General features: G+C 45.2%; 179 protein-coding genes, 1 pseudogene and 1 riboswitch (1 of these 181 running past the window's edge). Of the genes and pseudogenes, 157 read left to right on the top strand and 23 right to left on the bottom strand.

The features are described from left to right. Positions 1–41: 41 nt before the first annotated feature. Positions 42–887, bottom strand: coding sequence for a thermonuclease family protein (locus ACIFSR_RS04100; RefSeq protein ID WP_339208820.1), 846 nt, complete (start codon positions 885–887; stop codon positions 42–44). Positions 888–1,087: 200 nt separating this feature from the next. Here ACIFSR_RS04100 and ACIFSR_RS04095 point away from each other — a divergent pair, with 200 nt between their 5' ends. The 10 genes from ACIFSR_RS04095 (at position 1,088) to ACIFSR_RS04050 (ending at position 12,718) form a co-directional block, all read left to right on the top strand. Next, a complete protein-coding gene (locus tag ACIFSR_RS04095; RefSeq protein WP_430055113.1) occupies positions 1,088–2,788 on the top strand; it encodes a DNA repair helicase XPB in 1,701 nt (566 codons plus the stop codon). Further along, positions 2,785–4,830, top strand: a complete 2,046-nt coding sequence (locus ACIFSR_RS04090) for a helicase-associated domain-containing protein (RefSeq protein WP_430055110.1) — start codon at positions 2,785–2,787, stop codon at positions 4,828–4,830. The genes ACIFSR_RS04095 and ACIFSR_RS04090 overlap by 4 nt, the downstream gene beginning before the upstream one ends. A 70-nt stretch (positions 4,831–4,900) precedes the next feature. After that, the gene (locus ACIFSR_RS04085) at positions 4,901–5,395 is read left to right on the top strand and encodes a YlbF family regulator (RefSeq protein WP_339208823.1); all 495 of its coding nucleotides are present in this window, start codon (positions 4,901–4,903) and stop codon (positions 5,393–5,395) included. Between the two features lie 121 nt (positions 5,396–5,516). After that, positions 5,517–5,780, top strand: coding sequence for a YlbG family protein (locus ACIFSR_RS04080; RefSeq protein ID WP_053375618.1), 264 nt, complete (start codon positions 5,517–5,519; stop codon positions 5,778–5,780). A 287-nt stretch (positions 5,781–6,067) separates the two neighbouring features. After that, a complete protein-coding gene (locus ACIFSR_RS04075) occupies positions 6,068–6,493 on the top strand; it encodes a hypothetical protein (protein WP_372238996.1) in 426 nt (141 codons plus the stop codon). A gap of 132 nt (positions 6,494–6,625) precedes the next feature. Then, positions 6,626–7,537 (top strand): selenium metabolism-associated LysR family transcriptional regulator, encoded by a 912-nt coding sequence (locus ACIFSR_RS04070; protein ID WP_076268257.1) that lies wholly within the window; start codon positions 6,626–6,628, stop codon positions 7,535–7,537. Continuing rightward, positions 7,528–8,394: a PHP domain-containing protein gene (locus ACIFSR_RS04065; RefSeq protein WP_430055106.1), complete on the top strand. Its 867-nt coding sequence runs from the start codon at positions 7,528–7,530 to the stop codon at positions 8,392–8,394. The genes ACIFSR_RS04070 and ACIFSR_RS04065 overlap by 10 nt, the downstream gene beginning before the upstream one ends. 630 nt (positions 8,395–9,024) lie before the next feature. Next, positions 9,025–10,374, top strand: a complete 1,350-nt coding sequence (locus ACIFSR_RS04060) for a glycosyltransferase family 2 protein (RefSeq protein ID WP_339209589.1) — start codon at positions 9,025–9,027, stop codon at positions 10,372–10,374. 15 nt (positions 10,375–10,389) lie between these two features. After that, a complete protein-coding gene (locus ACIFSR_RS04055; RefSeq protein ID WP_430055103.1) occupies positions 10,390–11,496 on the top strand; it encodes an acyltransferase in 1,107 nt (368 codons plus the stop codon). 37 nt (positions 11,497–11,533) lie between these two features. Next, positions 11,534–12,718 carry a glycoside hydrolase family 18 protein gene (locus ACIFSR_RS04050; protein WP_430055140.1) on the top strand — a complete coding sequence of 395 codons (1,185 nt, stop codon included), beginning with the start codon at positions 11,534–11,536 and terminating at the stop codon, positions 12,716–12,718. A gap of 148 nt (positions 12,719–12,866) precedes the next feature. On the opposite strand, the gene ACIFSR_RS04045 is transcribed toward ACIFSR_RS04050, so the two are convergent. Beyond that, positions 12,867–14,630 (bottom strand): Rqc2 family fibronectin-binding protein, encoded by a 1,764-nt coding sequence (locus tag ACIFSR_RS04045; protein WP_430055100.1) that lies wholly within the window; start codon positions 14,628–14,630, stop codon positions 12,867–12,869. 178 nt (positions 14,631–14,808) lie between these two features. Between ACIFSR_RS04045 and ACIFSR_RS04040 the strand changes: the two genes are divergently transcribed. The 21 genes from ACIFSR_RS04040 to spoVM all read left to right on the top strand — a co-directional run bounded on the left by ACIFSR_RS04040 (position 14,809) and on the right by spoVM (position 36,697). Further along, positions 14,809–17,592, top strand: coding sequence for a calcium-translocating P-type ATPase, SERCA-type (locus ACIFSR_RS04040; RefSeq protein WP_076268260.1), 2,784 nt, complete (start codon positions 14,809–14,811; stop codon positions 17,590–17,592). 121 nt (positions 17,593–17,713) lie between these two features. Then, positions 17,714–18,544: a diaminopimelate epimerase gene (dapF, locus tag ACIFSR_RS04035; protein ID WP_339208827.1), complete on the top strand. Its 831-nt coding sequence runs from the start codon at positions 17,714–17,716 to the stop codon at positions 18,542–18,544. 30 nt (positions 18,545–18,574) lie between these two features. Further along, positions 18,575–20,464 carry a bifunctional homocysteine S-methyltransferase/methylenetetrahydrofolate reductase gene (locus ACIFSR_RS04030; RefSeq protein ID WP_430055096.1) on the top strand — a complete coding sequence of 630 codons (1,890 nt, stop codon included), beginning with the start codon at positions 18,575–18,577 and terminating at the stop codon, positions 20,462–20,464. 326 nt (positions 20,465–20,790) lie between these two features. After that, positions 20,791–21,051, top strand: coding sequence for an extracellular matrix/biofilm regulator RemA (gene remA / locus ACIFSR_RS04025; protein ID WP_005548256.1), 261 nt, complete (start codon positions 20,791–20,793; stop codon positions 21,049–21,051). A gap of 13 nt (positions 21,052–21,064) precedes the next feature. After that, entirely contained in the window at positions 21,065–21,682 is a 618-nt protein-coding gene (gene gmk, locus ACIFSR_RS04020) for a guanylate kinase (protein ID WP_076268262.1), read from the top strand. A gap of 16 nt (positions 21,683–21,698) precedes the next feature. Then, positions 21,699–21,908 carry a DNA-directed RNA polymerase subunit omega gene (gene rpoZ, locus ACIFSR_RS04015; RefSeq protein ID WP_053375625.1) on the top strand — a complete coding sequence of 70 codons (210 nt, stop codon included), beginning with the start codon at positions 21,699–21,701 and terminating at the stop codon, positions 21,906–21,908. Positions 21,909–22,175: 267 nt separating this feature from the next. After that, positions 22,176–22,436 (top strand): hypothetical protein, encoded by a 261-nt coding sequence (locus tag ACIFSR_RS04010; RefSeq protein ID WP_430055091.1) that lies wholly within the window; start codon positions 22,176–22,178, stop codon positions 22,434–22,436. Between the two features lie 24 nt (positions 22,437–22,460). Next, the gene (locus ACIFSR_RS04005) at positions 22,461–23,006 is read left to right on the top strand and encodes an NUDIX hydrolase (RefSeq protein ID WP_430055089.1); all 546 of its coding nucleotides are present in this window, start codon (positions 22,461–22,463) and stop codon (positions 23,004–23,006) included. Positions 23,007–23,117: 111 nt separating this feature from the next. After that, positions 23,118–23,642, top strand: coding sequence for a YfiT family bacillithiol transferase (locus ACIFSR_RS04000; RefSeq protein WP_430055086.1), 525 nt, complete (start codon positions 23,118–23,120; stop codon positions 23,640–23,642). A 256-nt stretch (positions 23,643–23,898) separates the two neighbouring features. Further along, on the top strand, positions 23,899–25,110 hold the full coding sequence (coaBC, locus tag ACIFSR_RS03995) for a bifunctional phosphopantothenoylcysteine decarboxylase/phosphopantothenate--cysteine ligase CoaBC (protein WP_430055083.1): 1,212 nt from the start codon (positions 23,899–23,901) through the stop codon (positions 25,108–25,110). Continuing rightward, positions 25,110–27,602 (top strand): primosomal protein N', encoded by a 2,493-nt coding sequence (gene priA / locus ACIFSR_RS03990; protein ID WP_430055080.1) that lies wholly within the window; start codon positions 25,110–25,112, stop codon positions 27,600–27,602. Before coaBC ends, priA begins: the two co-directional genes overlap by 1 nt. A 42-nt stretch (positions 27,603–27,644) precedes the next feature. After that, positions 27,645–28,130 carry a peptide deformylase gene (gene def / locus ACIFSR_RS03985; protein WP_218639590.1) on the top strand — a complete coding sequence of 162 codons (486 nt, stop codon included), beginning with the start codon at positions 27,645–27,647 and terminating at the stop codon, positions 28,128–28,130. A 4-nt stretch (positions 28,131–28,134) separates the two neighbouring features. Then, positions 28,135–29,091, top strand: a complete 957-nt coding sequence (gene fmt / locus ACIFSR_RS03980; RefSeq protein ID WP_339208835.1) for a methionyl-tRNA formyltransferase — start codon at positions 28,135–28,137, stop codon at positions 29,089–29,091. Continuing rightward, positions 29,088–30,602, top strand: a complete 1,515-nt coding sequence (rsmB, locus tag ACIFSR_RS03975; RefSeq protein WP_430055076.1) for a 16S rRNA (cytosine(967)-C(5))-methyltransferase RsmB — start codon at positions 29,088–29,090, stop codon at positions 30,600–30,602. The genes fmt and rsmB overlap by 4 nt, the downstream gene beginning before the upstream one ends. A gap of 101 nt (positions 30,603–30,703) precedes the next feature. Continuing rightward, entirely contained in the window at positions 30,704–31,750 is a 1,047-nt protein-coding gene (rlmN, locus tag ACIFSR_RS03970) for a 23S rRNA (adenine(2503)-C(2))-methyltransferase RlmN (protein WP_430055073.1), read from the top strand. Between the two features lie 7 nt (positions 31,751–31,757). Then, entirely contained in the window at positions 31,758–32,519 is a 762-nt protein-coding gene (locus ACIFSR_RS03965; RefSeq protein ID WP_076268271.1) for a Stp1/IreP family PP2C-type Ser/Thr phosphatase, read from the top strand. 5 nt (positions 32,520–32,524) lie between these two features. Then, complete coding sequence (pknB, locus tag ACIFSR_RS03960; RefSeq protein ID WP_430055070.1) at positions 32,525–34,633, top strand: Stk1 family PASTA domain-containing Ser/Thr kinase; 2,109 nt, start codon at positions 32,525–32,527, stop codon at positions 34,631–34,633. Beyond that, on the top strand, positions 34,584–35,558 hold the full coding sequence (gene rsgA, locus ACIFSR_RS03955; RefSeq protein ID WP_339208838.1) for a ribosome small subunit-dependent GTPase A: 975 nt from the start codon (positions 34,584–34,586) through the stop codon (positions 35,556–35,558). The genes pknB and rsgA overlap by 50 nt, the downstream gene beginning before the upstream one ends. A gap of 5 nt (positions 35,559–35,563) precedes the next feature. After that, entirely contained in the window at positions 35,564–36,208 is a 645-nt protein-coding gene (rpe, locus tag ACIFSR_RS03950; RefSeq protein ID WP_430055067.1) for a ribulose-phosphate 3-epimerase, read from the top strand. An 11-nt stretch (positions 36,209–36,219) separates the two neighbouring features. Next, entirely contained in the window at positions 36,220–36,495 is a 276-nt protein-coding gene (locus tag ACIFSR_RS03945) for a hypothetical protein (protein ID WP_076268274.1), read from the top strand. 121 nt (positions 36,496–36,616) lie between these two features. Beyond that, positions 36,617–36,697: a stage V sporulation protein SpoVM gene (gene spoVM, locus ACIFSR_RS03940; RefSeq protein ID WP_010345573.1), complete on the top strand. Its 81-nt coding sequence runs from the start codon at positions 36,617–36,619 to the stop codon at positions 36,695–36,697. Between the two features lie 99 nt (positions 36,698–36,796). On the opposite strand, the gene rpmB is transcribed toward spoVM, so the two are convergent. Then, positions 36,797–36,985, bottom strand: coding sequence for a 50S ribosomal protein L28 (rpmB, locus tag ACIFSR_RS03935; RefSeq protein ID WP_053375639.1), 189 nt, complete (start codon positions 36,983–36,985; stop codon positions 36,797–36,799). Between the two features lie 293 nt (positions 36,986–37,278). Between rpmB and ACIFSR_RS03930 the strand changes: the two genes are divergently transcribed. The 5 genes from ACIFSR_RS03930 to ACIFSR_RS03910 all read left to right on the top strand — a co-directional run bounded on the left by ACIFSR_RS03930 (position 37,279) and on the right by ACIFSR_RS03910 (position 42,727). Beyond that, the gene (locus ACIFSR_RS03930) at positions 37,279–37,638 is read left to right on the top strand and encodes an Asp23/Gls24 family envelope stress response protein (RefSeq protein WP_076268275.1); all 360 of its coding nucleotides are present in this window, start codon (positions 37,279–37,281) and stop codon (positions 37,636–37,638) included. Positions 37,639–37,694: 56 nt separating this feature from the next. Beyond that, positions 37,695–39,422 carry a DAK2 domain-containing protein gene (locus ACIFSR_RS03925; protein WP_339209594.1) on the top strand — a complete coding sequence of 576 codons (1,728 nt, stop codon included), beginning with the start codon at positions 37,695–37,697 and terminating at the stop codon, positions 39,420–39,422. 33 nt (positions 39,423–39,455) lie between these two features. Next, positions 39,456–40,310, top strand: coding sequence for a DegV family protein (locus tag ACIFSR_RS03920; RefSeq protein WP_430055063.1), 855 nt, complete (start codon positions 39,456–39,458; stop codon positions 40,308–40,310). A gap of 7 nt (positions 40,311–40,317) precedes the next feature. After that, positions 40,318–42,369 carry an ATP-dependent DNA helicase RecG gene (gene recG, locus ACIFSR_RS03915; RefSeq protein ID WP_076268278.1) on the top strand — a complete coding sequence of 684 codons (2,052 nt, stop codon included), beginning with the start codon at positions 40,318–40,320 and terminating at the stop codon, positions 42,367–42,369. Between the two features lie 70 nt (positions 42,370–42,439). Continuing rightward, on the top strand, positions 42,440–42,727 hold the full coding sequence (locus tag ACIFSR_RS03910; protein ID WP_076268279.1) for a stage VI sporulation protein F: 288 nt from the start codon (positions 42,440–42,442) through the stop codon (positions 42,725–42,727). A 62-nt stretch (positions 42,728–42,789) separates the two neighbouring features. On the opposite strand, the gene ACIFSR_RS03905 is transcribed toward ACIFSR_RS03910, so the two are convergent. Beyond that, positions 42,790–43,485, bottom strand: a complete 696-nt coding sequence (locus tag ACIFSR_RS03905; protein ID WP_430055059.1) for an SOS response-associated peptidase — start codon at positions 43,483–43,485, stop codon at positions 42,790–42,792. Positions 43,486–43,653: 168 nt separating this feature from the next. On the opposite strand from ACIFSR_RS03905, the gene ACIFSR_RS03900 reads away from it, so the two are divergent. Continuing rightward, positions 43,654–44,949, top strand: a complete 1,296-nt coding sequence (locus ACIFSR_RS03900; protein WP_339208843.1) for a DUF2515 domain-containing protein — start codon at positions 43,654–43,656, stop codon at positions 44,947–44,949. Between the two features lie 189 nt (positions 44,950–45,138). Here ACIFSR_RS03900 and ACIFSR_RS03895 read toward each other — a convergent pair whose 3' ends face one another. Genes ACIFSR_RS03895 through ACIFSR_RS03885 form a run of 3 tightly spaced genes read right to left on the bottom strand, consistent with a single transcriptional unit; the run spans position 45,139 to position 46,926 of the window. Beyond that, positions 45,139–45,465, bottom strand: a complete 327-nt coding sequence (locus ACIFSR_RS03895) for a YolD-like family protein (RefSeq protein WP_339208844.1) — start codon at positions 45,463–45,465, stop codon at positions 45,139–45,141. Further along, positions 45,462–46,727, bottom strand: coding sequence for a DNA polymerase IV (locus ACIFSR_RS03890; RefSeq protein ID WP_339208845.1), 1,266 nt, complete (start codon positions 46,725–46,727; stop codon positions 45,462–45,464). Before ACIFSR_RS03890 ends, ACIFSR_RS03895 begins: the two co-directional genes overlap by 4 nt. Then, the gene (locus tag ACIFSR_RS03885; RefSeq protein ID WP_076268302.1) at positions 46,717–46,926 is read right to left on the bottom strand and encodes a hypothetical protein; all 210 of its coding nucleotides are present in this window, start codon (positions 46,924–46,926) and stop codon (positions 46,717–46,719) included. Before ACIFSR_RS03885 ends, ACIFSR_RS03890 begins: the two co-directional genes overlap by 11 nt. Before the next feature lie 240 nt (positions 46,927–47,166). On the opposite strand from ACIFSR_RS03885, the gene ACIFSR_RS03880 reads away from it, so the two are divergent. The 9 genes from ACIFSR_RS03880 (at position 47,167) to ACIFSR_RS03840 (ending at position 57,877) form a co-directional block, all read left to right on the top strand. Next, positions 47,167–48,714: a spore germination protein gene (locus ACIFSR_RS03880; protein WP_339208848.1), complete on the top strand. Its 1,548-nt coding sequence runs from the start codon at positions 47,167–47,169 to the stop codon at positions 48,712–48,714. Between the two features lie 18 nt (positions 48,715–48,732). Further along, complete coding sequence (locus tag ACIFSR_RS03875) at positions 48,733–49,941, top strand: Ger(x)C family spore germination protein (RefSeq protein WP_430055055.1); 1,209 nt, start codon at positions 48,733–48,735, stop codon at positions 49,939–49,941. Between the two features lie 16 nt (positions 49,942–49,957). Continuing rightward, positions 49,958–51,040 carry a GerAB/ArcD/ProY family transporter gene (locus ACIFSR_RS03870; protein WP_430055052.1) on the top strand — a complete coding sequence of 361 codons (1,083 nt, stop codon included), beginning with the start codon at positions 49,958–49,960 and terminating at the stop codon, positions 51,038–51,040. Between the two features lie 91 nt (positions 51,041–51,131). Then, positions 51,132–52,604: a glycosyltransferase gene (locus tag ACIFSR_RS03865; RefSeq protein ID WP_430055049.1), complete on the top strand. Its 1,473-nt coding sequence runs from the start codon at positions 51,132–51,134 to the stop codon at positions 52,602–52,604. A 136-nt stretch (positions 52,605–52,740) separates the two neighbouring features. After that, positions 52,741–52,853, top strand: a riboswitch (TPP riboswitch). A gap of 184 nt (positions 52,854–53,037) precedes the next feature. Further along, entirely contained in the window at positions 53,038–54,078 is a 1,041-nt protein-coding gene (locus tag ACIFSR_RS03860; RefSeq protein WP_339208852.1) for an ABC transporter substrate-binding protein, read from the top strand. A gap of 68 nt (positions 54,079–54,146) precedes the next feature. Next, a complete protein-coding gene (locus ACIFSR_RS03855; protein ID WP_054028091.1) occupies positions 54,147–54,449 on the top strand; it encodes a thiamine-binding protein in 303 nt (100 codons plus the stop codon). Continuing rightward, on the top strand, positions 54,439–55,212 hold the full coding sequence (locus ACIFSR_RS03850; protein WP_339208854.1) for an ABC transporter permease: 774 nt from the start codon (positions 54,439–54,441) through the stop codon (positions 55,210–55,212). The genes ACIFSR_RS03855 and ACIFSR_RS03850 overlap by 11 nt, the downstream gene beginning before the upstream one ends. 2 nt (positions 55,213–55,214) lie before the next feature. Beyond that, entirely contained in the window at positions 55,215–56,879 is a 1,665-nt protein-coding gene (locus tag ACIFSR_RS03845) for a TatD family hydrolase (RefSeq protein WP_430055045.1), read from the top strand. A gap of 206 nt (positions 56,880–57,085) precedes the next feature. Continuing rightward, positions 57,086–57,877, top strand: a complete 792-nt coding sequence (locus ACIFSR_RS03840) for a glucosaminidase domain-containing protein (protein ID WP_430055042.1) — start codon at positions 57,086–57,088, stop codon at positions 57,875–57,877. Positions 57,878–57,991: 114 nt separating this feature from the next. On the opposite strand, the gene ACIFSR_RS03835 is transcribed toward ACIFSR_RS03840, so the two are convergent. The 3 genes from ACIFSR_RS03835 to ACIFSR_RS03825 all read right to left on the bottom strand — a co-directional run bounded on the left by ACIFSR_RS03835 (position 57,992) and on the right by ACIFSR_RS03825 (position 60,636). Continuing rightward, positions 57,992–58,153: a hypothetical protein gene (locus ACIFSR_RS03835; RefSeq protein ID WP_179089800.1), complete on the bottom strand. Its 162-nt coding sequence runs from the start codon at positions 58,151–58,153 to the stop codon at positions 57,992–57,994. 261 nt (positions 58,154–58,414) lie between these two features. After that, the gene (locus tag ACIFSR_RS03830; RefSeq protein ID WP_430055040.1) at positions 58,415–59,470 is read right to left on the bottom strand and encodes a DUF418 domain-containing protein; all 1,056 of its coding nucleotides are present in this window, start codon (positions 59,468–59,470) and stop codon (positions 58,415–58,417) included. A 314-nt stretch (positions 59,471–59,784) separates the two neighbouring features. After that, positions 59,785–60,636 carry an MBL fold metallo-hydrolase gene (locus tag ACIFSR_RS03825; RefSeq protein WP_430055038.1) on the bottom strand — a complete coding sequence of 284 codons (852 nt, stop codon included), beginning with the start codon at positions 60,634–60,636 and terminating at the stop codon, positions 59,785–59,787. A 150-nt stretch (positions 60,637–60,786) separates the two neighbouring features. Between ACIFSR_RS03825 and ACIFSR_RS03820 the strand changes: the two genes are divergently transcribed. Both ACIFSR_RS03820 and ACIFSR_RS03815 read left to right on the top strand, forming a co-directional pair. Continuing rightward, positions 60,787–62,325 carry an FAD-dependent oxidoreductase gene (locus tag ACIFSR_RS03820; RefSeq protein WP_430055035.1) on the top strand — a complete coding sequence of 513 codons (1,539 nt, stop codon included), beginning with the start codon at positions 60,787–60,789 and terminating at the stop codon, positions 62,323–62,325. Positions 62,326–62,375: 50 nt separating this feature from the next. Then, the gene (locus tag ACIFSR_RS03815) at positions 62,376–63,590 is read left to right on the top strand and encodes an MFS transporter (protein WP_430055032.1); all 1,215 of its coding nucleotides are present in this window, start codon (positions 62,376–62,378) and stop codon (positions 63,588–63,590) included. A 16-nt stretch (positions 63,591–63,606) separates the two neighbouring features. Here the strand turns inward: ACIFSR_RS03815 and ACIFSR_RS03810 are convergent, their stop codons facing one another. From ACIFSR_RS03810 to ACIFSR_RS03800, 3 genes and pseudogenes are all read right to left on the bottom strand, one after another. Further along, positions 63,607–63,753: an excalibur calcium-binding domain-containing protein gene (locus ACIFSR_RS03810; RefSeq protein WP_430055137.1), complete on the bottom strand. Its 147-nt coding sequence runs from the start codon at positions 63,751–63,753 to the stop codon at positions 63,607–63,609. A gap of 9 nt (positions 63,754–63,762) precedes the next feature. Beyond that, positions 63,763–64,185, bottom strand: a pseudogene (locus tag ACIFSR_RS03805) (NucA/NucB deoxyribonuclease domain-containing protein); the annotation flags it as partial. Positions 64,186–64,384: 199 nt separating this feature from the next. After that, on the bottom strand, positions 64,385–64,498 hold the full coding sequence (locus ACIFSR_RS03800) for a sporulation protein YjcZ (RefSeq protein ID WP_083681988.1): 114 nt from the start codon (positions 64,496–64,498) through the stop codon (positions 64,385–64,387). A gap of 173 nt (positions 64,499–64,671) precedes the next feature. On the opposite strand from ACIFSR_RS03800, the gene ACIFSR_RS03795 reads away from it, so the two are divergent. Next, positions 64,672–64,956 (top strand): hypothetical protein, encoded by a 285-nt coding sequence (locus ACIFSR_RS03795; protein WP_430055029.1) that lies wholly within the window; start codon positions 64,672–64,674, stop codon positions 64,954–64,956. 445 nt (positions 64,957–65,401) lie between these two features. Here the strand turns inward: ACIFSR_RS03795 and ACIFSR_RS03790 are convergent, their stop codons facing one another. Next, positions 65,402–65,650: a DUF2642 domain-containing protein gene (locus tag ACIFSR_RS03790; protein WP_339208868.1), complete on the bottom strand. Its 249-nt coding sequence runs from the start codon at positions 65,648–65,650 to the stop codon at positions 65,402–65,404. A 1,032-nt stretch (positions 65,651–66,682) separates the two neighbouring features. Here ACIFSR_RS03790 and ACIFSR_RS03785 point away from each other — a divergent pair. Then, positions 66,683–66,955, top strand: coding sequence for a hypothetical protein (locus ACIFSR_RS03785; RefSeq protein ID WP_430055027.1), 273 nt, complete (start codon positions 66,683–66,685; stop codon positions 66,953–66,955). A gap of 510 nt (positions 66,956–67,465) precedes the next feature. On the opposite strand, the gene ACIFSR_RS03780 is transcribed toward ACIFSR_RS03785, so the two are convergent. Next, positions 67,466–67,720: a hypothetical protein gene (locus ACIFSR_RS03780; protein WP_339208871.1), complete on the bottom strand. Its 255-nt coding sequence runs from the start codon at positions 67,718–67,720 to the stop codon at positions 67,466–67,468. Between the two features lie 461 nt (positions 67,721–68,181). Here ACIFSR_RS03780 and ACIFSR_RS03775 point away from each other — a divergent pair, with 461 nt between their 5' ends. Further along, positions 68,182–69,951: an ABC transporter substrate-binding protein gene (locus ACIFSR_RS03775; protein ID WP_430055024.1), complete on the top strand. Its 1,770-nt coding sequence runs from the start codon at positions 68,182–68,184 to the stop codon at positions 69,949–69,951. 627 nt (positions 69,952–70,578) lie between these two features. Here the strand turns inward: ACIFSR_RS03775 and ACIFSR_RS03770 are convergent. The 3 genes from ACIFSR_RS03770 to ACIFSR_RS03760 all read right to left on the bottom strand — a co-directional run bounded on the left by ACIFSR_RS03770 (position 70,579) and on the right by ACIFSR_RS03760 (position 73,071). Then, positions 70,579–70,935: a hypothetical protein gene (locus tag ACIFSR_RS03770; RefSeq protein WP_430055021.1), complete on the bottom strand. Its 357-nt coding sequence runs from the start codon at positions 70,933–70,935 to the stop codon at positions 70,579–70,581. A 394-nt stretch (positions 70,936–71,329) separates the two neighbouring features. Continuing rightward, positions 71,330–72,382, bottom strand: coding sequence for an IS3 family transposase (locus tag ACIFSR_RS03765; protein WP_430055018.1), 1,053 nt, complete (start codon positions 72,380–72,382; stop codon positions 71,330–71,332). A 179-nt stretch (positions 72,383–72,561) separates the two neighbouring features. Further along, positions 72,562–73,071 (bottom strand): MepB family protein, encoded by a 510-nt coding sequence (locus ACIFSR_RS03760; RefSeq protein ID WP_339208877.1) that lies wholly within the window; start codon positions 73,069–73,071, stop codon positions 72,562–72,564. Positions 73,072–73,285: 214 nt separating this feature from the next. On the opposite strand from ACIFSR_RS03760, the gene ACIFSR_RS03755 reads away from it, so the two are divergent. The 5 genes from ACIFSR_RS03755 (at position 73,286) to ACIFSR_RS03735 (ending at position 75,464) form a co-directional block, all read left to right on the top strand. Then, positions 73,286–73,414 carry a hypothetical protein gene (locus ACIFSR_RS03755; protein ID WP_430055015.1) on the top strand — a complete coding sequence of 43 codons (129 nt, stop codon included), beginning with the start codon at positions 73,286–73,288 and terminating at the stop codon, positions 73,412–73,414. Then, a complete protein-coding gene (locus ACIFSR_RS03750; RefSeq protein WP_430055013.1) occupies positions 73,411–73,593 on the top strand; it encodes a hypothetical protein in 183 nt (60 codons plus the stop codon). The genes ACIFSR_RS03755 and ACIFSR_RS03750 overlap by 4 nt, the downstream gene beginning before the upstream one ends. 328 nt (positions 73,594–73,921) lie before the next feature. Then, on the top strand, positions 73,922–74,104 hold the full coding sequence (locus tag ACIFSR_RS03745) for a hypothetical protein (RefSeq protein ID WP_430055135.1): 183 nt from the start codon (positions 73,922–73,924) through the stop codon (positions 74,102–74,104). Then, positions 74,092–74,922, top strand: coding sequence for a phage tail spike protein (locus tag ACIFSR_RS03740; protein WP_430055010.1), 831 nt, complete (start codon positions 74,092–74,094; stop codon positions 74,920–74,922). The genes ACIFSR_RS03745 and ACIFSR_RS03740 overlap by 13 nt, the downstream gene beginning before the upstream one ends. A gap of 176 nt (positions 74,923–75,098) precedes the next feature. After that, positions 75,099–75,464, top strand: a complete 366-nt coding sequence (locus ACIFSR_RS03735; RefSeq protein ID WP_430055008.1) for a hypothetical protein — start codon at positions 75,099–75,101, stop codon at positions 75,462–75,464. A 343-nt stretch (positions 75,465–75,807) separates the two neighbouring features. Here the strand turns inward: ACIFSR_RS03735 and ACIFSR_RS03730 are convergent, their stop codons facing one another. After that, complete coding sequence (locus ACIFSR_RS03730) at positions 75,808–76,266, bottom strand: hypothetical protein (protein ID WP_430055006.1); 459 nt, start codon at positions 76,264–76,266, stop codon at positions 75,808–75,810. 340 nt (positions 76,267–76,606) lie between these two features. Between ACIFSR_RS03730 and ACIFSR_RS03725 the strand changes: the two genes are divergently transcribed. The 5 genes from ACIFSR_RS03725 (at position 76,607) to coaD (ending at position 79,434) form a co-directional block, all read left to right on the top strand. Then, a complete protein-coding gene (locus ACIFSR_RS03725; RefSeq protein ID WP_339208887.1) occupies positions 76,607–76,843 on the top strand; it encodes a helix-turn-helix domain-containing protein in 237 nt (78 codons plus the stop codon). Between the two features lie 221 nt (positions 76,844–77,064). Continuing rightward, the gene (locus ACIFSR_RS03720) at positions 77,065–77,310 is read left to right on the top strand and encodes a hypothetical protein (RefSeq protein ID WP_339208888.1); all 246 of its coding nucleotides are present in this window, start codon (positions 77,065–77,067) and stop codon (positions 77,308–77,310) included. Between the two features lie 56 nt (positions 77,311–77,366). Beyond that, the gene (locus ACIFSR_RS03715) at positions 77,367–77,678 is read left to right on the top strand and encodes a YolD-like family protein (RefSeq protein WP_430055132.1); all 312 of its coding nucleotides are present in this window, start codon (positions 77,367–77,369) and stop codon (positions 77,676–77,678) included. Between the two features lie 669 nt (positions 77,679–78,347). Next, on the top strand, positions 78,348–78,944 hold the full coding sequence (gene rsmD / locus ACIFSR_RS03710) for a 16S rRNA (guanine(966)-N(2))-methyltransferase RsmD (protein ID WP_430055003.1): 597 nt from the start codon (positions 78,348–78,350) through the stop codon (positions 78,942–78,944). After that, a complete protein-coding gene (gene coaD, locus ACIFSR_RS03705; RefSeq protein ID WP_076268326.1) occupies positions 78,931–79,434 on the top strand; it encodes a pantetheine-phosphate adenylyltransferase in 504 nt (167 codons plus the stop codon). Before rsmD ends, coaD begins: the two co-directional genes overlap by 14 nt. Before the next feature lie 39 nt (positions 79,435–79,473). Here the strand turns inward: coaD and ACIFSR_RS03700 are convergent, their stop codons facing one another. Then, positions 79,474–80,745 carry a nucleoside recognition domain-containing protein gene (locus ACIFSR_RS03700; RefSeq protein ID WP_430054999.1) on the bottom strand — a complete coding sequence of 424 codons (1,272 nt, stop codon included), beginning with the start codon at positions 80,743–80,745 and terminating at the stop codon, positions 79,474–79,476. A 208-nt stretch (positions 80,746–80,953) separates the two neighbouring features. Between ACIFSR_RS03700 and ACIFSR_RS03695 the strand changes: the two genes are divergently transcribed. Further along, on the top strand, positions 80,954–82,009 hold the full coding sequence (locus ACIFSR_RS03695) for a YlbL family protein (RefSeq protein WP_339208892.1): 1,056 nt from the start codon (positions 80,954–80,956) through the stop codon (positions 82,007–82,009). A 20-nt stretch (positions 82,010–82,029) separates the two neighbouring features. Here the strand turns inward: ACIFSR_RS03695 and ACIFSR_RS03690 are convergent, their stop codons facing one another. Next, the gene (locus tag ACIFSR_RS03690) at positions 82,030–83,280 is read right to left on the bottom strand and encodes a nucleotidyltransferase (protein WP_339208893.1); all 1,251 of its coding nucleotides are present in this window, start codon (positions 83,278–83,280) and stop codon (positions 82,030–82,032) included. A gap of 161 nt (positions 83,281–83,441) precedes the next feature. Between ACIFSR_RS03690 and ACIFSR_RS03685 the strand changes: the two genes are divergently transcribed. From ACIFSR_RS03685 to trmD, 18 genes are all read left to right on the top strand, one after another. After that, positions 83,442–83,963, top strand: a complete 522-nt coding sequence (locus ACIFSR_RS03685) for a YceD family protein (RefSeq protein WP_054029020.1) — start codon at positions 83,442–83,444, stop codon at positions 83,961–83,963. Positions 83,964–84,001: 38 nt separating this feature from the next. Continuing rightward, positions 84,002–84,175: a 50S ribosomal protein L32 gene (rpmF, locus tag ACIFSR_RS03680; protein WP_006036546.1), complete on the top strand. Its 174-nt coding sequence runs from the start codon at positions 84,002–84,004 to the stop codon at positions 84,173–84,175. A 277-nt stretch (positions 84,176–84,452) separates the two neighbouring features. Beyond that, positions 84,453–85,049: a transcription factor FapR gene (gene fapR / locus ACIFSR_RS03675; protein ID WP_054029019.1), complete on the top strand. Its 597-nt coding sequence runs from the start codon at positions 84,453–84,455 to the stop codon at positions 85,047–85,049. Beyond that, complete coding sequence (plsX, locus tag ACIFSR_RS03670; RefSeq protein ID WP_430054995.1) at positions 85,033–86,022, top strand: phosphate acyltransferase PlsX; 990 nt, start codon at positions 85,033–85,035, stop codon at positions 86,020–86,022. The genes fapR and plsX overlap by 17 nt, the downstream gene beginning before the upstream one ends. 9 nt (positions 86,023–86,031) lie before the next feature. Beyond that, entirely contained in the window at positions 86,032–87,018 is a 987-nt protein-coding gene (locus ACIFSR_RS03665; RefSeq protein WP_076268331.1) for a beta-ketoacyl-ACP synthase III, read from the top strand. A 134-nt stretch (positions 87,019–87,152) separates the two neighbouring features. Then, positions 87,153–88,091, top strand: coding sequence for an ACP S-malonyltransferase (gene fabD, locus ACIFSR_RS03660; protein WP_430054992.1), 939 nt, complete (start codon positions 87,153–87,155; stop codon positions 88,089–88,091). Between the two features lie 15 nt (positions 88,092–88,106). Next, positions 88,107–88,856 carry a 3-oxoacyl-[acyl-carrier-protein] reductase gene (gene fabG / locus ACIFSR_RS03655; RefSeq protein ID WP_076268333.1) on the top strand — a complete coding sequence of 250 codons (750 nt, stop codon included), beginning with the start codon at positions 88,107–88,109 and terminating at the stop codon, positions 88,854–88,856. Positions 88,857–88,947: 91 nt separating this feature from the next. After that, the gene (locus tag ACIFSR_RS03650) at positions 88,948–89,181 is read left to right on the top strand and encodes an acyl carrier protein (protein ID WP_053375686.1); all 234 of its coding nucleotides are present in this window, start codon (positions 88,948–88,950) and stop codon (positions 89,179–89,181) included. 289 nt (positions 89,182–89,470) lie between these two features. Further along, a complete protein-coding gene (gene fabF / locus ACIFSR_RS03645) occupies positions 89,471–90,712 on the top strand; it encodes a beta-ketoacyl-ACP synthase II (protein WP_054029014.1) in 1,242 nt (413 codons plus the stop codon). Further along, the gene (gene rnc / locus ACIFSR_RS03640; protein ID WP_076268334.1) at positions 90,702–91,406 is read left to right on the top strand and encodes a ribonuclease III; all 705 of its coding nucleotides are present in this window, start codon (positions 90,702–90,704) and stop codon (positions 91,404–91,406) included. The genes fabF and rnc overlap by 11 nt, the downstream gene beginning before the upstream one ends. 210 nt (positions 91,407–91,616) lie before the next feature. Continuing rightward, positions 91,617–95,192 (top strand): chromosome segregation protein SMC, encoded by a 3,576-nt coding sequence (gene smc, locus ACIFSR_RS03635; protein WP_430054987.1) that lies wholly within the window; start codon positions 91,617–91,619, stop codon positions 95,190–95,192. Positions 95,193–95,234: 42 nt separating this feature from the next. Further along, complete coding sequence (ftsY, locus tag ACIFSR_RS03630; RefSeq protein WP_430054984.1) at positions 95,235–96,242, top strand: signal recognition particle-docking protein FtsY; 1,008 nt, start codon at positions 95,235–95,237, stop codon at positions 96,240–96,242. Between the two features lie 163 nt (positions 96,243–96,405). Next, positions 96,406–96,768: a YlxM family DNA-binding protein gene (gene ylxM / locus ACIFSR_RS03625; protein ID WP_076268337.1), complete on the top strand. Its 363-nt coding sequence runs from the start codon at positions 96,406–96,408 to the stop codon at positions 96,766–96,768. A 26-nt stretch (positions 96,769–96,794) separates the two neighbouring features. Then, entirely contained in the window at positions 96,795–98,171 is a 1,377-nt protein-coding gene (ffh, locus tag ACIFSR_RS03620; RefSeq protein WP_076268338.1) for a signal recognition particle protein, read from the top strand. A gap of 34 nt (positions 98,172–98,205) precedes the next feature. Beyond that, positions 98,206–98,478 carry a 30S ribosomal protein S16 gene (rpsP, locus tag ACIFSR_RS03615; protein WP_053375694.1) on the top strand — a complete coding sequence of 91 codons (273 nt, stop codon included), beginning with the start codon at positions 98,206–98,208 and terminating at the stop codon, positions 98,476–98,478. A gap of 25 nt (positions 98,479–98,503) precedes the next feature. After that, positions 98,504–98,734 (top strand): KH domain-containing protein, encoded by a 231-nt coding sequence (locus ACIFSR_RS03610; protein WP_076268339.1) that lies wholly within the window; start codon positions 98,504–98,506, stop codon positions 98,732–98,734. Between the two features lie 162 nt (positions 98,735–98,896). Then, positions 98,897–99,421, top strand: coding sequence for a ribosome maturation factor RimM (rimM, locus tag ACIFSR_RS03605; RefSeq protein WP_076268340.1), 525 nt, complete (start codon positions 98,897–98,899; stop codon positions 99,419–99,421). 3 nt (positions 99,422–99,424) lie between these two features. Beyond that, positions 99,425–100,177: a tRNA (guanosine(37)-N1)-methyltransferase TrmD gene (gene trmD, locus ACIFSR_RS03600; protein WP_339208901.1), complete on the top strand. Its 753-nt coding sequence runs from the start codon at positions 99,425–99,427 to the stop codon at positions 100,175–100,177. Between the two features lie 72 nt (positions 100,178–100,249). Here the strand turns inward: trmD and ACIFSR_RS03595 are convergent, their stop codons facing one another. Beyond that, positions 100,250–101,668, bottom strand: a complete 1,419-nt coding sequence (locus tag ACIFSR_RS03595) for a CAP-associated domain-containing protein (protein WP_430054979.1) — start codon at positions 101,666–101,668, stop codon at positions 100,250–100,252. Between the two features lie 203 nt (positions 101,669–101,871). Between ACIFSR_RS03595 and rplS the strand changes: the two genes are divergently transcribed. The 7 genes from rplS (at position 101,872) to ACIFSR_RS03560 (ending at position 107,302) form a co-directional block, all read left to right on the top strand. Next, positions 101,872–102,213 (top strand): 50S ribosomal protein L19, encoded by a 342-nt coding sequence (rplS, locus tag ACIFSR_RS03590; RefSeq protein WP_053375699.1) that lies wholly within the window; start codon positions 101,872–101,874, stop codon positions 102,211–102,213. A gap of 97 nt (positions 102,214–102,310) precedes the next feature. Continuing rightward, complete coding sequence (lepB, locus tag ACIFSR_RS03585; protein ID WP_339208903.1) at positions 102,311–103,012, top strand: signal peptidase I; 702 nt, start codon at positions 102,311–102,313, stop codon at positions 103,010–103,012. Between the two features lie 9 nt (positions 103,013–103,021). After that, a complete protein-coding gene (gene ylqF, locus ACIFSR_RS03580; RefSeq protein WP_076268343.1) occupies positions 103,022–103,888 on the top strand; it encodes a ribosome biogenesis GTPase YlqF in 867 nt (288 codons plus the stop codon). A 21-nt stretch (positions 103,889–103,909) separates the two neighbouring features. Further along, positions 103,910–104,524, top strand: coding sequence for a ribonuclease HII (locus ACIFSR_RS03575; RefSeq protein ID WP_339208904.1), 615 nt, complete (start codon positions 103,910–103,912; stop codon positions 104,522–104,524). A 249-nt stretch (positions 104,525–104,773) separates the two neighbouring features. Continuing rightward, positions 104,774–106,600 (top strand): hypothetical protein, encoded by a 1,827-nt coding sequence (locus tag ACIFSR_RS03570; protein WP_430054976.1) that lies wholly within the window; start codon positions 104,774–104,776, stop codon positions 106,598–106,600. After that, a complete protein-coding gene (locus tag ACIFSR_RS03565; RefSeq protein WP_076268346.1) occupies positions 106,597–106,905 on the top strand; it encodes an EscU/YscU/HrcU family type III secretion system export apparatus switch protein in 309 nt (102 codons plus the stop codon). Before ACIFSR_RS03570 ends, ACIFSR_RS03565 begins: the two co-directional genes overlap by 4 nt. After that, complete coding sequence (locus ACIFSR_RS03560) at positions 106,898–107,302, top strand: YraN family protein (protein ID WP_430054973.1); 405 nt, start codon at positions 106,898–106,900, stop codon at positions 107,300–107,302. The genes ACIFSR_RS03565 and ACIFSR_RS03560 overlap by 8 nt, the downstream gene beginning before the upstream one ends. A 58-nt stretch (positions 107,303–107,360) precedes the next feature. Here the strand turns inward: ACIFSR_RS03560 and ACIFSR_RS03555 are convergent, their stop codons facing one another. Beyond that, complete coding sequence (locus tag ACIFSR_RS03555) at positions 107,361–108,929, bottom strand: YifB family Mg chelatase-like AAA ATPase (protein WP_430054971.1); 1,569 nt, start codon at positions 108,927–108,929, stop codon at positions 107,361–107,363. Positions 108,930–109,279: 350 nt separating this feature from the next. Between ACIFSR_RS03555 and sucC the strand changes: the two genes are divergently transcribed. From sucC to dpsA, 70 genes are all read left to right on the top strand, one after another. After that, positions 109,280–110,440, top strand: coding sequence for an ADP-forming succinate--CoA ligase subunit beta (sucC, locus tag ACIFSR_RS03550; protein WP_076268348.1), 1,161 nt, complete (start codon positions 109,280–109,282; stop codon positions 110,438–110,440). Positions 110,441–110,499: 59 nt separating this feature from the next. Beyond that, a complete protein-coding gene (gene sucD / locus ACIFSR_RS03545) occupies positions 110,500–111,432 on the top strand; it encodes a succinate--CoA ligase subunit alpha (protein WP_053375706.1) in 933 nt (310 codons plus the stop codon). A 177-nt stretch (positions 111,433–111,609) separates the two neighbouring features. Next, positions 111,610–112,743, top strand: a complete 1,134-nt coding sequence (dprA, locus tag ACIFSR_RS03540) for a DNA-processing protein DprA (protein WP_430054967.1) — start codon at positions 111,610–111,612, stop codon at positions 112,741–112,743. 28 nt (positions 112,744–112,771) lie between these two features. Further along, positions 112,772–114,880, top strand: coding sequence for a type I DNA topoisomerase (topA, locus tag ACIFSR_RS03535; RefSeq protein ID WP_076268350.1), 2,109 nt, complete (start codon positions 112,772–112,774; stop codon positions 114,878–114,880). Positions 114,881–115,641: 761 nt separating this feature from the next. Then, on the top strand, positions 115,642–116,961 hold the full coding sequence (trmFO, locus tag ACIFSR_RS03530) for an FADH(2)-oxidizing methylenetetrahydrofolate--tRNA-(uracil(54)-C(5))-methyltransferase TrmFO (protein WP_076269141.1): 1,320 nt from the start codon (positions 115,642–115,644) through the stop codon (positions 116,959–116,961). A 57-nt stretch (positions 116,962–117,018) separates the two neighbouring features. Continuing rightward, positions 117,019–117,564 carry an ATP-dependent protease subunit HslV gene (hslV, locus tag ACIFSR_RS03525; RefSeq protein WP_076269142.1) on the top strand — a complete coding sequence of 182 codons (546 nt, stop codon included), beginning with the start codon at positions 117,019–117,021 and terminating at the stop codon, positions 117,562–117,564. Between the two features lie 78 nt (positions 117,565–117,642). After that, complete coding sequence (hslU, locus tag ACIFSR_RS03520) at positions 117,643–119,043, top strand: ATP-dependent protease ATPase subunit HslU (RefSeq protein WP_339208912.1); 1,401 nt, start codon at positions 117,643–117,645, stop codon at positions 119,041–119,043. A 27-nt stretch (positions 119,044–119,070) separates the two neighbouring features. After that, on the top strand, positions 119,071–119,841 hold the full coding sequence (codY, locus tag ACIFSR_RS03515) for a GTP-sensing pleiotropic transcriptional regulator CodY (RefSeq protein ID WP_339208913.1): 771 nt from the start codon (positions 119,071–119,073) through the stop codon (positions 119,839–119,841). A gap of 216 nt (positions 119,842–120,057) precedes the next feature. Beyond that, entirely contained in the window at positions 120,058–120,471 is a 414-nt protein-coding gene (flgB, locus tag ACIFSR_RS03510) for a flagellar basal body rod protein FlgB (RefSeq protein WP_430054961.1), read from the top strand. A 2-nt stretch (positions 120,472–120,473) separates the two neighbouring features. Beyond that, positions 120,474–120,923, top strand: a complete 450-nt coding sequence (gene flgC, locus ACIFSR_RS03505; RefSeq protein WP_430054959.1) for a flagellar basal body rod protein FlgC — start codon at positions 120,474–120,476, stop codon at positions 120,921–120,923. Between the two features lie 36 nt (positions 120,924–120,959). Next, positions 120,960–121,268 carry a flagellar hook-basal body complex protein FliE gene (gene fliE, locus ACIFSR_RS03500; protein ID WP_305953893.1) on the top strand — a complete coding sequence of 103 codons (309 nt, stop codon included), beginning with the start codon at positions 120,960–120,962 and terminating at the stop codon, positions 121,266–121,268. A 42-nt stretch (positions 121,269–121,310) separates the two neighbouring features. Next, positions 121,311–122,882: a flagellar basal-body MS-ring/collar protein FliF gene (gene fliF, locus ACIFSR_RS03495; RefSeq protein ID WP_430054957.1), complete on the top strand. Its 1,572-nt coding sequence runs from the start codon at positions 121,311–121,313 to the stop codon at positions 122,880–122,882. Between the two features lie 23 nt (positions 122,883–122,905). After that, a complete protein-coding gene (gene fliG, locus ACIFSR_RS03490; RefSeq protein ID WP_179089844.1) occupies positions 122,906–123,907 on the top strand; it encodes a flagellar motor switch protein FliG in 1,002 nt (333 codons plus the stop codon). After that, positions 123,900–124,739, top strand: coding sequence for a FliH/SctL family protein (locus ACIFSR_RS03485; protein WP_076269149.1), 840 nt, complete (start codon positions 123,900–123,902; stop codon positions 124,737–124,739). Before fliG ends, ACIFSR_RS03485 begins: the two co-directional genes overlap by 8 nt. Then, on the top strand, positions 124,726–126,051 hold the full coding sequence (gene fliI, locus ACIFSR_RS03480; RefSeq protein ID WP_076269150.1) for a flagellar protein export ATPase FliI: 1,326 nt from the start codon (positions 124,726–124,728) through the stop codon (positions 126,049–126,051). Before ACIFSR_RS03485 ends, fliI begins: the two co-directional genes overlap by 14 nt. Before the next feature lie 8 nt (positions 126,052–126,059). Further along, positions 126,060–126,506, top strand: coding sequence for a flagellar export protein FliJ (fliJ, locus tag ACIFSR_RS03475; RefSeq protein ID WP_076269151.1), 447 nt, complete (start codon positions 126,060–126,062; stop codon positions 126,504–126,506). A gap of 46 nt (positions 126,507–126,552) precedes the next feature. Next, positions 126,553–127,449 (top strand): MotE family protein, encoded by an 897-nt coding sequence (locus tag ACIFSR_RS03470; RefSeq protein ID WP_339208918.1) that lies wholly within the window; start codon positions 126,553–126,555, stop codon positions 127,447–127,449. Positions 127,450–127,494: 45 nt separating this feature from the next. Further along, entirely contained in the window at positions 127,495–128,865 is a 1,371-nt protein-coding gene (locus ACIFSR_RS03465) for a flagellar hook-length control protein FliK (RefSeq protein ID WP_430054954.1), read from the top strand. A 41-nt stretch (positions 128,866–128,906) separates the two neighbouring features. Then, a complete protein-coding gene (locus ACIFSR_RS03460) occupies positions 128,907–129,440 on the top strand; it encodes a flagellar hook capping FlgD N-terminal domain-containing protein (protein ID WP_339208921.1) in 534 nt (177 codons plus the stop codon). Continuing rightward, positions 129,440–129,817, top strand: a complete 378-nt coding sequence (locus tag ACIFSR_RS03455; protein WP_339208923.1) for a TIGR02530 family flagellar biosynthesis protein — start codon at positions 129,440–129,442, stop codon at positions 129,815–129,817. Before ACIFSR_RS03460 ends, ACIFSR_RS03455 begins: the two co-directional genes overlap by 1 nt. A gap of 116 nt (positions 129,818–129,933) precedes the next feature. Then, positions 129,934–130,752 carry a flagellar basal body rod protein FlgG gene (flgG, locus tag ACIFSR_RS03450; protein ID WP_076269155.1) on the top strand — a complete coding sequence of 273 codons (819 nt, stop codon included), beginning with the start codon at positions 129,934–129,936 and terminating at the stop codon, positions 130,750–130,752. Positions 130,753–130,808: 56 nt separating this feature from the next. Continuing rightward, on the top strand, positions 130,809–131,036 hold the full coding sequence (locus ACIFSR_RS03445) for a flagellar FlbD family protein (protein WP_054028981.1): 228 nt from the start codon (positions 130,809–130,811) through the stop codon (positions 131,034–131,036). After that, a complete protein-coding gene (locus ACIFSR_RS03440) occupies positions 131,033–131,497 on the top strand; it encodes a flagellar basal body-associated FliL family protein (RefSeq protein WP_076269156.1) in 465 nt (154 codons plus the stop codon). Before ACIFSR_RS03445 ends, ACIFSR_RS03440 begins: the two co-directional genes overlap by 4 nt. Positions 131,498–131,534: 37 nt before the next feature. Next, positions 131,535–132,536, top strand: coding sequence for a flagellar motor switch protein FliM (gene fliM, locus ACIFSR_RS03435; protein WP_430054948.1), 1,002 nt, complete (start codon positions 131,535–131,537; stop codon positions 132,534–132,536). Next, on the top strand, positions 132,526–133,791 hold the full coding sequence (gene fliY / locus ACIFSR_RS03430) for a flagellar motor switch phosphatase FliY (RefSeq protein ID WP_430054945.1): 1,266 nt from the start codon (positions 132,526–132,528) through the stop codon (positions 133,789–133,791). The genes fliM and fliY overlap by 11 nt, the downstream gene beginning before the upstream one ends. Positions 133,792–133,811: 20 nt before the next feature. Beyond that, on the top strand, positions 133,812–134,174 hold the full coding sequence (locus tag ACIFSR_RS03425; protein ID WP_076269158.1) for a response regulator: 363 nt from the start codon (positions 133,812–133,814) through the stop codon (positions 134,172–134,174). Between the two features lie 57 nt (positions 134,175–134,231). After that, the gene (locus ACIFSR_RS03420; RefSeq protein ID WP_179089830.1) at positions 134,232–134,831 is read left to right on the top strand and encodes a flagellar biosynthetic protein FliO; all 600 of its coding nucleotides are present in this window, start codon (positions 134,232–134,234) and stop codon (positions 134,829–134,831) included. 37 nt (positions 134,832–134,868) lie between these two features. Next, positions 134,869–135,576: a flagellar type III secretion system pore protein FliP gene (fliP, locus tag ACIFSR_RS03415; RefSeq protein ID WP_430055128.1), complete on the top strand. Its 708-nt coding sequence runs from the start codon at positions 134,869–134,871 to the stop codon at positions 135,574–135,576. A gap of 21 nt (positions 135,577–135,597) precedes the next feature. Next, complete coding sequence (gene fliQ, locus ACIFSR_RS03410; protein WP_054028974.1) at positions 135,598–135,867, top strand: flagellar biosynthesis protein FliQ; 270 nt, start codon at positions 135,598–135,600, stop codon at positions 135,865–135,867. 11 nt (positions 135,868–135,878) lie between these two features. Beyond that, the gene (gene fliR, locus ACIFSR_RS03405; RefSeq protein WP_339208927.1) at positions 135,879–136,676 is read left to right on the top strand and encodes a flagellar biosynthetic protein FliR; all 798 of its coding nucleotides are present in this window, start codon (positions 135,879–135,881) and stop codon (positions 136,674–136,676) included. A gap of 13 nt (positions 136,677–136,689) precedes the next feature. After that, the gene (gene flhB, locus ACIFSR_RS03400; RefSeq protein ID WP_076269161.1) at positions 136,690–137,784 is read left to right on the top strand and encodes a flagellar biosynthesis protein FlhB; all 1,095 of its coding nucleotides are present in this window, start codon (positions 136,690–136,692) and stop codon (positions 137,782–137,784) included. A 22-nt stretch (positions 137,785–137,806) separates the two neighbouring features. Further along, a complete protein-coding gene (flhA, locus tag ACIFSR_RS03395; protein WP_430054940.1) occupies positions 137,807–139,837 on the top strand; it encodes a flagellar biosynthesis protein FlhA in 2,031 nt (676 codons plus the stop codon). Continuing rightward, positions 139,834–141,054, top strand: coding sequence for a flagellar biosynthesis protein FlhF (gene flhF, locus ACIFSR_RS03390; RefSeq protein WP_339208930.1), 1,221 nt, complete (start codon positions 139,834–139,836; stop codon positions 141,052–141,054). The genes flhA and flhF overlap by 4 nt, the downstream gene beginning before the upstream one ends. Next, positions 141,051–141,920 (top strand): MinD/ParA family protein, encoded by an 870-nt coding sequence (locus tag ACIFSR_RS03385; protein ID WP_339208931.1) that lies wholly within the window; start codon positions 141,051–141,053, stop codon positions 141,918–141,920. Before flhF ends, ACIFSR_RS03385 begins: the two co-directional genes overlap by 4 nt. Before the next feature lie 26 nt (positions 141,921–141,946). Then, on the top strand, positions 141,947–143,308 hold the full coding sequence (locus ACIFSR_RS03380; RefSeq protein WP_339208933.1) for a protein-glutamate methylesterase/protein-glutamine glutaminase: 1,362 nt from the start codon (positions 141,947–141,949) through the stop codon (positions 143,306–143,308). Positions 143,309–143,352: 44 nt separating this feature from the next. Further along, a complete protein-coding gene (locus ACIFSR_RS03375) occupies positions 143,353–145,428 on the top strand; it encodes a chemotaxis protein CheW (protein ID WP_430054937.1) in 2,076 nt (691 codons plus the stop codon). A 13-nt stretch (positions 145,429–145,441) separates the two neighbouring features. Then, positions 145,442–145,903, top strand: a complete 462-nt coding sequence (locus ACIFSR_RS03370; RefSeq protein ID WP_076269167.1) for a chemotaxis protein CheW — start codon at positions 145,442–145,444, stop codon at positions 145,901–145,903. 3 nt (positions 145,904–145,906) lie between these two features. Further along, positions 145,907–146,527: a chemotaxis protein CheC gene (locus tag ACIFSR_RS03365; RefSeq protein ID WP_339208935.1), complete on the top strand. Its 621-nt coding sequence runs from the start codon at positions 145,907–145,909 to the stop codon at positions 146,525–146,527. Then, the gene (locus tag ACIFSR_RS03360; protein ID WP_076269169.1) at positions 146,524–147,018 is read left to right on the top strand and encodes a chemotaxis protein CheD; all 495 of its coding nucleotides are present in this window, start codon (positions 146,524–146,526) and stop codon (positions 147,016–147,018) included. Before ACIFSR_RS03365 ends, ACIFSR_RS03360 begins: the two co-directional genes overlap by 4 nt. Position 147,019: 1 nt before the next feature. Further along, positions 147,020–147,457 carry a hypothetical protein gene (locus tag ACIFSR_RS03355; protein ID WP_339208938.1) on the top strand — a complete coding sequence of 146 codons (438 nt, stop codon included), beginning with the start codon at positions 147,020–147,022 and terminating at the stop codon, positions 147,455–147,457. A gap of 4 nt (positions 147,458–147,461) precedes the next feature. After that, positions 147,462–148,247 carry a FliA/WhiG family RNA polymerase sigma factor gene (locus ACIFSR_RS03350; protein WP_339208940.1) on the top strand — a complete coding sequence of 262 codons (786 nt, stop codon included), beginning with the start codon at positions 147,462–147,464 and terminating at the stop codon, positions 148,245–148,247. Between the two features lie 14 nt (positions 148,248–148,261). Then, entirely contained in the window at positions 148,262–149,668 is a 1,407-nt protein-coding gene (locus ACIFSR_RS03345; protein ID WP_339208942.1) for a DUF342 domain-containing protein, read from the top strand. Between the two features lie 39 nt (positions 149,669–149,707). After that, positions 149,708–150,034, top strand: coding sequence for a hypothetical protein (locus ACIFSR_RS03340; RefSeq protein WP_076269172.1), 327 nt, complete (start codon positions 149,708–149,710; stop codon positions 150,032–150,034). A gap of 35 nt (positions 150,035–150,069) precedes the next feature. Beyond that, a complete protein-coding gene (locus tag ACIFSR_RS03335) occupies positions 150,070–150,636 on the top strand; it encodes a DUF6115 domain-containing protein (RefSeq protein WP_339208946.1) in 567 nt (188 codons plus the stop codon). Further along, entirely contained in the window at positions 150,629–151,204 is a 576-nt protein-coding gene (locus tag ACIFSR_RS03330) for a hypothetical protein (protein WP_339208947.1), read from the top strand. Before ACIFSR_RS03335 ends, ACIFSR_RS03330 begins: the two co-directional genes overlap by 8 nt. Positions 151,205–151,387: 183 nt before the next feature. After that, positions 151,388–152,086 carry a 30S ribosomal protein S2 gene (gene rpsB, locus ACIFSR_RS03325; RefSeq protein WP_054028957.1) on the top strand — a complete coding sequence of 233 codons (699 nt, stop codon included), beginning with the start codon at positions 151,388–151,390 and terminating at the stop codon, positions 152,084–152,086. A 121-nt stretch (positions 152,087–152,207) separates the two neighbouring features. After that, positions 152,208–152,882, top strand: a complete 675-nt coding sequence (gene tsf, locus ACIFSR_RS03320) for a translation elongation factor Ts (protein ID WP_339208950.1) — start codon at positions 152,208–152,210, stop codon at positions 152,880–152,882. A 103-nt stretch (positions 152,883–152,985) separates the two neighbouring features. Next, positions 152,986–153,714: a UMP kinase gene (pyrH, locus tag ACIFSR_RS03315; RefSeq protein WP_053377774.1), complete on the top strand. Its 729-nt coding sequence runs from the start codon at positions 152,986–152,988 to the stop codon at positions 153,712–153,714. Beyond that, on the top strand, positions 153,714–154,268 hold the full coding sequence (frr, locus tag ACIFSR_RS03310; RefSeq protein ID WP_339208952.1) for a ribosome recycling factor: 555 nt from the start codon (positions 153,714–153,716) through the stop codon (positions 154,266–154,268). Before pyrH ends, frr begins: the two co-directional genes overlap by 1 nt. Positions 154,269–154,329: 61 nt before the next feature. Beyond that, positions 154,330–155,094, top strand: coding sequence for an isoprenyl transferase (locus ACIFSR_RS03305; protein WP_076269177.1), 765 nt, complete (start codon positions 154,330–154,332; stop codon positions 155,092–155,094). 27 nt (positions 155,095–155,121) lie between these two features. Then, complete coding sequence (locus ACIFSR_RS03300) at positions 155,122–155,916, top strand: phosphatidate cytidylyltransferase (RefSeq protein ID WP_430054928.1); 795 nt, start codon at positions 155,122–155,124, stop codon at positions 155,914–155,916. Between the two features lie 16 nt (positions 155,917–155,932). Then, positions 155,933–157,072 carry a 1-deoxy-D-xylulose-5-phosphate reductoisomerase gene (locus ACIFSR_RS03295; RefSeq protein WP_339208954.1) on the top strand — a complete coding sequence of 380 codons (1,140 nt, stop codon included), beginning with the start codon at positions 155,933–155,935 and terminating at the stop codon, positions 157,070–157,072. Positions 157,073–157,160: 88 nt separating this feature from the next. Continuing rightward, positions 157,161–158,435 carry an RIP metalloprotease RseP gene (gene rseP, locus ACIFSR_RS03290; protein ID WP_076269180.1) on the top strand — a complete coding sequence of 425 codons (1,275 nt, stop codon included), beginning with the start codon at positions 157,161–157,163 and terminating at the stop codon, positions 158,433–158,435. Positions 158,436–158,445: 10 nt separating this feature from the next. Beyond that, positions 158,446–159,894, top strand: coding sequence for a proline--tRNA ligase (gene proS / locus ACIFSR_RS03285; RefSeq protein WP_339208955.1), 1,449 nt, complete (start codon positions 158,446–158,448; stop codon positions 159,892–159,894). A 43-nt stretch (positions 159,895–159,937) separates the two neighbouring features. Next, positions 159,938–164,245, top strand: a complete 4,308-nt coding sequence (locus ACIFSR_RS03280) for a PolC-type DNA polymerase III (protein WP_339208957.1) — start codon at positions 159,938–159,940, stop codon at positions 164,243–164,245. A gap of 169 nt (positions 164,246–164,414) precedes the next feature. Next, complete coding sequence (gene rimP, locus ACIFSR_RS03275) at positions 164,415–164,876, top strand: ribosome maturation factor RimP (RefSeq protein WP_339208958.1); 462 nt, start codon at positions 164,415–164,417, stop codon at positions 164,874–164,876. Between the two features lie 38 nt (positions 164,877–164,914). After that, positions 164,915–166,012 carry a transcription termination factor NusA gene (gene nusA, locus ACIFSR_RS03270; RefSeq protein WP_054028947.1) on the top strand — a complete coding sequence of 366 codons (1,098 nt, stop codon included), beginning with the start codon at positions 164,915–164,917 and terminating at the stop codon, positions 166,010–166,012. A gap of 54 nt (positions 166,013–166,066) precedes the next feature. Next, positions 166,067–166,381: an RNase P modulator RnpM gene (rnpM, locus tag ACIFSR_RS03265; RefSeq protein ID WP_076269184.1), complete on the top strand. Its 315-nt coding sequence runs from the start codon at positions 166,067–166,069 to the stop codon at positions 166,379–166,381. Next, entirely contained in the window at positions 166,368–166,700 is a 333-nt protein-coding gene (locus tag ACIFSR_RS03260; RefSeq protein ID WP_430054923.1) for a L7Ae/L30e/S12e/Gadd45 family ribosomal protein, read from the top strand. The genes rnpM and ACIFSR_RS03260 overlap by 14 nt, the downstream gene beginning before the upstream one ends. 61 nt (positions 166,701–166,761) lie before the next feature. Further along, positions 166,762–169,323 carry a translation initiation factor IF-2 gene (infB, locus tag ACIFSR_RS03255; protein ID WP_430055125.1) on the top strand — a complete coding sequence of 854 codons (2,562 nt, stop codon included), beginning with the start codon at positions 166,762–166,764 and terminating at the stop codon, positions 169,321–169,323. 7 nt (positions 169,324–169,330) lie between these two features. After that, entirely contained in the window at positions 169,331–169,687 is a 357-nt protein-coding gene (rbfA, locus tag ACIFSR_RS03250; protein ID WP_054028943.1) for a 30S ribosome-binding factor RbfA, read from the top strand. Continuing rightward, on the top strand, positions 169,684–170,673 hold the full coding sequence (locus ACIFSR_RS03245; RefSeq protein ID WP_339208960.1) for a DHH family phosphoesterase: 990 nt from the start codon (positions 169,684–169,686) through the stop codon (positions 170,671–170,673). The genes rbfA and ACIFSR_RS03245 overlap by 4 nt, the downstream gene beginning before the upstream one ends. A gap of 3 nt (positions 170,674–170,676) precedes the next feature. After that, positions 170,677–171,591 carry a tRNA pseudouridine(55) synthase TruB gene (truB, locus tag ACIFSR_RS03240; RefSeq protein ID WP_076269187.1) on the top strand — a complete coding sequence of 305 codons (915 nt, stop codon included), beginning with the start codon at positions 170,677–170,679 and terminating at the stop codon, positions 171,589–171,591. Positions 171,592–171,635: 44 nt separating this feature from the next. Further along, on the top strand, positions 171,636–172,583 hold the full coding sequence (locus ACIFSR_RS03235; RefSeq protein WP_430054921.1) for a bifunctional riboflavin kinase/FAD synthetase: 948 nt from the start codon (positions 171,636–171,638) through the stop codon (positions 172,581–172,583). Positions 172,584–172,796: 213 nt separating this feature from the next. Next, the gene (gene rpsO / locus ACIFSR_RS03230; RefSeq protein WP_053375765.1) at positions 172,797–173,066 is read left to right on the top strand and encodes a 30S ribosomal protein S15; all 270 of its coding nucleotides are present in this window, start codon (positions 172,797–172,799) and stop codon (positions 173,064–173,066) included. A 152-nt stretch (positions 173,067–173,218) separates the two neighbouring features. Next, a complete protein-coding gene (gene pnp / locus ACIFSR_RS03225) occupies positions 173,219–175,318 on the top strand; it encodes a polyribonucleotide nucleotidyltransferase (protein ID WP_076269189.1) in 2,100 nt (699 codons plus the stop codon). Positions 175,319–175,520: 202 nt separating this feature from the next. Then, positions 175,521–176,516, top strand: coding sequence for a polysaccharide deacetylase family protein (locus tag ACIFSR_RS03220; protein ID WP_430054916.1), 996 nt, complete (start codon positions 175,521–175,523; stop codon positions 176,514–176,516). Positions 176,517–176,639: 123 nt separating this feature from the next. Then, positions 176,640–177,908 carry a M16 family metallopeptidase gene (locus tag ACIFSR_RS03215; RefSeq protein ID WP_339208964.1) on the top strand — a complete coding sequence of 423 codons (1,269 nt, stop codon included), beginning with the start codon at positions 176,640–176,642 and terminating at the stop codon, positions 177,906–177,908. Continuing rightward, complete coding sequence (gene dut / locus ACIFSR_RS03210; protein WP_339208965.1) at positions 177,889–178,332, top strand: dUTP diphosphatase; 444 nt, start codon at positions 177,889–177,891, stop codon at positions 178,330–178,332. Before ACIFSR_RS03215 ends, dut begins: the two co-directional genes overlap by 20 nt. Positions 178,333–178,460: 128 nt before the next feature. After that, on the top strand, positions 178,461–178,565 hold the start of the coding sequence (gene dpsA / locus ACIFSR_RS03205) for a dipicolinate synthase subunit DpsA (RefSeq protein ID WP_430054915.1). The gene runs 795 nt beyond the window's last position; only the first 105 of its 900 coding nucleotides appear in the window; the start codon lies at positions 178,461–178,463; the stop codon falls past the right edge of the window.

The following is a 178,565-nucleotide window of genomic DNA, read 5'->3' as shown; positions in this document are numbered from 1 at the left end:
ACTTGACGGGGTGCAGTTCACTTGGACAGCCTTATTTGTTATTAGTCTTCCCATACGGCTACTAATTCATTGTATTCATTATAGAGCTCCGCAGGGTCCGATTCTTTGTTGTTCCAAATATTTGTTGCTCCCCAAAGGAGCAGGTCATCATCTGATGAACGCACCTCGTCTGCTGAGGAAATGACTACTCTTTTCTGTGCATTCAGGACATATTGGCCAAACGGATAGGTTTGATTGCCTCGAACGCTAACCAGCTTCCAGCCTTTCATTTGAATGGCATCATCCGTCGTATTCGTTATGGTGACAAGCTCGGCTTGTTTGTCCACCTCAATCGTAATGCCGCTTCGCGCCGCTTTTTTTACAGGGAAACTTGTGTGATTAATTTCGGCGTCATTGCTCCATAAACCTTGCTTAGCTTGTTCAGCTTGCTGCTCCAGCTGCTTGTATGCGTTTTCCATCTTGACGTTAGGCTCTATGATGAGTACCTTCGCAAGACCTTCCTCGATAAGCGCCTCGTTTAATATCCGTCCATCCTTCAGCTCCACGATTGCAAGCGTACGATCGTAGCGATCTTTAAGCTCCTTATCGAAAGTAAGCCTAACCTCTTGCGACTCTGTCAGAAGCGTCTCAGTGAAGGCAGCAGCTTCGGGTCCGAATGGATCGGCTGGACTATCTTGTTTCTTGGTCTCCGGCGTATCTACATAAAGTAGTCGAATCGTCGTTTCACTAGAACCTGTTTTGATTTTGAAAGTATCACCATCTATAAAGCCAGCTACCTGATACCATTGGTTGGTTTGTATAACGTTCGAAGAAAGCTCGGAAATGGCCGTACAGCCGGCAAGCGGCATGCAAATGAGCATGAGGAGAATGATTATAATTCTTTTCATAGATGCGGTACCTCCACCCCAATTTGCAGTTTATATACAATCTTCTTATTACTATAACACATCTTGAACATAAAAATCGCGCAGTTGTCCAGATACTTAAAGCATAAAATGGTGTTAATTTCTTCATACTGTGAGGAAGAGCAAGATCTAGGCTGTTTTTTTGAGAGGCCGTTTTGATGAATTTTTGAAGGAGGAGAATGATGCAGCATCCAAACGATCAGCCATTAATTGTGCAATCAGACTTAATGGTTCTGCTTGATGAACGCAAGCCACATGCACAGCAAGCTAGAGATAAGCTCGTTCTCTTCATGGATGCAATTAGAAGAGCTGGAGCGATCCATACTTATCGAATGACACCTTTGACTCTCTGGAATGCAGCAGCAGCTGGGATTACTGGCGAAGAAATCATAGGTTGGCTAACAGAATACAGCAGATACGAGCTGCCATTTCAAGCGGAGGTAATGATTCGCAAACTGATGAGCAGATATGGCAAGCTTTGGTTATCTACGGAATCGAACAAACTGATGCTGCACGGAGAACAAGCTATTTTGGATGAGCTTTCGGAACAATCGTCAATAACAAGCTGGGTAAAAGCACGGCTTAATGCCGCTTGGGAGCTTGATGAAGGCTGCAGAGGCGCCTTGAAGCAGGAGCTGACACGACTTGGATATCCTGTCATTGATCTAGCAGGCTATCATGTGGGCGAGGAGCTACCGGTAGAGCTGAGGAAGCATACGCTGCGAAATCGTTTGTTTGATTTAAGGGACTATCAGCAGGCTGCTGTCGAGCTTTTTTATAAGGAAGGCAAAGTGGAAGGCGGGAGCGGCGTAATCGTATTGCCTTGCGGAGCGGGTAAAACCATTGTGGGCATAGCCGCATTGGCTCGTTTGGGTAGAGCAACACTTATACTTACCTCTAATTCTACCTCCGTAAAACAATGGAAAGACGAGCTGCTGGATAAAACGTCGCTGTTGGATGCGGATGTTGGTCAATATTGCGGCACATTGAAGCAGGTACGCCCTGTTACGATAGCAACTTACAATATTTTGACGCATCGCAAATCCAAGGAGTCTCCTTTTACCCATATGAAGCTGTTCTCCGAACGGGATTGGGGGCTAATTATTTACGATGAGGTGCATTTGCTGCCAGCTCCAGTCTTCCGGATGACTGCAGATATACAAGCGACAAGACGGCTTGGCTTAACCGCGACACTCGTACGTGAGGATGGCTGTGCTGAGGATGTATATTCATTAATAGGTCCGAAGCAGTTCGACATGCAATGGAAGACAGCCGAGGCTGGCGAGCATATAGCGGCAGTAGCTTGCACAGAGATTAGGGTTCCACTGCATATAAGTAAAGCGGCTTTGTATGCACAGGCCTCTGCGCGTTCTAAGCTCAGATTGGCTGCGGAAAATCCTGCAAAAATCAAAGTTGTAGAGCAGCTATTGCGGGAGCATGCAGGCAAACCGACTTTAATTATTGGCCAGTATTTGCACCAGCTGCATGAGCTGTCCGCAGTTATTGGCGCTCCCTTGCTGACGGGAGAGGTGCCGCAGCTCGAGAGACAAATGCTTTATGACAGCTTTAAAGCAGGCGACATATCAGTGTTAATCGTATCCAAGGTAGCTAATTTTGCAGTGGATTTGCCTGATGCATCCGTAGCCATTCAATTATCCGGCAGCTTTGGCTCACGGCAAGAGGAAGCGCAGCGGATTGGGAGATTGCTGCGGCCAAAAGCGATTAACAATTGCGCATGGTTTTATACCATTGTAACGGATCAGACGAAGGAAACGGAATTTGCGATGAAAAGACAGCTTTTTATGCTGGAGCAAGGGTATCACTACGAGAGACTTAGCTTGCCGCATGATGAGGACAAGCTTGAGGAGGCTGCTGCTCTATGAAAATGAAACAGCTGCTAGGCAAGTTATCTGCTGAGCGCTTGGATCATATGATGCAGGGACTGCTATGGCAGAAAGCCGGTCAAAGAGGCCTGTCATGGGAAGAAGCAGCGGTGGACGATGAGACAATCCGCGAAGCTGTATCTATGCTCTCGCCGTATGCAGCCGAAGTATTGACGGAAATGCTGCGTTATTTTGCAGCTGCTCCCGCAGACGGAGAACGGCTCCTTAAAGTTCTTCGGAACAGCACAAGCCTCTCAGGGGCGGAATGTCAGCTCGCATTGGCAGAGCTTGAGGAATGGGGCGTATTATTCACGGTACATAAAGTATGGGGAGAGAGTCTGTATTTTATGCCTGTAGAATGTTTCGCTGTGTGGCAGAGGATGTTATTCCCATACAAAGCTGTGGTGCTGACTGAGCATCAGAGGGAAAGACTAATGAATGGTGTCATGCGACCTCATTGCAGGCCGCTTGGCAGACAGCTGCTCAGTGCCTTTTCGTTATTGGGGCGAAGCGGCTTATCTCTTACGACAAACGGCACGCTTCCCAAAAAGACGATTGCTAAGCTGCTGCAGGCTGCAGATTTGGAGGAGTGCTGGCTTAAATCATTTGATCTGAAATGGTCCTACTCTGATATTTATCCTGTACAGGTTGCCTTCATTTTGGAAGCGGGTTTTGCGTTTGGGCTGTTAACAGCAGTGAATGGGGCAATGAAATGGAATGATGACCAGCTTAGAAAATGGCTTATGCTTGATGAGGCTGTGAGAGAATATCAATTAATGAATTGGTGCTTGGCGATGCTGCTTCCAGCCGCAGGTGGAAACGCCCATTTGGCTGCCTCGTTGACGAGCCTTCAAGCAGGTGAATGGTATTCTAATCAGTGTGTGGATACGTGGCTTCATGAGAATCGGATCGTTGCTGATATAGGCCCGGAGCAAAACATAAATCGAAATCAACCAAGGCCAAGCTGGTTTGGTTTATGGCATAATCTAGGCTGGATGGAGCTGGTAGATTGTCAGCAAGCAGCGGACAATGAGTTTTTTTTCAGATGGAAAGCAGCTGCTCCTTTACGTAAAGTGCCACCGGTGCAGGTGAAGGATATGGATGCAGTGGTTTCCGTTCAACCGAATGGGGAATTGATTGTACAGCCAGAATGTCCCTTCTGGATAAGGTGGGAGCTGGAGCTGATAGCTGAACGCAAATCAGATGAGCAGGTTTCTGTTTACCGTCTTGAAGCAGCATCAATTACAAGGGCGCTGGAGCAAGGAAGATCAAGAGCCTCCATTCAAAGCTTTCTTGAGCAGGCATCAGGCGGAGATCATTTGCCTTCTACGGTAATCGCTTTGTTGGAAGTATGGACGAGCCGTGCTAGCCGTACTTTCTTCGCCGAAGTTGCGCTGCTGCGCTGCGATAGTGAAGAGATGGCGGCAATAGTGGAAAATGATTCTGGTGTAGCCCCTTTATTGATGGAGAAGCTTGGTCACTTGGATTTCATTGTTGAAAAGTCTCATATAAGTGAGATCCGAGCATGTTTGCAAAAAGCAGGATATCCCGCACGCAAAATGGTTCAGACAGAATTTGCAAATGACGAATATAATTACCCATTCGTTAGTTTCGATATAGAGGGATCGCGCTTACTTGAACTTCTGCCGAAGGAGGAATCAAAAATACCCGCTCCTTCTTATATTTATGAAGCTTTTCCGCTTCATCATTATGAACTCAGAGATTTAGCCGCTAGGAAAAAACCGCTTTTGTTCTTTGAAATGGAGCTTGTGCCTTCCATGTGGACAAAGCAGCTGCGTGCATACCATCATTCGACAAGAAAAGAATTAATTGAGAAGGCATTGCAATGGCAAACGCCTGTTCAGCTTCGCATGGAAAGGGAGCTTCGTTCATTTGTGCCTGAGAAGCTTGAGCAGCAAGGCGACGGATGGGCCGTCGTCGGGCTGCTGCGTGATGACCCGCAGCGAGAGCAGATCAGGTTGACTCCTGATATGTGGGAAGAGATGTGCTTAGTGATACCAGGCCAAGGCAGCCCAATATAATCTCTATCTATTGGCTAATTAAATATGATATGATAGTGTAGAATTTAGCGAATGGGAAAGAGGTGGATAAATGCCAACTGCTGAAGGTTTAACGGCTATTCAGTTGGAGCAACCGCAAGGCGGCGTTTCTTCTCTCGATATGGCGTCGCTGCTGCTTTGCGCCTATGATTTAGGTGATTCGATTAATCAATCGGCGGAAGTTGCCGAATATTTATATTGGAAGTCAGCTGTGAATGAAGATGAAGAAGTGAAGCAAATTACCAAACGGTTCGATAAAGCGAAGATACTGTTTGAGGAATGCCAACGATTCGGGCGCTTTCATCCTGACTACAACGAAGCGAAAGACAAAGTGAAGCAAATCGAACGAGAGCTAAGCGAAATTGAAAGCGTTCGCCGCTTCAAGCTAGCCGAGCAGATCGTTGATGAAATGCTTTATGATGTATCCCGCACGATAGCGGAGTCCGTTTCGGACAATATTAAAGTGCCTGGCAATGAAAAAGCTGCCGGCGGCGGTAGCTGTGGAAGCGGCGGCTCATGCAGCTGTGGAAGCGGCGGTTGCAGTTAGTTAGTAGCCATAAGAGCGAACAAGGAAGAAGCATAGGCTTACGAAGTGAGGTTTGCTACGCAAACCTAGGTAAATGCTTACGAAGTGAGGTTTGCTACGCAAACCTTTGAGGAGGGAAAAGATGCTACCGGATCGAACAGGTTATATCGTTTGGGTAAGTGATTTGAAAGCGGCAAGATCACTGGAGAGGTTCGGGACGGTTCATTATATGTCGCGGAAGATGCATTACGTTGTGATGTATATGAATGCGGAACGCTCTGAAGAGGCTGTGCGGCAGATGGGGAAGCTCTCGTACGTACGAAAGATTGAACGATCGTATCGAAACGAGATTAAGACAGAGTACAGCAAAGACAGTGAAGATAAAACTAGATTTTATAGTTTGTAAAGGTTTAGTCGAAAACACTCGTCTGATGACGTTGTTCGTAAAGCTAATCAATCGCATAACGAAGGAAATATTGGTAAAAACTTCAAAACATGCACTAAAAGACGTTTCAAGGTGTGCAATAACACTGAGAAACGTCTTTTTTTTATTATAATAGCCAGAAACTTACAAAAATGGTCGGACTTTAATTTTTTGTTGTAATCTCGGACAATCGTGATAGAATGGAATTAAATTCATAGTATAAAAGCCCTGGTTCTTTGGAAGGAGTAGGTTGCGAAGTGAAAGATAGAATGACGAGAAGATGGAACACATATGAGTCGTTTTATATTGATCTAGGTGACAAAAAAGTAGCGGATATCGTTATTACAAACCATGCCAAAAGTCGTTGGCTTGACCGGATAGAAAGCGAGAAAACCGGTTATGAAGATATAGCTGAATATTTATGGGAATGCTTGAAACAAGGCCGCATCGAGCCTTATTACCGCAATGAGCAGGACGTTTATTTAATTGACGACGATCTCGTATTTGTTGCTGAATTTGCAGATTCGATGACAGAAACGGATATAACCGGAACTCCGCTACATAAAATGATCATAGTAACTTTCCTTGGGCGCATGTCAGAAACAATCGAGCTAAGGGATCTAAAGTCCTACTATTCGTGGCTTCGCCATTCACGGCGCATGACTCTCGTCAAAAGCAGCAGAAAAAGAAAATGAGACTTTGTACCTATATATCAAAGAGTGGAGCGTCCAATCCTAAAACAGATTGCACGCTTTTTTTGTGCGTGTTGTAAGATTCTGTACAAGGTTTATAGTATAATAAGCACCAGAAGAAAGGATGATTGGACGATGGCGCTTAATTTTCATCAACTGCACATATTTTGCACGGTTGCGGAACGCGGCAGTTTTTCAGCTGCAGCGCAATCATTACATATGACTCAGCCAGCCGTTACGATGCAAGTGCAGTCACTGGAAGATTATTTTGGCACGAAGCTGCTTCAGCGATCAACGAAGCGAATCGAGCTTACAGAAGCTGGACGGGCTCTTATGCCTTACGCGCAGAGGAGCATCGATCTTATACGAGATACAGATCAGGCGATGTCAGCATTCACGAAGCAGCTTAAGGGAAGATTGCAGCTCGGTTCGAGCTTAACGATAGGTGAATATATTTTGCCGCGCCTGCTTGGTCCTTTTGGACAGGAATATCCGCATATTTCGATTAGTATGAAAGTTATGAATACCTCGCAAATTATGGAGGATATTTTGAATCATCAGCTTAATTTCGGATTAATTGAAGCTCCTGTTAATCATCCCGATATGCATATGGAGGCGGTAATGAGCGATGAGCTTAGATTGATCGTATCGCAATCGCATCCATTAGCCGATCGAGAATCGGTTACATTGGAAGAAGCGATGGAATATCCGTTTGTTCTGCGTGAGCAAGGCTCGGGGACAAGACTTGTCATGGAGGAGCAGCTGAGGAAAAAAAATATAGATCCTGCATCGATGAAGATCGTAATGGAGCTGGGCAGCACTGGAGCAGTCAAATCTGCAGTTGAAGCAGGCCTTGGCATATCTTTTATTTCCTCTTCCTCTGTAAAACATGAAGTTGCGCTTGATTTAATTCGGATGATTAAAGTGTCGGATTCCAAGTTCCAACGACAGTTTTATTCGATATACTTAAAATCGGCTATATTGCCGATATCAGCTGTTACTTTTCTAAGTTTTTTGAGAGAGAGGGATTTGCAGCAATGGCTCTAATGAACGTACTTGCTGATTTGCATACGCACACGACGGCTTCTGATGGCATGCAAAGCCCCGCGGATAATGTTCGGCTAGCCAAAGAGGCAGGGCTTGCTGCGATTGCTATAACAGATCACGATACGGTGGCTGGTGTAGCTGAAGCTTTGCTTGAGGGCGAACGATTAAACATTACGGTTGTTCCCGGTGTTGAGGTGAGCACGGTGGCAGAAGGAACGGATATTCATATTCTCGGCTATTACACGAATAATAACGACGAGAAGTGGTTATCGCGTCTTTCGAGTTTGCGCGGGCTAAGAGATCAACGGAATGAAATGATTATAACTAAATTAAATGAGCTTGGCGTTGTGCTGTCTATGGATGATGTTATCGCTGCGGCTCATGGTGAAAGCTCGAAGGAAGAGCTCCAAGCAGCCGAGGTAAGTATTGGTCGCCCGCATATTGCTGCTGCACTTATTCAAAAAGGTTTCGTTCAAAATATGAAGGAAGCTTTCGATCGCTATTTGGCTGCCGGAGCCGTGGCGTATGTCAATCCACCGAGATTGACTCCATTTGAGGCGATTGACTGGATTAGAGAAGCGGGAGGCACAAGTGTTATTGCGCATCCTGGTTTATACAACAATGATTCTTTAGTCGAAGAACTGGTACGCTATGGCGTGCAGGGCATCGAGGTGTTCCATTCGGATCATGGACCGGAAGAAGAGCAAAGATACGGGCAGCTTGCAGCGGAATTCAACCTGATCGTTACAGGTGGATCGGATTTCCATGGATCGCGTCAAGGCGTTGTATTTCATGGCGAGGTGGGCAGCCGTACCGTAAATGCAAGCGTGCTAAAGCAGCTTCAGCCTTCAGGATGATGACCTTAGCCATCTGAGGACTTGAAGTGAACGCTTTACTATGCAATGAAACGAATTGTTATTGAAAGAGGCAATCTTAAGGGCTTATAACCTTTGGACTGCCTCTTTTTTGCGGTTTCGAGCGAATTTTTGGTATTTGGAAAATGTCGGTATAGATATTTGTAGTTATTATGCAAATTTTGAATTAATAAATCATAAATATGGTTTTAAACACCATAATTCAATATAAATATGACAAAATGGTGACGAAAACGAGCAAACATAAATTTCATAAATCATTTACAAAGTGAAAATTATAGATTTTGTCGATTTTTATTTAATAGAAGATGCCAAGAAAAAACCCACTAGGAAGGTTGGTTATACGCTTTCAAAAAAATGAACTATTAGCTCATTCCTCAATTAACGCCCTTGATTCGACAAAATCTGCAAATGATTGGAAGTTAAATATTTGGCTTTTAGCAAGAAAACCGAAGCAAATGATAGAAAACGATAGATAATAGCAGATGTATTCGTTTTATTGAAAACTGGTGAGATTTTACAATTCTGATAATGATGAGATAGGTTGAAAGTAGAAAAAGAAACGTAGCAATGGTTCGTAATCGCCATTGCTAAATGAAGGAGTGGATAGTTATTCAGTACATGCTGTATGCGACAACCGTTGTTTTTCTCATCTTTCAACTGCTGTATACGGTTATTCCGTTGTTCTTCAGCAAGGTGCGAAAGCTTAATAACGAGCTTAATGAGAAGTCGTTATCGGTCCTGGTTCCTGCGTATAACGAGGAGCTTACGATCAAAAATTGCATCGATGCGATGCAGGGTCTGCATTATCAGAATCATGAGATCATTATCGTAAATGACGGCTCTAAAGATCGTACCTTTAACAAGCTGCAAGAGCTATTGGATCTTCGGAATGATTACAGAAAGGCTAGTCAAAAACTGAAATATAAAAGAATTAGAGGTTTTTACCGTTCAAGCAAATTTCCCAACATCTACGTCATGGACAAAATGAATGGCGGCAAAGCAGATTCACTCAATGCTGGCATCGATTATGCGAATGGCGAAATTGTTATTACGCTTGATGCTGACAGTATGCTGGAAGTAAACTCCTTAAAATACGTAAACCAATATTTTCACGAAAGCGACATTATTGCCCTAGGGGGAACCGTCAAAATCGTACAAGGCGCAGAACGACAAGACGGCGTCATTATGGAGAAATTTATAGGAAAAGGCATTATAAAAAGCCAAGTCATTAGTTATATCCACAGCTTCTACGTCCGCAAATTAACACAATCGCTATTTAACTCCATCGTCGTTATCTCAGGGGCATTCGGAGCCTTCTACAAGGAACTCATGTTTGATGTGAACGGGTTCAGAAGCACGGTTGGCGAGGATATCGACATCACTTTGAAAATCCACGAGTACATGAAAGCAAATAAACTCAAAAAAAGACTGGTCTACGCGCCGGAGGCGGTATGTTACACCGAATGTCCGGAAAATATGAAAAACTTCTACAAGCAGCGTATTCGTTGGCAGAAAGCGTTTGTGGATTGTATCCTCATTTATTGGTCGAAATTATCTCGGAGCTTCAGTATCGGCGTCAGCTTGTTTTTTGCAATAGACGGCTTCGTACTCGGAACATTAACCGCATTTACGACGATTTTCCACATGGCGCACGCCATTACATCGGGCAGCGGCATATGGGCAGCGATTGTACTATTCCTTGTCACGATGATAGTGAATGCAATTCAAATCGTTATATCACTCTATTTGTGCAAAAAGTATGGCAGTAATTATTCGTTGCTAGATTATATTAAAATGTTTGGATTTAGTCAGTTGGAATTGTTCACATACCGATTTGTGCTCCTTTACATTAACATCATTGGAACATTCAAATATTTCGACAATGATGAAGGATGGGGTTTTGTCGAACGCAAGGGCGTCGCATCCATTAGCCAAAATACAGTGGCAAGTTCGAGATAATATTGGAGGGACATTATGAGCAACACAGCCCATGTTCAAAATAATCGAATTATGTATATTGATTTATTAAGGATTCTCTCCATAGTAGCCGTTATCGTGCTTCATATTACTGCATCCTTGCTGACCCGAACGAATGATTTTTCGACAACCTCATGGTGGGTCAGCAATGTATTCAACTCAATTTGCCGCTTTGCAGTTCCGGTATTTTTTATGATCAGCGGTGCAATGATTTTGAGAATCGAAGTGAAGTCCTATAAAGGATTTTATAAGAAAAGAATACTGCCTCTGATCATTCCTTTGCTTACATGGTCATTAATTTACGGCTATTACAAGGAGTATTACATCCTCAAAAGCCAAATGAGCGCGTACGAGTTCATTCTCGATTTTGGCAAAAAATTAGTAACAGATGGAAACTACGTTCATTTGTGGTTTTTGTACGCTATTATTGCCATTTATATGACCGTTCCGCTAATTGGCAATCTCGTACGCTCATGCAGTGAGAAGGATCTAAGATATTTTCTAATCTTATGGTTTATCGTCAGTATCTTGTACCGGTTAGTATCCGACATCTTCTTACGCCTAACCGATCAGCACCTTTATGTACCTAGTATGAATATTCCATTTTTTATGGGCAATTTAGGTTATTTTGTACTTGGCTACTATCTCTTTAATGTCGAGCTTCGTCCCGTTATTAAGCACACATTGTTTAATCTCGGCATTTTGTCCTTTTTCCTAACTCCAATATTGACTTATGTAGTGTCCTCATATGGCGGGGTGCTGGACGAGATGTTTTACGGCAACTATTCCATTACAAGCTTCTTAATGGCGATCGGCGTGTTTCTGTTTTTTAAGGAAAAAGATACGATGATTAGCCGGAAAACAAATTATAAGGTTAAAAAAGTAATAGGCTCCGTCTCTACGGCAAGCTTCAGCATTTATTTAATCCATCTCTTGGTCGATACGATGGTTTCAAGGGATGTGGCTATCGATGCAACATTCCTTGAGACGACATTAAGCCTTCTGTTTAATATCGTTGCGATTTTCTCGATTAGTTATATCGTTGTCAAAGTGTTTAATTTGAATCGGTGGGTAACGCATATTTTATTCGGCGGAAGGGGGTAGCGGGGTGAATGTGAAGAAGACGGTAAAAGGGAAAAAAATGATAACTGCGCGAAAAGGAACGAAAGCGCTAAAAGTGAATTTTTTGACCAAAGCGCTTGTGGCTGTGCTTCTTGTTGGTATGGGCATTTACTTCTACCAAAGCGTAAACGCAGAGGATCGGAAGTTGTCAACGGTATATATCGAAGCATGGCGCGACCCGAAGGATGTAAGATTATCGGAGCAGGGCGTAGATATCGCCTTTGTTGCCTTCGCCAAAATTTCCGGTACTGGCTTGTTCTTTCATGAAAAAGAAGAAGGGAACAAGCAGATCAAACAAAACATTATACAGCTCAAAGCCAATAATCCAAAGACAAAATTTGTTCTTGCCGTTGGGGGTTACGGCGTAGATGGCTTCTCAGACGCTTCGCTCGACGGCAATCGATATGTATTTACGAAAAATATTATTGATTTGGTCAAGGAGCTCAATCTCGATGGTGTTGATATTGACTGGGAGTTTCCTGCCTTCGACGCATGGGGAACCGTAAAGGCGAGTCCAAAGGATACAAAAAACTTTACAAGCTTAATGCGAGAGCTAAGAGAACAGTTAAACCTGCTGCCGCATAAAGGAAACAAAAAGTATATTCTTACTTTTGCAGCAGGTACACAAGATTGGTATTTTAAAAATGTAGAAGTGAAGGCCGTAGAAAAGTATGTCGACTTCATCAATGTCATGAGCTACGATCTGACTGGCAGATGGTCCGAAACGACAGGATTTAATGCTAATCTTTACAAAGATAAAGGGAATAAAGCGACTCAAAGCGTGGATCAGATCGTGCGAGCTTTTCTAGATCACGGAGTTGATAGCAAGAAACTGCTGCTTGGCATCCCAGCTTATTCATATGGCTGGACAGATGTGAACAGTGATGAAGATGGTTTTTTTGCCAAGGGCAAGCCAATCGATATCGAGAAAGTAAATATTCATTATCGAAATATTGAGGAGAAATATTTGGACAAAAATGGATTTAAGCGTTATTTTGACGATCAAGCAAAAGCAGCTTACCTATTTAACGGCAGTACCTTCATTAGTTATGAAGACAAAGAAGCTTTGCGAGAAAAGGTCAAATACATCAAGCAAAGAGATCTAGCAGGTGCGATGGTATGGGAATATGCACAGGATGCAGAGAATGGAATTATTCAATATTTGTCCGATAACTTGAACAAGGAGCTAGGCACTGAGGATTAAATAGAGGAATAAGCGAGGCCAGGAAGCTTTATTGAAATACAGCAAAAGGGAACTTCTTATCCAAGGAAGTTCCCTTTTCCCTTTTGTTTGATGAAGATTTTCGGATGCTGCAAATCAAGAGAGTTTGTTGCAGTACCGCTAGAGCTGTCTATTTCAGCTGGCATGCCAGCGATTTGATACGTCGCTCGTCTGGCGTAATAAACAACGTTTTCTGATTGTCATAGATAACAAACCCCGGCTTAGCACCGCTTGGCTTACGTACATGACGTATCGTTGTGTAGTCTACTGGTATCGAGCTGGAGTCGCGAGCCTGACTATAATGTGCAGAGAGCATAGCGGCTTCTTCAAGTGTTGCATTGCCAAAGTCTCCGCCTTTTATAACGACATGAGAACCAGGAATATCCTTTGTGTGCAGCCATGTGTCAGAAGGTGAAGCAAGGCGGTTCGTCAAGTATTCGTTTTGTGTATTGTTTTTGCCGACATACATCGTTACCCCCTCGGAAGAGGTATAACAAAGCAAGGTTGGTTTAAGCGTTTTTTTCTTCTTTGGACCGCGGCGTCCACGTTCCTTCATATAGCCTTGTTCCACGAGCTCGTCACGAATTTCGCTTATATCGCCAAGTGAGGCGTTATCGACCTGCTGAAGCAAGGTTTCAAAATATTGAATTTCTGTACGAGCGAGCTCCATTTGCTCGGCCACGATGGATAGACTGTTTTTGTGCTTCGTGTAACGCCGGAAATAACGCTGAGCGTTGTCAGAAGGAGTAAGATGCGGATCAAGATCAATCTTTATTACAGCTTGCTCCTCATCATAGAAATTGACGAGCTCAATTGTTGTGTCGCCGCGCTTCATCTGATGCATATAGGCAGTAAGGAGCTCGCCCAGTACCCGATATTTTTCAGCATCCTTCGCTTCAACGAGCGTATCCTCAAGCTTTTTAATTTTTGTAACGTTTTTTGCTTTTTCATTTTGAACGAATCGGATGAGGTCAGCAGCGCGCTGCTTAACGGTATCGCGTTCAGCCTTATTGCCGTAGAAACCTTCAAGGCAGGCACTAATGTCTGGGAATACCGTTTCTTCTCCATCGATATGTGTAAGCTCAGTGACAGAGAAAAATGACTTGCCGGTATCTGCGTTGGTTTTAATTGTAGGTTTATAAATGTCTTGTTTTACTTGCTCCATAAAGGTTGAGAAGCTCTTCCAAACCGCCACTACGCTTTCCTCAGAACCTTGTTCAGCCTCTGGAAGCACATCTGCACCTGCTCGATGAACCAGCTCTTTGGCGAGCAAAGGGCTAAAGCCGCTTAGCTTGTCGACTAGTCTTTTGTAAAGAGGAGCGGCTTCATCCGTATCGCTTAAAGCGTCCAAAAACTGCTGCTCGTTCACAATCGAAAGCGGATCTAGTTTGCCTTGCTCAGGCGGAGAGGTATAGGTGCTGCCGGGCAATACGATGCGGTGACTGCTTATGGCTGGCGTCACATGGTGGATGCCATCGTGAATGAGGCCGGTTGAAGGGTCCATCAAAATAATGTTGCTATGACGCCCCATAATTTCCACAACAATCGTTTTATTCGATAAATCGCCGAGCTCGTCCCGATGTTTAACCTCAATATGAATGATACGCTCCCGACCAACTTGACGAACGGATTCAATCAGTCCGCCTTCGCAATGCTTCCGAAGCAGCATGCAAAACATAGGCGCTTCCATAGGGTTGACGTACGTACCGGTTGTCCAGTGCACCCTTGGGTAGGTCGGGTTGGCGGACAAGAGCAATTTGCCCTGCGTGCCGGCTCCGCGAATGCTGAAAACAAGCTCATGATTGGTAGGCTGGTGAATCTTATGTATACGCGCTCCGACGCAGCGCTGTAGGTCTTGCGTAATTGCATGGGTGACGATGCCGTCTAATGCCATGGTGTTGTTCCTCGCTTCCTTTGTAAGTCTTTCTCTATCATGCCATAGTTGAGCCAAAAACTTAAGTCTTTTATGGGATATTTTAAGGGCTGTCCGAATACATTTACCCTATAAAGGCTGTCCGAAGGGCCGACAACTTAGCTGCTTGGCTCGGCATATTACAGGAGGGAGTTAAACCATGGAACAAATGAAATGGCATCAAATGGGGACAATTGAGCTGATTGACGCATTAGTCAGCTCCCCAGATCAAGGACTGACTACGTCGGCAGCGGCGCAACGTCTAGAAGAAAATGGAAAAAACGAATTGTCTGAGGGCAAGCGCGTCTCGCCGATTTTGTTGTTCCTTAATCAATTTAAGGATTTTATGGTACTCGTTTTAATGGGTGCAACGTTGATTTCTGGCTTGCTGGGCGAATATTTAGATGCAATTACGATTGTTGCGATCATTGCTCTCAACGCCGTGCTTGGATTCGTGCAGGAATTTCGAGCCGAGCGCTCATTGCGGGCGCTTAAGGAATTATCCGCCCCGACAGCCAAGGTTATACGCGGAGGCGAGCTACTGACTGTACCAGCGAAAGAGCTTGTGGCAGGCGATCTTATTTATTTGGAAAGCGGAGACCGCATTCCGGCTGATGTACGGCTGCTTGAAGCCAATAGCTGCTATGTGGAAGAGTCCGCTTTGACGGGGGAGTCTGTCCCCGTTGGTAAGCACGCTGCAGCGATTGCAGAGGAAGACTTGCCTTTGGGTGATCAGCGCAACATGGGCTTCATGGGCACGATGCTCACAAGGGGAACTGCTCGAGCAGTCGTCATTCGTACAGGCATGGATACGGAAATGGGCAAAATAGCAGGACTTATTCAACAGACTGAATCGATGGAAACGCCGCTGCAGCATCGTTTAGAGCAGTTAGGCAAAATATTAATCGTTGTGGCGATCGGCTTGACGATTATGGTAGTCATTGCAGGTATTTTGCACGGCCAGCCAGCGTATGGCATGTTCCTTGCAGGTGTTAGCTTGGCGGTAGCAGCTATTCCAGAGGGGCTGCCAGCAATTGTGACCATCGCTTTAGCTCTTGGCGTACAGCGGATGATTAAACGGAAGGCAATCGTTCGCAAGCTGCCTTCAGTTGAAACATTAGGCTGCGCATCCGTTATATGCTCGGACAAAACAGGGACGCTGACACAAAACAAAATGACGGTTACCCATGTCTGGATTGGCGGCAGACAGCTTGAAGTGAGCGGAGAGGGCTACGTTCCAAATGGTGCAATTTATGAAGCTGGCAATGCGCTTGACATTAAGCATGATTTATCAATTAAACGTCTCCTTCAAGTAAGCGCCTTGTGCAATAACGCACAGCTGTCGAAGGTAGAAGCTGTAGATACGGGCAAGCGCAGAAACAAGGAGCAGCATGAAGAGTGGATACTTAAGGGAGATCCAACTGAAGGTGCGCTTGCTGTGCTTTCAGCAAAGCTGGGCTCCTCTGCCAAATCATTGGAGCCGCTATATAAACGGGAGAAGGAATTTCCATTTGACTCGGAGCGCAAACGGATGTCAGTTGTTGTATCGCACCAAGGCGGGCGGCTTATTTGCACCAAGGGTGCCCCTGATTTACTGATGGATCATTGCTCTTATGTTCTCTGGGAAGGGAAGGTCGTTCCGTTTACTGCAACGCTGAAGCGCAAATGCGCTGAAGCAGGCGAGGTTATGGCGCAGTCAGCGCTTCGTGTATTGGGACTTGCATACCGGGATTTGCGCGCATCCGACGCTTGTGAGACCGAAGAAGACGTAGAGAGTCAGCTTGTATTCGTAGGCTTGACTGGGATGATCGATCCGCCTCGCCGCGAGGTGAAAGAAGCGATTACGAACTGCAGGCGTGCGGGAATTAAAACCGTTATGATTACCGGAGATCATCAGCTGACAGCAGAAGCAATTGCAGGTCAACTAGGCATTATGCCGCGCGGAGGCATCGCTATGAGCGGCAAGCAGCTGGAGGCGATGTCTGATGAACAGCTCGACCGGCTCGTAGACAATATTTATGTATACGCGCGTGTATCGCCAGAGCATAAACTGCGTATCGTCAAAGCGCTTCAGCGCCAAGGACATGTCGTTGCGATGACAGGCGACGGCGTAAATGATGCTCCAGCGATCAAAGCAGCGGATATCGGAATTTCGATGGGGATTACCGGAACGGATGTATCGAAGGAAGCGTCCGCGCTCGTTCTGAGTGATGACAACTTCTCGACAATTGTTGCTGCTATAGAAGAAGGAAGAGGCATTTATGAAAATATTCGAAAATTTATCCGTTATTTATTAGCATCAAACGTTGGCGAGATACTTGTCATGTTTCTTGCGATGATGGCTGGATTGCCGCTTCCGCTCGTACCGATTCAAATATTGTGGGTCAATCTGGTCACGGACGGATTGCCGGCAATGGCGCTTGGCGTAGATCAGGCAGAAAAGGATTTAATGCAGCAAAAGCCACGTTCGGCAAAGGAGAGCATCTTCTCCCGCAGGCTGGGCTGGAAAATTATAAGCCGAGGCATTCTGATAGGTGTATGTACGCTTGGCGCTTTCTGGATTACGCTTCAAGACGGTCCAAACAATGCTGCGCACCTAATGAAGGCGCAAACGGTAGCTTTCGCTACTCTCGTTATGGCACAGCTCATCCATGTATTTGACTGCCGAAGCTCGCGTTCCATTTTTCACCGTAATCCGTTCCAAAATAAATATTTGGTGCTTGCCGTATTGTCTTCGCTAGTGTTGATGATCGGAGTGCTTTATATCGATGCATTGCAGCCTATCTTCAAAACCGTTCCACTTAACTTCCGTGAATGGTGTCTCGTCTTTGTAGCTGCGGGAATTCCTACTTTCTTAATGGGAATTGGCAGTGTATTCGGCACTTCCAAGAAAAATAAAGGTAAAACGAAATGGCCGTTAGGCCCTCAAACCGCGGCAAGATAACGAAAAAATACAAATCTTGATACAAATTATGAATAGCCTTTCTCCTTGCTTTGCGGTATGCTATTAGCAATTAATCATAGTTTTATCATACCTAGAGATGTAGCAAGGAGAGGGCATTCAGATGAATTTTACAAAAATGAACGGTTTGGGAAATGACTTTGTGGTGATTGCAGGCGAGCAGCAGCTTCCAGAAAATGTTGCGGAATTAGCTATACAGCTTTGCAACCGGTTTTTTGGAATCGGGGCAGATGGTCTCGTTTATATTTTGCCTTCAGAAATCGCGGATTTCCGTATGCGCATTATTAATTCTGATGGCTCAGAAGCTGAGCAATGCGGCAACGCCATTCGCTGCGTCGCTAAATATGTGTATGATAATGGCTTAACCGATAAAGAAGAGATTACAATCGAAACACTTGGCGCAGGCGCTCAAAAAGTGCAGCTCACCGTTCAAGATGGCAAAGTGTCATCTGTGCGTGTAGATATGGGAGAGCCGATTCTAAATGGCCTTCGTGTACCAACAACGATCGATGCGGAGCAAGTCGTTGAACATCCGATAGAGGTGGACGGTCGTGAATTCCGTTTTACCGCTGTATCGATGGGCAACCCTCACTGTGTCATCTACGTTGATGATGCTGTGAATTTTGATCTAGGCACTTGGGGTCCCAAACTTGAGACACATCCGTTATTTCCACGTAAAATAAATGTTGAGTTCGTTACGGTGAACTCCCGTACGCATACCGATATGCGCGTCTGGGAGCGCGGTGCAGGACCAACGCTAGCTTGCGGTACAGGCGCTTGCGCAACTGTAGTTGCTTCTGTACTCACTGGCGCAACAGATCGGACAGCAACGGTTTCACTCAAAGGCGGCGACCTATTGATTGAGTGGAATGAATCCGATAATCATGTATATATGTCTGGACCAGCTGCAGTATCATTCTGCGGCGAGTTTTAAGAGCAAAGTAAGATGGGTGGTATGAATATAATGAAACCGGATTTGAGGGAAGCGCTCCAGCAGCGTATCTTGACCGGGGACGGCGCGATGGGAACCTATCTATATCAGATGGGGTTCCCTGTCGGCGTTTCTTATGAGGAAATCAATACGAACCGTCCCGATGTAATTGAAAATATTCACCGTCGCTACTATGAAGCTGGCGCGCGCGTAATTGAGACAAACACATTCTCAGCCAATCTTGAGAAGCTCTCGAAATATGGCTTAGAAGACGAAATGGATGCAATTAACCGTGCTGGTGTACGCGCAGCTCGCGCAGCGATCGGCAATGATGCTTATGTTGTAGGCGCTGTTGGCTCTATTCGAGACGGCAAGCTGAAAAATTTGCGAACAGCTAAAGTAATTGAAGCCTATCAGCGGCAAATGCATGCGCTGCTTGATGAGGGCGTGGATGGTCTTTTGCTGGAAACCTTCTATGATCTTGATGAAATGCTGCTTGCCCTTAAGATTGCTAGAGCAACGTCAAATGTTCCTGTTATTTGCCAGTTTGCAGTCGAGGATGTTGGCCGCACGCAGGATGGGAATGGCATGAAGGGAGCCTTCGATTTACTGCAAGAAGAGGGCGCTGATATGGTTGGATTTAATTGCCGCAGCGGCCCGAATGGGATTATGAGAGCGATCGACTCGATAACGGGGCCAGTTGGCTTACCATTATCGGTATATCCGAATGCAGGTATACCCGACTATATTGATGGCAAATATACGTATCCCGCAGGACCTGAATATTTTGCAGAGACAGCCTTGCGCTTTGCAGATCGCGGCGCTCGCTTGATTGGCGGCTGCTGCGGTACGACTCCTGAGCACATTAAGGCAATTGCCGAGGCGCTAGACGGTTATGTTCCACAGCTCGGACAAGCAGCTGTTCATACGGCTGCAGCAGAGAGAATTGTTGTAAAGCCAGTTGAGAAATCAGCTGATACAGTAGACGCTGCGCCACTGAAACAAACGGTGCAGGAGCCTAACATTGTAGATTTGGTTCAGAAGCGCCACACCGTCATTGTTGAGCTTGACCCGCCGCGTGATTTGGATATTCGCAAATTTATGGCTGGTGCTGCTGCTTTGAAGGAAGCAAAGGCGGATGCGGTTACGATGGCTGACAACTCACTGGCTGTTACGCGAATGAGCAACATTGCACTCGCAGCGCTTGTCCAAGAGAAAGTAGGCATTCGTCCGCTCGTGCATATCGCTTGCCGAGATCGCAACTTGATTGGTACGCAGTCACATATGATGGGTCTCGATGCACTCGATATCGATCATGTGCTCGCTGTAACTGGAGATCCTGCCCGATTTGGCGATTTGCCGGATTCGAGCTCGGTTTATGACCTTACTTCCTTCGAGATGATTCGTATGATTAAGCAGTTGAATGATGGAACAGCCTTCTCAGGCAAGCCGCTTAAGCAAAAAGCGAAGTTTGTTGTAGGCGCCGCATTTAATCCTAATGTGAAGCATTTAGACAAAGCGGTCCAACGGCTTGAACGTAAAATTACTTCGGGTGCAGATTACATTATGACGCAGCCTGTCTATGACCCAACCTTAATTGAGCGAATCGCAGAATCAACGAAGCATTTGTCAGTACCAGTATTTATCGGAATTATGCCACTGGCCAGCGGACGGAATGCCGAATATTTGCATAACGAGGTGCCTGGTATCCAGCTATCTGATGAGGTTCGCCAGCGCATGGCGGGTCTTGAAGGGGAAGCGGGCCGAGCGGAAGGCGTGCAAATTGCAAAGGAGCTGCTCGACGTTGCTTTGCCGCATTTTAATGGCATATATTTAATCACACCGTTTATGTTCTATGATATGGGTGTTCAGCTTACCAAATACGTTTGGGAGAAGACTGAGCGTACACAACTAAATCGATAAAATAGATGCGAAAACAGCCTTTTTTTGCTTGTTTTCGCATTTTCGCTTGTTCGTTCGTGAAAAATCAATTAAAATGAATCATGGATACAGATGCCGCACATATTCAGCGTGGTAAGGACAGGCTGCCTAAAATCGTTTATAATGGCTTCTAAAGCCTGTAACGGAAGTATGTCCGACACTTTTTTCGTCAACAATAGTGCAGTAGTTCTGTCGGTATTTGGCAAGAACGCGAACTTGTCGTATTCACATTTATAAAATATAAAAGGTATTTGAACATTTGTAGACAGATGCACAAGGGAAGACCGTAGGCGGAGGAGGAACGAGGCTTGGCTATTAAACTTATTAATATCGGATTTGGTAATATTGTATCTGCAAATCGCATTATATCAATCGTAAGCCCTGAATCGGCTCCGATTAAAAGGATCATTCAAGAAGCGCGTGACCGACATATGCTGATCGATGCTACATATGGTCGTCGCACACGGGCTGTTATTATTACGGATAGTGATCATGTGATTTTATCGGCGGTTCAGCCAGAAACAGTTGCGCACCGATTATCCACTAAGGACGACGATAACGACGAATAGTACGGGGAGTAATATGGATAAGGGATTGTTAATTGTATTGTCCGGCCCTTCAGGGGTTGGCAAAGGAACGGTTTGTTCGGTTCTTCGCAACAAGGTTCCTGAGCTGGTTTATTCTGTGTCGGCGACGACCAGGCTACCGCGTCAGGGTGAAGTAGATGGCGTGAATTATTTTTTCAAAAGCAGAGAGCAGTTCCAAGATATGATTGCGCGTGACGCACTTTTGGAGCATGCTGAATATGTTGGTAATTACTACGGTACACCGCGTGATTTCGTTGAACGCACTTTAGAAAGCGGCAAGGATGTTATTTTGGAGATCGAGGTACAGGGAGCGCTTAAGGTGAAACAAAAGTTTCCCGATGGTATTTTCGTATTTCTATTGCCACCATCTTTGGATGAGCTGAAGCAGCGAATTACCGGACGTGGTACTGAATCTTTGGATACGATCAATAATCGCATGTCTGTGGCCGTTGAAGAAATGAATTTGCTCGGTCACTACGACTATGCGGTATTGAATGATGAGATAGATGCTGCATGCGATCGTATTCGCAGCATCATGATTGCAGAGCATTGCCGCAGAGAAAGATATTTACCTTACGTTTCGGGAATGGTTGCCGCAATTGAGAAAGCATGAGTGAGGAGAATGAACGATGTTATATCCGTCCATTGATGAAATGGTGAAAAAAGTTGACAGTAAATACACGCTTGTCGTAGCAGCTTCAAGACGCGCACGCATGCTTCGCAACGGAGACAAGTCGGAGCTTAAAAACCCGCGCTCCCGCAAGTATGTTGGTGTGGCACTAGAAGAAATTTACGGTGACATTCTCCAAGTGGAAAACCTAGCAACAAAAGAGGATTAAGATCTGTTTTATTATAGTAAACAGAACAGCGGAGTGTATACTGGAGACAGTATTACACTCCTTTTTCTTTTTTAATGCTCACAATTTTTGAAAGGAGCAATCCTGTGGATCCCATTCTTTTTACGATTATTATTATGGTTGTTTTCTTGTTTCTATTGTCATTTATTATCCGAGATTCGATAAACTCGTCTAAATTGACAAAGCAAGTGGAAATGCTTAATACAGAGATCCAAATGCTGAGGAAAGAAATCAAAGAGAACAAACATATTGTTGATAAGCGAGTTTGAGCAGGTCATAACGTTTCAAAGAGAGGCTGTGAGTGCGAGAATGATGGCAGATGAACAGGAACTCCGCGAAATAAAAGAGTCATTAAACAAGCTGGATGAACAGGTCAAGCGGATCGTTGCTAAGCCTAGACGCAAACGCTCAGGATGGATGAACTTTGTTATTGGCTTTCTTATTGTGCTTGTAGGGATATGCATGTCAGTTGGAATCTTTGAATTTCTAAAAATGATGAATAATCAATAATAGACGATAAGGACGTACATCAAAATGAACATTAGCCTGCAATCTTTTCCATCATTATCTAAAGGTATAGTATGGGGTTTGGTTGAAAATTGTTTCTCTCTTGATTACGAAGTTGCAGAAAAATCTGTTAGCAATATTAGCATTATACCTACGGTTGGCGATCAATATGTAGTCATGAAGCTAGATGACGGAAGATGGGAACTTGCCGGAGGAACTTTAGAGCCTAACGAGCACCATATGGACGCCCTTGTTCGTGAAGTGAAAGAAGAACTTGGTGCAGAATTGGTTTCTTATACGTTGTTTGGCTGCTTTCAATGCCGCTCGTTTGCTGATGAGCCATATAGGCCGCATATTCCGCACCCGCATTTTGTGCGGCTAGTCGGCTATGGCGAGGTTAATCTGGTGGAGGCACCGCTTAATCCGCCAGACGGCGAGCAAGTCATTGCCGTTGATGTCGTGGATATTGACGAGGCAGTAGGTAGGTTCGAGCAAATAGGCAGATATGATATTGCCGAGCTGTACAAGCTTGCTCATCAGTTAAGAAAAGCAGCTCTTAATCAAGGGAAATAAAACATAAATTACAGCTCGAAATGTGAATGGATTACTTAGAATTTTCTGCCGCATATGATATGATAGAAGCAGTGTTTGCAGGTGCAGGACGAATGAACAGGAGGGAACGGAATGGACAAATTACGTTATCCAATTGGCAGGTACTCGTTCGAGGGAATGACGGTTAAGCAGCGTGAACAATGGATTGTAGAGATTGAGAAGCTCCCAGGACAGCTAAGAGCAGCTTTGGCAGATTTGGATGAAGACATGTTGAATACGTCTTATCGAAGCGGCGGATGGAGCTTGCGCCAGGTAGTTCATCATTTGGCAGATGCATCGATGAATAGTTTCACACGATTCAAGCTTGCCCTGACGGAGTCCAATCCGACGATTAAGCCTTTTAACGGGGAACGCTGGGCAGAAACCGCTGACAGCCTGCAAGCATCGACAGAGATCAGCTTAGCGATTGTAGAGGGTATTTATGCGCGCTGGGTATTGCTGCTTCGTTCAATGAATGCTTCAGATTTCGAAAAAATGTTCTATCATCCAGAGAAGGGCAGTCAAATTGGATTAGCTTATTTTCTTGGATTTGTAGCTTGGCACGGCAAACATCATGTTGCCCAAATTACAAGCTTAAGGGAACGCAAGGATTGGTAGCACAATTCGTAATTATCAATGACAAATAAAGTTACACATTTCAAATAATATAACATGATAAGCTAGATACTTATTATGCGGCTTATCATTTTATCGCGTAACGAGCTTATCTGCCATTGGGCGGCTTCTGCCGTTTGCATTTGAAATATAAAAATTGATGTTAACATATTGTGAAAGCAGTTTATATTTCATCATGAAACGGGCTATTGCCGCCAAAGGATGGGTTTTGCTGTTTACGCTTGACGGGAGATACACCATGCTAAAAGGAAAAACAATTATACTCGGCATCACAGGCGGAATTGCAGCCTATAAAGGCGCAGCGCTTTGCAGCAAGCTGGTGCAGGCGGGCGTTAATGTGAACGTCATCATGACTGAATCGGCAACAAAATTTATAACGCCGCTCACGTTGCAAACGTTATCTCGCAATCCCGTATATATCGATACGTTTGATGAGAGAGATCCAGCGGTAGTTTCTCATATTCATTTGGCAGATCATGCGGATTTAATCGTCATTGCTCCGGCTACAGCTAATGCAATAGCAAAGCTAGCCGGAGGTCACGCTGATGATATGCTTAGCACAACGCTGCTTGCTGCTACTTGTCCGGTACTCATAGCGCCAGCGATGAATGTACATATGTATGAGCATCCAGCCGTTGTCCATAATTTGGAACTGCTGGCGTCGCGCGGCGTGATGTTTGTTGAGCCTGGCACTGGGCAGCTCGCATGCGGCTATGTTGCCAAAGGACGCCTTGCTGAACCGGAAGATATCGTAGCTGCAATCGACTCGTGGTTTAGCAAAAACGGTAAGCTAAAAGGGAAAAAATTGCTTGTTACCGCGGGTGGAACGATTGAGCGACTGGACCCGGTAAGATATTTGACCAATGACTCGTCAGGCAAGATGGGCTTTGCAATTGCTGAGGCAGGGCTGATGATGGGCGCTGATGTAACTTTAGTTGCGGGCCGTACCTCAGCAGAGCCTCCTGCAGGTGTGAAGGTCATTCATGTGGAGTCCGCGCAGCAAATGCTTGAAGCTGTTACGAGCATCTATGACGACATGGATATTGTCGTGAAATCGGCAGCGGTAGCCGATTATCGAGCAGCACATGTGAGCGATCAGAAGATGAAGAAAAAAGGCGAGAAGCTCGTACTCGAGCTAGAGCGTACAAAGGATATTTTGGAGACATTGGGACAGCACAAGCAGAAGCAGTTTCTTGTTGGTTTTGCTGCAGAAACGGAGCAGATCGAGCATTATGCGATGGACAAGCTGCGCCGCAAGCAATGCGACCTCATTGTTGCTAATGATGTAAGCAAGGACGGAGCGGGCTTTAACGGAGATACCAATATTGTGCAAGTATATGGCGCAGAAGGACTTGTGGAGAAGATGCCGCTATTGTCTAAGCGTGAGGTTGCGAATCGCTTGCTGGAGTTGATTGCAGGACGGCTAGTGTCTCCTGGAGGGAACGGCTAATGATTGCTAAAGTAATTGTTGACGTGCCGAGCCGCCAGACGGATCGGCCGTTTGACTATGAAGTGCCTGCAGCCTTTGAAGATTGGATTGAGGTCGGCAGCCGCGTTGGCGTTCCTTTTGGCGGCCGCGTCTTGCAAGGATTTGTCACGGAATTGTCGGAGACGACAGATGTTGCTATAAATCGATTAAAATCGATTTCAGAGCTGCTCGATCATGTTCCGCCTTTATTGCCGGATCTTATTGAACTTGCGAGATGGATGAGCGATAAATATTGCTGCTCATGGACGACAGCGCTTCAGGCTATGATTCCGGCAGCCTTGAAGGGAAAGGCTGAACGGCTGGTTGGCATTCAAGACGAAGAAGCAGCAATGGTGGATCTGCCGCCAGCTATGCTGGAGTGGCTAGGCAGCAGTGGACAGCTTGTTAAACTTGAAGTGCTGCTGGAGCGTTTTCCTGAGCATGCAAAGGCCGTTAAGGCTGCTCTTCGCGAAGGTGTGCTGGTCGAACAAACTTCAATTCGCGATCGACTGGCTGTACGCAAGGTGCTGACCGTATATGTGCCAGATAATGTGGAGGCTGTACGCGTACAGATGGAAGCCTTGCCTTCTCGTGCGGCTAAGCAGCGTGAAGTTCTTGCCTTTATGCTGGAGCATGGCGGACCACTGGCGATGCAGCAGCTGCTCGCTTTGGCAGGGGGCTCTGCGGCAAGTGTTCGTTCACTCGCAGAGAAAGGGCTGCTTGAGCTTAGAGAGGTAGAGCAGCAGCGCGATCCTTATGCGGGTAGAGAATTTGAACGAACGACTCCGCTAGAGCTGACAGAAGGCCAGAAAGATGTTTATGACCGTATCGTTAGAGCTGTTGATGCGGGCGAGCCTCAGACGATGCTGCTGCATGGCGTAACGGGAAGCGGGAAAACGGAAGTTTATTTGCAGTCGATTCAATTTTGCTTGGAGCAGGAGAAGCAGGCCATTGTACTCGTTCCTGAAATTTCACTGACGCCCCAAATGGTTGAGCGTTTTAAAGGACGGTTTGGCGACGCAGTTGCTGTGCTGCATAGCCGGCTTTCGAATGGCGAGCGATACGATGAGTGGCGAAAAATTCGCAGCCGCCAAGTTCAGGTAGCCATTGGCGCACGCTCCGCTATTTTTGCACCTTTTGAACGAATTGGGCTTATTATAATTGATGAAGAACATGAATCCTCCTATAAACAGGAGGAAAGTCCGAAGTATCATGCACGTGATGTGGCGGTCAGAAGAGCGAAGCAGCATGGAGCGGCAGTCGTTCTTGGTTCGGCAACGCCATCGCTGGAATCCTTTGCAGCGGCTAGCCGGCCGCTGTCTGCCCGTGACGAAGGCCGCGAGCCGGCATTGCTGCCAATGCCTAGCCGTGTTGGCGACAGACCGCTTCCGCCGGTTGCCGTTATCGACATGCGCGAGGAGCTGAAGGAAGGCAACCGCTCGATGTTCAGCCGCTTGCTTCACAGCTCGCTTGCTGATAGGCTCGAGCGCGGAGAGCAATCGGTGCTGCTTCTAAATAGACGCGGTTACTCAACATTTGTGATGTGTAGGTCTTGCGGCTATACTGCAGCTTGTCCCCACTGCGATATTTCATTGACCTATCATCAGAAATCACGGGCGCTGCGCTGCCACTATTGCGGGCATGCCGAGCAGGCCCCAACCACATGTCCTTCTTGTCAAAGCGAGCATATTCGTTATTTTGGAACTGGAACGCAGCGGGTTGAGGAAGAGCTCTCGAAGCTGTTCCCGGGCATTCGTGTTATTCGCATGGATGTGGATACAACTACAGAAAAGAATTCGCATGAAAAGCTTCTGAAGCAGTTTGGCGAGCGTAAAGCGGATGTATTGCTCGGTACGCAAATGGTAGCGAAAGGTCTTGATTTTCCTTTTGTTACTCTAGTTGGCGTAATTGCTGCCGATACATCGCTTAATTTACCTGATTTTCGCGCAGCAGAACGAACGTTTCAATTGCTTACACAGGTTGCGGGACGTGCAGGCAGGCATCATTTGCCAGGTGAAGTCGTCATTCAAACCTATGCTCCCGAGCATTATGCAGTAGTGACCGCTCAGCAGCATGATTACACTGCTTTTGTAAGTGAAGAGCTGCGTCATCGCAGTGCAATGGGCTATCCGCCTTATTGCAGACTGATTCTCGTTACGATGTCTCATGAGCAGCTGCCGCTGCTATCTTCCATTAGTGAACGATTTGCTTCTGATCTGCGAGAATTAGCGGAAAATGAAGGCGTCCTTATTTCGCTAAGCAGCGGTTTTGGTCGAGCGCTAGAGGTGCTTGGACCAGTAGCATCGCCAATTTCGAGAATGAAAGATCGCTACCGTTTTCAATGTGTGATAAAATATCGTGGGAGTATCGATGCTTCGGCCCTTGTTCGCAAGGCACTCGTCCCGTTTACGGATGGTCCGCCGCAGCGCCAGGTGCAATTCAGTATTGACGTAGATCCACAAGTTATATTATAAATAGCTATTACTATTTTAATGAACGTAAAGGAAGGGAATACTATGAGTATCCGTATAATTGTAAAAGAGCCAGATCCGGTATTGAGGGAAGTGGCGAAGGAAGTAACGAAATTTAATGCAAACTTGCAAAAGCTGTTAAAAGATATGGCTGAAACGATGTACGATGCAGAGGGAGTAGGTCTTGCTGCGCCGCAAATCGGCATCTCGAAGCGTGTTATTGTAGTAGATGTAGGCGATGAGAATGGTTTGGTCGAGATGGTTAATCCCGTCATCGTAGAGCAAGAAGGAGAGCAGCTTGGTCCTGAGGGCTGCCTTAGCATTCCGAATCTTAATGGCGACGTGCTGCGTGCTGATCGCATTGTGGTAACCGGACAAGACAGCAGCGGACAGACGTTTACCGTTCAAGCATCTGGTTACTTCGCTCGCGCGTTCCAGCATGAAGTTGATCATTTGAACGGCATTTTGTTTACCGATTTGGCGGAGAGCATCTACGACATTTCGGAAAGAGCTAGAAAAGGCGGCGAATAGCTTCATGCGTATCGTATTTATGGGGACGCCAGAATTTGCCGTTCCCTCTTTGAAGCTGCTCCTTGAGCAGCAATATAATGTTGTCGCTGTTGTAACACAGCCTGATCGGCCGAAGGGCCGCAAAAAAACGCTGACGCCGCCGCCTGTAAAGGAAGCGGCGTTGTCGCTTGGACTGCCAGTGCTCCAGCCTGAGCGCATGCGCAGTGCGGAGGCGGTTGCAATGGTTGCTGAGATGCAGCCGGATCTGATTGTAACGGCAGCCTACGGTCAAATATTGCCGAAGGCGCTGCTGGAAATCCCTCGACTTGGATGCATCAACGTGCATGGCTCGCTGCTGCCGAAATATCGCGGCGGCGCACCTATACAGCGGTCGATCATAAATGGCGAGAGTTCAACTGGCGTGACGATTATGTATATGGCAGAAGGACTGGACACGGGCGATATGATTAGCGTCGTGGAGCTTCCAATTACCGATGAGGATACATCAGGCACAATGTTTGAGAAGCTGAGCATCGCAGGTGCTGAACTGCTTGGCAAGACGCTTCCTGCTATCGTTGCTGGAGAAGTAAAAGCCGAGCCGCAGCAGCACGAGCAAGCAACCTATGCACCGAATTTGACACGCGATGATGAACGAATTGATTGGACAAGACCTGCGCGTGCCATCTTTAATCAGGTACGAGGTTTGTCGCCAATGGCCGGCGCCTTTACGTACTTAAACGGAGAAGTATTCAAAGTGTGGAATTGCGGAGTTCCTTCGGCAGCCACAGCAGCTAATGCTGCTGCTGAGCCAGGGACCGTAGTTGCAGCAGACAGCAGCGGCATTCACGTTCAAACGGGTGAAGGCGTACTAGTGCTGAAAGAAATTCAGCCCGCTGGAAAAAGAACGATGACCGCAGCAGATTGGCTTAAGGGTGCACGCTTAGAAGCGGGCACACGATTAGGAGATGGTGGAGCAGCATGACGGAAAGTACACAAAAACCAAGTCCAAATCGCAATAGCAGCAATCGAGCAAAAGGAAAATCCGGAGCGAAAGCTGGTCATAAACGACCTGCTGCCGGCGGGCAGTCTGCTCAAAACGGCCAGCAGCAGCCGGCACCGCGAAAGGTGAAATCTCCCCGTGAGCTGGCAATGGATACATTAGTAAAGGTCGCACAAACCGGTGCATACAGCAATTTGCAGCTTAATCGCACATTGCAGGATGCAGGTTTGCAGAGAGCGGACGCTGGGCTTGTTACCGAGCTTGTTTACGGCACGATTCAGCGACAAGTGACGCTTGATTACTGGCTTAGCCGCTTTGTATCCAAAGGGCTGAATAAGCTTGAGCCTTGGGTACATCAGCTGCTTCGAATGAGTGCTTATCAGCTATTGTACTTAGATCGAATTCCGGCACATGCTGCTGTGAATGAAGCGGTTACGATTGCAAAGAAACGCGGACATTCAGGTATTTCAGGTATGGTTAACGGCGTGCTCCGCAGTATCGATCGCGGACGAGCTGAGCTGCAGCCAGCTGAAATTAAACATAAAGATCCAATTATGCAAATTGCGCTGCGGCATTCCTATCCAGAATGGCTCGTAAGCCGCTGGTCTACGGCTTACGGTTATGAGCAGGCAGAAGCTATCTGCGCTGCGGGCAATGAACATCCGCATACAAGCGTTCGCGCTAATACACTAAGGGGCACTCGTGAAGAGGCGATCGAGCTTCTAAAAGCAGCAGGATATGAGGCTGAGCCTTCTGTCATTGCTCCTGCAGGTATTACGATTAATCGCGGAGGCAATCTGGCCGATACAGACGGATTCCGCGAGGGTGTTTGGTCGGTACAGGATGAAAGCTCCATGCTGGTAGCTGAAGTTGTAGCGCCAAAAGCCGGCATGCAAGTGCTGGATTGCTGCGCGGCACCAGGTGGAAAGAGCACGCATTTGGCAGAACTGATGGGCGGCAAAGGCAAGGTTTGGGCGAATGATTTGCATGCGCATAAACGTGATTTAATTGTGACGCAAACCGAGCGCTTGAAGCTTCGTAATGTTGAAGCGATTACCGAAGATGCTCTCAAATTAGGCGAGCGCTTCAAACCGCAATCGATGGATGCCGTGCTGCTTGACGCACCATGCTCTGGATTCGGCGTTATTAGACGTAAACCAGAAATCAAATGGACTAAAACCGCAGGTGATGTATCGGATATTGCTGCCATTCAACAGCGTTTATTGCATTCAGTATGTGATTTAGTGCGCCCTGGCGGTGTGCTTGTTTATAGCACATGTACGATAGAGAAGGAAGAAAATGAGCAGCAAGTAGCTCGGTTTCTGCAGGAGCATCCTGAATTTGAATTGGATCGCAATTGGCCAGAAGCTATCGTTGATCAGTTGATGAAAGCTGGAGCCATCGATGAGCATTTTAATGGTCAAGCTCAGCTGCTTCCACAGCATTTTGACAGTGATGGATTTTTCATAGCAAGGATGGTAAAGCGTCCATAATCGCTGCTTATGGCTGAACATGGGCGTTTGTGGTAAAATAAATCGATGGCGGTGTTCAGCTTCTATGAGCCGTCCTACTATAAAGGTACAGGTGTGATGAAATGAAACCATGCATATATGACTACACGCTCGAACAGCTTCAACAATGGATGACAGATAATGGTGAGCCGGCATTTCGCGGCGGACAGCTGTTTGATTGGTTATATGTGAAGCGGGTAAAGAGCTTTGAAGATATGTCCAACCTATCGAAAACCCTTCGCGATAAGCTGGAGGAGAACTTCCAAATTATTACGCTTAATGAGATTACAAAGTTTGAATCGAAGGACGGAACCGTGAAGTTTCTATTCGGACTTCATGATGCCCACGCGATTGAGACTGTTATTATGCGCCATAACTACGGCAACAGTATTTGTGTAACTACACAGGTCGGCTGCCGAATCGGATGTACGTTTTGTGCTTCGACGCTTGGCGGCTTGAAACGCAACTTGACTGCGGGCGAGATCGTAGCGCAGGTTGTTACAGCGCAGATGATGCTTGATGCTACCGGAGAACGTGTATCCAGCATCGTTATTATGGGTTCTGGAGAGCCGTTCGAAAACTATGATGCAACGATGGCTTTCTTGCGTATTATGATCCACGAGAAAGGCCTTAACATCGGTCAGCGTCACATTACGGTTTCGACTAGCGGCATCGTGCCGAGCATGTACAAGTTTGCCGAGGAGAATACACAAATCAACTTGGCACTATCGATCCATGCACCAAATGATGCGCTTCGCTCAAAGCTAATGCCGGTTAACCGTCGTTTTCCTTTTGCTGATGTAATGGCAGCTTGCCATAACTATATTGCGAAGACTGGCCGGAGAATAACATTTGAATACGCCTTGATCGGCGGTGTTAATGATCAAGCTGAGCATGCGCAGGAGCTGGCAGACGTGCTGCAAGGAATGCTTTGCCATGTTAACTTGATTCCTGTAAACCATGTCCCTGAACGTAATTATGTTCGAACTCCGCGCGAGGACATCTTTGAATTCCAGCGTGTACTTGAGAAAAATAAAGTGAGTGTAACGATCCGCAGGGAACAAGGGCATGACATTGCAGCTGCATGCGGCCAATTAAGAGCAAAACATATGGAGTCTCAGGCGAGGTGATGATTGATTGTTAACGGCAAACCGCAGTGATATTGGACGGGTTCGTCATGTCAATGAAGACCAATCATGGGTAAGTCAACTGAATAATGGAGTAACGCTTGCCATCGTAGCTGATGGCATGGGCGGCCATCAGGCTGGAGACGTTGCAAGCCAGAGAGCAGTTGACGCTTTCCGAAGCATGCTGGAGAAAAGCGCCGCAAAAGAGGACTTGTCTCTGCAAGAAGGAAAAATGCTCATAAGACAAGCGATTTCGCAGGCGAATGACGCTGTCTTTGAGCTTGCTTCCCAGAACGAGCAGTATCGGAATATGGGTACTACGATCGTGGCCGCTTTAGTGAAACAGGACAACGCTATTATTGGCCATGTGGGAGACAGTCGCGCTTACAAGATTACCGAGGGCGTCATTACACAATTAACGAATGATCATACACTTGTGAATGAGTTGGTCAAGTCTGGCCAGCTTAGCGCAGAGGAGGCTGCTCACCACCCAAGGCGCAACGTACTGACTCGCGCAGTTGGTACGGATTCTCAAGTTGAAATCGATGTTCAAGCGGTAGAATGGTCCGCACAGGACGTGCTGCTGCTGTGCAGCGATGGATTATCAAATATGGTGAGCGATCAGGAAATGCTGCAAACGGTCACGACGGATCAACTTGAGCTGGATGCAAAAGCTGATCATCTCATTTCGCTTGCGCTGCAAGCAGGCGGGGACGACAATATAACTGTCGTACTTCTCCAAGAAGCAGCTGGCACGAATCGAGAGGGGTGACAAGGATGATTGGACAGGATTTAGGCGGACGTTATGAAATATTGACTCGCATAGGCGGCGGCGGGATGGCGCTTGTGTATAAAGCGCATGACGTGCTGCTAAATAGAAAAGTCGCAGTGAAGGTGCTGCGGCAGCAATTTGTGCATGATGAAGAATTTATTCGCCGATTCCGTCGTGAAGCACAGTCAGCAGCTGCGCTATCTCATCCGAATGTCGTCAGCATTTATGATGTAGGACAAGAAGAAGATACGCATTATATCGTTATGGAATATATAGAAGGCCATAATTTGAATGAAATTATACAAGAACGAGCGCCGTTGCAGCCAGATGAAGCGGTGCGCATTGCTATGCAAATTGCAGATGCGCTTGATCACGCGCATCAAAATCACATTATTCATCGTGATATTAAGCCGCATAATATATTAATTGGCAAAAATGGTCGTGTAAAGGTTACGGATTTTGGTATCGCAAGGGCGGTTACTTCATCCACGATTACACAGACAGGCTCGGTTATCGGATCGGTTCACTATTTTTCCCCTGAGCATGCCAAAGGAATTAATACCGGAGAAAAGTCTGACTTATATTCGCTCGGCATCGTGCTCTATCAAATGCTGACAGCTAAGCTGCCGTTTCTTGGCGAGAGCCCAATCAGCGTAGCTTTGAAGCATTTGCAAGAAAATTTCGAGGAGCCGCGAATCGTTAATCCGCATATTCCGCAAAGCGTTGAGAATGTTATTCTCAAAGCGATGCGTAAAAATCCAAGTGAACGTTATAATTCAGCACATGAAATGCTGCTAGATTTGGATACCTGCCTTCGTCCCGATCGGTTGAAGGAACCCAAAATTACATTCGCACATGTTAATGATTTGGAAGAGACGCGAGTGATGCCTGCTATTCGTGGCGATATTCGGCCAACAGAAACAACACAAGAGATCGCGCGGCCTGTCAACTCGGCAAATGATGAGCAGCAAAAAGAAGTTGAATTGCAGCCAAAGTCCAAGAGCTGGAAAAAACCGCTTACTGTCGTAGGTGTTACACTGCTCATACTGGCGATTATTATATTTGGCTTCATCAAACTTCTTGGGGTGCTTGATGTTGCAGAAGTAGACGTGCCTACTGTCGTAGGCAAAACCGAAATTGAAGCGCGTCAAATGATTGAGGGCGCGGGGCTTAAGATAGAAGATCCAACCATTCGCGAGCATAACAAGGAAATACCGAAGGATCAGGTTATAAGTCAGTCAAAGATGAATATGCGAGTCAAAGAAGGCTCCCTAATTCAATTAACGGTGAGTGACGGACCTGAGCTGGAAGAAATTGATAATTATGTTGGGAAAGCGCTGCAGACCGCTATTGATGAGCTAATTGCACTTGGGATAACAGAGGATCAAATCGTAATTGAAGATCCTGTTTTCAGTGAAGAAGCTCCAGATACGATCATTCAGCAGTCGCCAAAACCGGGTGAAGCCTACAATCCTGAATCGGTTGAATTTAAATTCGTGGTCAGCAAAGGCCGCGAGACCGTTGAGATGCCTAACTTAATTAACAAGCCGCTTGATGTAGCCAAGGATTTAATCAAAGCATACGAGCTTACATTAGACAAAGCTGATATTTTGTATGCTTCGAGTTATTTGCATGAGAAGGATCATGTCATTAGCCAAAGTCCATTCCAACCTAATGAGAAAGTAACCAAAGGGGAAAAAATTACAATCACTGTCAGCTCAGGGCCGCCAGCCGATGCGAAAGAGCATAAGTTTAATATTATGATTTCACCGGCGGAAGCAGGCAAAGCAAGTGAAGTTCGAATTGAATACTCCGATGCACGCGGTGAAAATATCGTATCAGAGAAACGTAAAATTACAGGAATGGAAACCTTCGTAGTTACCGTTCTTGTCTCACCGGATACGGAAGCCAGAGTAACGGTATTCCGAGACAATCAGTTTATTGATATCAAAACAATTACGTACAAAGAAATAGTCAATGGCACGAATTCATCCAATTTGACTATTCCGGGTAATGAAGTGAAGGAAACAGAAGCGCCGACACAAACGGAGGTTACCCAAAACAATGATGAGCCAATCGAAGAAGAGCAGCAGCAAGAGCAGCAACAGCCATAATAGCAAAGAGGGTCATCTCAAAGGCACGATAGTAAAAGCACTCAGTGGTTATTACTACGTAAGGGCGGAGAATGCGGCGTCGGACTCAGCAACAGTCCAATGCCGCGCTAGAGGCGTCTTTAAGAATAAGGGCTTAACGCCGCTTGTAGGCGATGCAGTGATGTATAGCTTGACGGAGAACGGTGAAGGAACCGTCGAGGAGCTGCTGCCTCGTACATCAGAGCTTATTCGACCGCCAGTTGCGAATATCGATCTTGCGATTCTTGTGTTTTCGGTTACAGAGCCTGCTCTGAATTTGCAATTGCTGGATAAGTTCCTTGTGCATATCGAGCATGCAGGCATACCAGCAGTATTATGCTTAAGCAAGCAGGACTTAGAGAAAGACGGTTTGGAAACGGAGGAGGCGCAAGCTGCGGCTGCCTCCGTTAATCGTATATACAGAGCACTTGGATATGAAGTGTTCGGGACAAGCTCTCGTTTAGGAGAAGGCATTGCTCCATTTCAAGAAAAGTTGAAAGGACATATGGCCGTATTTGCCGGACAATCAGGCGTAGGCAAGTCATCACTGCTTAATGCGATCGTTCCTGGTCTTAAGCTGGAGACAAATGAAATCAGCAATCGTCTTGGACGAGGCAAGCATACAACGAGGCATGTGGAGCTTATTGAAATTGGAGGCGGCTTAGTCGCTGATACACCAGGTTTCAGCCAGCTGGACTTTCAGGAGCTGGGAATCGAAGATTTAGGTTATTGTTTTGTAGAAATGCGCGAGCTGTCTCCCGATTGTAAATTCCGTGGGTGCACGCATGTAAGTGAACCAGGCTGCGCCGTGCTTGCTGCGGTTGAGAGCGGGAAAATAGAAAAAAGCAGGCATGACCACTACTTGCTGTTTTTGACGGAGATGAGAGAGAAAAAACGGAGGTACTAACAACTATGACGATTATTGCCCCTTCCATATTATCGGCCAACTTTGCAAGGCTAGGAGAGGAAGTTCAAGCTGTCGAAGCGGCAGGAGCAGATTGGATTCACATCGACGTGATGGACGGTCATTTTGTCCCCAATCTAACTTTTGGACCGCCGGTCATTTCAGCTATCAGGCCTGTGACGAAGCTTCCTTTTGATGTGCATTTGATGATTGAACGTCCGGAACTTTCAATTGAGGACTATATTGCAGCAGGCGCGGACCGCATTACTATTCATGCTGAAGCTTGCGTGCATTTGCATAGAACCGTCCATTACATAAGAGAAAAAGGGCTGCCTGTGGGCGTAGCAATTAATCCGGCAACACCTGTATCTGTGCTGGAGCCTATTTTGCATGATCTTGATCTCGTGCTTATTATGACGGTTAACCCTGGATTTGGGGGTCAGAAGTTCATTCCTTATTCGCTTGTGAAGCTGCGCCAGCTTCGTGCGATGCTGGAGGAGCAGGGACTAGATGATGTTCATGTCCAGGTTGACGGTGGTGTTAATCAAACAACGGCAGCAGTCATTCGTGAAGCTGGCGCTAATGTGCTCGTGGCAGGAAGTGCCGTGTTCTCAGAGGTAGACCGAGCCGCGGCAATCGCGGTATTGCGCTAGGAGGTACTGCGATGAATGAACGGTTGAAAACAACACTCTGGCTGTTGATGTATACATTTCTTGCCGGACTGCTGCTAGCGCTATTCTCGATGATATCTGATTTTTATCGGTATCTCTTCTCGCTGCTCGCATTGTACGTGGGCATTCGCTTTTTCCGGAGATTTGAAAAGCTAGGAATGCGAATCGCTTTTTTCGCGCTATCGATCGTATTTTATTTACTAATTGCTGTCGTTGGAGCGGCTATTATATACATAAGAGATAATCCAATGCCAATAACGGGCGCATAATAGGCTTTCCCCTCAGACGCACTATGGAATAGGACAAACTGACGACGCATAGGATGTTTACATGAGCGTAGTAATGTTGTCACGGATAAATTCGATGAGCGTGTCTGAGGAGGGATGAGGCATGAAATTTTATACAATCAAACTGCCTAAATTTTTGGGCGGGTTCGTAAAGGCGATTTTGAATACCTTCCAAAAAAATTAGGTCTAGATGCTGCAGGACACCCTTCGGCCGTGATCGTAGAAAAGCAAAAAAAAAAGCACCTGAGCGCTCAGGTGCTTTTGTCTATGGCCATTGCCATCATTATACGCGTGTAACTTTACCAGCTTTAAGTGCGCGTGTGCTAACATAAACACGTTTCGGTTTACCATCAACCAAAATGCGAACCTTTTGCACGTTTACGCCCCAAGAACGACGAGTTTTGTTGTTTGCGTGGGAAACGTTGTTACCTTTACCAGGTGCTTTACCTGTAAGAAAACATTTGCGGGACATGACTACACCTCCTTTAAATCTTGCTTGAACAAAACGGATTCCATTAATATGGCTTCGTTATGCGTGAGGAAAATTTCATTCGTAAGCGAAATAACATTTAAACACACTTGAATATCGTATCACAAACATTGGTTCTGTTCAACCTAAATATAAGGACAAGGATGTTCTTTATCGCTTTTAAAGCGAGCAACCATGCAGAATAACTGGATTTATTGAACAGACTTCTATAAAGGAGCCGTTTATAGTACAATAATACTTAGTCCATAATACATACAGTAAGGGAGTGTATTTCCATGCCAATGCAGCTAAGCACAGAATTAGGTTCCATACATGTCTCAGACCATTGCATAGCCATTATTGCGGGCTCTGCGGCCATGGATTGTTATGGACTTGTCGGGATGGCTTCACGCAAACAGCTAAAGGACGGAATTGCCGAGTTGCTCGGACGAGACAATTTGACTCGCGGCGTTGAAGTTAGACGAGTAAATGAAGAATTGCATATTGATCTCTACATCATCGTAAGCTATGGAACAAAAATTTCCGAGGTAGCGCATAACATTCAATCCAAGGTAAAATATGTGCTGAACGACGTAATCGGTCTACAAGTGGAAGAAGTCCATATAATTGTGCAGGATGTCAGGGTACTTAAGTAACAGGGAGGGAAATTTCGTTGAGTAAGCGCTTTATAAACGGATCTGATTTTACCGCAATGGCACTGCTCGGCGCGGATTATTTACAGCGAAACGCAGAGCACGTTAATGCATTAAATGTATTCCCAGTGCCGGATGGCGACACGGGAACAAACATGAACTTAACGATGTCCTCAGGCGTTCGCGAGCTGCGCAGCAAGCCGTCAAGCAGCATTGGAAAAACGACAGAAGCCTTATCTAAGGGGCTGCTGATGGGGGCTCGGGGCAATTCCGGCGTTATCTTGTCACAGCTGTTCAGAGGTTTCTCCAGGTCGCTTGCCGGTCTTGAAGAAGCGGGAACGGTGCAAATAGCCGCTGCTTTGCAATACGGTGTTGACCTCGCTTATAAAGCTGTCGTAAAGCCTGTAGAAGGAACGATTCTTACCGTTGCCAAGGAAGCTGCGAAGCATGCCGTTCAGTACGCCCGTAGAACGAGTGACGTGGCTGAGTTGATGCACGAGGTGCATCAGAAGGCATATGAAGCTTTGCAGCGTACGCCTGATTTATTGCCTGTACTAAAGCAGGTTGGCGTAGTCGATTCTGGCGGACAAGGTCTCGTGTTTATTTATGAGGGCTTCGTACGCAGCCTAGCAGAAATCGATGGCCAGCTTGATGCTTATTCGATGCCGTCAGAAGCAGCTCCACCTGAAGAAGTGGCTGTTCCTATTATCGTGCCACCAATTCGCAAGCAAGAGCCGATCTCGGCACAAGCACGCTTAGCGACGGAAGCTATTGAATTTTTATACGATATGGAATTTTTTATCAATCGCAAGTTAAGCGGACAAGCGGGAGCGTTTTTTGATGAATCCGCTTACAAACGTGCTCTTGGGAAAGATGGAGACTCTATATTGGTCATAACAGAAGACGATATTATTAAAGTTCATGTACACTCTCGCAAACCGGGAGACGTACTGAACCTATCGCTTCCTTACGGAGAATTAACCGATATTCATATTCTTAATATGCGCGAGCAGCATCGTGATTTGCTTGAGCATGAGGCAGAGGATTCTGCCGTTGTTGACTATTCTGCAGCAGAACTGCTTGCAGGGCAGGCCGTACAGGGAGTTCCGCCTGGTCAAGTATTTGAATGGGCGCCGTTTGGAATTATTGCTGTTGCTCTAGGCGAGGGGATTACGAACATTTTCCTCGAGAATGAAGTGGATACGGTATTGTCTGGCGGTCAGACGATGAATCCGAGCACAGAAGATTTTGTGAAGGCGATCGAGGCTCTGTCAGCAGAGCATATCTATATATTACCGAATAACGGAAATATTATTTTGGCAGCTGAACAAGCTGCTGAGCTTAGCGAGCGGAATGTTACGATTATCCCAACTCGCACGATACCTCAAGGTTTAGCAGCAGTACTTGCTTTTAAGGATGACGAGACGGCTGAACGCAATAGCGCATGGATGAAAAACGCTGCTGAGCAGGTTATGTCGGGACAAGTAACAAAGGCTGTGCGAGATACGACCATTGAAGGTGTGGATATTCGCGAGGGCGATTACATCGGCATTAAAGAAAAAACGATAGTTGTATCCAAAGCAAACTTGCTCGAAGCCTGCCAATCCCTCATTGCGAACATGCTCGATACAGGCGGAGATTTGCTGACGATTTTGTCAGGTGAGGATGCGGAAGCGACCGAAACGGCGTCGTTATGCGAATGGATCGGGGAGCAGTATCCTGATCTGGAGCTTGAATTGCAAAAAGGTGGACAACCGCTGTATCCGTATGTTTTTGCTTTGGAGTAAATGTAATCGTTCTAACAATGGGAGGAAATGGCCATGGGAAAGGTCCGAATAGTAACGGATAGCACATCTGATATTCCGGAAGAGGTCAAGAAGCGCTTGGGGATATCGGTAGTTCCCCTTAAGGTGCTGTTTGGCGAGGAGACGTTTCTAGATGCGGTGACGATTACGTCCGAACAATTCTACGAGAAGCTTGCGCAGTCATCTGTTCTTCCTACAACATCTCAGCCATCACCAAACGAGTTCTCAGAAGTATATGAGCGCTTGATTGCGGAGGACGCTGATTCACCTATTATTTCTATTCATTTGTCGGCCGCGCTCAGCGGTACGTATCAATCGGCTGTCATTGCTCATTCCATGCTCGAGCAAGAAGCGGATATTACGATAATCGATTCTAAATCTGCTTCATACGGGTTCGGACTACGTGTTGTGAGAGCTGCCGAAATGGCACAAGCAGGCGAATCGAAAGAACGGATTATCGAAGAGATTGAGCGGCTTGAGCGCAGTACTAATTTATACTTTCTAGTCGATACGTTGGAATATTTGCAAAAGGGCGGACGAATTGGCAAAGCATCCGCGTTGATCGGTTCAATACTCAACATAAAGCCTATCTTATCTTTGGACAAAGATGGGGTTGTGCTAGCTGTAGATAAAGTGCGCGGCTCTAAGAAGGCGATGGCTCGTATCATTGAATTATTGAAACAAACGTATGGCGATGAGCCGGTCGGTATGACAATGGCTTACTCTTTCAGTAAAGACACAGCTGAGGATTTGTGTGAGCTATTGAAAGCCCAGTTCAATGTACAAGAAATGAACTGGACGACGGTAGGTGCTGTTATCGGCACGCATACGGGACCTGGCACATCGGCCGTGTTTATGTACAGGATGTGATCGTAAAATGACACTTGATCAAATTTCTGTTCGGCAAATCAAAGGCGTGAGTGCTCCCAAGGAATTGGAGCTTCACGCCTTTGGCGTGAGAACAGTGGCGGATATACTTGATTATTTTCCATTTCGCTATGAGGATTATCGCATTCGGGAGCTGACCGATGTAAAGGAAGGCGAGAAGGTGACCGTTCTAGGACATGTCCGAGGCATTCCTATGCTGCAGCGATATGGAAAAAGTAAATCAAGATTAACATGCAAGGTTGAGGTTGGACAGTGGCTCGTGACGGCAGTCTGGTTTAATCGGCATTTTCTGCAGGACCAGCTTGTCATTGGCCGTGAGATTATGCTTACGGGCAAGTGGGAACAGCAGCGCCTGCAAATGACGATATCGGACTCGGAGTTTCCTGGCAGCGGCGGACCGGCTAAATCGGGAACACTGCAGCCGGTTTATTCGGTAGGCGGAAGCATCACACAGCCTTGGATGCGTAAGACCGTGCGTCAAGCGTTGACGCAATATGGGTCGATGATTGAAGAGATTTTGCCGTTTGAGCTTGTGGAGCAGCATCATTTGATGCCCAGACGCGACGCGGTGCATCGCATTCATTTGCCGGATGATACGAAGGAAGGGCTGCAGGCGCGCAAACGATTGGTATACGAGGAGTTGTTTCTGTTTCAGTTGAAGCTCCAAGCGTATCGGGCTCTTAATCGCAAACGGAATGATGGCATCGCACATCGGATTGAGAGTGAGACGATTCGTCAATTTGCCGCAACCCTTCCGTTTGAGCTGACAGATGCCCAGAAGAAGGTCGTTAATGAAATTTGTGTCGATATGAGAAGGCCGTCCTGCATGAATCGGCTGCTTCAAGGCGACGTTGGCTCCGGCAAAACGGTTGTGGCAGCTATTGCACTGTATGTTGCGGTGAAATCAGGTCATCAAGGGGCTTTGATGGTGCCAACAGAAATACTGGCTGATCAGCACATGCGCTCGCTTACAAAAATGTTCGCAGAGCTCGGAATTGAGGTTGCTCTTCTGACGGGAAGTGTAACAGAGCGCAAACGCAGGGATGTGCTTGCGGGGCTTCAAATGGGCATGATTGATATCGTCGTTGGAACGCATGCTCTAATTCAGGACGATGTTTTTTTTCGGAGCCTTGGGCTCGTCGTTGTGGATGAACAGCATCGTTTCGGCGTCAATCAGCGGAGCGTGCTGCGGCGCAAAGGGATGAACCCTGATGTGCTTACGATGACAGCAACGCCGATTCCGAGAACGATGGCGATTACCGCATTCGGCGATATGGACGTGTCGACGATTCGCGAGCGGCCGCATGGGCGCAAGCCGATTAAGACGTATTGGGTTAAGCACAGCATGATGGAGCGTGTGCTCGCTTTTATAAGGAAAGAAGTAAACAAGGGGCGTCAAGCTTACATCATCTGCCCGCTGATCGAGGAGTCGGAGAAGCTCGATGTGCAAAATGCGATTGATCTGTATGTGCAAACGCAGCAGTCGTTTCCAGATTTGCGGGTAGGCCTGCTGCATGGACGCCTTTCAGCTGCGGAGAAGGAAAGCGTGATGGGTGCTTTTGGCGCAAATGAAACGCATGTGCTTGTGGCGACGACGGTCGTTGAGGTAGGCGTCGACGTTCCTAATGCGACACTTATGATCATTATGGATTCGGAGCGATTCGGATTATCCCAGCTGCATCAGCTGCGAGGACGTGTAGGGCGGGGAGAGCATCAATCGCATTGTATATTAGTAGCCGATCCGAAATCAGAAACGGGACGCGAGCGAATGAAGGTCATGACGGACACGGATGACGGATTTGAAGTGTCTAAGCGGGATCTTGAGATTCGTGGTCCGGGCGATTTTTTTGGCACGAAGCAAAGCGGCTTGCCTGAGTTTCGTTTGGCTGACATGGTCGCTGACTATGAGCTGCTGGAGCTTGCTAGGGATGATGCTGCTGAATTAACAGGACGAGATGATTTTTGGACAAATGAGTCGTTCGTTAGATTGCGCAGCTTGCTGGAGCAGGATCAATTTTTTCAAGGGGAACAGCTGGACTAGGCAATATTCACCTCCTTTCGGCATATAGTTTAACGATGTGACTGGATTGCCTGATGGAGGTGTCAACGAAGTGAGTTACCAAAACTATGGGATTAAGCCTCAGCTGGTCGAGCGTGTTAAATACAAAATGAAAAACCCTGCTGTGAAGGAACGGATTAGGGACCTGCTAGGAAATGTGACCAAATACGATTTGCAAGACCGGCCAAAGGTTAGACGGCTTGTGAAAGCGGCGTCCGTTATTTTGCAGGAGCAGCTTACGGATACACAGGAAGACCAGATTGTTGCTTTCATTATGGCGCAAAAGATTGACCCGAACAACACGTTTCACTTGCTGAAACTGTGGGGGATGTTTCGCTGACCGCTTTGGTCAGCGATTTTTTTTTATTTGGCAACGGGAACATCGTTCCGCTAGGTTTGCTGCTACCATAGCTCGAGCTGCTCGTCCACTTCAATGCGCTCGATTAAAGAAGAGTCGTCGTTTCGGACGCTTCCGACTGCAAGGGAGACAGGGTAAGCTTCAAGCTCATGCGATGAGTATGGCTTAAGGAGTGGAGTGATCATCTTAACGTCCGTTACCGCGCGGTTCAGCCACAGCTGCTCAGCCTCGGGTCGCAAAATGACCGGCATGCGATCATGAACCTCGGAAATGAGCTCGTTTGGCGTAGTTGTTAGAATCGTACAGCTATTTATTTTGGTCCCTTCAGGAGAAATCCAGGTCTCGTACAGACCGGCCATGCTGAATAAGGAGCGGTTCTTAAGCACGAAGCGCATTGGCTGCTTGCCTTGTGCTGTCGTTTTCCATTCATAGAAACCATCGGCAGGGATGAGGCAGCGCTTGCGCTGCAGCGGGGCTTGAAAGGCAGGTTTGCTCGCTGCTGTCTCTGATCGAGCATTCAGCATCTGGAAACCAATTTTCGGATCATCCGCCCATGGCGGCACAAGTCCCCACTTCAGCTCGCCTAGTCGATTATTTTGGCCATCATTTATAATGGTCAGCACCTGCTGGCTCGGAGCTATATTATATTTCGGACGGTGAAAAGGTACCATCGTTTCTTCAATCATATACCTAACCATCAGCTCTTCCAACGTAACTGTGAGTGTATACCTTCCGCACATGGCTGTCATCTCCTTTCTAATGCTTTTATTATACATCGTGTGCGCTCGAATCGCATATGTTGCATACACAGTATGACGAACTGCTCCGTGGCTGATACTGGATACTAGAGGGTTTAAACTAGGCAACAAGCTTGTATAGTCAACGACGCGATAGGAGGAGCACTGACAATGGACAAAAAGCATGAGGGACGGTCTTATCGCCGTACATTCGGTTACTGGCTAGGGCAGCTGCTCGCGCTCCCCAGCGCTGCGTTTGACTATGCAGTAGGCAAGTGGGGGGCAATGAGTGCATCGGATGCGATGATTGCGGAAGCAATACCACTGCAGCTTTCAGCTTCTTCCGTTGCAAAACTGAAGTATGCATGGTCGAAGCATTTTGAATCTGCGGATGCTTCAGCGGTGACAAGCTGGAATGAAGAGGAGCTTGCGCTAATTGAACGAATTCGCGCTGAGACTGCTGCTGCCAATCGGAATAACGTGACGAGAACGGAAGCTTATCGTATTTTGTATTTCCGCACTCCGGAGCTGCACTGGGCGCTGCTTGCGCATATGGTGTCCCGTAATGGCGGCTGGAATATGACTGACTTGCAAGGCGAGTGGCTTCCATGGCTGCTGAACTCGGAACAGCGGTTAGCTGTGTTTCGTTTTTTGGAGCAGGCGAATGCATTGATATTTCAAGATGCTTATCCGCAGCTGCTCTTGTATGAACGGAGCAGGCGCGAGGGGAGGAGCTTGTTCCATCTGCTGCCTGCTTTTGGCGTATCCTCGTTTATGGCGCCGGTCTGGAAGCAGTACTGGCGAGATCGTGACGCGGTGCCGCTCACGATCGCATTAATCGTTAATGAGCAGCATTATATCGAACAGCGTGTTGTACAGCATCCCTTTTTTCGAGAGAAGGTGCTGCATACGTTATTTTTTGGTCTGCAATCGCTGCTTCAGCTGAACGGGGTTATTTTCCCCTATGGCAATGACCAGGGAAAAGGGGAAGGAGCGTTTGCGCTGCGGCTCTCTGGTCTTATTTTGGAGCGGTTTGAAAATATAGAAGAGAGAATTGAATTCGGCAAACGTTTATATGCGATGTTATTCGGTGTACCGCGCGTCTATGAAGGAGCTAGATCCTTCGCTGCTGCGGTTAAGCATACAGGCTCGCGTGCCGACTACGCGCCGCATATGTTTACGCGTGTACGTCAGCAGCCTCCACAGCCAATTTATAAGGAGCGTCTGCTGGGTGCACGGTTAAAGCCTGGTGCTGAGCCGCTTTACAGCCCAGAGCTTAGTGCAGCGTGGAACGATCAACCCCTTGAAATGCCGGAGCCTGGGGATTGGTTTACGTCCGTTGCCGATATTTCGCCTTATTTTCAAAAGCTGCCAATGCCGCATTCTTTTGAAATTACGAATGAATATGGGCTCATGCTTAACAAGATCGAATTGGCTGTTCTTGCGGTGCAGCGTGGCAATAAGTGAAGCCCCTGAACTTCGACACTTGTTGGCGGAGCTGGACGAGATCGAGGGAAGAGGCCAGAAGCGATACGAAATAATATCAAAGGAAAACAGGAACTGCTTCGTTGGCTCTCCTGCCAGTTGAGCAGTTCCTGTTCATGGATGATTCTACTTTAGGCTGCTTTGAGCGAAGCTATTGGAACAGGGCACTCCTTATTCCCAAGCTGCAGCGCCTTCAATATCGTAAATAGAGAACCATTCGCCATCGACCATGAAGCGGCCTTTCAGCTGATCTACGCGGTCGACGATTCCGCTGACGGTCAGTTCCTCTTGCGGATGAAATAACCGGAGCGTAATGGGCTGCCGCTGCTGCAGCGATTCTGTCACGGAGCGGGCTACATGTTCCCATTCCTGCTCATCTAGCTCCACCCGTTCACGCAGCCGCAATGTCTTCTCTTGCTCATTGATTGCGACTTTGTGCTCGGGCAGCATCATCCGGCTCGACTCCCAAAGTCCGTTGCCTTCAAGTTTTTTTCTCATTTGTAATGTCCTCCGATCTTCTCAGAGCGGTGCTGCGCTTGCCCCGCGTCCGTAATGGACACCGCTCTCAAAATAGTGGCATCCCCATATTTCCTCTTCAAGGCGTCCGTCGCCCGCTCAAGCGCCATCGTCTTCTCACGGTTCGGATCAAACAGGGAAAGCTGATATTCGTCATCCTGCGAAAATTGCGATAGGCTGACGCCAACCTTCCTTACGGGATAACCGTCCCAATGCCGCAGCATCAGCTCTACCGCGGCCCGATAAACCTGATTCGTGACGTTTGTCGGATCGTCCATCTTCATCTGACGGCTAAAGCCTGTAGGCCGATCATAATCGGCACCCATTAATCCGACGGAAACGACATGCCCCATATATCCTTTGCCTCGGCAGCGCTGGCAAACGAGCTCGGTCAGCTCAAGCAGTACAACTTTGATCTCCTCCAGCTTCCCATAGTCACGCGGGAGCGTCATCATATGCCCGATGGCCTTGGGCGCAACCTGATGTGTGCCCGGCGTTACGGGACTTTTGTCAATTCCGTTTGCGATGTTCCAATACAGCTCCGCGTTGATATCGGAGTTTTTGCCGAATTTACGGCGCATCATCAGCTTCAGCTTCTCAAGCGGCGTTGCCGCTAATTGGCCGATCGTCTCCAGTCCCATCGATTGGAAGTGCCTCGTCATCCGGCTGCCGACCATGAACATCTTGGAGACGGGCAAGGTCCAAAGCGTATCCTCAAGATTGTCTCTTGAGAGGGTGTAAATGCCTGCATCGTTTTTTTTCGCATAGTTGTCACAGGCCGTCTTAGCCAAAATTTTATTCTCCGCAATACCGAAACGGGTGTACACTCCAAGCTCTTCTTGGATGCGGGTTTGGATATGATGAGCCAGGTCATCCGGTGAGCCGTACAAATGCAGCGAGCCCGTCACATCAAGAAATTGCTCATCGATCGAATAAGGCTCGACGAGGTCTGTATAGGATTGATAAATGCTCGTAATCATCATAGAAACATCGATATACAGCTGCATGCGCGGTTTGATGATAATTAAATCCGGGCATTTCGCCAGCGAGTCTCCCAGCCGCTCAGCAGTCGTTACTCCAAATGACTTGGCGATCGGGCAAGCAGCCAGAATGATGCCGGAGCGTCGTTCGGGGTCGCCCGCAACAGCAACCGGCAGATGGCGATACTCGGGATGCTCCGCCTTCTCCACCGATGCATAAAACGATTGGCAATCCGCAAGCATAATGACTTTGTTAAGAGACATTTCGGCTCACCAGCTCTGCTGCTAATACATTTGCCGCAAGAAAGACGCGCTGTGCGCCGGAGTCTATACAAAAGGCTCTGACATAACCGTCTCTCACAGATAGGACACGAATCCTTCGTTTCGTAAACTTGCCTTTTTTGCTCATATAAATCACATCTACGACACAACCGACTAGGCTGAACCATTTTTCCATTGTCATGATGCATCTCCTCCATAACAAGAACGTTTGTTCTTATTATATACAGAACGCACGTTCTTATACTAGAGGTTATTTGTGGTTATTATTGACAAGGTTTGGTTGAGAACAGCTTCGCAGTCCGATTAGACGTACGAATAGCTATACGCAGGGCAGCATGAAAACCAATCACAAATAGGACAGTACATATTTACATCCATAATGCGCCAAAATAGAAGCAACATGGAAACGAAGGGTGCCGTTATGAACAAACAAAACACAGGTAGGCTAACAACGTTTAGTCCGTCGCTGCATGCGAATGTCAAAACCATTCGCGATTGCTTCGGCAACAGCACGGATATCGTAATCCGAATGTTTCGCAGCGATGCGGCTCCAGAACGTGAGATTGCCATTATTTATGTGGATGGAATCGTGAACTCACAAATCATTAATGAGAGTGTCATGGAGCCGTTAATGTCGATGAGGCTTCCGCAGCATGCTCATGTGAAAGGAAGCAAGCTGCTGGAAGCGCTTCGCAGCTGCGTCGTTTCAATCGGCTCGGTGCAGAGTGTGAACACATTGGAGCATGCACTCCAATATATGACGGACGGATTATGTGTCATTATGGCGGATGGCAGCGCGGAAGCGCTGACGGCGGATGTGAATGGCGGCGAACAGCGCAGTGTTACGATTCCTCAGACTCAGACCGTGATTCGTGGTCCGCAGCATGCTTTTGTAGAAAGTATTCAAACGAACATCAGCTTGGTCAGGCGCATAATTCGTTCCTCTGACCTTCATGTTCAAGTGCACAAGATCGGTCAGCAAACGCATACGAACGTGGCTGTCCTGTATTTGCACGGAGTAGCAGATGAAGGGATCATTAAGGAGGTTTACCGCAGACTAGCGGCAATCGAAATAGATGGTGTGCTTGAGAGTGGATACGTGGAAGAATTTATTCAAGATGAGACGTTCACACTGTTTCCAACACTTTCAAATACAGAGAGGCCGGATGCGGTTGCAGCAGCGCTGCTTGAGGGAAGAGTAGCGGTTATGGTCGACGGCTCCCCAATTGCTTTAATGGCTCCGACTACTTTTTTTACATTTTTCCAATCGCCAGAGGATTATTATCAACGATATGATATTGCATCATTCGTACGTATCATTCGTTACGGTGCCTACGTCATATCGATTCTTCTGCCTGCCTTGTATATCGCAGTTACGACCTTTCACCAGGAGATGCTTCCGACAACGCTGCTTATTAGTCTAGCGGCGCAGCGAGAAGGCATTCCGTTTCCAGGTCTGGTTGAAGCCTTGATAATGGAGATTACATTCGAGGTGCTGCGAGAAGCCGGATTGCGAATGCCGCGGGCGATTGGGCCTGCCATATCCATCGTCGGCGCTCTCGTACTCGGCCAGTCGGCTGTTCAGGCGGGCATCGTATCGGCAGGTATGGTCATCATCGTATCCTTCACGGCCATTTCAAATTTTGTTATGCCGGAATTCAATATGGCGGCTACCTCTCGCATTATCCGGTTTCTCTTTATGATTATGGCGGGTATTTTTGGGTTTTTCGGCATTTTTATTTCCGTGATGTTAATGCTGATCCATTTGGTATCACTGCGCTCCTTCGGAGTGCCATATATGTCTCCGCTGGCACCCGGTCCCACAAAACAAGGGCCTTGGCGAGATGTTTTTATAAGGCTGCCATGGTGGGCGATTGTGCTTCGGCCTCTAGATTTGAATCTGCGCAATCCAAAGCGGCGGCCGAACGGAAAAAAACCGCCGACACAGCGTCATTCCGATAAGGCGTAATGAAAGGGGGGATCTGCCATGAAAAGATGGAGGCTGCTGCTGCCGATGCTCATTTGTATACTGGCAACCGGCTGTTGGAACCGCGTAGAGCTGAACGATATTGCGATTATTGCTGCTACCGGCCTTGACTGGAAGGATGGGAAATGGGTGGTGTCCTATCAAGTCGTCCTTCCGCAAGCCATCTCCACTCAGAGCGCGAGCACAAGCACAGCGGCGGTCCACGTTTTTTCAACGAAAGGTGAAAGCATTCGAAGCGCGGTCAGCAAGGCGAGTCAAGAGACGTCGCGCCGTCTCTACTTCTCACATACTCAAATTGTCATTATCGGTCAGGATGCTGCGCGAAAAGGGCTGGGACCACTCCTAGACACCTATTTGCGCAATCATGATTCCCGCGAGACGGTGAATGTTTTCTTGTCGAAGGGGAGCGCGCGCCGAATGATGGAGCAATTGATCCCGCTTGAGAAAATTCCAGGCGCAGCCATTCAACGCATGATCAATAATGAAGAAATGAACAGCTCTACCTTTCATCAAATGACCATTCATAAAATACTTCTGGATTTGCTTGGTACGACGCAGGCCACAGGCATACCAGGCTTAGTTGTGTCTGGTACGAATGAGAGTGTGGACAATGCTGGGCAACTCGCTTACACTAGTACACCCTCCAAGGTCAGATTATTTGATTTGGGTCTCATTTCAGGTGACAAGCTGGTAGGCTGGATCAGCAATGAAGAAAGCCAAGGCGTGATGTGGCTCGCAAATCATGTGAAAAAAACGACAGTTCCATTTGCATGCTCAGAGGATAAGAGCGAGCAAAAACTTTCATCTATTCGCATTACTCATGCGAGTACCAAGCTGACTCCCAGACATTCAAGCGGCAAATGGCTGATGGATGTAAGCGTAACTGCTACTGGAACGCTGATGGAGTACAATTGCGAGGGAGATCTCACGAATCCCAAACAAATAGTGAAGCTACAAAAACGGGTTGAGGACGAGATCGTTGCTATTATGCAAAAAGGGTGGGGCGCTGTTAGCAAGTACAAAACGGATGTAATCGGCTTTGGAAGTACCATTCGCAATAAATATCCAAAGCAGTGGGTAGAAACGGCTGCTAGCTGGTCAGAGGAATTTCCAAACATCGAATTAAAGCTAAAAGTAAAGGTGAATCTGAATTCAACAGGCATGAGCGGAAGCGGATTTAAGAAAGCGCAGGAGAAGGACGACTTATAAGTAGAAAGGAGACCCTATGCAGCAGATTGGTAAAAACCAGCTTTCTATTTTGATCATCGTTTTTTTAATCGGCAGCACCCCTTTGTTCGAGCTCGGCATAAAGGCGAAGCAGGATGCTTGGCTGGCGATGACGCTTGCTGCGATTGCTGGTCTGCTGCTTACCGTTATGTACGTCCAGGTGCAGAAGCGCTCCCCGAATTCGGAGCTTGCTGAGCTTTATGTTATACACTTCGGAAAATGGATCGGCGGCTTTGTAGGGATGCTTCACGCGTTATGGTTTGCTTATGAATCGATGCGCAACGTACGGGACGTCGGGGAGCTTACGATGACGGCGCTGCTCACCTTTACGCCGAAATGGATTGTTATGCTGCTTATTATTAGCACCGCGGCTTATGCCGTTAGTAAGGGCGTTGAAGTATTTGTCCGTGTCGTGCAGCTGCTGTTTCCGATCGCAGCACTTAGCTATACTTTTATAATTTTGCTCTTGTTTATTGCCAGATTGCCGAAAATCACGCATTTGCTGCCGATTTTGGAACATGGGATCGGGCCTGTCGTGAAGGCGGCCTTTCCGGATTTGTTATCATTTCCGTTTGGGCAAATGGTTATTTTTTTCGTTTTTTGGAAGCACGTCAGCGAGAAGAAAATGATCGGACGTGTCACTTACAAGGCTTATGTTGGCGTATCCCTATTTCTAATTCTAATGAATACAATTACGCTATGCGTATTGGGGCCAGAGCTGTCCTCGCTTACAGCACTGCCGCTGCTTGAGGTTGTGCAGTTAATTAGTCTGGCTAATATATTGGAACGGCTTGATGTGCTCGTAACACTGCTGCTTTTTATCGGTCTCTATGTAAAAATGACTGCGCTATACATGGCATCGGTATTCATGTTCAATATGATCACTGGTATTGCCTACCGATATTGTGTGCTGCCCATTGGTCTCATTATTTATGGGGCGTCGTTTATCGAACCAAATAATACCACCCATATTTGGATCGGACTCGATATTACGCTGAAGATTGCCCCTTTATTTCAAATCGTGCTGCCGCTGCTTATGCTTTTCGTCGGAATACGCAAGAAATACAAAAAGGCAGCATGATTGAAAGTTGCGCACAGTGCTCACCCAAGCGGATAGGCTGACATATTTTATAGGTAAGTAAGCCGTTTATACTTGCTTGAGGAGGATACGCGTGAGCGATGCCAATAGCTGCATGACAAGCATTATTCTCGTTACCTACAATAAGCTTGAATACACGAAGCAATGTGTGGAGAGTGTTCGGAGACATACGCAGAGAGGCAGCTATGAGCTGATTATTGTAGATAATGGTTCGACGGATGATACGGTAAAATGGGCTAAAAGCGAGAGCGATATCATCGTAATCGACAATGGCTGCAATGCTGGTTTTCCTAAGGGCTGCAACCAAGGAATGGCCGCGGCCTCGGGCGATCTTCTGCTGCTGCTAAATAACGATACAATCGTAACGCCAAGCTGGCTTGACGGTCTCAAGCGCTGCTTATTTAGTGATGAACGAATCGGGGCGGTCAGCCCCGTTACGAATTCGGCTTCCTACTGGACGACGATCCCGGTCACCTATACGACGATAGATGAAATGGAGCTGTTTGCTTCGGCACTGCATGCCAACCCTGACAGAACAAAATGGGAGGAGCGCGTGAAGCTGGTCGGCTACTGCCTTCTGCTGCGGAGAGAAGCATGGGAGAAAACGGGATCGCTCGACGAGATCTTCGGAATCGGCAATTTTGAAGATGATGATTATAGCCTGCGGCTCCGGCTGGCGGGATATAAGCTGATGCTGTGCGGCGATACGTTTATTCATCATTACGGGAGCATCTCCTTTAGCTCAGAGCCAGAACAATATGTACAAAACTTCAGAAAAAATGCTATTGTTTTTATGTCCAAATGGGGCTTTGACCCTGGTGATGCAACGTATATACGAATGGATTTAAGCACCGTAATTGAGCGGGAATCGTATGAGTACAGACGCGAGAATTGCTCGATTATGGAAATAGGTTGCGGTTGCGGAGCTACGATATTGCATATGAAAAAGCATTTCCCAACCGCAATATGGTACGGAGTTGAACGTAACGAGCTGGCGGCTAGAGTAGCAGAAGCTTCGGGAATTACCGTATTCCGCTCGAATGATCCGAAGGATTGGAGGCTGCCTGCTGAAGGTTTTGACGGCATCGTAATCGGAGATGCTCATGCATACGGGACACCGCAAGCAATGAAAAGTCTAGTTCGTCTTCTAAAGCCTGGCGGCTGGCTAGTCGGGTGTTTTGCCAATCGTTATTATTTCGACAATATTCGGCAATATTTAGATCCTGCTAATGCACAAGCACAGCATCAAGCGGCATCACAGTACTCAGCAGAACAAGTTAGCCAGCTTTATTTGCAGGCTGGTTTTACCTATGTGAAGATTACACGTGCGGATAATAAACCGCAGGAGCAGCTAGAATACATCCATCTGCTAGAGCGGCTAACGTCTGAAGAGATGTCAAAAGAGCTGACAGCTGCTTATTTGCTCGTATATGGACGCCTTGCTTCTGCAGTAGAGATCCAAGATACGGCAGACTTAGAAGGTTCGAAGGCTGCTGAAGAAGCAAAGGTTGAATGGCTGGATGAGCATGTTGATCTAGGGCAATGACAGCGGGTGCAGGAGCTGCACGTTCTGGCTGCCGCATAGTAAGAGGATGAGTATCGCGGCTTGATGATAATCATTTTCAAAAAAAACTAGCATTAAATGCGGGTTTTGCTATACAATGAATGGTATTGACGAAACCGAATATGTTCCGGGGAGCTGGTTAGGCCGGCTGAGAGGGGATTTTCTATACAATTCCGACCCGTTAAACCTGATCTGGATAATGCCAGCGTAGGGACAGAAGCTCTGTTTAGCAAGCAGGCGAGATCAAATTGATCAAGCATTTGCTGTATAAACAGCTGCACAGCCAATGATATGGCGTCCTCCGGATTAGGGGGACGCTTTTTTTTGTTGCGATTAGAATGATGCAGCCATGGAACCGGATACTACGAGGAGTCGTCGCCTATAAGAATCGAAGCATGGAGAGGGGAACAACATCATGAATCAGAAAAAAACAGGGCATTTGTCGTGGAAAATCGTGGCCGCGATGCTAGTGTTCGTATTGGCGCTGGCAGGCTGCGGCGGTGGCGCTGGGAACAAGGGCGAACAGCCGAAAGAGCAAGAGGGAACAGCGGACAAGCCGCTAGAGAAGGTGCAGGTTGTACTCGACTGGACACCAAATACGAATCATACCGGACTTTATGTAGCTAGAGATAAAGGTTTTTTTAAGGAGCAAGGCTTGGATGTTGAAATTATTCAACCAGGACAAAGCGGTGCCGATCAAATGGTCGCTTCGGGCAATGTGCAGTTTGGCGTAAGCTATCAGGAGTCAGTCACGATGGCGAGAATTGCCGGCGTGCCGCTCGTATCGATCGCCGCTGTCATTCAGCACAACACCTCAGGTTTTGCTTCTCCGCTTGCAAAGGGAATCGATTCACCTGAGAAATTTGAAGGAAAAACGTATGGCGGCTGGGGCGCTCCTGTTGAGGAGGCGGTCATTCAATCGCTTATGCAGGAGAAGGGTGCAGATGTGAGCAAAGTAAATATGATAAGCATCGGCGACGGCGACTTTTTTACAGCAGTGAAACGGGATATTGATTTTGCATGGATTTACTACGCATGGACTGGCGTGGAAGCAGAGCTGCGCGGCGAGAAGATCAATATGGTTTATTTAACAGACTACAGCGACAAACTGGATTATTATACGCCGGTAATCGTGACGAACGAAGATTTGATTAAGAATAAGCCGGAAACAGTCAAAGCGTTTACTGCTGCCGTATCCAAGGGCTACCAATACGCGATCAGCAATGCGGAGGATGCAGCAGAAATTTTAATAAAAGCAGAGCCGGATTTGAACGCAGAGCTTGTGCGCGCCAGCCAAAAATGGTTAAGCTCCAAATATCAAGATGACGCGCCGCGCTGGGGCGAACAGAAGTTAAGCGTATGGGAAAACTATGCGGCATGGATGTTTGAGCACAAGCTGCTGGAGAAGGAGCTTGAAGCGGAGAAGGCATTTACGAACGAATTTTTACCACAATAAGCTATTCGAACATATGGAGGGCGGGAAAGCCCACTCTCACTTACAACGATGAGAAAGAAGGAAATCAAATGGCAAACGCATTAGTAAGTATTCAAATATTACCGACAACGCCAGGCGGCGAAAGTGTTATTCCTTACGTGGATCGTGCAATTGAAATCATTAAAGCGGCAGGTGTTCCTTATCGTGTAGCACCGCTTGAAACGACGATGGAGGGTGAGCTGAGCCATCTGCTCAGCGTCGTGCAGTCGATGAGCGAGGCGATGGCGGAGATGGGCTGCCCGTCCGTTATTTCACAAATTAAAATTTACTACAATCCGGCAAACGGCGCTTCCATGGGCAGGCTGCTGGAGAAATATCCAGATGGGCAATAAGAAATCGATTTGGCCGAAAATTTGGAAGCCGGCAGCACTGCTGATCGTGCTGCTCGTCTGCTGGCAGGCAGCTGCATGGCTTGGATTATTTCAACAATGGGAGTTTCCATCACCAATTTCAATTGTACAAGAGGCCATCCAAATTTGGCCAAGGTTAATGATGCATACGGGAGCAACGGTGAAAATCATGCTGCTCGGCTTTGTGGGAGGATCGGCGGTGGGCTTCGTGCTCGCCGCTTTGCTGCATTTAATTCCTGGGGTTCGATCGGCAGTATACCCCTTGCTCGTGCTGTCGCAAAACGTTCCCATCATTGCGATCGCTCCAATTTTGACGATGCTGCTAGGTTATGGAATGCTGCCAAAGGTGCTGCTTGTGATCATGGTGTGTTTCTTCCCGATCACAGTTGCCATGCTGAGCGGCCTCATGAACACCGATGCGCAGCTTCGTAATTATTTGCAAATGATCGGCATTCGCAAATGGCAGTTGTTCTGGAGATTGGAGCTTCCTCATGCGATTGTTCATTTGTTTTCCGGCTTGAAAATTGCGGCCTCTTACAGCGTACTCAGTGCAGTTGTGGCCGAATGGATAGGCACGAACAAAGGACTTGGCGCATTTATGATCATCTCGTTCAAAGGCTTTATGCCTGATCGAGTGTTTGCAGCAGTTATCATTATTGTTGCGATCAGCTTGACGTTATTTGGGCTAATAACCTTAGCGGAGCGTCTTGTCATACGTTGGCGCCCTGAGAAAGAGGTGAGCTGACAGTGGTCAATCGTGCAGAGCATCATTCAGTGACGCTTCAAACGCAAAATATTCGAATGAAGTTTGGCAAAGGACAGATGAGCAAAGAAGTGCTTGGCGGGTTATCCATTTCAATAGCAGATGGGGAGTTCGTATCGATTGTAGGGCCGTCCGGCAGCGGAAAAACAACCTTGTTTCAAATTATCGGCGGTTTGGAACGTCCTACGGAAGGCGAAATTTGGATCGATGGCAAGCAAACGACGGGCGAACGCGGACATATTTCCTATATGCCGCAGCAATCGTCGCTGCTTCCATGGCAAACCGTTGCAGGCAATATAGAGTTGTCTCTTACGATCTCTGGCGTTGATAAAAAACTCGCGAAGGCGAGGACAAAGGAATGGCTCGAGCGAATCGGGTTGCAGGAATATGCGGATTCTTATCCGCATGTGCTCTCTGGAGGAATGCAGCAGCGGGTTTCTTTCCTCCGGGCACTGCTTGCTCCGCAGAATCTCATGCTGCTGGATGAACCGTTCGGCGCACTGGATGCCTTGACGCGGCAGCAAATGCAGCAGTGGCTTATGTCGATCTGGGAGCTGAACCGAAGATCGGTGCTGCTCGTTACCCATAGTATTGAAGAGGCTTTGTTTCTATCGGATCGGATTATTGTGCTGTCACAATCGCCGGCAGTCGTGCTGGAGGAATTTCAAGTGCCATTCGAGCGTCCGCGTCATGAGTCTTTATGGACAGACCCACGGTTTTATGCGTTGAAGCAGCGCATTTATGATCTGCTTAAGACGGGTGCGAAGGAAGGAAACGTAAAGATGGCGATACAAACAAGCAATGATCCGCGCGAAGGGCAATTGTACTCGGAATCTCCTCAGCAGGAAGGCACATGCATAGACGCGCATATTCATATTGATTTGTATGAAGCAGAGCAGCGTGATGAGCTTCTAGAGCGTGCGTTCGCAGAAGGTGTAGCAGCTGTGATTGCCGTATCTATGCATTTGGAATCGTCTATTGTGAACCGTGACATTGCCCTGCGTTACGCAGGACGTGTGCACCCTGCTTATGGTTTCCACCCAGAGCAGCCCATACCTGCCGATAAGGAGCTTGATGAGCTATTCGATTGGATTCGTTTGCGTCATGAAGCAGGGGAACGGTTTGCAATTGGCGAAGTAGGGCTGCCGTATTATACGCGAACAGAAGCGCAGCAAGCTGGGGGAAATATCGTTTTTGATGAGAATCCATACCTGCATCTGTTGGATCGTTTTACTGCGCTGGCAGTCGAACTTGATCGTCCGATTGTATTGCATGCAGTATATGAGGACGCCGGCAAAGCTTGCGACATTTTGGAGCGGCATGGTGTTCGCAGAGCGCATTTTCATTGGTTCAAGGGCGATGCTGAGGTTATCCGGCGAATGGCGGCAAACGGCTACATGGTGTCGATAACGCCAGACGTCGCTTACGAGGCAGAAATACAGCAGCTTGTAAGGGAGTATCCCACTCAGCTGCTGATGGTGGAGACGGATGGGCCATGGCCGTTTGAGGAAATCTATGCGGGTCAGCCGACGCGGCCTGCAATGGCTGCAGATGCAGCGAAGCATATTGCGAAAATAAAGCAGCTGCCAGCTGTGCAGGTTGCGGAAATAATGCTAGCCAATACGCGCCGCTTTTATGGACTCCTATAGTATTCCATTCATACAGAAAAGGCCGCTCCATCAGAATGAATAATCTGAGGATGCGGCCCTTTTATATTTAAAATACAAAAAAACATAGTGGTAGAGACGACCTTTCGTACCACTTTGTCCATTTCCACTTGCGCTTTCACAGCATACAAAGATATGGACAGGGAATAGATGGCAAGCCAAAGTGGACAGCAGAAAGGAGACAGACGATGGCACAGCTGACGAAACAACAATTTATTGAACAATTAGCTCCGACAGTTATAAGAATAAGGCGAGAAGGATCAACGATGTTTCCATCCGTACGTTTAGCGCAAAATGTACTCGAAACCGGCGGTGTTATTCACCCGTGGTACAACTTAGGCGGTATCAAGGTGGGCAGTGGACAGACGAATGCATATTGGCACGGAGAAGCGGTCGTTAAAGGAACATGGGAGGTCGTCGATGGCCGAAGCGAGAGTACTCGCGCTGCTTTCCGAGCCTATGAGAGCGTCTATCATTTTTATAAGGATTTGGATTTGCTGCTGGCTACTTCGCGTTATGAGCGTGTTCGCAAGGCAGTGACGCCAGAACAGCAAGCTGACATGCTGTACGCATGCGGCTATGCGACAGATCCGGCTTATCCAGCCAAATTAAAATCCATTATTTCACAGTATGGATTGAAAAAATATGATGCTTTAGGCAGCACGCCGCTGCCTAAGCCAGAAAAGCTGAAGGATGCAGAGCTTGTTGTCGTTTTGTACAAGGGGGAGGTTATTTCAGAGGGTTACTTGCTCAAGGGTACAACTTGGGTACCGGCAAGGCTGCTTGGTGAAGCGCTCGGAGCGAAGATTGATTGGACGGGGAAAAAGGTTACCGTAAACGGCAAAGAGCTCGACTCGATATTGTCCGAAGCGACAGGTTATGTACAAATACGGGATCTGTCCGCAGAGCTTGGGTTAACCGCTAGTTGGGAACCGGCTGCGCGAGTCATATTGCTGTCGCAGGTGAAGGCAGGCAGTTAGTTAAGCGATTTAAGCTTCTGCCATCCTCTACAAAATAAGCAAGAAGCCAGCGGATCATCCGTTGGCTTCTCTTTTTGTGGTGCAGTTTAGAAATCATGCTATGGAATGAGCAGTTTATTTGCCTTTCTTGGATGCAGCCCAAAATGCGAGTACGACAAGGGGGATAAAAATGTACCACGGAATGGTAATTGTACCGCCAACAATAACAGCGAGCACCATCACGATCAAGACACCGAGAATAATGTAAAGACAGCCTCTGCCGAACGTTTCCATCATTAATCGCCTCCTAAAGCTTAGGTTTTGCCAGGGCAAAACCTCCTTCGCAAGCAGTCACTTCTTGAGAGTATATTCGGTAATAACGTTTTTATGGGTGACATGGTTCCAAAAATTGAAGGGACAAAGAGGCTGCTGTATGAAATCAAACGGCCCAAAACAAACAAAAAAATGACCCGCATCGCTGCGGGCCGGTGTCCTAGATCTATATATCAACAGTGGGGTTGATGTCTCTTAGTATAAAAAATGAACCTTAACGCAGCATTAAAAATGTTTGTCGGTTTGTTTACAATAGCGTTCGTTACGAATGGCCGGAATCGTCCAATAGGTTGCCATTCTCCAGATCCATTCCATCGGTCCCATTTTGAAAAAGGAAAGCCAGACCATACTGAATATCATTTGGATAATATAAATGCCGATGCAAAGCAGTGTCGTTTGAATAGGGCTAAGCATGCCATTTAAATTAAAAAATGCTGCCGCCATAAGCACGATAATCGTTTGCCCTAAATAGTTGGTTAATGCCATTTGGCCATAGGCGCTTAAAGGTTTGAGCAACGTACGAATAAATGGATGTTGAACAGCCCGAACGAGAGTCGTGACATAAAATAAAGCGACAAGAAGACCTATAAATGCGGCTGCCCCTTGATATATTTGCATGGCTATCATTTCAGATGAAGAGCTGCCTTCCTCAATCACCATAAAATTTTGCTCGGGTAGTATACGGTACTGGATAAAGGTACCAACAGCGGCCATTGCAAAAGAGATCCAATGCAGCTTACGAATCGTAGATTTTGACTCTGCAAGACGTTGAAACACCTTATATTGTCCAGTTGCAAGCCCAAGCAGAAATAAAGGTAGAATAAGCAATAGTTTGCCTCCTAGAAAGGCGGCAGGAAGTATAAGCACCAAAGCGATAATCAAATTGATTTTTGGTTTAAGCTTGTAGAAAGGAAGAAGGATAAAGCCGGCAATTGCGTAAAGAAACAAGGCCTCTCCAGGATGGAATTTCTGATGAACAAATCCTATGGCTAGCAAAAAAATAAGCCGGCGAATAAATAAAAGGTAGCCGTTATTGCCTTTCTCGATCGCTTTAGATAGAAATAAATAAAAGCCTACGCCAAATAAAAAGGTGAATATGACATAGAAACGCGACTCTACCGTCAAATCTAGGATACGAGACATATACCAATTAGCAGTCCCCGCTTCAGCTGGCGCTACGTTAAGAAGGGGCAAAATATTGACAAGCAAAATGCCAATTAAAGCAAAACCTCGCAAATAATCAAGCGTTTCAATTCGTTTGTTTTCAGAAATAGGGTTCAAGCAGCATACACTCCTAATCTTTACTTTGAATATAAAATGGTTTGGACTTTATTTTAAAAGGAATCTTTCCCTGTGAAAATTACAACAATAATTACAGCAGCGACAGTTCTTATCGTTTTTAACCATTGATTCATAAGTGGTTGCCTCCTCTGATATTCAATAATCTATTTCCTATCATAAAGAAAAAGACGATAGGCAGCCATCGATTAGAGTGACATTAAAGGTGACAAGATTGTAAGATGCACTCTAGGTAGAAACAGAAATAGGACGGAGCAGATTAAGCAGCTGCTCCGTCCTATTTTTAAGTAAACTGACTAATGTATCTGGTTATTGTCTGGAACAAAACGTCCATGCTCCGGAACCGCAATTTCTTTGAATTTTTTCGTTAGGAGCTTGAGATTATCAGACAAGGTTGCGCCAAACATCGGTTCCCCGTGACCGGTAATCGCCAAATTCGGATTCAGATCTTTGAGATTTCTAACGGATTGCTCGGCGGCTTTCCAATTCGTCGTAAAGTATTTAGGGGGACCGCTAATTTCCTGCTCCTGTGTGATGACCTTATATAGCGATTCCTGCTTAACTGTTGCAAATGCGTCACCAGCAATCAAAGTGCCATCCTCAGGACGGAAAAATGAAGTATGTCCTGGTGTATGCCCCGGCGTATGAATATACTTCCAGCCTGGCATTCCCGGCACGCTGCCGTCTGTTGGAAAGGGATGTACTTTGTCGTCGAGGTGAATTCCTTTATGGGGGAAGAAAGTAGAAAGCTCAGACAAGAGACCGCCATGTACAGAGGAGTCCGCGGGCGGATAATCGGATTCTCCGGTCAAATAGGGCAGCTCCAGCTTGTGCGCGTACACGGGCACATTCCAGTGTTCAATTAATTCAATAATGGCACCGACATGATCGAAATGGCCATGAGTAAGCAGAATCGCTTGAGGAGCGGAATCAAAGCGTTCCTCTGCTTCTTTAATAATTTTATGCGCGGATCCTGGCATGCCTGCATCAATAAGAGCCCAGCCCGCTTCTGGTCTCTTTGGATCACCAACAAAACAAATATTGACGAATTGGATTGAGTAACAATAAACATCAGGCCGATAAGCAAGTCCATTTCCACTAGCAGAAGTCGTTATCGGCACAAAAGAATGCTCGAATGAGCTCTCCAACGTAAAACGCCTCCTTTTTCATCATTCTCTTGTATAAACTGTCCAAATGACTATTGGTTATGCTTTTGGCTTAAGCAGATCATTATTTTTAGAATGAAATAATAGCGATTGGTACAAATTAAGGTGCATTATTTCTAGGAGGTGATGGTCATGGAGAAAACATATGATTTACCCAAATTTCCGGAGTCTTATTGGTCAGAAACGTCGAGTCGGCAATCTTCATACGCCATACTTGAAGAAAATATAGAAGTCGATATTGCCGTCGTTGGAGGCGGGATTTCGGGTGTAACAGCTGCTTATTTATTAGCTCAGGAAGGGTTTAAAGTTGCGCTCATAGAAGCGGGTCAGCTTCTTAATGGAACAACGGCGCATACAACTGCGAAGATAACAGCGCAGCATGATCTTATTTATGATGAACTTATGCAGAAAGCTGGAGCGGAAAAGGCAGCATTATATTACAAAGCGAACAATGACGCCCTTCAATTCATTAAGGAAACAATCAAGCTGCATAAAATGGAATGCGGATATTCCGTACAAGATGCGTATGTTTATACCGATTCAGAGGCATACATAACTAAGCTTGAGAACGAGATGTCTGCTTATTCGTCGCTCGGCATTCCTGGCTCTTTCACCGATCAAATTCCTTTGCAGATCCCAGTCAAAGCGGCTGTCATCATGCAGGATCAAGCGCAGTTTCATCCATTGCAATATTTGTATGAGCTTGTGCGGAAGTTCGTGGAAGCAGGTGGATTTATTTATGAGAAAACGACAGCTATTGACGTAGAAACAGGTCCATTGCCGGAAGTGATTACAAGCAAAGGACACCGTATCAAATGTAAGCATGTCGTATCTTGTACTCATTTTCCATTCTTTGATGGGCATGGATTTTATTTTTCAAGAATGCATGCAGATCGTTCTTATGTACTCGGCATTCATGTTGAGGATGACATTAAAGGCGGCATGTACATAAGCGCTGAGGACCCGAAGCGCTCCATTCGCTATGTAGAAACGTCGAAAAACACAAGGCTGCTTCTCATTGGCGGTCAAAGCCATAAAACAGGCCAAGGGATTTGTACAATTAATTATTATGAGGAGCTGAAAAGATACGCGGAGCACCATTTTCGGGTAAAGGAAATTGCGTATCGTTGGTCGGCCCAGGATCTTGTTACTGGTGATAAAATTCCGTATATTGGCCGAATAACGGAATCTTCCACTAATGTTTTTGTTGCGACGGGCTATCGTAAATGGGGCATGACGAATGGCACAGCCGCCGCTTTGCTTATTAGAGACTTAATTATGAAGAAGGATAATGCATATGAGGAGCTTTATGCGCCTTCACGCTCGATGTCGCTCGGAACGATCGCGAATCTTATTGTAGATAACGCTGATGTGGCGAAGCATCTTATCGCTGGCAAACTCGAAATGGCTCATAAGCGTGCGGAGGATTTGGCACTGGATGAAGGCAGTGTCGTGCTTTTGCATGGAAAAAGAGCAGGAGCTTATAAATCAGAAGATGGAAAATTATTTCTCGTAGACACAACTTGCACACATATGGGCTGTGAAGTGGAATGGAATAATGGGGATCGCACATGGGATTGTCCTTGTCATGGCTCTAGATTTGCGATTAATGGCGATGTGATGGAGGGGCCTGCAGAAGAGCCTTTAAAAACCTTGCATCTTCGGCATTAAAAATGAACCCAGATGCGTCAAACCATTCCGAATAAGAAAGGAGTACATCTGTGAAAAAAAAGTGGGACTTAGCAGCTTTAGCATCCATCCCATTAATTATGACGCTCGCTAACTCAATGTTGATTCCCGTATTGCCCTTAATGAAGAAAAAACTGAATATCTCTTCTGTGCAGTCGAGCTTAATCATAACGGTTTATGCTGCAGTCTCGATTATTTGTATTCCAATCGCTGGGTATCTGTCAGATCGTTACGGACGGAAAATAGTCATTATTATAGGCTTGTCCATTGCAGCGATTGGAGGACTGATATCAGGCTTAGCTGCTTGGTTGATGCATTCCCACGTTTATGCGGTCATTTTGGCAGGAAGATTTATACAAGGGATTGGTGCTGCAGGCGCTTTTCCAATTGTCCTTCCGTTAGTAGGTGACATGTTCGAGAGTGAGGAGGAAGTTAGCAGTGGGCTTGGGATGATTGAGACCTCCAATACATTTGGAAAAGTGCTCAGTCCGGTATTAGGTTCGGCGCTTGCCCTAGTTATATGGTACTTGCCTCTTGCTGTTATTCCGTTCATATCATTAATTTCAATCATTGGGGTTATTTTCCTCGTAAAGGAGCCTAAATCAAAGCAAAAGAAAAAAGAAGAGAGCAATTTAAAAAAGTTTTTTCAATCCATTAAATCGATACTCGCTGAGAAGGGGCACTGGCTTTATGCAACCTTTGCCATCGGTGGTCTTGCAATGTTCATTATGTTCGGATTTCTATATTACTTGTCATCAGTCTTAGAGGACCATTACAAAATCGAAGGCATTTGGAAAGGATTGCTGCTAGCCATTCCTTTAAGCGCCATATGCCTTGCTTCGTTTATCACTGGAAAAATCGTAGGGGAAAACAAAGCGAAAATGAAGTGGTTTATTGTCATCGGCACTGCTGTACTTGCGGGGATGATGCTGGTTTGTGGAATCATCAATACAAAAGGGATGTTTTTTCTAATTACCTTTATGTTTATAAGTGGAGCTGGTATTGGATTAGCCTTGCCGAGCTTGGACGCTTTAATAACGGAAGGGATAGAGAAAAAACAGCGAGGCACCATTACCTCGCTGTATAGCAGCACGCGTTTTATAGGCGTAGCCGTTGGTCCATTGATTGCATCAGTATTGCTCAAAAACGAAGCATTGCTATTTTATTTGTTTGCGGGATTTGCATTGCTATGCTCCATACTGGCCTTGTTGACGATTAAGCCAAGCAAGCAGAAATCGGCCTCGTGAGAAGGAGTATATATGATCAGCTGCATGCTATTCCATCTTCATCACGATCCAATTTTAAGGAGTATCCGGGGTCTCCTTTATGTAAAGGTGCGGCCCCAGCTGCTTTAGCAGCTGCACAATTGGCATAATAAACGGTTTCTTCTGTTGGCTTCGGCTGCTCCATCGCTTCATCAATAACGAATAATACACGCGTTCCGTCCTCTAAATCAGTCAAAAGATTTCCAATCCACGAACCAGCGCCGCGATTATCCTTAGGAGAAACATAAGCGATATCCGCACCAGCACCGCCTTCTTTGCACATGGCCATCGGCCATTCATCTCGATCATAGCCTTTTTTGGTTGGAATACCCCGTAACGAGGCTTCACGATTAGCATTAGCGCCATCTCGATCGATCGTACAAACGGCTGAAGCACCTGCACGAATGGCTGCTGCAATATGCGCCATCGTCTCTGGATAACGATCAGTAGGCAAATGAATCGTCATTCCATACTCTGAAGCAGTGGAAGCCGGGTTTGAATCAGAACTGATAATGAATTGTCCGCATCCTGTGAGGATAAGCGTGAGGGTGAGTAATGCGGCTAACAATGATCTCATGATGGGTCTCCATTTCTAGTCATTTGAAACCATCATACAATACAGCTTGCAGTCACGGATAGGATGAGGTTTACAATACTGTGCAAAAACGGATAATTTCGAATATAAAATGAATTTATCGAAGAAAAAAAGAAGACCTATCGAGTAGGTCTTCGGAGGAAGTGTATGAGGATAATTTAGAAGCTCTGTGTTTAGAGGGTTATCTGCCGTAACCGCCGAATGCACCACAAGTGCAAGCGATAATAACCAACAAGATGAAAAGGACCAGAATCGTACCAGTGTTAGTGAAAGCACCGCCAACGTGACCGGACATTTTTCATAGCACCTCCTTTGAATTGAAGATTCTATAGGTTATGCTCCACTTTTTCTTTTTGATTGGGTGTTTGTTATAGAGACTTTTTATATATGTCACTAGCCGATGAGAGCCCTTTGTGATGGAGAATTTGGAGATTTAGTAGGAATTCAGCATATGGGATACGCTTTATTTTGTCGAATACGATATCTCGGACGTTACCGAAAGAAGAGACGGGTGTAGGCATGGGATTGTTGTCGATGATCAACTTTATCTCTGGTGCCATTGCGATGAGCCTAATTGGCAAATTGCTTGATAAAGGTTCATCATCCTTTCACTTAAATCCGGTTGTGACGAATCCAACAGCGTATGTGTACAGTAATATTTTTGTTGTACTAAGTATTGTAATTGTTGTTGCAATCGTTATATATCGTCTGCAGTTTGGAGCAGCCAAAGCTGTTGCGCGATCTAATCAATGATGTATATTCTTGTTAATTGAAATACAACAAATGCTGCTGCGCCAAACATTAATAGTCGACCTGTATATTTTGCAACTTTTTCTGCGACCTGTTCTGCTTCTTTCATCTTGGGAGATTCTTCTCCATAGGATCGTTTCTTTAAGGAGAGTAATACAAATACAAGGAGCATGAGCCCGAAGAAAAGATATTTTGCTAGCGTAGTATCAAACAACGAAATGAATAAATGAAGCAAAGCCTTCCATGGATTGAATTCGCTGGAGAAAAACAGGAGCATCACCTTCTTTACCTAATTATTGGAATTATACCATTTGAATAGTGGATGATTACAGGTTTTTTTTGAGAATGCTCGATGCAGAGTCTAACAAAATAAAGTAACAGCATTCATAAGAAAAAGGGGTGCTCTCCAAGTAGGTTTGCCTACTAGGGGAGCGCCCCTTTGTTCGATTTATAATGGCATTGTCCATACAATTTCAGCGATTCGAACGCAAGCCTGACGGCTGTGTAATTGCAGGAGCACATGGTCTGGTTTTACGTCAATGATAGATCCTTCGATTGCTCCCCTCGTTGTTTCGAGTAATACGCAGCGACCAGTTAAGCGCATGAGGGCTTCTACTACATAAGGATCAATGGCCGATACAGTTTGAATTTGAACGGGATTACTCTGAACTGGACTGACGTTGCTTGGTTGATACAAATTATCCACTCCTTAAATATAGGTTCTAACCCATCATATGCAGATGTCTAGTGCATGGAGTGGGCTAAAGCCCTGTATTATTATTCGATTCGTTTGACATACATAAAAGTAATAAATAGGTACAACATACTATTTTTAAAAAACCGATAATACTAAAATATGAGAACTATAGTAGATACAATTTATCCAACCCTTTTATCCAAACCTGACGGCAATCACGTTCGGATTCATTTCACTCATTCGTCTCACTGATCTCACCGAAATCGCATATCATCCTAAGCTCACATCTATCTCTAACGAACTGTATCCTGCTTATTTAGCATAAAACTGCCTTTCTGAAGTTTTAACGAACCGTATAGACGTTATAGCTTGCTGAAGATGGTGTTATGCGTTACTTTTCTCGAAATAAGGATACTGGAGTTCGTTAAAATTTTAATCCCTTATAAATGGGTTAAATAAGAGCTGCTGGGTTCGTTAGCTATAGGTCTAGTAGGAGAGAGCATTGTTGGAAGCAGTGAAATCAAAGAAAAGCCTTATCAACCAAACAAAGTAAGGGCTGTTCCAAACGTAGATAGATCTACTTCTGAGCAAGCCCCTCTTTATTTTGGTTGAGTAATGAAGATTTTTTGCTAACGATTACTACATTATCGGGTATTGAAGAACTAACTTTAATCATCACCATAAGTATAGTTCACTATTTTTTCTTACTTTTCTTATTGAAACTCCACATGTGATTGAGCCATTATGCAATTAAAAGGAGTGCAGTTATTGCTAGGTAGTTGTTTGTTTAATATCATTTTGGTAATTACAGTTCCAATTAAGAGAAACACCAGTAACGCTGAATATGATCAAGAGACCTGAGTCCATGAGTGATCACATCCTTAGATTAATTTTATAAATCGATGTACTGCTCCTTATTAAAGACAGGTAATACCTAAACCGAAATCATTTTCAGCATAAAAAATGTAAATATGAGCACTATAATTATTGGGCAATAAAGGACTATAACAATAATTATTGGAGGTTCATTCAATGAGCGTGAAAAAGAATGCTGCTGATTTTCTAGAAAATCAACAATTGGAGCAAGCACAGCAAGAGGTTCAGGTGGCGCATCAATTGATGCAAGTAGAGAGTCAAGAATTACTAGAAGCGGAACAGCTCCTGCAAACGGAGATTCAACATGTTTTGCAGGCTCAACAACAAGTGAAACAAGAACAACAAGACATTCAAGCAGCACAACAATTACTACAACAAGCACAAGCTGCTGCTATGGCTTCTCAAAACAACCCACTTCAAGACTCCTAAGAGCTAAAGTGTTGAAACGCAATGGCAATGAAATAAGTGAAGATGAAAAGCCTTCGGATAAATCTGTAGGCTCTTTCATGTGTTCGTGATCAAGATTCGTGTGATTCGTGTGGTAGGGGACATATGTAGGATTAATTAATTATGAAACTGGTTCATATTGAAAATCAAGATTCTGAGTCGTCTTGTTTTGCTAATTTAATAAAACTTAAAACAATAACTATTAACTGTAAAGTTAATAGAAAAAATTCGATTATATAATTTCTATTTCTACTCATCGCAATGCCTTCTCTCGACAAATTCTTTGATAATTCCACTAAATTTTAACATACAAAACAAAGTAAGAATACACAATTTGAGCAAAAAATAGGGTGATATTATTGGATTGATGTAGAATCAGAAATTGAAACTTCAACTAAAGTGTTACATCGTTAGAACCAGAATGAGGGGAAACTAAAAAAAGGGCCCCGATTAAGAGCCAATTCATAAACCAAATCATGAATAAAAATCATGCTATCCGCGTTGTAACAGTAAATAGCCGGATACAGCTGTTGTTCTCTTGCTAACAACTACAATAAAGCCGTTCTTCTTCAAGCATTTTATTGCAGGGATAAGGAGCGAGCCTGAAGTTAGTTTGCTTTCACAAGGTTTAGCACTGCCGATGACACGGGAAGCAGTAATTTTGCGAGCAGAACCGGGGATTAGCGGGTTTCTTGTCCAGGATACTAATACTAAATCAGGTTCTAAAGGAATACCTACAGAAGACATATCTATCACCTCGCTTTCACTAGACTCTGTATCAAATGCTGGAGGATGATAGATTGTGACTTAAATGATGCCTTTTTTTGAGATACATTGAAATGATAGATTGATAAGTAGTATAAAATTAAAAGTAAATCAGAAAAAAGAGCCGTCAGGATGTTTTCCTGCGAATTTGCGAATCACTCACTGTAAACTGGTATTAAAAACGTCAAATTCTTAAGTAAATTAAGTTTAGCTGGTTATCGTAAACTTTTAAAACGATTACATAATATATTTCGTTCAAGGGAGATAGTACTATATCATTAATTAAATATTGCATTTTATTTGTTCGACATAGCAAAACGTAAAATTTGGAATTTGGTTAGGGTACCTCGCTTGTTAATTTCATTATACAGGTGAAAGAAAGGTGTAAAGAGTGTAGAATATGCTCAATAGATTTCCTCTTTTAAGTGAGGTGAGGAATTACGATGTTAACAATTGAACGTTATTTGACGCTATACGGGCGGTTTGCGAGTGAGCTTGGAGCTGGGGCAGCGGCAGAGGCATCACTTGAGAAAATAGCTGAGGCGCTGTATTGTACGGAACGAAATGCCAAGCTTGTCCTCCGCAAACTGTCAGAGGAAGGCTTCATTGAGTGGAAGGCAGGAAGAGGCAGGGGCAATCGATCACAGATTACCTTCCAGAAAGACCGGGAGAAGCTGCTTCTGGATCTGTCACGACAGTATGCTGAAGACGGTGATTATAATAAGGCTTTTCATCTTCTCCAGAACTTTGGGGAAGGAACGGCGGCAAATGAGAAATTTATGGAGTGGATGAGAGGCAGCTTTGGCTTCCACAAACAGCAGGGGAAACTGGCCGATGTGCTGCGCCTTCCTATTACAAGGACGATCATGACCCTGGATCCGGCAGAATGTATCTTTTCATTTGATGCGCATATCATTCAGCAGATTTGTGACAGACTTGTCGTGCTGGAGGAGAATACGGGCCGGATATTGCCCTGTATCGCCCATGAGTGGGAATGCAATGAGGATGCTACTGCATGGACTTTTCATCTGAGGAAAAGCGTATTATTCCATGACGGAACTGAACTTACCGCAGCTGATGTTGTCTTTACGATAGAACGTCTGAGAAGCGGAAAAATTAATAGCTGGATTATGCGGTCGCTGGACAGAGTCGAAGCCATATCAGAACGGATTGTACGCATTCAATTGCATAAACCCAACTGGTTATTTCTCAAATATGCCTGCTCCGTTGTAATGTCAATATTGCCCTCAGGCCTGCTGGGGCAAAGCGAAGAGATGTTCTGGAAGCGTCCCATTGGCACAGGCCCTTTCCAGATTGAAGAGTGGAACAGTGCAAGGCTGCTGCTTGAAGCAAATGTACAATATTTTCAATCACGTCCTCTTTTGGACCAGGTCGAAATCGTACATGTACCGCAGCATGAAGCTCTTAAGGCCAATGTGGCAAGTTGGAAGCAACTTATCTGTAATCCGAAGCAGCTGGCTGTGATGGAAGAGAACGGCTGGATCAAGCTTGAATCCAAGAACGTCTGTACGAGTATGCTGAGCTTTAACATGCAGAGAGCAGGACTTCAGCAGTCGGAGATGTTCCGCTCTATTTTAGATCAGCTGCTTGACCGGAATCGAATGATTCGCGAACTTGGAGGCTACCGGTATATGCTGGCCAAAGGTTTTTTCCCTAAATCAGAACCTTTTGAAGGAATAAGCGAAACAGGTTGTGATGAGGAGCTGCGCAAGCAGATTGTCCGATATGGATTCAATCAATCGCCGATTACGTTATGTTCGCATACGAGTAATGAGGCTGATGCCCGATGGATTCAGAAGCAGTGTACCGACTATGGCATTAAGATGCAGGTTCGTGTTGAGTCACCGGAGAATGTGCTGGATGAGGTTGATTTGACGCTGTATTCGCTCGTATTTCCTGAGGATGAGGTTAGTTTGATCGAGAGCTGTGAACAGGAAGACAGCTTCTTGAAGAGACTGATGACGCCGGAGCTTTCGGTTTGGACACTTGATCGATTTGATGAGGCGCTTGCTTGCAGGAATTCGCCAGACCGAATGGCTATTTACACAGAAATTGAAGAGAGAATTCGGGAGGAGTACCAGGTCTTATTCTTGCTTCATAGTAAATTTTATACCGACTACCATCCTTCTTTAAAAGGAGTCCGGATCAATTCGCTCGGCTGGATTGATTTCAAACACATTTGGCGTGCCTAACAATTGGTTCCTCTTTTTACATCTTTAAAATAAAGAATGAGATTTAGAAAATCCCCCTCAAAAGCCATTTAGAGGAGGATTTTTTTCATTGCTTACATCTGATTAACTAAAAGACTCAGCAACCTTTATAAAAGTTTCTTGCTTATATTCTACTGATTTTTCTTGAATGCTTTTAAAAAAATTATGAAATGTTAAAGTTCATTGAACAATACGAGTACTGCTTAAGGAGATCACGCGAATTATTCGCAGTTAGACCCATTATGGTGAACCTTACCCAAAATAAGAAAAAAAGCATTTCTTGGATATTTCATTATTTTAAAAATCCTTGTATCTTTTTTTTAATTAGGTTGTCTTATATTGAGAGGCGTATCGATATGACAAGCGGGATGGGGCTGAAGGATATGCAAATAGGTAACTGAACGGAATTGATAATACACGGTTGGGCGAGACCCTAATTTGTTGTCAATGAAAAGCCATAGGCAGAGAGCTAAAATCCATAGGATTTCGACAACTGGTTGCCATTCTTGTCTCACAAACAGGGAGAAGTCTCCATAATAGTAGGGAGGCTTTTTTCCTGTTTTTGCATGTGAGTTGGATTTTCAATATCGTTATAAATGATGGCGTTTATTACATTTGTGCAAAATCTTCTGGCTGCATAGCATCCCATTCATCGCTTCGATATGCTTTACCATTATATCTTACATAATACAGCATATTCAGGTTTTTAATTTCTTGTTTTAATACTTTCTTATCAAATGGTCCGTTTCCGAAAATTTCATTTAAATCTTCGTTTAGTAAATTTAAAATTTCGTCCGGCATCATGGCGTTGCTGTTATCGATAAGTTCTACCCCTGAGTACTCCAAGTTCATTTTAATTTTAAATCCCGAACTGACAATCCCTTTTATTATTAATGTGGAGTTACTTTTTGGTTTTTGTTTAATTTCATCAAAAAACACAGAACAATTAATACCTTCTGGAATCAAGGGAACACCTCATATCTATTTTTACTCCTTAACAGGAGTCTATTAGTATTGTACACCTAATTTATTTATTTCTCTCTCTTATTTAAGATTCTTCTTTATTATTTTAAAATCCAAGCATTGCTGGGCATGGTTTTATCGTTAATCTTGCCTAGATACTATTTAACTGGAAGAGAAGAGATTGGCAAAAGGATAGAGATGACCAAGAAGTGGTGAGTTTAAAATGGAAGCGGCTAGTTTAATCTAAGCAGAAAGAGTCGGAACTGATATTAACTGTTTGGAATTGGGATCATGGGGTGGCTAAAAAAATGGATGCACCAAAAAGTTGTAAAAAAAGATCGCCGCGAAAAAAGTTGCTTTGGTCAAGACTCCTATTTGTAGACATTGCAAAAAACACCTAGACAGAAAGCTGACGTCTGTAAGCAACAGGCATCAGTTTTTTTAGTTTTCTCTGCGGTCGCTCGTTATTATAGAAATGCAAATATTCTTCAATTCTCCTTTGTGCCTCTTCTAAACTTCGGATATGATAAGGATAGAGTGCTTCCGCTTTTAAATGCGAAAAGAAGCTCTCCATAGAGGCATTGTCATAACAATTGCCTCGGCGGGACATACTGATTCGGGCGCCAACCTTCAGCAGCATGTCTTGGTAATCGTAGGACGTGAACTGGAATCCGTGATCGCTGTGAACGATCAATCCAGTCACGTCTGTTTCCTTTTTAAACGCTTTCTCAAAGGTTTGTAGGACGAGTTGGTTATCATTACGAAGGCTCATATGAGAAGCTACGAGTTCTCCGTTATACAAATCCTTAATGGCAGATAAATATATCCATGTATCGACCACGCGGTATTGAGTGACATCCGTTACCCACTTTTGTTTAGGCTTATCCGCTTTAAACTCCCGCTGAAGCAGGTTTTCCGCAACGCGTGCACCTACTGTGGTTTTATAGCTCTGACGTCGCTTCTGACGCATCTTAGAGCGAATCCCCATCTCTTGCATAAGCCTAAGAATTTTCTTGTGATTCACACGTTTTTCATAGTCTTGAAGCAAATGCATTTGAATCTGCCGATATCCATATACGCCATTGTACTTCGTATACACTCGTTTAATTAATGCCTTGAGATCTTCATCGCGATCTATAACTTTGCGCTTCAAGTAGGCGTAGTATCCGCTTCTGGAGACGCCAAACCATTTGCAGAGTTCAGTAAGAGGGTAGGATTCTGCTGCTGCTTCAATGACACGATATTTCGTTTTTGTACCTCCTGCATCCAGAAGTCCATATTCACCGAGATGTCTATATTTCCTCATCCAAATCTTCACACGATTCTTGTCATTAATATTTAGGTGATCCGCTATCTTTTGATACGACCATCCCTCTTCAACATGTAAGCGAATTGCCTCCACTTTCGTTGTATCTTCATAATGCTTAAACTTTTGCCCTTTAACCGCCACAAAAATACACCCCCTAGAATTTCATCGGAATAACCTAGGGGTTTTTCCAATGTCAATTCTAAGGGGTGCACTTCATAATGAAACGGATTCTTTTCTTGTTAACAGGCGTGAAGTTTTTATAATAAAGTTTGATCATTTTCTGGCTATGATCTTCAACAATCGCGCCCGATTGCGGAGGATTAAAGAGAATAAAGTTCTATTACTTTTTCTAGGGGAAATTGATTCGGAATACACATATCAACAAAATAGGGTAACTGCCATTTTTGAGTTTTCATCGCTTGTTTACTACTCGGACTGTCCCAGCTAGGATAAACTCTTATTGCCATTTTGCCCTTTGTTGAAGTAGACCTAAGAATGTTCTGTTTTAAAAGAATTTCTTTTGGAAAAATAAATTGCCCAAACTCATTTTCATTTTTAAAGGTAGTTATAACTAATAAATCAGGGGCTTCCTCATATAAGTAAGGTTGATTTTGATTATTTTCGTCCTTTTCCCAAAATGCAACAAACTGCCCTACTTTGGTAGGGGTTATATTCGAAACTCTGAATCGAACTGTTTTAGAAGATAATTGAAATGTACCAGCACCATACTTAGAATTTTGCTTTTCTTCTTGAACTGACTTTACAGTTAAGTGATTCGACTCATAAATCTTTTTATTTACATAAGTTAATGCTGTAAAAAAATTATTCATTTCTTCACTCCTAAAATTCACACAAGATGGCCCGATTGCTGAATTGTCATAATCCATCTTGTCGACGTAATTGTATCAAACTTTATTATAAATTATCGAACTTATTTAAAAAGATCAATCTTTATTATTAATTATCAAACGTACTCGTTGAGCTGATGATGCAAATTGCTGAGCTACAAGCTGAGGTTTCAGCTTTGAAAGGAGGGAATGCCTAATGCTGACGTTCTATAAGTTTAGGGTAGACAACGGTATGCTTCAGCTGTCTGAAGTGCCTAACCCCTATCAAAACCAAATGAGGTTACAAGGTTATACGGACACTGTTGAGGAAGGCGAGGATGAATGACCGATAACATTATTGTAATTTATGACAAGCTAGAAACGGATTTCTCTCATTTCGGGCTTGCTGTCATTCGAAACACCATTGATCAAGGGCCGCGCATCTTCCAGCGAATCAATGCTGATTTCACCTTGAATTTTCTGTACCATACACCGATGAAGCCGTTCCGTATCTTGAGGAGGTAAATATCGTTAAGGTATCCGGCCAGCTCTTTATTATCCGAATGAATAATAAGAGCAGAGACGCTTCTGGACAATTGATTGCTAAGGTTTTTGCTGAGCATGTTTGTACGGAGCTCATAACCGAGTATGTGCCGCTGCTTCAATATACAGGTGCTACAGCTTCCGCTATCGTAGACGGCATAATTAGCTAATACTCGATTTAAAGGCAATGCAGCAGCCGTTACGTCCTTACATGACTTTACAGTAGAGCGTAAGAGTGCAGCGTGGGGACTAAATCATTTTATAGCATTGTCTGATGCAGAAATGAAACGGGACAATGTTAATCTAACATATCGGTGCGGACAATGGCGTATGGATCAGCTACCGAAAAAACCTTAAGAGCATATCCCGCACTAAAGAGAGCCGAGGTGTCATTACTCGGCTTTTTGTGTACGGAAAAGATGGAATTTCTTTACCGCAGCCTATTGATAGTCCTCATATTGGCTTGTACCCGCGTCCCAAATGTGGCTGGTGACATTTGATGATATTGAGGCTTTACAAGTGCTGAAGACCAAGGGCGAGGCTTATCTAGCTACCGTTGACACGTATTTGCTTTCCTATGTTGCGGATGTTACTGAGCTTAAAGGCGTTAAGGGATACGGAGAAAGTGAAGCTTTCGAGATTGGCGATACAGTACACATTGATGAAGAGGATTTAAAAATAGAAGTGACGGCTCGCATTGTAGAATACGAGGAGTATCCTCTATCTCCCGAACGTTCACGGGTGGTGCTTGCTAATTTCCTTCCAAGCCCCACAGATACATTGACTAAAATGCAAGATACAGCAAGGGTTGTTGAGAGTGTGACAACAGGCGGTGGGCGCATTAGCACGGGCTGGATTGAAGGAAAGATAAACACTCTTAAAAATCAGCTTGTTGCGTCAGGGGCGTATGCGAGTGCTGAGTTGCTACTGAATGAAGGCTTTTTACTTGAAAATACGGATATGAACAGTCCAGATTATGGCGCATTGTATCTTGGCCCTGGTATCTTTGCCATCGCATCTGAAAAGGTTGGCGGCAATTGGAACTGGCGAACATTTGGCAAGGGATCGGGCTTCACGGCTGATGTTATTAATGCAGGCATACTAAATGCAAATCTTATTCGAATTAATTCGGAAACTACTTTTGATCCTGGCTATGATCCGAGTACAAAAGAAACACCATCAGCTGCTCAACAAAAAGCGAATGCAGCGAAGCAAGCAGCCTTTGAAGCGGCAGCGCTTGACGCTCAGAATAAAGCTACCGCGCGGCACGACAAGCAGCAGAGGCGGTTGCAGCAGCTAAAGCGCTGCTAGCGTAAGAGGAACCAATTGCTCATGCTGATGGAATCGTAACGGCTGAAGAACAGGCTCGCATCACTCAAGCTGCTAATAACCTAGTCGCCGCTAAGACAGATACGACAAAAAAAGCAAATGATGCTGAGCAAGCAGCAAAGGAAGCTAGCATTCTAAAAGGAGTCAAGTACAAGTCAGTGTACACGGATGCCAACGGCTTCCATGTGGATGGGCCGGACGGTGAAGTATTGCGCATGGGGGGATTTGCTCCAGGGCAGTTCGGTACCATTGCTTATCACACAGACGGTTCTACTACTGCACTAACACCAGCAGGATTAATAAGAAAAACAGCTTCAGGAGATATGCCTTATAACTATTTAGTGGCTGCTGGAAATAACTTTACAGGAGCAAGCGGCAAATATTTCGTGAACGCTACAGGAACGGACAATGGTGAAGGTATACCAAATATAACTATAACTTTGCCTTCAGATTTCAAGGGCAAGGATTTTAAAGAGCGTTTGGCACTAGTGAGAGATAGTTTTTTTGTGCAAGAAACTAAATAAACGCCAGGGACGAATCTTCGAGTTTTAAATTTTGCGCCAATCACAACACAGCTAGAAGTGGTTAGCATTGATAAGATTAACGGTGCATTTACCGTAAAAGGATTTGGATCGCTTTATCGATGGAATGCGACGTATACAGTTTCGGGATCAACGGTGACTCCAAATTTCACAAACATTACGAAGTTCGATTATGCATTAGATTTTGCTTGGATTGCTTTAGTATAGCCCACAGATGTGGGCTTTTTGTGTTCACGTGATTTTTTATAGATAAAGATATATATGAGGAGAAAAGGCATGTATAAATAATGGTTGGCGGTGGACGTAACAGAAGGAAGAGCAATTGCTACGGGATTAGGTGCTGTATTGGCCCCGTGGGTATCTTTAGCTCAACAAATGAAGCTAGATCCTCGAATTTGGTTTTATCAGTTCCTTCTATGTTGACTGCTTGAGTTTTGAGCGTTTGTACGGCATAAGAAAGCCGTTCATCTGATAATGATTGTGAAGCGTATAATTCTAAATATGCGCTTGCTTCATTTAGGGCGATTTGTTTATAGCTTGCTTGCCACTGCTCGTTGGTCGTTTCTGCTTGGTTGGTAGTAGGTTGGTGGACATTTGAGGGAATGACTACCGTTTCATTTTTTTGTGCTTCAACAGCTGGATCAGAGTTTACAGCAATCAAAACAATAGATAAGATCAAACACCATACCAAACCAATAGCCTTGGAAAAACCATTCATTTTCTTCCAACGGATTGAAATCATTAGGAACGGAGCAATAATCCAACCAAGTATTTTTAGTAACAATATAATCTCTCCTTATTTTTTGTGTTTAATAACATTGAAAAGAGCAACAAGGCTTAGAGCTAAAGCTGCGACAATTACGATCCATGTAATTACATTCATCGCGATTCCCTCCGTTTATTTTAATCTTGCTATATGTTAAGATTGGGCGGAGAGGCCGTGGTAGCGACCTCTCCGAGGAACCTTACTTGCGTTTGCGGCGCTTGCGTGGGGTTCCTTTTTTGTTTTTCTTACGACTGACTTATCATGATTGCCGTGTAGCACTGTATGATAGCCGTAAGAAGTAAAACCCAATCCTTCATTTCCTTTTCACCCTTTCAGAAAGCGCTTTCGAAGCGAGACAATGGGGCGTCAGAGGCTCAAGGTTTCGGATATTGTAAAGATGACAGGGCTGGCAAGGAATACAGTGAGCGAACTATATCATGGAACCTCGAAGCGAGTTGACCTTGAAACGCTTGATAAATTATGTATTGCTTTAGAGTGCGACCTGAACGACATAATAACATTTGAAAAAGAAGACTCTGGCAAGAAATGCTGGAGTTTTATTTTTGCCTTGAAACAGAACACTTGTTTGCGTTAAAATAAGACCAAACATTCGTATCGAGGTGAAAGGCATGATCGAAAACTATATCGGCCGGACAGTACAAATTTTCTATAATGACCGAAAACGGAATATATCAATTCGAATAATTCAAGTGTTGTCCGTCCGAAATGGTAAGGTCAGAGCCTTTTGCCTAAGTGCAAATGCGCCACGTGTATTTAATGTAGAAAGCATAATTGATGTGGAGTTGATTAAACAGCATGCTTGATGATGCAGCGCGCAAGGTTTTAACAGTCATGTGGAACGTGTACCGTAACGATCCTTCTATAATAGATGTCAATTATTTAAGTCAAAAGGCTCAGCGGACAGAAGAACAGGTGAAAGATGCAATTAACGAACTAGTCAAAGATGGATTTGTTTTATGGGATAGAAAAGCTAATACGTTCAAAGTGCTATATAACCGCGAAGCAGCTAAGCCGGTGATGTCCCGTGGATGGATTAAATGAACAAGGTGAGTCGATTAAATTCAGAGAGTATTAAAATGTGGTCAAGCAGCCGCATGATGTTACCTGAGCATGTTGTAGCAATAAATAAGCAGAGTAAAGAATTGGAGGATTTGGAGATGGCAAAAGCAAAAGGACCGAAAAGACCAACGAGAGATGAATTTGAGATGGAGGAATTAGGTGAGCGCCTCGTCGAAGCTCAACAAGAAGAATTGCAGATAAAGCTAATCGTTTGGAACTGGGATCAACCTGTTATTGGAAAAATAACAAAGATGGACTCGCGAACAAAGTCGGTTCATGTAGAAAATCATGGGGATATGATTAAAGTTCCGTTTATGGATATAATGAAGGTACAGTCAGCAGGCAGTTAATTATATAGAAGAAGTTGAAAAGCCCTTATAATTAATAAGGGCTTTTTCTATGTTCATTAAACAAGTGTGTAAAAAAAGTGTAAAAAAAATCAAAACCTATCGTATTCTATCGTATTCTTACGATCTGTAAAACAAAAGAAAACCCGCTAAACCCTTGATAATCAAGGCTTTAGCGGGTATATGTAAATCATTAAAATGATCTAGGTAGTTCTTAATGGCGTCCCGGAAGGGATTCTAACTTTTAGGCACGCACAGTTACAGTTACAATAGATAGAGTCAGGTATATGTGCTTTTTTTAATTTGGGCGACAATTGGGCGACAATTAAAGAGATAATAAAAACGTAAGAGTGTAAAAAGCTTATAAACAAAGGGTTTTAGACAAAAAATCGGAGCCCTATCACTAGGGCTCCTTTTCATGGGAGAGGAGAAACCGGACGAAGAGCTTATGGGGAAACGTAAGTCTTCTCCGCGGTTGTCTACGACATCTTGCGACGCCGATAAATTTATTTTGTCCTTATTACTGGTAAATATACTTGTTCAAAATGAAAAAAATATCGTCGAACAGATATAGGTCAGCTACGTCCTCAATTTTCGAGATGCAACTGCTTTATTATGAACGGGATTCTATGGTACGATAGGCGGGAATGAGATAGAAGGGGGCAATTGCAAGTGAGAGTCATTGCGGGCGAGGCCAAGGGCCGCACGCTTAAGGCTGTGCCTGGTATGAATACGAGACCGACAACGGATAAGGTTAAGGAAGCTATTTTTAGCATGATCGGACCTTACTTTGACGGAGGAATAGCACTGGATCTGTTCGCAGGTACAGGTGGATTGGGTATCGAGGCTTGGAGCAGAGGCATAGAACGTACTGTTTTTGTTGATCGGGAAAGAATAAGCATTGATACGATTCGTCAAAATGTTGAAACGGCGAAGATGGGAAGCGCTGCTGAAATTTATAAAAATGATGCGGAGCGCGCATTGAAAGCGCTAGCGAAGCGGGAGCAAAAGTTCCGGCTTGTTTTTCTTGACCCGCCATACAAAATGATTACGATGGATAGTCTTATGACACAGCTTGCCCAAAATCAGATGCTTGAGCCGGATGCGATTATCGTAGTCGAGCACGATGCAGCTCACCGTTACCCGGAGAAGCTGGAATATTTTGACCAACTGAAGAATGCGAAATACGGGGATATTGCCGTTTCTATATATCAATATTACAGCGATGACAGTCATCAAGACGGGAGTGAATCCGATGTTAACGAATAAACAAGAGCGCGTTGCTGTATATCCAGGCACGTTTGACCCTGTAACTTATGGCCATTTGGATATTATTCGAAGGTCTGCCAAACAATTTGATCGGTTAATCGTTGCCGTATTAAACAATTCGAGTAAAAATCCTTTGTTCAGTGTGGAGGAGCGCAAAGCGCTGCTTACAGAAGTGACGCGCGATATTCCAAATGTGGAAATTGACAGTTTCCGGGATTTGCTCGTTCGATTTATGAAAACACGGCAAGCCAATGTCATTATTAGAGGCATTCGTTCGGTAACTGATTTTGAATACGAGCTGCAGCTCGCTTCAACTAATCATTTGCTTGATGATGAAATAGATACGATGTTTATGATGACGAATCCGAAGTATTCCTACTTAAGCTCGAGCATCGTAAAAGAAATTGCACAATTTCATGGCGCAGTGCATGAGCTGGTACCGCCAATTGTGGAGAAGCAGCTAAGAGAGAAATATAACTCGAAAATTTAAATAAATGTTTGAAAAAGCCATTGTTTATCTTATTTTGGATTATATCGACTTACCTGTTCTCCGGAATGGCAGAAGAATGAGGGATACAAGCAGTCCCAAAAGAGTGAGTAGGATGCAGGCTGATAGGGAGAACTGCCATAAAAATGGTAAATCATTTGCATTTATGATTTCAGCGATAGTGTGTTTCATCGAGTAAGGATCAGATGGCGCCAACGTTGGCGTTGCTCCAGGTTCGAGTATTGGACGAAGTAATGAAGTGAGCGGCTTCCACAGAATGATCATAAATACACAGGCATGGAGAGCATGAACGATTCTCCATAATGCGAATGGGAGCAGCTTAAGGTCCGTACCAGTAATGAAATATCCAGCTTGTAAAATGCCGCTTAGTCCGCTCCATGCAAGCACAGTTGCTATAGCGGCAGCATTCCCGAGCATGCCGGCTCCGGGAGCATCCCAGATCGCAGCCGCATAAGCACCCATATGACCTTCAAAAAAAGCTTGGCTAATAAAGTTTAGCCCAGCCTTATCCAGCCATGGAGAGAGCAGCGGCTCTGATAATTTTGCAAGCACAGCAGCAAAAATCATAAATCCGCCGATCATCATAAGCTTCTGAACGCTTGCTGCAACAGAGTCGCCAAGCGTTTTGCCGAAGCTGCGGCCATCCTGCTCTCTTCCGAGGCGAAATGCCTCTGCCGCTCGATGAAGGATGGTGCTGCGATGCTCCTCGTCATTGGCTGTCACTGATTGTTTTTGCCCTAGTTGTCGACCTGACTGTTCCTGATCTGACCGCTCCTGGCCTGACTGCTCTTTACGGCTGAACAGCGTCATTATAAACATGACCCATAGCGCGGATATCCATACGGCTGCAGCAATAATGACACCTACAATGGGCTTGTGCAGAAAGCCTGCGCCGATAACGACAAGCATAAATAATGGGTTTGGCATATGAGCTAGGGCTAGCAGCCGCTGGCCCTGTTGTTTTGTCACGACGTTTCTTTTGCGTAAGGAAGCTGTCGCTTCTGCTCCCGCGGGATAACCACCCATCCAACCAAGAACTATCGTAAGCGCGGCTTCACCTGGCAGTCTAAACAGTCGGCTCATCAGCGGCTGGAGCAGAGAGCCTAGCGCATGCGTGAGCCCAAAGGCAGCAATAAGCTCAAACAATACGAGAAACGGCAATAAACCGGGGAATACAATATTCCACCAGACGGTGAGTCCTTGAAGCGAGGCTTGAAACGCAGCATCTGGCTGAATGATGATGGCAACAACGAGCAATATGGACAGGAACGCTAACATAACTGTTTTAGCCAATGCTACTCCACTCCTTTAATCTGCTGCAAAAATAGAAATGATGCGACACGCCGGAATGCAGGGCTAGGGCATCATGAGATGGACAATCATATACGTTAAATAGTACGCGTATAAAGTCATGGATAGACCATTTGGAGCAGCTTGTCTGCCTCAGAATAGTTAATGCTATATTTGACTGGCAAATTGGAAGTTTGAACGGGGTGTGCGATTGCAAAAACAACGATCAGATTTTCGCAGAATAGCAACGATCGCTGTATCGACAGCGGCTTTGATGTGGGTATTGTTATATGCTCCAACGCCCTATGTTGTTTATGAGCCGGGGATTGCTGTACCTGTTAAACCGATGGTAACGATTGAAAAGGGAGATGCTTTAGGAAAAGGCGACTTTTTGCTGACAGCAGTGAAAATGACGGAGCCTAATTTCTTGCGGACTATTCAATCGATGTGGAATTCGAATATGGATGTGCATCTCAAACGAGATGTGCTGCAAGGATACACAAAAGAAGAGTATGCACAAAGGCTAAGCATCATCATGCAGGGCTCGCAAAACAATGCGATTGAAGCTGCTTATCATTACGCAGGTTTACCCTATGCAAGCAAGCTGAACAGCGTTGTTATTACGGAAGTAAATCCTATCGATCACCCTTTGAAAAGTTCATTCAAAGCAGGAGATAAGCTTTTAGGCATTCATGGCGAAAAACCGCCGAGCAGCTTGGCAGATTTGTTTGAGACGCTGAGAGGGTATGATAAGCAGCAAAACGTTTTATTTGATGTGGAGCGCAAAGGGCAGCAACTACAGGTCTCTTACTCATCGGATACATTAAAAACTGTCTCGACTAACGAGCAGCTCTTGAGTGTTCTGGGCATCGTAAACTTGACGGAACAACGCGGCTTGGACCCATCGGATCACAATAACCGTATCAGTATAAAAGTAGGCGATATTGGGGGGCCATCGGCCGGTCTTGTTTTTGCTTTGCAATCCCTGGACCTGCTAACGAACGATGATTTGTCGGGAGGTCATCGCATTGCGGCGACAGGCACGATTACTCCACTCGGAGAGGTCGGAGCTATCGGCGGAATAAAGCAAAAAGTTGTCATTGCAAGCGAGGAAGGCGCGGAGCTGTTTCTTGTTCCTTCTGATAACTATAAGGATGCCGAGGCGAAAGCAAAAGCGCTTAACGCCTCGATGAAGGTGGTCAGCGTAAGTACGCTGAAGGAAGCTGTGGAGCAAGTAAAAGTTTATCTCGCTGGGAAAGAAAGGTAACTTTCATTTATTTATTTCGATTAGGAATCGATGGTTACAGGTCTTTCCGTAAAATCACGGAATAACGATTGAGGGGCATGAATGCCCGGTACGCCTAGTGAATAGACACTGCTCGCTTGTGTATCAAGCTCCAAATAACGGAAGGGCTTTGGTGCTCTTGCAGCGCTTTGCAGCACAGGTAATTTGGCACAATTTCGCATGCGTCGCAATAAAAGCTTGCCTTTTTCCGTAAAACCAAGCACTCTTATATATTCAACACCCGAAGCAAGCTTATCCGGTGTGAAATCAGATTTCTGATGTCCAAGCAGAATAGCAAGAAGTGAACGCTGCAGCTTCGTTCTCGTATAGCGCTTCGTTTTTAAAGCTTCTAGCAGGTCATCGAACTGGCGCGAGGGCAGCTTGGGAAGGGCATTCAAAATGCGATGCTCCAATCCTTCTGTCATCTCATGCAGGTTCGAAAGTTCATATGACGAGCGAGTTACAATCGCGTGAAGCAGCGCATTCGTAAAGGGCTCCCAGCTAATCGGGCAACGTCCGCTAGCCCATTCCTGCTGCAAGATTCGCGTTGTGGATTCCGGTACATAAGCGCGCGCTTCCTCAAGAGATCGTTTCTCGAGCAGCAGCTTGCGGATTGCGGTCGCGCTTGCGATTTGGCTGTCGGTTGCGGTTTCTTGATTGTACTGCGCTTTCTCACGAGTGATAGTGTACGGCTCCATTTTGCCGCCTAGCCGTTTCAGCGCAAGCAAATAATGGAGCGCTAATGTATGATTAGGAAGCGCAAATGGAAAATTAGCGGCAGAGGAATAGCCCTGATCCGATAAGTAGGTGGTAATGGCGCTGCTGTACGCGTTCGGATAACTAATTCCCGTTTGAAGCAGCTGCTTCAATAAGGCTTTAAAGGCTGGCGGCTCGTTTGTAATGAGCTCTGCTGCCTGTAGCAGCGGCTCAAGCTCACCGTTTTCCGTTCCGAAGCAGAAGCTGTCAACGACGCCTGTCGCCTCTAATAAGGACACAGCGCCATAGGCGAACCACTCTGCGGCTTGTGTTGCGTAAGCAACCGGCAATTCAATGACAAGATCGCAGCCGCCTTCAAGCGCCATACGTGTTCTAGCCCATTTATCCAGCAGGGCGGGCTCGCCGCGTTGCAGGAAATGGCCGCTCATGACGGCAACGACGGCGTCAGATTGCGTTATTTTGCGCGATTGTTGCAAATGATACAAATGTCCGTTGTGAAATGGATTATACTCGACAATGAGCCCGACGGTGCGCATTCGCTTGATCCTCTCTCTGTTAAATGTTGGTTGTTTCACTATAGCATAGAGAGGGAGCACAATCACGGTCTGCATCAAGTGTTATTGAAAAACCGTGTGAAAATGTTGACAAAACAGTAGTCTGATAGATATAATAATCTTTGTTTGTTTGGGGTGATCTGATGCAGTTTCATATTCAAGAAACAATGTCCAAAGGGTTGAAAACTACAATCGACGAACAGCTCGATGTTAGTGACCTTTTTAAAGGACGCCAAGATGTTTATCGTACGGGACCTCTCCATGTATCGCTTCAGGTAACTGGGCACGAAGAGTTTATCGAAGTGGATGGCAAGCTTGCCATCGATCTCGAGCTTGCCTGCTCACGCTGCCTTGAACCGGTAAAGGATCATACGGTTATTCGATTCTCTGAAGTATTTAAGCGGGCTACGTCTGACGAAGACCGTGATGAGGATATGGAAGAGGAAGAGAGTGATTTCATTGAAGTAAATGCGGACAGACTGGACTTGAAGCCTTATGTGGAAGAAGCACTTCAACTGTTCATGCCTTTTGCACCGCTTTGCAGCAATGATTGTAAAGGTCTCTGTCAGACTTGCGGACAGAACTTAAATGAGCACAAATGCAGCTGCTCCACGGAGAAGGTTGATATCCGTTTTGCAGCGCTAAAGGATCTATTTAAGGAATAAGAGTAGTGCTGATTGAATTTTTGAAGGAGGTGTTAAATATGGCAGTACCTCAGCGTAGAACATCCAAGACTCGCCGTGATAAACGTCGTACGCATTTCAAACTTGCAGTACCGGGCATGGTGAAGTGTGAGCAATGCGGCGAGCTGAAATTGGCTCACCACGTATGCAAAGTTTGCGGATATTACAAAACAAAAGAGATCATTTCCCAATAAGAAATGATGTCTGGGATAGCACTTCATCCAAGTGATGAAGTGCTATTTTTTTGCTCATATCGATTCGTATGACGCTAGGGAATGGATGAAAAAGCAGTTATATTTTTATGCAACATTGCGCTCGAGCGTATTTTTTTATATACTTAATTAGTACCAGGTGATAATATCAAGCAACATACATATACTAATCGTACTGATGCCTCACAAGGCCGCGGAACAGATATAAGATTGTCTATCATTCACTATTTGGTAAAAGGTGGTGCCGAACATCGAACGAATGCCCAAACGGCAGCGGCATCAGCAGCTTGCCCGACACATTGATGAAAATCCTTTTATAACGGATCGGGAACTGACTAGGTTGCTCAAAGTAAGCATCCAGACGATACGCCTTGACCGGATGGAGCTTGGTATTCCAGAGCTTAGAGAACGTCTGAAGCTGATGGCAGAACGTTCATACGACTCCGTTCGATCGCTCGCATTGCACGAGGTGATTGGTGATATTGTCGATTTGGAATTGGACAAGAGCGGCATCTCGGTATTCGAGATTCGTGAAGAACATGTATTCTCCAGAACGGGCATTGCACGCGGTCATCACGTATTTGCACAAGCAAATTCACTTGCCGTTGCTATTATAGATGATGAAATTGCACTTACCGTAACAGCGGACATTAGATTCATTCGACCTGTTAAGCTTGGGGAGAAATGTATTGCCAAGGCTTATGTTCGTTCCATTTCGGGCGAGCGAAGCAAGGCGAAGGTAGAGCTGTTCACATATGTCGGAGACGAAATGGTGTTCCAGGGTAACTTTGTTATTTATCGGTCCGCGGGAGACACAGATGCTGAAGGAGGAGACGTACGTGCGGATCGCTATTGATGCTATGGGGGGAGACAATGCCCCTGGCTTAATTGTGCAAGGAGCGCTTGATGCGGCGGCGCAGTGGCCCGATACAGAGCTGCTGCTCGTTGGTGAAACGTCAGTTATTGAACCACTCATGAAAGGGCAGAAGCCCGCTAATATAACCATTTGCCATGCTGATGAGGTCATTGGTCCAGATGATGAGCCTGTTAAAGCGGTACGCCGCAAAAAAGGAGCATCCATGGTCGTTGCTGGACAGCTCGTTCGTGAAAAGCAGGCAGATGCTATGCTGTCAGCAGGCAATACTGGCGCTTTGATGGCGACTGGACTTCTTGTCGTCGGTCGAATGGATGGAATCGAACGGCCCGCGCTTGCTCCTATGATGCCTACGATGGATGATGTCGGCATTCTTACGCTTGATTTGGGAGCGAATATGGATGCAAAGCCGGAGCATCTGCTGCAATATGCAATTATGGGAAGCATTTATCGTGCAAAGGTTCACGGACTGGAGAAGCCGAGAGTTGGGCTTCTGAACGTGGGAACTGAAGCGATGAAGGGCAATGAGATGGCTAAAGCGGCTTACGCTTTGCTTGAGCAAGCTCCAGTGAATTTTATCGGCAACGTTGAAGCAAGAGATGTTCTAAATCGAAATTGCGATGTCCTTGTTTGCGACGGCTTTGCCGGCAATATTATGCTGAAGGCAATGGAAGGCGCTGCGGGTACGATTTTTGATTCGCTTAAGGACGCTTTCGGTCAAACGCTGTTAACGAAGCTTGCTGCGGCTATCATGCTTCCTAAGCTGCGTGTGCTTAAGAAGAGAATGGACTATAAGGAGCATGGCGGTGCACCTTTGCTTGGACTGAATGGCCTTGTAGTAAAATGCCACGGCTCCTCGGATGCCCTCGCTGTGAAAAATGCCGTAAGACAGGCTCGCAGCGCCATTCAAGGACAATTGATTGAAACAATCGCATCAGAAATCAACGGGAAGTGAGTGTGCGAAATGGGTTTACATCCTGTCGGAATAATTGGTACTGGTAAATACGTGCCAGAACGTATTTTATCGAACAAAGAGCTAGAAGCAATGGTTGAAACAAATGATGAATGGATTGTTACTCGCACAGGCATTAAAGAACGCCGCCTAGCATCAGCAGAAGAAGCAACATCCGATCTTGCACTGCATGCATCGCGTGAAGCGATTGCCGCTGCTGGCCTTACGGCAGAAGATATCGATCTCATTATTGTTGCTACAATTACGCCTGATATGTTTTTCCCTTCGACTGCCTGCTTGCTTCAAGATAAGCTGGGAGCAAAGCAAGCGGCTGCGTTCGATTTGTCGGCTGCTTGCTCCGGGTTTATTTATGGACTAGCAACAGGAACGAGTATGATCGCCAGTGGCATGTACAAGCATGTGCTTGTTGTAGGCGCTGAGACGCTATCGCGTATTACTGATTACACGGATCGCAACACTTGCATTTTGTTTGGTGACGGTGCAGGTGCAGTTGTGCTTGGACCGGTTGAAGAAGGCCGCGGCTTCCAATCGTTTGTGCTTGGCGCAGACGGAAGCGGTGGAGACTTGCTGAAGGTTCATGGAGGCGGATCACGCGTTCCAGCATCGGAAGAAAGCATCCAGTCGAAGCAGCATTTCATTCATATGGCTGGCAATGATGTATTCAAGTTTGCGGTTAGAATTATGGGCAGCGTGGCTGAAGAGGCTTTGCAGAAAGCTGGCCTAAACAAAGAAGATATTGATCTTCTTATTCCTCATCAAGCGAATATTCGGATTATCCAGTCCGCTTTAAACAGACTAAGCTTGTCGGAAGATAAAGCGATGGTCAATTTGGACAAATACGGTAATATGTCATCGGCATCCATTCCAGTTGCACTGGCTGAAGCTGTTGAGCAGGGTCGTGTGAGTGAAGGAGACCGCCTTGTGCTTGTAGGTTTCGGCGGCGGCTTGACATGGGGAGCTTCGGTTCTGGTATGGTAGTATGAGCGTTGCAGCTTTTTGAAAAAATAAGACGTTATAAGTTTTCCTCTTATGACGAGCTTACATATCACCGCGAAACGAGCTATACTGTCTGATGCAGTTCGAGCCGTATACGTGTGTAAGGGGGAAACGTTATGAGTAAAATAGCATTTGTTTTTCCGGGGCAAGGCGCACAAGCTGTCGGAATGGGCAAGGACGCCTATGATGCGTTTGATCGTTCCCGTGCGATTTTTGAACAAGCGGATGAGGCACTGGGCTTCTCATTAAGCCAGATTATTTTTGAAGGACCAGAAGATACACTTAAACAAACAGCGAATACACAACCTGCACTGCTTACCGTTAGCGTTGCGCTATTGGAAGCGTTGGAAGGCCGGGGTCTGAAGCCGGATTTTGTTGCTGGGCACAGTCTTGGGGAGTATAGCGCGCTTGTCGCTGCAGGAGTCCTATCCTTTGAAGATGCTGTTCGTACTGTCCGTGCTCGCGGTCAATTTATGGAGCAAGCTGTTCCTAGCGGCCTAGGCGCAATGGCAGCAGTGCTCGGCGCTGAACGCGATACGCTCGCAGCGCTTTGTGCGGCAATTACAGCTGAAGGCTCGGCTGTTGAGCTTGCAAATGTGAATTGTCCTGGTCAAATTGTGGTGTCAGGTACTGCAGCAGGTGTTGATGCTGTTGTCCAGCGCGGCAAAGAAGAGGCTGGAGCTAAGCGGGTTATTCCTCTTGAAGTAAGCGGTCCATTCCATTCATCCCTGATGAAGCCTGCAGCTGTAAATCTTCAAGCGACATTAGGTGATATAGCGATGAAGGATGCTAATGTTCCTGTTGTGGCGAATGTCACTGCCAATGCGGTAACATCGGCGGATGAGATACGTGGTCTGCTCGTAGAGCAGGTGTATTCACCTGTCCTTTGGGAAGATAGCGTACGTTATTTAGTCGAGCAAGGCGTTGATACATTTGTGGAAATCGGGTCGGGAACGGTGCTTGCCGGCCTGATCAAAAAAGTCGACAAAAATCTACGTGTCATCTCGATTAACAGCATCAGTGCGCTTGAAGCGCTGCAGGTGAATGAACAATAGGATGGAGGGGATTCGATGTTTGCTAGCTTGGAAGGAAAAAAAGCACTCGTAACAGGTGCATCGCGGGGCATTGGCAGATCGATTGCTATTGCCCTCGCCGAGGCAGGCGCGGATGTTGCCATTAACTACTCAGGCAGCGAAGCGGCAGCAGCTGAAACGGCGCAAGCTGTAGAAGCACTCGGTAGACGCGCTATTGTAATAAAAGCTAATGTTGGCAAAGTAGATGAATTTGAAGCGATGGTCAAGGAAGTCATCGAGCAATTCGGAGCGGTTGACATATTAGTGAATAATGCGGGCATTACAAGAGATAATTTAATCATGCGTATGAAGGAAGACGAGTTTGACCAAGTCATTGAAACCAACTTAAAAGGGGTTTTCAACGGCATTAAAGCGGTCACTCGCTCTATGATGAAACAACGCTCCGGCCGAATCATCAACATTTCTTCTGTTGTTGGTGTGCTCGGAAACCCTGGGCAGGCTAACTATGTTGCAGCCAAAGCTGGTGTCATTGGTCTTACTAAGGCTAGTGCCCGCGAGCTTGCGTCACGCGGCATTACAGTTAACTGTGTAGCCCCAGGATTTATTCAAACCGAAATGACGGACAAGCTGCCGGAAGAAATGCGCCAATCTTTATCTGGCCAAATTCCGCTTGCCCGTCTCGGTGATCCGAGTGACATCGCAAACGCAGTCCGTTTTCTTGCTTCGGATGCTTCAGCCTATATGACTGGACAGACGATTCATGTGGACGGCGGCATGTATATGTAACACCAGATAATTCAGCAATAATGAATTAAAACGGTTACGTATGGCATTTTATCTTTAATTCTCGTATAATACCATGGAGGAGGTGAACCGGATGTCCGAAGTAGTAGATCGCGTAAAACGTATCGTCATCGACCGACTAGGCGTAGACGAAGCGGAAGTTACACTTGAAGCTTCATTTAAAGATGACCTCGGCGCTGACTCTCTTGATGTCGTTGAATTGGTCATGGAGCTAGAAGACGAGTTTGATATGGAAATTTCTGATGAAGATGCTGAGACTATCACCACTGTGGGAGAAGTAGTTAAATACATACAATCTCATACGTAAGAAGGACAAGTCCCGTTTTTAATAAACGGGACTTCTCTCCATCTAGGCAGTTTCCTGAATTACACTTAAGCAAGCAAGGCAGCTTTTATATAAAGAAGCGTGAATGGCTTTATGTGCATCTCATTTATACCTCCTTATATTTCAAGCGTAAAGGTTTCGCCGTTTGGTACGGCTAGGCTTGTATTTACGGAGAAATATAAGCAGGGTATACGCAATATAGCAACATTGACCGATTAACAAAGGTGACGCAGCTTGCGCATCAAATTTGCTGGACATAGAGGTGAATCGAATGAAACAAAGAGTTGTTGTTACGGGTATGGGGGTTATTACCTCACTCGGTTCCGATTTGGAAGAGTTCTGGGGTAACTTGCTGGACGGAAAATCAGGTGTATCGGTTGTTGAAGCTTTCGATTTCTCTGAGTATCCGACGCGCATTGCCGCAGAAGTTAAAAATTTCAATCCCGAAGATTACGGTTTAGATAAAAAAGAAGCACGCAGAATGGATCGTTTCGTACAATTCGCTGCAGTAGCTAGCCAATTGGCAGTTAAAGATGCTGATTTGCAAATTGGTACAAATGCTGACCCTGAGCGTGTTGGCGTTATGGTCGGTTCCGGTATCGGCGGACTTGGCACTTGGGAAGACCAGCACAATATTTTGCTGGAGAAAGGCCCTAAGCGTGTCAGCCCTTTCTTTATTCCGATGATGATCGCGAACATGGCTTCTGGACAAGTATCCATGCTTACTGGTGCGAAAGGTCCAAATAGTACGGCAGTAACCGCTTGTGCTACGGGCACTCATTCCATCGGCGATTCTTTCAAATTGATTCAACGTGGCGACGCTGATGTGATGATTGCTGGCGGAGCAGAAGCGACGATCAGACCGACCGGCATGGCAGGCTTCTGCTCGATGCGTGCGATGTCCGTTCGCAATGAAGAGCCTGAAAAAGCAAGTCGTCCGTTCGACGTTGACCGTGATGGTTTCGTAATGGGCGAAGGCGCTGGTGTACTCGTGCTTGAATCACTTGAGCATGCGCAGGCACGCGGTGCAAAAATTTATGCTGAGGTTATTGGTTACGGTATGAGCGGTGACGCTCATCACATGACTGAGCCAGATCCAGATGGTGCAGCTCGCTGCATGGTGAAAGCATTCAAGGATGCTGGAATTGATCCTTCTGAGATCGACTACATCAATGCGCACGGCACTTCGACACCTGTCGGTGATCGCTCAGAGACAAAAGCGATCAAAAAAGCGCTCGGCGACCATGCTTATAAAGTAGCGGTCAGCTCAACAAAATCGATGACAGGTCATTTGCTAGGTGCTGCTGGCGGCGTTGAAGCCGTAATTCTCGGCTTGACTATCAAAAGCGGAATCATCGCTCCGACTATTAATTTAGACAATCAAGACCCGGAGTGTGATCTTGATTATGTACCTAATAAACCGCGTGAAGCGAATGTAAGGATAGCATTGTCCAACTCATTTGGCTTCGGCGGTCACAACGCATCGATCGTGATGAAAGTTTATGAAGCGTGATTCCTTCTATGAGCTGCAGCAGCGGCTGCAGCTCAGTTTTAAGCGGACAAAGCTGCTGAGGCAAGCTTTCACTCATACTTCTTATGTAAATGAACACAAGCGCGGGTCAGCTCAGGATAATGAGCGTTTGGAATTTTTGGGAGATGCGGTGCTTCAATTACTCGTTTCTGAGTATTTGTTCGCAACGTATCCGCAGCGGCCTGAGGGCGAGCTCACGAGAATGCGTGCATCAATCGTCTGCGAGCCATCTTTAGCCCAATTTGCTGAACGCTTGGAGCTCGGTTCGCATGTGCTTCTCGGACGCGGTGAAGAGCAGCTAGGCGGTCGGCAAAGGCAAGCATTGCTAGCTGATTTGTTCGAGTCGTTTGTCGGTGCCATTTTCCTTGACGCAGGAATTGAGGAAACGAGAGCTTTTCTTAATGAGCATATGTTTCCTTTTGTTGAGTCAAACGACTATGGTCTTCTTGTTAAAGACTCCAAGTCGAAGCTGCAGGAACGATCGCAGCATCATGGGCTTGGTGCGGTGGAATACCGAATCATTGAAGAACGTGGACCTGCGCATGACCGTGAATTTGTCGTTGAAGTATATCTCGGTGAAGAGCGTTTTGGCGTCGGCAGCGGGAGGACGAAGAAGGAAGCGGAGCAGCGTGCTGCAGCTGAAGCATGGCGCACGCTATCGCAGGAACAAGGCTAATCAGCATAGAGAGTTTCCGGAAGGTCTTCTGACCTGCCGGGCGCTCTCTTTTTTTATGATCGTTTATTATGTGGCCCTGATAAAAAGGAAGAGCGGTTTAACCAGCTGAAATAAGGTGATAAACGCAGCATTTGGTTGCTTTTAGTAGCTTAAATGGTTATCAAGGCCCATAAGATGTGGTACAATGAGGGGTGAGGTGAAAACCAAGACATGTTTCTGAAACGGATTGAATTATCAGGCTTTAAGTCTTTCGCTGATCGGACCGAAATGGAGTTTGTAACCGGTATTACTGCGGTTGTAGGGCCGAACGGCAGCGGAAAAAGCAACATCTCGGACGGCATACGCTGGGTGCTCGGCGAGCAAAGCGCAAAGAGCCTCCGCGGCGGTAAGATGGAAGATATTATTTTTGCCGGAAGCGATGCTAGGAAAGCTGTCAATTACAGCGAGGTATCCCTTACTCTTGATAACTCGGATGGGGCATTGCCGCTCGAGTATAACGAGGTAACAGTGACACGGCGTGTACATCGCAGCGGAGATAGCGAATATTTAATAAACAAGCAGCCATGCAGGCTAAAAGATATTACCGAGCTATTCATGGATACCGGTATCGGTAAAGAAGCTTATTCCATCATTGGACAAGGCCGAATTGAAGAAATTTTAAGCACGCGCTCGGAGGATCGTCGCGGAATATTTGAAGAAGCCTCCGGCATCGTCAAATACAAGTCGCGTAAGCGCGAAGCGCAGAGGAAGCTTGATGAAACCGAGCAGAATCTGCTTCGCATTCATGATCTGGTGACAGAGCTTGAAGATCAGGTGGGCCCGCTTCGCAAGCAATCGGAGAAAGCCATTCACTTCAAAGCGCTCAAGGAACAGCTGAAAACGAAGGAAATCTCTATGTACGTACATAACATCGAACAGATTCATAGTTCATGGACGGAGGCAAACGGCAAGCTTGAGCGTTTGCAGCAGGAGCAGCTTCAGCTATCTACGGTTGTCAGCAAACATGATGCACATTTGGAGAAGGATCGTCAGCAGCTGCGGGAGCTTGAGCTGGAGCTAGATCAGCTTCATGAAGCGATGCTGCAAATTAGTGAGGATTTCGAGAAATGTGAAGGATACGGCGAGGTTCTAAAGGAACGCAAGCGCAACTTGGAGCAAAATAAACGTCAGCTTGAAGAATCAATCGCTGCACAGGACGCTCGCATTGTCACCATGACGCAGGAAGAAGCGGAATTTCGCAGCCGTGCAGCTGCGTTGCAGCTGCAGCTAGCAGATCTGCGCTCGAAAATAGCCGATGAAGAAGCGCGTCTCGTAGGCGTTGCAGGCGGAGCAGTCGTTGATGCGGAAGAAACACTCAAAAGCGAGCTATTGGAAGTGCTAAGCTCGATGGCGCAGCACCGCAACGAAATTCGTTATGCTTCGCAGCAGCAAGAAGCATTGCAGCGGCGGATGGAGCGAATTAGCGAGGATGAGACCAAATGGCTGGAGCAGCAGGAAAAATTGGACGAGAGACGCTCTGCACTTGCGGCTTCGCTTGAATCTACGCTGGCGCGACTAGAGCAGGCAAGAAACAAAACACTTTCGGAATCTGAACAAACGAGAAAGATTTCTCAAAGTTTGGAAGAGGTCACTTTAGCCATGCGAAAGTGGGAGCAGAAACTCGACAGTCATGTTTCTAGGCGCGATACCATGAAAGAAATGCAGGATGCGCTAGATGGCTTTATGCAGGGCGTAAAGGAAGTTCTCAAAGCTTCTAGACGCGGCAATAGCGGAATCAGCGGTGTTCATGGCGCGGTTGCGGAGCTTGTTCGTGTTCCTGAACGCATTGAGACTGCCGTTGAGACTGCACTGGGCGGGGCCTTGCAGCATGTGGTCATGGAGGATGAGAAAACGGCTCGCGCAGCTATCGCATTCTTGAAGCAGCGTCAGCTAGGACGAGCTACCTTCCTGCCGCTCGATGTCATTCGTGGCAGACAAGTTCCTGAGCATGACAAGCGTATAGCCGAATCCATTGAGGGTTTCGTAGGCGTTGCTGCTGATTTGGTAAGCTCGGATGACCGCTATTCAGCGATTGTGAACAGTTTGCTTGGCAATGTATTGCTAGCCGAAACACTGGAGCAAGCCAACCGGATTGCATCGAAATGTCAATATCGATACCGCGTCGTCACGCTTGAAGGTGATATTGTCAATGCTGGCGGTTCAATGACGGGGGGCAGCTTGCAGAAGAAAGGCGCCAGCCTGCTTGGTCGTCAACGTCAAATCGACGCGCTTGATCAAGAGATTGCAGATGCTCGCAAGATGGTAGAGCAGCTTCGTAATAAGCTAAGCGATTTGCGCAAAGAACATTCTATTCGCACGCATAATATTGAGGAGCTGCGTGCAGAAGGCGAGAAAAGCCGTATTGAAGAGCAGCAAATTAGAGCTGAGCTTCAGCAGCTTCACAATGAGGCGAAGCATCTCGACGAGCAGCGTCAGCTGTATTCAGCAGATCGTAACACTCATTTGTCCGAGCAGAAAGATGTTCAGGCAGCAGCCAAAGCTGCAGAGCTCCGTTTAGAACAGCTGGTTGTAGATGAAGCGAGGCTGCAGGAAGCGATTCGTATGGCAGAAGAGCGGCGTAAAGCTAGCGAATTTGCGAAGGAAGAGCTGCAAGGCCAGCTTACCGATATTAAGATCGCTGCAGCGAAGACTGATCAAGAGAAATTATCGTTCGAAGATCAATCAGCGAGAGTACGAGCGGAAATCGGTCGAGCGAAGCAAGAGCTTGGAAGCTTGCGTTCCTTGTCCGTTCAGCAAGAGGAAGAAATCGCAAGGCATGCTGATGAAACGGTACAGCAGATTGAACAGCTCAATCACCTGCGTTTGAAGAAACAGGAATGTGCAGAGCAAACGGATTTCAAACGATCAGCACGCGCTAAGCGTATTGCCGAGCTCGATTTGGGCGAAAGTGAAACGAAGGAGCAGCGCGGACAACTTCGGACGGTTGAAGAGCAGATGAGGCAGACCGAAATTGCGGCTAACCGTCTAGACGTGGAGCTTGATAATTTGCTTCGGAAGCTCAGTGAGGAATATGAGCTTAGCTATGAACTCGCTAAGGAGCAGTACCCTGTACCTGAGGATGTTCTCGGTACACAAAATGAGGTTAGAGACGTTAAACGTCAAATAACCGCTCTTGGCGAAGTGAACTTAGGTGCAATCGAGGAGTATGAGCGAGTCAGCGAACGTTTTGAGTTTTTGTCAGAGCAGAAGGATGATTTGATCGACGCAAAAACGACGTTGTACCAGGTCATTCGTGAGATGGACGATGAGATGTCCAAACGGTTCAAAGCGACGTTTGAAGCGATTCGCAGTCATTTTGTTATCGTATTCGCGAAGCTGTTCGGTGGTGGCCGGGCTGATCTTGTGCTCGTTGAGCCAGATCGTGTTCTTGATACAGGAATCGACATTGTCGCTCAGCCGCCAGGCAAAAAACTTCAAAATCTACAGCTGCTCTCTGGTGGAGAAAGAGCTTTGACCGCAATCGCTTTGCTATTTGCGATTTTACAGGTGAAACCCGTTCCGTTCTGCGTGCTTGATGAGGTTGAAGCTGCGCTTGATGAGGCAAACGTATCACGCTTTGCTCAATATTTGCGTGAGTTTTCAGAGCTTACGCAGTTTATCGTCGTTACTCATCGTAAAGGCACGATGGAGGAAGCGGATGTGCTATATGGTGTTACGATGGAGGAAGGCGGCGTATCGAAGCTCGTTTCTGTGCGCTTAGAGGATGAAGAGCCGGTATCCGCATAACTTATAGAAAAAACGGCAACGTGAGGATGGGGAGTTGGAACGATGAGTTTTTTTAAGAAGCTGAAGGAAAGCATCGCTACAAAGACAGAAGCGGTGACAAATATTTTCAAAGAAGGCTTATCGAAGACGCGTACGGCTTTTGTTGAGAAGGTAGAAGAGCTAATCACACGCCGCAAAAAAATCGATGAGCAGTTTTATGAAGAACTAGAGGAAATACTAATTGGTGCCGACGTTGGTGTGAATACCGTTATGCAGCTTATTGACGATCTGCGGGTCGAAGTGAAAAAACGGAAGATCGAGGATGCTTCAGATTTGCAGCCGATCCTCTCTGAGAAGCTGATTCAGCTGATGAAGGGTGATGATCATTCCGGCTTGCGGATGGCACCAAGCGGCATCACTGTTATTTTGTTCGTTGGCGTAAATGGCGTTGGCAAGACAACGACCATTGGCAAGCTTGCTCATAAATTTAAGAGTGAAGGCAAGAGTGTGCTTATGGCAGCCGGCGATACGTTCCGCGCAGGAGCTATTGAGCAGCTGGAGGTATGGGGACAGCGTGTTGGTGTCGATGTCATTAAGCAGCAATCAGGAGCTGACCCTGCAGCAGTGATGTTCGATGCAGTGCAAGCTGCAAAGCAGCGCGGCGTAGACGTTCTGTTATGCGATACGGCTGGCAGGCTGCAAAACAAAACCAATTTGATGGAAGAGCTGAACAAGATTTTCCGCGTGATTCAGCGCGAGCTTCCTGACGCTCCTCATGAGGTTCTTCTTGTGCTTGATGCAACGACTGGCCAAAACGCACTTAGCCAAGCAAAATTGTTTGGCGAGAAAAGCGGCGTAACCGGTCTGGTGCTGACAAAGCTTGATGGCACAGCAAAAGGCGGAATCGTAATTGCTATTCGTAATGAGCTAAGCCTCCCGGTTAAGCTTGTAGGTCTTGGCGAAAAAATGGGCGATTTGCAGCAATTCGATTCAGAGCAATTTATTCATGCTTTGTTTGCTGGGTTAATCCAGCGTGAAGATGATTTTGAAGCTGAAAAAACGTCGGAGTAAGCGGCGATTAACGATGGTTTGGAGCAGTTAAAACAGCTCGTAAAGGTGACAAGGGAAAATACTTGACAGCAGTCTATAGTGTCATGTATTATAAAAGACGTTGCTGGTGTAAAGGTATTTACCTTGTCGGCAGAACAAGCAAATAACAGGAGGGGCTGAGGGGATGAAAGCAAATGAACCAGATGCCTTGTCCAAGACAACCCGAATAAACTTGTTGTTCGACTTTTACGAGCCGCTCTTGACAGAGAAGCAGCGGACGTTTCTCAAATATTATTTTCATGACGACTTCACACTTGGGGAAATTGCTGGCGAGTTTGGAATTAGCAGACAAGCGGTTTATGAGCACATCAAGCGTGCAGAACAAGTGCTAGAAAGTTATGAAGGCAAGCTCGGCTTGCTTGTAAGACATGAATCCTTTCAACAATTAACTGTGCAGCTTGTAAACAGCGTTAACGAGCTTTCCATTGCAGAGCAGGACAAGCAGGCGCTTATGAGTGTCATTGCACAATTTAAATTAGCCGAATAAAACATGAAGAATGGAGGTGACGGTACATGGCAGCATTTGAGAGCTTATCGAGTCGGCTTCAAAATGTGTTCAGCAAGCTGAGGGGCAAAGGCAAGGTTTCCGAGGATGATGTTAGCGAAGCAATGCGTGAAGTGCGTTTGGCGCTTCTAGAGGCAGACGTTAACTTTAAAGTCGTAAAGGACTTTATTGCGAAGGTGAAGGAACGGGCTATTGGCCTCGATGTATCCAAGAGCTTCACGCCCGGCATGGTCGTCATCGATATCGTAAATAAAGAGCTGACCGAGCTGATGGGCGGCACGCAGAGCAAGCTGGTTAAGGCTAATAAGCCTCCGACAGTCATTATGATGGCGGGTTTGCAAGGTGCGGGTAAGACAACAACTTCAGGCAAGCTGGCAAAATTGCTTCAGAAGAGCAACAATAAGCCGCTTCTAATCGCTTGTGATATTTATCGTCCTGCTGCCATTAAGCAGCTTCAAGTGCTTGGTGAACAAATCAATGCGCCGGTCTTCTCCTTGGGTGATCAGACATCACCTGTAGAGATTGCGCGTGCTGGACTACAGCATGCCAAAGAGAACGGCAATGACTATGTCATCATTGATACCGCCGGTCGTTTACATATCGACGAAGAGCTGATGGAAGAGCTTAAGCAAATTCATCAAGTTACAAAGCCGGATGAGGTTCTCCTCGTTGTTGATGCAATGACAGGACAAGATGCTGTAAACGTTGCACAGAGCTTTCATGAACAGCTCGCTTTAACAGGCGTTGTACTAACGAAGCTCGATGGCGATACTCGCGGTGGCGCGGCGCTGTCGGTAAAAGCAGTTACAGGCTGTCCGATTAAATTCGCAGCAATGGGTGAGAAGATCGACTCCTTGGAGCCGTTCCATCCAGAGCGTATGGCTTCTCGTATTCTCGGCATGGGCGATATGCTATCGCTTATCGAGAAGGCGCAGTCGAATATTGATGCAGATAAAGCGAAGGAAATGGAACGTAAAATGCGTACAGCAGAGTTTACGTTCGACGATTTCCTTGAGCAGATGGAGCAGGTTCGCAATTTGGGGCCGCTTGATCAAATTATGGATATGCTGCCCGGCATGAACAAGATGAAGGGCATGAAGGATATGAAGGTCGATGAGAAACAAATCGGCCGCGTCGAGGCTATTGTCCGCTCCATGACGAAAGAGGAGAAGCAAAAGCCAGAGCTGCTTAATCACAGTCGCCGCAAGCGTGTTGCTGCAGGCAGTGGAACAACGATCGTTGAGGTAAACCGCCTCATTAAGCAGTTTGACGATATGAAAAAAATGATGAAGCAATTCTCATCGATGATGGGACCGAAAGGGCCTAAGGGCGGCAAGAAGGGCCTAAAAGGTATGCTCGGCAAAAATATGAAGTTCCCGTTTTAATGGTTGTTTACTCTTTGAAGGAGGTGAATTTTTAATGGCAGTACGTATTCGTTTGAAAAGAATTGGTGCTCACAAAGCTCCTTTCTACCGCGTAGTAGTTTCGGATTCCCGTTCGCCGCGTGATGGTCGTTTTATCGAAGAAATCGGTACTTATAACCCGGTTGCACAACCGGCTCAAGTTAAGATTGATGAAGAGAAAGCGCTAAAATGGTTGCAAACTGGAGCGCAAGCTTCTGATACCGTTCGTGACTTGCTTTCCAAAGCTGGTGTTCTTAAAAAGTTCCATGAGCTTAAGCAACAGAAATAACTGTTGAATAGCGGAGGGCCTTGAGATGAAAGAATTGATTCTTGTCATAGCGAAGGCATTGGTTGATCATCCTGAACAGGTGCAAATCAATGTGAAGGATGATGACCGTGGCACGATATACGAGCTTTCGGTTCACCCCGAGGATATCGGTAAAATCATCGGTAAACAGGGACGCATAGCGAAAGCGATTCGCACGGTAGTGACTTCTGCTTCCGTGAAATCGCAAAAGCGTGTCATCGTCGACATTATGTCATGATGTACGTATGAAGAGAAGGTTGGGATGAATGTCCTAACCTTCTTTTCAATATGTACACTTATCCATGGATGTCGCTAATCATTACGGCTTCGTTCTTCAACATGGAACGAAGCCGTTTTTGCATGTATAATAAGGCTATACACATATGAAGGGCTGGTTCTAATGAACGAAAAATGGTTTACAGTCGGGAAAGTCGTTAATACGCACGGTATCCGCGGAGAGCTGAAAATTCTTTCGCAAACGGATTTTGCAGAGGATAGATTTGCTTCTGGAAACAAGCTGCTTATGGTGAACGAGGAAAGCGGAGCTTCACTGGAAGTAAAAGTAATCAGCTCACGCGCAAACAAAAACGTATACATATTGAAGCTGGAAGGCTTCACTGATATTAATGCGGTTGAGAAATATAAAGGCTGGGTACTGAAAATTTCAGCCGATCAGCAGCTTGAGCTTGAAGAAGGCGAATATTATTATCACGAAATTATAGGCTGCCGCGTCGTTACCGAGGAAGGCGAGGAGCTGGGCACGATTTCGGAAATTTTAAGCCCAGGCGCAAATGACGTGTGGGTAGTGGATCGTCCGAAGGGCTCGGGGAAGCAATTGCTTTTGCCTGTTATCGATGATGTCTTAGTCAATGTCGACACAAAAGAGAAAATCGTAACGGTCCATTTGATGGAAGGATTGATTTAACCGATGAAAATAGATGTGCTGACGCTGTTTCCCGAAATGTTCGACGGAGTGTTCAATTCGAGCATTTTAGGAAAAGCGAAAGAGAAGGGGATCGTATCTCCTCAAGCAATCAACTTCCGTGCTTATTCAGGCAATAAGCATAACACGGTTGATGATTATCCATACGGCGGCGGTGGCGGCATGGTCTTGAAGCCAGATCCGGTCTTTGCTGCGGTAGAGGATTTAAAGCTGGATGACAATATAAAGCCGCGTGTTATTCTTCTATGCCCGCAAGGAGCACAGTTTACGCAGAAGAAGGCTGAAGAGCTTGCAAAGGAACAGCACTTGGTTCTTATTTGCGGTCACTATGAAGGTTATGATGAGCGTATACGCGAGCATCTTGTAACAGACGAGCTGTCGATTGGTGATTACGTGCTTACGGGTGGTGAAATACCTGCGATGGTGCTCATCGATAGCGTTGTTAGATTACTGCCAGGAGTTCTTGGCAATGAAACTTCTGCGGTTACAGATTCATATAGCACAGGTTTGCTTGAGCATCCCCATTACACTCGGCCTGCGTCGTTCCGCGGCTGGGATGTCCCGGATGTGCTTATATCTGGTCATCATGCGAATATTGAGGTGTGGCGTCGTGAGCAGTCGCTGCTGCGGACGCTGCAGCGCCGTCCTGACCTTCTGAAGAGCGCCCCGCTTACGGACAAGGAACGCAAATGGGTGGCTTCTCAGTTAAAGCAGGAGCCTAATAAGACAGGCAAATAGTACGACCCTAGCTAATAAACAAAGCCGCAACGAATTTCGTTGCGGCTTTGTTTATTTAGAAGTATTCGATGATTATGGCGTGTAAAAATTTTGGGTATAGTAGACGTTATAGGTTCCGCCTAATGCAACACCTGTACCTAGTCGCTCAAGCTTGCTGTTTAATAGTGCTTCACGATGGCCTTCTGTAGAATTGACCCAGCCATAGTGAGCAAATATGCTATTTTTGTATCCGGCAGCTATGTTTTCGGCAGCTGAGTGATACTTAACGCCTTTTGCTTTCATTCGGTCAAAGGGAGACGAGCCGTCTGGATTCGTATGGTCAAAAAATTTACGTGCACTCATATCGTTGCTGTGACCATGCGCTGAGGCAGCAGCGAGCTTGTCCCATTGCAGCAGAGGTATTTTGCGAACAGCGCGCTCAGCGTTAGTAAGATCAAAGAGTTGTTGTTCATAGGCGTCTGCCAGCTTGGATGTATTTGCTGATTTTAACGCTGTGGATTTGGAAACGGCTTGATCCATTTGCATGACACCAGCTATTTTGTTTCCATCACGTCGGTCAATGAAGAGAACGGTATGTACTTTTTTTGTAGTGTAAGCATAATAATCGTTATTTGTCTCGACATTGGTTGCTTCGCCAACCAGCTTTTTGGCATTACCAATCGTTTGTCCGATCTGGATGCCCGACTTCATCGCCCAGCTATCTTTGCCATTGGAGAAAAGTGCGATTACCCGGTCATTTTGGATGCCGAACATCATGTAGTTGGTATAACTGCTATTATAAACGTACCAGGAGAAACCATATTCGCTTAGATCAATCCTAGACGGTTTTCCGAGCGTTTGTTGAAGCTTTTGCAGTGAATCGTTTATCGTTATCTCATGAAGGCGATCACCTGTGTTAATAATTTTAGCATCGGACAACGCTTTTGAGTGAAGTTTGAGGTTATAGAAGAAGGTAAGCGCCTCAGCGCGTGTAAGTTTTCCATCTGGTATGAAGCCGCTAACGGTGGCAGAAGTGCGTCCGTTCGATATTTTCTCATCAAGCAGCCATTGAATTGCGCTTTGCTCTGTAAATTCTTTTCCATTTGCCGCGGAAGCCAGTAGTAACGCAGCTTGTCCACGTCGGAATTCGACATTTTGTGAAGCGTTATTGATAGGCCAGCCCAAATTATTCGCATAATCGTAATAAGGCTTGGTCCAATTGCTGGCGCTGGAAGATGATGTAGTGACCAATCCATAGGCTCTCAATAACATAGCAAGAAACTCAGCTTCATTAACAACCTTGTTTGGTTTGAAGGAATTATCCCCATATCCCTGAGCTAATTTCTGATCAACAGCCCAAGAGATATAGGAGCCAGCCCAGTGTCCATTCGTATCTTTAAAAACCAAGGATTCAGCAGAGGTTTGCAATGGTGCAGAAATGGTTAATATTAAAAGTACAGATGCGATTCCCCCTTTTGTTTTGTTACAAAAAGATTGTTTATTATGGTGCAATTTTGTCACCTCTTCATGTCGGTGTTTGTCATCATTTAGTATACATGATTTATGAATAAAAAAATCGTGTTGTATTATTGGGCTAGCTATGGTAAAATTTCTAATGTTGTTCGTAAAGTCGGACGGTCCGCTATCAGCGATGAACCGATTCAGAGGAATCCGGTGAGCTTATAAGAACGTCTATGGTGGAAGGAGTGAATCAAATGAATCTTTTGCAAACAATCGCGCAAGAAAATCTGCGCCAAGGTCTACCGAACTTTCGTCCAGGTGACACGCTAAAAGTTCATGTAAAAGTTATCGAGGGAACTCGTGAGCGTATCCAATTATTCGAAGGCGTTGTAATCAAACGTCGCGGCGGTGGAATCAGCGAAACTTTTACAGTGCGTAAAATTTCCTACGGTGTTGGTGTGGAAAGAACTTTCCCGCTTAACTCGCCTAAAATCGAAAAAATCGAAGTGGCTCGCCGTGGTAAAGTACGTCGCGCGAAATTGTACTACCTACGTAGTCTTCGCGGAAAAGCTGCTCGTATTAAAGAAATTCGTTAAGAACAAACGACAAGAGGGGCTTGCGCAAACAAGCTCCTTTTCGTTTTTTCTCAAAGGTCATTTACATATTACAGCATATGGGAAGAAGGCGGACTGAATGGACTCACAGCAGCGAAATGACGGGCTGGACAATGGCAATGATCATGAAATGAAAAATACGCAGGAACATGCGGACATTGAGCAGAATTTACCAAACCGTGCAGCAGCCCATGCATCCGGCTCAGGAAAACAGGGCGGAGCTTATAAAGAAGTCGTAGAATGGATCAAGGCTTTAGTCATTGCGGTCGTTCTCGTATTTCTCATTCGTCAATTTTTGTTTTCACCATTCATCGTCGACGGACCTTCCATGAAGCCTAATTTCGAGACCGGCGAACGGTTAATAGTAAATAAAATTTTGTATACGATACGCGAGCCGAAATTTGGTGAGGTCGTAGTGTTTGATGTTCCAGAGCAAGGCCGAAAATTTATAAAACGAGTGATTGGCGTACCGGGTGATAAAATTCGACTCGAAGGCGATGACCTTTATATTAATGATAAAAAAATAGACGAGCCTTATTTAAAAGAAGCTATTGCGGCAGCACATGCCGAAGGCAAGCTATACAACGAAAAAGGAATAAATTCCGATGTATCTGAAATCACTGTTCCTGAGGACACGATTTTTGCACTTGGCGACAATCGCAGCGATAGTACAGATAGCAGGGTTATCGGATTTGTATCGGATAAAGAGGTTGTTGGACGTGCCGATATTATTTTTTGGCCGCTGAACAAACTAGAGTTTATAAAGCACTGGACTAAATGAGGTGAGTAAATGACCATTCAATGGTTTCCGGGTCATATGACGCGGGCGAAACGGCAAATACAAGACAAGCTCAAACTAATCGATCTTGCCATCGAACTATTGGATGCACGGGTTCCGCTATCTAGCCGTAATCCGATGATTGAGGAAATTTTGAACGGCAAGCCAAGATTGATCGTATTAAACAAATCAGACTTGGCTGATCCAAAAACGACAGAGCAATGGATGGCTTATTTCCGTAATGAAGGCCATGAATCGATCGCAATTGATTCCTCAACAGGCACGAAGGTAAATGAGGTTCCGCTCAAGGCAAAGCAAATTTTGCATGAGAAAATTGCACGTCAAATTGCAAAAGGCATAAATCCGCGTGCAATTCGCGGACTTATTGTAGGTATACCGAATGTCGGGAAATCCACGTTGATCAACAAGCTCGCTGGACGCGCTATTGCTTTAACCGGCGACCGTCCTGGCGTTACGAAGGGACAACAATGGATTAAGATTGGAACTGAAATGGAATTGCTCGATACACCGGGCATATTGTGGCCAAAGTTTGAAGACGAGCTCGTCGGATACAGGCTTGCTATGACTGGTGCCATTAGAGAGCAAATTTTGAACGTTGACGATATCGCGTTTTTTGCGATGCGTGAGCTGGTAGATCGATACTGGCCTAACATGAAAGAGCGGTATGAGCTTGAAACGCCACCTAAGGACGCTACGGATTCAGATGAAATCGTGCGTGTGATGGAAGATATCGGACGTCGGAGAGGCTGCCTTGTTAGCGGTGGACACGTCGATTTGGAGAAAACATCCGGAATCATTTTGCGTGATTTGCGCTCAGGCAAGCTAGGAAGAATTACGCTCGAAGCGCCACCTTATTGATGTGAAACGGGGGAACGTAACGTGCTGCAATATGAACAGTCGTTATGGGAAGAAGGATTTAAAGCGATTGCTGGTGTAGATGAGGTTGGCCGAGGTTGCTTGTTCGGAGACGTCGTGGCAGCTGCCGTTATTTTACCGCCAGGGCTTGTGATTGAAGGGGTTAACGACTCCAAGAAGCTTTCCGAGAAAAAGCGTGACCAGCTGTATGATATTATTTTGCAGGAATGTGTAGCGTGGTCGGCTGCTCGTGTTGATGCTGAAACGGTTGATCGAATCAATATTAAGCAGGCAGCTAGGCTTGCAATGAAAATTGCAGTGGAATCGTTACAGCTTCCTTCTGACTATTTGCTTGTTGATGCGGAGAAGGTCGATGTTAGTCTGCCGCAGCTCTCGATCATTAAAGGGGACGCTACAAGCCAATCGATCGCTGCAGCCTCTATCGTTGCCAAGGTTACGCGCGATAGGCTTTGTGTGACCGAATGGGAGCAGGAATATCCAGCTTATGGCATTGCTATACACAAGGGATATGCAACGAAGCTTCATCGGGAGCGATTGCTAGCTAATGGACCAAGTCCTCTGCATCGCAGATCATTTCTCGGCAATTTATTTACAGAGGAGCAGCTGCTTCTCTTCTAGCTGCATCTGTCAGCAGATATTATATGACGCTCGATTGATTGTGCGAGGCAAAAGATGCCTAGTGTAATTATCGGGCGTTATTTTGTTTTTGTGCTGTTTTTTGGGATGAACGGCTACAAGCTTTACTCATTTTGACCGATATAAGGCTTATAGGTTTAATGAAGTCGTACATGCTTATGTAAAGAGCTCGCTTAAGTGCAAAGAGCAAACGCATAGAATGGCGCTGGAGCAACGGAGGCGAATGAACAAATGAATATAAGTCAAATGATGCGAAGCTTCTTAGGAGAGGCTTCTAGTGCGGATACACGAGCTGTGGAGCTTAAAGTTGGACAAGTGGTAAGAGGCGTCATTTTGCAGGTGATGGAAAATAACGAAGCGCTCGTACAAATTAACGGTGTACAAGTGCGTGCGAAGCTAGAGATGCCGCTTCAAGTGGGACAATCAGCAATGCTCCAAGTGCAGCCTCAATCAAGCGGAGCGCTTGTAATGCTTAAACAAGTTGAACCTGGTCAAGTGGGATTGCCTGATGATACGTTCAAAGAATGGGCTAAACAGCTGGCGTTGCCAGAGCAGAAATGGGCAGCGCAAATCGTCAAGGATTTGCGGAAGGAAGGCGTTATTCTGAACCGCGACGTTGCGCAAGCCTTTCAACAGGCTGCATCCGCGATGCCGGCTGGTGGAGATGCGGAGCAATGGATGCAGTCCGCTGCCGCAACCTTTAAAAGAGGGCTGCCTATGACTGGCGCTACTGTAGGTGCGATGCAGCAGGTTATGTTCGGGCGCAGCACGCATGAGCTGCTTGAGACGTTGCAGCTGCAAATTACTTCATTCACGAGCGTTTCGGATGAAGGGAAAGCTGAAACAAAAGCTGCAACTCAAGCAGCTGCACGTGTGCAAGCGCTTCTGACGGAAGGGCTCGAGCTGCTTCGTGGAGTGACGGCTGAGTCTAGTGCAGCAAAATCAGGAGAAGCCGTTACAAAGGACATACCGACTTCAAAGCAATTAAACGCGCAAATCGTCAAAACGGACTTGCCGCAGGCAACAGCAGCACCTGTCGCTATGTCTGAGGACGAAGCTCCGGATCAACAAGCTAATCCTCAAGCGGCTAGAGCATTAGCCAGTCAGTCAAGTCAGCCCAACTGGCTGGGACAGATGATGAAATGGATGGGCGTCGATCATGAGCTTCAGCTTGCCAAAGTATTTACAGCGGATACTCAATTGAGCCAGCAAGCGCCGGCTCCTCAGCCAGCAACAGCGGAAACTGCTGCGAAGCCGGCAACTGTAACGACTGCTTCAGCACCACCGCTGCAGACTCCTATCGTCGAGGCTAACAGCAAAGAAGCTGCTCCAACCGTAATGCTGGCAAAACCAGCAGAGTTTGAAACCGCTGATTCTCAGCAAGCAAGGCTGCCGGATCAAAAGCATATGGTTGAACGAGCAGCCTTAGCGGTTCTTTCGAACGTTGCAGACAGCATTCCAATGACAGATTCTTCTCCGCCTGCACAGCAGGAATCATTGAAAAGTGCCTTGCTAGCTCTGGTTTCATCGGATCATACACCTCCTGCTCTCAAAGAGACAGCGCAGCAGCTTGTACAGCAAATAACAGGCCAGCAGCTTTTGCTTACTCCTGAGCGGAACAGCTCAGTTCTCACGCATGTGACGATGTTTATTCCAATCAATAACGCAGACGGCAAACAAACCGCTTCGGTTCACATTCAGACAAGAAGAGGGCGAAAAGGAGAGCTTGACGCTTCGAATTGCAGATTGCTCTTTAATTTGTCGATGAATACGCTGGGCGATACGATGGTTGACGTAAATGTGATGGACAAAATTGTAAGTTTAAACTTGTGGAATGATCATCCTGCAATCTCATCGCTTGCAGAAGGATCTCGAAATGAAATTGCTGCCAGCCTGCAGCAAGCAGGCTATCAGCTGCTTTCACTGCGAACAACGCCGCTTCCCAAAGCGGGGGAATCAAAGGTGGAAGCAGCATCAGCAGCAGTTAAGAACCAGCAAATGACGGATATGAGCGCCTTTGCAGCCAATCGTTACAAAGGAGTCGATTATCGTATATGAGCAGCGATCAGAGTGAAAATCAGCCACAAACGAAAGTCAGGAAAGCAGTAGCCTTAAAATACGAGCCAGGCGAGCGCACTGCTCCGGTTATGGTTGCTAAAGGGAAAGGGCATTTGGCGGATCTCATCCTTGAGAAAGCGAAGGAAAATGGCATTCCTGTACAAGAGGATTCCTCGTTGGTAGAAGTGCTCTCTAAGCTTGATATCGATCAAGAAATTCCGGGTGAGCTGTATACGCTCGTCGCAGAAATTTTAAGCTTTGTTTATCGTTCTGACCGAAAAGCGAGGGAAATGATAGATGGGTGATGATGAGGGAAAAGCGAAAGGGACGCGGAAACTAGATAATAGGAAAGCTACGGGTCAGCTTGGCGAGGAAGCAGCTTGTTTGTATTTAATAGAAGCGAATTATAATATTCTCACGCGGAATTGGCGATGTAGAATAGGAGAAATTGATATTATTGCTGAACATTCTGATAGATTTGTATTTGTAGAGGTGCGTACGAGAAAAGAAGGCAGTAAATACGGCACAGCCGCGGAGTCGGTGGATTATCGCAAGCAACAGAAGGTAAGGGAGGCGGCTCAAGTTTATTTACGCAGTGTTGGGCGCTCAGATGCATCCATTCGCTTTGATGTTATTGCGATAACGTTGAGCCGTGCAGATGAGATCGTTACTTCTTTAGAGCATTTTGAGGCAGCGTTCTAAAATGGTAACAAATTGGACTTTCTCTGACAGGAGCTAACCTACAGAGAAAGTTTTTTTATTATGAAAGCGGCTTATCAAGCCCGCGATATTGAATAGCTTCCGCGATATGCATCGTATCGACTGCGTCGCTTGCTTCAAGATCGGCTATGGTGCGTGCCAGCTTCAGCATTCTATCGTATGCCCGCATACTGATTCCAAGCGCTTCAAAAGCACTTTCCAGCAGGCTTGCGGCTTCTGGCTTTATATTTACAGACCTTCGAAGGGCAGCGCCGTTTAATGATCCAATAGAATTGAGACTGATGCCTGCTGTGCGATCTTGTTTAAAGGCATATGCACCCAGCACTAGCTGCTTCATTTGGGCAGTATTAAGTGAGGGGCCAGTTGAAGCATGCTCTAGTGAAATGGGTCTTGGCACTTCTAGCTGTAAATCTATTCGATCAAGCAATGGCCCTGATATCTTAGATCGATAACGGCTAATGAGTGTAGCGCTGCAAGTGCAGCGTTTATCGCCAAACTCATGCCCATAATAGCCGCATGGACATGGATTAAAGGAGGCAGCCAGCATAATGCTGGCTGGAAACTGGAATACAGCTTTGGAGCGGGAAATGGTTACTATACGATCCTCCAGTGGCTGACGCAATACCTCAAGCACCTGTCTCGGAAATTCTGGCAATTCATCAAGAAACAACACGCCGCGATGAGCGAGTGTAACTTCTCCCGGCTTCGGGATAGAGCCGCCGCCGATCAGTCCGCCGGACGATATGGTATGATGCGGAGCGCGAAATGGTGGATGTGTAATAAGGCCGTGGGAGCTATCGAGCAGTTTGCCAGCTACACTATAAATTTTCGTAACCTCCAACGCTTCTTGTTCAGTCAATAAGGGCAATATCCCCGGCAGACGCCGAATCATCATCGTTTTACCCGTGCCTGGAGGTCCGCTGAGCAAAATATTGTGTTTGCCAGCCGCGGCTATAAGCATAGCTCGTTTGGCTTGATGCTGACCGATAACATCCCCATAATCACCAATTTCATCTTGCTTATCTAGATATGTTTTGTTTTCAATTTGGCTAAAGCTGGAATCGTTTCTCTGATCGACACGAATATCGTTCCAGTCGGATTGTTTCTTTTTGATTAAATCAAGCTCTTTCAGGTGGCTTAACGCAAACAATTCCATATCAGAAATCCAGATGGCTTCCTTGACGTTCGCGACAGGCAGCAAGACACGCTTAAAGCCAAGTCGTTTCGCTTGTTCAATCATGGCAAGTACGCCGGCTACCGGACGGACATTGCCGTTAAGTGAGAGTTCTCCAAGAAGAAGCGTATTCTCAAAAGGGGCAACGCTAATTTGTCCGCTTGCAGTTAAGATGCCCGCCGCAATGGCTAAATCAAAGGATGTGCCTTCCTTGCGCAAGTCGGCAGGAGCTAGATTAACCGTAATTCTGTCCATAGGAAAAGTAAAACCACTATTTTTTAGAGCGGCTCGAACACGTTCAACAGATTCGCGAACAGCAGGATCAGGCAAACCCACTACGTTGATTTGAGGCAGGCCGCTGGAAATATCAACCTCAACTGAAATGCTTTTACCATCAACTCCATAAACGCTTGCGCTCTGAATTAAACTAAACACGACAAAAAGCACCCCCATATGTGTGAATGAAGGTGCTTCCTTACGATTCCGTTCCATCGTTATGAATTTGCCAATATCATAATTTAGTTAACTTTAAATTGTCAATATTTAAAATGTTTCGGGTATGATTTTTAGGATTGGGTCATACTAAATGGCGTGGTATTTTCCCTTATAAAACGAGCATTTCAGCTGGTTTTATCGCTTTAATCTCATTTTGAGATGAAACCCATATCAAAAAAGCCGTATTAATTATGTGTTAAAGTAAGGTAACTGGCGGGGAAAGGTGCTACAATAATAGAGGTTTGTGTACATATGACTGATTTCAGTCTGTGAAATGGAGGATTTCAACAATGAATATCCATGAATATCAAGGGAAAGCGGTCCTTAAACAGTATGGTGTCGTCGTACCTGAAGGTAAAGTAGCCTTCACTGTAGACGAAGCTGTTGAAGCGGCTAAATCGCTCGGAACAAAGGTTGTTGTCGTGAAAGCACAAATTCACGCTGGCGGCCGTGGTAAAGCGGGCGGAGTTAAAGTAGCAAAAAATCTTGATGAGGTGCGCGCTTATGCTAGTGAGATTCTAGGTAAAGTGCTTGTTACGCATCAAACAGGTCCAGAAGGCAAGGAAGTCAAACGTCTTCTGATCGAAGAAGGCTGCGACATTAAGAAAGAATATTATATCGGCGTAGTATTAGACCGTGGTACAGGTCGTGTCGTTATGATGGCTTCGGAAGAGGGCGGCACTGAGATTGAAGAAGTTGCTGAACACTCCCCGGAGAAAATCATTAAGGAGATCGTTGATCCTGCTGTTGGCTTGCAAGCGTTCCAAGCGCGCAAACTAGCTTATGCAATCAACATTCCTAATGAGCTTGTTAACAAAGCAGTTAAGTTCATGATTTCTCTTTACACTGCTTTTGTTGAGAAAGATGCATCCATTGCAGAAATCAATCCGCTTGTTGTAACTGGCGACGGACAAGTTATTGCTCTTGATGCTAAATTGAACTTCGACTCAAACGCTCTTTATCGTCACAAAGATATCGTTGAGCTTCGCGATTTGGAAGAAGAAGACGCAAAAGAAATTGAAGCGTCCAAATACGACCTTAGCTACATCGCTCTTGACGGCAACATCGGTTGCTTGGTCAACGGTGCAGGCCTAGCGATGGCAACAATGGATATTATCAAATATTACGGCGGCGACCCTGCCAACTTCCTAGACGTAGGGGGCGGTGCTACAGCTGAGAAGGTAACAGAAGCGTTCAAAATCATTTTGTCTGATGAAAAAGTTAAAGGTATTTTCGTTAACATTTTCGGCGGCATTATGCGTTGTGACGTAATTGCAAATGGTGTTGTCGAAGCAGCGAAGCAAGTCGGTCTTGACCGTCCGCTCGTTGTTCGTCTAGAAGGTACTAACGTAGACCTCGGCAAAACTATTTTGAAAGAATCGGGATTGAACATCGTGGCTGCGGATTCCATGGCGGACGGCGCGCAGAAGATTGTCGCTCTCGTGAAATAAGATAACTTGCTGTGTGGCATAGGCCGCATACGAATTCATTCAGGGGATGTGAGTTAAGAGTGAGCATTTTGGTTAATAAAGATACAAAAGTCATTACCCAAGGTATTACAGGAGCAACTGGCTTGTTCCATACCAAAGGCGGATTGGAATACGGTACGCAAATGGTCGGCGGCGTAACACCTGGTAAAGGTGGCACAAACGTTGATATTACACTTGATAACGGCACGCTCGTATCATTGCCTGTTTTCAACACGGTTGCTCAAGCAAAAGCTGCTACTGGCGCTAATGCTTCAGTTATCTATGTACCACCTGCATTTGCTGCAGATGCAATCATGGAAGCGGTTGACGCTGAGCTTGATCTTGTTATCTGTATTACAGAAGGCATTCCCGTGCTTGATATGGTAAAAGTTAAACGTTACATGGACGGCAGCAAAACCGTTCTTATCGGACCTAACTGCCCAGGCGTAATTACGCCGGATGAATGCAAAATCGGCATTATGCCTGGTTACATTCATACAGCTGGACATGTTGGCGTAATTTCTCGCTCAGGAACATTGACTTATGAAGCGGTTCATCAATTGACGACTCGTGGAATTGGACAATCTTCTGCAGTAGGAATCGGCGGCGACCCGGTTAAGGGCTCTGAGTTTATCGATATCTTGAATCTTTTCAATGAAGATCCAGATACCTACGCGGTTATCATGATTGGTGAAATCGGCGGTACAGCAGAGGAAGAAGCTGCTGAGTGGATTAAAGCAAACATGAAAAAACCAGTTGTCGGCTTCATTGGCGGCGCAACAGCGCCTCCGGGCAAACGGATGGGACATGCTGGCGCAATCATTTCCGGTGGTAAAGGAACAGCTGCTGAAAAAATCGCAACGCTTGAAGCTTGCGGCATTAAAGTAGCTCCAACACCATCTGAAATGGGTTCAACGCTTGTGAGTGTTCTTGAAGAGCAAGGCCTTCTTGAAAAATGCATCACACGCAAATAATTATATAGTTTGATCTAAGGTAAGCAACCTTTCAACGACCCGATAACGGGAGTTGGAAGGTTGCTTTTTTTTTTGCGGATTGCCATTATTTTATCGGCTGACTTGCATTCTTATGCTATCTACCGCACAATAGATAAGTATGTAGGCCAGCCCGAGTAGAGAAGGGGCTTGGTACTGATGACTAAAAAACAAGATATTCGTAGACAAATGGTTATTGCCTTTCACGAAATTCCTGGCATAGGATGGCATGCAATTCAGAAGGCTGTTCACCATGAATTTTGGAATAAACGCTCATGGAGCATAGAAGATTTACTTGCTATAGGCCTGCATCGTGGTCAAGCGAAAGCAGCGGCTGAACGTTATGCAGAGCGTCCATGGATTTTGACAGAAGATCCGTCAGAAGCAGTAGCTGCAGTAAATGCAATCGCATTAACGCCTTATGATACCGAATATCCGAAAATTTTAAGAGAGATTGCACAGCCGCCTTGGGTCTTGTATGCTAGAGGACGTCTTGAGCTGCTGCAGCGTCCAGCAATTGCAGTAGTAGGTACAAGAGTACCGACCGCATATGGCAGGCAATCAGCGACTACGCTGGCACAGGAGCTTTCCTCTGCAGGCTTGACGGTGGTTAGCGGCCTAGCCAAAGGTGTCGATAGCAAAGCTCATGAAGCAGCGTTGTACGGAGCGGGAGGAACGATTGCTGTTCTGCCTACGCCTATTGATAAGTGTTATCCAACTGAGAATCTATCATTGTTTCACAAAATTGCCGAGCATGGCTTGCTCGTCTCAGAAACGCCGATCGGTACTCCGCTGCATCCTGGACAATTTCCGCAGCGCAATCGTATTATTGCGGCATTATCCGTAGGAACGGTTATTGTGGAAGGCGCAACGAAGAGCGGCTCTCTGATAACAGCACAGCATGCGATGGACATGTCTCGGGAGTTGTTTGCTATACCCGGTCCAAACACATCGCCTAAGAGTGAGGGGCCAAATACGCTCATCAAACGCGGAGAAGCAAAGCTTATTAGCTGCGTTGAAGACATTATCGATGAGCTGAATTGGCTGCCGGAAGCGCTTAAAGCTTACAAGGAAGCAGATGCAGCGAACAAGTCCGAACAGGAATTAAATAAGCCAGAGCTCACGCCTGAGGAGAGTAAATTGATTGCTTTTTTACGAGATCAGCCCTTATCTATTAATGAGTTGCACGAGCTCTCCGCCTTCCCGTTTGGACATTTGAACGCACTTCTGCTAAATTTATGTATAAAACGCAAAATTGAATTGCAGCCCGGATCAATATATATTGCTTTATAGCTTGCAATGGAGAGAGGAGGCGCCTTACATGGCAGATTCTTTAGTTATCGTCGAATCACCCGCGAAAGCCAAAACGATTGGTAAATATCTTGGCAGTAAATATATCGTTAAAGCTTCTATGGGACATATTCGCGATTTGCCCAAAAGCCAGATCGGCGTCGAGGTTGAAAATGATTTTAATCCTAAATACATAACCATACGCGGCAAAGGCAGCATTCTCAAGGAATTGAAGGATGCCAGCAAAAAAGTGAAACATGTCTTTCTAGCAGCCGATCCGGATCGCGAAGGTGAAGCGATTGCTTGGCATTTGGCGCATTATTTGGAGCTGGATGAGACCGATACATGCCGCGTTGTATTTAATGAAATTACGAAACAGGCCGTGAAGGATGCTTTTAAGACACCGCGCAAAATTAATATGGATTTAGTTAACGCGCAGCAGGCGAGACGGATTTTGGACCGATTGGTTGGTTACAAGATTAGTCCGCTCCTTTGGAAAAAAGTGAAGAAGGGCTTGTCTGCCGGCAGGGTTCAATCGGTTGCCGTTAAGCTCATCATCGATCGTGAGAACGAAATCGATGCATTCATCCCTGAGGAATACTGGTCCATCACTGCGAAGCTGACTCATGCAGGAATTCCTTTTGATGCGAAATATCATTCTATTCATGGAGAAAAACGTGAGTTAGGCAAGGAAGCTGACGTTGAGGAAGTTCTCCAAGCGATGAAGGGCAGCAAGCTCACAGTCTCTGACGTGAGAGAGAAGGAGCGTCTGCGCAATCCAGCGCCTCCATTTATAACGAGCTCCCTTCAACAGGAAGCGGCAAGGAAACTTGGCTTCCGGGCTTCTAAGACGATGTCAGTAGCACAGCAACTGTATGAAGGCGTTGAGCTGGGTAAAGAAGGTACAGTCGGTTTAATCACTTATATGAGAACCGATTCTACGCGCATCTCGCCTATCGCTCAAGAAGAAGCGAAAGAATTCATTTCTGAAAAGTATGGCGAAGCTTTTGTGCCTGAACAACCACGCATTTACACAAAGAAAAACAGCAACGCTCAAGACGCGCATGAAGCGATTCGGCCAACGTCCATATTAAGAGATCCCGAATCAATGAAACCGTTCTTGAGTCGTGATCAGCTGCGACTGTATAAGCTCGTATGGGAACGTTTCGTATCGAGTCAGATGCAGTCGGCAGTGCTCGACACGATGACTGTGGATTTGCAGGCAGGCGATACAACGTTTAGAGCTACTGGTTCTAAAGTGAAATTTGCCGGCTTTATGAAGGTATATGTGGAAGGCAACGATGACGGCACGGTTGAGGAGCATAAGTTTTTGCCGCCGCTAGCCGCTGGAGATGTCATTCAATCAGAATCGATAGATCCAAAACAGCATTTTACGCAGCCGCCGCCACGTTTTTCGGAGGCACGTCTAGTAAAGACGCTTGAGGAGCTCGGTATAGGTCGTCCAAGTACGTATGCGCCGACACTGGAAACGATTCAGAAGCGCGGATACATTGCAATGGAAGAGAAAAAATTTATGCCAACTGAACTTGGAGATCTAGTCATTCAGCTCATGGAGGAGTTTTTCCCTGAAATTTTGGATGCGGAGTTTACAGCGAACATGGAAGGCAACCTCGACCATGTGGAAGAAGGCACAGAGGATTGGGTAAAAGTGCTCGCTACATTTTACGAATCCTTCGAGAAAAGATTAGAAGTTGCCGAAGATGAAATGAAGGAAATCGAAATTCAAGACGAAGTGTCTGATGAGCTTTGTGAGAAGTGCGGACGCCACTTAGTCTATAAGATGGGCCGATTTGGCAAGTTTCTTGCGTGCTCGGGCTTCCCGGATTGCCGCAATACGAAACCTATCGTCAAGGATATCGGTGTGACATGCCCGAAATGCGCAGAAGGCAAAATCATTGAGCGTCGGAGCAAAAAGGGACGTATATTTTATGGTTGTGATCAATATCCCGGCTGTGATTATGTGTCATGGGATAAACCGACGAACAAACCTTGCCCGCAATGCGGCGAGTCCAAGCTTGTTGAAAAGCGCAATCGCAGCGGAGCAAAGCTGCTTTGCCCAACATGTGATTATTCCGAAGAGGTATTGGATGAAGACGAGCAAGGTACCGATACGGATTAAGTTAGCATGAGCTAGCAGTATCAACCATACTACAGAATCGAATGACAACCGCCTTACCCGTCCTCCCTTCACAAAGGGGGGACACCGTTGTTAAACGGGCTATTAAGCTGCTGTAATCGATTTATAATGGTTTCAATCATTCTGATATTTCAAATGGCTTAAATCGCTCAAATCGCACCTAAGCTTTTTCTGCCTTTCAGTCATGCAGTACTAAAGTTTGCACAAGCTGAACTCATATCACTAACTGATGGATGAGATCTATATTAGCGCAAGCTGGAAGCGTGTCACGAAGTGACGGAAGCGAACTTACGGCAATGGGATGGATAACCGACTGGTTAACACAGAGGTTAGTCCAATTGCAGGTGTCCAGAGGACGCAGTCCTTGGGGCCCTCCCTTGGAAGGGAGGGTTTGGGTGGGTTCGAAAAGCTTGTGGGGGTTTTAAGTTTTAAAAGATTTGATGTTTAAAAAGGAATTGAATGTTTTAAAATGCTTGTAAAACTGTTATAAAATTGTTGTAAAAGTGTTTTAAATAACAAAAAGTGTTTTAAAAGTTTTGTAAAGCATGAAAGGCTCTAAAAGCTCTTTCATCTTTCAAAAAGCTTATAAAGTTTTAAAGTTGAAAAACTTCACAACATTCAAAATGTTTGAAATTATTGGAAGGTTCGAAATTATTAATTTACAATAAAAAAACCTTTGAAGGCAAGGTAGTAGCGCCAAAGGTCAACCTACGTGAACTATATCTGAAAGGATTGAATATATTTTGTCACAACCACAAAAAGTAACCGTCATCGGAGCAGGACTAGCAGGCAGCGAGGCAGCATGGCAAATTGCATCACAAGGAGTACCTGTCGTTTTGTATGAAATGCGTCCAGTCACAAAAACACCTGCTCATCATACGAATCAATTTGCAGAGCTTGTATGCAGCAATAGCTTACGTTCTAATGGTCTTGCAAATGCTGTTGGAGTATTAAAGGAAGAGATGCGCCGACTAGACTCGCTTATTTTGAGCTGTGCTGATCAGCACGCTGTACCTGCAGGAGGAGCGCTGGCGGTTGACCGCGACGGTTTCTCTGGTGAAGTTACTCGCAGACTGCATGAGCATCCACTTGTTGAAGTACGGAATGAAGAGGTAACAGAAATTCCGAAGGATGGAATTGTTGTTATTGCTACAGGCCCACTGACAGCACCGGGCTTGTCTTCACAAATTCAAGAGCTGCTGGGCGAAGAGTATTTTTATTTCTATGATGCTGCAGCGCCAATTGTTGAAAAAGATTCGATCGATATGAGCAAGGTTTATTTAGCTTCCCGTTACGATAAAGGTGAAGCTGCTTATTTGAACTGTCCAATGACAGAAGAAGAATTTGAAATTTTCCACGAAGCGCTGACAACAGCTGAGAAAGCAGAAGTAAAAGATTTTGAGAAGGAAGTCTACTTTGAAGGCTGTATGCCGATCGAGATTATGGCAAGCAGAGGCAAACAAACCGTATTGTTTGGACCTATGAAGCCAGTTGGACTTGTAAATCCGCACACGGGTGAGCTGCCGCATGCTGTAATTCAGCTTCGTCAGGATAACGCTGCAGGAACATTATACAACCTAGTTGGATTCCAGACTCATCTCAAATGGGGAGAGCAAAAACGCGTCTTCTCATTAATACCAGGTCTGGAAAATGCTGAGTTTGTTCGTTTCGGCGTTATGCATCGCAATACGTTTATCAATTCACCTCGTTTGCTTAAGCCTACCTATCAGCTTAACAACCGCGAGACCTTATTTTTTGCAGGCCAGATGACCGGTGTTGAAGGTTATGTGGAATCTGCTGCTTCCGGCTTGATTGCTGGAATCAACGCTGCAAGATTAGCTCGAGATCTTGAACCACTCGTATTGCCGGAGCAAACTACGCTTGGCAGTATGGCTCATTATATTACAACAGCCGATTTCAAGCATTTCCAACCGATGAATGCTAATTTCGGTTTATTTCCACCGCTTGAGAAGAAGATCCGCAGCAAAAAAGAAAAGAACGAAATGATTGCGAATCGCGCTTTGGAAGGTATTGAGCAATTTAAAAAGGAACATTTGCAATAATATTGCGTAATGAAGGCATGGCAATTTAATTATTTGGAACCTTGAGGAGGCAAAGCAATGGAAATGCAATTTCACGCTACAACGATTTGCGCAGTTCGTCATGAGGGAAAAGGTGCAATTGCCGGGGATGGTCAGGTCACTTTTGGAAATAGCATGGTCATGAAAAACTCTGCTAAAAAAGTAAGAAGGCTTTATCGCGGTCAAGTCGTCGCAGGTTTTGCAGGATCAGTTGCAGATGCCATTACTTTGTTCGAGAAGTTTGAGGCAAAGCTGGAGGAGCATCACGGCAATTTGCAGCGTTCAGCTGTTGAGCTTGCCAAGGAATGGCGTTCAGACCGTGTCCTTCGTAGATTGGAAGCGATGATGCTCGTTATGGACAAAACCGGCTTGCTGCTTATTTCAGGCAACGGTGAGATCATTGAGCCGGATGACGGCATTCTAGCAATTGGCTCAGGCGGCAGCTTCGCATTATCGGCAGCAAGAGCGCTTCAGCGTCATGCACCTCAAATGGAAGCAAAGGATATCGCACGTTCATCGCTAGAAATAGCGGCAGAAATTTGTGTATTCACGAATCATAATATTATTGTTGAAGAGATCGTATAAATCGAGTAACAGGATTTTGGATAGAAGGCCAAACTTCGGAAAGTCTTAGCGAAGAATCGAAATCGGAGGGATTTTATAATGGGAAATGATGCACTGACGCCTCGTCAGATCGTAGCGGAGCTTGATAAGTATATTGTTGGGCAAAAACCAGCGAAACGTTCTGTAGCCATTGCGCTTCGCAATCGTTACCGGAGAAGTTTGCTCGATGAAACGCTGCGCGATGAAATCGTTCCGAAAAATATTTTGATGATCGGACCTACCGGAGTAGGTAAAACGGAAATCGCACGCCGCTTGGCAAAGCTGGTTAAAGCACCATTTGTGAAACTAGAAGCGACGAAATTTACTGAGGTCGGATATGTAGGCCGTGATGTTGAATCAATGGTCCGCGATCTAGTGGAAACAGCTATACGTATGGTGAAAACAGAAAAAACGGAAAAAGTAAAAGACAGAGCTGAAAAGCTAGCTAATGATCGCATCGTTTCTTTGCTTGCTCCGTCAACGGCTAAGGTTAAATCGCAAAAAAATCCATTTGAAATGTTGTTTGGCAATCAACAGCAATCAGAAGAGCAAAAGGAAGAGCCGGAAGTGGAAAATGCGCTCTTTCAAAAACGTTCGCAAATTAAAGAGCAGCTCGCGGCTGGCAAGCTGGAAAACGAAATCATTGAAATTGAGGTAGAGGACTCCTCTCCTAATATGATGGATATGCTTTCAGGCCAGGGCCCAGAGGGCATGGGCATGAATATGCAGGAGCTGTTCGGTCAATTAATGCCGAAGAAGCCGAAGAAGCGCAAGCTGCCTGTAAAGGAAGCTCGCAAGGTGTTGACGCAGGAGGAAGCTAACAAAATAATCGATATGGATGATGTCATTACCGAATCGATTACAAGAGCTGAGCAATCCGGCATTATTTTCATAGATGAAATTGACAAAATTGCGAGCCCATCACGTGGATCTGGCCCAGATGTATCTAGGGAAGGTGTTCAACGTGATATTTTGCCTATCGTTGAAGGCTCTACTGTCATGACAAAATATGGTCCCGTTAAAACGGATTATGTGTTGTTTATCGCTGCTGGTGCGTTTCATGTTGCGAAACCTTCGGATTTGATACCAGAGCTTCAAGGTCGTTTCCCGATTCGGGTAGAGCTGACTAGTCTTAGCTTGGACGATTTTGTAAGTATTTTGAAAGAACCAAAAAATGCTTTAACGAAGCAGTATTCAGCTCTGCTTGAAACGGAAGGCATTCAGATCGAATTTACTGATGAGGCGATTCGCGAGCTTGCATCCATTGCCGCAGATGTTAACCGCAATACTGAAAATATTGGCGCGCGTCGTTTGCATACGATTTTGGAGAAGCTGCTGGAGGATCTATCTTTTGAAGCGCCTGAGCTGTCGCTCGAAAAAATGACGATTACGCCGGAATACGTTCGAGAAAAACTCGGAAGCATTGCGCAAAATCGCGATTTGAGTCAATATATACTGTAGTTGTTATGAGTTTTGGGAGGCATTAGAATGACTTTACTAACAAAGACTAGAACGCTGAACCGGTTGTTGCAACGCGCAGCTGGCAAAGCGCTGAGTTTCAGGGAAATGGCAGAAGTACTTTGTACAACGATTCAAACCAATGTGTTTGTCGTCAGCCGGAGAGGTAAAATACTTGGCTGCTCCGCAGTAGATGCGTTCGATCACGATTTCATGCGAACGTTATCAGCTGATGAGCTTCGTTTCCCGCAAGAGAGCAACGTTCGGTTTCTTGATATGCAGGAATCGATGACGAATGTGAAGCCAGATTTGGGAATTTATGAAACTTTTCCGCGGTTAGGCGATCAAGAAATTATGACGGTTGTACCTATTATTGGCGGAGGAGATCGTCTAGGTACGTTGGTCCTGACCCGTTTGTCTGGTACTTTCGATGACGATGACCTTATTTTAGCTGAATATGGTTCAACGATTGTTGGCATGGAGATTTTACGGGAGCGCGCGGATGAGATTGAGCAAGAGGTTCGCAGTCGTGCAGTCGTTGCCGTTGCGGTCGGTTCGTTGTCATTTAGCGAATTAGAAGCAGTCGAGCATATTTTCGAGGAGCTTGATGGCAAGGAAGGTTTGCTTGTCGCATCGAAGATTGCTGACCGAGTAGGAATAACTCGTTCAGTTATTGTAAATGCGCTTAGGAAGCTGGAGAGCGCTGGTGTCATAGAAACAAGGTCATTAGGCATGAAAGGCACATACATTAAAATATTAAATCACCAATTATTGCAAGAATTAGATAAGATGAAGCGATAATTATAGGACGTTTAGACCATTTTTGCCCTATCTGATTTTAAAGATAGGGCTTTTTTCTTATTGTAATAATTTAGGAAATTGTTGAATATTATCATGTCGGCAAAAATCGACACATGTATCTCATTTTTTTAATATTTACTGTCGAACAAAGAAGGAATGAGCAGTAATCTGTTGAATACGTTAAGAAGATCCCCTATGTGAAAGTGGTGAAACTACGTGAATTTGTTGAATGGCGCAGCATTTGGAAGAATGGAAGGTGCGCTTCAAGCAGCTGAAATGCGGCAGCGCGTCATTTCTAACAATGTGGCAAACGGTGATACGCCGCATTTCAAACGGTCAGAGGTTTTGTTTGAGGAATTATTAGAGCAATCCATGGGAAATACGCAAGGGCAATTGATAGGCAAACGAACGAATCAAAAGCATATTGCTATTGGACCAAGTTCTTCTAATGTACCTATACCCAAACTTATTACCGATGAAACAACTTCGATGAACAACAATGAAAATAATGTTGATGTCGATCGTGAGATGTCTTTGCTTGCTAAAAACCAATTAAGCTACAACTTTTATGTCCAACAGATTAATCATGAGGTAAGAATGATGCGCACAGCGATTGAAGGGAGAGCTTAACGATGAAATTGTCCACAGGGTTTGATATCAGCGCTTCGGCTCTATCAGCACAAAGACTGCGGATGGATGTAATTTCTTCTAATATAGCGAATGCTGAAACGACGAGAGGCAGTTTTGTAAATGGACAATTCCAGCCGTACAAGCGAAAGATGGTTGTCATTGAACCTCTGCAGCAGTCCTTCTCAAATATGCTTTCTCAGCAAATGAATGAAAACTCCGCTGCTCAAGGAGTTAAAGTTACGAGAATTAAAGAGGATCATTCGCCAAACAAGCTCATTTATAATCCAACGCATCCTGATGCTGATGCAAACGGATATGTAAATATGCCGAATGTGGATGTAACGAAGGAAATGGTAGATATGATTGCAGCTACAAGATCTTACGAAGCAAACGTAACCGCGCTAAACGCTACCAAATCAATGTTTGTTAAGGCACTAGAAATAGGAAAGTAATTGATTAACAATTCCATATGAAGTATTGGGGGAGTAATGATGATACAAGCGATGTCGCTTAGCCCGGTTCAGCCAACAAAACTCATTGAAACTAAATCGGTTCAAGAAGCGACTCCGGCACAATTGACGCAATCATTTGGTCAATATCTAGAAACGGCAATTAATAATGTAAGCGATCAGGAAAAGAACGTTCATAAGCTTAACGACAAATACTTAATAGGTCAGGTTGACGTTTCAAAGGTTTTAATTGCTTCTGAGCAGGCGCAACTAAGTTTGCAGCTTACCTCACAAGTCCGCAACAAAATGGTCGAGGCATATCAAGAAATGATGCGGATGCAAATTTAACCATCATGAAGACCTAGCATAGTATTTGGGTGAGGTGAAAATGTGAACGAGAGAATCGCCCAGTTTCGAGGTAGGCTTACACAATTATGGAGCCAGACGGGCAGAAAACAAAAAATTTGGTTGGGGGCATCTATTAGTGGACTATTGTTAGCAATTATTTTGTTAACGATTGTATTTACGAGAACGGAATACGAAATTGCTTTTCAAGGTTTGGATACAACAGACGCAGCTGCTATTATGACTTACTTAGACGGAAGCGGAATACCTTACCAGCTCAGCAACAATGGGAAAAGCATTTCAGTACCGAGCACAGATGCAGCACGAATAAAAGTAGATGTAGGTTCTCAAGGTTTAGTTCAAAACGGTTCCATTGGTTTTGAAGCATTTAATGCAAGCTCAAGCCAGTTTGGCACAACCGAAAATGAATTCAATGTAAAATATTTGAATGCTTTGAACGGTGAAGTTCAACAGTTACTGAATGCGATGCAAGGTGTGGACAGTTCGAAGGTTTTGGTTAACTTGCCAAAAGAAAGTGTATTTCTTTCTGCAGAAGACGCGGAGCAAGCATCAGCATCGATTATGATGAAATTCGTGTCTGGCTATCGTCCAAGTCAGAAGGAAATCGACGGCTATTACAACCTGGTGAAAACAGCGGTTCCGGATTTGGCAATTAAGGATATTACGATCTCAAGCCCTCAAGGCGAATTAATTTACTCTGATGTTGCTGGCGGAATAGCTAATAATTCAGATGCGGTTGAGTCCCAATTCGTCATTCAGCGGAAATATGAGGCTGAGCTCAAGAAAAATATCCAGCAGTTTCTAGGAACAATCGTTGGAGCTGATAATTTAGTCGTTCAAGTTTCTAGCAGCATGAACTTCGATAAGAAGACATCGCAAGAATCTGTTGTGAAGCCGTTAGACAATAACAACAATAACGGCATTATCATTAGTGAACAGCTGAATAACAGTACTTCGACTGGCAATTCAGGAGACGCTGGCGGTGTTGCAGGAACTGGAGAGACTGACGTACCAGGCTACGAAGCGGCTGCGACGGGCAGCAATTCTTCAGAATCGAACTCGACCATTCGGAATTATGATGTGACTCGAATCAACAACAACATCGAATCCGGGCCTTTTGTTTTGAAAGACCTTTCTATTAGTATCGGCATCGAACAGTCACAAATGAATGATGAAGCAAGCAGAACGGCCATTATGACATATTTGACTGCATTGGTGCGCGCACAACTAGCTGATTCTGGTCAAGATGTAACCAATGACGCATTGATAGAGAAAAAAGTTGCTCTTATTGCAAGAACATTTTCTGGAAGCAGTTCTGCTAAGGACTCAAGCCTTCTATCAACACCTTGGATTATCGGAATTGGTGTTGCTGCTCTTGCTATCATTGGCGGACTAATCTTTATGTTAGCACGCAGACGCAAGAAGGTTGCCGAGGAAGAAATCGAATTGGTTGCTCCAGCTAAAGTGGAATATCCAACTCTTGATTTGGAAAGTGTCAACAACGACAGTCAGGCTAGGAAAAATCTTGAAACACTTGCCAAACGAAAACCGGATGAGTTTGTTAACCTTCTTCGCACATGGCTTGTGGATGAATAGAGGTGGTTCATGTGTCAAAATCAATGCAAGGATTATCTGGTCGACAGAAAGCTGCCATTTTACTTATTACGCTTGGACCTGATGTATCCTCTCAAATATTCAAGCATTTAAGAGATGAAGAAATTGAACAGCTAACACTTGAAATCGCAAATGTCCGTAAAGTGGACAGTAGTGATCGTGAAACGATTTTAAGCGAGTTTCACCAAATCTGTATGGCTCAAGAGTATATCACGCAAGGCGGCATTTCTTATGCCAAAGACATTTTGGAGAAAGCGCTTGGTGAACAAAAAGCTCTTGAAGTTATTAACCGGTTAACGGCAACGCTCCAAGTAAGACCATTTGACTTCGCTAGAAAAGCGGAGCCTACACAAATTTTGAACTTTATTCAAAATGAGAACTCGCAAACGATTGCTTTGGTATTATCATATTTGCAATCGGAGCAGTCTTCGCACATTCTTTCATCGCTGCCGCAAGAGAAACAAGCAGAGGTTGCAAGGCGAATTGCTCTGATGGATAGCACATCGCCAGAAGTCATTTCGCAGGTAGAAAGAGTGCTTGAGCAAAAACTATCCGCAACCGTTACCCAGGATTACACGAATGCTGGCGGTATCGACTCTATCGTTCAAATATTGAATGGTGTCGATCGCGGGACGGAGCGTACGATTCTCGACGCGCTTGAAATTCAAGATCCAGAGCTTGCAGAAGAAATCAAAAAACGGATGTTCGTGTTCGAGGACATCGTCAATATCGACAATCGCTCCATTCAACGAATCATTCGCGATATCGAGAATTCCGATCTTCAGCTTGCGCTTAAAGTGGCAAGTGAAGAAGTTAGAGAAGCCATCTTCCGCAATATGTCGAAGCGTATGGCCGAAACATTCAAAGAAGAAATGGAATTTATGGGACCAGTGCGGCTTCGTGATGTTGAAGAAGCGCAAACACGCATTGTTGCTACGATTCGCAGATTAGAAGAGTCAGGTGAAATCATCATCGCCCGTGGTGGAGGAGACGATATCATTGTCTAATTTGATCAAATCTTCGAGTGTGATTACTCTTGATCAATTGAAGCAGCTTGAATGGCTGCATCAAAGGAATCTTGAAATCAATGAATCGCTGGATCAGGAAGAGGATATGGAACCCGTTCCTGATGAAGAAACGATAACTTTGCGAGATCAAATATTAAATGATGCTCAGCTATATGCAGAAGAGAGACTGCGTGATGCAGCAGAAGAAAGCGAAAAGCTTCTTGCTGAAACACAGCAGCAAATCGATGTATGGTGGCTCGAAAAACGTACGGAAGATGAATCAGCATCAGAAGCATCCAGGCAATCAGGCTATGAGCTTGGTTATGCCGAAGGAGCCGCGCAATCCGAAAAGGAAATGCGTGAGATCTGGGAGCAAAAGCTGGCTGAAGCATCGGATGTGCTAAAAACTGCATTCCAAATGAGAGAACAAATCATTCAGGAAGCAGAACCCTTTCTTGTTGAACTAAGCTGTGCGATTGCCGAAAAAATTATTGGGCAGCAGCTATCTACGGCACCTGAAATGGCAATCGAGCTCATTCGCAAATCATTGTCTAGACGCAGAGAGCAAGGAGTTATTACTCTATGTGTTGCACCTGGGCAGCTTGCATTCGTGCAAGCGGCAAGAGAAGAGCTTCATATGGCCATCGATTCACAAGCGGAATTGCAAATTTTGCCTGACTCGACGGTTAAAGACAACGGTTGTGTCATTCGCTCTTCATTTGGCAGCATAGACGCTCGAATTGACACGCAGCTTGCTGAGATCAAAAAAGAATTAATACATCTTGCTCATCATAGCGGCGAAGAACGAGGTCAAGCCTATGATAGTGAATAATCTAGATGTGCTTAAGTATATCGAGCATTTGCAGCCGCTTGATCCCGTTCGGGTCAATGGCAAAGTCACTCAGGTCATCGGCCTAACCGTGGAGTCAGAAGGACCTGATGCGAGCATAGGCGATGTTTGCTTTATTTATCCTTCCAAAGGCGCAAAGCCTATCAAGGCAGAGGTCGTTGGGTTTCGTGATAATAAAGTAATATTAATGCCTCTCGGTGATCTTCAGTCCATTAGCCCGGGCTGTGATGTTGTAGGTACAGGCAAGCCTTTGACTGTTCAAGTCGGATCAGAGCTGCTCGGTAAAGTGCTCGATGGACTTGGAAATCCGCTGGATGGTTCATTTTTGCCAAGGCGTATGCCGCATTATTCTACTTATAATGAACCAAGCAATCCGCTTAAACGTCCGCGCGTCGTTGAACCACTCGGTATCGGTGTAAGAGCGATCGATGGGCTTCTTACCGTCGGGCGTGGTCAGCGTGTTGGCATATTCGCCGGATCCGGTGTAGGGAAAAGTACACTGCTTGGCATGATTGCTCGCAATACTTCAGCTGATGTTAACGTAATTGCGTTGATCGGCGAGCGTGGTCGTGAAGTGCTCGAATTTATCGAGAAGGATCTTGGCCCAGAAGGCTTGTCCCGTTCGGTCGTTATTGTTGCAACTTCAGATCAGCCAGCACTCATTCGCATGAAGGGCGCATTAATTGCGACATCCATTGCTGAATATTTCCGTGATCGCGGTCTGGACGTTATGTTGATGATGGATTCCGTTACAAGGTATGCAATGGCTCTTCGTGAAGTAGGTCTGGCTATTGGTGAACCGCCTGCTACTAGAGGTTACACACCTTCTGTATTCGCTGCGCTGCCAAAGCTTCTGGAACGTGCAGGGACAGGGCCAACAGGCTCGATAACCGCCTTCTACACCGTTCTTGTTGATGGTGATGATATGAATGAACCTATCGCGGATGCTGTCCGCGGAATATTGGATGGTCATATCGTTTTAAGTCGTCAGCTAGCGCATAAGGGTCATTTTCCTGCCATCGATGTTTTAGCTTCTGTCAGCCGTGTTATGAAGGAAATTGTCACAGAAGAACAGCAAGATGCGGCGAATGAACTGAAAAAAATGCTAGCTACATATAAAGATTCGGAAGACCTGATCAATATAGGGGCGTACCAACGAGGATCAAATGTAGAAATTGATATGGCGCTAGAATTTATTGAACCGATTCAGAGCTACACAAAGCAAAAGACCAATGAAAAGGTGAGCTTAGAGGAAGCGCAAAGTCGTTTAATTAATGACTTCTACAGGAGTTGAATCACGAGATGGCATCGTTTCGTTATACTTTTCAAAAGGTTGTTGATTTAAAATCTAGTGAAAAAACACAGGCGGAATGGATTCTTTCATCGGCCATTGGTGCTCTAGCGGCTGAAGAATTGTCGTTAGAGCAATTGCGTGCGAAGCAGCAAGAATGGGAAAGCAAGCTGCTTGAATCTTCACAGACTGCTGTTCCTTTATCTGAGCTTCAAGTTATTCAGCAATATTTGGACTATTTGGTCACTTGCATTACAAGCAAATTGAAAGATGTGTTGCATGCACAGAAGGCGGTTGAGCAAAGCCGACTTAAGCTTTCAGACAAGATGAAAGATGAGAAAGTGTGGCTTAAAGCAAAAGATCATGCGCGTGATCGGTTCCAGTATGCGATGCAAATCAAAGAGCAGAACGAACTAGATGAGATGGCAAGCGTCCGTTTCATGATACCAACCCCATAAAGTGATGCGTGACACCGGCTAGAGGGAGTGAGTGGAATTGGCGGGTATGGATAATGAAAAGCAAGGCTATAGCACGCTAGAGAGAATTATGTTTTTGATGACACCAATTTTATTCGCAATCGTATTGCTCGGTGTTTTGTACACCTTGTTCAATATTGATTTCCGCAATAAAATGCTGGAAGCCGGAAACTCAGTTCCCTTTCTAAAAGACGTGCTTCCCGAGCCTAAGGTTGCAGGCGGGCCTGGAAATGATGATGCTTTGAAGACAGCGAATATGTCAGCAAAAATTGCAGATTTGCAAACACAGCTTACTGCAATTGAAAGCGAACTGGCAGCTGCGAATCAAACGAAAGCGACGCTTGAGCAAGAAGTAAAGGACTTGGAAAGTGATAACATCCAGCTTAAAGGTGTAAACGATGATCAATTGCTTGAGGATGAGCAGTATCAAGCGAAAATTCAAGAGCTGGCAAGCATGTTTTCCAAAATTACGCCAAGTAAAGCTGCTCCAATCTTGCAAAGTATGACTTTAGATGAAATAGTGCTCGTATTTGCAAATATGCGGCCTGACGATCGAGTGCGCATTATGGAGAAGATGAATCCTCAGACGGCAGCTGATGCAGCGATGAAGCTGAAGGATAACGTGCAGGCAAAGGATTTGCAAATTGCCGCGCTTCAAGCAAGACTTGATTCGCAGAAATCGCCAACAACGAAGCCTGCTTCCTCTGTTCTTGATCAAGAGCAATTAAGTGCAACGTTTACAGCTATGAATGCAAAGAGCGCAGCAGAGCTTCTTATCAAAATGATAGATGTGAGTCCAAGCAAAGTGCTTCGGATATTAAATGCGGTGGACAATCAAACAAGATCATCCATTATTGCAGAAATGTCTGGAATTAATGAAACGACTACAGCAAAAATTGTAGCTAAATTAATGACAGGAAGTTAATGTCTGACCTTAAGTTTTCCCTCTATTTGAAAGGAGGTGAGAAAAATGGAAATAAACATTTCACAAGTTGCTGTAGTACAACCGCAAGCACAAGGAACAACAACGGGACAAGCGAGCGGCAATACAAGCGGAGCAGCGTTTCAGAAAACGTTAGTGCAGCAAATTAATAGCGAAACCGCTGGCAGCACAAGTCAGACACAAGCTGCACCTTTAGTTGCAAACGTATCTAAGGAAGCTATGGCTTTGGTGGATGGCGCTACTGTAGCACCAACATTAACTGACCTCATGTCAATCATCGATGGTTTGCTAGCGCAATTGGATGCAACTAATGGTGAAGACGGCAAGGCTCCTCTTGAAGATGATCAGCAGCTCCAACAGTTGGAAGATGTGCTTGATCAAATGAATGCTTTACTTGCTCTGCTTGGCATTCCAGTGCCTGTTATTCAACAACCGATTGGTCAACCGACTAACGGTGAGGAAGATTCCTCTATTTCATTAGAGGGGAAAAATGCAGTAAATATCAAATCAAGCCTGCAGGATACGTTGCTGCAAATGCAAGTGATGCTGCAGCAGGGAACAACAAAATTGGTTGGACAGCAAGAGCCAACGGTTTTGGTGGCACAACAGCTTAAGGCGTTAACAGCGATTTTGGAAGGCGAGCCGGTGGATACGACTAAGACTCATACGAAATCGACCGCTTTTACACAACAACTGTTTACGGCTCAAAATGTACAGCAAGCAGACGTTAGTACGCTATTGCAACGACTGTCACAGCAAACTGCCCATCCAGCATTATTAACAACTGCAGTTCAGGGTATGGAGCAGGCAATCGCATCAGATGTATCTGACTCTTCTATTGAATTGATTCCGCAAATGCAGCTTGGAACAAACAATCCGGATACAATGCGGACGTTTACTTCTCTTGTTGCTAATGCAGCAGCAGCTACATCATTTGTTGTCGCTGATGAATTTGCCCAATCCATGACAGGTATGATCGTACAGAAATTTGATCTTACAACATTGAATGGCGTTTCAGAAGCGAAGATCATGTTATACCCTGAACATTTAGGGCAAGTAGACGTTAAAATAACGATGCAAAATGGACTTCTAACCGCGATCTTCCAAACGGATACGGCAATGGCCAAGGACATGCTGGATAATCAAATGGCTCAACTGCGGTCAGCACTTCAAGCACAAGGCCTTATGGTAGATAAGCTTGAGGTTTCGCAAGGTCAATCAGCTGCGCAGCTGTTTCAACAGCAGCATGGACAAGGAAGCAACCAGCAGCAGTCATCTAATCGTAATGCTGTGAACACTGACGATACTGTGAATGAGTCTCAATTTGAAACCGAAATGGTTCAACAAGCGACAATTCAGGGTCTTGGATTTGGCAGAGGCATCAACGTTAAAGCGTAGTAGAGTTAGTAGAGGGTTAGAGAGATCGGAGGTGATCGGAAATGGCAGATAGCGTTTCTACTCGCGTAGTTTGGCCGAATTACAGCAAAGAGAATGTACAAGCTGCAGCAAACAAAAAAAACACGGATACGCTTGGAAAAGATCAATTTCTAAGTATTCTAGTTACGCAGCTTCGCAACCAGGATCCTATGCAGCCGCTTCAGGATAAAGAGTTCATCGCTCAGATGGCGCAATTTACTTCTGTAGAGCAGCTGATGAATATGTCCACCGAGCTATCTTTAATGCGTCAAAACATTGGTTCAGCATCCAGCTTGATCGGTAAGACGATTGAATGGAATGAATATGATGATGCTGGTGCAATCAAGACCGCCAAAGGCGTAGTTGATTCCATTATTTCGAAGGATGGTCTCCTTTATGCAAGGGTAGGCGGAGCTGAGATTGCTCTTGATTATGTCAACTCTATCTCGGAAACAACGGGTGAAACACCACCGCCAGAGGATTCTACAGGGGAAGATAACGGCGTAGACAAGAATCCTTCGGATCCAGCTGGCGCTGAGGAAGGGGCTGATAAATAATGAGTGAAGGCATAAAAATCGGTCATATTTTCCCGGTTAAGTCGACACCTCTGCAGCCTAGCAAGACAGTTGCCAATCGTACAGCTCAACCATCTGAATTTCAAGAAATACTTAATGGCAAGGTTTTAAAGTTTAGTCATCATGCCGAGGTTAGAATGCAGCAGCGAGGCATTAACTTGCAACCAGAGTCATTAACCAAAATAATGAATGCGGTCGAAGAGGCTGCATCCAAAGGCGCTCAGGATTCATTAATCGTTTTCCGAGACATTGCAATGATTGTGAATGTCCCAAGCCGTACAGTTGTGACTGCAATGGATGGCGCGCAAATGCGAAGCAACGTATTTACGCAAATAGACAGCGCTATTATATTATCGTAAGGCTGGACCTATCAGGGAGCCTCAAGCTGTGGACCGATTGAAGCAGTTTATGATAGTGCTAACATTTTTTTGAAGCCCATAAGATTTTAATCCATTCCCTAGGAGGAATTACGAAAATGCTAAGATCGATGTATTCGGGCGTGTCCGGTATGCGCGGCTTCCAAACAAAGCTAGACGTTATTGGTAACAATATTGCGAACGTGAACACGGTTGGCTTTAAAGCAGGTCGCGTCATGTTCAAAGATATTTTGAGCCAAACGGTTGCGGGCGTTACCGCACCTGAGGAAGGCGTACGCGGCGGCGTTAACGCAAAACAAATCGGACTCGGCGTGTCTATCGGCTCTATCGATACCGTACATACCGCAGGAAGCGCAATGACAACGAACCAACCGACAGACCTTCGTATTGACGGAGACGGATTTTTCGTAGTTAGAGCGAGCGAAGATTCTGAAATGCTTTTAACACGTGCGGGCAACTTTACGCTTGATTCGAATAGACAGCTTGTTACAGGCGATGGCTACTTCGTACTAAGCGTTGATCAAGAGCCTATCGTACTTGATGAGGCAATTACGGCGTTTTCCATTGGTCAAGACGGAACAATCATGGGTGTAACAGCGGATGGTACGGAAGCCGTTGCACAGCTTGGCGTAGCCAAAGTTGTAAATCCAAGCGGTCTTGAGAAACTGGGCGGCAATATGTACCGTGTTACAGCGAATGCTAATCCGGATGCTTCTATTGAGGATTTCATGACGTTCGCGACTGATCCTGAATTCGGTACAGGCGCAATCATTGCCGGTCAGCTGGAAATGTCTAACGTTGACTTAACTGCTGAATTTACAGAAATGATCGTTGCACAACGTGGTTTCCAAGCGAATTCACGTATCATTACAACTTCTGATGAAATTTTGCAAGAGGTAGTTAATCTAAAACGATAAGTAAGTCATAACGAGCGGGAGGCTTAACGCCTCCCCTAGGTGTGAGGGGGCAACTGATGATTACCGTAACGCGATTGAACGGAACAAAGGTCACAATAAATGCTTTATTAATTGAAATGATTGAAGAATCAGCGGATACGGTGATTACACTTACGACGGGCAAGAAGCTGGTTGTAAAAGAAAAAACAACGGAACTGTTGCAGCTTAATGGGCAGTATCTTCGCACAATTGGCCTTATTGCGGCGGCCCAAAAGAGTGAGCAAACGGAGGGTCCATCGTCATGAAGAAAATGCTACCTTGGTTAATTACGATTTTGTTATCTATAACATTAATCGCCATTGTTTCAATCATCTTGTTCAAGTCGTTTTTTACTGACCCTAAGGAGCAGGCGACGGAGACAAAAACGATTGAGGTTAAAGCTTTATCGGCTGATGAGCGTGTGGCCGTAACTTCTGAATTAAAGGAATTCAGAAGAAATCTGAAAGATCGTGAATATGTCGTTATTTTGAGTTTTGCTTTCCAGCTCGACAAGAAGAAAACAAAAGAAGATTTTGATAAACTGCTTGAGATTGAAGTTCGCCCAATTATTAACCGTGTTATTGCTGATATGACAGCAGATGAGCTGCAGGGTTCTCAAGGTGAAGACGCACTTGAGTCGAAGCTTCTCAACTTAATCAATCCTATTATTCCTAAAGGTAAGTTGATTAAGGTAGAAATCACAGACTTTACACTTGCTCCACTTTAACTGACTACGCAGACATTCCTCGAAGGAGGTGAGATATTTGGTTGATGTTTTATCGCAAAATGAAATTGATGCGCTACTAGCTGCCTTGGATTCCGGTGAAATGGATGCAGAGGATTTAAAGAAGGAAGAAACGACGCGAAAAGTCAGTGTGTATAATTTCAAACGCGCCGTACGTTTTTCGAGGGATCATATTAGAAGTTTGACGCGGATTCATGAAAACTTCGCACGGTACTTGACAACCTATTTCTCAGCACAACTTCGCACATTTGTTCAAATTAATGTCGTGCAGGTCGAGCAATTGCCTTACGATGAATTTATTCGTTCGATACCAAAGATGACGATATTGAAAATTTTTGAAGCGGAGCCGCTGGAAGGTCGTATGGTGCTTGAAGTTCATCCAAACGTAGCGTACGCAATGCTGGATCGAATGTTAGGCGGACAAGGCATAGCGCCATCCAAAATCAACAACTTAACTGAAATTGAAACCATTATTATGGAGAAAATTTTCAGTCGAACGTTTGAAGGCTTGCAGGAGGCTTGGAAAACAGTAATCGATATTTCTCCTAGGCTGGAAGCATTGGAAACGAACCCACAGTTCATGCAGATTGTATCGCCCAATGAAACGATCGCTCTCATTTCATTCAGCACCAAAATTGGCGATACGACGGGTATGATTAACCTTTGTATTCCGCATGTCGTTATTGAACCGATTATGTCCAGGCTGTCTGTTCATCACTGGTTTGTATCGCAGAAGAAAGCTCGAGCGCCAGAGGAAGTTGAAATATTGGAGCAGCGAGTAAATAAAGCGAAGCTTCCTATCGTAGCTGAGCTTGGCGAATCGTCGCTAACCATTCAAGAGTTTCTAGGACTGAATATTGGTGATGTTATTTCATTGAATAAATCAGTTAATGATGGTCTCAACATTAAAGTTGGAGACAAGCTTAAATTCATTGGCAGTGCAGGCTCTGTTAAGGATCGGCTAGCTGTTCAAGTAGATGAGATTGTCACTGAAGGAGTGGAAGAAGATTATGACGAGTAAAGACTATTTGTCACAAGAGGAAATTGATGCATTGCTACGTCAATCCTCCAGTGAGCCGGAACCGGAGCAGCACACTGAAGTCGGAACACAACTTTCAGACTTTTTATCCGATATGGAACAGTCTGCTCTGGGTGAGATTGGAAACATAACATTTGGCAGTGCGGCAACAGCATTGTCAACGTTGCTTGGCAAGAAAGTAGATATTACTACACCACAAGTTACTATTGTAAGAAAAGATGAGCTTGCTGACATTTTCCCTAAGCCTCATGTTGCAGTTAGTGTGCAATACGTAGACGGCTTTCAAGGCATTAATTCACTTGTCATAAAAACAAAAGATGCCCAAATCATTGCTGATTTGATGCTTGGCGGTGAAGGCACCAACATCACTGTAGAAGAGCTTAATGAAATTCACATTAGTGCAGTTCAAGAAGCGATGAATCAAATGATGGGATCATCTGCTACGTCGATGTCAACGATATTTAATCGTTTTGTCAATATTTCGCCGCCGGGCATTGACATTCTAGATGTTAATAACGGTGATGGCATGGAGCATTTGCCACCGGTAGATATGTTTATAAAAATATCATTCCGGCTTACGATTGGAGATCTCATAGATTCAACAATCATGCAGCTGCTTCCCATTCCGTTTGCGAAACAAATGGTTGATATATTAATGGGAGTGGTAGATGATCAGCCAGCTCAGCCTGCTGTTCCAGCGCCTCAACCGGCTGCAGCAGCGCCGGCAGCACAACAAGCTATGGCAATGCAAGAAACGGCTGCAGCAGCTCACTTGAACGCTGTGCCGCCGCAAATGAATATGGCTTCACAGGCGCCTCAAATGCCTTCTATGCCGTATCAAACACCTGCAGCTGGCTACGACATGTCGATGCAGCCGCCGGGGCCTCATACATATGGTCATGCAGCTAGTCGAAATGTTAATGTACAGCCTGTGCAATTTGCTAATTTTGGCAATGCGCCAATTATTCAGCCAGATGAGACAAACCTCAATTTACTTCTCGACATACCGCTTAAGGTCACGGTAGAATTAGGAAGGACCCAAAAGCAGATAAAAGATATTTTGGAGCTGTCGCAAGGTTCTATTATTGAGCTGGACAAGCTAGCTGGCGAACCAGTCGACATCCTAGTGAATAACAAACTGATCGCAAAAGGCGAGGTTGTTGTCATAGATGAAAACTTTGGTGTTCGTGTAACGGATATCGTAAGCCAATGGGACCGCATTCAAAAATTACAATAGCATCCTAGGAGGATAAAAAGATGGCAAACCGCATTCTTATCGTAGACGACGCAGCTTTCATGCGCATGATGATTCGTGACATTTTATCAAAGAACGGCTACGAAGTCGTCGGTGAAGCCCAAGACGGCGCACAAGCAGTTGAGAAGTACAAGGAATTGAAACCTGATTTGACAACAATGGATATTACGATGCCTGAGATGGACGGAATCTCCGCTCTGAAAGAAATTAAAAAAATTGATAGCAATGCTAAAGTAATTATGTGTTCAGCAATGGGTCAGCAAGCAATGGTAATTGATGCGATTCAAGCAGGCGCAAAGGACTTCATCGTCAAACCGTTCCAAGCTGATCGTGTAATTGAAGCGATCAAGAAAACACTCGGATAACGGTTAGACATTATGTTTAACATAGCTTCGCGCATTTCAATGGTGTCTGCTCTTGGGATGGCGATTTGGCCACAATTTGCGGCTGCTGCGGCACAAGGCGGCAGCAGCGCAAACGATGAAGGACAAATGATGTTTACCGGAACAAATGATCTAGCGGGAAACATGATTTGGGTTATCGTATCGCTTGCCATCGTTATCGTATTAATTATTTTAGTCATTAAATGGTTGTCGCAGCGCAATCGCATGTGGGGAACGAATCGATCGCTTCGTTCACTCGGCGGTATTGCGCTAGGACAGAATAACTCGTTACAGGTCGTCGAGATTGCAGGTCGGATTTATATCGTTGGCGTCGGCGAGAACATAACTCTAATTGACAAGCTAGATGATCCTGAGCAAGCAAGTGCTGTTATTTCAGCGCTGGAGCGTCAACAGGAATCGGCTTGGTCAAAGGATTTAGTCTCACAAATACTTAAGAAGTTCAAAGATCGCAACAATCCGAATGGCTCTGATCCTACGAACGAGCAGTGGAACAAGACGTCTTCCTTTCAGGATTTGTTGCAAAATAAGCTTAGTCAGCAAGCTGACCGCAAGCAGCAATTGGAATCGTTATTGCATGAATCTAAATCAAATGAACGGTTGATGGATGATGAAAAATAAGTGGTGGATATCAATCGTTGTTGTTCAATTGCTTGCGATGTTATTACATAATCAAGCATTTGCCGAGCCGTTACCCGACGTATCCATCAATATTGGCAACGGAAGCGGTGACACGCCCGATACTAGCGCATTATCCATTCTTCTATTAATTACAGTACTAAGTATCGCACCAGCGATTATGGTGCTAATGACAAGCTTTACTAGGATCGTTATCGTTCTGGGCTTTGTAAGAACATCGCTTGGAACACAGCAAATGCCACCCAATCAAGTGTTGATTGGACTGGCAATGTTCCTGACCTTCTTTATCATGGCTCCAACGTTCTCACAAGTAAATGATGTTGCATTGCAGCCTTATTTAAAAGGTCAAATCTCTCAAACAGAAGCCTTTAAAGAAGCCTCAATCCCGATGAAAGAGTTTATGTTCTCTCATACAAGGGAAAAGGACTTAATGCTTTTTATGAATTATACGAAAACAGAGAAGCCAGCTTCAGTTGAAGACATTCCGATCACAGTAATAATACCTGCATATGCCATAAGCGAGCTGAAAACAGCTTTTATAATGGGGTTTATGATATTCATTCCGTTTCTAGTCATCGATATGATTGTCGCAAGCACATTGATGGCAATGGGGATGATGATGCTGCCTCCTGTTATGATTTCCTTGCCGTTTAAGATACTGCTATTTGTATTAGTAGATGGATGGTATTTGATCGTAAAATCTTTGTTATTAAGTTTCAACACGTGATACTGCAGGGAGGGACTTTTGATGAGTACTGATTTCATAATCGGGTTGGCCAGCCAGGCCGTATTCGTTGTTTTGAAAGCCAGTGCACCAATGCTCGTTCTTGCTTTGGTCGTAGGGTTACTAGTCAGCATATTTCAAGCAACAACACAGATTCAGGAGCAGACGCTGGCATTTGTTCCGAAAATTGTAGCGGTTTTCGTGTCCATCATCATTTTTGGCCCATGGATTCTAAATACGGTTATCGACTTCACTTACAATCTGCTGAACAATCTTCATAATTACATCGGTTAGGTTGTGAGTGTATGAACGCGATCGTACAGGGTTTCCCTATTTTTTTGTTAATCTTTTGTCGAATAACTGCGTTTTTCGTCGTAGCGCCTGTTTTTTCGTCGCGAGGCGTGCCGAATGTTTTCAAAATTGGGCTCGGATTTTTTATCTCGTTTATCGTTTTCTTAACGTACGGCGTGAAGCAGACGATGGTTCCGGACGCTGAATATATTTTGGTTCTGGTTCGAGAAATATTGGTCGGCGTACTGCTTGGGTATGTAGTCTACTTGTTCTTCACGGTCGTTCAGACCGCGGGAGCCTTAATGGATATGCAGGTTGGTTTTGCAATGGCAAATATCGTAGATCCCCATACAGGTACGTCAGCCCCATTGCTCGGAAATTTTAAATACATGATGATCTTAGTTGTTTTCTTAATGATGAACGGTCATCATTTTTTATTAACAGGCCTTATGGACAGTTATGAATGGATGCCTTTGTCCAATGATTTATTTAGCCGAATAATGAGCGGCAGCATTACTGATTTTTTAACAAGAACATTCGCAAACACGTTTTTGCTGGCCATCCAAGTGTCAGCGCCGTTAGTAGTAGCGATGTTTCTGACGGATGTTGGCTTAGGCTTCTTAACCAAAACCGCTCCTCAGTTCAATGTTTTTGTAATCGGGATACCTCTAAAGCTAATTATAGGCATGATTTTGCTAGTGTTGTTAATGCCAAGTCTTGCTGGCATATTCGAAAGATTGTTTTCCATCATGTTTGATGCTTTGGAGCAGTTATTCGGTATCGTGCAAGGACCGCCGCCTGACGTGAAATAGGAGGAAGCATCCCATGCGAAATTACCGTCTAGAGCTTGATTTGCAGCTTTTCAGTCAAGAGAAGACTGAGGAAGCAACTCCGAAGAAAAAGGATGAAGCAAGAAAAAAGGGTCAAATTGCGAGATCGGCTGATTTACCGGGTTCATTAATATTAATTTTTGTTTTTATGAGCTTCATTATGATGGGCAATTATTTCAAGACACATATCATGATGCTCTTCGGCAATCTGTTTGAAGACTGGCTGTTGATGGATGTTACGACAGGCAACATTATGTCGCTATTCAATGATGTGGCAATTGAAATGCTGCTAATCTTACTGCCAATCTTTGCGGTAACCGTTCTTGTCGGTGTCCTCGGCAACGTTGTACAGTACGGTTTTTTGCTAACCGGTGATCCTCTAAAAATGAAATTAAGCAAATTGAACCCGATCAACGGCTTTAAGCAAATTTTTTCAGCTAAAACAGTAGTCGAATTTTTGAAAAGTGTTTTAAAACTGCTTATTGTAGCAGTGCTTGTATATATGACCATATCCAAAGAATGGAACCGTATATTAGTGCTTGCTAGCTTGCCAATCCAACAAATATTTAGTTTTACCGCGGGTTTAACGATAAAACTAGGTATAGAAATTGGTGTGGTGCTCGCTGTACTCGCATTAGCAGATTTTTTCTATCAGCGTTATGAGCATAACAAAAGTTTGAGAATGTCTAAGCAGGATATTAAGGATGAATACAAAAAATCTGAGGGTGACCCGATCATTAAGAGCCGCATTCGTGAGCGTCAACGCAAAATGGCCATGCAGCGTATGATGCAAGAGGTTCCTAAAGCGGATGTCATCATTACCAACCCTACACACTTCGCTATTGCATTGAAATATGATGCAACCAAAATGGAAGCGCCAAGAATCATCGCCAAAGGGATGGATCATGTAGCGCTTCGCATTAGAGAAATAGCGAAAGAAAACGGTGTTGTGACAATGGAAAATAAACCGCTTGCCAGAGCGCTTTATGAACGAGCGGAGATTGGGGATGTCATACCTCCAGATCTGTTCCAAGCTGTGGCTGAGGTGCTCGCATATGTATATAAGATGAAAGGCCGATTGAAATCATAACACTACGGGAGGTGGAGGCGTCATGAAAGCAAAGGACTTTGTAATACTATTTGGCGTAATTGGAATTGTACTCATGATGATAATCCCGATCCCAGTCCTACTACTCGATGTACTCATCATTTTAAACATTTCGATAGCATTGATGATATTACTTATTGCAATGAATACAAAGGAAGCTCTTGATTTCTCTATATTTCCGGCAATTCTACTAATCACTACCTTATTCCGACTTGCGCTTAACGTTTCTACTACTAGAAATATTTTGTCACATGCGGAAGCAGGGGAAGTCGTAGCTACGTTTGGCAGCTGGGTTGGCGGTGGAGAAATTGCAATTGGATTTATCGTCTTCCTCATTCTCGTAGTCGTGCAGTTCATCGTTATTACGAAAGGTTCTGAACGGGTAGCGGAAGTTGCAGCACGATTCACGCTCGACGCGATGCCGGGTAAACAAATGAGTATTGATGCAGATTTGAATGCTGGTTTGATTAATGAACATCAAGCGAAAGCACGTCGTTCCAAAATCGAACGTGAAGCGGACTTTTACGGGGCAATGGATGGTGCCAGCAAGTTTGTAAAGGGCGATGCAATTGCTTCCATTATCATTCTAGTCATCAACTTGGTTGGCGGATTTATCATTGGTATGGCGATTCATGGCTTGAGCTTTGGCGAGTCGCTTTCGACGTTCTCGATCCTTACGATAGGTGATGGTCTCGTCAGTCAAATACCTGCATTGCTTATTTCCACAGCTGCTGGTCTTATCGTAACTAGAGCGGCATCAGAGGGGAACTTGGCAGAGGATGTAACCGCTCAGCTATTCAAATACCCGAAGCTGCTATTTATTGCAGCTGGAACAATCGCTTTGCTAGGCCTTACACCTATCGGTCCATTAAGGACTTGGCCATTCGCTATTATGCTAGCCTTTGGCGGCTGGTATATGCAGAAAGCTATACATAAGCAACAAGAGCAAGAGGAAATGCTTGTCGAAGAACAGCAAATCGAAGAGGTTCGCAGTCCAGAGAGTGTAATTAGCCTCTTGCAGGTCGATCCGATTGAATTTGAGTTTGGTTATGGTCTTATCCCGCTTGCGGATACGCAGCAGGGAGGAGATTTGCTTGATCGAATCATCATGATACGTAGGCAATGTGCGCTGGAGCTTGGGCTCGTCGTTCCAGTCATCCGAATAAGGGATAACATTCAACTAAAGCCAAATGAGTATGTCATCAAAATTAAAGGCAACACCGTTGCTCGCGGCGATTTGTTGCTTAATCATTATTTGGCCATGAGCCCTGGATTTGAGGACGATTCGGTCGTTGGTATTGAAACAACAGAGCCAGCCTTCGGATTGCCTGCGATTTGGATTGACGAGCAAATGAAGGAACGTGCCGAACTTTCCGGCTATACAGTCGTTGACCCGCCTTCTGTCGTTGCTACGCATTTAACTGAGATTATTAAACGACACGCACATGAGCTGATTGGACGTCAAGAAACGAAGCAGCTCGTAGAAAATGTAAAAGAGTCTTATCCTGCGCTTATTGATGAACTTATACCGTCTATTCTTACTACTGGCGACGTACAAAAAGTGTTGTCGAAGCTTCTAAGAGAAAAGGTGTCTATACGAGATCTAGTTACCATCTTTGAAGCATTAGCGGATCATGGAAACTATACGAAAGACCCTGATATATTGACAGAGTATGTACGTCAGTCGCTATCAAGACAAATTACACAGCAGTTTTCATCTGGTAGCGATACGTTACGAGTGATAACAGTAGGACCGCAGCTTGAGAAAAAAATTGCTGAATCTGTGCAGCAATCGGATCAAGGCAGCTATATTGCACTAGATCCTGTTTCCACTCAACAAATTTACCAGAAGCTCAATGAGCATGTAAATCGTCAGATTCAAGCGGGCCAACAGCCTGTTGTACTCGCATCACCTACCATTCGAATGTATTTGAGACAAATTGTGGAGAGAACGATGCAGGATGTACCCGTTCTTTCTTATAGTGAACTTGAACCAAATATTGAAGTTCAGAGTGTCGGGGTGGTGAATCTATGAGAGTAAAACGATATGTCGTCAGTGCATTGCCAGAAGCGGTCTCTCTGATTCGAAGCGAGCTTGGGAAAGATGCAGTTATATTGAATACGAAGGAAATTAAAGTAGGCGGCTTTATGGGGATGTTTCGTAAGAAAAAGATGGAGGTTATCGCCGCTATCGAATCGAATCAATCGAATCCCCAAGCAAAACCTCAGCGAAACCCGGATCCTCAAGTGGATGCGGTCGTTGAGCAAATTTTGCAAACGGCGCAGCGAACAGCAACGGCTGTAATGGAACCGCCAAGCGTTCAAGCAATTTCTTCAGTACCGATTGCAGAGCCTCAGAAGGACAAAATAGAACGAGAGCAATTCATCATCGATGAGATTCGAGATTTAAGAGAATACATGTTAAAACTCTCGAAACAGCAAAACAATCTTATTTCTATGTCAGAGCACTTGATTGCACTGAGAGAACATTTGATAGAACAAGAAATGGAATTGCAATGGATCGAGCGTTTGATACAAGCTATTTCTGACAAAGAATCCGAAGGAAAAATCGTTTTTTCAAAGGAACAAATATGGGAGCATGCGGCAGAGCTGCTGCAAGAGTGGCTGCAACCCTACAGTGGCAGCAGTATCAGCAGTCATGTAAGAGTGGTTCATTTTGTTGGTCCAACCGGAGTTGGCAAGACGACGACTATTGCGAAGCTTGCAGCTGAACAAACAATCAAGCAGGGCAGAAAAGTGGGGTTCATTACTTCGGACACCTACCGAATTGCAGCTGTGGATCAGCTAAGGACCTATGCCAACATCTTGAACGTGCCGCTAGAGGTCGTTTTCTCGCAGATGGATTTGCCCCGTGCTTTCAAGCAGCTTGAAGAGCGAGAGCTCATTTATATGGATACAGCTGGGAGAAACTTCCGTAGTGAGCTTCATGTATCTGAGGTCAACAGCTTGCTTCAAACGACCGAGGCTAACGAAACGGTGCTTGTGCTTAGCATGACTGGCAAGACGAAGGATATGTCGGCAGTAGCCAATCATTTTTGCAAATACGGCGTTCGAAAAGTGTTGTTTACAAAGCTTGATGAAACTTCGGTTTACGGAGCAATATTCAATCTCATTATGAATTTTGAATTGCTTCCTACCTATATGGCGAGTGGGCAGACCGTTCCAGACGATATCGAGAAGTTTCAAGTGGATTCATACGTTAAGCAGCTTCTCGGGAGCAATAGTTTATGATGGATCAAGCTGAAGCATTACGTAATTTAGTCAAGCAGCAGGAGCTTCAAGATGAAGGCCGCACGACTCGTGTAGTGACGGTAACGAGCGGTAAGGGCGGAGTTGGAAAGTCGAATTTCAGCTTGAATTTTGCATTAGCGCTCCAACGATTGGGTAAAAAAGTGCTCGTTTTTGATGCAGATATCGGAATGGCCAACATTGATGTGCTTATGGGCGTTTCGTCCACGTACAATTTGTATCATCTGCTCAAGCAGGAGAAAACAATTTGGGAAATCGTGCAGGAAGGTCCGGAAGGGCTGAACTTTATTGCAGGTGGATCTGGTTTTAGAGATTTGATGGATTTGTCTACAGAGCAGCTTGACCGTTTCGCTGATGAGATTAGCAAGCTGCATGGCAGGTATGATGTGATCTTGTTTGATACTGGCGCAGGCCTATCGAAGGAAACGGTTAAATTTATAACTGCAGCGCAAGAAACAATCGTTGTGACAACGCCTGAACCTACTTCAATTACAGATGCTTACGCCTTAATTAAAATGGTTAAAGCGATGGAGGTGGATGTTCACTTCAAATTAATTGTCAATCGAGCCGCTGATTTCCGTGAAGGAAAACAAACCGCTGATAAAATTAGCATGGTTGCACACAGGTTTCTTCAATCCGATTTGCCTCATCTTGGTATTTTGCCGGATGACCCAAATGTGTCAAAAGCTGTGAAGCGTCAAGTGCCCTTTACTGTAGCCTATCCTGGAAGCGAAGCATCCGTTGCTATTGACCGGATCGCAAAGCAATTTCTTGAAATACCACAGAATACTGCAATTAACGGCGGTGTCAAAGGATTTCTGCATAAAATGTTCAGACTCTCAAGATAATCCTTTGGAAGTGAGGAGGAAATGGAATGGTTCCTTATCGCGTACTAGTTGTAGATGATTCCGCATTTATGCGAAAGATCATTAGTGATTTAATCATTCAGGATTCACAGTTCAAGATCGTAGCAACAGCTAAAAACGGTCATGAAGCAATAGAAGCGGTTCGTGAATGGAAACCGGATGTCGTTACCTTAGATCTTGAAATGCCGTTAATGAACGGAATTGACGCATTGCAGATTATTATGAAGGATCATCCAACTCCTGTCATTATGCTCTCGGGTATAAGTGAAGACAATACAAGAGAAACGATTAAAGCACTGCAATTTGGTGCATTCGACTTCATTAGAAAACCTTCAGCAACGATCTCTAATGATATTCGCCAAGTTGGAGAGGTTCTGCTTGAGAAATTGCGTATCGCAGTATTAACGAAGCGTTATCAGCCAGTAATTACGATCGCAGAGAAACAAGAAACAAAAGCAGAAGATAGCAGCTTGCCAAAAGCGAAAAAAGAAGTAGTTTCGAACAACATTTTACACCATGAGGAGCTGCCGTTTGAAGCCTTGTCTACTCCTGCTAAAGATCGGAACAAATTGCCGTTCAAGAAAACGGAAGATAAACAAGGGCAACAGCGCTCGGTTCCCCCTTTACATAATAAGCTTACAAGCAATATGCAAGATGAAGCAAAGCCTAACGATGCCAAATCTAAGATAGCACCTCGCAAATCAGTCGAAAAGGTACCGCAGGCTGAACCTAAATCTCATTTTTCTGAGCCACCTTCAACAAAAAAAACAAAGACAGTTCAGACAGCTTCTACCTTTAAACATATCGTAGCCATTGGAACTTCGACAGGCGGTCCTAGAGCTTTGCATGAGGTAATTACTTCTTTGCCAGCTGATTTCCCAGCACCGGTGCTTATTGTTCAGCATATGCCTCCCAAGTTCACCAAATCGTTAGCACAGCGGCTGGACAGCTTTAGCGAGATTCATGTCGTAGAAGCAGAGCAGGGAGAGAAAGTAGTTGCTGGCGTTGCCTATATCGCACCTGGCGGCTATCATATGGAGCTTGTCAAAGATGCTTCCAGCTACTCGATTGCGCTCACTGAACAGCCGCAGCGCAACGGACATCGTCCTTCTGTAGATGTATTGTTTGAATCCTTGGCTGAATATCGCGAACTGAAGCGTCATGCGGTCATAATGACAGGCATGGGCAGTGATGGGGCGAAGGGAATGAAGCTGTTATCCGAATGTGGAATTGAAACGACCATAGCAGAAGCAGAAGAGACCTGTGTCGTTTATGGAATGCCGAGATCGGCTGTTGAAGCTGGATGTGTGAGTAAAGTATTGCCACTGCAGCATATTGCATCGCAACTGAAGCAAGCAGTGCTGAAATAGATAGGCTAGAATGGCTTCACCATACTAACAGGAGGTGCTAGGAAATGGATATGAATGCCTATTTATCGATGTTTATCGATGAATCTAATGATCACCTGCAATCCTTGAATGAAAATTTGCTTCGTCTGGAAAGCGAGCCTGAGGAGCTTAGTATCGTTCAAAATATATTCCGTTCAGCGCATACGCTCAAAGGAATGTCAGCTACGATGGGTTTTGAAGATTTAGCAGCGCTGACGCATGAAATGGAAAATGTGCTTGACCTCGTTCGCAACAGCAAGTTAAAAATGGACAGCTTTATTTTTGACACTTTGTTTAAAGGGTTAGATGCGCTTGAAGCAATGGTTCAGGATATTGTGGACGGCGGTACAGGGAAAGCGGACGTTACCTCGATCGTTGAATCGCTGCAAATCATCTTGAAAAGTGATTATAGCGCAAGCAAAGCGACTCAGGCTCCAACCGTAGCGGCTAATGCACCAAGTGCTGCAGAATCAAGCGCATCAGGAGCGATGCTGCTTGACGAGTTTCAATCTTCGATTTTGCTTCAGTCGATAGAAACAGGACATAACGTTTTTCATATTCAAATCGCTATTCGCGATAATTGCTTGCTAAAAGCCGTTCGTGCTTATATGGTATTTGATTTGCTAGAGCGCAATGGTGAAGTTATTAAATCAGATCCATCCGTTCAAGACATTGAACAAGAAAAATTCAATTTCACTTTTACGGTATTTACGATTTCACGCTTGCAGCAGGAAGATCTTCAAGCGCAGCTGCTTAATATTTCAGAAATTGAATCCGCGGTTGTAACTTCTTTGGATGCAGAGTCCTTAGCCGTGCTTGGCCAATCTAACGCAGCTGCGGCAGTAGAGGTTGCTGATACGGCTGCGCCGCAATCCGAAACAGCAGCTACATCTGTTGAAGCAGCAAAAGGACAAGCTCGATCGGCACCTGCTGCCAGCACACCAGCTAATGTTTCGAAGACGATTCGTGTAGACATTGAGAGGCTCGATACGCTCATGAACTTGTTTAGCGAATTGCTTATTGACCGTGTTAGGCTGGAACAGCTTTCTAGTGAAATCAAACGCAGTGATTTGACTGAAACTGTGGAACATATGGCGCGCGTAAGCTCTGATCTTCAAAGTATTGTACTTAAGCTTCGCATGGTACCTGTGGATTCGGTATTCAATCGTTTCCCTCGTATGATTAGAGATTTAGCTAAATCGCTAGACAAAAAAATCGATCTTGTTATTACGGGAGCCGATACGGAACTTGACCGTACGGTTATCGACGAAATTGGAGATCCGCTTGTTCATCTATTGCGCAACTCGGTTGATCATGGAATCGAAACGGTGGAAGAGAGAATTGCAGCAGGCAAGCCAGAAACCGGTACGATTTTCTTGCGCGCGTTTCATAGCGGAAATCATGTCTTCATTGAAGTGGAAGAGGATGGCCGTGGCATACACCATGAACGAGTACTAAAAACAGCGATTAAAAATGGCGTCGTCACGGCTGACGAAGCAAAACTGCTGACGCCGGATGAAATTAATATGCTTATTTTTGCGGCAGGCTTCAGCACCGCAGATAAAATTTCGGACATATCCGGACGCGGTGTTGGTCTAGACGTCGTTCGATCAAAAATTACTTCTCTAGGCGGAAACGTAACGATAGATTCTGCATTTGGTAGAGGAACGAAGTTTTCTGTTCAATTGCCACTTACGCTATCCATTATTTCCGCAATGCTGATCAAGCTGGGATCGGAGAAGTATGCTATCCCATTGTCTTCGATCGTTGAGACAGGCATTATCCGTAAAGAACAAATTCTTCAAGTGCATGGCAACAAAATGATAGAGTTCAGAAATACTATCATACCTCTAGTATCGCTAAGCAAAGTGCTTGACTCTCCTGATTTTAATGAGAATGACGAGCTTGAAACGGAAATTGTAGTCGTTCGAAAAGGCGAGAAGTGGGCAGCTGTAATGGTCGATGAATTTATTGGTCAAAGTGAAATCGTGCTAAAAACGCTGGGCAAATATTTAACGAATATTAAAGCAATTTCCGGCGCAACGATACTTGGCGATGGTTATGTCGCATTGATTATCGATCCGAATGCACTTATCAAATAGGGAGGTTTTTACGATGGGAGAAGAATTAAAGGTTATCGTGTTTGCACTAGGCAGCGAAGAGTATGGAATTGAAGTAGACAAGGTCCGTACGATTGAAAGATTGTCTCCAATTACACGCGTTCCGAAAACAGCTACTTTTATTAAAGGGGTTATTAACCTTCGCGGTGTGGTCGTTCCTGTCATTGACCTAAGAGGCAGATTCAATCTAACGGAAACGGCAACTACAGAAAACTCAAGAATTATTGTTGTTTCAGTGGCTGACATCGAAGTTGGATTCATCGTAGACTCGGCGAATGATGTCATCGACATTGATACAGATACGATTGATTTGCCGCCCGAAATTGTTGGAGGCATTAAAGCTAAATACTTAAGAGGCATTGCAAAGCTTGGTGAAGGTCGACTTCTCATCATGCTGAACTTGTCCGAAGTGCTCAACAAGAATGAAATTATTCAACTTGAGCAGCTTGAGGTATAACTTGTGAACCTTTTTAACCGCTTTGAAGCATTTGAATTAGATGTATTGAAAGAAGTCGGCAATATTGGAGCAGGCAATGCTGCTACTGCATTATCCCGTTTGTTAGATAAGCCAGTTGATATGGCGGTGCCGAAGGTAAGTTTGCTTCCATTTGAAGAAGTTGCAGAGCGTGTTGGCGGTTCCGAAAAAATCGTCATTGCTGTTTTTCTTCGAGTGGAAGGAGAAGCTCCCGGCAACATGTTTTTTATCATTGAAGAAGATTCGGCAAGGCGATTGTTGCGTCAGCTGCTTTCTTTAAATATTGAAGAGCAGGACGGTTATTCAGAAATGGAGCTGTCTGCTCTTTGTGAGATTGGCAATATTTTAGCAGGCTCTTATTTATCTTCATTAGCTGATTTCACTCATTTAGCAATGGCCCCCTCCGTACCCGCTATAGCAGTAGATATGGCAGGTGCCGTGCTTAGCTACGGTTTAATGCAATACGGAGAGATGGGGGACTCGGCCCTACTTATTGAAACGACCTTTTTGGAGGATTGTCAGTCGCTTGAAGGACATTTTTTCCTCATTCCAGATCCAGAGTCGTTTGAGAAAATTTTTAGGGCTTTGGGAGTCGTTAGCGAATGATACAACAAAATTTGGTCAAAGTCGGCATGGCAGATTTAAATATTGCAACGGATGGGGCGATACTCAAAACGACCGGCTTAGGTTCATGTGTTGGACTTACCTTGTATGATCCAACGCGAAAAATAGCCGGTATGGCACATGTCATGCTGCCATCTTCAGACATTGCCCGTGAGACCAAAATGAATCTAGCTAAATATGCAGATACCGCCATACCCGAGCTGCTTGATCGAATGATAGCAGCAGGTGCATACATTGAACGCATGAAAGCTAAGATGGCTGGTGGAGCTCAAATGTTTGCTATGTCTGGACACAGTGATTCGCTAAGAATTGGCCCGCGCAATGTTGAATCCTGTACAGAAATGCTTAGAAGATTCAAAATTCCGATTATTTCTCAAGATACGGGCGGGAATTTTGGTAGAACGATAGAGTTTGACAGTACTAGCGGAATGCTTTCCATAAGAAGTGTGCAATTTGGAACAAAGGAGATTTAAAATGTTCGGAACATGGCGATGGAATGTCGTATTTGGAATTTTCGGCACCGTGCTTACGGTAGCTTTCTCAATCGGTAACAATCCGATTACTGTTATGCTGCTTAGAAGTATGTATGCTTTCATCGCTTTTTTTGTTCTTGCGTATGGAGTACGGGCAATATTGGCATACATCCTTCAACCGCCAGCACTAATAGGCTCGGAAATTGAAGATGAAGAAGGAAAAGGCAGTCAGCTAGATTTACAGACACCTGACGAATCAGAAGATATCAATCAATTGTTGAAATCACAGATTAAAGATGGTGCCGGCAAGCAGCCAATGGAAACTCAGAAAAATGATGCAAGCGATTTTCGTCCGTTAAATCCTCCGCAATTGTTAAATACAAAAAATACACAGCCTGAAGAATTGGTTAAAGCCATTCGTCACCTGACAGGAGAGTGAGTCGATGATTGAGCAGAAGACCCCTCATTTGACAAACTTGCAGATGTGGCAAGCCTGGAGAGAACAAGGCGATTTGGAAGCGAAAAAGACGTTGATTGAACAATATTTGCCGCTGGTTGATTATGTAACGAATCGAATGGCCATTGGACTCCCGAAAAACGTCATTAGAGATGACCTTGCAAGCAATGGCGTAATGGGTCTTATTGATGCAATTGAAAAATTTGATTACGGCCGCGGCTTGCAGTTTGAAACGTATGCGTCATGGCGCATTCGCGGCGCTATTATAGATGGCTTAAGACAAGGTGACTGGGTCCCGCGTTCTGTGCGAGAAAAGGCCAAACGAGTAGAAGAGGCATATCAGCATTTAGAGCAGCAGTACTTGCGTTCTGTGACAGATGCAGAAATTAGCCGCTATCTTGATGTAACGGAGAAAGAATTCATTAATATGCTGCAAGATATTGCGGTAACAACGGTCTGTTCATTGGAGGACCCGATTCGTGAAGAGGAATCGGAGACAAGAATGTCTTTGCTAGTGGACGATAAGGCGAAAAACCCGGATCATAAGGTTCATGAGTTTTATTTGAAAGAATCATTGGTTAAAGGGATTGAAAAACTTACGGAAAAGGAACGAACAGTCGTTTCTCTCTTCTATTATGAGGAATTATCATTAAGTGAAATTGCTGAAGTAATGTCACTATCACCGTCGAGAATATCCCAGCTCCATTCTAAAGCGATTTTGAGGCTGCGAGGAGCTTTGGCTAAGCATAAAGATCAACTCATGCAACATTAAAAGGGGGGAGCTACGTGGAAAATCTTCAATTAGAATCATACCTACGCATACAGACATCTGCCGATAATTTGTCTGCATTTTTAACCTTTAGCAGGATTTCGGACGAATTCGAATGTAACGGCGATGAGCTAGAACGATTCTTGCATAGCAAGGGGATCGTTTTTGGCCTTCGTAAAGAAGTTCTGAGTCAGATTGGCACTAATCCTCTCGCATATTTCAAAGAACAAACACTTGTTGCGCAAGGGCAGTCTCCCACACCTGGTAAAGACGGATATGTGAAGCTAGTTTATGATATGGATAAAAATGTGAACGCCCCAACGGAGCTCGAAGATGGGAAGGTTGACTTTAAAGAAGTTGTTCAGTTGAAGAACGTCAAGCGTGGACAATTGATTGCTGAGCGATTCGAGCCTACAGCGGGACCTGTTGGCAGGACGGTAACGGGAGAGGAAATTGCTCCTAGGCTCGGCAAGCACGTTAGATTTAAAGTAGGCAAAAATGTCGTTTTGAACAATGAGCAGACGGCTATGTATTCGGCAATTGACGGCTTGATTTCACTTACTGAAAAAGAAAAAATTAATGTGTTTCCTGTTTACGAAGTAAACGGCGATGTGGATTATAGTGTCGGCAATATTGATTTTGTTGGTACAGTAGTCATCAGAGGCAATGTTCTTAGCGGATTCAGGGTTAAAGCTTCGGGCGATATCCGAGTTATTGGCGGAGTTGAAGGGGCAGAAATCGAATCAGAAGGCTCTGTTGAAATTACAGGCGGAATATTGGGAAGCAATAAAGGTTTTGTAAAAGCTGGACGAAACGTCCGGAGCTCATTTATACAAGAAGGCAATGTTATCGCGGGCGAAGAGGTGCTGGTATCTCAGAGCATCATGCATTCGCATGTAAAAGCCGGAAAAAATGTTGTGTGCTCAGGTGCTAAAGGATTGATCGTAGGCGGACTTGTACAAGCAGGTGACCTTGTCAGCGCGCGAACCATTGGCAACTCGATGTCCACAGCCACAACCATTGAAGTAGGCGTAAACCCTGAATCTCGTTCGGAGCTGCTCGAGCTAAGAACGAGGCTAAGGCAGAATATGGATAATTTAGATAAAACGGATAAAGCGCTTGTTATTTTGGATCAATTAGCTGTGACAGGGAAATTAACTCCTGAGAAGCTGGCATTGCGCGTTAAGCTGACCGCCACAAAACGTCAGACCGTGCTTGAGAATGATGAGACGAGAAGCCGTATTCTTGAGATAGAGAAAACGCTGGAGAACACAGATCGATCAAAGATCGATGTCAGCAATATTGTATTTGGCGGAACAAAAATTGTAATTGGCAGGTACACAAAGTTTGTGAAGGATTCAGCACAGCGTGTGACCTTCCGTTATTCCGAAGGGGATATCGTCTTAGTTCCTTATACCAAATAATGCTTGAAATTGATGAATGGCGCAAAGGGGTGAGCAGATATGACGTTCAAATCCATTGATTTGCAGATGTCTGTACCACGAACGCAAGAATTCAGCGGCATGCATGGACAAGCGATGCATAAACCTGTAGCTGATCAGAATACGTTGGCCAATCAGTCCGCCAAACAAACAGAGCTTTTAAGAGGGAAAAACACAGCGATCGAGCAATCAAACGGACTTCATATTCGCAGTGATCAAGAAGGTCAGCAAGGTAATGCTTATCAGCAGGCAAAACGTAAGCGTACACAGTTATCTTCGGATGTTGATGAACAGGAGGCGGCTCCGACACATCCGTACAAAGGCCATAGGCTTGATATTAAGTTATAAAATAAAGGCATCAAATGAAAGGCAGGCTATGAACGATGCAGCCATACTTGCAATATATCGTATTACTAGGAGCGGTTGTTATTGTCGGTGCCTTTGTAATGCCTCGTAAGAAGCAGGATACAGCTCTACCGTCACAATCGATGCAAAACATGGAAACCGCGCTGGAGCAGTTTATGGAGAACATGGAGAAGGACAATGAGGATCTCGTGCTCCTCGTTAGAACTGCTCAGCAAGAATCGAAATTAGATGCGGATCGCAAGGAGCAGCGTATTTTAGAATTGGAGCGGAAATGCGAACAGCTCACAGAGCAGCTGCAAAAGAAAATGTCCGAGTCCACGGCCTACGTGCGTTCAGTGGAAACCCCCTTACCAGCGGTCTCAATAAATTCGAATGAACAATTTGTTAAAGATGCGCTTATTGTTGAACATATTATAGAAGAGACAGTGCGGATGAACACAATCCAGGACAGATATAAAGAGCTGTTTACACTTTATGAGCAAGGGAAATCGATCGAAGCGATATCCAAAAAGCTTGGTATGAACAAAGGTGAGGTACAGCTTATTATACAACTCGCTAAGCAGGAGGATTCTGTCCATGCTTAAAAGTCGAGTATTTCTTATGGGATTAGGTGCAGGTATCATCATTGGCGCTTTGTTGTTCCAGCTGATGCTCTCTGGCGAGCAAAGCAGGCAAAGGCTAAGTGACTTAGGAAAAGAGTCAGATGAGAAGCTTTACACTCAACTAGAAGTTGATGCTTTGTTAAAGGCAAATCAAGACTCGCTTCAGCTTAATAAGGACAACACAGGGGGACAGGAGACTAAGGCTGCTGCTGATTCTGACAAAGCTAAGGAGCAGACAAGCGAGGCGAAGACTGATAAAGCTGCGCCTACGGCTACGGCAGTCCCTGTTCAGGAACAGTCTGAGATCAAGCATGTTATTAGAATTAAAGCAGGCTCTAGTCTGACGAATACAGCAGTGCTGCTTGCTTCGAATAATATTATTAAAGATAAAACCGCTTTTGTATCAAAAATGAAAAAGTCAAAGAAGCTGGTTCGCGCCGGTTATTTTTTGTTTCATGAGGAGATAACGGTTGAAGAAGCCATTCGCATCGTAACCGGCGAGCCTTTGACATCTTCAGAAGTAAATCTTCTAACTGCCAACAAAAAATAGCTATCCTATCTTTTCTGAAACGATTGTTGCATGCGATGTGTATTTATGGTATATTAGTTCACGGTGTTAAAAACGCACGCAGGTCAATTTTGTCAAACGGTGCTTCCGCCCGGCGGAAGTTTTGACGAAAGATGCGACTAGCGGAGGAGCACTAAAAAAACCATTATAGGAGGTGTTGGAGAAATGGCGGTTATTTCCATGAAACAGCTACTAGAAGCTGGGGTACACTTCGGTCATCAGACTCGTCGTTGGAACCCGAAGATGGATCGTTATATCTTCACAGAAAGAAACGGGATTTACATTATTGATTTGCAAAAAACGGTGAAAAAAGTTGACGAAGCGTACAACTTTGTTAAATCGATCGCTGCAGACGGCGGCACTATGCTGTTCGTAGGTACGAAAAAACAAGCTCAAGATTCCGTTAAAGAAGAAGCAGAGCGTTGCGGCAACTTCTACATCAACCAACGTTGGTTGGGCGGTACTTTGACTAACTTCCAAACGATTCAAAAACGTATTGATCGTTTGAAACAACTTGAAAAATGGGCTGAGGACGGCACTTTCGAGGTTCTACCTAAGAAAGAAGTTATCATCCTTAACAAAGAAAAAGACCGTTTGGAAAAATTTCTTGGCGGTATTAAAGGAATGAAAGGTTTGCCAAGCGCGTTGTTCATTATCGACCCACGCAAAGAGCGTATTGCTGTTGCAGAAGCTCGCAAACTTGGTATCCCAATCGTTGGTATCGTTGATACGAACTGTGATCCAGACGAAATTGACTACGTAATCCCAGGTAACGATGATGCAATTCGTGCCGTTAAGTTGTTGACTTCGAAAATGGCTGATGCAATCGTTGAAGCTAACCAAGGCGAACAAACAACGGCTTAATTTAAAGGCTTTAATTAGTCAACAAAGGGTGGTCAGATGGTGATAAACCTCTCACTGCCCTTTTTTTGAATGTAAATCACTAAAAAAAACAATTAATGATTCTCGAAGCTACATAGACTTCGTGAAACCTATTGGAGGGCTTACAATGGCAGTTAGTGCTAGCGCGGTAAAAGAGCTTCGTGAAAGAACTGGAGCTGGAATGCTTGATTGCAAGAAAGCTTTGGACGAAACAAACAATGACGTTGAAAAAGCAATTGCAGTACTTCGTGAAAAAGGTTTGGCGGCAGCAGCAAATAAAGCTGGTCGTATTGCAACCGAAGGCGTAGTTGAATCGTATATTCATGCAGGCGGCCGTATTGGCGTTATCGTTGAAGTAAACTGTGAAACGGATTTCGTTGCAAAAACGGATCAATTCCGTGAGTTTGCAAGAGACGTAGCTATGCAAATCGCTGCAGCTAACCCTAAATTCGTTAGCCGTGACGAGGTTTCTTCTGAAGAGCTTGAAAAAGAGCGCGAAATTTTGAAAGCTCAAGCACTTAACGAAGGCAAGCCTGAAAAAATCGTTGAAAAAATGGTTGAGGGCCGTATCTCGAAATACTACGAAGAGTTCTGTCTTCTTGAGCAATCGTTCATTAAAGACCCAGACAAAACAATCTCCGTATTGCTTAATGAAAAAATCAGCAAAATTGGTGAAAACATTTCCATCCGTCGCTTCGTTCGTTATGAGCTTGGTGAAGGCCTAGAGAAAAAAGTTGACAATTTCGTTGAAGAAGTTATGGCTCAAGTTAAACATTAATCCGAACGCACAGGCGGGGCGGGGCGTCCGCCCCGCCTGCTTGTATGATTAGAACATATTTGAAGGACCTCATTTACTGAGGTGCATGATGGAGGTATTAACGTTGGAGCATCCTGTGTATAAACGTATCGTTTTGAAAGTAAGCGGTGAATCATTGTCTGGTCAGGAAGGTTATGGCATTGAAGCGACGGTCATATCTTCAATTGCTGATCAGGTGAAGGAAGTCGTAGCACTTGGCATAGAAGTGGCCATCGTTGTCGGAGGCGGCAACATTTGGCGTGGAATTGCAGGTTCTGCAAAAGGCATAGACCGTGCAACAGCTGATTACATGGGAATGCTGGCTACTCTTATGAATTCACTTGCACTTCAAGATGCACTGGAACAAATCGATGTACCTACTCGCGTACAAACATCGATCGCGATGCAACAAATCGCTGAACCGTACATCAGACGTCGTGCTATCCGTCATTTGGAAAAAGGACGCGTCGTAATCTTTGCTGCAGGAACTGGTAATCCATTTTTCTCAACAGATACAACAGCAGCGCTTCGCGCAGCTGAGATCGAAGCAGAAGTAATATTAATGGCGAAAAACAAAGTGGATGGCGTATATTCTGCTGATCCATTTAAAGATAGCACAGCTGAGAAATTTGAGGAGCTTACATACCTCGACATGCTTAACCGTAATCTAGGCGTAATGGATTCAACCGCAGCTTCACTTTGCATGGATAATAATATTCCTCTTATCGTATTTGCGATTACAGAGAAAGGGAATATTAAACGCGTCGTGCTGGGTGAGAAAATCGGAACGATAGTGAGAGGAAGTGCGAAATAATGCCACAAGAGCTGAAAAAAAACGCAGAAGAACGTATGGATAAAGCAATTTCCGCGCTAAAACGTGATTTGTCGTCTTTGCGCGCTGGTAAAGCTAATTCATCTTTGCTTGACCGTATTCAAGTGGAATACTACGGCGCAATGACGCCTGTCAATCAACTTGCTAACATCAGTACGCCAGACTCTCGTACGTTGTTCATTCAACCATGGGACAAATCGTCGATGTCGGCAATCGAGAAAGCGATTATGAAATCGGATCTTGGACTGACACCTTCCAATGACGGTGCATCGATTCGTCTTTCTATCCCACCGCTTACAGAAGAGCGCCGGGCAGAGCTTGTGAAAACTTCGAAAAAGCTTGGCGAAGAAGCAAAGGTAGCTATTCGCAATATTCGTCGGGATGCTAACGACAGCGTGAAAAAACTTGAGAAAACAACAATTTCTGAAGATGAATCACGTGGTCACCAAGAGGATATTCAGAAGGCAACTGATAAATTTATTGCTGAAGTAGATAAAGTGCTTGTTGCCAAAGAAAAAGAAATTATGGAAGTATAATAATCTCTGGGCCCCTCCGATAGGTGGGGTTTGGTTTTGATTTCGGTTGGGAGGAAGTAAGATGATCGAGCGACTTTGGGCCAAATTAGGCAAATCGTCCTTACAGCCGACTGATTCTGTGGCCTCAGAAAATGTGCCTGAGCATGTTGCAATTATAATGGATGGGAACGGCCGTTGGGCTAAAGATCGTGGATTGCCACGTATGGCTGGTCATCATTCCGGCATGAAAGCGGTCAAACGTATTACCATTGCAGCGGATCGGTTAGGCGTCAAATATTTGACGTTATATGCGTTTTCAACGGAAAACTGGAAGAGACCTAAAGCTGAAGTGGATTTTCTTATGAAGCTTCCGCAGCAATTTCTTGAAATTGAATTAGAAGAATTGATAGCCAACAACGTGCAGGTTCGCATGATGGGACATAAAGAGGATTTGCCTTCATTTACGATCAGTGCAGTTGAAGAAGCCATTATAAAGACCGCTAACAATACAGGGCTAGTTCTAAACTTTGCCTTAAACTATGGAAGCCGTAAGGAAATGCTTGAAGCTGTGAAAAGCATCGCATCAGAGGTTCAGCAAGGAAATCTTGCAATCGATGATATCGATGATAAAGTAATGGCTGATCGTTTGCTTACAAGTGGATTGCCCGATCCAGATTTGCTCATTCGTACAAGCGGTGAATTGCGATTAAGTAATTTTATGATGTGGCAGCTTGCTTATAGTGAATTGTGGTTTACGGATGTGTATTGGCCTGAATTTACGGAAGCGCATTTTCAAGAAGCGATTTTGGAGTATCAGCGCCGCGCGCGTCGATATGGTGGATTGTAGCTTCAAGCGACGGAGTGTGACTTTTCATTGAGACAACGATTGATTACTGGAATTGTAGCAGGTGCAGGCTTCATAGGTTTAACAATAGCAGGCGGATGGTTGTATACAACTCTCCTCGTATTGCTAGCTATTATTGGTTTTACTGAATATGCGCGAATGAATGGTGTAGCATGGTCGCATCCGTCAACTTTGCTCGGATATGCGGGTGTGCTACTGTTTGTGCTTCCATGGTCTGATTGGGGAATTGTTATTCCATCTTTCCTGACTATTGTTTGGATGCTGGCCTTCTTACTGCTTGCCCTAACCGTGATTACCAAAAATAAAACGACAATTGATGGCGCCGCACTTATGTTGCTAGGCGCTTTATATGTAGGTTACGGCTTTTCAGCAATGGGAGAAGCTCGTCAAATTGAGGAGCATGGCCTATTGTGGACGTTTTTGTCCTTTGGCTGTATTTGGGCTTCGGATATCGGTGCTTATTTTACTGGACGAGCCATTGGGAAAACGAAGCTATGGCCTTCAATCAGCCCGAACAAAACGATCGAAGGCGCCTTAGGCGGCGTATTGTTATCCTTAATCGTATCGGCAGTATTCGCACTCACGATGCCCGATTTTATAGATTTGCCAAAAGCTTTGCTAATCGGTTTAATTGCCGCTGTAGCTGGACAGTTTGGGGATTTGATTCAATCTGCTTATAAACGTGTGAGAGATATAAAGGATACAGGTACGCTTCTGCCAGGACATGGCGGAGTGCTCGACCGATGCGATAGCTGGCTAATCGTATTTCCGCTGTTAGTGCTTACCGGGCTGCTGCCTGTATAAGTCAGGAGGATTTTGTGTGAAAAAAATAAGTATATTAGGTTCGACAGGTTCAGTCGGAACACAGACACTGGACGTTATTGCCCATGATCCTGATCGCTATCAGGTTGTTGGCTTGTCCGCTGGTGCGAATGTCGATTTGATTATAGAGCAAGCCAAACAATTTAATCCTTCGGTCGTTAGCTTGGCTTCCAAAGCAGACGCAGAGGCCGCTCGTCCCCATATGCCGCCTGGAACTAAGGTTGTCTATGGCGAAGAAGGACTTGTTGAAGTAGCCGCTGGGACGGACGCTGATGTCGTTGTAACAGCGATCGTGGGAAGCAGAGGGCTGCCGGCAACACTAGCAGCGATTGATGCGGGGAAAATGATCGGTTTGGCGAACAAAGAGACACTCGTAACGGCAGGTCATATCGTAATGGAACGTGCGAAAAAGCGCGGAGTATCGATTTTGCCGATAGACAGTGAACACTCGGCGATTTTTCAATGCTTAAACGGCGAAGATCGCAAATCTATCAATCAAATTACATTAACAGCCTCCGGCGGCTCCTTTCGTGATCGCACAAGAGAACAGCTTGAGGGTGTAACCGTAGCTGAAGCGCTAAATCATCCCAATTGGTCGATGGGCGCAAAAATTACGATTGATTCGGCGACTATGGTTAATAAAGGGCTAGAAGTTATTGAGGCAAGATGGCTGTTCGATGTTACATACGATCAAATAGGTGTCATTATTCATCCGGAGAGCATCATTCATTCTTATGTGGAGTTTACCGATCACAGCATAATCGCGCAGCTTGGAATGCCGGATATGCGAGTACCGATTCAATATGCGTTGTCATATCCGGAACGGAATGTAACCCCGACAAGCAGGCTGAACCTAGCACAAATCGGAAAGCTGCATTTTCGCGAGATGGATTTTGAAAGATATCCATGTCTAAGGCTGGCATTCGAGTGCGGGAAGCTAGGTCAATCAGCTCCTGCAGTATACAATGCTGCAAACGAGGTTGCGGTGGCACGGTTTTTAAAAGGTGAAATTACGTTTCTTGACATTGAACGGATATTGGAAACGGTCGTCGGCAAGCACGAAGCAGCTGATATCAATGATTTGCAAATGATCTCAGAAGTGGACGCTTGGGCAAGACAGCTGGCCCAATCCGTATAATATCGGTTAAATTCCGGTTCTCTTGTATCGGACGGGAGAATAATGATAATCTATGTACAGGCCGTAACGAACAGGAGGCTTCAGCTTAATGCACATGATTCAAGTTGTTTTCTTGACCATACTCGTTTTTTTCGTGATCGTAACGATCCATGAATGGGGTCATTACTATTTCGCAAAACGCGCAGGCATATTGGTGCGAGAATTCGCAATTGGCTTCGGGCCGAAGCTTTTTTCGGTAAAACGTGGCGAGACGAGATATACGCTTCGATTAATACCTGCCGGCGGTTTCGTTCGAATGGCGGGAGAAGATCCAGAAATCGTTGATGTCCAGCCCGGTCAAACGATCGCGGTTCGTCTGAAAGACAATAAAGTGACTAGACTTTATTTGGATCGTCTTGATGACCGCAGCGGTGTTATTCGCGGAGAAATCGTGGCGATCGATCTTGAGCGCAAGCTATCAGTTACACTTGACGTAGAAGGGGAAAACGAGATTTTCTCGGTACACCCTACTGCTTTGATGATCACAAAAGGCAAAGAAACACAAATCGCGCCGCTCGACAGACAATTTGGCAGTAAAACAGTAGCGCAGCGTGCACTTGCTATTTTTGCTGGCCCTATGATGAACTTTGTGCTCGCATTTGTATTGTTTGCTACCTACATTCAGCTAGCAGGTGTTCCTGTTGAGTCGCCTGATAAGCTGCTTGTTAATGAAATATCAGAAGGCATGCCAGCTGATAAAGTAGATTTGAAAAAGGGCGATGTCATCGATGCAGTCAATGGTATCAAAATCGGAGCTGATTTTGATAAAATGATCGCGATTATCGGCAAATCACCGAATGTTCCTGTTAAAATGGATATAATTCGTGACGGCAAAGCTCAGCAAGTTGTTATAACACCTGAACCGAACAAAGAGGGTGTAGGCAAGGTTGGAATCAGTGCCGCATTGCCAACACGTCCGGCTACTTTCTCTGAAACGTTCACAGGCGCAGGCAAGCTCATGAAAAACATGACAGTAAGCATTTTTGAAGGCTTCAAGAAGCTTATTTTCGGAGAGTTCAAGCTTGATGATCTTGGCGGACCTGTGCGAACAGCAGAAGTAACGAGCCAGATTGCTCAGCAAGGCATTGCTCAGTTAACATCATGGACAGCACTGCTAAGCTTGTATTTAGGAATATTTAATTTGCTGCCGATTCCTGCCCTTGATGGAAGCCGCCTCATATTCCTCGGAATTGAAGCGATTAGACGCCGGCCGATTGATCCGAACCGTGAGAGCATGGTACATTTTGTCGGTTTCGCGCTCATCATGTTATTAATGCTCGTAGTAACTTATAATGATATTTTACGATTGGTAAAAGGGGAGTAAATAGTCGCTTATGTCTAAGGATAAACAGTTTGTTACAGAAATCACGCCTCAAAGCGAGGATTTCTCCAGATGGTATATTGATGTTATTAAAAAAGCCGAGCTTATGGATTATTCGCCTGTAAGAGGCTGTATTGTGTTCCGTCCTGAGGGCTATGAGCTTTGGGAAAATATTCAGCGTGATCTGGATCGCCGCTTTAAGGAGACGGGACATCGCAATGCGTATTTCCCGCTCTTTATTCCAGAGAGCTTTTTCCAGAAAGAAAAAGAGCATGTTGAAGGCTTTAATCCCGAGCTGCCTTGGGTAACTGAAGCAGCTGGCGAGAAGCTCGAAGAACGCCTTGCTATTCGTCCAACATCGGAAACGATGTTTGGGCATATGTATTCGAAATGGATTCAATCGTACCGCGATCTTCCGCTGCTCATTAACCAATGGGCAAACGTCGTTCGCTGGGAGAAGCGCACAATGCCATTCCTTCGTACGAGTGAGTTTTTGTGGCAAGAAGGCCATACTGCGCATGAAACAGAAGAGGAAGCGCGTCAAGAGACGATGCAGATGCTTGATGTTTACACGCAATTCGTTGAAGAATTCCTTGCTATCCCTGTAATCAAAGGTGAAAAAACGCCTTCTGAGCGGTTCGCTGGTGCGGTTGATACGTATTCGATCGAAGCGATGATGAAGGACGGGAAGGCTGTTCAAGCCGGAACATCGCATTATTTGGGTACGAAGTTTGCAGTCGCTTTTGATATTAAATTCCTTGATCGTGAGAATACATTGCAATTCGCTCATACAACTTCTTGGGGCGTGAGCACAAGACTAATCGGCGCCCTTATTATGGTTCACGGCGATGATCGTGGTCTGGTGCTACCTCCAAAAGTTGCTCCAACACAAGTGGTTATGATTCCAATTGGCCCTGCAAAAATGCGCGAGCAGGTTGTTGGCCGTGTGGATGAGCTTTATGCAGACCTTAAGAAAGCCGGTATTCGCGTACGCGTGGACGATCGTGCTGACGTGAGCCCAGGCTGGAAGTTCAACGAATATGAGATGCGCGGTGTTCCACTACGCCTTGAGCTTGGACCGCGTGATATGGAAAATGGACAAGTTGTGCTTGTTTCCAGAGTTACTGGAGAGAAGCGTATTGTACAGCAAGCTAATCTTCTTGCAGAAATAGAAGCTATGCTTGAAGAAACGCATCAAGAAATGTTTAATCGTGCGAAGCAGTTCCGTATTGACAACTCTCGTTCGGTTGAAACGCTTGATGAAATGAAAAGTTTTTTGGAAGAACAGCGCGGCTTCGTAGAAGCTGGCTGGTGCGGCTCTGCTGCTTGCGAGAAGCAGGTAAAGGAAGAAACTGGAGCGACAAGCCGGAATATTCCATTTGCCCCTGAATCGCACAAAGAAACATGTCTCGTATGTGGAGATCCATCCAAACATACTGTTGTATTTGCAAGAGCTTATTAAGGACTGAAGCTAGTTCGGTTCGGATCTTAAGGAGTGGTATTTTATGAGCCAAACCGCAAAAAAACGGCAGAGTTTTGAAATGCTTTTACAGCATATTCAGCTGCCGCAAGAACTTATACAAAACTATTTTCAAGATGGATATATAGATCAAGTTATCGTTAGCAACAGCAATCAAGAATGGACGTTTTGCATACGCAAAACGTCCATGGTGCCTTTACAGGCCTATAATGGGCTTTGCCAGGCAGCTAGAATGAAGTTTGAGTCTATCGCTGCAGTCAGTTTTTTGATGATTTATGATCCTGTTGTAGAGACTGAATCCATTGTGATGCAATACTGGGGCTTGTTCATGGAGTGGGCACAGCGCGAGATCGCTTCCGTAAATGGATGGCTGCAGAAATCTTCGATCACGGTTGAAGGTGATTTGCTAACGCTGTCTCTCCTTGACAATACGGGACTGGACCTTGCTCGGAAGAAACGATTGGATGATGAAATTATTCGTTTCTTTAATGAAAATTTCCAGCGCGCATGCAAAGTAAAAATGATCGTCAGCGAATCCAGGCAAGAAATTTTGGATGAATTCTCCCTTCGGATGGTGCAGGAAGAGCGGGAATATGTGCAGGAGCTGATGGCGAGTGCGCAATCCGAGTCTGAGCTCGTCGATGAGAGCGAAATCAAGCTGGCGGTTGGTTATGATATTCGGGAAGAGCCGATTCCATTGATGAATATCATCGAAGAAGAGAAAAAAATTACAGTACAAGGCGCGGTATTCGGCCTCGAAGTGAAAGAGCTTCGTAACGGAAGCACATTGTTTACGTTCAACGTGACTGACTTCTCCGACTCTATCGCGATGAAGATGTTTGCGAAGACGAAGGACGATGTGAAAATATTGAACCAGCTTGCTAATGGCAAGTGGGTCAAAGCTCGCGGCCGCATTGAATATGATCGCTTCATGCAAGAACCGGAGCTTGTGATGATGCCGAATGATTTGCATGAGGTCAGAACACCTGCTGAGCGTATGGATAAAGCGGAAGAAAAGCGCGTGGAATTTCATCTTCATACAACCATGAGCGCTATGGATGCGGTAACTCCGGTAGATGTCTATGTAAAGACAGCTGCCAAATGGGGACATAAGGCGATTGCAGTAACGGACCATAGCAATGTTCAATGTTATCCGGATGCGAATAAGTCGGCTAAAAAACACGGCATAAAAGTGCTTTTTGGTGTTGAAGCAAACATCGTGAACGATGCAGTGCCAATGGTGCTGGAATCAAGACCTGAGCCGCTTGCGACAGCAACTTATATTGTTTTCGATATAGAGACAACGGGCCTTTCCGTTATTAATAACAAAATTATCGAGCTTGCCGGCGTTAAAATGCGTGATGGCAAAGAGATTGATCGTTTCTCTACCCTTATTGATCCGCATGAAAAAATTCCTTACCACATTACGCAGTTGACTAACATCAATGATGATATGGTAAAAGGGCAGCCGGATATTGAGCCTAAGCTTAGAGAATTTATTGAATTCATTGGTGATGATGTTCTTGTCGCCCACAATGCAAGATTTGATATTGGCTTTATTCAAGCCAACTGCAAAGCTTTCGGCATGCCGGAAGTGAAAAATCCAGTGCTCGATACACTGGAGCTCGCTCGATTTATTTTTCCAACGCTCAAAAATCATCGTTTGAATACGTTAGCAGATAAATATAAGGTTAGTCTCGACAATCATCACCGCGCTGTAGACGATTCCCTTGCTCTTGGCGGCGTATTGTATGGCTTGATTGCAGATGCAGCTGAGCGAAATATTACGAATCTACATCAGCTAAATGACTATGTAGGTATTGATTTATCTAATTCTCGGCCTTTCCACAGCAATATTTATGCACTTAATGCTGTTGGGAAGAAAAATTTATTCAAGCTTATTTCCATCTCGCATACAGAGCATTTCAAACGTGTAGCTACAATTCCAAAAACGAAGCTTGTTGCACACCGTGAAGGCTTGCTCGTTATTTCTGGTTGTGAGAAAGGTGAATTTTTCGAAACGGTTCTGAATAAATCGTACGAGGAAGCGCTGGAGGTTGCACGTTTCTATGATGTCCTTGAAATCCAGCCGATTGATTTCTACATGCACTTAGTTGAGAAGGGGCTAGTAGGCAGCCGAGCGGAGATTGAGCAGGCGCATCGCCGGATTTGCCAAATCGGGGATGAGCTGGGCAAGCCGGTTATTGCTACAGGAAACGTTCATTACTTGAATCCGCGCGACAAAATGTATCGTGACATAACGATTCATGGGATCACTGGTTTTAGCCCGCTTAAGAGTATACGCAAACCAGATGCTCATTTCCGTACAACGGAAGAAATGCTGGAGGAATTTGCATTTTTAGGGGAAGCTAGAGCACGTGAGGTCGTCATTACGAATACAGTAGAGCTTGCTGATCGCTTTGAGCCGTATGATATGTTCCCGACGGGACTATTTGCTCCAATTATTGAGGGTGCCGACGAGGAAATTCGCAACACCTGTTATGACACAGCAAAGTCGATGTATGGGGAAGATCTTCCTCAGGTCGTTATCGACAGGCTGGAGAAAGAACTTATTCCTATTATCAAATTTAAGTTCTCTGCCAACTACTTGATCTCGGAGAAGCTTGTTAAGAAATCCAATGCAGATGGTTATTTGGTCGGATCAAGGGGATCGGTTGGCTCCTCGGTCGTTGCGACATTCCTGGGTATCTCAGAGGTTAATCCACTGCCGGCCCATTACTTGTGCAAAAACTCGGATTGCAAGCATAGCGAATGGTTTTTGGACGGAAGCATTCCGAGTGGATTCGATTTGCCGGACAAATTATGCCCGAAATGCGAGAAGCCAATGAAAGGTGAAGGACAGGATATTCCGTTCGAAACCTTCCTAGGATTCAAAGGCGATAAAGTTCCCGATATCGATTTGAACTTCTCAGGGGACTATCAACCGATTGCCCATAACTATACGAAAGTATTGTTTAGCGAGAAGTGTGTGTTCCGTGCAGGCACGATTGGTACGGTTGCAGAAAAAACAGCTTATGGCTTCGCGAAGAAATATGAGGAAGAACATAGCAAGAAATGGCGCGGAGCGGAGCTTGCGAGGCTTGCGAGCGGCTGTACCGGCGTAAAACGAAGCACGGGACAGCATCCAGGCGGTATCGTCGTTGTTCCCGATTATATCGATGTTGAAGATATAACGCCTGTTCAATTTCCAGCAGACGATGTGAATGCGGAATGGAAGACAACTCATTTTGACTATCACGCGTTTGATGAAAACTTGCTTAAGCTCGATATTCTGGGGCACGATGATCCGACAATGATGCGGATGCTGCAGGATTTGACCGGCGTTGATCCAACGTCAATTCCGATGAATGATCCTAAAGTCATGAGCATGTTCAACTCCACCAAAGCACTTAACGTGCCGGGCGAGCAAATTCGCTCTTCGGTAGCTACTTACGGAGTGCCGGAAATGGGAACGAAGTTCGTTCGTCAAATGCTTCAAGAGACGCAGCCTTCTTCGTTTGCCGATTTGCTGCAAATTTCCGGATTGTCTCATGGAACGGGAGTTTGGCTAGGAAATGCACAAGAGCTGATCAAGAACGGCACTTGCAACATCAAGACGGTAATTGGTTGCCGGGATGATATCATGTTGTTCTTGATCTATAAAGCTGGAATGGACGCTGGACTTGCATTCAAAATTACGGAAAGTGTTCGTAAAGGTAAAGGGTTGACGCCAGAGTGGATCGAAGAGATGAAGCGGTGCAAGGTGCCGCAGTGGTACATTGATTCTTGCCTGCGCATCGAGTATATGTTCCCGAAAGCCCATGCCGCGGCCTACGTCATATCGGCAGTTCGCACCGCCTATTTCAAGCTTTATCATCCAATAGAGTATTATGCTACTTACTTTACAGTAAGAGCGGACGATTTTGATTTGGAGCTGCTTTGCCAAGGATATGATGCGATTTTGCGTAAGCTGATCGAGATCGAAGCTAAAGGGTTTAATGCGCTCCCTAAAGAGAAAAACATGGTGTCGCAGCTGGAAATGTCACTTGAGATGACAGCGCGCGGCTTCTCCTTTAAGCCGATCGATCTATATCGTTCTGACGCGACGAAGTTTCTTGTTGATGGGGATTCCCTTATTCCGCCATTTGCTGCCATTGCGGGAATTGGCGATAACGCCGCACGTAATATCGCAGCCTCAAGAGACGATGGCGAGTATTTGTCAATCGAGGATTTCCAAATGAAATCGAAGGCTACAAAAACGATTATTGAGGTTCTTGGAAACATGGGCTGCTTCCGTGGATTGCCTGAATCTAATCAGCTTTCTCTGTTCTAGAAGCGGCTTGAATAGAAAAGATTTCTTGTCACTATAGTGCGGTTATGTTATAATTTTTCTGGCAATGATGATTATAAAGACTTTGATGCAGAAGAGTGGGGAAACCCACTCTTTACGTTTTGTTAATGGCAAAATGGCATAGTGCGTATAAACAGGAGGTCAACTGAATTTGAGTACATCCAAAATCAAAGCCGCTGTCCAGGAAATGGTATTACCATACCTCAGCAGCAATGGATTTGAACTGGTTGATATTGAGTATGTAAAAGAAGGAAGCAATTATTTCCTTCGTATTTTCGTAGATAAAGAAGGCGGCATCGACATCGATGACTGCGGTCGTATCAGCGAATTCATAAGTGAGCAATTGGACAAAAACGATCCAATTACAGATGTTTATTTCTTGGAAGTATCTTCCCCAGGAGCAGAAAGACCGCTTCGGAATGAAGATGAAGTACGTAAAGCAATCGGTAAGCACGTTTACATAACGACATATGAACCGATTAGCGGCGCTAAAGAATTTGAGGGGCTGCTACTTGCATTTGATGGAGAAAATGCAGTCGTTCGTACAGCCAAAAAGGAATATACCATTCCTTATGATAAGGTGGCTGGCGCCAGACTCGCAATCGTGTTCTAAATATTCGTTTCTATATTGAAAGGGGGAAATCCAGTCCAATGAGTATGGATTTTATTGAAGCACTACAAGAAATAGAAAGAGACAAAGGGATTACCAAGGATGTGCTCCTTGAAGCCATTGAGGCTGCTCTTATCTCCAGCTACAAAAGAAATTTTAATACCGCTCAAAATGTACGCGTCGATATCAACCGTCATACTGGTGTTATCAAAGTATACGCCCGCAAGACTGTAGTTGATGAAGTACTAGATCCGCGTCTGGAAATTACAGTGGAGGCTTCAAGAGAAATCAATCCTCATTATCAGCTTGACGATATTGCGGATATTGAAGTTACGCCGCGTGATTTCGGACGTATTGCTGCTCAAACAGCGAAGCAGGTTGTTACTCAGCGTATTCGTGAGGCTGAGCGCGGACTGATTTATAATGCTTTTATCGATAAAGAGGAAGATATCGTTAACGGTATCGTTCAACGTCAGGATGTTCGCAATTTATTTGTGGATCTAGGCAAGGTTGAGGCTGTATTGCCTTTGACTGAGCTTATGCCAACTGATAAGTTTAAGCATGGTGACCGCGTGAAGTCGTATATCACGAAAGTTGAGAACACGACTAAAGGTCCTCAAATCATTTTATCCCGCACGCATCCTGGCCTTTTAAAACGTTTGTTCGAGCTTGAAGTGCCTGAGATCTATGACGGAGTAGTAGAAATTCGTTCGGTTGCTCGTGAAGCTGGCTTCCGTTCAAAGATTGCGGTTCATTCCCGTAACTCCGAGGTTGATCCAGTCGGTTCATGTGTTGGCCAAAAAGGACTGCGCGTTCAGACGATCGTAAACGAGCTTAAAGGTGAAAAAATCGATATCGTTCGTTGGTCTGAAAGCGTGGATGAATATGTTGCGAATGCACTTAGCCCTTCAAAGGTGCTAGAGGTTATCGTATTCGAACAAGAGAAGATGGCCAGAGTAATCGTGCCGGATTACCAACTATCGCTTGCGATCGGTATTAAAGGTCAGAATGCAAGGCTTGCTGCCAAGCTGACTGGCTGGAAAATCGATATCAAGAGCGAAACGCAGGCAGAGCAGGAGTATGGACGTCCGAAATCAATGACTACGGTCATGCATCAGGATTCAGTTTCCATCGACTAATCTGAATTTTTCAACAGATACGCGTCAATTCAGCTGGCAGAGGAGGGGTGTACAATGAGACCGAGAAAAGTACCGCTTCGCAAATGCGTCGCTTGTCAGGACATGATGCCGAAGAAGGAACTCATTCGGATTGTGCGGACACCGGCCGAAGAGGTGCAGATTGACCTGAAAGGCAAACAAGCTGGCCGCGGTGCATATTTATGCGGTAAAGTCAGTTGCTTTAAATTAGCGAAGAAATCCAAGGCGCTTGATCGAGCACTGAAACAGCATGTTGGTGAACACATTTACGATCAACTTGAGCAGGATTTTATAGCGGTAGAGGAACAGTTTATTGCTGGTAAGGAGCTGATAAGCGATGAAGCAGAATAAGAGCTTATCACAGCTTGGCATGGCAATGCGTGCCGGAAAGCTGATTACAGGCGATGAAATTGTCCTCAAAGCTGTAAGAAATAAACAAGTGCATCTCGTTATCCTTGCAGGAGATGCTTCAGACAATACGAAAAAAAAGTTTCGTGACAAATGCAACACCTACGGAATACAACTCGCCGAAGCATTCGACCGTGAGCAACTAGGAAAGGCGATTGGTAAGCCAGAACGGGTTGTAATAGCGGTAAGCGATGCGCAATTCGGAAAAATGATTGCGAGTCATCTGAGCCATAATACGGAGGTGGATCATATTGGACAATAAACAAGACAGCAAGGACAATAAAGATAAGCTGCGCGTTTACGAGTATGCCAAGTCACTTAATATGAGCAGCAAAGAAATCATAACGATTCTAAAAAGACTTGATTTGCCAGTCAATAACCATATGAGTGTCATGGAAAACGAAATGGTAAATAAGGTTGAAGGTTTTTTCCGCAATATTAAACAAAATGCAGCTGCAAAGCGCGCGCAAGAAACAACAAATGTAACGGTTTCTTCCGCTCAACCTACTGCCAACAAGCCGCAATCGCAGCAGCCGCAGCAGCAGGAGAAGAAGCCGCAGCCAGTACAAGAAAATAAAAATACGAATCAAGACAGACAGGGGCCTATGAATTCTATTAATACGAAACCACAAACAACCCAACAGCAGTCAGAACAAAGACCAGCAGGACAACAAACAAGTCGTCCAGCATCACAATCAAGCAGCAACCGTCCTTCACAAGGCAGTTCTAATTCGAGCCGTCCAAGCCAAGGACAAGGCGGACAAGGTAATCGCCCAGCGGGTTCTAACGCGGGTTCAAGCCGTCCATCACAAGGTCAAGGCGGTCAAAGCAGTCGTCCAGCATCATCTGGACAAAGCCGTCCTTCACAAGGCGGACAAAGCAATACAGGCAGCCGTCCAAGCGCTCCGCGTTCAGACGCAAGCAGCCGTCCAGCATCATCAGGCCAAAGTCGTTTCGACTCTAAGCCAGCACAAGGACAAGCGCGCGGTAACGACAACAGAAACGCAAGACCTGGCCAAAAGAGATTTGAAGACGGCAAACCAGGCGGCTTCAGAGGCAACAATGGCCGTGGTGGTCAAAAAGGTCGCGGCGGCAAGTTCCAACAACAACCGCCACGCGAGAAAATTGACAATACGCCAAAGAAAATTATTGTACGCGGTACAATGACTGTTGGCGAATTGGCAAAATTACTGCATAAGGATGCATCAGAAGTTATTAAAAAACTGATTTTCCTTGGCGTAATGGCTACGATCAACCAAGAAATCGATATGGATGCGATTCATTTGATCGCAACAGACTACGGGGTAGAGGTTGAAGTGAAAATTCCTGTTGAGGAAGATTCCTTCGAAACCGTAGAAGAAACAGACGAAGATGAAAATTTGGTAACACGTCCACCGGTTGTGACTATTATGGGTCACGTTGACCACGGTAAAACAACTTTGCTTGATGCCATTCGCAAAACGAATGTAACTGGCGGAGAAGCCGGCGGAATTACACAGCACATCGGTGCTTACCAAGTTGAAATTAACCATAAAAAAATTACGTTCCTCGATACACCTGGTCACGAAGCGTTTACGCTTATGCGTGCACGCGGTGCGCAGGTTACGGACATTACGATCATCGTAGTAGCAGCTGATGACGGCATCATGCCGCAAACTGTTGAAGCCATCAACCATGCAAAAGCAGCTGGCGTTCCTATTATCGTAGCGGTTAACAAAATCGATAAACCAGAAGCGAATACAGAGAAAATCAAACAAGAAATGACTGAATATGAACTCGTTCCGGAAGAGTGGGGCGGCGACACTATTTTCGTCGAAGTTTCCGCTAAACAAAGAATTGGTCTTGAAGGCCTTCTTGAAATGATTTTGCTCGTTGCTGAGATGAATGACTACAAAGCTAACCCGAACAAACGCGCTCGCGCTACTGTTATCGAAGCTGAGCTTGATAAAGGTAAAGGTCCTGTTGCACGTATTCTCGTTCAACACGGCACTTTGAAAATTGGGGATGCTTTTGTTGCAGGTAACTGCTTCGGCCGTATTAGAGCAATGGTTAATGATAAAGGCCGTCGCTTAAAAGAAGCAGGTCCTTCTACGCCAGTAGAAATTACTGGTCTAACAGAAGTTCCATTAGCGGGAGATCCGTTCATGGTATTTGAAGATGAGCGCAAAGCCCGTGATATTGCTGATCGTCGTTCCATTAAACAGCGTCAATCGGATATGGGGGCGAATACACGCGTAACGCTTGATGATCTGTATAACCATATCAAAGATGGTGAAATTAAAGACCTGAACGTTATTATCAAATCCGACGTTCAAGGTTCTTCCGAAGCACTTAAAGGCTCGCTCGCAAAAATTGAAATCGAAGGCGTTCGCGTAAAAATCATCCATAGCGGTGTTGGCGCGATTACAGAATCGGATATCATTTTGGCGTCAGCTTCCAATGCTATCGTAATCGGATTTAACGTTCGTCCTGATCCACAAGCAGAAGCAACGATTGCACAAGAAAAGGTTGACGTTCGTATGCACCGCGTCATCTACAACGTAATCGATGAGATTGAACAAGCAATGAAAGGCATGCTTGATCCAATCTACAAAGAGGTTGTTATTGGCCACGCTGAAGTTCGTAACGTATTTAAAGTGACTAAAGTTGGCGCAATTGCAGGTTGTATGATTACTGACGGTAAAATTTCTCGTAACGCTGAAGCACGTTTGGTTCGTAGCGGTATCGTTGTCTTCACAGGCAAAATTGAATCCCTAAAACGTTTCAAAGACGATGCTAAAGAAGTTGCAGCAGGTTATGAGTGTGGTATCACGCTTGATCGTTTCAACGATGTTCGTGAAGGCGATATTATCGAAGCGTTTGTCATGGAATCAGTAGAGAGGTGAGTAAAGCATGGCAAAAATCCGAGTAGGACGGGTCGGCGAACAGATTAAAAAAGAGCTGAGCCAAATTATACAAACAGAGCTGAAAGATCCTAGAATCGGATTCATTACTGTAACAGGTGTTGAAACATCGAGTGATCTCTCACAAGCAAAAGTGTATTTAAGCGTGCTTGGCAGCGAAGAGCAGAAGGAAGCGACGCTTAAGGCACTAGCGAGCGGAACAGGATTTATTCGCACAGAGCTTGGCAAGCGCATGCGCCTTCGCCATACACCCGTATTGCTGTTCAAGTTTGACAGCAGTATTGAATATGGCAGCCGCATCGAGGCATTGCTTGAAAACATCAACAATGGGAATTCAGCTCGATGATAAATCAAAGCAGCTATTCGATGCAGCTAGATGAAGCGCTGGCGTTCATGAAAACTTACGATCATTTTTTGGTCGTATCGCATGTACAGCCTGACGGTGACGCTATTAGTTCTACTGTTGTCGTAGGCTGGATGCTTGAGAAACTTGGGAAGTCGGCAGTACTGATTAATGAAAGCGAGCTGCCGTCCAGACTTCGTTTCTTGCATCAATTTGATTCCATTCTCAATTACAAGCGCGATGTAACTCAGCAAACATTTGATGCCATTATTTCGGTCGATTGTGCGGATTTCAAACGTATTGGAGAGGTAGCGAGCAGCTTTGCACCAGATGCAAAGCTGCTTAATATCGATCATCATCCAACAAACAATGGATTTGGCACCGTAAATGTTATACGAGCAGAAGCTGCGGCTACTGTTGAAATATTGTATGATTTAATCGAGAGAGCAGAAATCGCATTAGATGTGAATTGTGCAACAGCAATCTACACCGGTTTATTGACCGATACAGGCGGGTTTCGTTATTCCAACACGAGTCCGCGTGTCATGGAGATTGCCTCGCATTTGCTCGCTTTAGGCGTGTCCGGCAATGAGCTCGCTGATCATCTTCTTGAGAAAATGACTATGGCTAAGCTCAAGCTTCTCCAGCTCGCACTCAATCGCCTCACATTTACGGATAACTTAGAGATCGGCTGGGTCTATATTGGCAAAGATGATTTGCGCAATACAGGTGCAGTTCCTGAAGATCTAGAAGGAATCGTGAATTATGCGCTTAATGTGGATGGAGTTGAAGTCGGCATTCTATTTAAAGAAACGGAAGACGGTGCAGTCAAAGCAAGCATGCGTTCAGCAGGCAAAGCCAATGTAGCTGCAATTGCGCAAGCATTCGGTGGTGGCGGTCATGTGCGTGCAGCAGGATGCCGGATTGAAGGTTCTTTAACGACCTCGATTGAAGAGCTAGTGGAAGCAGTCAGAAAGGCGTTGATTTAAGCGATGGACGGCATTTTGGCAGTTTGGAAGCCTGAAGGCTGGACTTCTCATGATGTAGTTGCAAAAGTACGCCGAGTGCTGAAGATGAAGCGAATTGGTCATACAGGAACGCTTGATCCTATGGTAACGGGTGTATTGCCGCTATGTCTTGGGCGTGCAACGAGAGTAGTCGAATATGTGCAAGAGCGGCCTAAGTCATATGAAGCCGTATTGCAGCTTGGAATTGCGACAGATACAGAGGACATAACGGGTACAGTTATTGCGCGGCAATCGCCAATATCGGTTACAGAAGAGGATGTTCGCCATGCACTGTCGCAGTTTTTAGGCGAGATCGATCAAGTACCTCCCATGTATTCCGCTGTCAAAGTTGATGGCAAGCGATTGTACGAGTTAGCTAGAGAAGGAAAGACCGTTGAGCGGAAATCGAGAAAAGTAACGATTCATCAAATAGATCTCATTGACACTCAGCTCGATCTTGATCAGCCTCAGATTTCGTTTTCTGTCGTTTGTTCAAAAGGTACATACATTCGCACGTTATGTGTGGACATCGGCAAAGCGCTAGGTGTTCCTGCTACGATGGCCCATTTGACGCGAACAATGTCAGGCGGTATTACAAAGGAAAGCTGCTTGACGCTTGAGCAAATCGAGCAATTGCAGCAATCGGGTGAATTAAGCGGACATATCATTTCTGCTGATGAAGCCATTACACATTTGGATCGTGTGACGATTCCAGAATCGTTTGGGAAACTTGCACTTCAAGGACAGAAAGTTAGTCTCAGCCATTCCGTCGAACATGCAGCATTGACTTTAGATGGACAACTTATACGTCTTTATAATGATCAAAGCTCGTTTCTAGGTATTTTTCAGATTGATTTGAATGCAAATGTTTTCAAGCCAATCAAAGTGTTTTCAGCTTAGCTTATCGTTGTAGAAAGTTAATAGGAAATGCAGGTGCTTCAGCGTTGGAAATTATACCATTAAGTTTTCCTTTAAACGGTTTGTCCACGTTGTCGCTGGACAAACCGCTTTCCATAGCAATCGGTCATTTTGACGGGGTTCATCGTGGACATCAGAACGTGATTCGCCAAGCTGTAAATGCGGCGAAGGAATCCGAGATGCTATCAGCGGTTTTGACATTTGATCCTCATCCGAAGGAAGTTCTCGGACAAGGTGAGCAATATTATCGTTGCCTTACGCCTTTTGATGCGAAGACAGCGTTATTTGCAGAGCTTGGCGTAGATCTTGTATTCATAATGAAGTTTGATCTTGAGTTTGCTTCAGTATCACCTGAGCGCTTCGTCAATGAGGTTCTGCGCACACTCCGTGCTAAGCAGGTCGTTGTAGGCTTTGATTTCAACTTCGGCCACAAAGGCTCAGGTAATGCAGAGACTTTGAAGCAGCTAGCAGAGCCTGATATTTCTGTTCATATCATTGAGCCTTTGATCGAGAACGGGGTAAAAGTAAGCAGTACTTATATCCGTGAAGCACTTGAGCAAGGTGATCTTGAACTGGCAGAACGATTGCTTGGCAGGCCATATGAAGTTGAAGGGATCGTTGTCCATGGGGACAAAAGAGGTCGTACGATCGGGTTCCCAACAGCAAACCTGCAATTTAATGCCCCATATATCGCGCCAAGGCTTGGCGTTTATGCGGTAATGGCTTGGATTGGTGATACCGCATACCCTGGTGTTTTAAACTATGGTTTAAAACCAACCTTTAATAAAGATGAGCTGAAACCTGTAATGGAAGCTCATTTGTTTGACTTCAACAGCGATATATACGGTGAGCATATGCGTTTGCAATTGCTATCGTTTATCCGTTCGGAGAAAAAATTTAATTCCATTGCCGAGCTTGTTGAGCAGATTGGATCTGATTCTGAGCAAGCGAAGGCGATCCATGGTTACAACTAACTGATCGTATCAACCATTCGTGTGAAAACGGATGTTGGGCATTGTTTATTTATGATCCTCGACATTCGTCCACCTTATGTGTTATACTATACAACGTTGTAAGTAGTCATACATTTTGTGTGACATAGGGACAAACTTAACCTTAGCTTGGATGTCCGATCTCACCGACGGCTTCGAGGCTAATGGCGATTATCAAGAAGGAGGTGAATTAGGATGGCAATTACACAAGTACGTAAAAACGAACTGATTGAGACGCATAAGACACATGCAACTGACACGGGTTCCCCGGAAGTTCAAGTGGCTATCCTGACTGAAAACATCGTTAACTTGACTCAACATTTGCGGGAGCACAAGAAAGATCATCATTCCCGTCGTGGTTTGCTCAAGATGGTAGGTCAGCGCCGTAAGCTGCTTGCATACCTTAAAAACAATGATGTTAGACGTTACAGCGCATTGATCGAAAAACTCGGCCTACGCCGCTAAAACATGCGTAAAGAAAAGCAACCTGGTTGTCCAGCCGTCCGGGAATAACGGATGAGCGGATTCGGGTTGCTTTTTGTAATAGGGAAACACTCGGTATAAACTGCCAATTAGCAGTGAAATAGACTAATCGAATAACTATTAGGAGGGATAAAATGGTACAACGAATTGAGATGATGGTAGGCGGAAGACCGCTATCCATTGAAACCGGCCGCCTTGCGAAGCAGGCGAATGCAGCAGTCACTGTTCAGTATGGTGATACTGTCGTATTGTGTACGGTAACAGCGTCAGCAGGTCCGAAGGATCTGGATTTCTTCCCATTGACTGTTAACTATGAAGAACGTTTGTATGCTGTTGGTAAAATTCCAGGTGGATTCATTAAACGTGAAGGCCGTCCAAGCGAGAAGGCGATTTTGTCCAGCCGACTTACGGACAGGCCTATTCGTCCGTTATTCCCAGAAGGTTTCCGGAATGACGTTCAAGTCATGAACATTGTAATGAGCGTGGATCAGGATTGTTCGCCAGAAATTGCGGCTATGATCGGTACTTCTGCTGCACTATCCATTTCTGACGTTCCTTTTGACGGTCCAATTGGCGGAGTAAACGTTGGACGTGTTAATGGCGAATTCATTATTAATCCGACGGTAGAGCAAAGCGTAGAAACGGATATTTTTGTAGTTGTCGCAGGAACGAAAGATGCGATCATGATGGTGGAAGCAGAAGCAAACGAAGTTTCTGAAGCAGTAATGCTTGAAGCGATTATGTTTGGTCATGACGAAATCAAAAAGATCGTAGCAAAAATAGAAGAGCTGCAAGCTGTAGCCGGCAAACCGAAAATGGAAGTTAAGCTACATACTGTAAATGAGCAAGTGAATGCTGATGTTCGTGCTTATGCTTCTGCTGGTTTGGTTGAAGCGATTAAGGTTGAAGAAAAGCATGCTCGTCAAGAAGCAATTGACGCAGTTAACAGCGCAGCAGTTGCTCACTTTGAAGAGCAATATATCGATACGCCTGAACTTCTCTCTGATGTTAAAGAAGTTCTTTATGACATCGTGAAGGAAGAAGTACGTCGACTTATTTCTCATGATAAAGTTCGTCCAGATGGCCGTTCGCTTGATGAAATTCGTCCAATCGATTGTGATGTGGCAATTTTGCCTCGCACACATGGAACAGGGCTGTTTACTCGTGGACAAACACAAGCACTAAGTATTTGTACGCTTGGCGCAATGGGCGACGTTCAAATTTTGGATGGCATTTCGCCTGAAGAAACAAAACGTTTCATGCATCACTATAACTTCCCGCCGTTCAGCGTTGGTGAAGCTCGTCCGCTTCGTCCGCCAGGCCGTCGTGAAATCGGGCATGGTGCTCTCGGAGAACGTGCACTTTCCAAAGTTATTCCATCTGAAGCTGAATTCCCTTACACGATTCGTCTTGTTTCGGAAGTTTTGGAATCTAACGGTTCTTCTTCACAAGCAAGCATTTGCGCAAGCACACTTGCTATGATGGATGCAGGGGTACCAATCAAAGCGCCAGTAGCTGGTATTGCTATGGGTCTCATTAAAGATGGCGATCACTTTGCAATTCTTTCTGATATTCAAGGGATGGAAGATCATCTCGGCGATATGGACTTTAAAGTTGCAGGTACAGCTGAAGGCGTTACAGCTATTCAAATGGATATCAAGATTGCCGGCATCAACCGCGCTATTTTGGAGCAATCGCTTGAACAAGCTCGCCAAGGCCGTATTTTCATCCTAGGTAAAATGCTCGAAAGCTTGCCGACTACTCGTCCAAACTTATCGAAGTATGCACCGAAAATTTTGACGCTTCGCATTAATCCGGACAAAATCCGTGATGTTATTGGCGCAGGCGGAAAAATCATCAACAAAATCATTGAAGAAACTGGCGTGAAAATCGATATCGAGCAAGACGGAATGGTATTTATCGCTTCTTCAAACGAAGAGATGAACCAAAAAGCTAAATCGATTATCGAAGGTATCGTTAAAGAAGTGGTTGTTGGTGAAATTTATATGGGTACGGTTAAGCGCGTTGAGAAGTTCGGTGCTTTTGTTGAAATTTTGCCGAACAAAGATGGACTTGTCCATATTTCTCAATTGTCGAATGAACGTGTTGCAAAAACAGAGGATGTCGTTAACATTGGCGACCAAATCAAAGTTAAAGTAACCGAAATTGACGGACAAGGCCGTATTAACTTGTCTGCCAAAATTTTGATGACGCCAGAAGCATCGCCGCAATAAGCTTTTATTGCTTGGCGGTCATATAAATAAGAAGAAAAGAGACAGATTTGATCTGGCTCTTTTTGTTTTTTAAAGCGACATCTGGTCACCATCTTGCCCAGCCGCAGCATATTCTCGTCCTACTTTTCATACATATGAATTAACATGCCGAAATAAGGTCAAGCTTAGGAAGCGTGCGAGGACTTATATGGGAGTGGGAATAATGATGCTTAGAAAAGCAGCTGCAATTGTGGCAAGCATGCTTCTAGTGCTTGCATTCGTCAGTATGAACGACGACATATCAAAATTTCTCTCTTCTTTAAAATATGATAGTAAAATGGTTTATGCACAATATTCTTATACGCAATCGGAGAAGCAGAGGCTGCTGAACATTATTTCGGAAGAAGCAGATAAGCGAAATATTGCACCAGTAGACGCGCGGATTGATCGCGTTTGGAGAGCTATTCCAGGGTACAACGGTTTGGAAGTCGATGTCGATAAAACGCTCGAAGCTGCTTTGATTGCTCCGCCTTCTCAAACCATTCCTTATGTTTATAAAGAGGTTGAACCCAAAATCAGTCTTAATGATCTTGGTCCACATCCGATTTTTCGCGGCAACCCCAACAAAAAGATGATATCGCTTATGATCAATGTTGCTTGGGGCAATGAGTACATAGATTCCATATTAAAAACACTTAACCGTGAAAAGGTGAAAGCTACCTTTTTCCTTGATGGCAGCTGGCTAAGTAAAAACGCTGATGTTGCTAAGCAAATACAAGCTGAAGGACATGAAATGTCTAATCATGCGTATACTCATCCTGACATGAGTGCGATTAGCAGGGAAGCGCAGTACACTCAAATAGCCAAAACCGAAGCCTTATTAAAATCGAGCTTGAACGTGAACAACAAATGGTTTGCTCCGCCGTCGGGTTCTTTTAATCAAGCTACTGTCCAGATTGCCGAGGAGCAGGGGTTAAAAACGGTGCTGTGGACCATTGATACGGTTGATTGGCAGAAACCGCCTGCAGATGCCGTTGTGCGCAAAATTGCATCGAAATTAGAGCCTGGAGCGCTAATATTAATGCATCCTACAGCCACAACACGAGATGCGCTGCCTGGCATAATTGCTACAGCTAAATCAAAAGGCTACGCGATAGGAACGGTTAGTGAGACGCTTTCCTCCAAGCGGATTCCCGTTGAAGTTGAGGGAGCGGACTGATTCTGCTATAGTAAAAACATTCATGTTTAGAGTCACATGTATATGATGTCAGTTTTGTAAGGCAAAATGATGAGACGTATAATAATGATCATTTTGCTGCACAAAACATGAGGAGGACTACTGATGAACAAATACACACTTAGCAATGGATTGCGTGTTGTCGTTGAATACATACCGACAGTAAGATCAGTATCGTTTGGCATATGGGTCAAAACGGGCTCACGCAATGAGACGCCTGAAAATAACGGCATCTCCCATTTCATTGAACACATGCTGTTCAAAGGCACAGAAAGCCGTACTTCAAAGGACATAGCGGATTTATTCGACGGTATAGGCGGAAATGTCAATGCGTTTACCTCGAAGGAATATACGTGTTATTTTGCCAAGGTGCTTGATGAGCATTTGCCGCTTGCCGTAGACGCTCTCTCGGATATGTTTTTTAATTCCCAATTTGATCCGGAGGAATTGGCGAAGGAAAAAAATGTTATTCTTGAGGAAATCTCGATGTATGAGGATACGCCAGATGATAAGGTGCATGACGAAGCTTCTCGCGCAGCATTCGGTGAACACCCGCTTGCTTATTCGATATTGGGGCTTGAGGATCGTTTGACTGCCATGACCTCCGATACGCTCCGCGGGTATATGAATGATACGTATACACTTGAGAATGTAGTAATCAGCGTTGCGGGCAATGTTGAAGAGCAGAGCTTGCTTGCGTTAATGGAACAATATTTTGGAAGCTTTAAGAATAGCAAGCCAGCCTCATCCATCATTACGCCTCCGACATTTCATGGCGATTATTTGTTTTACAAAAAGAAAACAGAGCAAAACCATCTATGTGTTTCTTTCCCAGGGTGCTCGATTACCGATTCAAATTTGTATGCCATGATTCTTCTTAACAATGCTATAGGGGGCGGAATGAGCTCGAGGCTGTTCCAAGAAATAAGAGAGAAGCGCGGACTCGCGTATTCGGTCTATTCCTATCACACTTCCTATGCGGATACTGGCTTGTTTACTTTATATGCTGGAACGGCGCCTAAGCAAACGAAGGAAGTACTTGATTTAACGATGGAGCAGATGAACGAGCTGTCCGTAAAAGGATTAGGCGAGGATGAACTGCACCGCGGCAAGGAGCAATTGAAGGGCAGCTTGATTTTGAGCTTGGAGAGCACGAGCAGCAGAATGAATCGATTGGGCAAAAACGAGTTGATGCTCGGTCATCATTACACGCTTGATGAGCTGTTGAAGCGTATCGATTCGGTGCAGATGTCAGATGTAGTTGATGTTACGAAGCGTATGTTAGCTGCTCCTTTCTCCGTTGCAATGGTCGGAACGAATGATAAAGCAGCAGCAGAGCTCAGGAGGGATCAATTTGTATCAAGTTCAGTTTAAACGATTAGAAGGAAATGAAGATATAGCCATTCCGAAAAAAATGTCCGAATGGGCAGCTGGCTTTGATCTGCAAGCTTCTGTAGGAGAGCCTGTAGTATTGCAGCCAGGCGAGCGTAAGCTTATTCCTACCGGCTTTGCAATGGCAATGCCCGGGGAGCTGGAGGCGCAAATTAGACCGCGCAGCGGCCTTGCGTATAAGCATGGCATTACTTGCTTGAATTCACCAGGAACGATTGATGCGGACTACCGAGGAGAAGTGAAAGTGCTGCTCGTTAATTTAGGCGATCAGCCGTTTACAATTACGCGCGGGGAAAGAATAGCTCAAATGGTATTCCAACTCGTGCCGGCAGTTACGATTATAGAAGCTGACGAGCTGCCTGACACCGTAAGAGGTGCCGGTGGGTTTGGACATACTGGCGTTTAAGCGAATTGAATTCATAAATTAGTATTAAGAAGATCGGGCAAATGCCCGATCTTTTTTTCTTTTTCACCCCGCTCTGGGCGCAAGCATAAGATGATCTAGAGCTATTAGCAAGAAAGGAGTGAAGCTTAATGCTAACAGGCGTTCAAGTGCTGCTGCTTGGTGGTGATGCAAGGCAGCTGGAGGTAATTAGAAAGCTGACTGAGCTTGATGCTACTGTCACAGTTTCGGGTTTT

It is taken from the genome of Paenibacillus sp. NRS-1760 (assembly GCF_050467785.1).
GTDB lineage: Bacteria > Bacillota > Bacilli > Paenibacillales > Paenibacillaceae > Pristimantibacillus.
Note: the sequence above shows the minus strand (reverse complement) of the source record. Positions and strands in the feature narration are given on the sequence as shown.

Excerpts from the sequence above, each read along its gene's own strand:
- ACIFSR_RS04100 (WP_339208820.1), bottom strand. The coding sequence starts at position 887 with ATGAAAAGAATTATAATCATTCTCCTCATGCTCATTTGCATGCCGCTT.
- ACIFSR_RS04095 (WP_430055113.1), top strand. The coding sequence starts at position 1,088 with ATGCAGCATCCAAACGATCAGCCATTAATTGTGCAATCAGACTTAATG.
- ACIFSR_RS04090 (WP_430055110.1), top strand. The coding sequence starts at position 2,785 with ATGAAAATGAAACAGCTGCTAGGCAAGTTATCTGCTGAGCGCTTGGAT.
- ACIFSR_RS04085 (WP_339208823.1), top strand. The coding sequence starts at position 4,901 with ATGCCAACTGCTGAAGGTTTAACGGCTATTCAGTTGGAGCAACCGCAA.
- ACIFSR_RS04080 (WP_053375618.1), top strand. The coding sequence starts at position 5,517 with ATGCTACCGGATCGAACAGGTTATATCGTTTGGGTAAGTGATTTGAAA.
- ACIFSR_RS04075 (WP_372238996.1), top strand. The coding sequence starts at position 6,068 with ATGACGAGAAGATGGAACACATATGAGTCGTTTTATATTGATCTAGGT.
- ACIFSR_RS04070 (WP_076268257.1), top strand. The coding sequence starts at position 6,626 with ATGGCGCTTAATTTTCATCAACTGCACATATTTTGCACGGTTGCGGAA.
- ACIFSR_RS04065 (WP_430055106.1), top strand. The coding sequence starts at position 7,528 with ATGGCTCTAATGAACGTACTTGCTGATTTGCATACGCACACGACGGCT.
- ACIFSR_RS04055 (WP_430055103.1), top strand. The coding sequence starts at position 10,390 with ATGAGCAACACAGCCCATGTTCAAAATAATCGAATTATGTATATTGAT.
- ACIFSR_RS04050 (WP_430055140.1), top strand. The coding sequence starts at position 11,534 with ATGATAACTGCGCGAAAAGGAACGAAAGCGCTAAAAGTGAATTTTTTG.
- ACIFSR_RS04045 (WP_430055100.1), bottom strand. The coding sequence starts at position 14,630 with ATGGCATTAGACGGCATCGTCACCCATGCAATTACGCAAGACCTACAG.
- ACIFSR_RS04040 (WP_076268260.1), top strand. The coding sequence starts at position 14,809 with ATGGAACAAATGAAATGGCATCAAATGGGGACAATTGAGCTGATTGAC.
- dapF (WP_339208827.1), top strand. The coding sequence starts at position 17,714 with ATGAATTTTACAAAAATGAACGGTTTGGGAAATGACTTTGTGGTGATT.
- ACIFSR_RS04030 (WP_430055096.1), top strand. The coding sequence starts at position 18,575 with ATGAAACCGGATTTGAGGGAAGCGCTCCAGCAGCGTATCTTGACCGGG.
- gmk (WP_076268262.1), top strand. The coding sequence starts at position 21,065 with ATGGATAAGGGATTGTTAATTGTATTGTCCGGCCCTTCAGGGGTTGGC.
- rpoZ (WP_053375625.1), top strand. The coding sequence starts at position 21,699 with ATGTTATATCCGTCCATTGATGAAATGGTGAAAAAAGTTGACAGTAAA.
- ACIFSR_RS04005 (WP_430055089.1), top strand. The coding sequence starts at position 22,461 with ATGAACATTAGCCTGCAATCTTTTCCATCATTATCTAAAGGTATAGTA.
- ACIFSR_RS04000 (WP_430055086.1), top strand. The coding sequence starts at position 23,118 with ATGGACAAATTACGTTATCCAATTGGCAGGTACTCGTTCGAGGGAATG.
- coaBC (WP_430055083.1), top strand. The coding sequence starts at position 23,899 with ATGCTAAAAGGAAAAACAATTATACTCGGCATCACAGGCGGAATTGCA.
- priA (WP_430055080.1), top strand. The coding sequence starts at position 25,110 with ATGATTGCTAAAGTAATTGTTGACGTGCCGAGCCGCCAGACGGATCGG.
- def (WP_218639590.1), top strand. The coding sequence starts at position 27,645 with ATGAGTATCCGTATAATTGTAAAAGAGCCAGATCCGGTATTGAGGGAA.
- fmt (WP_339208835.1), top strand. The coding sequence starts at position 28,135 with ATGCGTATCGTATTTATGGGGACGCCAGAATTTGCCGTTCCCTCTTTG.
- rsmB (WP_430055076.1), top strand. The coding sequence starts at position 29,088 with ATGACGGAAAGTACACAAAAACCAAGTCCAAATCGCAATAGCAGCAAT.
- rlmN (WP_430055073.1), top strand. The coding sequence starts at position 30,704 with ATGAAACCATGCATATATGACTACACGCTCGAACAGCTTCAACAATGG.
- pknB (WP_430055070.1), top strand. The coding sequence starts at position 32,525 with ATGATTGGACAGGATTTAGGCGGACGTTATGAAATATTGACTCGCATA.
- rsgA (WP_339208838.1), top strand. The coding sequence starts at position 34,584 with ATGATGAGCCAATCGAAGAAGAGCAGCAGCAAGAGCAGCAACAGCCAT.
- rpe (WP_430055067.1), top strand. The coding sequence starts at position 35,564 with ATGACGATTATTGCCCCTTCCATATTATCGGCCAACTTTGCAAGGCTA.
- ACIFSR_RS03945 (WP_076268274.1), top strand. The coding sequence starts at position 36,220 with ATGAATGAACGGTTGAAAACAACACTCTGGCTGTTGATGTATACATTT.
- spoVM (WP_010345573.1), top strand. The coding sequence starts at position 36,617 with ATGAAATTTTATACAATCAAACTGCCTAAATTTTTGGGCGGGTTCGTA.
- rpmB (WP_053375639.1), bottom strand. The coding sequence starts at position 36,985 with ATGTCCCGCAAATGTTTTCTTACAGGTAAAGCACCTGGTAAAGGTAAC.
- ACIFSR_RS03930 (WP_076268275.1), top strand. The coding sequence starts at position 37,279 with ATGCCAATGCAGCTAAGCACAGAATTAGGTTCCATACATGTCTCAGAC.
- ACIFSR_RS03925 (WP_339209594.1), top strand. The coding sequence starts at position 37,695 with ATGGCACTGCTCGGCGCGGATTATTTACAGCGAAACGCAGAGCACGTT.
- ACIFSR_RS03920 (WP_430055063.1), top strand. The coding sequence starts at position 39,456 with ATGGGAAAGGTCCGAATAGTAACGGATAGCACATCTGATATTCCGGAA.
- recG (WP_076268278.1), top strand. The coding sequence starts at position 40,318 with ATGACACTTGATCAAATTTCTGTTCGGCAAATCAAAGGCGTGAGTGCT.
- ACIFSR_RS03905 (WP_430055059.1), bottom strand. The coding sequence starts at position 43,485 with ATGTGCGGAAGGTATACACTCACAGTTACGTTGGAAGAGCTGATGGTT.
- ACIFSR_RS03900 (WP_339208843.1), top strand. The coding sequence starts at position 43,654 with ATGGACAAAAAGCATGAGGGACGGTCTTATCGCCGTACATTCGGTTAC.
- ACIFSR_RS03895 (WP_339208844.1), bottom strand. The coding sequence starts at position 45,465 with ATGAGAAAAAAACTTGAAGGCAACGGACTTTGGGAGTCGAGCCGGATG.
- ACIFSR_RS03890 (WP_339208845.1), bottom strand. The coding sequence starts at position 46,727 with ATGTCTCTTAACAAAGTCATTATGCTTGCGGATTGCCAATCGTTTTAT.
- ACIFSR_RS03885 (WP_076268302.1), bottom strand. The coding sequence starts at position 46,926 with ATGACAATGGAAAAATGGTTCAGCCTAGTCGGTTGTGTCGTAGATGTG.
- ACIFSR_RS03880 (WP_339208848.1), top strand. The coding sequence starts at position 47,167 with ATGAACAAACAAAACACAGGTAGGCTAACAACGTTTAGTCCGTCGCTG.
- ACIFSR_RS03875 (WP_430055055.1), top strand. The coding sequence starts at position 48,733 with ATGAAAAGATGGAGGCTGCTGCTGCCGATGCTCATTTGTATACTGGCA.
- ACIFSR_RS03870 (WP_430055052.1), top strand. The coding sequence starts at position 49,958 with ATGCAGCAGATTGGTAAAAACCAGCTTTCTATTTTGATCATCGTTTTT.
- ACIFSR_RS03860 (WP_339208852.1), top strand. The coding sequence starts at position 53,038 with ATGAATCAGAAAAAAACAGGGCATTTGTCGTGGAAAATCGTGGCCGCG.
- ACIFSR_RS03855 (WP_054028091.1), top strand. The coding sequence starts at position 54,147 with ATGGCAAACGCATTAGTAAGTATTCAAATATTACCGACAACGCCAGGC.
- ACIFSR_RS03850 (WP_339208854.1), top strand. The coding sequence starts at position 54,439 with ATGGGCAATAAGAAATCGATTTGGCCGAAAATTTGGAAGCCGGCAGCA.
- ACIFSR_RS03840 (WP_430055042.1), top strand. The coding sequence starts at position 57,086 with ATGGCACAGCTGACGAAACAACAATTTATTGAACAATTAGCTCCGACA.
- ACIFSR_RS03835 (WP_179089800.1), bottom strand. The coding sequence starts at position 58,153 with ATGATGGAAACGTTCGGCAGAGGCTGTCTTTACATTATTCTCGGTGTC.
- ACIFSR_RS03820 (WP_430055035.1), top strand. The coding sequence starts at position 60,787 with ATGGAGAAAACATATGATTTACCCAAATTTCCGGAGTCTTATTGGTCA.
- ACIFSR_RS03810 (WP_430055137.1), bottom strand. The coding sequence starts at position 63,753 with ATGGAGCAGCCGAAGCCAACAGAAGAAACCGTTTATTATGCCAATTGT.
- ACIFSR_RS03800 (WP_083681988.1), bottom strand. The coding sequence starts at position 64,498 with ATGTCCGGTCACGTTGGCGGTGCTTTCACTAACACTGGTACGATTCTG.
- ACIFSR_RS03785 (WP_430055027.1), top strand. The coding sequence starts at position 66,683 with ATGAGCGTGAAAAAGAATGCTGCTGATTTTCTAGAAAATCAACAATTG.
- ACIFSR_RS03780 (WP_339208871.1), bottom strand. The coding sequence starts at position 67,720 with ATGTCTTCTGTAGGTATTCCTTTAGAACCTGATTTAGTATTAGTATCC.
- ACIFSR_RS03775 (WP_430055024.1), top strand. The coding sequence starts at position 68,182 with ATGTTAACAATTGAACGTTATTTGACGCTATACGGGCGGTTTGCGAGT.
- ACIFSR_RS03760 (WP_339208877.1), bottom strand. The coding sequence starts at position 73,071 with ATGAATAATTTTTTTACAGCATTAACTTATGTAAATAAAAAGATTTAT.
- ACIFSR_RS03755 (WP_430055015.1), top strand. The coding sequence starts at position 73,286 with ATGCTGACGTTCTATAAGTTTAGGGTAGACAACGGTATGCTTCAGCTG.
- ACIFSR_RS03750 (WP_430055013.1), top strand. The coding sequence starts at position 73,411 with ATGACCGATAACATTATTGTAATTTATGACAAGCTAGAAACGGATTTC.
- ACIFSR_RS03740 (WP_430055010.1), top strand. The coding sequence starts at position 74,092 with ATGTGGCTGGTGACATTTGATGATATTGAGGCTTTACAAGTGCTGAAG.
- ACIFSR_RS03725 (WP_339208887.1), top strand. The coding sequence starts at position 76,607 with ATGGGGCGTCAGAGGCTCAAGGTTTCGGATATTGTAAAGATGACAGGG.
- ACIFSR_RS03720 (WP_339208888.1), top strand. The coding sequence starts at position 77,065 with ATGCTTGATGATGCAGCGCGCAAGGTTTTAACAGTCATGTGGAACGTG.
- ACIFSR_RS03715 (WP_430055132.1), top strand. The coding sequence starts at position 77,367 with ATGTTACCTGAGCATGTTGTAGCAATAAATAAGCAGAGTAAAGAATTG.
- coaD (WP_076268326.1), top strand. The coding sequence starts at position 78,931 with ATGTTAACGAATAAACAAGAGCGCGTTGCTGTATATCCAGGCACGTTT.
- ACIFSR_RS03690 (WP_339208893.1), bottom strand. The coding sequence starts at position 83,280 with ATGCGCACCGTCGGGCTCATTGTCGAGTATAATCCATTTCACAACGGA.
- ACIFSR_RS03685 (WP_054029020.1), top strand. The coding sequence starts at position 83,442 with ATGCAGTTTCATATTCAAGAAACAATGTCCAAAGGGTTGAAAACTACA.
- rpmF (WP_006036546.1), top strand. The coding sequence starts at position 84,002 with ATGGCAGTACCTCAGCGTAGAACATCCAAGACTCGCCGTGATAAACGT.
- fapR (WP_054029019.1), top strand. The coding sequence starts at position 84,453 with ATGCCCAAACGGCAGCGGCATCAGCAGCTTGCCCGACACATTGATGAA.
- ACIFSR_RS03665 (WP_076268331.1), top strand. The coding sequence starts at position 86,032 with ATGGGTTTACATCCTGTCGGAATAATTGGTACTGGTAAATACGTGCCA.
- fabD (WP_430054992.1), top strand. The coding sequence starts at position 87,153 with ATGAGTAAAATAGCATTTGTTTTTCCGGGGCAAGGCGCACAAGCTGTC.
- fabG (WP_076268333.1), top strand. The coding sequence starts at position 88,107 with ATGTTTGCTAGCTTGGAAGGAAAAAAAGCACTCGTAACAGGTGCATCG.
- ACIFSR_RS03650 (WP_053375686.1), top strand. The coding sequence starts at position 88,948 with ATGTCCGAAGTAGTAGATCGCGTAAAACGTATCGTCATCGACCGACTA.
- fabF (WP_054029014.1), top strand. The coding sequence starts at position 89,471 with ATGAAACAAAGAGTTGTTGTTACGGGTATGGGGGTTATTACCTCACTC.
- rnc (WP_076268334.1), top strand. The coding sequence starts at position 90,702 with ATGAAGCGTGATTCCTTCTATGAGCTGCAGCAGCGGCTGCAGCTCAGT.
- smc (WP_430054987.1), top strand. The coding sequence starts at position 91,617 with ATGTTTCTGAAACGGATTGAATTATCAGGCTTTAAGTCTTTCGCTGAT.
- ftsY (WP_430054984.1), top strand. The coding sequence starts at position 95,235 with ATGAGTTTTTTTAAGAAGCTGAAGGAAAGCATCGCTACAAAGACAGAA.
- ylxM (WP_076268337.1), top strand. The coding sequence starts at position 96,406 with ATGAAAGCAAATGAACCAGATGCCTTGTCCAAGACAACCCGAATAAAC.
- ffh (WP_076268338.1), top strand. The coding sequence starts at position 96,795 with ATGGCAGCATTTGAGAGCTTATCGAGTCGGCTTCAAAATGTGTTCAGC.
- rpsP (WP_053375694.1), top strand. The coding sequence starts at position 98,206 with ATGGCAGTACGTATTCGTTTGAAAAGAATTGGTGCTCACAAAGCTCCT.
- ACIFSR_RS03610 (WP_076268339.1), top strand. The coding sequence starts at position 98,504 with ATGAAAGAATTGATTCTTGTCATAGCGAAGGCATTGGTTGATCATCCT.
- rimM (WP_076268340.1), top strand. The coding sequence starts at position 98,897 with ATGAACGAAAAATGGTTTACAGTCGGGAAAGTCGTTAATACGCACGGT.
- trmD (WP_339208901.1), top strand. The coding sequence starts at position 99,425 with ATGAAAATAGATGTGCTGACGCTGTTTCCCGAAATGTTCGACGGAGTG.
- rplS (WP_053375699.1), top strand. The coding sequence starts at position 101,872 with ATGAATCTTTTGCAAACAATCGCGCAAGAAAATCTGCGCCAAGGTCTA.
- lepB (WP_339208903.1), top strand. The coding sequence starts at position 102,311 with ATGGACTCACAGCAGCGAAATGACGGGCTGGACAATGGCAATGATCAT.
- ylqF (WP_076268343.1), top strand. The coding sequence starts at position 103,022 with ATGACCATTCAATGGTTTCCGGGTCATATGACGCGGGCGAAACGGCAA.
- ACIFSR_RS03570 (WP_430054976.1), top strand. The coding sequence starts at position 104,774 with ATGAATATAAGTCAAATGATGCGAAGCTTCTTAGGAGAGGCTTCTAGT.
- ACIFSR_RS03565 (WP_076268346.1), top strand. The coding sequence starts at position 106,597 with ATGAGCAGCGATCAGAGTGAAAATCAGCCACAAACGAAAGTCAGGAAA.
- ACIFSR_RS03560 (WP_430054973.1), top strand. The coding sequence starts at position 106,898 with ATGGGTGATGATGAGGGAAAAGCGAAAGGGACGCGGAAACTAGATAAT.
- sucC (WP_076268348.1), top strand. The coding sequence starts at position 109,280 with ATGAATATCCATGAATATCAAGGGAAAGCGGTCCTTAAACAGTATGGT.
- dprA (WP_430054967.1), top strand. The coding sequence starts at position 111,610 with ATGACTAAAAAACAAGATATTCGTAGACAAATGGTTATTGCCTTTCAC.
- topA (WP_076268350.1), top strand. The coding sequence starts at position 112,772 with ATGGCAGATTCTTTAGTTATCGTCGAATCACCCGCGAAAGCCAAAACG.
- hslV (WP_076269142.1), top strand. The coding sequence starts at position 117,019 with ATGGAAATGCAATTTCACGCTACAACGATTTGCGCAGTTCGTCATGAG.
- hslU (WP_339208912.1), top strand. The coding sequence starts at position 117,643 with ATGGGAAATGATGCACTGACGCCTCGTCAGATCGTAGCGGAGCTTGAT.
- codY (WP_339208913.1), top strand. The coding sequence starts at position 119,071 with ATGACTTTACTAACAAAGACTAGAACGCTGAACCGGTTGTTGCAACGC.
- flgC (WP_430054959.1), top strand. The coding sequence starts at position 120,474 with ATGAAATTGTCCACAGGGTTTGATATCAGCGCTTCGGCTCTATCAGCA.
- fliE (WP_305953893.1), top strand. The coding sequence starts at position 120,960 with ATGATGATACAAGCGATGTCGCTTAGCCCGGTTCAGCCAACAAAACTC.
- fliG (WP_179089844.1), top strand. The coding sequence starts at position 122,906 with ATGCAAGGATTATCTGGTCGACAGAAAGCTGCCATTTTACTTATTACG.
- fliI (WP_076269150.1), top strand. The coding sequence starts at position 124,726 with ATGATAGTGAATAATCTAGATGTGCTTAAGTATATCGAGCATTTGCAG.
- fliJ (WP_076269151.1), top strand. The coding sequence starts at position 126,060 with ATGGCATCGTTTCGTTATACTTTTCAAAAGGTTGTTGATTTAAAATCT.
- ACIFSR_RS03470 (WP_339208918.1), top strand. The coding sequence starts at position 126,553 with ATGGATAATGAAAAGCAAGGCTATAGCACGCTAGAGAGAATTATGTTT.
- ACIFSR_RS03465 (WP_430054954.1), top strand. The coding sequence starts at position 127,495 with ATGGAAATAAACATTTCACAAGTTGCTGTAGTACAACCGCAAGCACAA.
- ACIFSR_RS03460 (WP_339208921.1), top strand. The coding sequence starts at position 128,907 with ATGGCAGATAGCGTTTCTACTCGCGTAGTTTGGCCGAATTACAGCAAA.
- ACIFSR_RS03455 (WP_339208923.1), top strand. The coding sequence starts at position 129,440 with ATGAGTGAAGGCATAAAAATCGGTCATATTTTCCCGGTTAAGTCGACA.
- flgG (WP_076269155.1), top strand. The coding sequence starts at position 129,934 with ATGCTAAGATCGATGTATTCGGGCGTGTCCGGTATGCGCGGCTTCCAA.
- ACIFSR_RS03445 (WP_054028981.1), top strand. The coding sequence starts at position 130,809 with ATGATTACCGTAACGCGATTGAACGGAACAAAGGTCACAATAAATGCT.
- ACIFSR_RS03440 (WP_076269156.1), top strand. The coding sequence starts at position 131,033 with ATGAAGAAAATGCTACCTTGGTTAATTACGATTTTGTTATCTATAACA.
- fliY (WP_430054945.1), top strand. The coding sequence starts at position 132,526 with ATGACGAGTAAAGACTATTTGTCACAAGAGGAAATTGATGCATTGCTA.
- ACIFSR_RS03425 (WP_076269158.1), top strand. The coding sequence starts at position 133,812 with ATGGCAAACCGCATTCTTATCGTAGACGACGCAGCTTTCATGCGCATG.
- ACIFSR_RS03420 (WP_179089830.1), top strand. The coding sequence starts at position 134,232 with ATGGCGATTTGGCCACAATTTGCGGCTGCTGCGGCACAAGGCGGCAGC.
- fliP (WP_430055128.1), top strand. The coding sequence starts at position 134,869 with ATGTTATTACATAATCAAGCATTTGCCGAGCCGTTACCCGACGTATCC.
- fliQ (WP_054028974.1), top strand. The coding sequence starts at position 135,598 with ATGAGTACTGATTTCATAATCGGGTTGGCCAGCCAGGCCGTATTCGTT.
- fliR (WP_339208927.1), top strand. The coding sequence starts at position 135,879 with ATGAACGCGATCGTACAGGGTTTCCCTATTTTTTTGTTAATCTTTTGT.
- flhB (WP_076269161.1), top strand. The coding sequence starts at position 136,690 with ATGCGAAATTACCGTCTAGAGCTTGATTTGCAGCTTTTCAGTCAAGAG.
- flhA (WP_430054940.1), top strand. The coding sequence starts at position 137,807 with ATGAAAGCAAAGGACTTTGTAATACTATTTGGCGTAATTGGAATTGTA.
- flhF (WP_339208930.1), top strand. The coding sequence starts at position 139,834 with ATGAGAGTAAAACGATATGTCGTCAGTGCATTGCCAGAAGCGGTCTCT.
- ACIFSR_RS03385 (WP_339208931.1), top strand. The coding sequence starts at position 141,051 with ATGATGGATCAAGCTGAAGCATTACGTAATTTAGTCAAGCAGCAGGAG.
- ACIFSR_RS03380 (WP_339208933.1), top strand. The coding sequence starts at position 141,947 with ATGGTTCCTTATCGCGTACTAGTTGTAGATGATTCCGCATTTATGCGA.
- ACIFSR_RS03375 (WP_430054937.1), top strand. The coding sequence starts at position 143,353 with ATGGATATGAATGCCTATTTATCGATGTTTATCGATGAATCTAATGAT.
- ACIFSR_RS03370 (WP_076269167.1), top strand. The coding sequence starts at position 145,442 with ATGGGAGAAGAATTAAAGGTTATCGTGTTTGCACTAGGCAGCGAAGAG.
- ACIFSR_RS03360 (WP_076269169.1), top strand. The coding sequence starts at position 146,524 with ATGATACAACAAAATTTGGTCAAAGTCGGCATGGCAGATTTAAATATT.
- ACIFSR_RS03355 (WP_339208938.1), top strand. The coding sequence starts at position 147,020 with ATGTTCGGAACATGGCGATGGAATGTCGTATTTGGAATTTTCGGCACC.
- ACIFSR_RS03350 (WP_339208940.1), top strand. The coding sequence starts at position 147,462 with ATGATTGAGCAGAAGACCCCTCATTTGACAAACTTGCAGATGTGGCAA.
- ACIFSR_RS03340 (WP_076269172.1), top strand. The coding sequence starts at position 149,708 with ATGACGTTCAAATCCATTGATTTGCAGATGTCTGTACCACGAACGCAA.
- ACIFSR_RS03335 (WP_339208946.1), top strand. The coding sequence starts at position 150,070 with ATGCAGCCATACTTGCAATATATCGTATTACTAGGAGCGGTTGTTATT.
- ACIFSR_RS03330 (WP_339208947.1), top strand. The coding sequence starts at position 150,629 with ATGCTTAAAAGTCGAGTATTTCTTATGGGATTAGGTGCAGGTATCATC.
- rpsB (WP_054028957.1), top strand. The coding sequence starts at position 151,388 with ATGGCGGTTATTTCCATGAAACAGCTACTAGAAGCTGGGGTACACTTC.
- frr (WP_339208952.1), top strand. The coding sequence starts at position 153,714 with ATGCCACAAGAGCTGAAAAAAAACGCAGAAGAACGTATGGATAAAGCA.
- ACIFSR_RS03305 (WP_076269177.1), top strand. The coding sequence starts at position 154,330 with ATGATCGAGCGACTTTGGGCCAAATTAGGCAAATCGTCCTTACAGCCG.
- rseP (WP_076269180.1), top strand. The coding sequence starts at position 157,161 with ATGCACATGATTCAAGTTGTTTTCTTGACCATACTCGTTTTTTTCGTG.
- proS (WP_339208955.1), top strand. The coding sequence starts at position 158,446 with ATGTCTAAGGATAAACAGTTTGTTACAGAAATCACGCCTCAAAGCGAG.
- ACIFSR_RS03280 (WP_339208957.1), top strand. The coding sequence starts at position 159,938 with ATGAGCCAAACCGCAAAAAAACGGCAGAGTTTTGAAATGCTTTTACAG.
- nusA (WP_054028947.1), top strand. The coding sequence starts at position 164,915 with ATGAGTATGGATTTTATTGAAGCACTACAAGAAATAGAAAGAGACAAA.
- rnpM (WP_076269184.1), top strand. The coding sequence starts at position 166,067 with ATGAGACCGAGAAAAGTACCGCTTCGCAAATGCGTCGCTTGTCAGGAC.
- ACIFSR_RS03260 (WP_430054923.1), top strand. The coding sequence starts at position 166,368 with ATGAAGCAGAATAAGAGCTTATCACAGCTTGGCATGGCAATGCGTGCC.
- infB (WP_430055125.1), top strand. The coding sequence starts at position 166,762 with ATGAGCAGCAAAGAAATCATAACGATTCTAAAAAGACTTGATTTGCCA.
- rbfA (WP_054028943.1), top strand. The coding sequence starts at position 169,331 with ATGGCAAAAATCCGAGTAGGACGGGTCGGCGAACAGATTAAAAAAGAG.
- ACIFSR_RS03245 (WP_339208960.1), top strand. The coding sequence starts at position 169,684 with ATGATAAATCAAAGCAGCTATTCGATGCAGCTAGATGAAGCGCTGGCG.
- truB (WP_076269187.1), top strand. The coding sequence starts at position 170,677 with ATGGACGGCATTTTGGCAGTTTGGAAGCCTGAAGGCTGGACTTCTCAT.
- rpsO (WP_053375765.1), top strand. The coding sequence starts at position 172,797 with ATGGCAATTACACAAGTACGTAAAAACGAACTGATTGAGACGCATAAG.
- pnp (WP_076269189.1), top strand. The coding sequence starts at position 173,219 with ATGGTACAACGAATTGAGATGATGGTAGGCGGAAGACCGCTATCCATT.
- ACIFSR_RS03220 (WP_430054916.1), top strand. The coding sequence starts at position 175,521 with ATGATGCTTAGAAAAGCAGCTGCAATTGTGGCAAGCATGCTTCTAGTG.
- ACIFSR_RS03215 (WP_339208964.1), top strand. The coding sequence starts at position 176,640 with ATGAACAAATACACACTTAGCAATGGATTGCGTGTTGTCGTTGAATAC.